198 protein-coding genes and 2 tRNA genes (2 of these 200 only partly in view) are annotated in these 230,686 nt (G+C 60.0%); 66 read left to right on the top strand and 134 right to left on the bottom strand.

The window, feature by feature from the left end:
* On the bottom strand, positions 1–2,082 hold the 5' portion of the coding sequence (locus L6963_RS01515; RefSeq protein ID WP_237206364.1) for an AAA family ATPase. 1,062 nt of this gene lie to the left of the window's left edge; only the first 2,082 of its 3,144 coding nucleotides appear in the window; its start codon is at positions 2,080–2,082; the stop codon falls past the left edge of the window.
* Entirely contained in the window at positions 2,083–3,228 is a 1,146-nt protein-coding gene (locus L6963_RS01510) for an exonuclease SbcCD subunit D (RefSeq protein ID WP_237206363.1), read from the bottom strand.
* A 48-nt stretch (positions 3,229–3,276) separates the two neighbouring features.
* On the opposite strand from L6963_RS01510, the gene L6963_RS01505 reads away from it, so the two are divergent.
* The gene (locus L6963_RS01505; RefSeq protein WP_237206362.1) at positions 3,277–4,422 is read left to right on the top strand and encodes an ADP-ribosylglycohydrolase family protein; all 1,146 of its coding nucleotides are present in this window, start codon (positions 3,277–3,279) and stop codon (positions 4,420–4,422) included.
* A gap of 130 nt (positions 4,423–4,552) precedes the next feature.
* Here the strand turns inward: L6963_RS01505 and L6963_RS01500 are convergent, their stop codons facing one another.
* The 7 genes from L6963_RS01500 to clpS all read right to left on the bottom strand — a co-directional run bounded on the left by L6963_RS01500 (position 4,553) and on the right by clpS (position 9,833).
* Positions 4,553–5,434, bottom strand: a complete 882-nt coding sequence (locus L6963_RS01500) for a phosphotransferase (RefSeq protein WP_237206361.1) — start codon at positions 5,432–5,434, stop codon at positions 4,553–4,555.
* A gap of 21 nt (positions 5,435–5,455) precedes the next feature.
* Positions 5,456–6,088 (bottom strand): RdgB/HAM1 family non-canonical purine NTP pyrophosphatase, encoded by a 633-nt coding sequence (gene rdgB / locus L6963_RS01495; protein WP_237206360.1) that lies wholly within the window; start codon positions 6,086–6,088, stop codon positions 5,456–5,458.
* Entirely contained in the window at positions 6,088–6,837 is a 750-nt protein-coding gene (gene rph, locus L6963_RS01490; protein WP_272878339.1) for a ribonuclease PH, read from the bottom strand. Before rph ends, rdgB begins: the two co-directional genes overlap by 1 nt.
* Positions 6,838–6,936: 99 nt before the next feature.
* Positions 6,937–7,803: an MBL fold metallo-hydrolase gene (locus L6963_RS01485; RefSeq protein WP_237185882.1), complete on the bottom strand. Its 867-nt coding sequence runs from the start codon at positions 7,801–7,803 to the stop codon at positions 6,937–6,939.
* A gap of 34 nt (positions 7,804–7,837) precedes the next feature.
* Positions 7,838–8,806: a glutamate racemase gene (gene murI / locus L6963_RS01480; protein ID WP_237206359.1), complete on the bottom strand. Its 969-nt coding sequence runs from the start codon at positions 8,804–8,806 to the stop codon at positions 7,838–7,840.
* 126 nt (positions 8,807–8,932) lie between these two features.
* Positions 8,933–9,514 carry a DUF2017 domain-containing protein gene (locus tag L6963_RS01475; RefSeq protein ID WP_237206358.1) on the bottom strand — a complete coding sequence of 194 codons (582 nt, stop codon included), beginning with the start codon at positions 9,512–9,514 and terminating at the stop codon, positions 8,933–8,935.
* A gap of 4 nt (positions 9,515–9,518) precedes the next feature.
* Entirely contained in the window at positions 9,519–9,833 is a 315-nt protein-coding gene (clpS, locus tag L6963_RS01470) for an ATP-dependent Clp protease adapter ClpS (RefSeq protein WP_237206357.1), read from the bottom strand.
* Positions 9,834–9,975: 142 nt separating this feature from the next.
* Here clpS and L6963_RS01465 point away from each other — a divergent pair, with 142 nt between their 5' ends.
* Both L6963_RS01465 and L6963_RS01460 read left to right on the top strand, forming a co-directional pair.
* Positions 9,976–11,280, top strand: a complete 1,305-nt coding sequence (locus tag L6963_RS01465) for a nicotinate phosphoribosyltransferase (RefSeq protein WP_272878930.1) — start codon at positions 9,976–9,978, stop codon at positions 11,278–11,280.
* A 16-nt stretch (positions 11,281–11,296) separates the two neighbouring features.
* The gene (locus L6963_RS01460) at positions 11,297–11,923 is read left to right on the top strand and encodes an isochorismatase family protein (protein ID WP_237206356.1); all 627 of its coding nucleotides are present in this window, start codon (positions 11,297–11,299) and stop codon (positions 11,921–11,923) included.
* 211 nt (positions 11,924–12,134) lie between these two features.
* Here L6963_RS01460 and L6963_RS01455 read toward each other — a convergent pair whose 3' ends face one another.
* From L6963_RS01455 to L6963_RS01430, 6 genes are all read right to left on the bottom strand, one after another.
* Positions 12,135–13,922: a DEAD/DEAH box helicase gene (locus tag L6963_RS01455; protein WP_237206355.1), complete on the bottom strand. Its 1,788-nt coding sequence runs from the start codon at positions 13,920–13,922 to the stop codon at positions 12,135–12,137.
* 114 nt (positions 13,923–14,036) lie between these two features.
* Positions 14,037–14,921 (bottom strand): hypothetical protein, encoded by an 885-nt coding sequence (locus tag L6963_RS01450; protein WP_237206354.1) that lies wholly within the window; start codon positions 14,919–14,921, stop codon positions 14,037–14,039.
* A gap of 53 nt (positions 14,922–14,974) precedes the next feature.
* Positions 14,975–15,262, bottom strand: coding sequence for a DUF3039 domain-containing protein (locus tag L6963_RS01445; RefSeq protein WP_185174469.1), 288 nt, complete (start codon positions 15,260–15,262; stop codon positions 14,975–14,977).
* 141 nt (positions 15,263–15,403) lie between these two features.
* A complete protein-coding gene (locus L6963_RS01440) occupies positions 15,404–17,023 on the bottom strand; it encodes a hypothetical protein (RefSeq protein WP_237206353.1) in 1,620 nt (539 codons plus the stop codon).
* Positions 17,005–17,895, bottom strand: coding sequence for an ABC transporter ATP-binding protein (locus tag L6963_RS01435; RefSeq protein ID WP_237206352.1), 891 nt, complete (start codon positions 17,893–17,895; stop codon positions 17,005–17,007). The genes L6963_RS01440 and L6963_RS01435 overlap by 19 nt, the downstream gene beginning before the upstream one ends.
* Before the next feature lie 54 nt (positions 17,896–17,949).
* Positions 17,950–18,867: a co-chaperone YbbN gene (locus tag L6963_RS01430; RefSeq protein WP_237206351.1), complete on the bottom strand. Its 918-nt coding sequence runs from the start codon at positions 18,865–18,867 to the stop codon at positions 17,950–17,952.
* Positions 18,868–19,015: 148 nt separating this feature from the next.
* Here L6963_RS01430 and L6963_RS01425 point away from each other — a divergent pair, with 148 nt between their 5' ends.
* Positions 19,016–20,320, top strand: coding sequence for an AI-2E family transporter (locus tag L6963_RS01425; protein ID WP_237206350.1), 1,305 nt, complete (start codon positions 19,016–19,018; stop codon positions 20,318–20,320).
* A gap of 108 nt (positions 20,321–20,428) precedes the next feature.
* On the opposite strand, the gene L6963_RS01420 is transcribed toward L6963_RS01425, so the two are convergent.
* Positions 20,429–20,770 (bottom strand): ATP/GTP-binding protein, encoded by a 342-nt coding sequence (locus L6963_RS01420; protein ID WP_237194299.1) that lies wholly within the window; start codon positions 20,768–20,770, stop codon positions 20,429–20,431.
* A 57-nt stretch (positions 20,771–20,827) separates the two neighbouring features.
* Between L6963_RS01420 and nucS the strand changes: the two genes are divergently transcribed.
* A complete protein-coding gene (gene nucS, locus L6963_RS01415; protein WP_237204520.1) occupies positions 20,828–21,544 on the top strand; it encodes an endonuclease NucS in 717 nt (238 codons plus the stop codon).
* Between the two features lie 101 nt (positions 21,545–21,645).
* Here the strand turns inward: nucS and L6963_RS01410 are convergent, their stop codons facing one another.
* The 13 genes from L6963_RS01410 to L6963_RS01350 form a co-directional block, all read right to left on the bottom strand.
* Positions 21,646–21,903 carry a F0F1 ATP synthase subunit epsilon gene (locus L6963_RS01410; RefSeq protein WP_135011542.1) on the bottom strand — a complete coding sequence of 86 codons (258 nt, stop codon included), beginning with the start codon at positions 21,901–21,903 and terminating at the stop codon, positions 21,646–21,648.
* A gap of 2 nt (positions 21,904–21,905) precedes the next feature.
* Complete coding sequence (gene atpD, locus L6963_RS01405) at positions 21,906–23,369, bottom strand: F0F1 ATP synthase subunit beta (RefSeq protein ID WP_185174462.1); 1,464 nt, start codon at positions 23,367–23,369, stop codon at positions 21,906–21,908.
* 44 nt (positions 23,370–23,413) lie between these two features.
* Complete coding sequence (locus L6963_RS01400; RefSeq protein ID WP_237185868.1) at positions 23,414–24,334, bottom strand: F0F1 ATP synthase subunit gamma; 921 nt, start codon at positions 24,332–24,334, stop codon at positions 23,414–23,416.
* A 79-nt stretch (positions 24,335–24,413) separates the two neighbouring features.
* Complete coding sequence (gene atpA / locus L6963_RS01395; protein ID WP_237185867.1) at positions 24,414–26,039, bottom strand: F0F1 ATP synthase subunit alpha; 1,626 nt, start codon at positions 26,037–26,039, stop codon at positions 24,414–24,416.
* Between the two features lie 156 nt (positions 26,040–26,195).
* Positions 26,196–27,008, bottom strand: a complete 813-nt coding sequence (locus tag L6963_RS01390) for a F0F1 ATP synthase subunit delta (RefSeq protein ID WP_237204523.1) — start codon at positions 27,006–27,008, stop codon at positions 26,196–26,198.
* The gene (locus L6963_RS01385) at positions 27,008–27,553 is read right to left on the bottom strand and encodes a F0F1 ATP synthase subunit B (RefSeq protein ID WP_135011537.1); all 546 of its coding nucleotides are present in this window, start codon (positions 27,551–27,553) and stop codon (positions 27,008–27,010) included. Before L6963_RS01385 ends, L6963_RS01390 begins: the two co-directional genes overlap by 1 nt.
* Positions 27,554–27,604: 51 nt before the next feature.
* Positions 27,605–27,814, bottom strand: coding sequence for an ATP synthase F0 subunit C (atpE, locus tag L6963_RS01380; protein WP_135011536.1), 210 nt, complete (start codon positions 27,812–27,814; stop codon positions 27,605–27,607).
* A gap of 136 nt (positions 27,815–27,950) precedes the next feature.
* On the bottom strand, positions 27,951–28,754 hold the full coding sequence (gene atpB, locus L6963_RS01375) for a F0F1 ATP synthase subunit A (RefSeq protein WP_237209107.1): 804 nt from the start codon (positions 28,752–28,754) through the stop codon (positions 27,951–27,953).
* Between the two features lie 99 nt (positions 28,755–28,853).
* Complete coding sequence (locus tag L6963_RS01370; RefSeq protein ID WP_185174458.1) at positions 28,854–29,108, bottom strand: hypothetical protein; 255 nt, start codon at positions 29,106–29,108, stop codon at positions 28,854–28,856.
* Positions 29,109–29,132: 24 nt separating this feature from the next.
* Positions 29,133–29,555, bottom strand: a complete 423-nt coding sequence (locus L6963_RS01365) for a hypothetical protein (protein WP_237185864.1) — start codon at positions 29,553–29,555, stop codon at positions 29,133–29,135.
* A complete protein-coding gene (locus L6963_RS01360) occupies positions 29,545–30,573 on the bottom strand; it encodes an MraY family glycosyltransferase (protein WP_237185863.1) in 1,029 nt (342 codons plus the stop codon). The genes L6963_RS01365 and L6963_RS01360 overlap by 11 nt, the downstream gene beginning before the upstream one ends.
* Positions 30,573–32,435 carry a nucleoside-diphosphate sugar epimerase/dehydratase gene (locus L6963_RS01355; RefSeq protein WP_237206349.1) on the bottom strand — a complete coding sequence of 621 codons (1,863 nt, stop codon included), beginning with the start codon at positions 32,433–32,435 and terminating at the stop codon, positions 30,573–30,575. Before L6963_RS01355 ends, L6963_RS01360 begins: the two co-directional genes overlap by 1 nt.
* Positions 32,428–34,278 (bottom strand): glycosyltransferase, encoded by a 1,851-nt coding sequence (locus L6963_RS01350; protein ID WP_237206348.1) that lies wholly within the window; start codon positions 34,276–34,278, stop codon positions 32,428–32,430. The genes L6963_RS01355 and L6963_RS01350 overlap by 8 nt, the downstream gene beginning before the upstream one ends.
* A gap of 252 nt (positions 34,279–34,530) precedes the next feature.
* On the opposite strand from L6963_RS01350, the gene L6963_RS01345 reads away from it, so the two are divergent.
* Entirely contained in the window at positions 34,531–35,604 is a 1,074-nt protein-coding gene (locus L6963_RS01345; RefSeq protein WP_237206347.1) for an NAD-dependent epimerase/dehydratase family protein, read from the top strand.
* Here L6963_RS01345 and L6963_RS01340 read toward each other — a convergent pair.
* The 9 genes from L6963_RS01340 to L6963_RS01300 form a co-directional block, all read right to left on the bottom strand.
* Positions 35,601–36,674, bottom strand: coding sequence for an L-threonylcarbamoyladenylate synthase (locus tag L6963_RS01340; RefSeq protein WP_237209108.1), 1,074 nt, complete (start codon positions 36,672–36,674; stop codon positions 35,601–35,603). The genes L6963_RS01345 and L6963_RS01340 overlap by 4 nt on opposite strands.
* Positions 36,675–36,689: 15 nt before the next feature.
* On the bottom strand, positions 36,690–37,613 hold the full coding sequence (prmC, locus tag L6963_RS01335; protein ID WP_237206345.1) for a peptide chain release factor N(5)-glutamine methyltransferase: 924 nt from the start codon (positions 37,611–37,613) through the stop codon (positions 36,690–36,692).
* A 2-nt stretch (positions 37,614–37,615) separates the two neighbouring features.
* On the bottom strand, positions 37,616–38,698 hold the full coding sequence (gene prfA / locus L6963_RS01330; RefSeq protein WP_135011527.1) for a peptide chain release factor 1: 1,083 nt from the start codon (positions 38,696–38,698) through the stop codon (positions 37,616–37,618).
* Positions 38,699–38,713: 15 nt separating this feature from the next.
* Complete coding sequence (gene rho, locus L6963_RS01325; RefSeq protein WP_237206344.1) at positions 38,714–40,804, bottom strand: transcription termination factor Rho; 2,091 nt, start codon at positions 40,802–40,804, stop codon at positions 38,714–38,716.
* A gap of 313 nt (positions 40,805–41,117) precedes the next feature.
* Positions 41,118–42,134: a homoserine kinase gene (gene thrB, locus L6963_RS01320; protein WP_237206343.1), complete on the bottom strand. Its 1,017-nt coding sequence runs from the start codon at positions 42,132–42,134 to the stop codon at positions 41,118–41,120.
* 12 nt (positions 42,135–42,146) lie between these two features.
* Entirely contained in the window at positions 42,147–43,433 is a 1,287-nt protein-coding gene (locus L6963_RS01315) for a homoserine dehydrogenase (protein WP_272878931.1), read from the bottom strand.
* 186 nt (positions 43,434–43,619) lie between these two features.
* Complete coding sequence (locus L6963_RS01310) at positions 43,620–45,104, bottom strand: diaminopimelate decarboxylase family protein (RefSeq protein WP_237206342.1); 1,485 nt, start codon at positions 45,102–45,104, stop codon at positions 43,620–43,622.
* A complete protein-coding gene (gene argS / locus L6963_RS01305) occupies positions 45,105–46,766 on the bottom strand; it encodes an arginine--tRNA ligase (RefSeq protein WP_237206341.1) in 1,662 nt (553 codons plus the stop codon).
* 10 nt (positions 46,767–46,776) lie between these two features.
* Positions 46,777–47,691 carry an alpha/beta hydrolase gene (locus L6963_RS01300; RefSeq protein WP_237206340.1) on the bottom strand — a complete coding sequence of 305 codons (915 nt, stop codon included), beginning with the start codon at positions 47,689–47,691 and terminating at the stop codon, positions 46,777–46,779.
* Positions 47,692–47,812: 121 nt separating this feature from the next.
* On the opposite strand from L6963_RS01300, the gene L6963_RS01295 reads away from it, so the two are divergent.
* Positions 47,813–47,885: transfer RNA gene (locus L6963_RS01295), tRNA-Arg, on the top strand.
* A 230-nt stretch (positions 47,886–48,115) separates the two neighbouring features.
* On the opposite strand, the gene L6963_RS11835 is transcribed toward L6963_RS01295, so the two are convergent.
* Complete coding sequence (locus L6963_RS11835; protein WP_336603535.1) at positions 48,116–49,105, bottom strand: GNAT family N-acetyltransferase; 990 nt, start codon at positions 49,103–49,105, stop codon at positions 48,116–48,118.
* Positions 49,106–49,109: 4 nt separating this feature from the next.
* Complete coding sequence (locus tag L6963_RS01280; RefSeq protein ID WP_237206339.1) at positions 49,110–49,505, bottom strand: hypothetical protein; 396 nt, start codon at positions 49,503–49,505, stop codon at positions 49,110–49,112.
* A gap of 119 nt (positions 49,506–49,624) precedes the next feature.
* Between L6963_RS01280 and deoD the strand changes: the two genes are divergently transcribed.
* The gene (deoD, locus tag L6963_RS01275) at positions 49,625–50,347 is read left to right on the top strand and encodes a purine-nucleoside phosphorylase (protein ID WP_237185850.1); all 723 of its coding nucleotides are present in this window, start codon (positions 49,625–49,627) and stop codon (positions 50,345–50,347) included.
* A gap of 200 nt (positions 50,348–50,547) precedes the next feature.
* Complete coding sequence (gene hrpA / locus L6963_RS01270; RefSeq protein ID WP_237206338.1) at positions 50,548–54,978, top strand: ATP-dependent RNA helicase HrpA; 4,431 nt, start codon at positions 50,548–50,550, stop codon at positions 54,976–54,978.
* A gap of 91 nt (positions 54,979–55,069) precedes the next feature.
* On the opposite strand, the gene L6963_RS01265 is transcribed toward hrpA, so the two are convergent.
* From L6963_RS01265 to L6963_RS01250, 4 genes are all read right to left on the bottom strand, one after another.
* Positions 55,070–55,276 carry a helix-turn-helix transcriptional regulator gene (locus L6963_RS01265; RefSeq protein WP_237206337.1) on the bottom strand — a complete coding sequence of 69 codons (207 nt, stop codon included), beginning with the start codon at positions 55,274–55,276 and terminating at the stop codon, positions 55,070–55,072.
* Positions 55,277–55,279: 3 nt separating this feature from the next.
* Positions 55,280–55,741 carry a hypothetical protein gene (locus L6963_RS01260; protein ID WP_237206336.1) on the bottom strand — a complete coding sequence of 154 codons (462 nt, stop codon included), beginning with the start codon at positions 55,739–55,741 and terminating at the stop codon, positions 55,280–55,282.
* A 217-nt stretch (positions 55,742–55,958) separates the two neighbouring features.
* On the bottom strand, positions 55,959–56,384 hold the full coding sequence (locus L6963_RS01255; protein ID WP_185174443.1) for an HIT family protein: 426 nt from the start codon (positions 56,382–56,384) through the stop codon (positions 55,959–55,961).
* 10 nt (positions 56,385–56,394) lie between these two features.
* Positions 56,395–57,045: an MBL fold metallo-hydrolase gene (locus tag L6963_RS01250; protein WP_237199488.1), complete on the bottom strand. Its 651-nt coding sequence runs from the start codon at positions 57,043–57,045 to the stop codon at positions 56,395–56,397.
* A gap of 185 nt (positions 57,046–57,230) precedes the next feature.
* On the opposite strand from L6963_RS01250, the gene L6963_RS01245 reads away from it, so the two are divergent.
* Entirely contained in the window at positions 57,231–57,665 is a 435-nt protein-coding gene (locus L6963_RS01245) for a Fur family transcriptional regulator (RefSeq protein WP_237206335.1), read from the top strand.
* Here the strand turns inward: L6963_RS01245 and L6963_RS01240 are convergent.
* The 5 genes from L6963_RS01240 to L6963_RS01220 all read right to left on the bottom strand — a co-directional run bounded on the left by L6963_RS01240 (position 57,637) and on the right by L6963_RS01220 (position 63,007).
* The gene (locus tag L6963_RS01240) at positions 57,637–58,551 is read right to left on the bottom strand and encodes a metal ABC transporter permease (protein WP_237206334.1); all 915 of its coding nucleotides are present in this window, start codon (positions 58,549–58,551) and stop codon (positions 57,637–57,639) included. The two genes, L6963_RS01245 and L6963_RS01240, sit on opposite strands and share 29 nt — an antisense overlap.
* Entirely contained in the window at positions 58,548–59,405 is an 858-nt protein-coding gene (locus tag L6963_RS01235) for a metal ABC transporter ATP-binding protein (protein ID WP_237206333.1), read from the bottom strand. Before L6963_RS01235 ends, L6963_RS01240 begins: the two co-directional genes overlap by 4 nt.
* Before the next feature lie 5 nt (positions 59,406–59,410).
* A complete protein-coding gene (locus tag L6963_RS01230) occupies positions 59,411–60,370 on the bottom strand; it encodes a metal ABC transporter solute-binding protein, Zn/Mn family (protein ID WP_237206332.1) in 960 nt (319 codons plus the stop codon).
* Between the two features lie 211 nt (positions 60,371–60,581).
* Positions 60,582–61,667 (bottom strand): hemolysin family protein, encoded by a 1,086-nt coding sequence (locus tag L6963_RS01225; protein ID WP_237185839.1) that lies wholly within the window; start codon positions 61,665–61,667, stop codon positions 60,582–60,584.
* Complete coding sequence (locus L6963_RS01220; protein ID WP_237204545.1) at positions 61,664–63,007, bottom strand: hemolysin family protein; 1,344 nt, start codon at positions 63,005–63,007, stop codon at positions 61,664–61,666. The genes L6963_RS01225 and L6963_RS01220 overlap by 4 nt, the downstream gene beginning before the upstream one ends.
* A 404-nt stretch (positions 63,008–63,411) precedes the next feature.
* Here L6963_RS01220 and L6963_RS01215 point away from each other — a divergent pair, with 404 nt between their 5' ends.
* From L6963_RS01215 to L6963_RS11855, 3 genes are all read left to right on the top strand, one after another.
* Complete coding sequence (locus tag L6963_RS01215) at positions 63,412–67,158, top strand: multifunctional oxoglutarate decarboxylase/oxoglutarate dehydrogenase thiamine pyrophosphate-binding subunit/dihydrolipoyllysine-residue succinyltransferase subunit (protein WP_237206331.1); 3,747 nt, start codon at positions 63,412–63,414, stop codon at positions 67,156–67,158.
* Between the two features lie 172 nt (positions 67,159–67,330).
* Positions 67,331–67,930 (top strand): GDSL-type esterase/lipase family protein, encoded by a 600-nt coding sequence (locus tag L6963_RS01210; RefSeq protein WP_135011505.1) that lies wholly within the window; start codon positions 67,331–67,333, stop codon positions 67,928–67,930.
* Between the two features lie 158 nt (positions 67,931–68,088).
* Positions 68,089–68,163 (top strand): 50S ribosomal protein bL37, encoded by a 75-nt coding sequence (locus L6963_RS11855; protein WP_371300742.1) that lies wholly within the window; start codon positions 68,089–68,091, stop codon positions 68,161–68,163.
* Positions 68,164–68,218: 55 nt separating this feature from the next.
* Here L6963_RS11855 and rsrA read toward each other — a convergent pair whose 3' ends face one another.
* Positions 68,219–68,497 (bottom strand): mycothiol system anti-sigma-R factor, encoded by a 279-nt coding sequence (gene rsrA / locus L6963_RS01205; RefSeq protein ID WP_237199789.1) that lies wholly within the window; start codon positions 68,495–68,497, stop codon positions 68,219–68,221.
* A 14-nt stretch (positions 68,498–68,511) separates the two neighbouring features.
* On the bottom strand, positions 68,512–69,210 hold the full coding sequence (locus L6963_RS01200) for a sigma-70 family RNA polymerase sigma factor (RefSeq protein ID WP_237185835.1): 699 nt from the start codon (positions 69,208–69,210) through the stop codon (positions 68,512–68,514).
* Between the two features lie 457 nt (positions 69,211–69,667).
* Between L6963_RS01200 and L6963_RS01195 the strand changes: the two genes are divergently transcribed.
* The 4 genes from L6963_RS01195 (at position 69,668) to hisN (ending at position 73,612) form a co-directional block, all read left to right on the top strand.
* Positions 69,668–70,198 carry a DoxX family membrane protein gene (locus L6963_RS01195; protein WP_237185834.1) on the top strand — a complete coding sequence of 177 codons (531 nt, stop codon included), beginning with the start codon at positions 69,668–69,670 and terminating at the stop codon, positions 70,196–70,198.
* A 145-nt stretch (positions 70,199–70,343) separates the two neighbouring features.
* Positions 70,344–71,711 (top strand): 3-phosphoshikimate 1-carboxyvinyltransferase, encoded by a 1,368-nt coding sequence (gene aroA / locus L6963_RS01190; RefSeq protein WP_423816775.1) that lies wholly within the window; start codon positions 70,344–70,346, stop codon positions 71,709–71,711.
* Positions 71,711–72,799 carry a ribosome small subunit-dependent GTPase A gene (gene rsgA / locus L6963_RS01185; RefSeq protein ID WP_237206330.1) on the top strand — a complete coding sequence of 363 codons (1,089 nt, stop codon included), beginning with the start codon at positions 71,711–71,713 and terminating at the stop codon, positions 72,797–72,799. Before aroA ends, rsgA begins: the two co-directional genes overlap by 1 nt.
* 18 nt (positions 72,800–72,817) lie before the next feature.
* Positions 72,818–73,612 (top strand): histidinol-phosphatase, encoded by a 795-nt coding sequence (gene hisN / locus L6963_RS01180; protein ID WP_423816776.1) that lies wholly within the window; start codon positions 72,818–72,820, stop codon positions 73,610–73,612.
* A gap of 109 nt (positions 73,613–73,721) precedes the next feature.
* Here hisN and secA read toward each other — a convergent pair whose 3' ends face one another.
* The 10 genes from secA to L6963_RS01130 form a co-directional block, all read right to left on the bottom strand.
* On the bottom strand, positions 73,722–76,373 hold the full coding sequence (secA, locus tag L6963_RS01175; RefSeq protein WP_237206328.1) for a preprotein translocase subunit SecA: 2,652 nt from the start codon (positions 76,371–76,373) through the stop codon (positions 73,722–73,724).
* A 230-nt stretch (positions 76,374–76,603) separates the two neighbouring features.
* A complete protein-coding gene (gene hpf, locus L6963_RS01170; protein WP_237206327.1) occupies positions 76,604–77,251 on the bottom strand; it encodes a ribosome hibernation-promoting factor, HPF/YfiA family in 648 nt (215 codons plus the stop codon).
* Positions 77,252–77,423: 172 nt separating this feature from the next.
* On the bottom strand, positions 77,424–78,230 hold the full coding sequence (locus tag L6963_RS01165) for a ComF family protein (RefSeq protein ID WP_237206326.1): 807 nt from the start codon (positions 78,228–78,230) through the stop codon (positions 77,424–77,426).
* 68 nt (positions 78,231–78,298) lie between these two features.
* A complete protein-coding gene (locus L6963_RS01160; RefSeq protein WP_237206325.1) occupies positions 78,299–79,993 on the bottom strand; it encodes a GerMN domain-containing protein in 1,695 nt (564 codons plus the stop codon).
* Positions 79,983–81,686, bottom strand: coding sequence for an MtrAB system histidine kinase MtrB (gene mtrB / locus L6963_RS01155; protein ID WP_237206324.1), 1,704 nt, complete (start codon positions 81,684–81,686; stop codon positions 79,983–79,985). The genes L6963_RS01160 and mtrB overlap by 11 nt, the downstream gene beginning before the upstream one ends.
* A 3-nt stretch (positions 81,687–81,689) precedes the next feature.
* Positions 81,690–82,373: an MtrAB system response regulator MtrA gene (gene mtrA / locus L6963_RS01150; RefSeq protein ID WP_237206323.1), complete on the bottom strand. Its 684-nt coding sequence runs from the start codon at positions 82,371–82,373 to the stop codon at positions 81,690–81,692.
* A gap of 68 nt (positions 82,374–82,441) precedes the next feature.
* On the bottom strand, positions 82,442–83,548 hold the full coding sequence (locus L6963_RS01145; protein ID WP_237206322.1) for a hypothetical protein: 1,107 nt from the start codon (positions 83,546–83,548) through the stop codon (positions 82,442–82,444).
* A gap of 58 nt (positions 83,549–83,606) precedes the next feature.
* On the bottom strand, positions 83,607–83,987 hold the full coding sequence (locus tag L6963_RS01140) for a chorismate mutase (protein ID WP_237194402.1): 381 nt from the start codon (positions 83,985–83,987) through the stop codon (positions 83,607–83,609).
* 136 nt (positions 83,988–84,123) lie between these two features.
* Positions 84,124–85,317: a tRNA 2-thiouridine(34) synthase MnmA gene (gene mnmA / locus L6963_RS01135; RefSeq protein ID WP_237206321.1), complete on the bottom strand. Its 1,194-nt coding sequence runs from the start codon at positions 85,315–85,317 to the stop codon at positions 84,124–84,126.
* 172 nt (positions 85,318–85,489) lie between these two features.
* Positions 85,490–86,722, bottom strand: coding sequence for a cysteine desulfurase family protein (locus L6963_RS01130; protein WP_237206320.1), 1,233 nt, complete (start codon positions 86,720–86,722; stop codon positions 85,490–85,492).
* 146 nt (positions 86,723–86,868) lie between these two features.
* Between L6963_RS01130 and L6963_RS01125 the strand changes: the two genes are divergently transcribed.
* Positions 86,869–87,336 (top strand): tRNA (cytidine(34)-2'-O)-methyltransferase, encoded by a 468-nt coding sequence (locus L6963_RS01125; RefSeq protein ID WP_237206319.1) that lies wholly within the window; start codon positions 86,869–86,871, stop codon positions 87,334–87,336.
* Here the strand turns inward: L6963_RS01125 and L6963_RS01120 are convergent.
* Complete coding sequence (locus L6963_RS01120) at positions 87,333–88,787, bottom strand: S1C family serine protease (RefSeq protein WP_237194410.1); 1,455 nt, start codon at positions 88,785–88,787, stop codon at positions 87,333–87,335. The genes L6963_RS01125 and L6963_RS01120 overlap by 4 nt on opposite strands.
* A gap of 256 nt (positions 88,788–89,043) precedes the next feature.
* Between L6963_RS01120 and L6963_RS01115 the strand changes: the two genes are divergently transcribed.
* Both L6963_RS01115 and L6963_RS01110 read left to right on the top strand, forming a co-directional pair.
* A complete protein-coding gene (locus tag L6963_RS01115) occupies positions 89,044–91,065 on the top strand; it encodes a TPM domain-containing protein (protein WP_237194415.1) in 2,022 nt (673 codons plus the stop codon).
* 185 nt (positions 91,066–91,250) lie between these two features.
* Complete coding sequence (locus L6963_RS01110; protein WP_237194416.1) at positions 91,251–91,967, top strand: PspA/IM30 family protein; 717 nt, start codon at positions 91,251–91,253, stop codon at positions 91,965–91,967.
* Positions 91,968–92,082: 115 nt separating this feature from the next.
* Here the strand turns inward: L6963_RS01110 and udk are convergent, their stop codons facing one another.
* Entirely contained in the window at positions 92,083–92,709 is a 627-nt protein-coding gene (gene udk, locus L6963_RS01105; protein WP_237194417.1) for a uridine kinase, read from the bottom strand.
* A 329-nt stretch (positions 92,710–93,038) separates the two neighbouring features.
* Here udk and L6963_RS01100 point away from each other — a divergent pair, with 329 nt between their 5' ends.
* Positions 93,039–93,461 (top strand): hypothetical protein, encoded by a 423-nt coding sequence (locus L6963_RS01100; RefSeq protein WP_237194418.1) that lies wholly within the window; start codon positions 93,039–93,041, stop codon positions 93,459–93,461.
* 321 nt (positions 93,462–93,782) lie between these two features.
* Entirely contained in the window at positions 93,783–94,694 is a 912-nt protein-coding gene (locus L6963_RS01095; RefSeq protein WP_237194421.1) for a hypothetical protein, read from the top strand.
* Positions 94,695–94,855: 161 nt separating this feature from the next.
* Here the strand turns inward: L6963_RS01095 and L6963_RS01090 are convergent, their stop codons facing one another.
* Positions 94,856–96,235 carry a lipase family protein gene (locus L6963_RS01090; protein WP_237206318.1) on the bottom strand — a complete coding sequence of 460 codons (1,380 nt, stop codon included), beginning with the start codon at positions 96,233–96,235 and terminating at the stop codon, positions 94,856–94,858.
* 91 nt (positions 96,236–96,326) lie between these two features.
* A complete protein-coding gene (locus L6963_RS01085) occupies positions 96,327–96,962 on the bottom strand; it encodes a hypothetical protein (RefSeq protein ID WP_237206317.1) in 636 nt (211 codons plus the stop codon).
* A 1,017-nt stretch (positions 96,963–97,979) separates the two neighbouring features.
* Between L6963_RS01085 and L6963_RS11850 the strand changes: the two genes are divergently transcribed.
* On the top strand, positions 97,980–98,333 hold the full coding sequence (locus tag L6963_RS11850) for a helix-turn-helix domain-containing protein (RefSeq protein ID WP_423816795.1): 354 nt from the start codon (positions 97,980–97,982) through the stop codon (positions 98,331–98,333).
* Here the strand turns inward: L6963_RS11850 and L6963_RS01080 are convergent.
* From L6963_RS01080 to L6963_RS01070, 3 genes are all read right to left on the bottom strand, one after another.
* Positions 98,290–98,366, bottom strand: a tRNA-Met gene (locus L6963_RS01080). The two genes, L6963_RS11850 and L6963_RS01080, sit on opposite strands and share 44 nt — an antisense overlap.
* A gap of 146 nt (positions 98,367–98,512) precedes the next feature.
* On the bottom strand, positions 98,513–101,551 hold the full coding sequence (locus tag L6963_RS01075; protein ID WP_237209137.1) for a UPF0182 family protein: 3,039 nt from the start codon (positions 101,549–101,551) through the stop codon (positions 98,513–98,515).
* A 176-nt stretch (positions 101,552–101,727) separates the two neighbouring features.
* Positions 101,728–102,813 (bottom strand): YlbL family protein, encoded by a 1,086-nt coding sequence (locus tag L6963_RS01070; RefSeq protein WP_237206315.1) that lies wholly within the window; start codon positions 102,811–102,813, stop codon positions 101,728–101,730.
* Positions 102,814–102,974: 161 nt separating this feature from the next.
* On the opposite strand from L6963_RS01070, the gene L6963_RS01065 reads away from it, so the two are divergent.
* Positions 102,975–104,363 (top strand): zinc-dependent metalloprotease, encoded by a 1,389-nt coding sequence (locus tag L6963_RS01065; RefSeq protein WP_237206314.1) that lies wholly within the window; start codon positions 102,975–102,977, stop codon positions 104,361–104,363.
* 43 nt (positions 104,364–104,406) lie between these two features.
* Here the strand turns inward: L6963_RS01065 and L6963_RS01060 are convergent, their stop codons facing one another.
* The 4 genes from L6963_RS01060 to nudC all read right to left on the bottom strand — a co-directional run bounded on the left by L6963_RS01060 (position 104,407) and on the right by nudC (position 110,246).
* A complete protein-coding gene (locus L6963_RS01060) occupies positions 104,407–104,976 on the bottom strand; it encodes a M48 family metallopeptidase (RefSeq protein ID WP_237206313.1) in 570 nt (189 codons plus the stop codon).
* Positions 104,976–106,802 carry an ATP-dependent helicase gene (locus tag L6963_RS01055; RefSeq protein ID WP_237206312.1) on the bottom strand — a complete coding sequence of 609 codons (1,827 nt, stop codon included), beginning with the start codon at positions 106,800–106,802 and terminating at the stop codon, positions 104,976–104,978. The genes L6963_RS01060 and L6963_RS01055 overlap by 1 nt, the downstream gene beginning before the upstream one ends.
* Before the next feature lie 188 nt (positions 106,803–106,990).
* A complete protein-coding gene (locus L6963_RS01050) occupies positions 106,991–108,883 on the bottom strand; it encodes a family 43 glycosylhydrolase (protein ID WP_237206311.1) in 1,893 nt (630 codons plus the stop codon).
* A gap of 127 nt (positions 108,884–109,010) precedes the next feature.
* Complete coding sequence (gene nudC, locus L6963_RS01045; protein ID WP_237209136.1) at positions 109,011–110,246, bottom strand: NAD(+) diphosphatase; 1,236 nt, start codon at positions 110,244–110,246, stop codon at positions 109,011–109,013.
* Positions 110,247–110,299: 53 nt separating this feature from the next.
* Between nudC and L6963_RS01040 the strand changes: the two genes are divergently transcribed.
* Positions 110,300–111,250, top strand: coding sequence for a phosphotransferase (locus L6963_RS01040; RefSeq protein ID WP_237206309.1), 951 nt, complete (start codon positions 110,300–110,302; stop codon positions 111,248–111,250).
* Here the strand turns inward: L6963_RS01040 and L6963_RS01035 are convergent.
* Together L6963_RS01035 and L6963_RS01030 are read right to left on the bottom strand one after the other, a co-directional pair.
* The gene (locus L6963_RS01035; RefSeq protein WP_237206308.1) at positions 111,239–114,919 is read right to left on the bottom strand and encodes an ATP-dependent DNA helicase; all 3,681 of its coding nucleotides are present in this window, start codon (positions 114,917–114,919) and stop codon (positions 111,239–111,241) included. The two genes, L6963_RS01040 and L6963_RS01035, sit on opposite strands and share 12 nt — an antisense overlap.
* A gap of 9 nt (positions 114,920–114,928) precedes the next feature.
* On the bottom strand, positions 114,929–118,387 hold the full coding sequence (locus L6963_RS01030; RefSeq protein ID WP_237209135.1) for an ATP-dependent DNA helicase: 3,459 nt from the start codon (positions 118,385–118,387) through the stop codon (positions 114,929–114,931).
* Positions 118,388–118,525: 138 nt separating this feature from the next.
* Here L6963_RS01030 and L6963_RS01025 point away from each other — a divergent pair, with 138 nt between their 5' ends.
* Both L6963_RS01025 and L6963_RS01020 read left to right on the top strand, forming a co-directional pair.
* A complete protein-coding gene (locus L6963_RS01025) occupies positions 118,526–119,212 on the top strand; it encodes a 3'-5' exonuclease (protein WP_237206306.1) in 687 nt (228 codons plus the stop codon).
* Between the two features lie 143 nt (positions 119,213–119,355).
* Positions 119,356–120,693 carry a threonine/serine ThrE exporter family protein gene (locus L6963_RS01020; RefSeq protein ID WP_237206305.1) on the top strand — a complete coding sequence of 446 codons (1,338 nt, stop codon included), beginning with the start codon at positions 119,356–119,358 and terminating at the stop codon, positions 120,691–120,693.
* A 225-nt stretch (positions 120,694–120,918) separates the two neighbouring features.
* On the opposite strand, the gene hemL is transcribed toward L6963_RS01020, so the two are convergent.
* From hemL to hemE, 8 genes are all read right to left on the bottom strand, one after another.
* Complete coding sequence (gene hemL, locus L6963_RS01015) at positions 120,919–122,244, bottom strand: glutamate-1-semialdehyde 2,1-aminomutase (protein ID WP_237206304.1); 1,326 nt, start codon at positions 122,242–122,244, stop codon at positions 120,919–120,921.
* A 5-nt stretch (positions 122,245–122,249) separates the two neighbouring features.
* Entirely contained in the window at positions 122,250–123,257 is a 1,008-nt protein-coding gene (hemB, locus tag L6963_RS01010; protein WP_237206303.1) for a porphobilinogen synthase, read from the bottom strand.
* A gap of 32 nt (positions 123,258–123,289) precedes the next feature.
* Complete coding sequence (locus tag L6963_RS01005) at positions 123,290–124,111, bottom strand: uroporphyrinogen-III synthase (RefSeq protein WP_237206302.1); 822 nt, start codon at positions 124,109–124,111, stop codon at positions 123,290–123,292.
* 4 nt (positions 124,112–124,115) lie between these two features.
* A complete protein-coding gene (gene hemC / locus L6963_RS01000) occupies positions 124,116–125,123 on the bottom strand; it encodes a hydroxymethylbilane synthase (RefSeq protein WP_237206301.1) in 1,008 nt (335 codons plus the stop codon).
* A gap of 439 nt (positions 125,124–125,562) precedes the next feature.
* Complete coding sequence (locus L6963_RS00995; protein ID WP_237206300.1) at positions 125,563–126,864, bottom strand: ferrochelatase; 1,302 nt, start codon at positions 126,862–126,864, stop codon at positions 125,563–125,565.
* Positions 126,864–127,709 (bottom strand): hydrogen peroxide-dependent heme synthase, encoded by an 846-nt coding sequence (hemQ, locus tag L6963_RS00990; protein ID WP_237206299.1) that lies wholly within the window; start codon positions 127,707–127,709, stop codon positions 126,864–126,866. Before hemQ ends, L6963_RS00995 begins: the two co-directional genes overlap by 1 nt.
* A gap of 45 nt (positions 127,710–127,754) precedes the next feature.
* Entirely contained in the window at positions 127,755–129,218 is a 1,464-nt protein-coding gene (hemG, locus tag L6963_RS00985; RefSeq protein ID WP_237206298.1) for a protoporphyrinogen oxidase, read from the bottom strand.
* Positions 129,219–129,231: 13 nt separating this feature from the next.
* Positions 129,232–130,359, bottom strand: coding sequence for a uroporphyrinogen decarboxylase (gene hemE, locus L6963_RS00980; RefSeq protein ID WP_237206297.1), 1,128 nt, complete (start codon positions 130,357–130,359; stop codon positions 129,232–129,234).
* Positions 130,360–130,447: 88 nt separating this feature from the next.
* Between hemE and L6963_RS00975 the strand changes: the two genes are divergently transcribed.
* From L6963_RS00975 to L6963_RS00960, 4 genes are all read left to right on the top strand, one after another.
* Positions 130,448–131,740, top strand: a complete 1,293-nt coding sequence (locus tag L6963_RS00975; protein WP_237194460.1) for a glutamyl-tRNA reductase — start codon at positions 130,448–130,450, stop codon at positions 131,738–131,740.
* A gap of 63 nt (positions 131,741–131,803) precedes the next feature.
* Positions 131,804–132,460 carry a TetR/AcrR family transcriptional regulator gene (locus L6963_RS00970; RefSeq protein WP_237194462.1) on the top strand — a complete coding sequence of 219 codons (657 nt, stop codon included), beginning with the start codon at positions 131,804–131,806 and terminating at the stop codon, positions 132,458–132,460.
* 138 nt (positions 132,461–132,598) lie between these two features.
* On the top strand, positions 132,599–132,826 hold the full coding sequence (locus L6963_RS00965; protein ID WP_237185793.1) for a DUF3107 domain-containing protein: 228 nt from the start codon (positions 132,599–132,601) through the stop codon (positions 132,824–132,826).
* A 271-nt stretch (positions 132,827–133,097) separates the two neighbouring features.
* On the top strand, positions 133,098–134,717 hold the full coding sequence (locus L6963_RS00960) for a DEAD/DEAH box helicase (RefSeq protein WP_237206296.1): 1,620 nt from the start codon (positions 133,098–133,100) through the stop codon (positions 134,715–134,717).
* Between the two features lie 90 nt (positions 134,718–134,807).
* Here the strand turns inward: L6963_RS00960 and L6963_RS00955 are convergent, their stop codons facing one another.
* Complete coding sequence (locus L6963_RS00955) at positions 134,808–136,241, bottom strand: GuaB1 family IMP dehydrogenase-related protein (protein WP_237206295.1); 1,434 nt, start codon at positions 136,239–136,241, stop codon at positions 134,808–134,810.
* 280 nt (positions 136,242–136,521) lie between these two features.
* Here L6963_RS00955 and L6963_RS00950 point away from each other — a divergent pair, with 280 nt between their 5' ends.
* Positions 136,522–138,207: a glycoside hydrolase family 13 protein gene (locus L6963_RS00950; RefSeq protein WP_237206294.1), complete on the top strand. Its 1,686-nt coding sequence runs from the start codon at positions 136,522–136,524 to the stop codon at positions 138,205–138,207.
* Here the strand turns inward: L6963_RS00950 and L6963_RS00945 are convergent.
* On the bottom strand, positions 138,197–139,021 hold the full coding sequence (locus tag L6963_RS00945; protein ID WP_237206293.1) for a PHP domain-containing protein: 825 nt from the start codon (positions 139,019–139,021) through the stop codon (positions 138,197–138,199). The two genes, L6963_RS00950 and L6963_RS00945, sit on opposite strands and share 11 nt — an antisense overlap.
* 120 nt (positions 139,022–139,141) lie before the next feature.
* Here L6963_RS00945 and L6963_RS00940 point away from each other — a divergent pair, with 120 nt between their 5' ends.
* A complete protein-coding gene (locus L6963_RS00940; RefSeq protein ID WP_237206292.1) occupies positions 139,142–140,692 on the top strand; it encodes an aminopeptidase P family protein in 1,551 nt (516 codons plus the stop codon).
* Positions 140,693–140,772: 80 nt separating this feature from the next.
* Here the strand turns inward: L6963_RS00940 and L6963_RS00935 are convergent, their stop codons facing one another.
* Complete coding sequence (locus L6963_RS00935; RefSeq protein ID WP_237206291.1) at positions 140,773–141,138, bottom strand: hypothetical protein; 366 nt, start codon at positions 141,136–141,138, stop codon at positions 140,773–140,775.
* A complete protein-coding gene (locus tag L6963_RS00930; RefSeq protein WP_237206290.1) occupies positions 141,135–142,220 on the bottom strand; it encodes a general stress protein in 1,086 nt (361 codons plus the stop codon). Before L6963_RS00930 ends, L6963_RS00935 begins: the two co-directional genes overlap by 4 nt.
* 138 nt (positions 142,221–142,358) lie before the next feature.
* On the opposite strand from L6963_RS00930, the gene L6963_RS00925 reads away from it, so the two are divergent.
* The 3 genes from L6963_RS00925 to L6963_RS00915 are packed head-to-tail and all read left to right on the top strand — an operon-like array spanning position 142,359 to position 145,503.
* The gene (locus L6963_RS00925; protein ID WP_237204595.1) at positions 142,359–143,666 is read left to right on the top strand and encodes a magnesium transporter MgtE N-terminal domain-containing protein; all 1,308 of its coding nucleotides are present in this window, start codon (positions 142,359–142,361) and stop codon (positions 143,664–143,666) included.
* Positions 143,659–144,357, top strand: coding sequence for a DUF1003 domain-containing protein (locus L6963_RS00920; protein WP_237204596.1), 699 nt, complete (start codon positions 143,659–143,661; stop codon positions 144,355–144,357). Before L6963_RS00925 ends, L6963_RS00920 begins: the two co-directional genes overlap by 8 nt.
* A 12-nt stretch (positions 144,358–144,369) precedes the next feature.
* Entirely contained in the window at positions 144,370–145,503 is a 1,134-nt protein-coding gene (locus L6963_RS00915; RefSeq protein WP_237206289.1) for an Mrp/NBP35 family ATP-binding protein, read from the top strand.
* A gap of 90 nt (positions 145,504–145,593) precedes the next feature.
* On the opposite strand, the gene L6963_RS00910 is transcribed toward L6963_RS00915, so the two are convergent.
* Positions 145,594–145,959 carry a Sec-independent protein translocase TatB gene (locus tag L6963_RS00910; protein WP_135013724.1) on the bottom strand — a complete coding sequence of 122 codons (366 nt, stop codon included), beginning with the start codon at positions 145,957–145,959 and terminating at the stop codon, positions 145,594–145,596.
* Between the two features lie 110 nt (positions 145,960–146,069).
* On the opposite strand from L6963_RS00910, the gene L6963_RS00905 reads away from it, so the two are divergent.
* Complete coding sequence (locus tag L6963_RS00905; RefSeq protein WP_237185782.1) at positions 146,070–146,711, top strand: O-methyltransferase; 642 nt, start codon at positions 146,070–146,072, stop codon at positions 146,709–146,711.
* A gap of 56 nt (positions 146,712–146,767) precedes the next feature.
* On the opposite strand, the gene L6963_RS00900 is transcribed toward L6963_RS00905, so the two are convergent.
* The 4 genes from L6963_RS00900 to L6963_RS11845 form a co-directional block, all read right to left on the bottom strand.
* Entirely contained in the window at positions 146,768–146,929 is a 162-nt protein-coding gene (locus tag L6963_RS00900; protein ID WP_135013726.1) for a DUF3117 domain-containing protein, read from the bottom strand.
* Positions 146,930–147,051: 122 nt separating this feature from the next.
* The gene (locus L6963_RS00895; protein ID WP_237206288.1) at positions 147,052–148,371 is read right to left on the bottom strand and encodes a hypothetical protein; all 1,320 of its coding nucleotides are present in this window, start codon (positions 148,369–148,371) and stop codon (positions 147,052–147,054) included.
* A 2-nt stretch (positions 148,372–148,373) separates the two neighbouring features.
* Entirely contained in the window at positions 148,374–148,730 is a 357-nt protein-coding gene (locus tag L6963_RS00890; protein WP_237206287.1) for a DivIVA domain-containing protein, read from the bottom strand.
* A gap of 374 nt (positions 148,731–149,104) precedes the next feature.
* Positions 149,105–149,368 (bottom strand): helix-turn-helix domain-containing protein, encoded by a 264-nt coding sequence (locus L6963_RS11845; RefSeq protein ID WP_423816794.1) that lies wholly within the window; start codon positions 149,366–149,368, stop codon positions 149,105–149,107.
* A gap of 249 nt (positions 149,369–149,617) precedes the next feature.
* On the opposite strand from L6963_RS11845, the gene L6963_RS00885 reads away from it, so the two are divergent.
* Genes L6963_RS00885 through L6963_RS00870 form a run of 4 tightly spaced genes read left to right on the top strand, consistent with a single transcriptional unit; the run spans position 149,618 to position 152,816 of the window.
* Positions 149,618–150,346, top strand: a complete 729-nt coding sequence (locus L6963_RS00885; protein WP_237206286.1) for a hypothetical protein — start codon at positions 149,618–149,620, stop codon at positions 150,344–150,346.
* Positions 150,343–150,657 carry a hypothetical protein gene (locus L6963_RS00880; RefSeq protein ID WP_237206285.1) on the top strand — a complete coding sequence of 105 codons (315 nt, stop codon included), beginning with the start codon at positions 150,343–150,345 and terminating at the stop codon, positions 150,655–150,657. The genes L6963_RS00885 and L6963_RS00880 overlap by 4 nt, the downstream gene beginning before the upstream one ends.
* 4 nt (positions 150,658–150,661) lie before the next feature.
* Positions 150,662–151,522, top strand: coding sequence for a nuclease-related domain-containing protein (locus L6963_RS00875; RefSeq protein WP_237206284.1), 861 nt, complete (start codon positions 150,662–150,664; stop codon positions 151,520–151,522).
* A 43-nt stretch (positions 151,523–151,565) separates the two neighbouring features.
* Positions 151,566–152,816 carry a hypothetical protein gene (locus L6963_RS00870; protein ID WP_237206283.1) on the top strand — a complete coding sequence of 417 codons (1,251 nt, stop codon included), beginning with the start codon at positions 151,566–151,568 and terminating at the stop codon, positions 152,814–152,816.
* A gap of 109 nt (positions 152,817–152,925) precedes the next feature.
* On the opposite strand, the gene dapE is transcribed toward L6963_RS00870, so the two are convergent.
* Complete coding sequence (gene dapE / locus L6963_RS00865; protein ID WP_237206282.1) at positions 152,926–154,074, bottom strand: succinyl-diaminopimelate desuccinylase; 1,149 nt, start codon at positions 154,072–154,074, stop codon at positions 152,926–152,928.
* Positions 154,075–154,124: 50 nt separating this feature from the next.
* On the opposite strand from dapE, the gene dapD reads away from it, so the two are divergent.
* Positions 154,125–155,090, top strand: coding sequence for a 2,3,4,5-tetrahydropyridine-2,6-dicarboxylate N-succinyltransferase (dapD, locus tag L6963_RS00860; protein ID WP_237206377.1), 966 nt, complete (start codon positions 154,125–154,127; stop codon positions 155,088–155,090).
* Positions 155,091–155,219: 129 nt separating this feature from the next.
* Entirely contained in the window at positions 155,220–156,233 is a 1,014-nt protein-coding gene (gene galE / locus L6963_RS00855; protein WP_237206281.1) for a UDP-glucose 4-epimerase GalE, read from the top strand.
* An 88-nt stretch (positions 156,234–156,321) separates the two neighbouring features.
* On the opposite strand, the gene L6963_RS00850 is transcribed toward galE, so the two are convergent.
* The 4 genes from L6963_RS00850 to L6963_RS00835 form a co-directional block, all read right to left on the bottom strand.
* Positions 156,322–157,602 carry a citrate synthase gene (locus L6963_RS00850; protein WP_237204606.1) on the bottom strand — a complete coding sequence of 427 codons (1,281 nt, stop codon included), beginning with the start codon at positions 157,600–157,602 and terminating at the stop codon, positions 156,322–156,324.
* A 226-nt stretch (positions 157,603–157,828) separates the two neighbouring features.
* Positions 157,829–158,959 (bottom strand): succinyldiaminopimelate transaminase, encoded by a 1,131-nt coding sequence (gene dapC, locus L6963_RS00845; RefSeq protein WP_237206280.1) that lies wholly within the window; start codon positions 158,957–158,959, stop codon positions 157,829–157,831.
* 110 nt (positions 158,960–159,069) lie between these two features.
* Positions 159,070–159,393, bottom strand: coding sequence for a ferredoxin (fdxA, locus tag L6963_RS00840; RefSeq protein ID WP_135013646.1), 324 nt, complete (start codon positions 159,391–159,393; stop codon positions 159,070–159,072).
* A 121-nt stretch (positions 159,394–159,514) separates the two neighbouring features.
* Positions 159,515–160,813, bottom strand: a complete 1,299-nt coding sequence (locus L6963_RS00835) for a PIG-L family deacetylase (RefSeq protein ID WP_237206279.1) — start codon at positions 160,811–160,813, stop codon at positions 159,515–159,517.
* Positions 160,814–160,981: 168 nt separating this feature from the next.
* On the opposite strand from L6963_RS00835, the gene L6963_RS00830 reads away from it, so the two are divergent.
* Positions 160,982–162,559, top strand: coding sequence for a GH25 family lysozyme (locus L6963_RS00830; protein WP_237206278.1), 1,578 nt, complete (start codon positions 160,982–160,984; stop codon positions 162,557–162,559).
* Positions 162,560–162,690: 131 nt separating this feature from the next.
* Here L6963_RS00830 and typA read toward each other — a convergent pair whose 3' ends face one another.
* Together typA and L6963_RS00820 are read right to left on the bottom strand one after the other, a co-directional pair.
* The gene (typA, locus tag L6963_RS00825) at positions 162,691–164,604 is read right to left on the bottom strand and encodes a translational GTPase TypA (protein WP_185174363.1); all 1,914 of its coding nucleotides are present in this window, start codon (positions 164,602–164,604) and stop codon (positions 162,691–162,693) included.
* A 306-nt stretch (positions 164,605–164,910) separates the two neighbouring features.
* Positions 164,911–166,857 carry a BCCT family transporter gene (locus L6963_RS00820; RefSeq protein WP_237206277.1) on the bottom strand — a complete coding sequence of 649 codons (1,947 nt, stop codon included), beginning with the start codon at positions 166,855–166,857 and terminating at the stop codon, positions 164,911–164,913.
* A gap of 300 nt (positions 166,858–167,157) precedes the next feature.
* Between L6963_RS00820 and pgi the strand changes: the two genes are divergently transcribed.
* A complete protein-coding gene (pgi, locus tag L6963_RS00815; RefSeq protein WP_237206276.1) occupies positions 167,158–168,837 on the top strand; it encodes a glucose-6-phosphate isomerase in 1,680 nt (559 codons plus the stop codon).
* Between the two features lie 191 nt (positions 168,838–169,028).
* On the opposite strand, the gene L6963_RS00810 is transcribed toward pgi, so the two are convergent.
* Together L6963_RS00810 and L6963_RS00805 are read right to left on the bottom strand one after the other, a co-directional pair.
* Positions 169,029–169,706, bottom strand: coding sequence for a pyroglutamyl-peptidase I (locus tag L6963_RS00810; protein WP_237206275.1), 678 nt, complete (start codon positions 169,704–169,706; stop codon positions 169,029–169,031).
* A 16-nt stretch (positions 169,707–169,722) separates the two neighbouring features.
* Entirely contained in the window at positions 169,723–169,935 is a 213-nt protein-coding gene (locus tag L6963_RS00805) for a hypothetical protein (protein WP_237206274.1), read from the bottom strand.
* Positions 169,936–170,454: 519 nt separating this feature from the next.
* On the opposite strand from L6963_RS00805, the gene L6963_RS00800 reads away from it, so the two are divergent.
* Complete coding sequence (locus L6963_RS00800; RefSeq protein WP_237206273.1) at positions 170,455–171,783, top strand: hypothetical protein; 1,329 nt, start codon at positions 170,455–170,457, stop codon at positions 171,781–171,783.
* A 131-nt stretch (positions 171,784–171,914) separates the two neighbouring features.
* Here L6963_RS00800 and L6963_RS00795 read toward each other — a convergent pair whose 3' ends face one another.
* Complete coding sequence (locus L6963_RS00795) at positions 171,915–173,918, bottom strand: S9 family peptidase (RefSeq protein ID WP_237206272.1); 2,004 nt, start codon at positions 173,916–173,918, stop codon at positions 171,915–171,917.
* 68 nt (positions 173,919–173,986) lie between these two features.
* The gene (locus L6963_RS00790; protein ID WP_237206271.1) at positions 173,987–174,838 is read right to left on the bottom strand and encodes an NUDIX hydrolase; all 852 of its coding nucleotides are present in this window, start codon (positions 174,836–174,838) and stop codon (positions 173,987–173,989) included.
* Between the two features lie 126 nt (positions 174,839–174,964).
* On the opposite strand from L6963_RS00790, the gene L6963_RS00785 reads away from it, so the two are divergent.
* The 3 genes from L6963_RS00785 (at position 174,965) to L6963_RS00775 (ending at position 179,622) form a co-directional block, all read left to right on the top strand.
* Positions 174,965–177,187 (top strand): NADP-dependent isocitrate dehydrogenase, encoded by a 2,223-nt coding sequence (locus L6963_RS00785; RefSeq protein WP_237206270.1) that lies wholly within the window; start codon positions 174,965–174,967, stop codon positions 177,185–177,187.
* A gap of 145 nt (positions 177,188–177,332) precedes the next feature.
* Positions 177,333–178,748: an AAA family ATPase gene (locus L6963_RS00780; protein ID WP_237206269.1), complete on the top strand. Its 1,416-nt coding sequence runs from the start codon at positions 177,333–177,335 to the stop codon at positions 178,746–178,748.
* A 40-nt stretch (positions 178,749–178,788) separates the two neighbouring features.
* Positions 178,789–179,622, top strand: coding sequence for a DUF4435 domain-containing protein (locus tag L6963_RS00775; protein WP_237206268.1), 834 nt, complete (start codon positions 178,789–178,791; stop codon positions 179,620–179,622).
* 372 nt (positions 179,623–179,994) lie between these two features.
* Here the strand turns inward: L6963_RS00775 and L6963_RS00770 are convergent, their stop codons facing one another.
* The 4 genes from L6963_RS00770 to L6963_RS00755 all read right to left on the bottom strand — a co-directional run bounded on the left by L6963_RS00770 (position 179,995) and on the right by L6963_RS00755 (position 183,806).
* Positions 179,995–180,771 carry a transposase gene (locus L6963_RS00770; RefSeq protein ID WP_237206267.1) on the bottom strand — a complete coding sequence of 259 codons (777 nt, stop codon included), beginning with the start codon at positions 180,769–180,771 and terminating at the stop codon, positions 179,995–179,997.
* 120 nt (positions 180,772–180,891) lie between these two features.
* Positions 180,892–181,512, bottom strand: coding sequence for a thymidine kinase (locus tag L6963_RS00765; RefSeq protein ID WP_237206266.1), 621 nt, complete (start codon positions 181,510–181,512; stop codon positions 180,892–180,894).
* Between the two features lie 245 nt (positions 181,513–181,757).
* A complete protein-coding gene (locus L6963_RS00760; RefSeq protein WP_237206265.1) occupies positions 181,758–183,236 on the bottom strand; it encodes an amino acid permease in 1,479 nt (492 codons plus the stop codon).
* A gap of 114 nt (positions 183,237–183,350) precedes the next feature.
* The gene (locus tag L6963_RS00755) at positions 183,351–183,806 is read right to left on the bottom strand and encodes an OsmC family protein (RefSeq protein WP_237186062.1); all 456 of its coding nucleotides are present in this window, start codon (positions 183,804–183,806) and stop codon (positions 183,351–183,353) included.
* A 135-nt stretch (positions 183,807–183,941) separates the two neighbouring features.
* Between L6963_RS00755 and L6963_RS00750 the strand changes: the two genes are divergently transcribed.
* Entirely contained in the window at positions 183,942–184,775 is an 834-nt protein-coding gene (locus L6963_RS00750; RefSeq protein WP_237225448.1) for an AzlC family ABC transporter permease, read from the top strand.
* The gene (locus L6963_RS00745) at positions 184,768–185,094 is read left to right on the top strand and encodes a branched-chain amino acid transporter permease (protein WP_237206263.1); all 327 of its coding nucleotides are present in this window, start codon (positions 184,768–184,770) and stop codon (positions 185,092–185,094) included. Before L6963_RS00750 ends, L6963_RS00745 begins: the two co-directional genes overlap by 8 nt.
* A 247-nt stretch (positions 185,095–185,341) precedes the next feature.
* Here the strand turns inward: L6963_RS00745 and tpx are convergent, their stop codons facing one another.
* Positions 185,342–185,836 carry a thiol peroxidase gene (gene tpx / locus L6963_RS00740; protein WP_237206262.1) on the bottom strand — a complete coding sequence of 165 codons (495 nt, stop codon included), beginning with the start codon at positions 185,834–185,836 and terminating at the stop codon, positions 185,342–185,344.
* 130 nt (positions 185,837–185,966) lie between these two features.
* On the opposite strand from tpx, the gene L6963_RS00735 reads away from it, so the two are divergent.
* The 3 genes from L6963_RS00735 to L6963_RS00725 all read left to right on the top strand — a co-directional run bounded on the left by L6963_RS00735 (position 185,967) and on the right by L6963_RS00725 (position 189,750).
* On the top strand, positions 185,967–188,324 hold the full coding sequence (locus tag L6963_RS00735; protein ID WP_237206261.1) for an ATP-binding cassette domain-containing protein: 2,358 nt from the start codon (positions 185,967–185,969) through the stop codon (positions 188,322–188,324).
* A 90-nt stretch (positions 188,325–188,414) separates the two neighbouring features.
* Positions 188,415–189,065 (top strand): TetR/AcrR family transcriptional regulator, encoded by a 651-nt coding sequence (locus tag L6963_RS00730; RefSeq protein WP_237206260.1) that lies wholly within the window; start codon positions 188,415–188,417, stop codon positions 189,063–189,065.
* On the top strand, positions 189,058–189,750 hold the full coding sequence (locus L6963_RS00725; RefSeq protein WP_237206259.1) for a TetR/AcrR family transcriptional regulator: 693 nt from the start codon (positions 189,058–189,060) through the stop codon (positions 189,748–189,750). Before L6963_RS00730 ends, L6963_RS00725 begins: the two co-directional genes overlap by 8 nt.
* A 101-nt stretch (positions 189,751–189,851) precedes the next feature.
* On the opposite strand, the gene L6963_RS00720 is transcribed toward L6963_RS00725, so the two are convergent.
* From L6963_RS00720 to ychF, 6 genes are all read right to left on the bottom strand, one after another.
* On the bottom strand, positions 189,852–190,529 hold the full coding sequence (locus L6963_RS00720) for a hypothetical protein (protein ID WP_237206258.1): 678 nt from the start codon (positions 190,527–190,529) through the stop codon (positions 189,852–189,854).
* 164 nt (positions 190,530–190,693) lie between these two features.
* Positions 190,694–192,070, bottom strand: coding sequence for an MFS transporter (locus tag L6963_RS00715; RefSeq protein ID WP_237206257.1), 1,377 nt, complete (start codon positions 192,068–192,070; stop codon positions 190,694–190,696).
* 23 nt (positions 192,071–192,093) lie between these two features.
* Positions 192,094–192,450: a zinc ribbon domain-containing protein YjdM gene (locus tag L6963_RS00710; RefSeq protein ID WP_237206256.1), complete on the bottom strand. Its 357-nt coding sequence runs from the start codon at positions 192,448–192,450 to the stop codon at positions 192,094–192,096.
* Positions 192,451–192,572: 122 nt separating this feature from the next.
* Positions 192,573–193,064, bottom strand: coding sequence for a hypothetical protein (locus L6963_RS00705; protein WP_237206255.1), 492 nt, complete (start codon positions 193,062–193,064; stop codon positions 192,573–192,575).
* Between the two features lie 270 nt (positions 193,065–193,334).
* Entirely contained in the window at positions 193,335–193,628 is a 294-nt protein-coding gene (locus L6963_RS00700; protein WP_237199207.1) for a nucleotidyltransferase family protein, read from the bottom strand.
* A 160-nt stretch (positions 193,629–193,788) separates the two neighbouring features.
* On the bottom strand, positions 193,789–194,874 hold the full coding sequence (gene ychF / locus L6963_RS00695; RefSeq protein ID WP_237188077.1) for a redox-regulated ATPase YchF: 1,086 nt from the start codon (positions 194,872–194,874) through the stop codon (positions 193,789–193,791).
* 141 nt (positions 194,875–195,015) lie between these two features.
* Between ychF and L6963_RS00690 the strand changes: the two genes are divergently transcribed.
* Positions 195,016–196,059 carry a GNAT family N-acetyltransferase gene (locus tag L6963_RS00690; protein WP_237225447.1) on the top strand — a complete coding sequence of 348 codons (1,044 nt, stop codon included), beginning with the start codon at positions 195,016–195,018 and terminating at the stop codon, positions 196,057–196,059.
* Here L6963_RS00690 and L6963_RS00685 read toward each other — a convergent pair.
* The gene (locus L6963_RS00685; protein ID WP_135013866.1) at positions 196,056–196,379 is read right to left on the bottom strand and encodes a DMT family transporter; all 324 of its coding nucleotides are present in this window, start codon (positions 196,377–196,379) and stop codon (positions 196,056–196,058) included. The two genes, L6963_RS00690 and L6963_RS00685, sit on opposite strands and share 4 nt — an antisense overlap.
* A gap of 85 nt (positions 196,380–196,464) precedes the next feature.
* Between L6963_RS00685 and L6963_RS00680 the strand changes: the two genes are divergently transcribed.
* Complete coding sequence (locus L6963_RS00680; protein WP_237206252.1) at positions 196,465–197,772, top strand: amino acid permease; 1,308 nt, start codon at positions 196,465–196,467, stop codon at positions 197,770–197,772.
* Between the two features lie 138 nt (positions 197,773–197,910).
* On the opposite strand, the gene L6963_RS00675 is transcribed toward L6963_RS00680, so the two are convergent.
* Together L6963_RS00675 and L6963_RS00670 are read right to left on the bottom strand one after the other, a co-directional pair.
* On the bottom strand, positions 197,911–199,002 hold the full coding sequence (locus L6963_RS00675; protein ID WP_237199202.1) for a 4-hydroxy-3-methylbut-2-enyl diphosphate reductase: 1,092 nt from the start codon (positions 199,000–199,002) through the stop codon (positions 197,911–197,913).
* A 20-nt stretch (positions 199,003–199,022) separates the two neighbouring features.
* Positions 199,023–200,222 carry a hypothetical protein gene (locus L6963_RS00670; RefSeq protein ID WP_237206251.1) on the bottom strand — a complete coding sequence of 400 codons (1,200 nt, stop codon included), beginning with the start codon at positions 200,220–200,222 and terminating at the stop codon, positions 199,023–199,025.
* A 244-nt stretch (positions 200,223–200,466) separates the two neighbouring features.
* On the opposite strand from L6963_RS00670, the gene xseA reads away from it, so the two are divergent.
* Together xseA and L6963_RS00660 are read left to right on the top strand one after the other, a co-directional pair.
* Entirely contained in the window at positions 200,467–201,789 is a 1,323-nt protein-coding gene (gene xseA, locus L6963_RS00665; protein WP_237206250.1) for an exodeoxyribonuclease VII large subunit, read from the top strand.
* Positions 201,790–201,825: 36 nt separating this feature from the next.
* Positions 201,826–202,062: an exodeoxyribonuclease VII small subunit gene (locus L6963_RS00660; RefSeq protein WP_237194609.1), complete on the top strand. Its 237-nt coding sequence runs from the start codon at positions 201,826–201,828 to the stop codon at positions 202,060–202,062.
* A 198-nt stretch (positions 202,063–202,260) separates the two neighbouring features.
* Here the strand turns inward: L6963_RS00660 and L6963_RS00655 are convergent, their stop codons facing one another.
* From L6963_RS00655 to L6963_RS00645, 3 genes are read right to left on the bottom strand one after another with little or no spacing between them, the layout of a single operon-like run.
* Positions 202,261–203,478 (bottom strand): pyridoxal phosphate-dependent aminotransferase, encoded by a 1,218-nt coding sequence (locus tag L6963_RS00655; RefSeq protein ID WP_237206249.1) that lies wholly within the window; start codon positions 203,476–203,478, stop codon positions 202,261–202,263.
* A gap of 10 nt (positions 203,479–203,488) precedes the next feature.
* Positions 203,489–204,673, bottom strand: coding sequence for a glycine betaine ABC transporter substrate-binding protein (locus L6963_RS00650; protein ID WP_237206248.1), 1,185 nt, complete (start codon positions 204,671–204,673; stop codon positions 203,489–203,491).
* Positions 204,666–205,142 (bottom strand): NUDIX domain-containing protein, encoded by a 477-nt coding sequence (locus tag L6963_RS00645; RefSeq protein WP_237206247.1) that lies wholly within the window; start codon positions 205,140–205,142, stop codon positions 204,666–204,668. The genes L6963_RS00650 and L6963_RS00645 overlap by 8 nt, the downstream gene beginning before the upstream one ends.
* A gap of 126 nt (positions 205,143–205,268) precedes the next feature.
* On the opposite strand from L6963_RS00645, the gene L6963_RS00640 reads away from it, so the two are divergent.
* Complete coding sequence (locus tag L6963_RS00640; protein WP_237206246.1) at positions 205,269–206,309, top strand: mechanosensitive ion channel family protein; 1,041 nt, start codon at positions 205,269–205,271, stop codon at positions 206,307–206,309.
* Between the two features lie 31 nt (positions 206,310–206,340).
* Here the strand turns inward: L6963_RS00640 and L6963_RS00635 are convergent, their stop codons facing one another.
* From L6963_RS00635 to galU, 5 genes are all read right to left on the bottom strand, one after another.
* The gene (locus L6963_RS00635) at positions 206,341–207,267 is read right to left on the bottom strand and encodes a LysR substrate-binding domain-containing protein (protein ID WP_237206245.1); all 927 of its coding nucleotides are present in this window, start codon (positions 207,265–207,267) and stop codon (positions 206,341–206,343) included.
* Positions 207,264–207,728: a hypothetical protein gene (locus tag L6963_RS00630; RefSeq protein WP_237194628.1), complete on the bottom strand. Its 465-nt coding sequence runs from the start codon at positions 207,726–207,728 to the stop codon at positions 207,264–207,266. The genes L6963_RS00635 and L6963_RS00630 overlap by 4 nt, the downstream gene beginning before the upstream one ends.
* A gap of 366 nt (positions 207,729–208,094) precedes the next feature.
* On the bottom strand, positions 208,095–209,732 hold the full coding sequence (locus L6963_RS00625; RefSeq protein WP_237206243.1) for a CYTH and CHAD domain-containing protein: 1,638 nt from the start codon (positions 209,730–209,732) through the stop codon (positions 208,095–208,097).
* A 130-nt stretch (positions 209,733–209,862) separates the two neighbouring features.
* Positions 209,863–210,711, bottom strand: a complete 849-nt coding sequence (locus L6963_RS00620) for a hypothetical protein (RefSeq protein WP_237206242.1) — start codon at positions 210,709–210,711, stop codon at positions 209,863–209,865.
* Between the two features lie 245 nt (positions 210,712–210,956).
* Complete coding sequence (gene galU / locus L6963_RS00615; protein WP_237194634.1) at positions 210,957–211,862, bottom strand: UTP--glucose-1-phosphate uridylyltransferase GalU; 906 nt, start codon at positions 211,860–211,862, stop codon at positions 210,957–210,959.
* A gap of 100 nt (positions 211,863–211,962) precedes the next feature.
* On the opposite strand from galU, the gene L6963_RS00610 reads away from it, so the two are divergent.
* The gene (locus L6963_RS00610; RefSeq protein WP_237206241.1) at positions 211,963–212,568 is read left to right on the top strand and encodes a 5-formyltetrahydrofolate cyclo-ligase; all 606 of its coding nucleotides are present in this window, start codon (positions 211,963–211,965) and stop codon (positions 212,566–212,568) included.
* Positions 212,569–212,632: 64 nt separating this feature from the next.
* Complete coding sequence (locus L6963_RS00605; protein ID WP_135013206.1) at positions 212,633–212,815, top strand: FmdB family zinc ribbon protein; 183 nt, start codon at positions 212,633–212,635, stop codon at positions 212,813–212,815.
* A gap of 56 nt (positions 212,816–212,871) precedes the next feature.
* Here the strand turns inward: L6963_RS00605 and L6963_RS00600 are convergent, their stop codons facing one another.
* The 5 genes from L6963_RS00600 to L6963_RS00580 form a co-directional block, all read right to left on the bottom strand.
* On the bottom strand, positions 212,872–213,114 hold the full coding sequence (locus L6963_RS00600) for a hypothetical protein (protein ID WP_237206240.1): 243 nt from the start codon (positions 213,112–213,114) through the stop codon (positions 212,872–212,874).
* Positions 213,107–217,015, bottom strand: a complete 3,909-nt coding sequence (locus tag L6963_RS00595) for a DEAD/DEAH box helicase (RefSeq protein WP_237206239.1) — start codon at positions 217,013–217,015, stop codon at positions 213,107–213,109. The genes L6963_RS00600 and L6963_RS00595 overlap by 8 nt, the downstream gene beginning before the upstream one ends.
* Positions 217,016–217,141: 126 nt before the next feature.
* Positions 217,142–217,597: a cell shape determination protein CcmA gene (locus L6963_RS00590; protein ID WP_237206238.1), complete on the bottom strand. Its 456-nt coding sequence runs from the start codon at positions 217,595–217,597 to the stop codon at positions 217,142–217,144.
* A complete protein-coding gene (locus L6963_RS00585) occupies positions 217,594–218,361 on the bottom strand; it encodes a MurR/RpiR family transcriptional regulator (protein WP_237186029.1) in 768 nt (255 codons plus the stop codon). The genes L6963_RS00590 and L6963_RS00585 overlap by 4 nt, the downstream gene beginning before the upstream one ends.
* A 97-nt stretch (positions 218,362–218,458) precedes the next feature.
* Complete coding sequence (locus L6963_RS00580; RefSeq protein WP_237206237.1) at positions 218,459–220,102, bottom strand: alpha-glucoside-specific PTS transporter subunit IIBC; 1,644 nt, start codon at positions 220,100–220,102, stop codon at positions 218,459–218,461.
* Between the two features lie 290 nt (positions 220,103–220,392).
* On the opposite strand from L6963_RS00580, the gene L6963_RS00575 reads away from it, so the two are divergent.
* From L6963_RS00575 to L6963_RS00555, 5 genes are all read left to right on the top strand, one after another.
* Complete coding sequence (locus tag L6963_RS00575; RefSeq protein WP_237206236.1) at positions 220,393–221,223, top strand: endonuclease/exonuclease/phosphatase family protein; 831 nt, start codon at positions 220,393–220,395, stop codon at positions 221,221–221,223.
* 22 nt (positions 221,224–221,245) lie between these two features.
* Positions 221,246–222,979 carry an alpha-glucosidase gene (locus L6963_RS00570; protein ID WP_237206235.1) on the top strand — a complete coding sequence of 578 codons (1,734 nt, stop codon included), beginning with the start codon at positions 221,246–221,248 and terminating at the stop codon, positions 222,977–222,979.
* Between the two features lie 3 nt (positions 222,980–222,982).
* Positions 222,983–224,722, top strand: a complete 1,740-nt coding sequence (locus tag L6963_RS00565; RefSeq protein WP_237206234.1) for a glycoside hydrolase family 13 protein — start codon at positions 222,983–222,985, stop codon at positions 224,720–224,722.
* A 39-nt stretch (positions 224,723–224,761) separates the two neighbouring features.
* Positions 224,762–225,112, top strand: a complete 351-nt coding sequence (locus tag L6963_RS00560; protein ID WP_237206233.1) for a VOC family protein — start codon at positions 224,762–224,764, stop codon at positions 225,110–225,112.
* 243 nt (positions 225,113–225,355) lie between these two features.
* Positions 225,356–225,790, top strand: a complete 435-nt coding sequence (locus L6963_RS00555; RefSeq protein WP_237206232.1) for a hypothetical protein — start codon at positions 225,356–225,358, stop codon at positions 225,788–225,790.
* Positions 225,791–225,804: 14 nt separating this feature from the next.
* Here the strand turns inward: L6963_RS00555 and L6963_RS00550 are convergent, their stop codons facing one another.
* The 5 genes from L6963_RS00550 to L6963_RS00530 all read right to left on the bottom strand — a co-directional run.
* Entirely contained in the window at positions 225,805–226,212 is a 408-nt protein-coding gene (locus L6963_RS00550) for a hypothetical protein (RefSeq protein WP_237206231.1), read from the bottom strand.
* Positions 226,213–226,637: 425 nt separating this feature from the next.
* Entirely contained in the window at positions 226,638–228,230 is a 1,593-nt protein-coding gene (gene guaA / locus L6963_RS00545; protein ID WP_237194664.1) for a glutamine-hydrolyzing GMP synthase, read from the bottom strand.
* A 72-nt stretch (positions 228,231–228,302) separates the two neighbouring features.
* A complete protein-coding gene (locus L6963_RS00540; RefSeq protein WP_237194665.1) occupies positions 228,303–228,854 on the bottom strand; it encodes a DUF3817 domain-containing protein in 552 nt (183 codons plus the stop codon).
* 72 nt (positions 228,855–228,926) lie between these two features.
* Complete coding sequence (locus L6963_RS00535; RefSeq protein ID WP_237194667.1) at positions 228,927–229,874, bottom strand: SURF1 family cytochrome oxidase biogenesis protein; 948 nt, start codon at positions 229,872–229,874, stop codon at positions 228,927–228,929.
* A gap of 90 nt (positions 229,875–229,964) precedes the next feature.
* A protein-coding gene (locus L6963_RS00530; protein WP_237206230.1) for a GuaB3 family IMP dehydrogenase-related protein crosses the window boundary here: on the bottom strand, positions 229,965–230,686 show its 3' portion. It continues 406 nt past the right edge of the window; only the last 722 of its 1,128 coding nucleotides appear in the window; its start codon lies off the right edge, out of view; the stop codon is at positions 229,965–229,967.

Here is a 230,686-nt window from a genome sequence, read left to right as displayed (position 1 = left end):
GGCCAGCTCGGCTTCAAGACTTTCTCGCTGGCCGATGAGCTGCTGCAGTTTGGCTTCTTCGCTCGTGTGCTGGCGTTCGGCTTCGGCCAGGTCTGCCCGGCTGGTCTCAAGGGTTTCTTCGGCGGTTGCGATGCGCTGAGCCAGGGCCTTGCGGTGGGCTACCTCAGCCTGGGCCTGGTTGAGGTTCTCCTGGGCAGAGGTCAGGGCTGCCCGGGCTTCTTCGGGTTCGGGGGTGCCCTGCTCTACCAACTGGTCGAGGGTGCTCTGGGCTGCGCTCAGGGCGGCGAGCGCCTGCTGGGCTTTTGCTTCTGCCGCGTCGCGCTGGTGCTTGGCGCGGGTGAGGGCTTCTTCGGTGACGGGTGGGGTGTTCTGGTCGTAGCTGGCGGGGGCGGGGTGGTCTGTGGAGCCGCAGACGCTACAGGGTTGGCCGTCGGTGAGGGCTTCGGCCAAGATTTGGGCGGCTGAGTCAAAGCGCTGGCGCTGTAGGGTTTCGGCCTGGGCGGACGCCTTTCGTCGGCTTTCTTCGGCTACTTGGGAGGCCCGCTGGGCGGCTTCTAGACTGGTGCGGGCCTGGGTCATGCGGTCGGCGGCGGTGACCCGGTCGCGGGCCTGGGCCAGCAGGGCGCGGGCGGCTTCTTCGCGGGCGGTAGCCTGCTCGGTTTTCTCGTAGTCCTGGCGCTGCTGGGTGAGGCTCTGCTGGGCTTCTGCCAGGGCCTGGGTGAGCTGGGTGCGGCGGACGATCAGACCCTGGAGGGTGCTGGTACTGGCCTGTGCCTGAGCGGCCAGGTTGGCGATGTCTTTTTCTGCCTGCTGGTAGCGGGTGAGCTGGTCAATGTGGGCGCTGGCGAGTTCGCTCAGCTGCTGACTGGCCGCGTCGGTGAGGGTGGTTTCGAGTGCGGCCTGGGCTTGCGTGAGTAGGTCGTATTCGAGGGCGGTTTCGGTGAGGTTTTCCCGGGCGGACGCCAGGAGCGTACGGGTGCTGCCCAGGTGGGTTTCTGCCCGCTCTACTGCCTGCTGATAGGCGGTTGCTGCCTGTTCAGCCGCTGTTACCCGAGGCAGAATCTCAGCAGCTACCCTGTGCTCTTCGAGGCGGGTGCGGCTGGCAGCTATCTGGCTCTCTTCATTTGCCAGGGTTTCCTGTTCCTGGGCGAGCTTGAGGAAGGTCTCCCAGTCTTTTTGCAGCTGGGCGGTTTCGGTGTGCTCGTTTGCCAGTGTTTCGAGGTCATGGGCGGTTTTATCCCGCCGCTCTTCTAGACTCTGAATGAGGTCTGCTAGCTGGCTGAGGACCTGGCGCAGGTGGTCGGGAAGGTCCACTACAGGGGCGGGCGCGGAGTCTTCAGAAGCGGAAGAGCTTTCGGTATCTTCGTTTACCTCTTGCCCCAGGGCCCGTTGTGCCTGGTCGGCCCGGGCTGCCTGCTCGGCACGTTCTGCCCGCTGCTCTAGCACCCGCAAATCCTGCTGGGCAGCCTGGGCTGCCGCGGCGGCGTCCTTAGCGTATCGGTGGAGCAGGTCCTGTACCTTCTCGAAGTCCTCGGTGCCGAAGAGTTGCTTGAGCAGCTGCTCCCGCTCCCCGGAGGTAGCAACCAGGAAACGCTGGAACTGCCCCTGGGGTAGCAGCATGACCTGGTTAAACTGTTGGGCGTTGAGGCCCAGCACAGAGAGCATGAAATCGCCGGCGTCCTTGTGGCGGGTGATGGCCGGGTCCGGTTCCCAGCTGCCGGTGGCGGTATCAAACTTCTCAATCAGGGTTTTAGCCTGCTCAGTGATTGTACCCTCACCGCGTTTCTTGGGGCGCTCATAGGCCGGGCTACGGTCGATCCGGTAGCGGTCGGTGCCGATGGTGCAGTCCAGCAGCACCCGGGGCTGCACATGGGGGTCAGCGAAACGGGATTTCAGGTCGGTGCGCCCCGATGAGGTGGAGCCGTAGAGGGCGTAGCAGATGGCATCGAGGATAGATGACTTGCCCGAGCCGGTAGGGCCGTTGAGCAGGAAGATGCCCTCTCGGTTGAGATCGTCAAAGTCGATGGTGACGGTGCCCGGGAAGGGGCCGTAGGCGGTCAGTTCTAGTCGGTGAATTCGCATTTAGTCGCTCGCTCCCCTGGTACGGGCCTGGTCTAGGACGTCGGTGAGATAGGTGGCTTCAGCCTCGTTGAGGGCACGACCGCGCACATGCTCGTAGAAGGACTCGCAGATAGCCTGAACGCTCTGACTCTCGCGGGTGCGGCGGTAGCTGTGCTCTTGGCTTCTCTCAGCGCCTTCGGGAGCGAAGAAAAGTTCCTGGACATGCTCGTAGTGGGCTTTGAGCCTATCGAGGGCAGCGGCTGGGCGCTCAGCGTCGGTCAGGGTAATACTGACAAAAGCCCGGCCGTAGGCCGCCACGGTGCTTTCGGCAAGCACCTCGTCGAGAGTGCCTTTGAGGGTTTTGAGCACAAGGTGGGTCTGCCAGGTATGTTCGTTCACCTCAATAGCGCCGTCAGGGGCTACATCGATGATCCAGGCCCCCTTACGGTGGTTTTGCTCGCTGAAAGAATAGGCCAACAGAGAGCCGGAATACCTGACGGTATCGGTGACCTTCTGCCGCCCGTGCAGATGCCCCAGGGCTGTATAGCTGGCAGCGGCAAAAGTGCTCACCGGCACCTGCTGTACCCCGCCCACCGAGATATCGCGTTCTGACTCTGAAGGCTCTGAACCCGTGGCAAAGCAGTGGGCAAGAACCACCGTGGCGGCAACCTGGCGGGTGGCGGCGTCCTCTTCCACCCTCCTCATGGCTTCAGCCAGCACGCTCGCGTGGCTGGCCTCGGTACCCCAGCGGGCAGCAATCGGGCGCGGCTCTAGGTAGGGTATGCCGTAAAAGGCCACCTCAACGCCCCCGGCAGCCAGCAGGACGGGCTGGCCCACCTGGGTTTGCGAGGTCACCAGGTGCACGCCCGCAACACTCAGCAAAGAAGAGCCAAAGCCCAGGCGAATAGCCGAGTCATGATTACCACTAGTTGCTACCACCTGCGCCCCGGCCTGCACCAGGCGGGTCAGGGTACGGTCAAAAAGCTGCACGGTCTCGGTGCGGGGCTGGGCCTGATCATAGACGTCACCGCTGATCAGCACCACGTCGATGCCCTGTTCCTGAACCAGGTTCACCAGCTCATCGAGCAGCTGCTCGGCATAGGAGTGCAGGGAGGTACCGTGAAAGGTGCGGCCCAGGTGCCAGTCAGAGGTGTGCAAGATACGCATACCACCAGTTTAGTGGTCCCGCTCTTACCCCGCTTTAGAATAGGGAGCATGACTTCTGTTTTTCCTGCCCCCGATGCCCTCTCCCCCGCCTACCGGTCGGCCTTACGCGGCTCCCTGCTGGGTACCGCCCTGGGGGATGCCCTGGGCTACCCCCTAGAGACCAGCACCGTAGAACAGATTGCTGAGCACTGGGGCGGGCGTACAGGAGCCGACCTTATCGCGGCTATCGCTCAGGAACCCCTGCTCGTTTCAGACGACACCCAGCTCACCCTGGCAACCCTCGACGGGCTCACCGAGGTGCTGGAATGGAACAACGAGGGCCAGGCAGCCGATGAGCTGGCCTGTATCTGGCTAGCCTACCTGCGCTGGTACACCGGCACCGGCCACCCGGCACCCGAGACCGCCCCCTATTCCCTTCCCCGCCCCCTCAATGCGCTTCAGGTGATGCACCAGCAGCGCGGCCCGGGCAAGGCAACCCTGGCAGCCCTTGCCACGGGGGAAATGCAGTTTATCTCTAAAAACATCAACCCGCAGGCCCTGGGCACCGGGGCGCTCATGCGCTCTGCCCCCTTCGGTTACCTGCCGGTGGCCGATGACGCTACCGTCATCAAGCTATCCGCCCACGCCGCGGCCCTCACCCACGGTCACCCCGAGGCCATCATCTCTGCGAGCGCCTACGCCCTGCTCATTCGCTATCTGCTGGGTAGCGCCAGCCAGGGCGCCGCGCAGGCTCCCCGCCCCGGTGTGCTTGAAGCATGCACCCAGCAGGTGCTGAACTGGCTAGGTACGGTGGAAAAAAGCCAGGCCCTACCCGGCGATGCCGCACTCACCCGCACGGCGCTGGGCACCGCCGTCCGCCTGGCTCAGCACGAGGCGCAGGTGGCGGACGCCCGCCCCCACTTCGGCAAACTCCTGGTAGCCCCCGATGTGCTCGGCTACGCCCTCTTCCTAGTCCTGCGGGCAGAGGCGGATGTCGCTGCGGAGAAGCTGAGCCAGCAGCAGGCAGTGAGGGAGGCCCTGGGGGCGGCAATTGCTGTCACCGGCGATTCAGATTCAATCGGGGCTCTGGTCGGCTCCCTGCTCGGGGCGCTCTGGGGCGACGATACTTTCCCGGCAGACCTCGCCCCTGCTACCGACGCCGCAGAAGCCCTGAACCTGGTTGAGGTAGCCTGGTTCAAGCAGCTTGGGGTGTAGGTAAGGGCAGGCAGGCTCGCAGCGAAACTGCTGGCTGCGGGGCTGGCGTGAATCGCTTGTGAGCGCTAGCGAACCAGCGAGAGGGTCGGCAGTGAGCGTGAGCCTGCCTGCCCTTCTTTCGCTAGGGTTCCTAAGCTGCAAGCACCTCTGTGCGGTGGTCCAGGTACCATTCGTCAGCGCGTTCCACGGCCAGGCGTTGGATAGCTCCGCCCATGCCGTTGCGCATGGTGTAGGCCAGGGACTGCAGCGGTAGCAGGCGGGCCACTATTTTGGCGCGTTCCAGCTGGGTTTCATCGAGCGCTTTAGAGAGGGAATCCCAGCCGTAGAAGTTACCCAGGGCGGCATGGTCAACGGCTGCATCCCCTACAGAGGCGTGATCCCAGTCGATAACACCGGCCAGTTTGTCGCCGTTCCAGAGAATATTGTGGCCGGCTAGATCACCGTGGATCAGCACAGGTGGGGCGGGTTCAAGTTCTAGAACCCGGTCGATAGCGGCGTGGGCTACCTTCTGGGCACCGGTCAGGAGCTGGGGCACCACCTGCTCGCGTAGGAGCACCTCCCAGTTATCGCGCCCGCCCCAGTGCTCGTGCACCATATCGAGGTAGGGCCCGTAGCCGCTGTAGTCAACAGAGTGAATGGCCCTAACCAGATTGGCCAGCTGTTTGGGCGGGGCCGCCCCCTGTAGGCGGGGTTCACCCTTGATCCAGGTTAGCCCTACAGCGGTAAAACCGTTACGGGTAATAACCCGGGTGATGGGCCGGGATACCGCAAAGGGAAGGTCCTGGGGTAGCCGCCGCAGGATCTCGGTGCGGCGGGCTACCAGGTGCCCGGTCTGCTGGGTTTTGGCGATACGCACACTCAGCTCCGCCCCCATGTTCACGATAATGTGGGCAGAGCCGGTGGTTCTAACGTCCCAGCGGTCGCGGGGAATGTTCAAACCGGCTTGCTCCATCACCGCCGTGACCACGGGAAGAGCCTTCATCTGTTCAATGAGTGTAAGGTGCGCTGCCATAGGGTACCTCGTACAGAATTGTTACTGGGCCAGGGCGGCCTGTAGGTGGGGAAGAAGCTTGGCTAGAGCCTGGCTCCGGTGGCTGATGGCATTCTTGACATCGGCGGGCACCTGGGCGCAGGAGAGGCCAGCGTATTCGCCGGTGAAACCGTCGGCTGCCAGGATCGGGTCATAGCCGAACCCGCCCTCACCGCGGGGCTCGCGCAGCAGGGTTCCGGCAAGCTCCCCCTCCTCCACAGCCTCTTTACCTTCGGGGGTAACCATCGAGGCGGCGCAGACGAAGCGGGCGCGGCGGTGTTCATCGGCGATGTCTGAAAGCTGCGCTAAGAGCAGGTTGAGGTTGGCTTCATCGTCTCCGTGCTGGCCGGCCCAGCGGGCGCTGAAAATGCCGGGGGCACCGCCCAGCACGTCGACCGACAGGCCTGAGTCGTCGGCAATAGCAATCAGGCCGGTAGCCGCAGCTACCGCGCGGGCCTTCAAGAGGGAGTTCTGGGCAAAAGTGACGCCGTCTTCAACCACGTCGGGGGCACCTGCTGCACCGGCGTCGATCACCTCGGTGTCAACGTCCAGCCCCTCGATAGCACCGCGCAGCATCTCGCGGAACTCGCGCAGTTTCCCCTGGTTGTGGGTGGCAAGAACGATTTTGGCGGGCATTAGTCCTCCAGGGCTTCGCGCTGGATCTGGGCTAGCTGCGCGGTGCCGTGCAGGGCCAAGTCGAGTAGGGAGTTCAGTTCGTCTCGGTCGAAGGGGGCGCCCTCTGCGGTTCCCTGAACCTCAACGAACTTGCCTTCGCCGGTAACGACCACGTTCATGTCGGTCTCGGCGCGCACATCTTCTTCGTAGGGCAGATCCAGCATGGGTACGCCGTCGATGATGCCCACAGAAATTGCGGCAACAGAGCCGGTGAGGGGCTTAGCCTTAGCCGGGATAATGCCCTGGGCCTGGGCCCACTTAATAGCGTCGGCCAGGGCGATGTAGGCGCCGGTGATAGCGGCGGTGCGAGTGCCGCCGTCCGCCTGGAGCACATCGCAGTCGAGCACGATGGTGTTCTCGCCCAGTTCAGCGGTGTCGATGACGGCGCGCAGGGAGCGGCCAATCAGTCGGGAAATCTCGTGGGTGCGGCCGCCAATCTTGCCCTTGACCGATTCACGGGAGTTACGGGTGTTGGTTGCACGCGGCAGCATGGCGTATTCTGCGGTGACCCAGCCGGTGCCCTGGCCCTTGAGCCAGCGGGGCACGCCCTCGGTCAGTGAGGCGGTGCAGAGCACCCGGGTGTTGCCGAATTCAATCAGGGCCGAACCTTCGGCGTTCTTTGACCAGCCGCGGGTGACGGTGATGGGGCGGAGCTGGTCGGGGGTGCGGCCATCGCCGCGCAGGGTGGGTGCTGCCATGTTTTCTGTCATGGTTTCAGCCTAGCGTCTGTTGCCCGGGGCGCACAAAAACACGGGCGCTTTTCTGCACCCGTGTTGTCTGCGTTGGCTACTTGTGGGCAGGGGCGGCAGCTAGCTCCCCTGGTGGCGGCTAATAACGTTCAGGGTGGTGGTCTGCGGGTTACTGGCGTATTCCTCGGGGCTACGGCGGGGGTTGACCCGGTAGGTTGCCGAGGCCTCAGCCACCGATATCGGCCCGTCAAAAACGCTCTTGGCTTCGGCCAGGGCAATAGCGGGGTCGTTCCAGATGGGCAGGTGGGTGAGCAGTAGATTGCGGACGCCTGCCTCGGCTGCCGCTTCACCGGCACGTTTGCCGGTCAGGTGGATGCCGCGCAGGGCGTCGTCGCGGCCCTCCTGGTAGGCCGCTTCGCAGAGGAAAAGGTCTGCCTCGCGGGCTGCTTCAATCAGGCCGATGCAGGAGTCGGTGTCGCCGGAGTAGGTGAGCACGGTCTTGCCTTCACCGGTTTCACACTCGATGCGCAGGGCGTAGGGCTCCTTGGTGGGGTGTACGACCACGTGCGGGGTCACTGTGAAGGGGCCGATTTTGACCTCGGCGTGGTTGGTCCACTCATGGAACTCAAACTCGGTGTGCATGCCCGGTTCGATGGGCAGGCCGTGGGTGTTGACCAGGTACTGGTGAATATCGCTGGGCCCGTAGAGGGGAATGGGTCCCTTAGACCAGCCGTTGGGGTTCCATTTGACCGCTACGTGCAGCCCTGAGAGGTCGATGCAGTGGTCGGGGTGCAGGTGAGAAATCAGGATGGCGTCGATATCTTCGAGGTTGATGTGGGTCTGAAGGGTGCCCAGGGCGCCATTGCCCATATCGACGATAATGCGCCAGGTCTTTCCCAGGTCATCAATAGTCGAGACCATGTAGCAGCTGGCCGCTGCATTGGGCCCAGGGAAAGAACCGGTACAGCCTATGACGGTCAATCGCATCAGTGGCCTTCCTTCTTCTGTGTGTGTCTGTGGGTTAGGGAGTGTCTGTGGTGATGGTAATGCGCGGGGTGGTAACAGTCTGGGTGATGAGTTCGGGAGGAACGACGGCTAGGGAGCCGGTGGGGAATCGTTCTGCCACCGAGTTGGTATGGCGTACCTTGGCGACCTCGGGCCCCAGGAAGCGGCGGGCTAAGTGCTCGAAGGTTTCGGTTTCGCCGGTGGCCAGGAATTCGTGGGAGGGCGGCAGGGCGGCAGGGCGCTCTAGGCCGGCTCTCAGCAGAGCCTTATAGACGTCCTTAGCCGACTCTTCCGAAGACGATACCAGGGTAACGTCATCGCCCATGATGTAGGAGATGACGCCGGTAAGCAGGGGGTAGTGGGTGCAGCCCAGCACCAGGGTATCGACACCGGCGGCCTTGAGAGGGGCCAGATATTCTTCGGCGGTCTGGAGCAGTTCGGGGCCGCTGGTAATACCCTTTTCGACGAACTCTACGAAGCGGGGGCAGGCCACGGAGTAAATTTCGAGGTCGCTCATGACCGAGAAGGTGTCCTCATAGGCGCGGGAGGTCACCGTAGCTTCAGTGGCGATGACGCCGATTTTTCGGTTGCGGGTTGCCGCCACTGCTCGGCGGGCGGCGGGCTGGATAACCTCAACCACCTGAATACCGTACTTGCGGGTGTAGCGCTCGCGGGCGTCCCTCAGCACAGCGGCCGACGCCGTGTTGCAGGCAATCACCAGGAGCTTGACCCCGGAGTCCACCAGCTCGTCCATGATGCGCAGGGCATGGGCTCGCACCTGGGCGATGGTCAGGGGGCCGTAGGGGCCGTGGGCGGTGTCGCCCACGTAAATCACCGACTCGTGCGGTAGCTGGTCCATGATGGCGCGGGCAACGGTTAGGCCACCCACTCCCGAATCGAACACGCCGATGGGGGCACTTGCAGTGGGTTCGGCAAGCACCTGACTACCCCAGGGGGTTACGAGTTTCGGGTTGGTTTCGCTCATTACACACCTGACATTAGCTAAAGGTTGAAGAAAACTGTAGGGCGCCCATCGCAGCGACCGGCTTTTGAGTGGACTATCACGCCCCGGCGCCCGCGTGGAGCGTCATAATCGGTCACGAAAGATTATTTACGGTGCGGACGGCCCCGCCCCGGGCTCGTCCAAGCCCAGCAGGAGGCTCTGCATGAGGCTTTCTTGCAGCCAGGTGACGAAGTTGTAGAGCAGGGCCATGTAGTCTTCGGTGCTCTCTACGCTGTCCCAGTCGGTGTGTTCGCCGATGCGGTCGGCGTCCTCAGCGCTGTTAATCCCTAAACGGGTGCCTAGGGTTAGGCGCACGTCGTTGAGGGCAGCAGCCCAGCTATTGGCCCGCTCGGTATCTAGCCGCACAACCCCGGCCTGCAAATCCATGGAGGCCTGGGTGAGGTGTTCTATTTTGGCCCGGCGTAGGGAAAGGTCGGTGAAGCGGCGGTATTCATCAGCGACTTCCGGATCGTCGCTGGCTACCGGCAGCATACGGGCAACAGCAGGGTCACTGGGCACACTGGCGGTCTCAGAGATCCCCACCAGGGCCGCCAGGGGGTCAGCATTGGGGTCTTCTTCCGGCTCCAGGGCCAGGGCGACGTCCTCAAACAGGCGGGTAAGCACCTGTACCTCTTCAGGGGTGAAGCGGGCGGTAATGCCACGGGAGGTTGGGGTAAAGGGTTCAGCCATAAGACTATGCACCTGCTTGCTCGATGGTTGCCCACAGTCCCCAGGTATGCAGGGCGGTGGTGTGCCGTTCGGCTTCTTCTTTGGAGCCGCTAAAGACGGTGGCCTTACCTTCGGTGTGCACCTGCATCATGAGCTGGTGGGCTTTTTCCGTGCTGTAGCCAAACTGGGTGCGCAGCACATAGGTCACGAAGCTCATCAGGTTAACCGGGTCGTCCCAGACAATCACAGCCCAGGGCAGGTTGAGCTGGGTGTTCACATCTAGGGCGAGATCAAGTTCAAGATCTGCCAGAGTGTCGGTGGCTGAGGCAGCCGAAGGCATAGGGTGTACTCCTTAGGTCATTTGTACCTTATCTATCATAGGGCTCTTCTTTCGCTGTACCCTAGCTCGTTCACTTTCGGGGCAAGCAGAACCGCGTCGGTGGGGCTGGGCTTGGGCACGGTCAAAGGATAAAGTTATACCCGTGACTCAAAAAACTTCCCTCCTCACCGATCACTATGAGCTGACCATGGTGCAGGCTGCCCTAGCCTCAGGCGCTGCCCACCGACGCACCGTCTTCGAGGTTTTCACCCGCAGGCTTTCGGGCGGACGCCGCTACGGCGTCTTGGCGGGCACCGGCAGGTTGCTTGAGGGGCTAGAGAACTTCCGCTTTGATACCGAAGAGTTGGAGTTTTTGGCCTCCCGTAAGGTGGTCAATGAGCAGACCCTGGATTACCTTGCTAACTTCCGTTTTTCCGGTTCTATCCGGGGCTATGCCGAGGGCGAGGTTTTCTTCCCTCACTCCCCCGTGCTCCAGGTCGAGGCCTCTTTTGCAGAGGCCTGCCTGCTCGAGACTTTTATCCTCTCAATCCTCAACTTTGATTCTGCTGTTGCCACGGCGGCCTCCCGCATGACGGTTGCTGCCGGCAAACGTCCTTGCCTGGAGATGGGCTCCCGCCGGGCTCATGAGCAGGCTGCTGTCTCTGCCGCCCGCGCCGCCGTCATTGCCGGCTTTACCGCCACCTCGAACCTTGAGGCAGGCCGCCGTTACGGGCTCCACACCGTCGGCACCAGCGCCCATGCCTTCACCCTGCTGCACGACTCCGAGTGCCAGGCTTTTGAAGCCCAGCTGGCTTCTCTGGGGGTGGGCACCACCCTGCTGGTCGATACCTACGATGTTGAGAAAGCTGTGAACCTTGCCGTTGAGCTGGCCGGGCAGGAGCTGGGCGCTGTGCGCCTGGATTCTGGCGACCTAGTGGCCCAGGCCCAGAAGGTGCGCGAACAGCTCGATGCGCTGGGAAACACCGGCACCAAGATTACCGTCACCAGTGACCTGGACGAGTACGCTATCGCCTCACTCGCCGCTGCCCCCGTCAACGCCTACGGGGTGGGCACCAAGCTGGTCACGGGCTCCGGGGTTCCCACCTCGTCCATGGTCTACAAGGTGGTCTTGCGCGAGAACTCGCAGGGAGTCATGGAGCCTGTAGCTAAGGCGTCTTCGGGTAAAGCCTCTGTGGGCGGCAAGAAAACCGCCGTTCGACGCCTTGATACCGCAGGTACCGCTACCGCAGAGGTGGTTGGTCTTGATATCGAGGCTCCTGCTGACTCCAATGATCGACCGCTCATGGTAGACCTGGTGGTCGATGGGCAGGTCCAGCCCGGCTTTACCGGGGCTGAGGGCGTGCGCCGAGCTGCCGAGCGTCATGCCCGCTCCCTCACGGAGCTGCCGGTAGCCGCTACCCGTCTCTCCCCCGGCGACCCGGTCATTCCCACAGAATTTGTCTCTTAAGAAGAAGGATCACACGATGTCAAAAGCACTCATTATTGTTGATGTTCAGAACGACTTTTGCGAGGGCGGCTCGCTCGCTACCGAGCGTGGCGCCGAGGTTGCTGCCCTCATTAGCGAGTTTGTAGAGAACCATCACGGGGACTACGAGGCGATTGTTGCCACCCAGGACTGGCACGTTGACCCCGGCACCCATTTCTCCGAGAACCCCGATTTCAAGGACTCTTGGCCGGTGCACTGTAAGGCGGAGAGCCGCGGGGCTGAGCTACACGAGGATTTGGATACTGACTACATCGAGGCCTACTTCCGCAAGGGCGAGTTTGAGGCTGCCTACTCGGGTTTTGAGGGCCTGCTGGCTCCCGAGGATACGGTGATGACCGGTGAGCGCGAGGCCGGTGCCCAGGCCCAGGACGACACCCCAAAGGTGTCGCTGGATGACTGGCTGGCTGAGCGCGATATTACCGATGTTGATGTGGTGGGCATTGCCACCGATTTTTGTGTGAAGGCTACTGCGCTGGATGCGGTAGATGCTGGCTATGAGACCCGGGTGCTGCTTGATTTGACGGCTCCGGTTGATGAGGACGCCCTCGATGAGGTGAGCGATGAGCTTGAGGACGCCGGGGTGACGGTCGCCGAGGTGCTGTAGCCCAGGAAATTTGATGTTCTAGTGGCTGTGCTTGTGGTCACAGCAGGCTGGCTCGGGATTGGGTCTATGGTGGCTGGTGGTTGTGGTGCCAGCAGGCTGGCTCGGGGGCTTGCCCTACGGGGCCGGTGGTTGTGGTGCCAGCAGGCTGGCTCGGGGCTGGCGTTTAAGGGTGCCTGCTGGCACCACAACCACTGGCCCCAGGCAAGAGTACCTACTTACGCCCCACGAACCAGTCCTGTAGCTTGTCCAGGCGGGCTTGGAGCTGTTCGGCTGAGGCCTGGGCAACGGCAGGCCCACCGCAGATGCGGCGCAGTTCGTTGTGGATTGAGCCGTGGGGCTTGCCGGTACGGGCAGCCCAGGCTGCTACGTTTTTAGCCAGCTTGTTCCGTAGGTCTTTGAGCTGGCGGTGGTCAACGACCTGGGGAGCGGCGGACGCCGGTCGCCGGGAGGCATGGTCCTGTTGGCGGGCGCGTAGCAGGGTGCCGACCTGGTCAGCGTCCAGTAGGCCGGGGATGCCGAGGAAGTCTTGCTCTTCATCCGAGCCAACTTCAAGGCCACCGGTTGAGAACTCTGCCCCGTCAAAGAGCACCCCGTGGAAGGATGCCTGGGAGCCGATGGCCTCGAATTTGCCGCGGGTGAGCTGGTCGCTGGCTACTTCTTCCTTGTTGGCTTCTTCAATCAGGTGGTCGTCCAAGCCCTCGTTGAGGGGGTCGACTACCTCGTCGGTAGCTCCCTTGCGGTCCAGGGCGTGATCCCGTTCAGTTTCCATCTCGTTGGCCAGCATCATGAGCTGCGGCACGGAGGGCAAGAAGACCGAAGCAGTTTCGCCGCGCTTTCGCGAGCGCACGAAGCGGCCGATAGCCTGGGCGAAGAAGAGGGGGGTGGAGGTGGAGGTGGCGTAGACGCCAACAGCTAGGCGGGGAACGTCCACGCCTTCGGATACCATACGGACGGCGACCATCCAGCGGGCCAGGCCCGCTGAGAACTCTTCAATGTTGTTGGAGGCTTCTTTGTCGTCGGAGAGAATCAGGGCGGGTTTTTCGCCGGTAATTTTTTGGAGCTGTTTGGCGTAGGCGCGGGCGTCAGCGTGGTCGGTTGCGATGACCAGGCCACCGGCGTCGGGGACGGTGCGGCGTACTTCGGTCAGGCGTTTGTCGGCAGCGGCCAGAACGGTGGGGATCCATTCGCCGTCGGGGTTGAGGGCGGTGCGCCAGGCCTGGGCGGTGACGTCCTTGGTAAATCCCTCCCCCAGGTTAGCGGCCATTTCTTCGCCGGCGGAGGTGCGCCAGCGCATCTGGCCGGAGTAGGCCATGAAGATGACGGGGCGCACGACGTGGTCTTTGAGGGCAGGGCCATAGCCGTAGGAGTAGTCGGATTTGGAGCGGCGGATGCCGTCGGCGTCCTCTTCGTACTGGACGAAGGGGATGGCTGCGGTGTCGGAGCGGAAGGGGGTACCGGTCAGGGCCAGGCGGCGGGTGGCCGGTTCGAAGGCTTCTCGCAGGCCATCGCCCCAGGAGAGGGAGTCGCCGGCGTGGTGGATTTCGTCCATGATGACCAGGGTGCGACCGTTTTCGGTACGGGCCCGGTGCAGCATGGGCTTGTTGGCGACCTGGGCGTAGGTGAGGGCGACGCCCTGGTAGCCGCGCCCCATGGTGCCGTCGGAGTTTTTGAAGTTGGGGTCGATGGAGATGCCAACCCGGGCGGCAGCATCGGCCCACTGGCGTTTGAGGTGGTCGGTGGGGGCAACCACGGTCATGCGGTTGATGGTGCCGCGGTTGAAGAGTTCCTTGGCGACGGTGAGCGCGAAGGTGGTTTTACCTGCACCGGGGGTTGCCACGGCCATGAAGTCGCGGGGGTTCTCGGTGAAATACTTGGTCATGGCCTCGGCCTGCCAGGCGCGGAGCTTAGGCGCGGTTCCCCAGGCGGCGCGGTCGGGGTAGGCCGGTGGCAGGGGCGGGTTGGAACCTTCGCCGAAGAGTGGTAGCTGGCTGTCGTTCATCTCGTATCTTCCCTTCCCTCTGTGGCTGCCCTCAAGGTTTTTGGGCACCACAAAAGTTTAGCCCCATTCGGGAGGGAATGGGGCTATGAGTCATCTCTCGATGAGTCTGGTTGACTAGGCTACCGGCAGGGCAGGCAGCAGGTTGGTCAGGGTCTGACCGGCGAGGTTGATGGTCTCAGATCGGCCGTCGGTGGCGTTGATAACGATGGCGCCCGAGACTACGGTCAGAACGACCTCGAAGTCGGCTTCGGGGTTGTCCCCGTAGTAGACCGGGGCCTGGCTGAGAAGTAGCTGGGCCAGGGTTGAGGTGCTTGAGCCGTCGGAGGTGAGGGTGATGGTCTCATTAGTGGTGTAGGTGACGCTCACGGTCTGCTGCTGGCCGTTGGTTGTCTGCGCTCCGTAGGTTGCGGTCATTTCGGCACTGTTGACGCCGGTGGCGGTTACGGCGCTGCCGCCGCTCTGCTTGACCAGGTGGCGGGTTTCGCCGTCACGCGCGCTGTCGATGGGGAAGGGGTCCCAGCCGTCGGGGAAGGTGACCACGTAGTCCAGGCGGAAGGAGGCTCCCGCGGCGAGGATGGCGGTGCCCGCTACGGGTGCTCCGGTGGTGTCTTCGGGGCTGGAGAACCAGAGGCCGGTGCCGCCGTAGGTGCCGGAGTTGAAGCCGCCCAGGCTACCGCCGGGGGTGAAGGTACCCTCACCGTTGGCAACCAGGCCGGTTGCGCCGTCCGTAATGAGGCCGGTGGAGTCGTCAAACTGCACGTCACCGCTGGTGTTGCTGGTACCGCCGAAGGTTGAGGCTACGCCGACCTTGGTGTTGTAGCCGGCGCTGGCATCCTCGATAGCGACCTGGGAGAAGAGCCCCCAGCGTACAGTCAGAGTAGGGGTAATGACGCTGGTGCTAGCGGCATAGGCAGGCACAAGGGCTGAGGACGCGACGATGGGTGCTGCCCAAAGGCCGGCTGTGGCCAGGGTACGGCGCGAGGTTTGGGGAGAGGTCATGTAGATGTGTTTCCTGAGTGGTGGTTCTGAAGAACGGGAGTAATGTTTGCTCTTTAGTTCTCGTCGTTACCGGGGGCTAGGCCCTCGTAGATTTCCTTGCATTCGGGGCAGACGGGGAACTTTTCGGGGTCGCGGCCGGGGGTCCACTTTTTGCCGCAGAGGGCGCGCACAGGCTTGCCGGTGAGGGCGGACTCCATGATTTTTTCTTTGCGCACGTAGTGGGCGAAGCGTTCGTGGTCGCCGGGTTCGACGTTCTGGACTTCTTCGCGTTCTAACAGGGCGGTGCCGCCGGAGTGGGCAGTTTCGGGGAAGGGGTCTTCGATGCCGGGAATTGATGACATGCCGGGTCTCCTTTATCTCAAAGCAGTTGGTCTTGTCTACCAGTGTAGTGCCCCCGTCAAGACGGCGTCCGGCTCCTGCTGTGGGGCAGGGGCCGGACGCCGCTGGTGGGGTTACCTGCTTCTAGCAGGTTGAGGGGCGGGCTAGCTGTAGCGGGCTACTCGTTGGTACATGTCTGCTACGTGCCGTTCGTAGTTTTTCGCTCCGGCGCGGACGCCCAGGTAGAAGGCTGCTACCCCAATCAGGGCAGTGACGACGGTACCCAGCCAGAACCAGAGCAAGCTACCGGTAATAGCCGTGGCCCCCATACCGATGAGAGACGGCAGGGAGAGAGCCATGGGGACGAAGAGCAGGAAACCTCGGGCCATGGTCTTAGCCATACCGTCTGGCTGTTCCGGGGTCTTCCAGGGGCTGGTTCCCGGTGGTACCACGGGTGCGTTGAAGACGGTGTCGAGGTAGTTGGCCATGCCGTTGGCGATAAAGTAGGTTCCCAGGGAGCTCACCAGCAAGGGCAGAGCCCAGGCAGCATGACCGGTCAGGAGGGCAAAAGCCAGGGTGCCCAGCACAATCATGGGCAGGTAGAGCATCATCATGCCGTAGGCCCGCCCCAGCCTATCGTCAATGCCGCGCAGGGGTGAGAGGGCATGCAGGGAGAAGGCCGAACCTTCAAAAGAAGCCAGGGCAGACTGGGAGTAGCCTGCCATAGCCGGTATAAAGGCAACCGCCATGACGAAGGCCATAGGGTTCGTCATCTCTTCCTCTACCCCGTTCGCTGAGACGATAAAGCTTCCCGAGATAAAAACCATCAAGATATACATGAGCGGCATCATGAGCACGTTGAGGTTGGCCCGGGAATCCCGGAGCATCATATCGAGGGTACGGGCGGCGATAGCCCCGCGCACGGTGGCCGGGAAGCGCCCGAGAAGCCCCAGGTTACCCTGGGCCAGGGTTTTGCCTTCGTCCTGCACCCCGGTGGATTCTCCCACGCTGGCCATGGTTTTAGCCGCAAAGAACTGCCAGATGAACCAGGCCAGGCCACAGTAGACCAGGGTGAGCGCGGTGAGAGCTAGAGCGATGCCGTAGCGACCGGCTCCTACCTGCGGGGCAATAGCCCAGGCTGAAGCTACAGGGGTCCACTGCAGGTAGCCGAGAACCTGCCGGAGCTGCTCGGTGTTGCTGGTAATGCCCGTGATAGTCGCCAGCATCAGGGGCCCGGCAAAAATCAGGGCCGCAAAGGCAAGAAGGGTGAGGGCGTTACTCACTGAGCGTCGCGAGCGGACGGGTATAGAGGCTACCGCAGTCAGGCGTCCGCCCAAAATGGCAAGGGCAAGGCCCAGTAAACCTGCCGGGATGAAAGCCAGGGTAGCCACTAGCGAGTAGAAGTTAGAGGTCGTCAGAGCCAGGACGGCTAGTACCGTCAGCACACCGGGCACCCCAATCAGAGCCCCCAGGGCTTGGCCGCCCATGAGCTGGCGGACGGTAATGGGGTAAGGTGCGAGGCGCTCCGGGTCAAGGGTGGGGTCGGCACCGGCTGCGACCAGGGGTATCAGCCACCAGGCCAGGGTCAGCAGACCACCTGCCACCCCCAGAATCAGTAGGGAGTCGGCAGGGTTCTGCAGGGTGAAACCTAAACCAGCCACGACCACTACGGCGCCGAGCCCGTAGAGCAGGCCAAAGACTAGGCCCACGATAGCCCAGGCATTCCCGTTACGGAAGATAGCGAGGAAGTGGTCGAGTTTAAGTTTTAGGAGGACTGCAACCATGAGATTCCCTCCGATACAACGCGTCCGCCCACCAGTTCAACAAATCGTTCTTCTAGCGATACGCCGCCGCGAACCTGTTCCACGGTGCCAGAGGCCAAAATACGGCCGGCGTTCATAATGGCAACGTGGTCGCACAGGCGCTGAACCAGGTCCATGACGTGGGATGAGATAATGACGGTTCCACCGCCTGCCACATAGGCCTTGAGAATATCCTGGATGTTCGAGGCAGAGACCGGGTCCACCGCCTCAAAGGGCTCATCGAGCACCAGCAGAGAGGGTGCGTGGATCATGGCGCAGGCCAGGGCTATTTTCTTAGTCATACCGGCTGAGTAGTCGGCGACCTTGCGGCCGGCGGCCCCGGTCAGGTCCATAGCCGTGAGCAGGTCGCGGGTTCGCTCAGCCACGGTTGCCTTATCGAGCCCGTGCAGGCGGCCGGCGTAGGTGAGGAGCTGCTCGCCGGTGAGCTTATCGAAGAGGCGGACGCCGTCAGGCAACACGCCCACCCGGCGTTTAGCATCTAGGGGGTTGGCCCAGACGTCCAGACCGCCCACCAGTACCTGCCCGGCGGTGGGCTTGAGCAGGCCCGTTGCCATGGAGAGAGTGGTGGTCTTCCCTGCGCCGTTGCGTCCTACCAGCCCGTAGAAGGAGCCTCGGGGCACGGTGAGGTTGACTCCGTCTACCGCGGCCTGCTGGCCAAAGACCTTCACCAGGTTGGTGATCTCCAGGGCTGCGCTGCCCCTGCTGGCCTCTGCCACTTCAGCTTCTACCGGCGCTGAAACCGGCTCAGTCAAGCCGCTGCTGGGTGCCTCTACAGGCCGGTTGCGGGTTTGGTCGTAAGGTTCATTCTGCGGGGGAAGGTTCTCGTGTGCCATATCTCCACTGTAGCTAGCATCACGGGCCTTTCCCTCCCCCGCTAGGGTGATTCCTTAAAAAAGAGCCATCATCAGGGCTGAGCGGGCCTTTGTGACGCGAGGGTCGGCTGAGCCTACGACCTCGAACAGTTCCAGCAGGCGTTCGCGCACCGTGGTTTTAGTCTCCGCATCCACGGCCTTGAAGAGGGCGATAAGACGGTTGAAGGCGTCTTCCACATGCCCGCCAGCTACATCTAGGTCGGCAACGTTGAGCTGGGCCTGCACGTCGGTAGCGTCGGCGGCAGCTTTTTGGCGTTCTTCCGCCAGGTTTAAAGTAGAGACGCGGTGAAGCAGGTGCACCTGGGCTAGGCCGATTTTAGCGTCCGTATCGCCCGGGTTCTCGTTGAGCGCGCGTGTATAGGCGGCTTCCGCTCCCTGGTAATCGCCCCGATCTAGAGCCTCAATAGCTTCCCTATGCAGGGGCGGTAGGGGCTTCTCGGCCTCTGACAATACCGGTTCGAACCCACCGGGTAGGCCCTGCTGAGCGGCGAGCTGCAGCACCTGGCCCAGCACCTCGGTCAGGGCCTGGGGCTCAACGGGACCGTTAAAGAGCGGGGCCGGGCGGCCAGCAAGCACAGCCACGGCCGCAGGCACACCCTGAATCTGGAAGGCCTGCCCGATCTCGGGGGTCTTGGTGATATCGACGGCGGCCAGCAGCAGGTTGCCACCGGCAGAGTTCACCAGGGCCTCGACCTGCTCCAGCATCTGGACTGACGCCGGTGAGTGGGGCGCCCACAGGGCAAAAATCACTGCACCCCGGTTGGACTCCTGCACCAGCTGCTGGAACTGGGCTACATCGGTCACGTCGAGTCGCCAGCTGGCAGCGGAGCTCTCCTCAGCAGGCTCAGCGCTGGAACCTGCCGACTCAGCAGCCCCCAGGTCCAGGGCATTTCGTACCGAAGCGGGTAGGTTCTGATCGTCAATCCCGGCCATTGGCCTTCCTTTCACAACGACAAATATCTCTACACTCTATGGTGCCAAAGCTCAGCCGGTAAGCGGGCACCCCTGCCCTAGTTCTAGCCCAGGGCAGAATCACGATAAGGTAGAACACAGTAACTACACCCCTACCCGAGTAGCCAGCATGTCCTCATCATTTTCCCCATCCCGCATCCTGCGCTCCCTCAGCTCCCGCAGGAGGCACGCGCAGACGTCCGCCCCCGTTGAGCCACGCACCAGCACAAAAGAGCAAAATAACAAGTTCGCGCTACAAGCTATCCCGGGTGCCCGCCCCCGTCACCGGCTGCAGCTACCCGACGAACCTGCCCATCTGAAAGACAATAAGGACGGCGCTCCCCCAGCTCCCCCAGAAACCCACGCGCTGGCCCCCGGCAAGGGCCGCTACATCAGCAACCCTATCTACTTCGGATTTATGCTGGCTGTAGGTGTGGGGCTTGCCTGGATGGGCATGTACTTTGTCCTCAACATTGGTGCCCTAGCAGGCTGGCTCACCGGTGCAGTCTTTATCGGCCTGGGGCTAGACCCAGCCGTGCGAAAACTAGAGAAGTGGGGCCTGCCACGCGGAGCAGGCGTCACCCTTGTTTTCCTTCTCTTCGCACTGGCAGCTACTGCCCTCATTTTTTGGATCATTCCCCTCATCGCCCGACAGGCGGTTTCCTTCATCACCGGCTTCCCCCAGCAGTTTGAGAACTTCCTCAACTCAGACTTTTTCTCGGGTCTGGACCGGCAGTATCACATCCGTTCAGCGGTAGATGCTGAGGTGGAAAAATTCTTTGCACAGCTCACCTCCGATACGTCAGTGGTCAGCGGATTTCTTAACTCCCTCATGAATGCAGGCTCCACTCTGGCAGAGGTCACCACAGGCACCATCATCGTGCTCTTCCTCTCCATCTACGTGCTCGCCTCCCTACCCACTATTAAGGCCTGGTTCATCCGCCTGGCCCCTGCCTCTAAGCGTGAACGAGTCGGCTACCTCACCGAAAAAATCACCAGCTCCGTAGGCCAGTACGTCATGGGCCAGGCTCTCGTTGCTATCTGTAACGCCACCTGCGCCGCCATCATCATGCTGATCGTGGGCGTACCCTTCGCCCAGCTGCTCATGCTCTTCGTCCTGCTCCTGGCCTTCATTCCCCTGGTCGGTGGCGTCAGCGCCGCCGTCCTGGTCTCGGTTGTCTCGCTCATCGACAGCTGGCAGACCGCCCTCTTCTTCCTTATCCCCTACCTGATTTACCTGCAAATTGAGGCCTACTTCATCTCCCCCCGCATCATGAGCAGGGCTGTGGCAGTACCCGGTGCTGTAGCCATTATCGCAGTGGTAGCCGGCGGCTCTCTTTGGGGTGTGCTCGGTGCCCTCATCGCCATTCCCGTGGCGGCGTCCCTGCTGATACTAGTCAACGAGGTACTCGTGCCCCGCCAGGACCAGCTCTAACGACCCATCCGCTTTCCTTGACCCGGTAGCGCTCTGCCTTTGAGCAGTGGCCGCTACCGGGTTTTTCTACGCTTCTAACGCCCTAGTTCTGGTGCAATCCGCCGGGTTCTACCAGAATCTACGGGTTGCCCAGCACCGCTCGTGCCAATGGCGGCGTTCCTCGATAGCCCGCTGGGCACCAAACATGTGGTCCTGCTGCCAGACCACTAGGTGCGCCACCCCGGGCTGGATAGGCCGCTTACATTCGGGGCACTTATAGGTTTTCAGTGCATTGATAGAGGGGATGTACTGCACATACCAGTCCCCGTCTTGGGCCCGCTCCACTCGCGGGGCAGGGTCAAGGATACGGGAAATATCGCGCCCAGCGGGGCGGGCTTTCTGCCACTTGCTGGGGGCGGCCCCGGAGTTAGAGTTGGGGCGGCGGGGCTTAGATGAAGAACGACGAGGCATTCCCCTATTCTTGCACGGGCCGCTGTGCCCACCCAAGCCACCTGTTAGAGTGGTACGGTGCGTTTAGTAATAGCTGATTGTTCCGTAGACTACATGGGCCGTCTCAATGCCCATCTGCCCCGCGCTACCCGCCTGCTCATGATCAAAAATGACGGCTCTGTGCTGATTCACTCCGATGGTGGCTCCTATAAGCCTCTGAACTGGATGAGCCCACCCTGCCGCCTGCATATTTCCCCTCGTGAAGAGTTCGAGGGAACATCCATAGCAGAGGAGCTTGACCCCGATGTGAGCGAGCTTTGGACGGTTCAGGCCGCCAAGACCGACGACAAGCTAGTTATTCGCGTCTTTGGCACTCACGGGGAACTGAGTCACGACCTGGGCATTGACCCGGGGCTTATTAAGGACGGAGTTGAGGCCGACCTCCAGCGTCTTTTGGCCGAGCAGATTGAACTACTGGGTGCTGGCTACCGCCTGGTGCGCCGTGAGTATCCCACAGCTATCGGTCCGGTTGATATTTTGGCCAAGGACGCCGGTGGTGTCTCTGTGGCTGTTGAGCTCAAGCGCGTAGGGGATATTGACGGCGTAGAACAGCTCACCCGTTACCTAGAGCTCCTCAACCGCGATCCCCTGCTTGCTCCGGTTCAGGGTGTCTTTGCAGCCCAGCGCATCAAGCCCCAGGCTCGCACTCTGGCAGAAGACCGCGGCATCCGCTGCGTCTCTCTCGACTACGATGCTATGCGCGGAGTGGACGACGTAGAATCCCGTCTATTCTAAACAGCTCCTTCTTTCTTGAAACAAGATATTAGTTCATAACAAGGACGCCGCCCTCCCCCAGGTCTGGGGAAGGGCGGTGTTTTGGTGTAGAGCAGCAGAGATTAGATCTGTGCGTGCTTCGCTGCGATGGTGACTCGATCGTTAGAGACAGTCAAGAAACCTTCGTGCAGGCGGGTGGTCTTCTTCTCACCGCTGGTTGCCTCGATCAGAAGCTCACCGTCTTCAGCGAGAAGGGCCATGGTGGGGATGTGACCTGGCATAATACCCAGGTCGCCATCGACGGTGCGTGCGCGCACGTACTTGGCTTCGCCAACCCACACGACTCGTTCACGGGAAACGACTTCAACTTTCAGTGCCATGATTACTTGGCTCCAGACTGTGCCTTGATTTCCTCGTAACGGCGCATGACGTCGTCCATACCACCGATGTTGTAGAAGGCCTGCTCGGGGATGTGGTCAACATCGCCGCGGCAGATCATCTGGAAGGATTCGATGGTGTCCTTGATCGGCACGGTTGAACCCTCGACACCGGTGAACTGCTTTGCAGTGTAGGTGTTCTGTGAGAGGAACTGCTCGATGCGGCGGGCACGTGAAACAACGACCTTCTGCTCTTCGGAGAGTTCGTCAACACCGAGGATGGCGATGATGTCCTGAAGTTCCTTGTTTTCCTGCAGGATAGCCTTGACCTGGATTGCGGTGTCGTAGTGCTCCTGACCGATGTACTGGGGGTCCAGGATTCGGGAGGTGGAGGACAGGGGATCAATCGCGGGGTACAGACCACGTGAAGCAATCTCACGGGAGAGCTCGGTGGTTGCATCCAGGTGGGCAAAGGTGGTTGCAGGTGCGGGGTCGGTGTAGTCGTCCGCAGGAACGTAAATCGCCTGCATGGAGGTGATGGAGTGACCACGGGTTGAGGTAATACGCTCCTGCAGCAGACCCATTTCGTCGGCCAGGTTGGGCTGGTAGCCCACAGCAGACGGCATGCGGCCGAGCAGGGTTGAAACCTCAGAACCTGCCTGGGTGAAGCGGAAGATGTTGTCGATGAAGAGCAGAACGTCCTGGTTCTGAACGTCACGGAAGTATTCCGCCATGGTCAGGCCGGTCAGCGCAACGCGCAGACGGGTTCCCGGCGGTTCGTCCATCTGGCCGAACACGAGAGCGGTATCCTTCAGAACGCCAGCTTCTTCCATTTCAACCCAGAGGTCGTTACCTTCACGGGTACGCTCGCCAACGCCGGTGAATACTGAGGTACCACCGAAGTTACGGGCAACGCGGGTAATCATTTCCTGGATCAGAACGGTCTTACCAACGCCTGCACCACCGAAGAGACCGATCTTACCGCCCTTGATGTAGGGGGTCAGAAGGTCGATGGACTTGATGCCGGTTTCCAGCATCTCGGTCGAACCTTCGAGGTCTGCGAAGCCGGGGGCTGCGCGGTGGATGGGCCAGTAGGTGTCGGCCTTGATTTCGTCGTTGGAGACGTCGAGGGCGTCACCGAGAACGTTGAAGATGTGGCCCTTGACGCCGTCGCCTACGGGGACGGAGATAGGAGCGCCGGTATCAACTACAGCCTGGCCGCGGACGAGACCGTCGGTCTGCTGTAGGGAGATTGCGCGTACCAGTGAGTCACCGAGGTGCTGGGCAGTCTCGAAGGTGATCTTACGGGTGGTGCCGTTGAGGGTCAGATCAGCGGTCAGCGCGTTGTAGATGTCAGGTACCTGGCCGGCAGGGAACTCAACGTCAACGACAGGGCCGATAACGCGAGCAATGCGACCGGTTGCGCCCTGAGCCGGCGCGGTAGCCGATTCGTTCAGAGTGGCAGTCATTGTTCTCACTTACCTATGTAGAGAGTGGAAAGTTGTCTGGTGGATTAGGAGGCGAGTGCGTCGGCGCCGCCAACAATTTCGCTGAGCTCCTGAGTAATTTCTGCCTGGCGAGCGTTGTTCATCAGGCGGGTGTACTTCTTGATGAGCTCGTCAGCGTTATCACCTGCGGACTTCATCGCGCGCTGGCGGGACGCCAGTTCGGAGGCCGCTGCTTCTAGCAGGCACGCATAGATGCGGGAGGCGATGTAGCGGGGCAGCAACTCGTCGAGAACTTCCTGGGGGCTGGGCTCGAATTCAAAGACTGAGTTCTGCTGGAACTGGTCGTCTTCGAGACGTTCGCCGGGCAGGATTTCTTCACCGAGTTCGCGTGCGTCTGCTACCTCGATGGGGAGCAGGCGCAGGACGCGGGTTTCCTGGCTGACCATGGAGACGAATTCGGTGTAGATGATATGAAGGTCATCGACTTCGCCGTTTTCGTAGGCTGCCAGGATGGCGTCGCGTGCTGCAACGGCCATCTCGATGTTGGGGTTGTCAGTGTTGCCTTCCCAAGCCTGCTCGTATTCGCGTTCGCGGAAGTCAAAGTAGGACTTTGCCTTGCGACCGATGAGATAGAGCTTGACTTCACGTCCCTCACCGCGGAGCTTCTCAATAAGACCCTCGGTTTTTTTGAGGACGGATGAGGAGTATGAACCCGCAAGGCCGCGGTCGCTGGTGAGGACGAGAACTGCAGAGCGACCGGTCTTTGCCTTTGAGCGTGCGTTAAGCAGGGGGTGCTCAATGTGGTGCTGGGTCGCGATGGCAGTGACGGCCTTGGTCAGCGCATTTGCGTAGGGGCTAGCGGCCTCTGCGCTCTTACGTGCCTTGTTAATGCGTGAGGTTGCGATCATCTCCATCGCCTTGAAGATCTTCTTCATAGACGATGTTGAAGTAATCTTTTGGCGGTAAACCCTAATCTGGGCTCCCATAGAGATTCCTTTCACTCCTAGGGTGAGGGCCCCTCCCCCAGGTTCTGTTGGAGGGGCGTCTCACCTGCTAGGAAAATCGCTAACCGATGGTTTCCTGTGATACTTCGCTGTCTGACAGGGGCTGGTGCTCTTCGTGACCGGCCTCAACGAGGTGGCTGGTGCCTTCTGAGCGGAAGCCCTGCTTGAAGTCAACGATGGCAGTCTTGAGAGCTGCTACGGTTTCGTCTTCGAGCTTGCCTGATGCTGCGATGTCCTGCAGTACTGAGGTGGAGCGGCGCAGGTGGTCGAGGAACTCTGATTCGAAACGCAGAACGTCTGAAACTTCGAGGTCATCGAGGTAGCCGTTGGTGCCTGCCCAGATTGAGACAACCTGGTCCTCAACTGCGTAGGGGGTGTACTGGGGCTGACGCAGCAGCTCGGTAAGGCGAGCACCGCGGGTCAGCTGGGCCTTTGAGGCTTCGTCCAGGTCGGAAGCGAACATTGCGAAGGCTTCCATGGCGCGGTACTGAGCAAGGTCGAGCTTGAGGGTACCGGAGACCTTCTTCATAGCCTTGGTCTGTGCTGCACCACCAACACGGGAGACGGAGATACCTACGTCGACCGCAGGGCGCTGGTTAGCGTTGAAGAGGTCTGACTGCAGGAAGATCTGGCCGTCGGTGATGGAGATGACGTTGGTGGGAATGAAGGCTGAAACGTCGTTTGCCTTGGTTTCAATGATCGGGAAGCCGGTCATTGAACCTGCACCCAGCTCGTCGGAGAGCTTTGCACAGCGCTCGAGCAGGCGGGAGTGGAGGTAGAAGACGTCACCGGGGTATGCTTCGCGGCCCGGAGGACGACGCAGCAGCAGTGATACCGCGCGGTAGGCTTCTGCCTGCTTTGAGAGGTCATCGAAGATGATGAGGACGTGCTTGCCGCCATACATCCAGTGCTGGCCGATGGCGCTACCGGTGTAGGGAGCCAGGTACTTGAAGCCTGCTGCGTCAGATGCGGGGGAAGCCACGATGGTGGTGTATTCCAGTGCGCCCTGCTGCTTGAGGGTTTCGCGTACTGCTGCGATGGTTGATGCCTTCTGACCGATAGCAACGTAGACACAGCGAACCTGCTTGTTGGGGTCACCGGTTGCCCAGTTGTCCTTCTGGTTCAGGATGGTGTCAACCGCGATAGCGGTCTTACCGGTCTGGCGGTCACCAATGATCAGCTGACGCTGGCCGCGGCCAATCGGAATCATGGCGTCGATTGCCTTGAGACCGGTCTGGAGGGGCTCGTGAACTGACTTACGCTGGGTAACGCCGGGAGCCTGAAGTTCGAGGGCGCGGCGGCCTTCGGCTTCAATGTCGCCCAGGTCGTCGATGGGGTTACCCAGGGGGTCAACTACGCGGCCCAGGTAGGCGTCGCCTACGGGTACTGAGAGAACCTCGCCGGTACGGTGAACTTCCTGGCCTTCTTCAATGCCGGTGAAGTCACCGAGGATGATGACACCGATGTCACGAGTGTCGAGGTTCTGTGCCAGGCCAAGGGTGCCGTCTTCGAAGCGAAGCAGCTCGTTAGCCATTACTGAGGGAAGGCCCTCAACGCGTGCGATGCCGTCGGATGCTGATGCAACACGACCCACCTCTACGCGCTCTGCATTGCCGGGTTCGTAAGACGCTGCGAATTCATTCAGCGCGTTACGGACATCATCGGCGTTGATGGTCAAATCGGCCATCTTATGTCCCTGCTCTCCTAATTTGTTGGTGTGCCTGCCGACTGGCGGCAGGCCCACCGAAACTTGTGTGACGTGCTCGGGCTGGGCCTTTAGGCTTGCCCGATGTCGTCTGTGTATCTTCTAAATCACCGTCGAGGTCTCGACTGTGTAAATCGCCTATGCGAAAGCGCGGCTGAGTTCTGACAGTCGGGTGGACAGCGAGCCATCGATGACTTCGTCCCCTACCTGCACGCGCAGACCGCCCAGAAGTGCGGGGTCTACGGTGATGTCGAGCTTCAGCTCCTTGCCGTAGGTCTTGTTGAGTGACCCCTGCAGCTTTGCAATCTGCTCTGCAGTCAGCGCGGTTGCTGAGGTAACTCGTGCGATCCAACGGTTTTGACGCTTGACGATGATTTCTACGAACTCGTTAGCCAGACGGGCTGCGGTGGTTCCGCGGGCCGCAGTGGCAACTCGTTCTAGCAGAAGCTTGCCTTCAGCGGTGGCTACACGGCCACCGAGGCTGACAGCCAGCTTCTTGAGTGCTTCCTTGCTTGCCCTGGTATCGGCAAGAGCAGCCTGTGCTTCTGCTGAGGCATCAACGGTGTTGATGAAGGTCAGCAGTTCGTTGACGGTCTGCTCCAGTGCATCGATACCTCCGCGCTGTTCAGCAGAAAGCGCTACTGAGGTAACAGCGGTTGTTTCGAGGGCATCAGCCAGATCGCGTTCTTCACTCCAGCGGGCTTCTGCTGCTGCAGAAACGATAGCCAGAGCGGCGTCGGAAATCTTGCCGCCCAGAACGGAGCGGGCGATGCCTGCTCGCTGCGCTGCTTCGCGGGAAGGATCGGTTAGACCTCGCCGGAACCCGCCGTTGCTGTCGATAGCGTCGACAACAGCGAAGAGCTCTTCTGCGAGGTGGGTCGGGTTATCGGTAGGCTGGGCCACCAGAACCTGTTCCACCTTGTTCAGTGATTCAGTCGATACTGCTGACATTAGCGGGCTGCACCTGCCTGCTGCTGCGCGTCAAGGTCAGCAAGAAAACGATCGACTACACGTGCGGATCGCTCATCATCGTTGAGGGATTCGCCCACAATCTTGCCAGCCAGTGAGGTTGCCAGAGCGCCAACTTCGGTACGAAGTGATGCTGCGGCAGCTGCACGTTCTGCCTCGATGGTCTTCTGGGCGTTTTCGGTGATGCGAGCGGCCTCAGCGTTTGCGCGCTCCTTAGCTTCTGCCACGATGGCGTCGCCTTCGGCGCGTGCTTCTTCGCGAATCTTCTGAGCTTCCAGACGAGCGCTTTCGAGCTGCTGGCCGTACTCTTCGCGTGCTGCCGCGGCCTCTGCCTGAGCCTTTTCAGCCTTGGCTAGACCACCCTCAATTGCTTCTTTACGGTCCTGGTAAATCTTTTCGAATGCCGGGACAACGTACTTGGTGACGATGAAGAGGAGGAGCAGGAACCCGATGGCGGTAATGGCGATTTCCCAGACATTGGGGATCAGAGGGTTCGCGCCCTCTGCTGCTGCCATTAAGTGAGACATAGGGGGTTTTCCTGTTCTATAGTTTGGTCAATCTTTCGGCGGGGCCAAAAATTACTTGATAAACGCAAGAACCAGGCCGAGAACTGCCAGTGCTTCAACCAGTGCGAAGCCCAGGAAGAGCATGGGCTGCAGGGTGCGCTGTGACTCGGGCTGACGGGCAACAGAGGTCATGTAGGCTGCGAAGATCAGACCTACGCCGATGCCACCGCCGATAGCTGACAGACCGTAACCAACTGCGGTAAGTGAACCGGTGAGTTCCATGATGTTTGTTTCCTTTCACAGTGCCCCTTGCGGTTTGTGTGTTGTGTAAGGGGCAGAGTTTTGATGTGGACACTCCCCGCTAAAGCGGGTTGCTTTTCTCGTCCGCCGGTGTGCCCGACGGAGAAAACCTATATTTTTAGTGGCCTTCTGAGACCGAGCCCTGCAGGTAGACCGCAAGGAGCAGGGTGAAGACGTAGGCCTGGATAACCTGAATCATGAGTTCCAGGAAGTAGAGGAAGAGACCCAGGGCGCCTGAACCGACCGAGGCGATAGCAGCGATGCCGCCTGCTTCAACAATCAGGTACTGGGTAAGGGATGCTGCAACCATAATCGCCAGGTGGCCACCGAACATGGTAGCGAAGAGACGCAGGGCGTGGGTTGCGGGGCGGATGAGCATGTTTGACATGAACTCAATCGGAATCAAGATGATGTAAACAGGCCAAGGAACGCCGGAGGGCATGGTCATGTCCTTGAAGAACTTCCCCAGACCCTTGCGCTTGATACCAACACCAACCCAGGTCAGGTAGGCGATACCTGCCAGGGCGTAGGCAGAACCTACGTGAGACATGGTGGGCAGCTGGACGACGGGAATTGAACCGTAGAGGTTGTTGACCAGGATGAAGAAGAAGGCGGTGAAGAGCAGGGGAACGAAAGGCTTGTAGTGGTGGGCGCCAATCAGTTCCTTGCCCAGGCTGTTACGGACCAGGCCGTACCCCATTTCGCCCACGAACTGGGTGCGTGAGGGAACCATGGCACGCTTGCGGGCAGCGAAGAGGAAGAAGCCAGCAACGATGACCACCGACAGGATGACCAGAAGCATCTGCTTGCTGAACTCAAAATCACCGATCGTGAAGATGGCAGGCAGGTGCATATCATCGATAGTGGGCGGAACGTAGCCCTGCTGCTCTCCCGCTGCGACAACTAGCCCGTTTGAAATCAAGGCAAGTCCTTTCATTGCTTCGTGTTGGCCGCTGGCTCCAGCAACCTCAGAGGTTTAAAGAATCAAAAGTATGTGTGTGCCAACCGGTTTCAGTTGGTCTTATTTACGCTGCTGCATGTGGATAAATACCAGGTAGATACCACCAAAGGCGCCAACGAATCCGCCTACCCAAGCAATCCAGGTTGTACCTAGTAAGTGGTCCAGACCATAGCCTACCAAACTCCAGATACCAATGCCTATCATGACGTACAGAAGTGTCATAAAGGCCCCGGCTGTTCCGCCACCGGCAACCAGGTCGCCAGCAGAGCGTAACTGCTTATCTTGCTTGTACCACTTATCGTCGGTGTTGCCCACGGGTGTATGCTCCTTTGCCTAGTTTCATCCTACCGAATCGAAATAGAGGATTCTCTGTTTCGAGATAATTTTCGTTTCAATGACAAGCTGGGCCACCAGTGCCAGGACGGCTCCGGTGAGAAGCCAGCCGTTACGAAAATCCTGCGGTATAGGGGCGAACACTAAGAGGCCGGTGAAAACCATAATCTTGAACGGATACATGGCCGCTAGAGCCGCTGCCGCCGCTTTCATCGACTTCTTCTCAGCCGGTATCACAACCATGATTCCGACCGCGAAACTGAGATAAACCAGGGTAAGCCCCGTAAGGAACCCACCCGCAGCCGGTTTACCTGCGATAAGTACACCAACTATCGTACCGACTAGGGCCAAGATAGCCAAAGCCAGCGAGACAGACCGGAAGATTTTTAACCAGGGCATCTCGTTGATGCCCAGCGGCTTAGGCCCCATTTTTCTGACGCACCTTCCCGAGCAAGGTCGGCAAAAAGATGTAAAGGGCCAAGATAAGCACAACTAACAGGGCAGACCAAACAGCGTTCTGGGTTTCAAAGGGCAGGGCCATCACTGTCACAGCGGTCACCACAAAAGTAGTAAGCGTCACAAGTGTCGCGCTGCCCAGGTGGCTGAAACCGACGTCCGTCAACCGCTGATAGGCGTGGGTGCGATGGGGTTTGTACCACTGTTCACCCCGCACGATTCGGCGCAGTAGCGTGGTCCCGGTATCTGCCAGGTAGACCAGCAGGGGGGCAAGAATATATTCCACGTAAACCCCCGAAAGGAAAGCCCCTACCGCCATAGAAGCGATAGCTCCCCCCAGGAAGTAGGAACCGGCGTCCCCTAGAAAAACGTTCTTACCGGTACGTACATTCCAGGGCAGGAAGGCAAGGTAGGCCGCAGCCACAGCCGCTCCCCCGGCAAGTAGCCAGGGCATTTGGTTGACCCAGCCCGCGTAGGCATAAGCCCCACCCACGGCAAAGCCGTGCAGGCCCGAGATACCGTTAATGCCGTCCATAAAGTTCACCACGTTGATGTAGGCGGCGATCGCAAAGACGCCTAGGGGAACCCAGAAGATGGAGGTCCCCAGCATCAGGGTCATTCCCAGAGTGACGATAGCGCCGATGAGCAGCTGGGCCGCAAAGCGAACCTTGATAGAGACCCCGCGGTAGTCCTCCATCCAGCCCAGGGCGCCCGATGCCACCATGCCAAAGAGCACGAAGAGGGCGATAGACCGATCGGTAAAAATCTGTCCGTCGATGAGGGCAACCAGGTAGGCCAGCACCGCTGCAAGTGCGGTTGCCAGCCCCATGCCTCGGAAGACCGGGGAGCTGTGGGAAGACCGTGCGGTGGGGATGTCGACCAGGTTCCAGCGATGCAGGAGCGGACGCACGGCGAAGGGTAAGAGCAGACCGGCGACCAGGCCGACAACGGTGGGCACCAGAAGCAGGGCCAGAAGTTCTGAGGTAGTCATTAGGCCTCCTGCCCCCGGTGCTCGGTGCGCTCGTACCCGCGGTGGCTGCGGTAGTTTTCAAGCCAGCGGGCGTAGTCAAGGTCAGCGGGATTAAGCCTGGGAGCTTGAGCCCTCATGATATTTTCGTTCTCTTCGCTGCGCTGGTGTACTTCGTCCTGGCCAAAAAGCACCTCGTCGCGCTTTTCGCCCGCACGCAGGCCAATAACCTCGATAGCCACGTCGAAGCGCTCATAGAGGCTGCGCATATGCTCCGCCACCTTGAGAATCTTGACCGGCTCGCCCATATCGAGCACCATCACCTCGCCGCTGCGTCCGATTGCCCCGGCCAGCATGACCAGCAGGCAGGCGTCCGGAATCAGCATGAAGTAGCGGGTGGCGTTCCGGTCGGTCACGGTCAGGGGGCCGCCGTCCAGGATCTGCTTGGTAAAGAGGGGCTTAATAGAACCGCGAGAGCCAAAAACATTGCCGAAGCGCACCGAGACATAGGTACGCCCGGTCTGCTCGCCGTACCAGCTCGTCAGCATTTCCGCGCTGCGCTTGGACTGCCCCAGGGCAGTAGTGGGGTCGGCAGCCTTATCGGTCGAGATATTCACAAAAACCTGAACATCAACCTGAGCTGAAGCCTTAAGTACGTTTGCGGTACCCAGAGTATTAGTTTTATAGGCTTCCTTGGGGTAAGCCTCAAGAGCAGAGACATGCTTAAGAGCGGCAGCATGAAATACAACCTCAGGCTGACGTTCAGCAAAGACCGCCTCTAATGCCTCAGCATCCCGTACATCCGCCAGAATCACGCTGGGGTCGTCCAGGCTTGATAGGCCGGTCAGAGAATACCGGGTATCCATGAGCAGGGACTCGTCGCGGTCGAGCATCATAAGCTCAGCCGGCTGGTAGGCACTAATCTGGCGGCAGAGCTCAGAACCAATCGACCCGCCAGCGCCGGTCACGAGCACGCGTCGACCCTGCACATAGCTACGGATGAGATCATGGTCAATCTTGTAGTCAATTGTGCCGCGAATCTTCTCAAGAAGCTCGCGCTCATTATTCTCTTCACTGCGTCGGCGACCGTGACCAATATCGGGAACAGCAGAGTTGATACGTATGGTCTCTACACCCAGTTCTTTCATGCTCTGGGCGATGCGGACCAAACGCCGTTCAGGGATCTCCTCACCAATAGCAATGAGCACCTTCTCAGCCTGGTGGTGTTTTACCAGGGCCGCCAAATCAGCGCTGGTTCCCTCAACCTTAACCGAATGAATACGGGCGTTACGCACCGAACGGTCATCGTCAACAATCGCGACCGGCAGGTACTTGGCCTTGGGGTCGGTCATCAGGGTTGAAATCAGGTTGCGGCCCAGAAAACCTGCACCGTAAACAATCACCCGCTGCACATCTTTACCGCTGGGGCGGTTAGTCTTTTCCTCATAGATTCGCTTGCTGTAGCGGAAGCCCATCATCAGCAAAACTGCGATGGGGAAGGCAATGAGCACCACCGAGCGGGGTACTCCAAAGGCACGGGACGATACCATCAGCAGTATCTGCATAATGATGGTATTAGCTAATATCAGGGGATAGAGCTTGCTGCCCTCTTGCAGGGTGCCGTAGCTGTGGACTCCGCGGTAGAGACCCATCATCAGGCCACCACCGATTTGCAGGGCGACCATCACCAGGGCAACCGCGGTGAGTCCGCCTGCATCAATCTGGCTAAGGTCCATGCCATAGCGCAAAACAAAGGCAGCGGGAAGGGCTATCAGCCAGGCTAGGGAGTCGAGCCCCATCTGCACGTACTTCCACCAGGTCTTCCGCTCGGTGCTCGATGTCAGAATGGGAATAGAGGTAGTCTGCGGGGACGCTTCTTTAGACATTGCTGCCCTTCTCTTTCTTTCCCTGCGGGGTTCTGCCGGTCATGGCTCTAAAGGCCCGGGTACGCAGTTCTTCTGGTGCTAGGCGGTAGACACCGCGGATGGCTAGGTTCTGGGTGAAGCGTACGGGACTCACTACTCCCCCGGTATAGAGCCTGCGTTGGACCTGGAGGTCCTTGCGCAGGGCTTCTAGCCCACCGCGTCGGGTATAAGCTGTAGCAACCCGGTAGCTTACCAGGGGCTGGCTCAGGTTGCCCAGGACGAACCCAGCTCGACTCATGCGGGCCCAGAGCCAGTAGTCTTCGGCTCCCGGAACCTCAACGTAACTGCCAACAGCCTCTACAGCGCTCTTGCGGAAGACCACGGTGGGGTGCAACATGGGATTGCGCTTCGGAAGCATCTCTCGAATAGCTCTCGCCCCGGTTACCGCTTTCCGTTCGGCCTCGGGGCGGGCGGGGTCGTCCGTAAATTCGTACATGGCGCTACCCAGCACGTCGTACTGGCCGGCGGCTAGCAGGGGAACCTGCTGGGCAAAACGGTCAGGAGCAGAAACATCGTCTGAGTCTGCTCGGGCCACAATATCGTAGTCGCAGTAGGTGAGCCCCTCGTGCAGGGCGGCAGCTAGCCCGTGGTTCTCGGCAAGGCGCACCACGGTCACCGGCAGGGAACTCTGCTCTTCAAAATCAGCGATAACCTGAGAAAGCTCAGCGCTCACGGGGCCGTCCTGCACCAGCACCAGCTGGTTGGGGCGCAGGGTTTGGCCCTCGGTATTCGAGGCTAGGGCCAGGCGCAGGTGCTCGGGCTGATCCCCGGCATAAACGCTCATCAAGACAGAGAACTTGGGGTCGCTCCCGTAGTTTGCTTTGATACGCTGGGCCAGCTGGGGGGTTTCAAGCTGGTAGACGCCGTCCAGCACCTCACTGTTGGAGCGGTAGCCGGCGGCGGCGTCCTGAAGCCCCTTGAGGAAGTAGCCGGTGTAGGTCTTCTTCTCATCGGTGCGCAGCAGGGTGCTAACCCACAGGCGGGCCGTCGAACCGCCGTAGAGCAGCTTTTCCAGCGGGGTTAGGGTGCGACGGGCACAAAAAACCCAGAGCTTATTGCGTACATCGTTGTAGAAACGGGGGCCGGGTTTGGCGTCTGTGGTGCCAAAGGTCTTGGTGTGGTGGCGGGCTACCGACCGCTCAGTAGCAATACCGTTGCTGTGGTGAATCAGGCGGGTGGTGTATTCGAAGTCATCGTTCCAGATAAAGAAGTCTGCCAGGGGCAGGTCGGTGGCCCGCATGGCGGCAGCGTCCATCAGGATTGACACAAAGGACGCCGAACGGATAGGGCGGGCACCCACAGCGGCTGCCCGCGCGGTACGGTCAGGGCCCGCGGCGAACATGGTACGCATAGTGTTCATGGGGTGGTCCTGGCCGTTGGTCCACACCACCTTAGAGGCCACGACGGCCGGTCGCTCTGCCCGCACCGGGGAATAGTCAGCCCAAGCCCGGTAGGCCTCAGACAGGGTGTTCTCGGTAGGTTCGGTGTCGTCGTCCATGACCCAGACCAGGTCTGCTGCATGGCGGTTTAGGGCCCGGTCGATGCCCACAGTGAAGCCGCCTGCGCCGCCCACGTTCTGCGGGAGGTGCACAATGTCGGTAGCCAGTGAACTCCGATAGCTGCCCAGGTACTCTTCGGTACCGTCGGTAGAAGCATTATTGACGATGATGACCGTATCGGGAGTCAGCTCCCCCGCCTCTATCCCGGCTAGGGTCTGTTCAAGCAGCTCACGGCGGTTATAGGTCACCACTACAGCAACAATGCGCTCCTGGGGGCGCACCTGGGGTGTCGGGGCAGATACCATGGGCAAACAGGTCCTTTCGTGGGGTGAGGCCACCTGTACACGTGTGTTTATGCCGGGGTCAAGGCAAAATTCACACAACTCTATCTAAGTTTAGCGAATTCACCTGTGGATTAGCCCAGCGCCAGCGACCAGCTACCCCGAAGCGCACCCCTTTACAGCCTGTCCTACGTGTATTTCTGCCTGACCTGTGTCACCCTAGGGGTAGGGTCGCAGACGACCTACCGGTAACCACTACACGGACGGAGCAAAGGCATGACTCAGGCCACATGGAAAGTAATTGGGGCAAGCGGGTTTGTGGGATCTTCGATTGTCGCCCGACTGGCTGCTGAAGGTGTTCAGGTTGATGCTGTTGAAGCTCCCCGCCTGCTGACCCGCACGGCCGAAGCTGAGCAGCTCATTCGCGAGGCCCGTCAGCTGGACGGTATCATCGACACTCTCGCCGAGTCTTTCGCAGGGTGCGAGGTTGTCATCAATGCTTCGGGCCTGGCTGCCCCTGATCAGGAAGACCTAGCTCCCCTGTTGGGCGCAAATGCCCTACTCCCTGCCGTTATCGCTATCGCAGCCCAGCGCACCGGTGTCAGCAGGGTGATTCACCTCAGCTCGGCAGCTGTGCTTGGGCCTGTTCCTACGCTCACTCCGAGCGAAGAAACACAGCCTTTCTCTGCCTACTCTTTCTCAAAGGCCCTGGGCGAAGAAGTACTTCTGGCCCTGCGGGCCTTTATCGAAGAAACAGCGGCTCAGGGGCAGGCTCCCGGCTCTGAAGCGTCAGAATTCCCGGCGGCTCCTTCTCACTCCCCCGTCGCTGTAGCCGGGGATCACGCAGTCGATATCTGCATTATCCGGGCCACGAGTGTGCAGGGCCGTGGTCGCCGCACCACCGAGGCTTTCGCAAAAATTGCTTCCTCCCCACTGGCGTCCGTCGCCGGGCGCACCCCGCGGCGTACCCCGGTCTCCTCCAACTACGCCCTGGCAGAATTCGTCTACCGGGTAGCCAGTTTCACCGGCCCTCTGCCCGCCATCGTAATGCAGCCCTGGGAAGGGGCAACCACCGAGTCCGTCCTTATTGACGCAGGACGCCGCCGCCCCCTACACCTACCGGCCCCCCTCTGCCGGGCTCTGGTAGCCACCGGCTACAGGGTCTCTGAGCTCCTGGGGGACCGTCTAACCGGGCCCGTCCGCCGGGTTGAGGTGATGTGGTTCGGCCAGGATATCGACGATTCATGGGCTCAAAAAAATGGCCTGGTACCCCAAGCACGGGTGAGCGAGGTGCTTCGCACCGCCCACAGCGCGCTAGGCACCAGGCAGGACCGCAAGTTTGAAAACTAGACGGTAGGAGTTTCGTTGCCCTCGCCATCCGCTTCGATTAGTGGCTCGGCGGGGGCTTCTTTCTGGGTGCCGAATACCAGCGAACGGGCATCAGCTACCGAGTAGGGCTTAGTATCGTCCTTCACCACGCGGGTCTCAGGCGAGTGAGCGCTTGCTGTGCGGCGTTGGTCGACTGCGGCGGTACCGCTAGCGCCGCCTACCAGACCCGCAGCGAGCGATCCGGCAGCGGGTGCAGCAGCCTGGCGCCCGGGAGTATCCTCCACCTCATCAGCAGCAGATTCGTCCATATGACGCGGTGAGAACTCGGTGTCTTCCACCGCCTCCGTTGCAGCGACTAGAGGAGCTTCTGGTGCCTCGCGGCGGGCCTTCTCCTGGGCCTCAAATTCGGCGCGAGTTAGCACACCGGGCACGACCTCGCGCAGGCGCTCTACTGAAATTGCACCCTCGCGCACCACGACCAGGCGGTCAGAGGTGCAGTCCACGATGGTGGAGGGCAGGGCATCCTTGGCTTCAAAGCCCTCAGGACGGTTCTCGGGGCGGGGTCCACCGTCAAAGATAACGGCTACGTCATCGCCCAGCTGGGCCATAGCTTCCTGGGCGGTTGTAGCTGCCGGGCGCCCGGTCTTATTGGCTGAAGAAACAGCCAGAGGGCCCAGGTTTTTCAGAAGCTCAATAGCTACAGGGTCGTTAGGCACACGCAGGGCAACGGTGCCCTGGGTCTCGCCCAGGTCCCAGTTCAGGGAGGGCTGAGAATAGAAAATCAGGGTGAGAGCACCGGGCCAGAACTCGGTAGCCAGGGCGCGGGCGTCCTCAGAAATCTCATCGGCCAAACCCGGCAGCACAGACTGGTCATAAATGAGTACCGGCGGGGGCATCTGCCGGGTACGGCCCTTAGCGGCAAGCAGGTTCCCAACGCCCGCAACGGAGAAGGCGTCGGTGGCGATACCGTACACGGTGTCGGTAGGAATCACGATGGTCTTGGCTGCGCCGATTGCTGAGTTGGCGGTCGCGATGGCGTCACCCAGGGTCTCAGGGTCGGTTGCACTAACAATGGTTGCTTTCACGCTCATTATTCTTTCACATTCTTAGGTGCCTGGTAGCGGTTTATAGCCCGAGGTGTGACGGGGTTTACCCGCGAAATCATCAATAGATTCGATACCTTCAAAGCCGACGGCGGCAAGGGCCTGCCGCATCAGTTCCCGCTGGGTTTCGGCGTGCTCCATAATCAGGTAGCCACCGGGAGCAAGAAGAGCATAGGCTCGGGCTGCGATGGCGGTAGGTAGCTCCATGCCGTCCTCTCCCCCGCCGTAAAGAGCCAGGGCCGGGTCGTGGTCGCGAACCTCTGGATCTTTAGGAATTGCCCCGGCAGGGATATAGGGCGGGTTGGAAGCCACTAGGGTCACGGTTCCCTCGTAGCCGGGTAGGGCCGTGCGGGCATCGCCCGCTACCAGTTCCACCCCGGCTGGGCCCAGGTTACGCTCGGCCCAGGCGGCAGCGTCGGTTGAGAGTTCAACGGCGAGGACGCGTGGGGTCGGCACCTGCTCATCTGCGGCTAGCTCGGTAGCAAGGGCAGCTGCAATGGCACCTGACCCGGTACACAGGTCAACCACCAGGGGCTGGGCGGGCAGGGCCTCAGCCATGCCCCGGTAGGCGGTGAGGGCGTGCTCCACCAGCAGCTCGGTCTCGGGTCGGGGCACAAAAACCCCCGGCCCTACCGACAGGGTCAGGCCCCGGAAGTGGGCCTGGCCGGTCAGGTGTTGGAGGGGCAGGCGCTCACCGCGCAGGGTCACCAGACGGGCAAAGCCCTCAGGTGCCGGATGTCCCAGCAGGGCCAGGGACTGAACACGGCCCCGCGATACCGGCTCACCGGCGTCCTTCTCCAGTAGATAAGCGGCAAGAAGCTGCGCGTCCACCGCAGCTGAGTCAATACCGGCTGCGCCAAGATAGAGCGCAGCCCGGCGAAGGGCTGAATCAAGCTCTTCGCCGGGCTCCAGGCTAAAATCAGCCACGCTTACTTGTCTTCCTGACCGAGCTTCTCAAGGCGGGCAGCCTCGTCCATCTCAATAGCGGACTGCACAACAGCCTCAAGGTCACCGTTGAGCACAGCGTCCAGGTTGTAGGCCTTGTAGCCGGTGCGGTGGTCGGCAATACGGTTTTCGGGGAAGTTGTAGGTGCGGATGCGCTCTGAACGGTCCATGGTGCGCACCTGGGAGTGGCGCTTCTCGGCGTTCTCGGCGTCAATCTGCTCCTGCTGCCAGGCAAGCAGGCGGGCACGGAGCACGCGCATAGCAGCTTCACGGTTCTGAATCTGTGACTTCTCGTTCTGCATAGCAACCACGATGCCGGTGGGCAGGTGGGTAATACGCACAGCGGAGTCGGTGGTGTTCACCGACTGCCCGCCGGGGCCTGATGAACGGTAGACGTCAATCTTCAGGTCGTTCTGATTAATCTCGATTTCCTCGGGCTCATCAACCTCGGGAAAGACCAGCACACCGGCAGCTGAGGTGTGGATACGGCCCTGGGACTCGGTCGCCGGAACACGCTGCACGCGGTGCACGCCGCCCTCGTACTTGAGGTGGGCCCAGACGCCCTCCGCGGGGTCATTCGAGGTGCCCTTGATAGCTACCTGAGCATCCTTGTAGCCGCCCACGTCGGTGGTCTGGGAGGAAATCATTTCGGTCTTCCACCCCTTAGACTCGGCGTAGCGGGTGTACATGCGTAGCAGGTCAGCAGCAAAGAGGGAGGCCTCGTCGCCACCTTCGCCACCCTTGACTTCGAGAATGACGTTGCGGCCGTCGTCCGGATCACGGGGAATCAGCAGACGGCGCAGCTTCTCTTCAGCCTCGGGCAGCTGGGCTTCAAGCTCCTTGACCTCGTCAGCAAAGTCGGGGTCTTCGGCAGCCATCTCGCGGGCAGCTTCGATGTCGTCGCGCAGGGTGTTGACGCGGTTGTAGGCTTCAACGATGCCGTTAAGCTCTGAGTAGCGGCGACCCAGCTTACGGGCCTTGCCCTGGTCAGCGTGGACGGCGGGGTCAGCCAGCTGCTTCTGGAGGTCTGCGTGCTCGTCGAGCAGACCCTGGATAGATTCAATCACGGTGATGTCCTTTCCTTATTCGCCGTGGCCCAGGCCGCTCTTAGCAACGGTGAGCAGGAATTCGACGTTGGACTGGGTCTCGCGTAGCTTGGAGAGCAGAACAGACAGGGACTGCTCCTGGTCCATGCCGGCCAGCACGCGGCGCAGGCGCCACATAATCTTGACCTCGTCGGGTGAGAGCAGGGCCTCTTCGCGACGGGTTGAGGACGCGTTGAGGTCGATGGCGGGGAAGATACGCTTGTCTGCCAGCTGGCGGGAAAGGCGCAGTTCCATGTTGCCGGTGCCCTTGAATTCTTCGAAGATGACCTCGTCCATCTTGGAGCCGGTCTCGACCAGGGCGGTCGCCAGAATGGTCAGTGAGCCGCCTTCTTCGATGTTGCGGGCAGCACCGAAGAACTTCTTGGGCGGGTAGAGGGCAGCTGCATCTACACCACCGGAGAGGATGCGGCCTGAAGCGGGCGCTGCCAGGTTGTAGGCACGGCCCAGGCGGGTCATGGAGTCCAGCAGGACGACGACGTCGCGGCCCTGCTCCACCAGACGCTTGGCACGCTCGATGGCGAGCTCGGCAACGGTGGTGTGGTCATCTGCCGGGCGGTCAAAGGTTGAGGCGATGACCTCACCGTTGACGGTGCGCTGCATATCGGTGACTTCTTCGGGGCGTTCGTCCACCAGAACCATCATGAGGTGGACCTCGGGGTTGTTGGTGGTAATCGCGTTAGCGATGGACTGTAGCATCAGGGTCTTACCGGCCTTGGGAGGCGCCACGATCAGACCACGCTGGCCCTTGCCGATGGGGGCAATCAGGTCGATAACGCGGGTACCGAGCTTCTTGGGGTCGGTCTCCAGGCGCAGGCGCTCCTTGGGGTAGAGCGGGGTGAGCTTGTTGAACTCGCGACGGCCCTTGGACTCTTCGGGAGTCAGACCGTTGATGGAGGTCAGCTGTACCAGGGCGTTGAACTTCTGGCGGTTGTTGTTATCGCCTTCGCGGGGGGCGCGGATGGTACCGACCACAGCATCGCCCTTGCGCAGGCCGTAACGCTTGACCTGGGCCAGGGAAACGTAAACGTCGTTGGTGCCGGGCAGGTAACCGGACGTGCGCACAAAAGCGTAGTTATCGAGGACGTCGAGCACACCGGCAACGGGAATCAGTACATCGTCTTCGCTGATCTCGGGCTCGTAGTCATCGCGGCGGTTATTACGGCGTTCGCGGCGCTCTGCCTGACGGTCGCGGCGGTTCTTACGGTTGTTACGGCGGTCTTCATCGGGGCCGTTGTTGTTCTGGCGGTCGTTCTTGCCGCCGCGGTCGCGGTTGTCGCGCTCCTGCTTGTCGCCGCGGTCCTGACGGTTATCGCGGTCGTTGCGGTCACGACGGTTCTTGCGCTCAAAACGCTCGTTCTTCTCGCCGTTCTCAGCGGAGGTGTCGTTCTGCTCGGCGGAATCAACGTTCTCGCCCTCGTTCTTGCGACGACGGTCGGTACGGGTGCGGGTACGGGTGCGCTTGGCACCCTCTTCGCCCTCGTTCTGCTCGTTGCGGGCAGCCTTCTGAGACTCCAGACCGTCAAGGGCAGCTTCAACCGCCTCAAGGGCAGAGGTATCGGGCTTGGTTTCCTTCTGGGCCTCAGCAGCTACGGTTGAGCTGGTGGCGCGGCGGTTACCGCGACGCTTGGTAGCGGGCTTCTCAGAAGTAGCTTCAGCAGGTGCGTCAGCGGCTTCGGCGGCGTCCGGCCCCTTGGGCTGCTCTGCTTCGGCAGCCTTTTCAGCTGCGGTCTTGCGGGTGCGCTTAGGCTTCTCTGCCTCGGGCTGAGCCTCGGCGGGAGCTTCTGCTTCGGCAGCCTTCTCGGCTGCGGTCTTGCGGGTGCGGGTGCGCTTAGGCTTCTCTGCCTGATCTGCGGTTTCAGCAGGACGGTCGGCTACAGCTGAGCCACGCTGGTGGGCTGAAATAGCCTCAACCAGGTCTGATTTACGCATGCGGCGGGCGCCGGTAATACCTAGCTGGGAAGCCAGGGACTGGAGCTGAGCGAGTTTGAGGGTGCTCAGACTGGGGGACTTCTGCTCAGCCGCTGCTGCGGCCTCCGTACCTGCGGTCAGGTCGGTGTTTTCTGCCACGAAGATTCCTTCTCTCGAAATGTCGTTGATTTCGCGGTTTGTTCTGGCACAACAGATGTGCCATGCCCAGAGCGGGCGAGTGATTGATTCAAGGAGGTCAGGCGCTAAAGCCGCTAGTGAGCGAAAATAGCAGATGACCGAATACCGGTATCCCGGTTACCAAACGGTAGGCGGTACTCCCGGTGGGGATTGCCTCGGCTACGTGAGCGGGGCGAATGTGAAAGGCTATGAGGCGCTGAGGCTTCTACAGACCTGCTTAACCGTGGGATGAGGACGGCTCAGACGTACCCAGCCACAAAGAGGCCGAATCGCCCTAGGCGGTTTCCTCATAAGTAAGCATAACACCATTGGTGTCGATATCGATATCGAGCACCCGCCAGCTCACCGCTCTATTCTCGTGCTGGTTAGGCTCGCTCTCGGTGGCGAAGGCCTCAATGGCCTCGCGCACCCGGGCGCGTTCGTCCGCCCCGTTTGCTAGGGTCATGACGGTGGGGCCGGCCCCCGAGATTACCGCAGCGAAGCCCTTGCCGCGCAGGTACTTGACCAGGGCAGCCGATGGTTTCATGGCGACGGCGCGGTAGGACTGGTGCAGCAGGTCGCTGGTAGCGGGCAGGAGATAGTCGGGGTAGGACGCCAGGGCCTGGGTGAGCAGGGCAGCTCGGCCGGAGTTGGCGGCGGCTTCCCGGTGGGGAACGGTCTCGGGAATCAGACCGCGAGCCACCTTGGTCGGCACCTCGTAGTCAGGAATTGCGATGACCGGCAGTACGTTCTCGTGAGCCGGTACGGGCAGGGAGTGCCAGCCAGAGTCGTCCCCGTAAGAAATCACAACATGGCCGTAGAGGGAGGGGGCGACGTTATCGGGGTGCCCTTCCATACCCGAACAGATTTGCAGCACGGTTTCAGCATCTAGCTGGTGCTGCTCTGGCAAGAGGCCGTTGGCTGCGGTCACGCCAGCCACGATTGCTGAAGCGGAGGAGCCCATACCGCGAGAGTGCGGAATACGGTTGTGGGCCTGAATATGCAGGGAGGGCAGTTCGAAGAGCCCCACGGCCTTCCAGGCAGCCACCATAGCCTTGACGACTAGGTGGCTGGCATCCCGAGGCACCTCATCTGCACCTTCACCGGTCAGATCAAAGGTCAACTCCCCCACCCCCGGCACACGGGTGACCGTCAGGTCATCGTAGTGGGCTAGCGCCAGCCCCAGGGAGTCATAACCGGGGCCAAGATTAGCTGATGAGGCCGGGACCTTGACGGTCACGCGCGCGCCAACGGGGATTTCATCGGGCTGGACGAAGGGCTCGTCTGAGCCGTCAATCATGGGAAGTGACATAAGAATCGGTGTTTAGCCTTCTACACGGATAACGGAGGTGATATCGCGGACGGTATCGAGGGCATCGACTACCGCCATGGTCTTTCGCAGGTTAGCGTCGGTGGCCCGGTGGGTAACGATGCGGATGGAGGCGCTGGTGCCGTCGCCGGTCCCCTTGGCCTGGCGCATGGTCTCGATGGAAACCCCGTGTTCAGCGAAGATCCGGGCAATGTTAGCCAGAACCCCCAGCTTATCCTCTACCACGATGCCCACCGAGTAGCGGGAAACCACGTCATTCATGGGGGTTGCTGCTAGCTGAGCAAAAGAGGACTCGGGAATGCCAGGACCGCCCAACACCAGACGGCGAGCCAGGGAAACGAAGTCACCTAGTACTGCGGAGGCCGTGGGGGCACCACCGGCACCGGGCCCGTAGAACATAAGTTCACCGGCATTTTCAGCCTGTACGAAGACCGCGTTGAAAGCCCCGTGGACGGAGGCCAGCGGATGGCTGCGGGGCACCAAGGTGGGGTTCACGCGGATGTTGACGCCCTCGCCGTCCTTTTCGCAAACGGCAAGGAGCTTGATGACATAGCCGTCGGCAGCGGCTGCCGCCACGTCGTCAGCGGTGATGGAGGTAATGCCCTCGCAGTGGACGTCGTCGATGGTGAAGTCAGAGTGGAAGGCCAGGGAGGCAACGATTGCGGCCTTAGAGGCGGCGTCGTGGCCCTCGATATCGGCAGTGGGGTCAGCTTCGGCGTAGCCCAGGCGCTGGGCCTCGGCCAGGGCGTCGGAGAACTGGGCACCGGTGGTGTCCATCTGGTCCAGGATGTAGTTGGTGGTGCCGTTCATGATACCCAGCACGCGGGTGATCTGGTCACCGGCCAGGGAATCGCGCAGAGGGCGCAGGATGGGGATAGCACCGGCGACGGCGGCCTCGTAGGAGAGCTGGGCCCCGCTCTTGGCGGCAGCTGCTGCCAGCTCCACCCCGTGCTTGGCCAGCAGAGCCTTGTTGCCAGAGACAACCGACTTACCGGCGTTCAGAGCGCGCAGGATGCGGGTTCGGGCAGGCTCGATACCACCGGTCAGTTCAATGACCACATCGGCAGCATCAATCAGAGCATCTGCATCGGTGGTGTAGAGCTCGGGGGCGGCCTCGTAGTGGCGCTTAGCCGAGGTATCGCGCACGGCAATACCGATGAGCTCAACCGGTGCACCAATGCGGTCTTGCAATGACTCAGCGTCTTCGGTCAGCATACGAGCTACCTGCGAGCCGACGTTACCGGCGCCCAGTAGCGCTACTTTGATGGTGGTGTTGCCCAAGAGCGTCTCCTGACGTAGATGGGAAATGTAGGTTCAGGGGGTACGCTCACCATGCTAGCGGGTAAGACAGCATAACCCAGAGTATGAACTTTATTTTCTCACGGAGTGGTTGATGGCAGGACGCCGCCCCACCGCTCCCCTGCCCGCAGGCAGGGAGGCTGGCAGGCGGCGTCCTGATGAAGAACCCTAAACTAGACCCAGGTCTCGGGCCAGCATGTCTTCTTCAGTTTCGCGGCGGATAATAGCGCGCGGTTCCTTGCCCTCCGCCGTAGCGATGACCGGCGGGCGGGTCAGGTAGTTGTAGTTCGAGGCCATAACGTGGTTGTAGGCACCGGTGGCCGGAACAGCCAGAATGTCTCCCGCTGCCAGGTCAGCCGGCAGGTAGCAGTAGCGAATCACAATATCGCCGGATTCGCAGTGCTTACCCACCACGCGGGTCAGGACCTGTTCCCCTGCCGGAGCCCGGTTAGCCAGGGTTACGGCGTAGTCGGACTCGTAGAGCACCGGGCGGGGGTTATCGCTCATGCCACCGTCGACCGAGACGTAGCGACGCACGCGGGTGTCCCCGTTCTCGTCCTCAATCGCCACATCCTTGATGGTACCGACTGTGTAAAGGGTGATACCCGAAGGGCCCGAGATGGAGCGGCCCGGCTCAAAGGAGAGGTGGGGAATGGCCATACCCACGTTGGCGCAGGTCTTAGAGACCATGTCAGCCAGCTCGGTAGCAATATCGGCTGAACCGCGCGGGGTGTCCTGCTCGGTGTAGCCGATACCGTAGCCGCCACCCAGGTCAATCTCGGGCAGCACCACGCCAAAGCGCTCGTTGAGCTGCTGCATGTAGGTCAGCACCTTCTCAGCGGCCTTACCGAAGCCCTCGGCCTCAAAAATCTGGGAGCCGATGTGGCAGTGCAAACCGCGCAGGTCAATGTGCTCACTGGCCAGGGCCAGAGCAGCAGCCACGGTAGCGTAGGCATCATCTGCGGTAATTCCCAGCTCGGTCAGCTCTTCCATCGACAGACCTGCCAGCGGCGCGGTACCGGCTGCCAGAGACTGACCGAACTTCTGATCCTCGTGGGCGGTAGCAATGAAGTCGTGGGTCGAGGCGTGGACGCCCGGGGTCACGCGGAGCATGACCGGGGCGGTGACGCCCAGCTCGGCTGCCACCTGCGCAATCAGCTGCACCTCGGGCACCGAGTCGGCCACCAGGCGTCCTACCCCGTAGCGTAGGGCACGGGCAATCTCGCCCGCCGACTTGTTGTTACCGTGCAGGGCGATTTTCGCACCGGGCACCCCGGCCCGCATGGCAATCGCCAGCTCCCCGCCGCTGGCAGTATCGAGGCACAGGCCCTCTTCCTCAGCCCACTTGGCCACGGCGGTCGCCAGGAAGGACTTACCGGCGTAGTAGACCGAGACCTCAGCCCCGTGCTTCTCAAAGGCCGTCTCGAAAGCGGAACGGAATTCAGCGGCGCGGGCGCGGAAGGTGGTCTCAGAAAAGACGTATTCGGGGGTTCCGAAGTCAGCGACCAGGCGGCTGACGGGGATGCCGTCTACCTCAAGTTCGCCGGTCTTGGAGCGGGTGAAGGAGGGCATCCAAATCACCGGGTCAAGGTCGGCCGGGGCGGACGGGTAGCTCAGCCAGTCGGGCTTGAACAGTGCGGCTTCTGCGCCCATTTACATCTTCTCCGGTGCGCTTACACCCAGCAGGCCCAGGCCGTTGGCCAATACCTGGCGGGTAGCGTTGTTCAGCAGCAGGCGGGTGCGGTGCAGGTCGGTGACCTCTTCATCGCCCTTGGGGGCAACGTGGGAGACACCGTACCAGCGGTGGTAGGCACCGGCCAGGGTTTCCAGGTAGCGGGCCACGCGGTGGGGCTCACGGAAGTCAGCGGCTTCTTTGACGGCACCGGCGAACTGGCCCAGGGCAGCCAGCAGGGCTGAATCTGCCTCTGAGTTCAGCAGGGAGGTATCGACGGAGTCAGTGGTGACGCCGGCTGCCTCAGCATTGCGGGCAATAGCGCAGGTGCGGGCGTGGGCGTACTGCACGTAGAAGACCGGGTTCTCGTTGGACTGTTTGGTCAGCAGGTCGAGGTCGATATCGATGTTGGAGTCAACCGAGTAGCGGGTCAGGGAGTAGCGGGCAGCGTCCACGCCAACAATCTCAACCAGATCTTCAAGGGTGACCACGGTACCGGCGCGCTTGGACATACGCACGGGCGTACCGTCCTTGACCAGGTTAACCATCTGGCCGATCATGACCTCAACCATGTTGGGGTCATCGCCCAGGGCAGCGGCAGCGGCCTTGAGGCGGGCTACATAGCCGTGGTGGTCAGCACCCAGCATGTAGATCGCCAGATCAGCGGGGTTCTCTTCGCGCTTGGTCTTGTCTTGGAAGTAGGCGATATCACCGGCGATGTAGGCGGCATTGCCGTCAGACTTGATAACCACGCGGTCCTTGTCGTCGCCGAAGTCGGTGGACTTGAGCCACCAGGCGCCGTCCTTAAAGTAGAGGTTCTCGGACTCCTTGAGCTTCTCAAGCAGCTCATCTACCTTGCCGTTTTCAAAGAGGGAGTTCTCGTGGAAGTAAACGTCGAAGTCAACGTGGAAGTCATGCAGGGAGGCCTTGATGTCCTCAAACATGAACTCAACACCGGTAGCGCGGAAGACTTCCTGGGGATCTTCAGCCTCAAGAGCGTCGGGGCGGACCTCTAGCACCCGGTTGGCGATATCGGTGATGTACTCACCGCCGTAGCCGTCCTCGGGGGCGGCTTCACCCTTGGCGCGGGCCAGCAGGGAGCGGGCGAAGCGGTCAATCTGGTTGCCGTGGTCGTTGAAGTAGTATTCGCGCACGACCTTGGCGCCCTGGGAGATGAAGATGCGGGCCAGGGAGTCACCGACGGCGGCCCAGCGGGTGCCACCCAGGTGGATGGGGCCGGTGGGGTTAGCTGAGACGAACTCCAGGTTGATGGTCTGGCCGGCTAGGGTCTCATTGGTGCCAAAAGCTGAGCCCTGCTCGACGATGGTCTTGGCCAGCTCACCCGCCGCGGCGGCGTCCAGGGTGATGTTGAGGAAGCCGGGGCCTGCGATATCAACGCTTGCTACACCAGCAAGTTCGGTGATGCGGGCGGCCAGGATCTGGGCTACCTCTCGGGGGTTGAGGCCAACCTTCTTGGAAATCTGCAGGGCGATGTTGGTGGCCCAGTCGCCGTGGTCGCGGTTCTTGGGGCGCTCTACGCGCACAGCGGGGGCGGTTTCGCCGTCGGTTAGGGTCAGTTCACCGGCTTCAAACGCTGCGGTCAGCGCGCCGTCAATTGCACTTGAGAGTTCTTCGGGAGTCATAGGGTCAAGTCTACAGGGTGAGCTGTAGACCTACCCAGCGAATGATATGTTCCCAGGTGCTCTCGCTGGCGTAGATTGCCGGGTCGGAGTGCTCCGCCCCGCCAATCAGGGTCAGTTCGGTGGCGATTCCGGCGGCTGAGAGGGCACGGTGGGCCTCGACGGACTGGTTGGGCGGCACGCAGGTGTCTGCGGTGCCGTGGATGTAATAGACCGGTGCGTGGGTACGTTCGCCGGTTCTCTGGGCTTCTTGGGCGTAGTCGATGGGGTGGGCTTTGGCCCAGTTAACCTCTGCTGGGCTACCTGCCGGGGCGGGGTAGGTGGAGCCAAGTAGGCGCCATTCGGCGCCGTCATCTTCGGGGTGGTCGTAGGGGAAGCCCCAGGCCACGCGGTCGTCGAAGATGGTGCGCAGGTCGCTGACCCCGTAGATTGAGACGGCACAGAGGACGGACGAATCCGACTCACCTGCGATGGTGCGGGCAGCGAGCACGCTGGCTGAGAGGCCTTCGAGGTAGGGCTCGTTCAGGTGGCCTGTGGCGGCGGCCAGTTGGACCAGGTGCCCGCCCGCTGACCCACCTGCGAGGACGATACGGTTGGGGTCGATTCCGAAGTCTTCGGCCCTGGTTTTGAAGTAACGGATGGCTGTTTTGAGGTCGTTGATTTGGGCGGGGAAGAGGGCCTCATGGCTAAGCCGGTAGTTGATAGAGGCTGTGGCGTAGCCGGCGTGGGCGAAGCGTTCGCGGATGCGGTGTAGACCGTTATCGGCTAGCAGGAAGGAGGATTTGTCGCCGAATCGCCAGGCTCCGCCGTGGACGTAGATGAGTAGGGGCACGGGGTGGTGTTCACCGGTGGGTGCGCTGGGCGGGTAGAAGTCAAAGGTCTGGGAGGGGTGGTTGGTTCCCGCGTAGTTGCCGGTGAGTGTGGTCATTGATTCAGCCCTTCGGTGCGCTGGTCTTTGTTCCTACTGTAATCGGTTTGTGTTGTGGGGCGGGGTTTCTGATAGAGTAATCAGGTCTGAGTTTCACTATCTATTGTGAAGGTTCAGTGTTGCCCTCGTAGCTCAGTGGATAGAGCACCAGTTTCCGGAGCTGGGTGTCGAAGGTTCGAATCCTTTCGAGGGCACAAATAGAAAAGACCTGCCAGAATGCGCGAAGCGCTGGCAGGTCTTTTCTATTTGTGCCCGGCGTGAAGAAAGGCCCCAGTGGGGCCTTTTAGCCGGCTAAACATAAGCAGAGCCAGAATGCGCGAAGCGCTGGCATACCTTCTCTTTTTGTGCCCGGCGTCCGCCTTCTTCCCCGCATTTGTTCTGTTTTACCCGCAACTAGTTGCGGGGTTTTCAGACTAAGTGCGGGTTAGTTTGGGGCGACGAGTTCCACTTCAAACCCCTGCTTGTTTTCGAGGTAGAGGGCGTAGTGGTCGGGGCCGCCTGCGTGCGGATATCGGTCTGCGAAGAGTTCACTCCAGCCGTGGCTGGCAACCTCGCTACGGAGCTTATCGAGCAAGGCCGCGCACGGCACTGTGAAGGCCACGTGGTTGAGCCCAGCGTGGGTACGGTTATGGGGGCCGGTGGTATCGGGGGATTCTTCGAGGACGAGGTAGGAGCCATCATGAGCCTGCCAGGAGATTCCGCCGGGCCACTCCTGGTAGGTCGTCCACCCTAGTTGCTGGGTGAGCCAGGCCCAGGATGGTAGGGCTGTTGCCAGGGATTCGGTCCAGAGTTCAACGTGGTGGAAGCCGGGGCGGGAAACTGCCTCGTGGTGGTGCTGGCTAGCCGGGGTGCGTCCGTCCTTGCGGAGCCTAGCGGCTATCACCGCGTCGTAGGTCTGCCCGGCGTAGAGGAACTTCTCCCGCTCAATCCCTTCAACCTGGAACCCGGCAGCGGCGGCAACGGCTCCGCTCGCGGGGTTGTTGGCGCGGTAGCCCAGTTCCAGACGGCGGAGGCGGGGTGAGGGTAGGGACGCCAGCAGGCCGGTATCGAGAGTAGGTAGGGTTGGTGCGGGGTTGGGATCGCCCAGGGCCCAGGCGCACACCGCCGTGAGAGCCGCTTTTGTGTAGCCCTGCCCGCGATAGGGGTCAGCTAGCCAGTAGTAGACCCAGGCCCTGTCCCAGGCTCCGGTATCGCTGCGGGCCGTAAAGTTCAGCCCGATGAGCCCTGCGGGCCGTCCCTCGTCACTGAGGCAGAAAATAGCCCGGTTTTCAGCCGGTAGGTAGCTGGTTTCGATGAGGTTCCGGGCGTCCTCTTCGCTGGCGAGGGCTGGCATCTGCCGCTCGAGGCCTGATGATGTGCGGTAAATCGAGTAAAGGTCAGGGGCGTCGGTGAGTGCCCAGTAGCGTAGCTCCATGTGCCTAGTTTAGGTCAGGAGCAGGCCGACGGAAGGCAACCCAGACTGCTGCTATCACGCCGATAACCAGGGCAAAAATGATAGAAAAGATAGCATCGAAGATAAAGTCCTGCGGGTCGATACGGGGTAGGCCTATTCCTAGCCCGAACACCGCGCCCAGCAGGAAGGCCCCGGAGGGGCGATCCGTAAACTGTCGACGGTAGATTAGGTGAAGGTCGGGACCGGGGAAGCGCAGGGCAGCTAGGCTGATGAAAGTCAGGGCAACTGCCCCAATCGTCATACCGATAAGATAGGGCGTCAGTTCTTGCTCTGGGAGCGCGAAGGCCCGCAACAGACCGATGACACCGCTAATCGAGGCACCAAAAGCTGCGACCAGGGTGAGGTAGAGTGCTTTCTTCATTGAATACTCCTTTCGGCATTCCTTCCCAGCCTACCAAATTACTAAGCAGGGTTGCTTATATGAAGCCGGGTAGACTAGGGGCGAAAACCCCACCCTTTCGCACCAGAAATGAGAGTGACATGGCAGAAGCCGTCAATACCCCGCACATTGCTCCGAACGGCGCTGAAATTGCCGAAACCATCCTGCTGCCCGGCGACCCGCTGCGCGCCAAGTTCATTGCCGATACCTACCTTGAGAACGTCGTGCAGTTCAACACCGTACGCAACATGTTCGGCTTCACCGGCGACTACAAGGGCCAGCGCATTTCGGTCATGGGCACCGGCATGGGCATCCCTTCGGCCAGCCTCTACGCCCACGAACTCATTCACACCTTTGGCGTGAAGAACCTGATCCGTATCGGCACCTGCGGTGGCATGGCTGAGGGCCTTGACCTTTTTGATCTAGTCGTGGCCTCAGCAGCTTCGACCGATTCCAACTTCATGCACCACTACAAGCTCCCCGGCACCTTTGCCCCCACCGCATCCTGGCCCCTGCTGTCGGCTGTGGCCAAGGAGGCCGAGGCCCAGGGCAAGACCCTCAACGTGGGTAACGTGCTGTCTTCTGACGTTTTCTACCGCTCTGATTTCTCTGACGCCTCTAAGTGGGCTGAGATGGGTGTGCTGGCTGTTGAGATGGAAACCGCCGGTATCTACGCTGTGGCTGCCGCCGCCGGTGTGCAGGCCCTCTCTGTTTTCACTGTCTCAGACCACCTCTTCAAGGGTGTTGAGACTACCGCCGAGCAGCGTCAGACCGCTTTCACCGACATGATGGAGCTCGTCCTGCCCGTCGCTGCCAGCCTCTAACTTTTCTGTCAGGACGCCCACGCCCCGCTCCCCTGCCCACCGGCAGGAGGGCGGGGCGCGACTGTTCCTAACCAGGGTTTATCGACTATGGTCGATAAACTTCTCCTTTTTGAAGTTTTTGTCGACTATAGTCGATAGGCTTCACGCGCCCAGTGAAACCTGCCCCGTAGCAGCTGCTCTGCCCTAAAATAGAGGGCAGTATGTCTAGTTCAGATTCTTCCCGCACCCCCGCCCCCTCGTTGTCTGCCATCGCCGCTGCCATGCACAGCGCGGGCGTCCGCGCTTCCGAGCCCGCCGAACCCCAGCCTGCCAAAAAGCGCAGCGGCAGGGGGAAGCAGGCGTCCGAATCTCGTGAGGGGAAGGACGCTCCCGCCCGCTCCCAGCGTCGCGTCCGCAGCTCAGCACCCCGGGGCAAGCAGGGCGGGAAGAAACCGAACCAGCGCCGCCCTTACACCCCGCTGATTCCCGAAAAAATCACCTACCCCGAGGCCCTGCCCGTCTCTGCCCGCAGGGACGACATCATGGCAGCTATCCGCGACAACCAGGTCACCATCGTCGCGGGTGAAACAGGCTCGGGTAAGACCACCCAGCTCCCCAAGATGCTCCTTGAACTGGGGCTGGCAGAAAAGGGCATGATTGGCCATACCCAGCCCCGCCGTCTGGCCGCCCGATCGGTGGCTGAACGCATCGCCGAAGAACTGGGGCAGACAATCGGCGAAACGGTGGGCTACCAGGTGCGCTTCACCTCAGAGGTGGGTGAAGGCTCCGCTATCAAGCTCATGACCGACGGTATTCTGCTGGCCGAAATTCAGAACGACCGGCTGCTACGCCAGTACTCGGCCATCATCATTGATGAGGCTCACGAGCGTTCCCTCAACATTGACTTCATTCTGGGCTACCTCAAGCGCATTATGCCGCAGCGCCCCGACCTGAAAATCGTCATTACCTCAGCCACCATCGACCCCGAGCGTTTCGCCCGCCATTTCTCCCCCAGCTTTGTGCCCGGTGTCGGCATCGTCGATGACAGCCTCAGTGCCGAAGAAAAAGAAATCGCCGAGGCAACCCTGCCCGACGATGCCCCGCCTATCATCGAGGTCTCCGGGCGCACCTACCCGGTTGAGATCCGCTACCGGCCCCTCAGCGAACCCCGCACCGGCGACGGCGGGGAAGACGAGGCGGACGCCGGTGACGGCCTCGAGGACGACGACCGCGACCCGATTGAGGGCGTGCTTGACGCCATCCGGGAGCTTTCTGAAGAAGCCCCCGGCGACATTCTGATTTTCTTCTCGGGCGAGCGTGAAATCCGCGACGCGGCCGACGCTATCGAGGATATGGTGCGATCCACCCGCCGCCTGGCCGACTACGAGGTGCTGCCCCTCTACGCCCGCCTGTCGATGGCTGAGCAGCACAAGGTTTTCAAACCCGGTGGCCGGCCCCGTATCGTACTGGCAACCAACGTGGCTGAAACCTCCCTGACCGTGCCCGGTATCAAGTACGTGATCGATACCGGTACCGCCCGTATCTCGCGCTACTCCGCGCGGACCAAGGTGCAGCGCCTGCCCATCGAGCGTATTTCGCAGGCCTCAGCCAATCAGCGTTCGGGCCGTTGTGGCCGTGTCTCTGACGGTATCGCCATCCGCCTCTACTCCGAAGAGGACTTCCAGGCCAGGGCCGAGTTCACCGACCCCGAGATTCTCCGCACCAACCTGGCCGCGGTCATTCTGCAGATGACCGCAATCGGCGTGGTTAAGTCCCCCGCCGATATTGAGAAGTTCCCCTTCGTTCAGCCGCCCGAAACCCGCGCTATCAACGACGGCGTTAACCTGCTGCGCGAGCTAGGAGCTCTTGCTACCCCCGGCCGTGAGGGTGCGGACGCCCTCCCCCGCGATACGCGCGGGGCACGCGGTAGAGGGGGGCGGCGTCCGTCCTCACCGCTGACTGCGGCCGGACGGGCTATGGCAGCCCTGCCGGTTGACCCCCGCCTGGCCCGCATGATCGTTGAGGGCTCTAAACGCGGGGTTGCCAAGGAAATTATGGTGTTGGCTGCTGCCCTGACCATTCAGGACCCCCGCGAACGCCCCGCCGAGCACCGGGGCGAGGCCGATTCCCTGCACGCCCGCTATAAGGATGAGAAGTCAGACTTCACCTCCTATCTGCTGCTGTGGCAGTACATCAACGAAAAGCAGGCAGAGCTGTCGTCGAGCCAGTTCCGTAAGATGTGCCACCGGGAGTATCTGAACTTCCTGCGGATTCGGGAGTGGCAGGATCTCTTTGCCCAGCTGCGGGAGATTGGCCGCTCGGCCGGTATTACGGTTGAGGGCGGGCGCGATATTGACCCGGCTGCCAGTGAGACCGAGGTGCACAAGTCACTGCTCTCAGGTCTGCTGTCACATATCGGCATGCAGGATGAGCAGAACCGCCACGAGTACCGGGGGGCGCGCGGAACCCGCTTCGCGATTTTCCCGGGCTCTGCCCTCTTTAAGAAGAATCCGGTCTGGCTGGTATCTGCTGAGCTGGTAGAGACGTCCCGCCTGTGGGCGCGCGTGAACGCGCAGATTGAGCCCGAGTGGGTGGAAGAGTTGGCTGGTCCCCTGCTCAAGCACTCTTATTCTGACCCTCACTGGTCTGCCCGCCAGGGTTCGGTGCTGGCTCATGAGAAGGTCACTCTCTTTGGGCTGCCTATCATTGCCGACCGGCGTATCCAGTACTGGCGGGTTGACCCGGTAGCTGCCCGCGAGATTTTCATTCAGTCTGCCCTGGTAGAGGGCGATTGGCAGACCCGCCACCGCTTCTTTGCCCGCAATCAGAAGGCTCTGGCTGAGGTTGAGGAGCTTGAGGCTCGTCTGCGCCGCCGCGACCTGCGGGTCGATGACGCTGTCCTCTTCGACTTCTATAACGCCCGCATACCCGAGCACGTTGTCTCTGAGCGCCACTTTGACCGCTGGTGGAAGGAAGAGCGCCGGGTCAATGAGCATCTGTTGGATTTCACCCCCGAAAACCTGATCGACGAAGAGGCCGCCGATTACGACGAGTCCCTCTTCCCCCGCACCTGGACTGCCCGCACCTCCGGCGGGGAGCTGGCCCTTGACCTGCGCTACGAGTACGCCCCCAGCGTGCAGATTGGTGGGGTGCGCTCGTCTCAGACGCAGACGGACGGCATCGCGGTGCAGGTTCCGGTGCTCTTCTTAGGGCAGCTTGAACCGGCTCCTTTTGAGTGGCTGATTCCGGGTCTGCGGGAGGAGCTGGTGACGGCCCTGATTAAGTCCCTGCCCAAGCAGATTCGCAAGAATTTTGTTCCGGCACCGGACGTTGCCCGCCAGGCCGTCGAGAAGCTCAACGCCGACTACTCCCCCGCTACCGACTCGCTCACTGAGTCCCTGGCCCTGGTGCTGCGCCGCCTGCGGGGGCACGTGGTAGACCCGGTCGAGTTTAATTGGGAGGCTGTGCCCGAGCACCTGCGCTTTACCTTCCAGGTGCGCAACCACCAGAACAAGATTCTGGGTGAGGGTAAGGACCTGGTTGAACTCCAGGGGATTCTGCACGCTGAGATTCGTTCCGCCCTGGCAGCTTCTCTGGGCGCAAGCCCCGAGACCATGGGCAAGATGGCGGCTCTTGCTGCAGGTAAGAAGGGGGGCCAGGACGCCGGTAGCAAGTCGGTGCCCCCTGCAGCTCCCAGCACCGCTGGTAGCGCCGTGCCCTGGGCCAAGGGGGCCCAGGCGTCCGCCCCGGTGGGCCCCGGCAGCAAGGCCGTGCGGGAAGTCTCGGGCCTAACCGACTGGCCGGAGCAGGATCTCCCCCGCAAGGTCGAGCGCGTCATTGCTACCCAGACGGTGGCAGGCTACCCGGCCCTGGTGGATGAGGGGGCGTCCGTTGCTGTGCGGATCTTCCCCACCGAGGCTGAAGCTACCCGAGCCCAGCGCGGGGGCGTGATTCGCCTGCTCAAACTCAATACTCCCTCGCCCGAGCGCTACGTCTCGGAGCACCTGAACAACCGCGAAAAACTGGTCTTTACGCAAAACCCCCACGGGTCAATTGAAGCCCTCATTAGTGACTGCACGGTAGCTGCTATTGACCAGCTGGTACCCGCTACCCCGCCTTTTACCAGGGCGGAGTACACTGCCCTGTTCAATAGCGTGCGGGCTGATCTCATTGACACGGTCTTCGTGATGACCAAGCTAGTTGCCGATATTCTGTCGGAAACAGCTAAGGTTCAGAAGCTCATTAAGAAGTCCACCTCGCTTGCTGTCATTCACGCCATGAGCGACATGAAGAGCCAGCTGGAGAACCTGGTCTACCCGGGGTTTGTAACCGAGACCGGTGCGGTTCAGCTACACCATCTGCCCCGCTACCTCAAGGCGATCTCCAAGCGCATTGAAAAGTTGGGGCCCAACGTCAACCGGGATAACCAGCTCATGCTGACCGTGCAGGAACTTGAGGACGCCTACGATAAGGCCGTGCAGTCCCTGCCAGGGGGCACGGTGCCGACTCCCGAGCTGGAGCAGGTGGGCTGGATGATTGAGGAACTGCGCGTCAGCTTCTTCGCCCAGGAACTCGGCACCGCCTACACGGTCAGTGAGAAGCGGGTGGCTAAGGCCCTGCGCGAAGCCATGGAGGCTATCAAGAACGCCTAGGCCCGCCCGTCCCTTGCCCTAGGTACCATCTAAATCAGAAAAACCCACCTCGTTGGTGGGTTTTTCCGATTTTCCTGGTCATTTCTCGCTTCTAGTTGTTCTCGGGTGCATCGGGAAAGAAAATATCCTCGATCCGGCACCCGAAGACTTCAGCGAGCTGGAAGGCCAGGGGCAAGGACGGGTCGAAACGTCCTTTTTCAATTGAGATGACGGTCTGGCGTGACACTCCGAGCACGTCGGCGAGCTGCTGCTGAGAGTAGCCCCGCTCAGCGCGTAGTTCTTTGAGCTGGTTCTGCACGGGCTATGCACCCTTACGCTTGTAGACCTGGTAGCTCACAAGGAAGACCAGCATGGCCAGCACGGTGACGGACGCCAGCAGAAGGGACGGCGATACCTGCCAGTCGAAGATAGCGAAAGCCCCGGCACCCAGCCCCATCACTGCAATCATGAGGTGAAAGGTAGTTTCCGCTGCCTTTCCGTACCAGTGGTTTTCGATGCTGGATTCTGGGTTGCGGGTGGTTCCTTTAACGGTGTTTCGGTCGACCAAAACTACCCAGAAGGTGGCGGCTAACACCGGAATAAAAGCTAACGAGGCAACCGGCACCCACCACCAGGTGACCTGCTCAGAACTAATGACAATAATGCCCCAGGCCAGTAGCTGGGCCAGTGCAGTTGCACCCAGAATACTGACAAGTATCAGGGTTGCTTGGCTACCACCGAAGCGAGAACGGCCCCAGGTGCTTTGGGTCTTGTCGATGCTCATGCTATCTCCTTATGTAAAGGTTACTTTACAGTTGATGTGAAATAAACTTTACATACAGGCGCGAAGCTATGTCAAACACACTTTACTTATTTTTAGGCCGTCGGCCCCTACGCCCCAGACACTCAGCCACTACACCAGAAAAGACCATCTAAATCAGAAAAACCCACCTAGTTGGTGGGTTTTTCTGATTTAGATGGTACCTACCTGGCGGAGGGGGCTAGGAAGCTACCGAGTCGCCGTAGCCCAGCTCGGTCAGGGCTGCCCGCAGCTTTTCAGCAGCCTCATCCATGGCAGCCGCATCGGGGTTACGGTTAGCCTGCTCGAAGGTGAACTCGCTCTGGTCAACAGCGGGCCACACATGAATATGGGTATGGGGCACATCAAAACCGGCAATAATCATGCCCACGCGGGTGGGGTCAAAAGCCTTCATCAGACCCTTCGATACCTTCTGAGCCACATCAAAGAGGTGGGCAGAGAGCTCCTCGGGTAGGTCAACCCAGTGGTCAATCTCAGCCTTGGGAACCACCAGAGTGTGGCCGTACTGGAAGGGCTCGATGGTCAAGAAGGCAACTGCCTGCTCGTCCTCCCAGATAAAACGGCCGGGCAGTTCTCGGTTAATAATCTTGGTAAAAACAGTGCTCATGGGCTTACTCCTAAATCTCTACAGACTGGCCGGGGGCCAGGTACTCAAAGGTGGTGCCGTACTTCTGACCAAAGTTGGTTGCATGGCCAATAATCATGTTTCGACCGTTTTCGGCAAGCAGTGAATCATGAATCTGGAAGGCCCGCGGAGCGCGCACAGCGATAATGAAGTCAATAACCTCCTGGATCTTGTTCCAGGGAGCATGAATCGGCACCAGCAGAGTGCCCACCTCAATGCCGTGGGGCACCACAAAAGAATCCCCCGGGTGGAAGAGATTATCGTCAATCAGGTAGCCCACGTTATCGATCACCGGTAGCAGGGGGTGAATGACAGCGTGGTTGCCACCGAAGGTTTTGATAGAGAAGGACGAGAGAGTCAGCTCCCCATCAGCTTCCACTGACTTTGCAAGAGCCTCGGGCAGGGCCGCAAGAACGGTATCAATGACAGCGGCGGGGGCGTGAATGGTGGCCTGCGGGTTTTCTCGCAGAAAAGCAACCACCTTGCCCTCATCGAAGTGATCGGGGTGCACGTGGGTGACCAGAATATGGTGGGCCCCGTCCAGCGCCTGCTCGACCTCGGAGAAGTTTCCGGGGTCGAGCACCAGCACGGCGCCGTCCTTTTCGAGCCTGACGCAGGAGTGGGTGTATTTCGTAAGTTTCATACCTACCACCCTAGTAGCTCCCACCACAGTCAGACTAGTTGGAGCTGACGGTTTCTTTCTGCTGAACACATACGCTGTTACCTGAAAACGTTGTTTTTCGCCCCGCGCGAGGGCCGTTTCTGCCCAGGGAAACCTGGTGTACAGTAGGCACAGAGAGAGACCGATTTTAGACGAGGGAATGACCCGTGAACACCAACTCAGCGTCGTCAGCCAGCAAGCCCACCGAAATTCGCAACACTAAACAGCGCCGGGCAGTCACCGCAACCCTCGAAACCCTCGAAGACTTTATTTCTGCTCAAGACCTGCACCAGCTCATGCTCTCGCGCGGTGATAAGGTGTCGCTGGCAACCACCTACCGTCTCTTGCAGTCCATGGTGGGCACCGGTGAGGTAGAGGCCCTCAAGACCGAGGACGGCGAAGCTATCTACCGCCGCTGCGACTCTGAGCACCACCACCATCACCTGCTCTGCCGTATCTGTGGGGCTGCCCGGGAATTTGAGATTCCCGAGCTTGAAGAGCTAGCCCTGGCGATTGCGGCAAAGAACGGCTACACCGAGGTCAAGCACGTCATTGAGATTACCGGGGTCTGCGCTAACTGCTCTGCCCATCAGCAGGGCTAGGTGCTACTGCGGCTTCAGATGAGCGGACGCGCCCCGAGGCTGAATAGCGTTGGCGGACGGCTCGCACCAGGCGGCAGACCACGAAGATGAGGAAGGACAGGGTGGTCACGTAGGGGCTGATAGGCAGGGAGCCTGCCAGGGCCAGGAGAATACCGCCCACCATGGCTGTTTCTGCAAAGAGCACTGAAAGAATCAGGGCGCGCAGGGGTGAGGCTGTGATTTGCAGGGCTGCCGCTGCCGGGGTAATCAGCAGGGCCAGAACCAGCAGGGAGCCCACCACCTGCACCGACAGAGCTGTGGCAATACCCAGCACAATCATGAAAGCAATGGAAAGAGCCTTCAGCGGCACTCCCTTGGCTGAGGCGACCACCGGGTCAAGCGAGGCGAACATGAGCGGCCGCCACATGATGGCCAGGGCCGCAATAATCACTACCCCACCGATGATCATAGAGGTCAGCTGGGCAGAGTCAACAGAAACAATCTGACCGGTCAGTAGCGAGAACTTGTTCGCTGCCCTGCCCGAGTAGAGGGAGAGGAAGAGGATTCCCAACCCCAGACCAAAGGGCATCAGGGCACCGATGATTGAATCGTTTTCGTGGGCCCGGGCGCCCATCAGGGCAATCAGCAGGGCAGAGATAATGGAGCCGACCAGGGAACCGGTGACCACGTTATAGCCCAGGAGCAGGAAGAGGGCAGCTCCGGCAAAAGACATCTCGGCGATGGCGTGCACCGCAAAAGCGTGACGGCGGAGCATCACAAAGAGCCCTACAAAGCCACCGATAACACCCAAGATAGCCCCGGCGATAATGGACTGGCTCAGCAGGGCCACCAGCTCACCGTAGCGGTCAAAGACAAAGACCTTGCCCATAAAGTCCGCAAAAGTCATCGGTTATCTACCCCTTTCACGGGTGCAAGTAGCTGGGGGTGGTCGGTTTCCAGGGCGCAGTGGTGCTCCCCGTGCTCGCCGCCCACCACCACGTAGCGGCCGTTGGTCTGTATCACCGATACCGGGGTCTGGTAGAGGTCGGTGAGCACCTCGCTCCGCATGACCTGCTCCACCGACCCCACGGTGAAGCGTCCTCCCGCGAGGTAGAGCAGGCGGTCTACATGGTCGATAATGGGGTTGATCTCGTGGGTCACGAAAACGACTGTAGCCCCGTGATCCCGGTTATAGCGGTGAATCAGGTCTGAGACGGCGTACTGGTGGTTGAGGTCCAAAGAAAGCAGGGCCTCATCTGCCAGGATAATCTTGGGGTCATTGGCAAGGGCCTGGGCGATACGCAGGCGCTGCTGCTCGCCGCCCGATAGAAGCCCCACCGGCACGTTGGCGTAGTCGCTGGCACCGACCGCATCGAGCAGGGAGTCAACCTTCTCCCGGTAGGCCCGGTTCTTCATACGGAAGCCCCAGCGGTGGCCGTCCACTCCCAGCCCCACAAAATCGCGGGCCCGCAGGGGCATCTCGGTACCAATTGCCTTCTGCTGGGGAATGTAGCCGACGCCGGGGTTCCCCAGGCGGGCAGGGGCACCCAGAACCGAAATTTTGCCGGCGCTCAGCTGGGTCAGACCCAAAATGACCTTGATAAAGGTCGATTTGCCCGAGCCGTTGGGCCCCAGGACGGCAAAATATTCGCCCTGTTCCACGGTGAGGTTGAGGTCCTGCCACAGGGTACGGTGGCCAAAGGAAAGCCCGCCCCCGGTCACCGTAAGGGCGGGGGCGAGCTGGGTAGAAGAGTGAGCCATAGGCTTTATGCTACTGCCTTTTCTAGGTTGTCGATGTTCTGGGTCATCCAGTCCACGTAGCCGGTATTCTCGGGCAGGGTCTCGGTGAAGGAGACACTGGCAACTCCGGCTTCCTGGGCGAAGGTATAGATTTCGGTGGTCTGGGCGGTCTGGGTCTGCTCGTTGAAGGCCAGCAGGTCGATACTGCCGCCGGTGAGGGCGTCTTTGGCTTCCTGCAGGGTCAGGGGGGCGATATCGCTTTCGCTATCGACCGCTGCGGTCAAATCTGCCGGGGTGGAGTCGGTGAAACCGGCGTCCTCCAGCATGTAGCCCGAGACCGGCTCGGTTGCCAGGTAGGTACGTTCTTCGGTGTCGATAGCCTTGAGACGGTCAAGTAGCTGGTCAGCGTCGGTGGAGAAGGTTGCAGCGGCGCTGGTGTAGGCGTCCGCGTTGGCGGGGTCGAGCTCAGCCAGGTCGGCTGCCACCTGATTAGCTACCTTCTTCATGGTGTCCAGGTCGTACCAGACGTGCTCGTTGTAGGAGTGCACGTGGTCAGAGTGGTCTTCACCGGTGGTGCTGTGCTCTTCTGCCATGTGGGCCAGGTCGTCGGCGCTAAAGAGGCCCGAGAGTTCTACCGCGTTCACCACAATCTGGTCGGGGTTATCGGTGCCGGCCATTTCGGTGAGGAAGGTATCGTAGCCGCCGCCGTTGACGACAACCAGGTCAGCGTCTTTCACGGTCAGGCGGTCCTGGCTGGTGGCTTCGTAGGAGTGGGGGTCCACAGCGGTTGAGGCGATGAGCGGGGTGACCTCTACTTTATCGCCGCCGACTGCCGCCACCACATCGGCATAGACGTCGGTGGTGGTGACGACCTGCAGGGTTCCGTCGTTTGAGGACGAGGACGCGCTCGTCCCGCTTGACCCGCAAGCAGAGAGGGCCAGCGCCGATATGGCAAGCAGTGAGACGGTGGGGAAAATCTTTCGCATGGCGCTGTCCTTTGGTACGCAGTAAGGGATAGGGCTTCTGCCAGCCTACTCCTTTCTGCGAACGGTTCGCAAATAAAAAGTACGTACACCGCATCACACCCGCGCCCCGCTAGGAATATAAGGACGCCCGTCCTACCTTCCCTGCCACGGGGCAGGAAAGGCGAGGCGGGCGTCCGCGCACCGGCAGAAACCGGTAGCTAGCTAGAGGAAACTAGTCGGCGCTGTGCTTTGAAGCGGCCTCCTCGCGGCGGCGTACGTGCTCCTGGGTGGTGTCCTTAATTTCACCGACCAGTTCTTCGAGGATGTCTTCCAAGAAGAGCACGCCAACACTCTGCCCTTGGGCGTCAACCACGTGGGAGAGGTGGGCCCGGTTTCGCTGCATGGTGGCAAGAGCCTCATCGATTTCGGTTTCGGGCTTGACGATCGACATCTGACGTAGCTTAGACCAGGCAATGGGCTGGTCCATGCGATCAGCCTCGTAGACCAGGGCGTCCTTGATGTGCAGGTAGCCCATGTAGGTGCCGTCTTGCTCGTCCTTCATCACGAAGCGGGAGTAGCCGGTGTGGGCAACAGCCTTTTCCAGCTCAGCGGGCGTACAGGGGAAGTTCATGGTAACCAGCTGGTCACCGGGCACCATAATCTCAGCAACGGTCTTCGAGCTGAACTCCAGGGCGCCAGACAGCACGCCGGAGCCATCGTCCACGGTTCCCTCTGCGGTTGATTGAGCCACAATGCTTTGAAGCTCATCAAGGGTGAAGGTTGAGGCCACCTCAGCCTTAGGTTCCACCTTCATCAGGCGCAGGGTATGGTCGGCAATCCAGTTGAGGAAGCCCACCAGGGGCTTGAGCACCCGCGAGACCGTGACCAGGGGCGGGGCAATCCACAGGGCAACGCCCTGGGCAGCCAGCGATACCGCCATATTCTTGGGCACCATCTCACCGAAGATAACGTGCAGGTAGGTCACCAGGATCAGCGCGAATGCAAAGCCTACAGCGCTAGCCACCTCGTAAGGGATGCCCCAGCTTTCCAGGGGTGCAGACACCAGGTGGTGCAGGGCGGGCTCTGAAACATTCAGAATCAGCAGGGAGCAGACGGTAATACCCAGCTGGCAGGTAGCCAGCATGAGCGAGACGTTCTCCAGCGCATAAAGTACGGTGACCGCGCGCTTATTACCGGTCTCAGCCAGCGGCTCAATCTGGGAGCGGCGGGTCGACATAATGGCGAACTCACCGGCCACGAAAAAGGCATTACCGGCAAGGAGCACAAAGAGCAGGGCGATAGCTACCCAGTCGTTCATCGGGCCCCCTCCTTTCGAGCGGCGAGGTCATCTGTGGTGAGGGCTTCGGGAATAAAGCGGATGCGGTCAACCCGGCGCTGTTCCATCTTTTCTACGCGCAGGCGTCCGCCCTCAACGGGCACCACGTCGCCGGTTTCGGGAACTCGGCCCAGGTGGTCCATCATGAAGCCGCCCATGGTTTCGTAGGCGGGGTCATCATCCACATCGAGGGTGCCGATGTAGTCCTTGACCTCGTCGGGGCGGAGCAGGCCCGAGAAAATGTAGTCGCCATTGCCCACGCGCAGGGGGCGTTCGTCGAAGGAGTTGGTGTCGTGTTCATCGGAGACTTCACCCACGATTTCTTCAACCAGGTCTTCAAGAGTGGTGATGCCGGCCGTGCCACCGTACTCGTCGAGCACCACGGCAAGCTGTAGGGCGCCCTCTCGCAGCTGCATGAGCAGGGAGTCCAGGTGCACGGTTTCGGGCACCTGCAGCACGTCCTCCATGAGCGTTCCGGCTTCCAGCGTGTCGCGCTTATCGAGGGGAAGGCCCACAGCTTTCTTCACGTGCACGACGCCCACGATGTTGTCTTGGTCTTCCCGGTAGAGGGGGAAGCGGGAGTGGCCGGTGGTGCGGGCCAGCTCGATGACGTCGCTGACAGGGGCTGTATCTTCGAGCATGATGACCTTACGGCGCGGGGTCATGACGTCGGCTGCGGTGAGTTCGGCGAAGGAGAGGGTCTTATCGACGAAGCGGGCGGTGTCGGAGTCCAGGGTGCCCAGGTCGGCTGAGCGGCGCACCATTGAAGAAAGCTCTTCGGGTGAACGGGCTGCCGAGAGTTCTTCCTTAGCTTCCATACCGAAGCGGTGGAGTACCCAGTTTGCTGACCCGTTCGCGGTGCGGACGATGGGGCCCATCACCTTAGTGAAGAGCAGCTGGGCCGGGGCCAGGGTTCGGGCCACGCGGTAGGGCTCGGCAATCGCCAGGTTCTTGGGCACCAGCTCGCCGATAATCATGGAGAGCAAGGTTGCAATACCCATAGAGAAAATCAGGGTGAGCGCCGAGGCCACAGAGGGGGCCAGCCCCCAGGACGCGATGGTGTCGCCGGCTAGGGCGTTGATACCGCTGTCGAGGGTGTAACCGGTAAGCAGGGTGGTGATGGTGATACCCAGCTGGCAGCTTGATAGCTGGGTTGAGAGGGACTTGAGGCAGGCAAGCACCCGTTCGCCTGCGGCGTCTCCCCTATCAATTTCTTGCTGGACCTTGGACTGATCAAGGGCTACCAGCGAAAATTCTACGGACACGAAGAAGCCGGTACCCAGAATCAGGGCAAAACCGATGAGAAGCAGGAGCCATTCCATGGTTTAGACTCTCACCGCCTGCTGGGCTAGGTGCGTCTGTTCTAGGGTACGGACGCCCGTGGTCTGGTGTAGGGGTTCTATGCGCCTAGGCGCTCGTGAGGGCTGCGAGCTTGCACAGCAACTAGAAGGGTCTTCCATAGTGGTCAATTCTAGCGAATCTCTAGCGGTTTACTCAGTGGGCCCCCTTTCACCACCTGCGAAACGTGAGCCCATTTATACCGGACAGCACGTACGTGAGATGTCATAGAAAGTAGTGCGTTGGACGAACCCCCAAAACACTTCTAAACTAGACAAAGATATGCGGTACATCACGCGCCCAACGTAGTGTGCGATGCCCGCCCACCTCGTGCCAAAAGCGGTTTTGGCACTCAGCAATCACAAGAGATGGAAGAGGCGTAAGAGAAGTGCCAAACCAGCCAGAACATACGGTTCCCGAAGAGTTCGCGGGTAACGAGTGGCTCGTCGAAGAGCTCTTTGAAAAGTACGAGCAGGACCGCAATTCAGTCGACGAGACATGGTGGCCCCTATTTGACCAGTGGGCAGGCACAACCGGGAGCGCACCTAGCACCCAGCAGGCAAAGGAGCCTGCTGCGGCGTCCGCCCCGACCAGTGAAGTCCCCTCCAAGGCGCCAGTTCCCTCTACCCCCAAGACCCCTGCTCCAGAAGCTGACCCCAAGTCCGCTCCGAAGGCAGCACCCAAGGCAAGCAACCCCTCAGCGACCAAGCCCGCTACCCCGAAGGAAGAACCCGTGAGCGACGCTCCCCAAGAAGACCAGATTGTCACCCTGCGCGGCCCCGCCAAGGCGGTTGCCACCAACATGGATGAGTCACTGAGCGTACCCACTGCAACCACCGTCCGCGCCATTCCCGCCAAGTTGCTGATCGATAACCGCACCGAGATCAACAGCTACCTGGCACGCACCCGAGGCGGCAAGGTCTCCTTCACCCATATCATCGGCTACGCCATTATCCGTGCCCTTGCTGCTTTCCCCTCCATGAACGTCAGCTACGGTGAGGACGCCAAGGGCAAGCCCGCCGCTATCCAGCACGCCCACGTCAACTTTGGCCTGGCCATTGACCTACCCCGCCCCGATGGTTCTCGCAACCTGGTTGTGCCCAACATCAAGGGCGCAGAGAAGCTTTCCTTCTCAGAGTTCTGGGAAGCCTACAACGACATCGTCAAGCGCGGACGCGAGGGCAAGCTCGGCGTTGAAGACTTCGCCGGCACCACCGTATCGCTCACCAATCCCGGCGGTATTGGCACCGTCCACTCCGTCCCCCGTCTCTCTAAGGGCCAGGCGGCCATTATCGGCGCCGGCGCCCTGGATTACCCTGCCGAGTACCGCGGCACCTCAGAAAAGGTCATCGCCCGCAACGGCGTCTCCAAGATTCTGACCCTGACCTCGACCTACGATCACCGAGTTATCCAGGGCGCAGGCTCCGGCGAGTTCCTCAAGATTGTGGAGCACTACCTGCTCGGTGGCGATGGCTTCTACGACCAGATCTTCGAAGACCTGCGCATCCCCTTTGAGCCCGTCCGTTGGGCCCGCGACAACCAGGTCAACCCCGAAGCCGAAATTTCCAAGGTTGCCCGTATCCAGCAGCTCATTCACGCCTTCCGTGTACGCGGCCACCTAGTAGCCCAGACCAACCCCATCGGCTACCAGATGCTCTCCCACCCCGATCTACGCCTGGAAAACTACGGCTTGACCCTCTGGGACCTTGACCGTTACTGGCCCACCGGCGGTTTTGGCGAAAAAGAATCCCTGCCCCTGCGCACCATTCTTGAGCTTTTGCGCGAGGCCTACACCCGCACCCTGGGTGTCGAGTACATGCACATCGAGAATCCCGAAGAGCGCCAGTGGTTCCAGGATCGTTTGGAGCACGGCTACACCAAGCCCTCCCGTGACGAGCAGTTCCGTGTGCTGGGCACCCTGAACGCCGCTGAAGCTTTCGAAACCTTCCTGCAGACCAAGTATCTGGGTCAGAAGCGCTTCTCGCTGGAGGGCGGCGAATCCCTGATTCCTCTGCTTGACTCGGTGATTTCTGAAGCAGCAGACGCTGGCCTGAATGGGGTCGGTATCGGTATGGCCCACCGCGGTCGTCTCAACGTGCTGACCAATATTGCAGGTAAGTCCTACGCCCAGATCTTCCGTGAGTTCGAGGGTCAGATGGATCCCCGCCTGACCGGTGGCTCCGGCGACGTCAAGTACCACCTGGGCACAGAGGGAGTCTTTACCTCCCACAACGGCAACCAGACCCAGGTCTACCTGGCCGCTAACCCCTCCCATCTGGAAGCCGTCAACACCGTGCTTGAGGGTATCGTCCGCGCTAAGCAGGACACCCTGGCTGAACAGGGCATCGGCAACTACCCCGTACTGCCGATCCTGGTTCACGGCGACGCAGCCTTCGCTGGCCAGGGCATCGTGCTAGAAACCCTGCAGATGTCCAAGCTTGAGGGCTACACCACCGGCGGTACCGTACACATCGTGGTCAACAACCAGGTGGGCTTCACCACCACCCCGCGCGATGGTCGCACCGCAACCTACTCCACTGACATCGCCCGCATGATTCAAGCTCCCGTGCTGCACGTGAATGCCGATGATCCCGAGGCCGTCGTCCGCGCAGGCTCCATCGCCTTCGCCTACCGCCAGGCCTTCAACAAGGACGTCGTCATTGACCTGGTCTGCTACCGCCGCCGCGGTCACAACGAAGCAGACGATCCCTCGATGACCCAGCCCAAGATGTACCAGCAGATTGAGGAACTGCCCTCAACCCGCAAGATTTACACCGAAGCCCTGGTCGGCCGCGGCGACATCTCCCAGGACGAGGCCGAGCGTGCTCTGAAGGACTACCAGTCCCGCCTGGAGCAGATTTTCACCGAGACCCACGAGGCCCAGTCGTCCTCCGCTCCCCTAGTCACCGCAGATGCTGCCGCTGTTTCTAACATCGAGCGCCCTGCTGCACAGCAGAATGAGGATTCCGTTCACGTTGCCGGCGAGACCGCTATCTCTGCTGAGACCCTGGCTCAGATTGGCCAGGCCTTCGGCAAAATTCCCGAGGGTTTCACCGTGCACAAGAAGCTCAAGAAGCTGCTTGAACAGCGCGTCAAGATGTCAACCGAGGGCAACATCAACTGGGGCTTCGGCGAGCTTGCTGCCTTCGCCTCCCTCCTGCTGGAAGGCCGCGATGTGCGCCTGACCGGTCAGGACGTCCAGCGCGGCACCTTCGTCCAGCGCCACTCCGTGCTCCACGACTCTCTGACCGACGAAGAGTGGAACCCCCTGGCTAACCTCTCAGAAACCCAGGGTAAGTACTCCATCTACAACTCCCTGCTCTCCGAGTACGGCGTCATGGGCTTCGAGTACGGCTACTCCGTAGAGCGCCCGGACTCCCTGGTGCTCTGGGAGGCCCAGTTCGGCGACTTCGCCAACGGCGCCCAGACCATCGTTGATGAGTTCATCTCGTCAGCAGAGCAGAAGTGGGCCCAGCGTTCCTCACTGGTGCTGCTGCTCCCCCACGGTTTTGAGGGTCAGGGCCCTGACCACTCATCAGCCCGTATGGAGCGTTACCTGCAGCTGTGCGCCGAGAACAACATGACCGTTGCTGTTCCCTCGACCCCGGCTAACCACTTCCACCTGCTGCGCCGCCAGGCCCACTCCCGCCCGCACAAGCCGCTGATCGTTATCACCCCCAAGCAGCTGCTGCGCCTCAAGGCTGCTGCCTCATCGGTTGAAGACTTCACCAGCGGTAGCTTCAAGCCCGTCATCGAGGACCAGGGTAACCTGAACCCCGCTGACGTGACCCGCCTGGTCTTCGTCTCGGGCCGTCTCTACTACGACCTGGAAGCAGAGCGCACCAAGCGCGGCGACAAGAGCACCGCAATTGTGCGAGTCGAGCAGCTCTACCCCCTGCCGTCCGCAGAGATCAAGGAGCAGATTGCTGCCTACCCCAATGCGGAACTGGTCTGGGCCCAGGACGAACCTGCCAACCAGGGCCAGTGGCCCTTCATGGCGGTCAACCTGCTCCCCCAGATTGACTACCGTATGAAGCTGATTTCCCGCCCGGCAGCTGCTTCCCCCGCAGCCGGTACCGGTAAACGTCACCAGCGCGAGCTCGATAACCTCATCTCCGAGGTATTCGACCGCTAGGCTAGGGCTTTGCCCAGCTCTTGTGCCCGGGTCTTGATCTTCAAGACCCGGGCACTGCCCGTTTGCGGTGCGCCCACCGTGCGCTGGCGGGCTCCAGGGTTTAGACTGGTACAGAACGAACGAGACCAACGTTGCGGGGCTACCTAGCCCTCAACCTTGTAGAAAGAAACACGTGGATCAGCGAAAAATTCGACTTGTAGCCGTTGGCGATGATCTGCTCGCAGGCGTCGGGGACCCCCGCACCCTCGGGTGGTTCGGGCGCGTCATGGCACGCACGCCCCAGACCTCTGCCTCCATCTCGGCCTATAACCTAGCAGCTCCCGGAGAAGGCAGTGAACAGCTCAACGCTCGCTGGTTTGAAGAAGCCAGCCGCCGCTTTGCCCAGGGCCACGAAAATCGCCTGGTCATTGCCCCCTCGACCTTCGACATCGACCTGGGCCTCACCAGTGCCCGCTCCCGCCTGAACCTGGCGAATATGGTTGATATGGCCTCCCAGAACAACGTGAAGGTTCTGGTTGTTGGCCCCCCGCCCACTCTCGATGCTGAGCGTAACCGCAAGATTGCCGATCTGTCGGCAGCCTACGCCGATGTGGTGACCCGCCGTAACCACGTCTACGTTGATACCTTCAACCCCCTGCTGCACCATGAGCAGTGGCGCAATGACCTGGCAGCGAATGACGGCCGCCCCGGCCAGTCTGGCTACGGCCTGATTGCCTGGCTGGTCCTGCACCGCGGCTGGTACAACTGGCTTCAGATTTCAGAGCCCGTTTAAGGAAGTCTCTGGCAGGTGCCTGCCCCTGTGACAAACCCGGGGTGTGCAAAGCTAGCCAAGGTATGCGAAAATAGTGAGAAGTGCCTATTCTAAGGTGCTATCGACCATTTGTGCTCCGTTATCCTGACGGGCACTCCACCTTGATCAAGGAGGCTCTCATGAGCAAGCGCGGTCGCAAGCGTAAGGATCGCCGTAAGGGTAGCGCTAACCACGGTAAGCGCCCCAACTCATAAGGCAATCGACAAGGGCCCCTACTCGCAGAAGCGAGCAGGGGCCCTTTGTTATTGGCTAATTAGCTGCCGGGTGCCCTCCGGTATGGATGTCGTCGATGCAGGCACGGATACGGCTTTTGAGGTCGACGGGGGCGGTTTCCTTGCAGGTGCGGCGCACTGCTTGGCGGATGATGCACTCTAGGTCGTATTCCTTGGCGCAGGTTTCACATTCGGCCAGGTGGGCTTGGAGTTCTTCGAGGTCCTGGCAGCTGAGCGGGTCGTCAATGTAGGTGTAGATTTTGGCCAGGCGCTCTTCGCAGGGGGTAGAAGGGCTCGAATTGTGTACGGCGGTCATTGGTGGCTCCTTTCTTAGGCCCTAGCGGTTTGGCGGGCGCCGGCTTTGCCGGTGGTCGTGGTTTTGATGCCGCGCTCGGCGGCGTAGTCGGTGAGTTTGTCTCTGAGCAGTTTGCGGCCGCGGTGCAGGCGGGACATGACGGTGCCGATGGGGGTGTCCATGATTTCGGAAATCTCTTTGTAGGAGAACCCTTCGACATCGGAGTAGTAGACGGCCATGCGGAAGTCTTCGGGGATGGACTGCAGGGCCTCTTTGATGTCGCTGTCGGGCAGGTGGGCAAGGGCTTCGTTTTCCGCAGAGGGTAGGCCCTTGGAGTCGTGAGCTCCAGCCTGGGCTAGCTGCCAGTCTTCGACGGTGTCGGTGTTGGCCTGGTAGGGCTCGCGTTGGCGTTTGCGGTAGACGTTGATGTAGGTGTTGGTGAGGATCCGGTAGAGCCAGGCTTTGAGGTTGGTTCCGGGCTTGTACTGGTGGAAGGCGGAGAAGGCTTTCATGTAGGCCTCTTGGACGAGGTCTTCGGCGTCCTGCGGGTTGCGGGCCATGCGCAGGGCGGCGGCGTAGAGCTGGTCTACGTATAGTAGGGCTTCTCGTTCGAAACGGGCTTTGCGCTCGGCGTCGGTTTCGCGGGAGCGCACATCGGGTTCGTTGCCTTCGGGGGCGAGGACGTCGGTGGTCGGCGCAGGTTCAGTGCTGGGGGCCGGGGGCGTGGCTGTCATTTCCCTCCAGGTGTGCTGTGGTCTTTTGTCTTACTGTACCTGCCAATGGACGCAGCTACGCGCCGAGTACAACGAAGCCTGTACTGGTTGAACAGGCTCACAGCGAAGCTGTTGGCTCGATGAAGTGAGCGGGTGCGAGCGCGCGAGCACACAAGAGCGAACGGAATCCGCCGTTAGGCGGGGCGTGAGGGTCAGGCTTGCGCCTATTGCGCCCGCAGATTTGTTTCCTCGCGCGCTCGGAATCTGCTGGGCTCCATCCAGCGTGAGCCTGCGAAACCTTGAACAAATCTCGTCATGTGTAACGACAGAGAGGCGAGTTTATTCCCCAGCACCAGAGTAATTTTGCGCTAGTGGTGCAATAAAGTGGCTGAACCCGCCGGTCTATATGTATGCTTAGTAGTGTTAGGTATCTGTGATACACCGCAAAGGGGCCTCGCACCCCGTGAAGGAGGAACTCATGTCTTTGGTTCGCCGTTTTGCTCGCCCTCTGCTGGCTTCAAGCTTTATTATCTCGGGTGTTGACCGTCTGCGTGACCCCGAATCGTCCAAGCACCTGGCTAAGGTGGTTAACCTAGCTGCTACTTCTGCCCCTCAGCTTTCTGTGCTGCGCGGCCAGGAGAAGCTGGTGGGTCAGGCTTTGGCTGGCTCTCAGGTAGCTGCCGGTGCCCTCTTTGCCCTGGGTAAGCTGCCTCGTCTTTCTGCGAGCGTCCTGCTGGCTACCGGTGCTATTAACTCTTACGTTGAGTACCGCGCTACCGAGGCTGAGACTAAGGAAGAGAAGACTGCCCGCCGCAATGCTGCTGTGCTCAATGGCTCCCTGTTGGGCGCTATTGCTATCTCAGCTGTTGATACCGACGGTAACCCCTCACTGGCCTGGCGAGCTTCCAAGCTGGGTGATCAGGTAGCTAAGAAGTCCCACCAGCTGGCATCCGATGTTCAGGACGCCGCTTCTGACGCCCAGAAAAAGGTTGAGGACCTCTTCGCCTAAGCTGGCCCCTACCGGGTGTAAGACCCCGTGAACTTTCGATAAACCCCGCGCTATTTCGGTGCGGGGTTTTCTTGTTTGCTGCCCCGCCCACCTAAAATAGGGAGGGAGTACGCCGTAATAACTGATTCCGAAGTAGGTTTTATTTGTGGTTGATGCGACCAAGCAGCCCCTAGTTGCCGTTGGAGACTGGCTAGCGCCCACCGTTACGGTGCCCGGCGGTGCCCATGCCCGGGTGGAGATTCCCGGGTCTAAGTCGCTCACCAATCGTTACCTGCTGCTGGCGGCTTTAGCCGATAGCCCCTCGGTGATTCATGCTCCCCTGCATTCGCGCGATTCGCAGCTGATGGTGGCTGCGTTGACTGCTCTGGGTGCCCGTTTTGAAGAGATTGAAACCGGTAGTGCCTTTGGCCCTGACCTGCGGGTGACTCCCCTAGATTTTTCTGCGACCGTTGCCCGTGAGGGCTCCATTGATGTGGGATTGGCGGGTACTGTGATGCGTTTTGTGCCCCCGGTAGCTGCCCTGCTGCCCGGTACTTTCCATTTCGATGGCGATGAGCATGCGCGGGTTCGCCCCATGCTGCCTGTGATTGAGGCCCTGCGGGGCCTGGGGGTTGAGGTTGAGGACGCCGGTCGTGGCTCCCTGCCCTTCACGGTCGTTTCTGCCGGTTCGGTGCAGGTGCCCGAGCTGACCATTGACGCTTCGGGTTCTTCCCAGTTTGTCTCTGCCCTACTGCTGGCTGCCTGCCGTTTTGAGCGGGGTCTGGTACTGCGGCACGAGGGTGGCCCGGTCCCTTCGATGCCCCACATTGAGATGACCGTTGAGACTATGCGTGAGCTCGGTATTAGCGTCGACTTCAACGGCACCGATACCTGGACAGTTGCCCCCGGTGGCTTCCCCGGCTTTGAAGTCACCGTTGAGCCCGACCTGTCGAATGCTGGGCCCTTCCTGGTTGCTGCGGTAGCCACCGGGGCCTCGGTAACGGTTCCGCGCTGGCCTGAGTCCACTACCCAGGGTGGGGACCACTGGCGGAAGATTCTGCCCCTCTTTGGGGCCCGGGTAGAGCTAACCGACGGGAACCTGACCGTCACCGGCCCTGCCGGCGGCGTGGCGTCCGGCCTGCCCGGTGTTCAGCTCGATTTAGCCGAGGCCGGTGAGCTAGCCCCCACCGTTGCTGCCCTCATCGCTCTCTCGCCGGCGACCAGCGTCCTTTCCGGTATCGCCCACCTGCGCGGCCATGAAACCGACCGGCTTGCCGCCCTGACCGCCGAGATTAACCGCCTGGGCGGTTCAGCCGAAGAAACTGCGGACGGTATTCGCGTCACCGCCCCCGTAGCTCACGGGGCCCTCATGCATACCTATGCCGACCACCGCATGGCAACCGCCGCTGCCGTGATGGGGCTGGTGGTACCGGGCATCGTGGTTGAGAACGTCGAGACCACCTCCAAGACCCTGCCCAACTTCACTGGGCTGTGGCAGAACATGCTGGACCAGTGGCAGGCAGGTGCCGCCTAATGCGCCGATCCTGGGATGAAAGCGATGTGCGCGTCCGCCCCAACAAGAAGGGCTCTCGCCCCCGCACCAAGGACCGCCCTGCCCACAAGGACGCCGAAATCGGCCGCATCATCACCGTAGACAGGGGCCGCTACACCGCCATCCTCGATGAGGGCAAGAGCAGCGAACGGGTTGTCACCGCCGTACGCGCCCGCGAGCTGCGCCGCTCCCCCATCGTGGTGGGCGACAAGGTTGCCCTCGTGGGTGATACCAGCGGCAAGCCCGATACTCTAGCCCGCCTCGTCCGGATTGAAGAGCGCACCAACCTGCTACGCCGCAGCGCCGACGATACTGACCCCGTCGAGCGTGTCGTCGTTGCCAACGCCGACAACCTGGTGATCGTGGTCGCCGCAGAAAACCCCGAGCCCCGCACCGGCTTTATCGACCGGTCCCTAGCAGCCGCCTTCGACGCAGGGCTCACCCCCATTCTCTGCATCACCAAGACCGACCTCAAACACCCGCAATGGTTGCTGGACTACTACCGGGACGTTGAGCTCACCATCCTGCTGTCTAAGTCCAAGGACGGCCGCGCTCCCAGCGAGGAAGGCTCCGAGGGGCTCGACACCACCCTGGTTGAGCAGCTTTCTGAGTATCTCGATGGCTCGGTCTCTGTGCTCCTGGGCCACTCCGGTGTGGGCAAATCAACCCTGGTCAACGCCCTGACCGGGGCAGAACGCGCCACGGGGCATGTGAATGCCGTGACCGGGCGCGGCCGCCACACCTCGTCCTCAGCCCTGGCCCTCCAGCCCCAGAAGTCAGCCCCCGGCACCTGGATTATCGACACCCCCGGTATCCGTTCCTTCGGTCTAGCCCACGTCGAACCCGACACCCTGGTCGCCTCCTTCACCGACCTTGCCCCGGGCTCAGCCAACTGCCCTAAGGGCTGTACCCACTCGGCGTCCGCCCCCGACTGCGGGCTGTCAGCCTACGTAGAAGCAGGCCAAGCAGGCCCGGCAGGCTCCGAACGCCTGGACTCCCTGCGCAAGCTCCTGCGCGTCGATGAAGAAACCGGCGACACCGAGAAAGAACTCGGCGTCGTAGACCTCTAAACCCCAAGGCAAATGACCATGACTAACTACACCGACGACCTGCGCCTGGCCCACATCATGGCTGATGCGGTAGACCGCCTCACCCTGGCCAAGTTCACCTCCCACGATTTCGCCGTCGACACAAAACCCGACCTCACCCCCGTCACCGACGCCGACCGCGAAGCCGAGCAGCTCATCCGTTCCCAGCTCTCCCGCGTCCGCACCCGTGACTCAGTGCTGGGTGAAGAATTCGGGGAAACCGGGTCTTTCCCCCGCCAGTGGGTCATCGACCCCATCGACGGCACCAAGAACTTCGTGCGCGGAGTGCCCGTCTGGGCTACCCTCATCGCCCTGCTCGACCACGGCAAGCCCGTCGTCGGCGTCGTCTCGGCCCCTGCCCTCCAGCGCCGCTGGTGGGCAGCCGAAGGCACCGGCGCCTACACCGGCCGCTCCCTCGCCAAGGCTACCCGCATCTCGGTCTCCTCTGTCGCCCAGCTCGAGGACGCGTCCCTCTCCTACTCCTCCCTCACCGGCTGGCGCGATTTGGGCCTGCGCGATAACTTCATCGACCTGACCGACACCGTCTGGCGCACCCGAGCCTACGGCGATTTCTGGTCCTACATGATGGTGGCAGAGGGCGTCGTCGACGCCGCTGCCGAGCCCGAACTCGGCCTTTACGATATGGCCGCCCTGGTTCCCATCGTGACCGAAGCAGGCGGACGCTTCACCTCCCTGGCTGGGGCGGACGGCCCCCACGGCAGCAACGCCCTAGCCACCAACGGCCACCTGCACGAGGCCGTCCTTTCCTACCTGGGAACCGATAAGACCCTCTAAAGCTAGAGCGCCCCAAGGCACACCGGGCAAAACCTCTAGTGACAGCAAAGGCCCCGAATCCTACATCAAGGATTCGGGGCCTTTGGTCTGAGCGATTTCTTGTGCTGAACTACTTCTTGCGCTGGTTCAGAATCGAAATCTGCTCGTTGCTGCGGTCGTTCACGGCCTCAGTATGCACCTCGGTCTTACCGGACTCAGAGGGAGCTGAGTACTGCAGGAACTTAGGCTGCGCGGGAATCTTCAGCTGAATCTTCGACTGCTGGGTACGCTGCTTCGACAGGTCCACGCTGTAGAGCATCGACACGGTCTCCTCACGAATACCGCCCATCATGCTCTGGTAGAGGGCATAACCCTCACGCTGGTATTCCACCAGGGGGTCACGCTGGGCCATAGCACGCAGGCCGATACCTTCCTTGAGGTAGTCCATCTCGTAGAGGTGCTCGGGCCAGCGCTTACCGATGACCGAGAGCACCACGCGGCGCTCAATCTCGCGCATGGCGTCCTCACCCACGGACTCTTCACGCTCGCCGTACTGCATCTCAGCGTCGGCCAGCACTTCCTTGACGATCTGGTCGCGGGTGACCTTGGTCTTGTCGCCCGCTTCTTCAGCCAGATCTTCGGGGGTAATGGTAACCGGGAAGATGGTGCGCAGGTTCTCCCAGAGCTTCTCAAAGTCCCAGTCCTCGGCGTGACCTTCGCCTACCTGGGCATCGATTGCTGAGGTAATGACCTCGGTGCGGAACTTGGCAATCTGTTCCTTGAGGTCATCGCCTGCCAGAATCTGGGCGCGGTCCTTGTACATGGCCTCGCGCTGGCGGTTGAGCACATCGTCATACTTGAGCACGTTCTTGCGCTGCTCAGCGTTGCGGGCTTCAACCTGGCCCTGGGCGTTGGCGATCACGCGGGAAACAATCTTAGCTTCCAGGGCGGTATCGTCGGGGGCACCGGCCATCAGGCGGGCAGCTGCCTGGCCGTTGAAGAGGCGCATCAGGTCGTCAGACAGTGACAGGTAGAAACGGGACTCGCCGGGGTCGCCCTGGCGGCCCGAACGTCCGCGCAGCTGGTTATCAATGCGGCGGGATTCGTGTCGCTCGGTACCCAGCACGTAGAGGCCACCCAGTTCTTTGACCTCTTCGTGCTCAGCAGCAGAGGCCTGCTCTGCCGCAGCGAGTACCTCGGGCCACTTAGCCTCGTACTCTTCGGGCTTCTCATTGGGGTCAAGACCCAGGGTCTTCATGGTCTCAACGGCCTCGAACTCGGGGTTGCCGCCGAGCATAATGTCGGTACCGCGGCCTGCCATATTGGTTGCCACGGTGACGGCACCCTTGCGGCCAGCCTGGGCCACGATGGCAGCCTCACGGGCATTGTTCTTCGCGTTGAGCACCTCGTGTCGAATACCGGCCTTAACCAGCAGCTTAGACAGGTACTCAGACTTCTCGACGCTGGTGGTACCTACCAGCACGGGCTGGCCGGTAGCGTGGCGCTCTTCGATATCTTTGACCACCGCGTTGAACTTGGCGATCTCGTTCTTGTAGACCTTATCGGGCTGGTCGATGCGCTTCTTTTCCTTGTTGGTCGGAATCGGCACGACGCCCAGCTCGTAGGTGTTCATGAACTCGGCAGCCTCGGTCTCAGCGGTACCGGTCATGCCCGAGAGCTTGTCGTACATGCGGAAGTAGTTCTGCAGGGTCACGGTCGCCATGGTCTGGTTTTCAGGCTTGACCTCGACCTCTTCCTTGGCCTCAATAGCCTGGTGGATGCCGTCATTGTAGCGGCGGCCCGCCAGAATACGGCCGGTGTGCTCATCGACAATCATGACTTCGCCGTTCATCACGACGTAGTCCTTGTTGCCCTTGAAGAGTTCCTTGGCCTTAATAGCGTTGTTGAGGAAGCCAATCAGGGGGGTGTTCTGTGACTCGTAGAGGTTATCGATACCCAGGTGGTCTTCAACCTTATCGATACCCGATTCGAGCACACCCACGGTGCGCTTCTTTTCATCGACTTCGTAGTCTTCACCGGCTACCAGGGTGCGGGCGATACGGGCGAATTCGCCGTACCAGCGGTTGGCTTCGCCCATGGCGGGGCCAGAGATAATCAGCGGGGTACGGGCTTCGTCAATCAGAATAGAGTCGACCTCATCGACGATGGCAAAGTTGTGCCCGCGCTGCACCTGTTCCTCTTTGGTCCAGGCCATGTTGTCACGCAGGTAGTCGAAGCCGAATTCGTTGTTGGTTCCGTAGGTGATGTCCGCTTGGTACTGCTTACGGCGGACGTCGGGGGTCTGGTTAGCCAAGATGACGCCAGATTCCATGCCCAGGAAACGGAAGACGCGGCCCATGAGGTTAGCCTGGTATTCAGCCAGATAGTCATTCACGGTCACCACGTGCACGCCCTTGCCTGAGAGGGCGTTGAGGTAGGCAGGGGCGGTAGCGACCAGGGTCTTACCTTCACCTGTTTTCATTTCAGCAATATTGCCCAGGTGCAGGGCAGCACCGCCCATGAGCTGCACATCGTAGTGACGCTTGCCCAGGGTACGCTTAGAGGCTTCGCGGACCACAGCAAAAGCTTCGGGGAGCAGAAGGTCCAGTGACTCGCCGTCCTCAACGCGCTTGCGGAAGGCGTCGGTCTCAGCGCGTAGCTCTGCGTCGCTCATCGCAACAAAGCTGTCTTCGAGTGAGTTCACTGCATCGGTGTAAGCACGCAGCTGCTTGAGGACTTTTTGGTCTCCGCTGCGGAGTAGCTTTTCCAAGAGAGATGCCACTGAAGTTTGCTCCTTGATTGGTTTGGTATGGGAGGTGGGCAGGGTGAGCCCACCGTGCTCACTCTATTCTAGTTTAGTCCGCAAACGGGCTGGGGCCGTTCACCTGTGGGCTTGACGGGCCTACCTTTTAGATTCACAGGGGTAGGGCCGGGCACAGGGCAGGGCCCCCTGCGTTCCCCTACCTGCGGTAGGAGTATGGCAGAGGGCCCTAGGCCGGGCTGGTATCGACCTTAGTCGGTAGTACCTTCTTCGAGGGTAATGACGCCGTAGGACCAGCCCTTGCGGCGGTAGACCGCTGCGGGGGATCCGGTTGCCTTATCGACGTAGAGGAAGAAGTCATGGCCTACAAGTTCCATGCGGTCAACTGCCTCTTCGGGGGTCAGGTAATCAGCGGGGAATGTCTTCTGACGGATTTCGATGGGTGAGTCTGCCTCTTCATGTAGGTCGTATTCTCCAGCGAAAGCCGCCTCTTCGACGGGTAGGTCTTCGGTCTGAATTTCGGTGAGGGCGACCTGGTCGCTAATAACGGGCAGTGAGCCAGTTGCTTCTGAGACCGATACGGGGTGCTTGCCCCCTGCGCGACGGGTCTTGCGGCGGTCACGGGCGCGACGGAGGCGTTCTAGGAGCTTTCCATAGGTTTCGTCGAAAACTGCGAACTTATCTTGACCGGTTGCTTCTGCTCGGAGCACAGGGCCACGGCCGATAACGGTGATTTCCACTCGGATAGCCGCGGGGCCGTTTTGGCCTTCCTTGGTGAACTTGACTTCGATGTCAGTTACGTTGTCACCTAGAGCTTCGAACTTGGTGATCTTACTTTCAACGTGTTCCTGCAGACGTTCACTTACTTTGACGTTGCGGCCGGTGATGTTGAGTTCCACAATTCCCTCCATTCTCAGGGGGTGAATACCCGACCCTGTGACTGCCGGGTATTGGGGAATCTATCTTGTGGATTCCTTAACGCAACTCTACGCCCTTTTGTGGCCTAAGTCATTTTTTTAAGGCTTTTACGGTTCTTTTCGCAGGAAGGACTCAATATTTTGGTGACCCACCTCACCCTGTGCTATATGGCTGCCGCTTGGGAACATAGGCAATCGTTGCCCCGCCCAGCACGGTGGCGCCCTGACTGGTCAGCACCCGGTAGCCTTCCCTCAGGGAGGCTCCGGTGGTGAACACATCGTCAACCAACAGACAGCGGGCCCCCTCTAGACGGTAGTAACGCCCCAGCTGGTGCAGGGCAGGCTTACCCAGGGTAAGTTTTCCCTGCATCTGCCGGTGGCGCTCTTCGAGGCCCAGTGTTTTCTGGGCTTGGGCACCTTTGGCACCGCGCATTCCCCGCTTCCAGGCAGGAACCTGGGCGAGCGCGTCCGCCACCTTGACCGGCACCGGGGAGCGCAACAGGGGCAGCACTGCACGGGCCAGGAGCGGGGCGGGGGCGTAGCCTCGCCGTCGGGCAGAAGCTCTGCTCGATGGCAGGGGAACCAGATAGATGGGTTCTGCGGGCTCCAGCTCGCCCTCGCTCAGCTCTAACAGGCAGGTTAGGGCCCGGGCCAGAGCCGAAGCGAGGTAGGGGCTCAGGTCTGTGCGGCCGGCGTCCTTGTAGGCAAGGACGCAACGCCCCAGCTCGTGCTCGTAGCGGCCAGCAGACACCACCGACAGCTGCGTGCCGGGCAGGGTAATGGTCTGTAGGTTGAGGGTGGCCAGGCGCACCAGCCGGTCGCACAGGGGGCAGAGGGCAGCGGACGCCAGCATGCTGGGCCCGTAGGTCTGGCAGCTGGCGCAGACCCTGGGGAAGAAGAGTTCTGTGGTCTGCCGCCAGCTGGTCAGCATATCGGGCAGAAGAGGGTGGGTGGACGTCATACCCCCAGCCTGGCAGGGTCAGGCGGCTACCTGCCAGGGCTGGGGATAAGTGGTCCAGACCATTTCTCTTAGCCGGCGTAGTTGATTTCGCTGAGGCTGCTTTCTATGCGGGTCCAGCTCAGGCCCGCAACGATATAGAGCCCACCGTCGCGGGTCATAGCTACTGCCTGGTCGATAACGTTACCCGTAACGATGCGGGTAATGCCCTGCAGGGAATCGTACTGGGCATTTTCACCGGTCAACGAAACCAGCTCGGTCTGGGTGGTATCGCTATTCCAGAGAAAGACCTCAACGTCGCTGACCCATTCTGCACCCCGCGGGCTCATGTCTGCCCCCAGTTGTACGGGGTCAAGGAGCTCAGTGGGGGTGCCGTCTGCCGATCGGCGGATAGCAGATACCCAGGCCCCGTAATTACTTCCGTCAACAGATGACGTCACCAACACAGCTCGGCTACCGTCACGGGCGATAGAAATACTGTGCAGGAGTTCCCCGTCCGTCCAGCTGGTGACGTCCTTAGCGCTACTATCTTCCTGGCCTGCGGCGATAACCCGCACGGAGCCGTCCTGCTCCCCCACCCACAACCAGTTCTGGTGATCAAAGCAAGGGGCCAACACGTGGGTGCCCCGATAGACCGAGCGAGCGCCGTTGGAATTAGCCAGCCACACCTCGTTCTGCCCCGTATTGGTGTAGGCGTAGTAGTTACGGGTGTAGTTCATAGCGGGCAGGGTAATGAGAGCCTGGGCAGAGGTCTCAACGATGGTCTGCTGGCTGGCTGTATCATCAAGGGCTGCCCGTGCGATGAGGCGGTTATCTTCAATACCCACGATGTTGCTGGCAACCTCAGGGTTGACTGCGGGCTCCCGGTAGTTTTCTAGGGTGGGGGCTGCCACGATCTGATCGTTGATGGTGAGCTGAACCGTGGTAACCGAGGCAAGAGTAGTGAGGGTTTGGGTGAGCTGGGTGCGCAGGCGCTCAGTTTCCAGGGCGCTAGCTGCGGTGAGGGCGGATCCCCCGGAGAGCTGGATATCAGCTACCCCGTTATCGATGGGTACGGAGTTCCGAGTCAAGCTGGTATCGGCAGGTACTGCGGTAGCAACGGCCCCGGTGAGGTAGGGGGCAGGCCCCTCAAGGAGTACCCTCACCAGGGAGGTAGCTACCGTGGTGCGTTCGGCGAACCAGCGCACATCGGGCACAGCGTAGGTGTAGGTGGGGTCGTAGAAGTAGAGGGTGAAGGGGTTGAATACGTCCGCAAACTCAGCCCTGCTGAGTACCGTTCCGTCGGGAGCGGATGAGATACGCCATTCCCCATCCACCTGCCGTAGAGCGAACTCCATCTCGGTATCAGCCACGGTAGTGTACGAGGTAGCCAGTCCCCGGTCATCGACCAGGGTGCTCGCTGGAACTATCACCCGGTAGATTGAGTCGCTGACGGATGCCGTGGTGAACGATGAATCGTACACCAGGGTGCGTCCGTCCGGCTTCCATGACTGGGCGAGGTCTTCAGTCAGGTACAGTCTGGCTACGCTGTAGTCGTCGGTTACTCCAGCTCCCGCGTGTAAGAAGCCCTCGATGATATCGGTAGGGCGGGCTCCGGGGGCGGGTCCTTCCGGTGTGCTGCCGGTGGTAGAGGTGTTCCCCGTAGCTTGTGGGTCGGCGTAGTGGTTGACTTCGCCGTCGGTGGGAATGGCGGCGCAGGCGGTGAGGGTCGCAAGAGAGCTGAGGGCGAGGCCGAGAGCTGACCGGCGGGAAAGGTTAGGGTTCAACGGTGGGCTCCGAGGGGGTTGAGGCGTCGGGGTTCACGGTCGGGGTGGCACCGGTATCCGGAGCGGACGGCGGGGGTAGGGGTTCGCCGCTCAGCAAGACCGGGGAGGGGCCCATGGGCACGTCCTGGTCGATGGGGATGGTCATGCGGAAGCTGGCTCCCTGCCCCTTGATTCCCCAGGCTTCGAGGGTGCCCTGGTGCAGGCGGACGTCCTCGGCAGCGATGGAGAGCCCCAGGCCGGTGCCGCCCAGGGTGCGTTTGCGGGAGGTGTCGGCCCGCCAGAAGCGGTTGAAGACCTGCTCGGTTTCTTCGGGGCTCAGGCCAATGCCGTGGTCGCGTACCGCCACGCCCAGGGTGGTTTCGGTAGCGTCAACGTACACGTCGATCGGTTGCCCCTCGGAGTGCTCTACGGCGTTGAACAGCAGGTTGCGCAGCACCCGCTCAATGCGGCGGTGGTCCATATCGACCATAATCTCGGTGTAGTCGGTGTGCACGGTCAAACTGGTGTTGGTGCGCATCAGGTGGGGTTCTACAGCCTTGAGCACCTCATCGAGCACAGCCATAAAATCAACCGACACCGTATCGAGGGTCTGGGAGCCGGCATCGAAGCGGGAAATTTCGAGCAGGTCAGCCAGCAGGGAGTCGAAGCGGTCCACCTGGTTATAGAGCAGCTCGGTGGAGCGTTTGTAGAGGGGCTCCATATTATCGCGGTTATCGTGCAGCATATCGGCTGCCATGCGCACCGTTGTGAGCGGGGTGCGCAGCTCGTGCGACACGTCAGAGACAAAGCGCTGCTGCATGGTTGACAGCTTCTCAAGGCGAGAAATCTGGTCTTGCAGGGAGTCAGCCATACGGTTAAAAGACATACCCAGGCGCGCCGTCTCGTTCTGGCCGCGTACCAGCACACGCTGATCCAGGTCACCGGCTGCCAGTTTCTCAGCGGTGATAGCGGTAGAACTGATCGGACGGATCACAAAACGGGCAATCATCCACACGATAGTTAGCACCACGACCAGAAGCACGCCGAAGCCCACCCAGACCACCAGGTTGATGTACTGCACGGTCGCCTGCGAGGTCGACAGGTCATAAATCAGGTAGAGGGAGTAGTCGGGGTTCTGGGGTATCGAGATACTGGTGCCGACCACCAGAACCGGGGTGCGGCGTCCGTCCGCTGAGGTAATACTCGAAGACTGCCAGTAAATCCCCGTGCCCTCACTCACGCTCTGGGCGAGCGCCTGGGGCACGTCGCTGACCGTGACCTCGCTACTCTGGGCCTGCTCCACGATAAAGCCATCGGTGGTGGCGTTCGCGTCCTTGAGAAGCACCCAGTTGCGGTTGCTATCGGCGCTACTGCTCTCGAGTACGGTCAAGAAACGCGAGACATCGCGCTGGATCTCGGTGCGGCCGGTGGCATCAGAGCCGTTGATCAGGGTCTGCACATTACTAAAACCGGCCGACGACTCTTCGAGGGCCTGCTCTAAGTTGCCCCGGAAGAGGGAGTTAGCAATCTGGTGGGAGATAAAAGAGCCCACAAAGACGAAGGCAACCAGCAGCAGGCCGGCCGCTGCCACCACAGCGCGAAACTGTAGGGACTGCTGCCAGAGCCTGCGGGCGCTGGCCAGGGGCCCGTAGGCCCGGGAGGGGCCAGCGGGAGCAGTAGTCCGAGCGGACGCGCGAGGTGAAGTACCAGCCACTGTTTAGCGCTGGCCTGCCGCGGCCTTGTAGCCCACACCGCGCACGGTCAGCACGATCTCGGGGTTCTCGGGGTCGCGCTCAATCTTGGCGCGCAGACGCTGAATATGCACGTTGACCAGGCGAGAATCGACGGTCTTTTCGTAGCCCCACACATTACCCAGCAGAGCCTCACGGGTCATGACCTGGCCGGGCTGGCGGGCCAGGTTCGCCAGAAGTTCAAATTCGAGAGGGGTGAGCTGAATCGTTTCACCCTCGCGGCTCACAGTGTGCCCTGCCAGGTCAATGGTGAGGTTACCGATACGCAGTGGTTCGTTATGGCGGTCTTCACGCGGGCGCAGACGGGCGCGGACGCGGGCCAGCAGCTCAGCGGGTTTGAAGGGCTTGGTCATGTAGTCATCGGCACCAGCCTCTAGCCCCTTGACCACGTCCTCGGTATCGCCCTTAGCGGTCAGCATGATGATGGGCACGTCCGACTCCCCGCGAATCTGGGTGCAGACCTCGATACCGTCCATACCCGGCAGCATAAAATCCAGCAGGATCAAACCGGGGTGGTGGGTAGCAAAAGCCTCAAAGGCCCGGTCACCGGCGTCGCAGAAGACCGTCTCGTAGCCCTCTTGCGCCAGCACGATACCCACCATCTCTGACAGGGCATCGTCGTCGTCAACTACAAGAATGGTTTCTTTCACGGTGGGTCTCCTGGTGAGGTTCACAATGGGCCTCCCCCTAGTGTACCGGGGTTAGGCAGTGAGCCGGTTTAGGCGTCTTGGGCGATTTCAGACAGGGCCCGGGCTGTCTCGGTCAGGTGCCCTAGCACGGTGGTAGCCCGCTGCGGGTCAGTGGCAGCCAGGCTACCGGTTTCGGTCAGTACCAGCTGGTTGAGAAGCTTCTTCCCCAGACCAAGATCCGACCAGGTGCGCCACAGCCCCCGGGCCAGGTCGCCAGCAGGCACTCGGACCAGCGGGTCAACAACCTCTAGGTAAAGCCCCCGCTCAGCTTCTAGGCGGGGGGCTAGGGCCTCCCAGGCCGAGGTAGGCTGGCCTGCCATCGACAGCAGGGGGATAGCAAGGGTCTGTCTGACCTCAGGGTGCAGCTTCACATAATCAGTCCGAGTGACGACCTGAGCACCCAAGCCCTCCAGCTCATCGTGCAAAGCCCCCAGCAGGGTCACCAGCTCATGACGCGGCACAGCCCGCAGCGTACGGTAGCCGCTAGAGGTCGGCAACTGACCTGCCGCCACCTCAACCAGCAGAGGCTCTTCTACCTGCACCAGCACCTGCGCGCCGGGCACAGCCTGCTTCAGCAGCTTCACCACACCGTGAAAACCAGCCCGCTGGGCCTCAGCAACATCGCGTCGGGCACCATGATCTGAGAGGACGCGCTCGCCACTGGTTAAGTAGGTACTGGCAGCTAGGCTCAACGGCCCCAGCAGACGCAACTTAATGGTTCCGGGGGCAGCACCGCTTTCCTTCCCCACGACGTCCGCCAGGATATTGATATCAGATTCCAGGAGCGACCTGGCAGCCTCCCCCTCAGCGGCATAGCCACCCGTGAGCCGCCAACCCGCGGCGGTGCCGTCCGCGCTCAACCCATCAAGGGCCGCAATCGACCGTGCCAGCAGGGTTGCCCGGTAGCCCCGGTCAGCCAGCTCCGGCAGGTAACTAATATGGGGCTCCCCCAGCTCACCGCGGACACGGGTCACCGCATCGAACACATCATCCCCTGCCCAGGCGCCCAGGCCGGTAGCCCGAACCGTCAGGTGCTCATCAAAGGTCAGCGGGCTCTCTAGGTCCTTACGAGCAGCCAGCATTTCGGCATCGGTCGGCAAATACAGGGCAGGGCGAGCAGGCCTCGATACAGGCATAGGGAACTCTTTCTACCACCTACCGGTGGCCGTAGGTTGCGGGCTGAAAATTGAGCGGCTAGGACTTCTGTTCGGCCTCAGCCGCAATCTTCTCGTGATGCCTTATAACCTCAGAAATAATGAAGTTCAGGAATTTCTCGGCAAACTCCGGGTCAAGGTGGGCAGCTTCAGCCAGCGAGCGCAGGCGCTTAATCTGGGCTTCTTCCCGCCCCGGGTCCCCCGCCGGCAGAGAATGCTCAGCCTTGAGGTGGCCAACGCGCTGGGTTGCGCGGAACCGCTCAGCAAGAATATGTACCAGGGCTGCGTCCATATTGTCGATGGTCTGACGCATGGTAAACAGCTCCTCCAATACTGCCGGGTCAACCCCCGTCATCGAGGTGGCGCGGGTATCAAAGTCAGCGTGGGCCTGCACATCGTGGGCCTTCGGAGTTGTGTTCATGTGTTTAGTCTAAAAACCTCAGGTGCTGTTTGCAGGGGCAAGCCCACAGATTTCACCCTGTGGACTTATCCGGGTGTAGAAGCTTCAAATGGTTCAGCAGCGAGCGCGAGCCTGCTTCACCTATTCATGGAATCTGTTACTTAGCGGTGATGTCAGCTCGGTCGAGGCTGTAGGCGCGGGCGATGGTGGACTGGCCCAGCACGCGGGTGCCCTGGTAAATCACCATGGTCTGGCCAGGAGCCACACCGCGCAGTTTCTCGTGCAGGCGCACCACGGTTTCCAGGCGCAGGGCACCGGGCTCAGCGGCTTCGTCGTCGGCTACCCATTCCAGGTGGGCGGTTGAGGGCACCGGGTCTGCGTGGGCTCGTACCTGGGCGGTGACGTCAAAGGACGCCGAGCGGGCACCTTCTACGGGCTCTTCGGATAGGAAGGCTGCAGCTTCTTCTACAGGCAGACCGGCCCAGGTTTCGCGGATACCGCGGATCTCGTCAATTTCGAGCAGGTCCTTACCGCCCACGATGACCTCGTTAGTCTTGGGGCGGATTTCTAGCACGAAGCGGGGCTTACCGTCGGGGGCAGGGTGCCCAATGGCCAGCCCCTTGCGCTGGCCCACAGTAAAGGCCTGGGAGCCGCGGTGCTTGCCGAGCACGCGTCCGTCCGTGTCCTTGATGTCGCCCTCGGTCATGTCGATGTGCTCTTCGAGCCACTCGCGGGTATCACCCTCGGGAATAAAGCAGATGTCGTAGGAGTCGGGCTTCTTAGCTACCGAGAAGCCGCGTTCGGCGGCCTCCGCGCGCACCTCGTCCTTGGAGGGGGTATCGGCCAGAGGGAACCAGGCGTGCTTGAGCTGCTCGTGGGTCAGCACACCCAGAACATAGGACTGGTCCTTGGCCCAGGTCGCTGCGCGGTGCAGCTCCCGGTTGCCGTTCTCGTCCGTAATGACCTTGGCATAGTGGCCGGTCACTACAGCGTCAAAGCCGAGGGCCACGGCCTTCTCCAGCAGGGCCGCGAACTTGATTTTCTCGTTGCAGCGCATACAGGGGTTAGGGGTGCGGCCGTGCTCGTACTCGGAGATAAAGTCATCGACCACGTCCTCCTTAAACCGCTCGGAGAAGTCCCATACATAGAAGGGAATTCCCAGCTGGTCGCAGACCCGGCGGGCGTCCATGGAGTCCTCGATGGTGCAGCAGCCGCGGGAGCCGGTGCGCAGGGTGCCGGGCATGCGGGAGAGCGCCAGGTGCACGCCAACCACCTCGTGGCCAGCTTCAACGGCGCGGGCGGCGGCAACGGCCGAGTCCACGCCACCGCTCATAGCAGCAAGAATTTTCATGGTTAAGTCCTACATTCAGTAATAGTTGAAGTTTTGGGCGGTGGGTTTGGGCGGTGGGGCGGGCAGGCAACCCTGGCCGCTGGCTCGGGGCTGGCGTGAATCGGGCGAGCGCCCCGCGCGAGTCCCGAGAGGGTCGTGGCCAGGTGCCTGCCCGGGCTACCGCCTTATCGAGCTAGTTCCAGCGGGCGGCGTCCGGGGCGTGGCCTGCCATACCTGCTTTTTTGGCTTGGGCCCAGGCGTCGGGGAGGGCGGTAAGAAGGGCGGTGACGTCGTCCTCGGTGGTGGTGTGCCCCAGGGTGAAGCGCTGGGCGCCGCGGGCCTCGTCCTCGCTCAGCCCCATAGCCAGCAGGACGTGGGAGGGGCGGGGCACCCCGGCGTTGCAGGCTGAGCCGGTGGACGACTCTACCCCTGCCATATCGAGCAGGAAGAGCAGGGAGTCGCCCTCGCAGCCGGGGAAGGTGAAGTGGGCATTGCCGGGCAGGCGGCTGAAGATGCCGGCTGCTCGGTCCTGGGCGCTTTCGGGGGCGGCCCCGCGCAGCTGGGCTTCGGGAACAGCTGCTAGGACGCCCTCAATCAGGCGGTCTCGCAATTCGGCCTGGCGGCCTGCTTCGGCGAGTAGGTTCTGCCCTGCTTCGGCAGCTGCTGCGCCAAAGCCCGCGATAGAGGCGGCGTCAATGGTTCCTGAGCGCACGGAGCGTTCCTGCCCGCCGCCGTGGAGTACGGGCATGAGCTGGGCGCTGCGGGTGGCGATGAGGGCGCCGATTCCCATGGGCCCGCCAATTTTGTGGGCTGAGATGGCCATGGTGGTGGCGCCGGATTCCTTGAAGTTCACCGGCAGGGTGCCAAAGGCCTGGACGGCATCCGTGTGAAAGGGAATGCCGAGTTCAGCAGCTACCGCGGCGATTTCTGCGACGGGCTGCACGGTGCCCACCTCGTTGTTGGCCCACATGACGGTGACCAGGGCAACCGTCTCTGGGCTCTCACCCACCGCCTGTCGAACCGCTTCGGCGCTGACTACACCGCTAGCGTCCGGAGCTACCCAGCTCACCTCTGCCCCCTCGTGGGCTTGCAGCCACTCAACGGCATCGCCCACAGCGTGGTGCTCGATGCCCGATACAACGATGCGGGTAGCAGCCGGGTTGGCTTCGCGGCGTTTCCAGTAGAGCCCCTTGATCGCCAGGTTATCTGCCTCGGTACCACCGGAGGTAAAGATAATCTCGGCGGCGTCGCAGCCGGCAACCCGCGCGATACGTTCGCGAGCGTACTCGACGGTAGCGCGAGCAGAACGGCCCGCTGAATGCAGGGACGAGGGGTTGCCGCCCACTTTCATCTGCTCCACCACGGCATCAATAGCCTGAGGGAGCATGGGGGTGGTGGCGGCGTGGTCCAGGTAGACCCGGGGCATGGGCGCTGGCCTTTCCGTGGCGATTGGTCAAAACAATTCAGCCTTCCATCATACTCCCCCGCTCTTGGGGCAGGCTATGGACTGCTTCACCCTCTCAACAGCTCCCATCGCGCTTTTATTTCGCGGCGGGCGCGTAAACTGTTGGGGTGTTCAAGATTCTTTTTTATACTCCTGAAATTCCCGGCAATACCGGTAACGCGATTCGCCTTGCAGCTATCACCGGCGCAGAGCTGCACCTGGTCAAGCCCTTAGGTTTTAACTTTGAGGACGCTAACCTGCGCCGAGCTGGCCTCGACTACCATGACCTGGCGGTCATGACCGTGCACGAGACCCTCGAGGACGCTTGGGAGGCCCTAGCCCCGGCCCGCGTCTTTGCTTTTACCACCACGGCCACCACTAACTTCGCTGATATTGACTATCAAGAGGGGGATGTGCTCATGTTTGGCCCCGAATCGGTCGGGCTGCCTGAGCACGTACAGAATGACCCGCACGTTACCCAGCGGGTCAAGATTCCGATGGTTCCGGGCCGCCGCTCCCTCAACCTGGCTAATAGTGCCTCGATTGCGGTGTTTGAGGCCTGGCGCCAGCACGGCTTTGCTGGTGGAACCCTCTAGCTGTTAGCGGCATCTCCCAGGGTCACGGTGACCTGCTGGGTTGAGCCGTTGCGCTCAACGGTGAGGGTGACGGTGTCACCTGCTGCTGCCTGGCGGACGGCGGCGGTCAGCTCGGCTGCCTCGCTGATGCTGCGCCCGTCAACGGCGGTGACAACATCGCCTGACTTCAGGCCGGCGGCTGCAGCCGCTCCTCCGCTGGTAACTTCCTGAATCAGGGCACCGTCGCCAAAGGCTTCGGATGAGTCGTTGTTGGCGGGTGAGGTAGAGACGGTAGCTCCCAGCATGCCGTGGGTGGCTGAGCCGTTATCGATGATTTCCTGGGCTACCCGCTTGGCGTAGTTGATGGGGATAGCGAAGCCAACGCCGATGTTGCCGCTGGTGGAGGTGCTGGATGAGTCGGTGGAGGCAATAGCCACGTTGATACCGATTACTTCACCGTTGGAGTTGATGAGGGCGCCGCCGGAGTTGCCGGGGTTTACCGCAGCATCGGTCTGGATGACGTTGATGGCGATAGTGGAGCTTGAGGTGGTGCTCTGACTCTGCTGGCCGGGAATCTCAAACTGGAAGGGCGAGCTGCCGAAGGGGTCGGTGGTGCTGCTGCCGGAGTCGCTAGTGGATTCATCGGCTGCCGATGAGGCTACCTCGATGGTTCGTACCAGGTTCGAGACGATACCGGTGGTCACGGTGTTAGACAGTCCCAGGGGTGCACCGATGGCTACGGTGGTATCGCCAACATTCAGGGCATCAGAGTCGCCCAGGGTAGCGGGGGTGAGGGTCAGGCCACTGGTATCGTCCAGCTTAATGACGGCCAGGTCGCTGGTGGGGTCGGTGCCAACCACGGTGGCGGAGCGGACGCTACCATCGGCAAGCTGAACTTCAATGGCGGCGTTAGCGGTGGCCCCGTCGAGGGTGACCACGTGGGTGTTGGTGAGGATGTGCCCCTCAGCATCGAGAATAACGCCGGAGCCGGAGCCGGACGCGTTCGATGAGGTGGCTGCGATGGTGACAGTGGAGGGGGTTGCCTTGGCAGCAGCAGCGGTAACAGCGTTGACGGAATCGGTGTTATTGACGATGGTGGTGCCCGAGCTGGTGGTTGTGATGCTTGAGGCTGAACCGGTGGAAGTTGCGGCTACTACCCCACCGCCGATACCGCCACCGACCAGGGCAGCGATAGCAGCTGCTGCTAGGACGGTGCGGGTTGCGTGCTTGCCCTTGTTCTGTTCGGGCTGGCCGGTAGGAGCAGCGTAGTCACCGGTGTAGGCAGCACCGGAGGTAGCGCCTGCATAGGCGTAGGCCCCGGCGGCAGGAGCCTGCTGGGCAGCAAAAGCGGTGGTGGGGTCGTCCTGGCTGGAGGCGCCCGCGGCGGAGGCCGCTACCTGCTGCTGGTTCATAGGAACGGTACGATCAGCGGACGACGAATCGGGAGTGGGTTCCCACGAGTTTTGTGACATCTCAAGCAGCTTTCTTTCGAGATCTTTTGATGTGGGCACCTGTTCAAGAGGTGCACCTGCGGTGTTTTCTTAGCTCCCACTATGCGCTATAGGTCTGTGTTAGAGATGAAGCAAAGCTGTGTGTTTGCTGTACATAGAGCTGATGAGCACATCGCCCTGAGCTGAGGGTGAACGCCGTTAGCTACCTCAAAAGGGAGTGGGGTGAGCAGGGCTACAATAGTGCTCAAGTACCGCTGACCTCTAGAAGAGAGACCCCATGTCACGCAAACCTGCCACCACTGCCCTGCTTGCCCTTGCTTTGGCGCTGGGAGTATCGCCCGCTGCCCTGGCAGCGGCTCCCTACGATTTGGACGCCGGGGTTCGGGTCAGCGACACCACCTCGGTTCTAGGGGACACCAGTTCGCTAGAGGACGCCATCAGTCAGCTTGCCAGTGACGAACAGGTCAATCTCTTTGTTGTAACTATTGATCAGTTCGAAAGCCCGAGCTCTTCTTCAGAGTGGACCAGCGACTTTGCCACCCTCAACAATATGGGCACCAACGACGTAGTACTGGTCATCGCTACCGAAGCCCGCCAGGCCTACTTTATGGCCGGCTCTACCTCGGTTCTTTCTACGAGCCAGCAGGAGAAGATTTATCAGAATTACATCTACCCTGAGCTAGCGAACTCCGACTACGAGGCCGCTGCGCTGGCTGCGGTCACCGGCATCGAGTCTGAACTCGGTTCTGGTTCAGTGGCATCAGGTGCTTCGGGAGCGCTCGTGGGTGGCGCTACCCTCCTGGGTGTAGCCGCCGTCGCTGGCGGCGGGGCCTGGGCTTTTAGCCGCTCACGGGCGTCCGCGCGTAAAAACACAGGCGGCAGCCGCAGCGGGCAGCCTAGCTCATCCCAGCCCCTGCCCTCTATCGAAGAGCTGCGTACCCGGGCAGGTGCCCAGCTGGTCGCCACCGATGACGCCATCGCCCACTCCCAGCAGGAGGTCGAGTTCGCCCGGCTACAGTACGGCGATGACGAGGTCAAACCCTTCCTGGCTGCCATCGAGGCGGCTAAGAACCACATGCAGCGTTCCTTCCAGCTGCAAAAACAGCTGGACGATGAAATCCCCGATACCGAAGCTGACCAGCGGGCCTGGCTGAACGAGATTCTTGCCCGTACCGGGGACGCCCAGAAGGCCCTCAACGAGCAGGTTGCCAACTTCACCAACCTGCGCAAGCTTGAAGAAACCGCGCCCCAGGCTCTCGCCACCCTCAACCAGGGCATAGCCTCAGCAGCATCGCTCTTTCCCGCCGCCCAGGCAGCCCTCGACCGCCTCAGCACCCTCTACTCCCCCAGCGCTTTCGGGGCGGTGGCAGATAACATCAGTGAAGCCCAGGCCCGCCTAGATTTTGCTCGGCAAGAGGCCAAGGAGGCAGAAGACTTGCTGGGCACCCAGCGAAGCCAGGCCATTCTCGCCCTGCGGGCCGGTGAAGAAGCTCTCGGCCAGGCCAAGGGGCTACTCGAGTCTATTCATCACGCTGAAACCGACCTGGGCAAGATGGCAGCCTCACTCGATAATGCCCTGATTTTGGCTGATCGCGACGTTGCCCAAGCCCAGGAACTAGCCCGCACGGGGGCAGGCAGCAGCAGCCAGCTCTCCGGTGCTGCCGCCGGGGTTCAGGCTGTGCTCGGCCAGATTCGGGCCGAACGCTCCGCCGGACTGATTGACCCCTACCTGCTCAACCAGCGGCTCCACGAAGTACGATCAGACCTAGATACTGCCCTAGATTCTGTACGACAGACCCACGAACAAGAGCGCAGCGCCCGCGAAACCCTGGGGCACACCCTGGTATCGGCCCAGGCCCAGGTGTCGTCAGCAAGCGAATATGTCTGGGCACGACGAGGCGGCGTAAAGGCCGAAGCCCGCACCCGCCTGCGCGAGGCAGAACGCCACCTCGGTGAGGCCCAGCAGCTCCAGCACAGCGACCCCATCGCTGCCCTGTCCCACGCCAATGACGCTATCCGCCTCGCCGGGGAAGCCCAGCGCATCGCCCGCTCCGACGTGGACCGCTTCAACCAGCGCAACGGCTACTCCAGCGGCGGTAACTACAACTCAGCTATGCTGGGCGGCATCCTGCTCGGCACCCTACTCGGGGGCAGCAACCACAGCTCCGGCGGCGGCTTCGGATCAGGTGGATTTGGCTCAGGTGGCTTCGGCGGCGGTATGGGCGGTGGCACCTTTGGCGGAGGCTTCGGCGGTGGAGGCAGCTGGGGCGACGGCGGAGGTGCCGGGGGCAACTTCTAGCCCACCGGCGTCCGTCCGTCTCTCACAGCTAGCTCCAGCCTGGGCCTGTGCACAGGCTTAGTTTTCGCTGACAACGTAGTAACTACAAGGTGTGGCAGAACACTATCTAGCCCACCCCTTGACAGAATAAAAGAAGGCACAGCAAGCCCGCTCATGCTTTCCTCACCCCACAGAAAGGTACTCTCATGGCTAAGCAGACCATTTTCAGCCGTATCGCCCAGCTCACCAAGGCCAACATCAACGCCCTGATTGATGCCGCAGAAGACCCCCAGAAGATGCTCGATCAGATGGTGCGTGACTACACCAACAACATTACCGAAGCAGAACAGGCTGTTGCCCAGACCATCGGTAACCTGCGCATGCTGGAAGAAGACCACGCCGAAGATCTGCGCGAGGCAAACGAATGGGGCTCCAAGGCCCTGGCAGCTTCCAATAAGGCTGACGAATTCCGCGCAGCAGGCGACACCGCCAACGCTGACAAGTTCGATAACCTGGCCAAGATCGCCCTGGGCCGCCAGATGCAGGCAGAGAACGAAGCTTCAGCGATCAAGCCTCAGATTGAGTCTCAGACCGCTGTGGTTGAACAGCTCAAGACCGGCCTGACCCAGATGAAGGAGAAGCTGAACGAAATCAAGCGTAAGCGCGATGAACTCGTTGCCCGCCAAAAGTCAGCTACTGCCCAGTCCCAGGTCAATGACGCCCTCAAGGCCTTTGATGTCATGGACCCCACCAGCGAAATCTCTCGCTTTGAAGATAAGGTCCGCCGTGAGGAAGCCCGCGTGCGCGGCCAGCAGGAACTCGCGGCGTCCTCCCTCGATGCCCAGTTCAACGATCTTGAAGAACTTGGCCGTCAGTCAGAACTCGATGCCCGCCTAGCAGCCCTCAAGGCCGGCAAGCAGTAAACAGACTCAACAAGAGTCACCCTATACAGCGGGGCCCACCTCCTTAGGAGGTGGGCCCCGCCTTTGTATCTACAGGAGCTAACAGCTCTGCATTAGTCGATACTGACCGCAGTAGCTAGGGGCGGTCTGACTGGCTGCCAATCTGGCCGGTAATCCGGTGGAACAGCATATCGAGGGCCACCACGTTGACACCTTCGGGGATAATCATGTCTACATGGCGCTTGGAGGGCTCTACATGCAGCTCATGCATGGGCTTGACGGTGGTGAGGTACTGGGCTTCAACCGATTCAATGGTGCGGCCGCGCTCAATGACATCGCGGCGCAGGCGGCGCAGGATGCGCACATCGGCATCAGTATCAACAAAGAGCTTGATATCGCACAGGTCGCGAATTTCGGGCTCAGCAAAAATTAGGATGCCCTCGAGGATGATAATGGGCTGAGGTTCAACAATGAGAGTCTCATCCGACCGGTTGTGATCCGCAAAATCGTAGACAGGGGTCTCGATGGTCTGACCCTCGATGAGAGCCTTGAGGTGGGTCACTAGAAGATCATTATCGAAGGCTTCGGGCGCATCGTAGTTCAGCAGGCAGCGCTGCTCGTAGGTGAGGTGGTCGTTGCGCTTGTAGTAGTTATCGTGATAAATCACACCCACCTGACCGTCAAACTTTTCAAGCAGGGAGTTAGTCAGGGTAGTTTTGCCTGAGCCGGTTCCACCGGCGATACCGATAATGAGGGGTTTCATGTGCGTATAGCCCTTGAGATCGAAGTAGTACTGCTATCTATTGTGGCATGCCCCCTTGGGGACAGGAGCCACAGGACCTTGTCCCCCAAAAACCTGGCACAAGCTCCCCCTCTAGCTAGCACGATATTTCACGGGTAAATTTTTATCACACGCTATCCCCCAGCATTTTCCCAGAAAAAGGCCCCACTAGCCCAAACAGGGGGTGATCTAAGGTGATTCAAGAAACGGGGGACAAATTTTTTGAGCATCACCTGCCCTTTGGGGGACAAATATGTGTATAGTTGGGTACAGTTCACAAACAACCCACCAGTTATCACAGGAAGAGCACCATGATTTTTGCAAACTGGGCCACCGACACCTACACCAGCGCCTCACTGAGCTCTGCAGTCAAGCGCCACTCTTCCCACGGTGGGCTCAAGAAGTTTCACAAGGCTCTCCACATGGCTGATTCCATGGTGCGCGGCGAGACAGTTGTCGATGTAGCGACCGGTAAGCTCGGCAGCTTTGGCGACTCCCTTCTGGTTATCACCAACGAGCGAGTTCTGATTCTCAAGAACTCCTTCCAGGCCGGAAACAGCCTTTCGCTTGACTTGCAATCACTTGAGCAGGCCAAGCTGACAAACCTTCCTTTCCTGGGTAACACCCTGACTATCGACGGCTATCGCTTCAGCCGCATCCCCGCCCAGTACACCCCCACCCTGCGAACCCTGCTCGCAGCAGATCTTGCAGGCCACTGGGCTCACGCAGCCTAAGCTCCCCTAGTCTTCACACACAATGGCTGGCCGCACCACCAGGTGCGGCCAGCCTTTTTGCTTTCCGCCCACCTCACAATGGAAACACAGGCGTCCTTTCATAGAGGCAAGCACAAAGTTAGCTAGATATCAAAAATACTTTTTTAGCCCAAAATTTCTAGACAAAAAAGGTATGACTAGGCTTTTTCTGTGTATCACCAGAAAAGCTTTTTTCAGCATTCGAACACGGACGTGTCAAATAAACGATTTGGTGATACTGTTGTTTCAACAGCTGTTACAGAATCATCCATAACCTTGCACCACCACTAGAGGAAAACTACCGTGACTACACCTCAGATCCAGCGTCGCACCCTGGCACGCGGAGCAGCCTGGGCAACCCCCGTCATTCTTGCCAGCACATCTGTACCTGCTTTTGCGGCGTCCGCCCCCGTAGTTGAAGATAACTGCACCTACGGAAAAATTGTTTCTGCCCCCTGGTCCAATGTCTGGCCTTCCCAGGGTAACTTCACCGGTTCTGTAGCTAAAGAGCTTGAGTGGGCCGTCTACCCCACCAGTAACTGCGCTACCGGGCTGCAAGCATTTACTTTCGACAATTCATTACCCAGAGCTCAGGCAGGCAACCCCCTCGCTAGCTCAAGCGCAACCGCCAACACCTGGCCTCCGACCTACCCGGCAGGCGGTAAGCCTGATGCTGACATCAACTCAGTGAACGGCATCGATGGTGTAGGCCAGGGAACCATCATTTCTGTAACTATCGAAAACGTTGCAGGTGATGTGGTCTATCGCCCCACTCCTACCGGTAGCGACCGCTTTATTTTTACAAACGGCGGTGCAAGTTATGGCTCCAACGGTACCCGCGGAGTTGGTGCAAACGTCCCCATGATTCGCCTCAACGACGACTTCAAGGGTGCAGACACCACCTATGCAAAGCTCTACAACTACCTGCGTTTTGCAGATGCTCCTATGGTCACCAAGAACACTATGCACACCTGGGGCTACGGCAACCACTACACCACAGCAGACGGCCGCGACGGCTGGAGCTGGGATATTGAGGTCATGAGCAACATTGCCAACGGTCAGGCCGGTGCCAGCGTGGTGTCTTTCATGACCCGCATGCCGGCAGCAACCTACGGCGATGCTGCCACCACCAGCGCTTCGGTCATCAAGACCCAGTACCGCGTTACCGTTACTTCCCCCTGGGGCGTGGTCAGCTACCTGTCAGCAGGTATCTAAACCTTTTCTATCTCATCAGTTAGCACAGGGTAAAGGAGTTGCCTATACCGTGAGTCAGCCTCTCCCCGTGAGAGAGGCACCCGAAAAAGACGTGCAGTAGGCCCGGGCCACCGTAAGGTGACCCGGGCCTACTGGTATAGATACACGGTCTCGGTTAAACCCTAGAACTGCCAGCAGGAGTTAATGCTGGGAAGACTCTTAAACTGGCGGTCTAGGAAGATGAGGCCGCGGGGAATACCCTCAAAGATACCCGCCACGTGGGTGACGCCGGCCAGGGTGTAGAAGGTGACGCGGGAACCCTGCTGGCAGTAGTCGGCAGCCAGCTGGCGGTTAGTCTGGTAGGGAATCACGTCATCGCCCCAGGACGAAGCAATCAGAATGGGCACCTGGGGGTTGCGGCCCTGCTGGCCCAGGTTATTCTGAGCCATGATTTGCGAGACCTGGGGGTCGGTGGTCATTTCACGGGCCAGGGTCTGGCCGCTGGCGGTCAGGGTGCGGGTGTTCTTAAAACCGAAGGTACCCACGGCGTCAAGGGTGCACTGCTCCCGCACGGTTTCAAGGGCTGCCTGACCTTCGGCTGAGAGCTTGTGGCTCAGGTCGATGCCGTAGCTATCGGCCAGGCCTACTACGCCCATCAGGGAAAAACCGGTGTAAAGACCGCCGTCGATGAAGCTGGTAACGGCCTGCAGGTTAGCCGGGACGGCGCCGGCGTAGATACCCTTGAGGTTGAGTTCGGGGGCGTAGCTAGCCTGGAGTTCACCGGCGGACGCCACCGCGCCGCCACCCTGGGAGTAGCCCCAGAGACCGATGGGTGAGGTAGCGCTACCCAGGCCGAGGTCAACGGCAGTAGCTGCGCGGGCGGCGTCCAGCACCGCATTGCCCTGGTCAACGCGGTTGAGGTAGCTGTGGGTGCCAGCGGTGCCCAGGCCGATGTAGTCGGTGATGACGACGTTGTAGCCCGCGTTCAGCAAGGAGGTAACGACCAGGCTCTCGTACTCGGTTCCCGCTGCGAACTGGTTGGAGGGGGCGCAGGAGTCCCCGATGCCCTGGGTGCCGGGGGCCATGGCGATGATAGGACGCTCGCCGGGGCCAGCCCACCGTTTGGTGGTGGTGAGTGCGGTGCCGGTGACAGCTACAGGGTTGCCCCGGTGGTCGGTGGACTTATACATAATCCGCTGGGCCTGGGCTACGGGGTGGGCGATGACGTTGTTGGCGTCGACCTTGAAGGTGAAGTTTTCCTTCTTGATGAGGGCGCCGTTAGCGGCGGGTAGCTGGGCCGGAGCGTCGTAGAAGTTTACGCTAGTGAGCGCTTCGGGGGCATCGTTGTAGATAGCTGCGGGGCTGCTACCCTCGCTGGTGAGGGCTTCTTGAATGAGCGCTTCTGCTTCTTGTACGGCCTGGCTGTTTTCTGTCAGGGGTGCGGTGTCAGTTGCGTTGGCCGGGGCCATGCTCAGGGCCAGCAGGGCGGTGAGTGAAAGAGCCGTTGCCCGACGTTTTCCAGTGTTTTTGGGCGCGGCGTGGCGTGGTGTGTATTTAGACATGAGTTCCCTAATAAACAAATGCGAGTGAGGGTGCCAAGAAGAATTCAGCACCCTCACAGTGTACAGCTAGTTAACGATAGGCAATGCCTACCTAGATACCGGAAGAACCTGTGTTCTTGGTAAAGGTCTGCTTGCCGTTGGCGTCGAAATAGGTCATGACGGTGGTCGAGCTGATGGTGACTGTTCTGGAACGATAGCAGCCATCAGTAACGTGGAAGTTCAAAAAGAAACCTGTTGCATCCCCAGAACCGACAACGGTAGTAGATACGTTCCATGTGGTTGCAGTGTAGGTAACGCGGATGGTGGAGCTATCAACCTGGGTGACGGTCCAGCCGGAGGGGATAATATTCGCACCCCACCTGGTCGAAGAGGTATCAAGCTGGATTGCGCGGTTAAAGGTATAGGTCGTCACGATAGTGACGTTATTAACGGTACCGGCGGTACCCTCGACCCAGTAACCGCTTGAGGTGTTCGGGTCTCGGTTAGCATTGGAGTTGCCGGCTTGCGAACGGTAGGGCAGGGTATCAATATAACCGTATTGGGGATTTGTACTGACGTTGCAACCTGAAGGGGTTGTCGTGGAAACCATATGGTAGTACTTGCCCGCAGTTGTCTTTGCGGTTCCCAGCTGGGAGGCAGCATAGGCAGGAATCGTAGCAGATGCCAGGAGGACGGGCGCAGCCCAGAGAGCTCCGCGAGTTAGGGTTCTTCTATTGGCAACAGTCATACTTGTTGCTCCTCTTGCAGTGATGGCCAGCCTTCACGGGGTGCGAGCCCAAAGCTGGCGCGAATGAGTGATACTAAAAAGTATCACGGTAAAGCATTTCAGGTACGACTGCACACATTAATTATTTAAATTTTTAATAAGTTTTACATCACAAAGGTTCAACTCAAGTCACGAACCTGCTCAAACAATGAAACTCAACCCTTCGTCACAATCATGCAACCTAAAAAAGGGTGGGTAAAAACAAACAGATTTTTGCTACACTAAAGCGGAAAGGTGAACGATGGTGATGAATTCCAGACATTTAATTACCCCGATAGCCACAACCCTGGTGGCAGCGAGCGCAAGCATCTCAGTACTGACAGCTACCACGGTTGCAGCAACTATCAAGGTACTCAATGAGCACGATGCTGGTGAACCTCTAAACAACTAGCCTTCCCTGATTTCATCAAGGACGTTTATTCTTGAGGCTTACGTTTTTAATAGGTGGAGTTACCGAGTTTGCACAAGGAATGAGCGAAATCCTCAATAACCAAGACCAATAAAATACGCAAGACATAGTTACAGAAAGATGGGGCAAAGAAATGAGTTTTCTTCTTGGACGTGTCATAGGCTACACGGATATCGTCAACGCTTGCAAGGATCTGAGGGTATAAATGAGCAATACAACCCGTTCGAAAGATACCCTCTGGAAACACCTTGTTCCATTGAACATTTTTGGGCTAGCACTAGGACTTTTCATCTACTTCCTACGACTCCAGTTCAACATAGACCTCTTGGTCAGAAACAGCACTGAGGACATAACCTTCTCCTGGACAGGGCTCTTGCTCTATGTAATACCCTGCGTACTAGCGCTCAATTTTTTTGGCTGGTTCGAATATCTACAGAAGAACATCGGCAGGAACAAGGATTAGAGCTCTCCGCCACTTGACAAGGAAACCATATCATTCTGCATGACATGGAATGATATGGTTTCTTTTTATTTTACTTCCTCAGTTATAAACCCCTAGTCCCCTATCAATTGGGGTCAATCAAGTTATAACTCGCAAAATCAAGCCAGCCCTAAGCCGAGAAGGTCTATCCCAGAAGGAGCTCGCTAATCGTCTTGGCATTAGCGCTGCTAATGTCTCACTCAAAATGCGCGCTGAGGTTTCGTTTACAATGAACGAACTTCTGAGCATTGGCGGGATTCTAAATCTTTCCCTTAGTGAGCTACTAGGCGACTCATTTCTAGTCTCTCGTGTACCCACTTCCGAATATATGGAAGATGAAAAGGGCAAGAAAAAAGTCGCCCCGATCGGATTCATACCGAACGGAGCGACTTATCAAATGGTTGCGGGGGCAGGATTTGAACCTGCGGCCTCCGGGTTATGAGCCCGGCGAGCTACCGAACTGCTCCACCCCGCGGCGACTCATATAACTATACGCACTTCCCGCAAGCAGTGCAAGCCAAAACTGGCATTTGTGATGCACTCTACACAAAAGGACGCCACCTGCCCGCTGAGTGCGGGAGGCGGCGTCCTTATCTACCTAAGCCTGCTACAGCCTAACTCCTAGTTGGAGGGTGAGGGGCTGGGGCTTGCCTCGGTGGTGGCAGTGCCCTCGATACCTTCAGCATCAATGGCGCGCTGCAGAGCTTCGTTCAGACGGGTCTGGGCTTCACCGTAGGCGGCCCAGTCGCCAGCCTTCATAGCGGCGTCCGCGTCCTGCATCGCCTGGCGGGCGTCCTGCAGGGCACCGGTCAGGCTAGCGCTATCGGTGTTGGTAGCGGTACCATCCGCTGCCTGGGCGGCTTCAGTTTCATCCACACCGGCGTCAGCGGCGGTTTCAGCGCCGGAGGAACCGCTAAAGAGTTCGTCCAGGGCCTCTTCCAGGGTGGGTGCAAAACCGACCTGCTCACCAAAGCCCACGAGGACGCGACGCAGAGAGGGGTAGGCGGCATCGCCGGAGGACTGCACGTAGACCGGCTGGACGTAGAGGATGCCGCCACCCACGGGCAGGGTCAGCAGGTTACCGTTGATGACGTCGGAGGCACCCTGGCGCAGCAGGTTCAGCTCGGTCGAGACAGCGGTATCGGAGTTGAAGACATTCTGGGCCTGGCCGGGGCCGGGGACCACCGAGGAGCGGGGCAGTTCAAGCAGGGTCAGTTTGCCGTAGCCTTCAGCCTTTTCGCCGTCCTTACCGGTACCGGCGTCACCGTTAGCGGAGAGGAAGCCGTACATGACGTTACGGGTGTTGCTGTCTGACTGCTGGGGGATGAAGCTGGTGGTCAGTGAGAACTGAGCTGAGTCTTCACCCGGCATCTGCAGGGACATGTAGTAAGGGGGCAGGGGGCGGCCGCTGTCGTTAGTGGGGTCGTTGGGAATCGACCAGCGATCGTCCCCGTTGTAGAGACTATTTGCATTGGTCACGTGGTAAGCATTGAGAATCTCTCGCTGCACCTTGAAAAGATCCTGCGGGTAACGCACGTGCTCAATCAGGGAAGCCGACATCTCGCTGTAGGGGCGCACAGTATCGGGGTAGACCTTCTGCCAGCTCTTCAGAACCGGGTCCTGGTCATCCCAGGCGTACAGGGTAACCGAGCCGTCGTAGGCGTTTACAGTGGCCTTGACCGAGTTACGGATGTAGTTGACCTGCTGGCTGGGCAGGGCCTGGGTTACGCCGGATGCGGTCTCTGAATCCGAGGTTGCGTTATCAAGCTGGGCTGCCTGCGAGTAGGGGTACTGATTGCTGGTGGTGTATGCGTCCACAATCCAGAGCACCTGGCCGTCGATGATAGCCGGGTAGGGGTTGCCGTCTACGGTCAGGTAGGGGGCAACCTTCTTCACGCGCTCTGAGGGGTCACGGTCGTAGAGAATCTGGGATTCGGGGCGGACGGCATCCGACAGCAGAATATCTGAGGACTGGAACTTGATAGCGTAGGCCAGACGGTTGAAGGCGTTACCGATAACGGGGCCGCCGTTGCCGCTGAAGGTGTATTTGGCGTCCGCGCCGCTTTCGTCGTCAGCCGTCTGGGGGCGGTCAAGTTCTAGCGGTTCGTCCTCGGCGGTGCCCCCCACGATGGAGTAGTCGGGTGAGCTCTGGCCGAAGTAGATGCGGGGCTCGTAGTCGCCGCTAATTGCACCGGTTGCCTGAATACCCGACTGGATGAATTTGGGCTTACCGTCAGCTTCAACCTGGTTGCCGTAGGCGGCAATAACGCCGTAGCCGTGGGTGTAGACCACGTGCTGGTTAACCCAGGATGACCCGGCATTCTGGTCGGGGTTGAGCTCGCGGGCGGCGATAACGGTGTCGGTCTCGGTTCCGTCGATGGTGTAGCGGTCAACCGAGAGGTTCTGCCCAAACTGGTAGTAGGGGCGGAACTGCTGCAGCTGGGCGAAGGCGCCGGAGACCACGTTGGGGTCGAGCAGACGGATGTTAGAGATGGTCTCACTCTCACCGCGCAGGGCACCCGCTGCGGTTGAGGTGGTGGCGTCGTAGTTCTGAACCTCGATCTGGTCCAGGCCGTAGGCGGCGCGGGTAGCGTCGATGTTGCGCTGGATATAGGGGGCTTCTGCGGCCTGTTCGTTCGGTACGACCTGGAAGCGCTGCACAACCCAGGGGTAGATGCCACCGGCGACCAGCGAAGCAATCACCAGCACGGCGGTGCCGATAATGGGCAGACGGAAGTTCCCGCGCACGGCGGCCAGGACGAAGAGGGCAGCGACCAGCAGGGAGGCGATTGCCAGAATCGCGTTCACCGGGATGATCGCATTGACGTCGCTATACATAGCACCGGCCCAGGAGCCAGACTGGTCCTGGGTTGCGTTGTAGCGGGCCAACCACAGGGTGATGCCGCGCAGCAGAATGAAGAGGGCACCGAGCACTGCGATGTGGCGGCGGAAGTGCACAGTGGTAGTGATACCGCGCTCCCCCACTACGATGCCGCCGTAGAAGTAGTGCATGACCAAAGCTGCCATCGCTGAGAAGATGATGGCGGTGCTCAGCAGGCCGGTCACCACATTGAGGAAGGGCAGGGTAAACATGAAGTAGCCCAAGTCGCGGCCGAACTCGGGGTCTGTGGTACCAAAGCTTTCGCCTTGGAAGAAGAGTAGGACGGTCTCCCACTGGGTCATCGCCCCACTGCCGACGAAGGCGCCCAGGAGAACCGGTACAGCAATCAGAAGGGCCTTGCGCATGCGCTCAATACCCTGGCGGTAGCGCTCCATGTTCTGGTTGAAGAGGTCCTGCATATCGCCGTAGGGGTCGGGCACAGGGTTGCCGTTGGCATCCACTCGGGGCCCTGTAGGACGGCGGCGAGGGCTGGGAGTCTGTAGTTGGCCGTGCCTGTAGGCGTAGTAGAGGCTGGCCCAGACGGCGATACCTACAACGATACTTGCAACCAGGAAGACGGCACCGCGGGTCAGGTTTTGAGTGATGAAAACCTTGAGGTAGCCCAGCTGGTTATACCAGAGGACGTCGGTGTACACCTGGGTTGCAAAAACAAAGGCTACGACCAGGGCGGCAATGATTGCCACGGTCACGGTCAGCGGCCGGTTTCTACGTTGAGGAGCGCGTGATGATGAACGGGGAGGGGTGCTTCCGGTACTCACGGGTATCCTTCAGTTGTGTTTCGTGTCTGCCGCAAAGATGCGGCCTGTGTGGTGGGTGACGCCGCACAGTGGGCGACGCTACATATAAGACACTATTGTGCCAAAGAAAGCTGTGAGTTTCGAGAGTAGGCTTACTGTTTCAGCTCTAGGGTGATACTCCCCTACTACTTGCTGGTTTAGGAGCAGGTGGGGAAGGTGGCAGGGTCTTCACCCTGGCCGATGCGGGTCACCGCATCTACCGCCTCATCGAGGGTAGCAACCTTAATAACGTTCAGGCGACGCGGCACATTACCGACCACCTCACCGCAGTTATCTGCCGGTGCCAAGAAAACCGTAGCACCGGCGTCCGCAGCTCCCCGCATCTTTTGTTCAATGCCGCCGATGCCGCCTACGGTGCCGTCCGCGTCGATGGTGCCGGTTCCGGCAAAGTGAATACCGCCGGTCATCTCACCTTCTGTCAGCTCATCGATAATGCCCAGGGCAAACATCATGCCGGCCGACGGGCCGCCCACTTCTTCGAGGCCGTAGTTGACGGTCATGGGGAACTCAAAAGAGCGGGCGATGTAGAGGCCCAGCACGTAGCGCTGCCCCTGCTCATTGTAGGAGGGGGTGACGGTAACGTCCTGCTCGCTGCCGTCGCGGGTCACGGTGAGGGTAACGGGCTGCCCGGCGGACGCGTTCACCCGCGCGGTCAGGTCGGTGTAGCTTGCCAGCGGCTCACCGTTGAGAGCGGTAACCACATCGCCCTCCTGGAGGATGCCCTGGCTGGGGCCACCCTCAACGGCACCTGACACCGTTAAAATCTCGGTGTAGTCGATGCCCAACTGGGTGAGGGCAGCCGCCTGAGCTACCTCCTGAGAGTTGGTCATATCGGCAGTGTTCTGCGCGGTGACCTGTTCACTGGTCACTGAAGGAGCATAGATCAAATCGCTGGGCAGTACCGCGGTAGAGTCTTCCAGCCAGGTTGCCAGCGCTCCAACCGCAAAGAGAGAAGTGTTGGGGCCGCCTGCAACCGATACCGTGGTCATATCGAGGTTGCCGCTTACCGGGTAGGTCTGGGCGCCCTCAATCTCAATGAGCGGCTTACTATCGAACTCACCGATGGTGTTGAAAGTAGGGCCGGGTGATTCGGTCACGAAATCAACCGGAATCACCAGCGAAAACATCGACAGGCCTAGGGCCCCCACCGCGCTCACCGTGCGCAAATCAGCCCGACGTTCACGGGGGCGGGCGCCTGCTTTGTCCCTCTTCGAAAAAACCATAGGACTAGCCTACTAGCAAAATCGCCCAGCCCAGCCCACTCCCCAGCAAATTCCCACTTGGCTCAGGGCTAAAAGCATCCCGGGGTACGCGACGAGGTCGGTAGGCTAGTGAGAAACAGTAGCGGCGGGCGCCGCAGCCCCCTATTGAAACGAGGCAGAACGTGACCAACAACCCCTACGACTCAGCTGGCCGTGACCCCCTTGAAGAGTTCCTCAAAAAGCTACAGGAGCAGGGGTTTGATCCGTCAGCCATGAACGGGGCCGCGGGCTTCGACGCCGATGCCCTCAAAAACATGGGTATCCCCCTCGACCCGGCCATGCTCTCGGGTATCTTCGCCCAGGTCAATTCGATGATGAGTGCCCAGTCTAGCGACGAACCCGTCAACTGGGATATGGCAAAGCAGCATGCCCGCCAGGTACTGGCCATGGGTGAAGACCCCTCGGTGACTTCATCCCAGGCAGGCGCAGTCCGTGACGCTGCTGCCCTGGCAGATCTCTGGCTGGACCCCGTGACCATCTTCGAGCGTCCTGCCTTCGGTGTTGAAGCCTGGGCCAAAGCCGAGTGGGTTGAGAACTCCTTTGCCACCTGGAAAGACATCGCCGGCCCCGTTGCCGAAGAAGTCTCATCAGCCATGACCTCCTCTATCCAGCAGCAGATGCCCGAAGAAATGGCCGGCATGCTCGGCGGCGGCAATCTCTTTGCCGGTCTTGGCGGCATGATGTTCGGTATGCAGATGGGGCAGGCTATCGGCAAACTGGCCGAAGAGGTCGTCTCGTCCACCGACATTGGTATCCCGCTGGCCCAGGGGCGCTCAGCCCTACTACCGGCCGGTGTTGCAGCCTTCGGCGAAGGCCTGGAAATCCCGGCCCAAGAGGTCATGCTCTACCTTGCCGTGCGCGAAGCTGCCCTGATTCGCCTGCACAAGACCAACCCCTGGCTGCGTGAGGACATCATTGACCTTATCAAGCGCTTCTCCCGCGGTATTCACGTTGATATTGAGCGTATGCAGGCAGCCGCTAACGACATCGACTTCGACCCCTCAAACCCCGAGGCCATGATGGACGCCTTCGCCGGCGACATGTTCAAGCCCCAGCTCACCGAAGACCAGCAGCTGACCCTTGACCGTCTCGAAACCCTGCTGGCCCTGATTGAAGGCTGGGTCAGCCTCGTCACCGAGCAGGCCACCAAAAACCTGCCCATGGCCCCGCAGCTGGCTGAGACCATGGCCCGCCGTCGCGCCACCGGCGGCCCCGCAGAGCACGCTTTCGCCCAGCTGGTTGGTCTTGAGCTGCGCCCCCGCAAGATGCGCGAGGCCCTTGCCTTCTGGCGCCACTACGAAGAAAACCACGGCTTCGAGGCCCGTGACCAGCTCTGGGAGGGCCCCGAGACTCTACCCACCGGTGAGGATCTGGATGACCCCGCAGGCTTCACCTCCCGCCGGGCCCTGCTCAACGCCAGCGAGGACGAGTTCGACGCGGCCCTTGAAAAACTTCTAGCCGGCGGTTACGACGAGCCCACTGAGGGAACCGACAGCAAGGACAAGGAATAGCCGACAGGGGTCTAGGGAAACATCTTCCCTAGACCCCCTTCTTTCAGGCACCCTCTGCTTGTTTTTTCTGCCCAAAGTTGACGCCTTCCAAGAAACCTCGAGCTTTCTCAAGGTGGGGGTAGCGGGCTTCAAGGGCTCTAAAAGCAGATGAATGATTGGGCTCTAGAAAGTGGCAGAGCTCGTGAAAAATCACTGAATCCAGGGCGTACTCCGGTGCGCCCTGAAGTGTATGCGAGATGCGGATAGTGCGCTCGGCTGCCGTGGCAGAAGCCCAGCGCTGTTTCTGGTTGGTCACCCAGCGAATCGACACCGGTTCTGGGGCTTCGGGCAGGTAAGTAGCACGCAGATAGTCTGCCCGCTCCCGCAAAAACTCATCACGGGCACCCCGCTGGGCACCGGCGTCCTTGCGGGCCCGACGGGCCTCTACCTTAGGTAGCATGCGGCGCAGGTAGTCCTCGATCTCCCCGTCGGTGGAGGTGGCGGGGACCATCAGGCGCAGGCGTCCGTCCTTATGCGGCGCTAGCTGTACCGTGCGGGTGCGGCGGGTAGAGCGCACCACCTCAATCTCGGGACGGGACGCCGTCGCGGGCAGAATCTCACGCGAGGTAGCCATTAGACCCCCTTGGGAGCGATGTCGTTGATAAAGCGGGAGCGCTTGCGCCCGGCCCGTCCGCCGGGGGTGCGCGAGCGCGACCAGCTCAAGGTCAGGTAGGAGCGGGCGCGGGTGATACCGACGTAGAAGAGACGGCGTTCTTCGTCGACCTCGTCGCTCGTTTGGGCGAATGAAATGGGCATAAGGCCCTCGTTGAGGCCGCAGAGGAAGACTGCCTCCCACTCCAGGCCCTTGGCAGCGTGCAGGGAAGCGAGGGTGACGCCGTTGAGGGAGGGGGCATCGCGGTGCTGGGAGCGCTGGATGAGCACGGCTACCAGCTCGTAGAGGGTGAACTCCGGGGGTAGGTCGGTGGCGCCGTTAGCGGACGCCCGCTCCCGCGCCTGCCTGCGCTCGTCAGCTAGGCGGTCGGCAAGGGACACCAGGGTTTCGAGGGACTCCCAGCGGGCTCGTTCTTGACCGGAACGCTGGGGGGCTTTGGCTGACCACCCCAGGTTTTTGAGGTTATCTCTCACAAGCTGGGTGACGCTGTCGGTGGGTTCAGCTCCCTTGGCTGCCCCTTGGAGCATGCTGATAGCGGCGCGAACTTCGGGCCGGTCAAAGAACTGTTCTGCGCCGCGAAGCTGGTAGTTGATTCCGGCGTCTGTGAGGGCCTGTTCCAGGGCAGCGGACTGGGAGTTCGTGCGGTAGAGAACGGCAATATCGGCAGCCGGAACGCCCTCTTTGTCGATGAGATCCTTGATGTCTTCAGCGATACCGATTGCTTCTTGCTCGTCATCGGCGTACTCAAACCACTCGGGTTTGGCCCCGGGCTCTCGCTGGGAGACCAGCTGCAGGGGCGGGGCCCAGGAGTAGCGGGTGGAGTCGGGCATCTGACGGCGGGCCGCTAACAGGCGGTTAGCCAGGTCGACCACCTGCGGGGTGGAACGGTAGTCACGCACCAGCTTAACCACGGTAGCGCCCTCGAACCGGGTGCGGAATTCGAGCAGGTGGCGGCTGGTTGCCCCGGCAAAAGAGTAGATAGTCTGGGAAGCATCGCCCACCACGCACAGGTCATCGCGGCGCCCCAACCAGGCATCCAGTAGGCGTTGCTGCAGGGGGGAGACGTCCTGGTATTCATCCACCACGAAGTGGCGGTACTGCTGGTGAATCTGGGCGGCGATATCGGGGTTTTCCTCGATGATGGCGACGGTCAGCAGCAGGATATCTTCAAAGTCGATAACGTTACGCTCGTCCTTCAGCTCCTCGTAGGTGCGCAGCAGGCGCACCATGTCGATGGGGCTGATATCTGCCGGCAGCTCCCGGTGGGCCAGGTGGGGCATGAGGGAGTCGGCCGTGAGCATGGAAACCTTGGCCCACTCGATTTCGCTGGCAAGGTCGCGCACGATGGCCCGGTCGGTAGCCAGCCCTAGGCGGCGGGCTGACTCGATGATGAACTGGGACTTGTTCTTGATAATCTCGGGTAGCGCCCCGCCGATGGCCTGGGGCCAGAAATAGCGTAGCTGGGCGAGGGCAGCTGAGTGGAAGGTACGGGCTACGACCCCAGCGGCACCCAGCTGGCGCAGGCGCACCTTCATTTCTTCGGCTGCCCGGTTGGTGAAGGTGAGAGCCAGGACGGCCCGCGGGTTGTAGCGACCGATGGCGATACCGTAGGCGATGCGGTGGGTGATGGCCCGGGTCTTGCCGGTGCCGGCACCCGCCATCACGCACATGGGCCCGGCCAATTCGGTAGCCACCCGACGCTGTTCGGGGTCAAGCCCCTCAAGGATAGTCTCGGGGTTGGGGGCAGACAGGGTAATGGGCTGGGCCCTGAGCTTATCGTGAATCATGGTGCTTCTCCCCTACCCTCGCAGTCCTTGTGGCCGGTAGCGGCCACGCCAGCTTTCTAGTCTACCGGGTGCCGCCAGACGATGATAGGGCGGCGGCACCCCGCCTCTGAGTGCTAGAGGCGGGGTGCCGGGAGATCATATCTTCGGCTCGTTGAGGAGCCTTAGGTACCTAAATGTGGCTGTGTTATTTAGGGGTAGCCAATCATGGGTCCCTTCTGGGTGAAACGGTACATGAAAGCGGCCATGGCGTCTCGGTTCACCGGATCTTGAGGACGGAAAGATCCGTCTTCCCAACCGGTTGCGATTCCCTGGGTCTTGAACCAGGAAATTTCTTTCTTAAAACCGGTCATGTGCATATCTGTGAACCCGGTAGTACCGCTGTGCGCCGGCTGACCGGATGCACGGTAAATGAAGGCTGCCATTGCCTCACGGCTGACTCTGCCCTGAGGATCAAACGTTCCATCAGGGTTTCCCCGCGTAATACCAGCCGCCTTCATCCACTCGATTTCCTTGTAGAAGGGGTGATCGCGATGAACGTCAGAGAATGAAGGAGTACTAGGAGCATTGAACTGTGGGGATCCAGCAAGACGGTACATAAAGGCTGCCATTGCTCCGCGTTCAATGGGGGTAACAGGTTTGTATGTACCATCCGACCAGCCGGTGGTGATACCGGTACGGGCCAACCAGGTAATTTCGGTAGCAAACATGTCTGTTGACTTCACATCGTTGAAGGAAAGCTGCGTGGAAGCACGCCCCAGGGTGGGGACAAACTCAGACTTGCGGCTCACTGCCATCATGCCATTAGAATCGCGTTCAACGGTGGCAACGTGGAAGAAACGCTGGTTAGACATAGAACAACGTTTGTCTGATAAAGCATACTCAAAGTAAGAGACTTTTGTGCTATTAAGGCAATGGTTATAGTCAGCTGCGCCCTGCCCGTTAACGCTCAGCCAGGCAGCATAGGCTACGCGGAGCGCTCCGTTCTTATCCACGAAGGCCGACGCACCGCCGGGGCCAAACATGTTCTGGCTTGCATCCGTTGACATAATCGGGGTGTTCTGCACACGAGTGCAGGGGCCGGTAGGACTTGAGCACTTGGCGTAGCCTGTACGGTACTTGTTCGTGGAGTATTCTGAGGCGGAGTAGAACATGTAGTAGGAACCGCCATACTTAACCATAGAGGGGTTCTCAATCAGCGGCATCTCCCAGGTCTCGAACCAGCGCCACTTGGTTGCCTCAGTAGTGGTTTTAAGGGCCTGGGTTTCAAGCCCCATCTTCTGCGCGGATGTCACCAGGCGCTTACCATCAGCGCTGACTTCCTGTACCCAGAAATTAGTACGAGTTGTGGGAGTGCCCTCGTTCTTCCAGTACATGTAGAGCTTGCCGTTGGCGTCGCGGAAGAGGTCGGGGTCAAGGGCACCCTTGGGGTCCGACCCACACTGTACGGGCTGTGATGAGGTATCGATGAAGGGGCCGGTGGGCTTATCGCTTACTGCCAGGCCGATACACTGCTGACCAATAGCGTTACCGTCGTAGCGGTTGACGGCTACATAGGCCATAACGTACTTACCGTTGGACAGTTTCTCCACCGACGGAGCCCAGATTTCGTAGCAGCCAGAGGTATTTGCGTTGCACTGATACGATGCAGGCTGGCGCTTAGCCCAGGAGCCGGGAACAGCGAGTGTATCGTTATACCAGGGGTCTCCTCCGTTCTGAATAAGTTGTGTACTACCGTTATCCATTTGGACAAAGGGATAAGGACGGTACTGCTTATTAGTCGTCCAGTTTTTCAGATCGGTAGATGTAATCAGAGGAACATTGCGCCCACCCGCTGTGGTGCCGTAGGCATAATAGGTACCGTTTTCCTGAAAGACATCGGGATCTGCAAGTTCACCGACGGTAATGGTATTACCGGGCACCCACTGGGCTGTGGTTGCATAGGGCTTATCAGGGACAAACCAGGGGCCAGTATATCCAGCTGCGTTGGCAGCTGGTGCGGCGCTCAATGCCAGCAAGCCACCGGCTAGGGTGGCTGCCGCTACCCTTTTCAGGGCATGGTAGGACGAGGCTACAGAGAACATGTGTGTTCTGCTCTTTCTGTGCGAGTGAATGATATGCACCTACACCCAGATGTGTGACTGGTAACGTGCAGGTATTTCACAGATTACCACGCAATTCGTCCCCTAAACGGCCCCCAGCACTACATTTTTATGCACTGAATGTATCTTCTAAAGATTGTCCCAGCCAGAACTCAATCAGGCGGCGGGAAATAGAGCTCGGCCCGGGCAGCTGCACAGCGCCTGACCGGTGGGCTTCAAGTAGTTCGGCTCGGCTGAACCAACGAATTTCCTCAATTTCAGCGCCGTCCGCTTCAACGTGCTGGGGATTAGAAATCTCAGCGAGAAAACCGCACATCAGTGACCTGGGGAAAGGCCAGGGCTGCGACCCTAGATACCTCAGCGAGGTGACCCGCCCACCGCACTCCTCGTAGACCTCTCGGAGCACAGCAGTTTCAAGGGCTTCCCCACCCTCAACAAAACCGGCGAAGGTAGAAAAACGTCCCTTGCCCCAGGCCCGGGCCTGGCCCAGCAGGATTTTGCTCTCCCCCTCACACTCAGCGGTAACAGCTGTAATAACGGCCGGGTCGGTGCGCGGGAACAGCTCCCGCCCTTCGTCCGTGACCCGCACCCAGCCGCCGCGGATGGCAAAGGTGGGGGCGCCCGTCCGCGCATCAAAACCAGAGGATGTATGCCAGGCGCTCAAGGACGCCGCTGCCGCCAGCACCTCGCCCCAGGCAAAGGCGGCTCCCTGGCCCTCATAGGCGAAGGCTGCATAGTCGCGGACGCTCACCCAGCTACCACCAGACCGGGCAGCTATCACCTCGGCCAGGGTCTGCTCCTGATTTTCAAATCCCTGAAGATTGAGCGGGGCATCACCCAGGCTAAGGTAGCGGTCAAAGTCGGCCAGGAGTACCAGCACAGGCTGCTCCATTTGAGGCTCTGCGGAGCCCTCCCCCACCTGCTCCGGGGCGGACGCCAGCACCCGGCTCCCAGCGAAAATCAGGGAAGGGTGCTGGTGGCGATCAAGTGAAGTGTAGCTCAGCAAGGCTTCGCTGTTCAGGTCAAAGACACCGGCCAGGTCTAGTGGCTCGGGGCCGTTACCTGTTTCTGCAACGAGCACCTTGCCCCCGTCCAGAACGATGAGGGCAGGTCGAACTTTCCATGGGTAAAGGTCGTTTGACGGGGCATCGGTCGGTAGCGGCCACTCTGTTAGAGCCCGCCCCAGGTGCCCAAAGAAACCGGAGTGTTCTCGCACCGCGCCGGTGGTCCGCACCCGGTCGGTAGTCAGAGGCAATCGCCCCAACGGCGAAAACCAGCCCTGCCCACCCGGGGTCGGAGCAGCGTCCGTCCCGTACTGCGAACCAGCTACCGACAGATTAGTCATATTTTCAGCATTCATATCGGGTTCGTTCCAACTTCTCTTGTACCCTTAAAAGTGTGACTTCAACACCGCTTCAACTTGCCGCCATCGTATCAGCTGGGGTTCCCGGGCTCTACCCCGTAGCCGCCCTGCCCTCAGCCGACGACGCCCTCGACTTCGACTCAGCCATCATCATTGACTCAGCCGACAAGCGCTGGCGCGTCCGCGCCCCCAAGCACCCCGAAGCGAGCGTGCGCCTCGAAGCGGAACACGTCATCCTCCAGTCCTTTACGCCGGGGCTCCGAGCCCGCCTGCCCTTCCTCGTACCCACCATCGTGGGTACCGTTCCCCTCGACGGGCGGCAGGCCTTCATCTACACCCACAACCCCGGCTCCCACTACGACATCGACGATTTAGCGGACCTCTCCCACCGAACCCGCGAGGGCCAGCCCAATATTGCGGACGAGATTGCCCGCCACATCGCTACCATTCACGTTTTCCCCAACACCATCGTTGAGGACGCCGACTTACCGGTCTACACCGGCCAGCAGGTCCGCGAGCGCCGCCTTGCCGAGCTTGACCTGGCTGTAGCTACCGGCAAGGTACCCTCCGGACTGCTCACCCGCTGGGAAGAGCAGCTCAACGATTCAGTAATGTGGGACTTCCGCCCCCGCGTCATTCATGGGGACCTCAACGAAGACAACCTGGTGCTTAATCAGAAGAAAATCGTTGAGATCACCGGCTGGTCAGAGGTCTGCGTCGGTGATCCCGCTGCTGACTTCGCCTGGCTGTACGCCTGCGAAGACCCCCTCTTTAGGGAGAGGGTCTTTGCGGCCTACCGTGAAGAGATGCCCCAGGAGCCCGACCGGAACCTCGAAGCTCGAGCTAACCTCTATGCGGAGTTCGGTCTGGCCCAGTGGCTGATTCGCGGGGTGGAGCTAGAAGACCGGGTCATGATTTCAGAGGCTGTTTCTATGCTCGATCACCTCGAAGCTGAGCTGCGAGCTGTTGGAGCCCTAGCCGGCTAACTGGGCGGCCCGTTCCAGGGCCTTCTCTAACTCTGCCCGGGTGGAGAAGTTGGTAACTTCAATGCTCTCTCCGGTGGAGGCATAGAAGAAGTGGGCTTCTACATTTTCTTCGGGCACCCCTTGCAAGCGAGCAAAGCCCAGGCGGTAGAGGGAGAGCTGCACTGAGCGCTCCTTGAGCTCCTTCTTGGTACGCGGGGGGCGCCCCGTCTTCCAATCCACCAGCTGCCAGATAGTTGCGCCGTCCCCGTCTACCCGAGTAAAGATAGCGTCGATACGGCCGCGTACGGTGATCCCAGCCAGAGGAGTTTCAAGGGGGTATTCCAGGGCCCAGGGCTCACGCCCTGCCCAGTCACTGGCCAGGAAGTTTTCCCGTAGGGCAGGGATATTGAGCTCTTCTTCGGTGCTGTCGTCATCGAAATCTTCGTCCATATCGAGCATGCCGCTGGTGCCAAAGTGGTCTTCAACCCAGCTGTGGAAGATGGTTCCCTGGCGGGCCGCGATACCCGGCTTTTGGGGCATGGGGCGTCGCATGTTGTCGATGACGGCCTGCGGGTCTTTGACCAGATTGACGAGCAGGGAGGCTGACAGATGGCCGGGTAGCTCGAAGGAGCTGTTTTCCGCGGGTGCGGCCAGCAGGCTCAGGAGCAGGTCGGTTTCTTCCTGCCAGTCCTCGATAGCGTCTCGTGTCTCTTGGGCCTGCTCCGGGGTGGGGTCGGGGAGGGCAGCGAGAGCTTCAGCGAGCGCATCTGCCTCAAGCCCACCGCGCAGCACGTTCTGGGCCGCACGCTCGACTACCTGGCGGGGGCTGAGCCCTGTTAGGTTGCCCTGTTTGCTCTCGTTCGGGCTGGGTGCAGGGCCTGCTGCTTCGAGTTCCTGTAGGGAGGTCCAGGTCATCTGGTGGGGCCCATCAAAGGGGTCGAAGGGCCAGAGGGCGGTAGTAATCGTGGCTGACTGGGGGTTGACGGTACCTACCTGCTCAGGGTCAAGCTCGCTCAGAATTTCAGCTAACTCAACAGGGGCATCGAGTAACTCGGCGACGAAATCAGACATGAGGCGGGGCTTAGCCGTGGTTCCCTTCCAGGCCGAGGTAGTCAGAACGAGCAGGGATCGGGCACGGGTGTACCCCACGTAGGCCAGACGGCGCTCTTCCAGGGTGCGGTGTTCTACCGCTTGCTCCGAGAGCTGGGCCATGAAATCACCGAGATCCTGCAAGTGATCGAAGTCCGACCGCCAGCCGGGTAGGTAGGCGGCGTCCCCGCGCAGGGGCCAGGGCAGGGTGTCCGACTGCTTGGTCCAGCGTTCGTCCTTAGCATCGGGGAAGTCTCCGGCAGCCATGCCCGGAATATACACTTGGTCCCACTCCAGCCCCTTTGAAGCGTGTACGGTGAGAATTTGCACCGCGTCGTGGCGGGGGGCCTCTGCTGCCATTTCGAGCCCGGCTTCCTGCTGGGCTGCCGCATCGAGCCAGGCTAAGAAGCCACTAACCCCCGATGCCGAGGCGCCGGTGGCGCTGAGGGCAAAGCGGACGCTGTCCTCCCCCTCTTCCAGGGGCTGGCCGTTGGCAGCTGCCAGGAGCAGGGCGTTCACGCGGGGGGCTGTGGACTCGTAGGTAGCGGCCACATCGTAGAAGGCGTCAAGGTGTCTGCGGGCCGATGTTGCGTGTGCCCCCGGGCGGGCAGCTAGCTCAATATCCAGTAAAAGAGTACGCTCAATTTCGCTGATGAGGGTGGTGAGGTCATCAGCGGTGAACTGGCGTAGGTAGGCGAGCTCCCCCGCAACTGCCCTCAGGCGGCCAAGCCCCTCAGCACTAATGGACCGACCGGTGCGGGCTGATTCCCACCCCTCCTGGGGTAGGTTTTCGAGCGCTTCGATGAGGGAAGCACCGTCGGTGACGTCAGGGGCTGCTGCCTGAAGTAACCGCCGGTAGTCCTGAGCGGACGCCGGGGCCTGCTCGCCGACGTCCTTAAGCTCCCGGGCGTTGGTAGCGCCACGTTCGGCAGCTTCGCTAAGAGCTTCTACTTCGTCAAGGACTTCCTGCTCAGCGCGTAGAGCAGCGGCCTGGGCAGTGATGCCGAACCTGATCTCGAGTTCGCGCTGGCGTTTGAGAGTCTCTGCCCACTCGCCAAAGGCAAGGAGGTCAGATACGCCAAGGCGCCAACGGGCCCCGGCCAGAATACGCATGAGGGCATCTGAGCGCCCCGGGTCGCTGAGCACCCGTAGGACGGCCACAAGGTCCACAATCTCAGGAGTATCGAGCAGACCGCCTAAGCCTACAACCTGATAGGGAACGCCCAGCTCATCGAATGCCTCTTGCAGGGGTTCCATCATGGCACGCTTTTTGCAGAGTACGGCCATGGTGGGCATATCGGACAGGGGACGGCCAGCGAAGGTGGAGCGTTGCTCGGCAATCATTTGGCCAAGAGCCCGGGCTTCTTGCAGATCGGTGAGGTATTCGCCCACCAGCACCCGCCCTTCGGTGGGGTTGGGGCGAGCGACCAAGGGCGGCACCTCAATGGCGTGGGTTCGCTTGACCCAGTCAGGGCTCACGCTCAGGGGTTCTGCTACCCGGTTGGCTGCTGCCAAAATTGCGGTGTCGTTTCGCCAGGCCACGGTGAGGTAGCTGGCGGTTCGGTCGTCTGCCGGGAAGTAGTCGTAGAAGCTAAAGAGCTGACCGTCTGAAGCACCGCGGAAGCCGTAGATGGACTGTTTAGGGTCACCCACCGCCATGACCGGGTGGGCAGGTGCATCAGCGGTGGCACCGAAGAGGTCTGAGAAGAGCTGCATCTGGGCGTGAGAGGTATCTTGGAACTCATCTAGCAGCACGACCCTAAAACGTTCCCGCTCCGTTTGAGCAACCTGGGGTACCGTTCTTGCGATCTGGGCAGCCTTAGCGATGAGGTCGCCGTAATCCATCACCTGCATCTGCTCTTTGATCGCTGAATAGCGTTTGACCAGCTCCGCATAGAAAATGCGCAGTTGCAGCCCCTGTACTAGGGCTCTTTGTTCGCTGGTTGCCCCTTTGACGGTGGGTTTGCCCAGGTCTTCCACCTGTTTCAGGGTCTCTGTGCACCAGTCAATGACGGCATCGGGGCTGACCAGGTGCTCAGCGCACTCAGATGAGAGTTTGATGATGGATTCCACCATGGTTGACTTGGCAACATCTTTTTCGGGGAGCTTACCTTCGTAGTGCTCAACAATTTGAGCGACCAGCTGCCAGCTTTGGGCACCGCCCAGCATTTGGGCGTCGTCCTCCACCCCAATACGAAGACCGTACTGCTGCACCAGGGTGTTTGCGTAGGAGTGGTAGGTGGAAATTGTGGGGTCGCTGGTAATCTCTTCACCGCCCTGATCCGGGTTCTCTCGCACCAGCCCCTGCCGGCGGAGCTCTTCAAGACGGGAGCGCATACGCTCGCGCAACTCACCGGCAGCCTTACGGGTGAAGGTCACACCCAGCACCTGATCAGCACGTACAAATCCGTTGGCCACCAACCATACCACCCGGTCAACCATGGTTGCGGTCTTTCCGGAGCCTGCACCAGCAACCACGAGGCGGGGCACCAGCGGGGAGCTAATAATGGCAGATTGCTCAGCCGTTGGCAGGGGGCGGCCCAGGGCTTTTGCGATAGCTTCGGGGGTCAGGAGGTTTTCTGCTGGCTTCTTTTCAGTCATGGTTCAGCCTTACTGGGCGGGGCGGACGGTGACGGCACGGCCCCGGGAACAGATGGGGCAGATATCGGGTAGGGCGCAGCCGATGCTGTAGGAGCCTGCGGCTGTGTGGCGAGCTTGCAGGTACTCCCCCGCAATGAGTTCAGCGGCCCGGTTGATAAGGTCAACTGCCCAGATGCTTTCGGCGGTGAGTGGGGCTTGCTCCTGCTCAGAGTAGCTCTTGGTGGTTCCACCGATTTGTAGGAGCATGGCGCCGCCTGAGAGCTCCTGCAGGCCGTCGAGGACGGGGATTTGTTTCTGCTGGGTGGAGATTTCTTGATGTTGGTTCTCCCGGTGCAGGGCTTCTTGCATCAGGGCCCCGGCACCGGCTTCCAGGGCAACCTGGTAGGCAGCGAGCTGGGGGTGCTGTTCCAAATCGGCCTTACTGGGCTTACTCTTGCCGGTCTTCAGGTCGATGATGATGAAGCGACCCACCTGGTCGACCTCGATGCGGTCTACTCGCCCCGAGAGCAGGGCGTCCTTGGCAGGGCCTGGAACAAGAACACTGAAAGAGCCCTCGACCCCCACCAGGGAGCGTCCTTTGCCTTTAAGTTCACGCACGTAGTCGGCAAACTTCTGAATCATGCCTTCGGCCCGCTCTACCATCTTCTGGCTCTCCCAGGTATCGGGTAGGCCCAGCTGGGGTAGGCGGCGGTGCAGTTCATCACGTAAATCGGTGCCGTTGCCCTCGGGCATATCTTCGCAGATGGCGTGGATGAGGGTGCCCAGTGAGCGGGAAGCATCGGTCGCCGCTTCGGCGCGGGAGGCTGCCACAAACCAATCCAGGGGAGAACGATGGATCTTTTCGATCTGCGACGGCGATACCGGAACTGGCCCGTCGCCCGCAAAAGTTGGTGTGTGGGAGGACAACGGAAGCAGCCCCCACCAGGAACGGGGGTGGGCACCGGGTAAGTTCATCTCTGAGGTCTGCCCCGGGTCTGCGAGGCGACTCAAGAGGCGGGCAGCTGCATCGGCTTTGACCGGGGAGAGATGCTGCGCCTCTGACCACTGGCGTAACTCTGCCACCAGCGAGCGCAGGGTCATGGGGCGGCGCACCTCGGTGAGGGGGCGCTCCCCGTTCGGGTGCGGCGCGAAGATATCGAGCAGTTCGCTGGGGGCTAGGTCGTTTGATTTAACAGCGGTGCAGACGACCCGGGAACGGGCGCGAGAGGCGGCGGTAGCAAACATGCGGAACTCATCGAAACGGTTAGCGCGCAAGCGTTCCAGCATGGAATACCCGGCCCCACCCCGACTAGCAGTTTCCTCAGAGCTGCTCCCCAGGCGTCCGGTTGCTGCGTCCACCAGGTCGAGGGTTCCGAGCAAGGAGCCGCGGACGGTGGTGTTCGGCCAGGTGCCGTCCTGTAGTCCCGCGATGTAAACGGTGTCCCACTCTCGACCGGCGGCCAGGGCCGGGGTCATGATTTCTACAGCGTCTCTGTAGCTGGTGCGTTCTGCCAGGGTATCCATGGGGAGATCCTGGGCGTCGATGTAGGTAAGGAACTGGTCGGCGGTGGCACCGGGCATCTGGTCGGTGTACCGTTCTGCGGCTTCGAAGAGACCAATCATAGCGTCGATGTCTCGTCCTGCCCGGTCGGCGCCTGCGCCGCCTGAGAGGGACTGGGCTTTCCAGAGGGGGGCGAGTTCTGAGGCCTCCCAGAGTGCCCAGAGGACGGTTTCGGCGGTAGCGCCGGGCTGGTCTAGGGCTTTATCACCTGCGGTAAGGACTCTGCCTAAGCGGCGGGCAGCTGAGCTGCTTTCACCGGTAGGGAGCAGCTGCGGGTTGAGGAGAGCTTCCACCAGTAGGGCGTCACTGTCGCGGGTTCCTCCGGCGCGTAGTTCTTCAGCCCGCAGGCGCTGGCGTAAGCGACGCACATCCATGCTTGAAGCCCCACCTAGACGGGAGGTGAGTAGGGCAACGGCAAGGTCGGCCCCTAGGCCCCAGGTTTTGCTCTGCTGGGTGGCTTCAGTTTCGGTTTCTGCGACTTGGGTGCTCTGACCTTGCTCACTAGCCCGTAGACGTCTGGTGTGCAGGATCAGCCCCAGGGCATCGAGGAAAGGTCGCACTGCCGGTTCGTCGCGCACAGGAGTAATGGAGGCTGCCGTTTGCACCGGCAGACCCAGGTTGATGAGGGCTCGTTTCAGGCGGGTTACGTCTGAGCCCTTACGCACGATAATGGCACTGCGGCTGTAGGCCCTGCCTCGGTAGAGGTGGTCTTCTAGAATCATCTGGGCCAGTAGCTGGTTTTCCTGCTGGGGGGTTTCAATCACCAGGCCTAGCACTTCTGCCCGTTCATCCACCGCTTTTTCGGGGTTGAGGAGGGCACCGTCATCTCCTACAGGTAGCAGGGCCTCGTCCCTGGCTTCCTGCGGTGCGGGGACCAGGACGCGCCGGTGGGCGGCCCGGGGCACAGCGGGTAAGCGGGAAGCCAGCTCGGCCCAGCGCTCGGCAATGGCAGGTGCCATGCGCCAACTGGTGGTGAGCTCTTCTGTAGTTAGAGCCGGAAAAATATCGGGCAGCTGGGAGGCTAGGTGGGGGCTTGCACCGCGGAAGCCCTGGACGACCGTATCGGTGCAGCAGGTCATGATGGTTGCCGGGCCTGAGGCCAGCAGACCCTCTAGATCTGAGCTTTCAGCGGCACTGTTTGAAAGGGTATTACTCGCTGTTGACCGCAGGTATTCTGCTGACTTACCTGCTAGTACAGCTAAAAGCCGGTAGATAGAGGGGGTAAGCTCTTGGACGTCATCGATGAGCACCAGGTCAAAGCGAGCGCGTTCTGCGTTCAGCAGATCCCTGTGAGCTAGCAGGGTTTTGGTGGCTTCGTGGATAAGGGCGGCGGGGTCAAAAGCGTGCGGTGCTCTCAGGGCTCGCACCTGGCGGTACTCGGTGTAGAGCTTAGCCAACGCCTGCCATTCAGGGCGGTCATAACGGGTCGCTAGGTCGCTGACAGACTGAGCGGTAAGGTCGTACTCAGCCATGCGGTCGAAGAAGTCTCGCACCTCGTGGCGGAACCCGCGGGTCTCTAGGGCTTCGCGCAGGTCATCAGGCCAGATGATGCTGGAGCCCTCGCCTTGGCGGTGGCCGTCAAGGAGCTCTTTGATGAGGACGTCCTGCTCGGGGCCTGAAAGCAGTTTGGGGGTGAAATCCAGGTGGGGTAGGTAACCCTCGATATGGGCTCGTCGCAAAAGGTCAAAGGCGTAGGCCTGCCAGGCACGCACTGGGGCAGTTGAAACCGTTGCGGTGATGCGGGCTGAGAGCGATTCTCGGAACCGGGTAGCGCTCATACGCGAAGGAGTAAGTACTAGTAGCCGGGCGGGGTCGTTACCCTGCTCGATAAAGCTGGTGGCTGTATCTAACAGGGCCCGGGTTTTACCGCTGCCGGGCGCGCCCAGGAGCAAAGTAGCACCCTGGGTTTGAAGCTGCTCGTCTGTCACCGTGTACTCCCCGTTGTGTATGGTCAAGGTTTTTGTCTGTAATCCAAGTTCATCATAGGTGGCTGACATTTTAAGAGCCTGGGCGCCACCTGCTTCAAATATTTTTGTGTGGCTGGTTCTATGGCTACTATCAAAGGTATGACTTCATGGACCGAGCTTCCCCGCGCCACCTTCGATCTTGAGACCACCGGTATCGATCCCAAGACAGCCCGCATCGTCACGGCTTCTTTGGTCTTGGTTTCTCCGGACGGTGAGGTCCTGCGCGCAGGCGAATGGCTGGCTGATCCCGGGGTTGAGATTCCTGAGCAGGCGTCCGCTATTCACGGCATCACCACCGAGTACGCCCGCGAGCACGGCAAGCCTGCCCAGCAGGTGGCCTACGAGGTTGCGATGGCGTTGGGCGGTCTCTTTGCCGACGGCGTTCCCGTCATCGCCTTTAACGCTGCCTACGATTTCTCGGTGCTGCATTTTGAGCTGGCCCGCTACGGCTTCCCGCCCCTGAATTGCTACCCGGTGCTTGACCCCCTGGTCATCAATAAGCATGTGCACAAGTTTAAGAAGGGCAAGCGCACCCTGGAAGTGCTGGCCAGCGAGTACAGCGTCGAGCTAGAAAACGCCCACACCTCCAAGGACGATGCCCTGGCAGCTGAGCGCCTACTGACAGCTATGAGCTTTGAGTACGACGAGATAGAACAGCCCGCCACTGCCCTACACGAGCAACAGATTACCTGGGCGGCTGAACAAGCTGCTGAGCTGCAGGACTACTTCAACCGCATTGGCAAGCAGGCGGACGTCAGCGGTGCCTGGCCGGTGCGCACCGACTAAGGTTCAGGTAGCGTGAACGTTTAGGCAGGACGCCGGTGGGCAGGTAGGTGCCTTGAGCACCATCACTTGCCCACCGGCGTCCTTTTCTGCATTGTCTCTACTAGATTTAAAGAAGCAGATACACCTCAATCGCAAGGACGACCGTGAACGAGCCCGCGCCCACCAACAGCATCTACCTCGGCTCCACCCGCAACCAGCACCAAGAGCTGGTAGCCCAATCAGCGGTCGTCCTCAAACTGGGTCTGCTTCTCATGAAATCCGGGGCGAGCGCCTACCGCGTCAAAGCCTCTATGTCCCGCCTGGCCAAAGCCGTAGGGCTGGAGGAACACCACGCCCAGGTGCACTTCACGGAAATTTCCACCACCGCCTACTCCGGCGGCAACTTCCGCACCGAAATTGCCGAAACCCGAATCAAGGGAATCTCCGCCTACAAGATTGACCTGCTCAGCGACTTTGTCTCGTCGCTGCCCGAGCGCATCGAATCGGCCGTCGCTGATGCCACGCTCACCCGTATCGAGAAGGAAAAGCCCCTCTACGCCCCCTGGCTCCTAGCTCTCGCTGCCGCCCTAGCCTGTGCAGCCTTCGCCTTCCTCAATCGTGGCGGGGTCATTGAATGCTCAGTCGTTCTCATCGCGGCCTTCGCCGGCCAGCTCCTACGCTCCACCCTCGCCCACCGGGGTCTCAACCATATGGCGGTCTGGATGCTCTGTGGCCTGCTCTCAGCCGGTATCTATGTGGGAGTCATGTCGGCGCTCATCGCCCCCGGTCTCATCGCAGATAACCACCTGGTGGGCTTTATATCCTCGATTCTCTACCTGGTACCGGGCTTCCCCCTGGTCACCGGCATGCTAGAAATAGCCCGCATGGACTTTTCCTCCGGTATCTCCCGCCTCACCTATGTTGCCCTGCTCCTGGGTAGTGCGTCCTTCTCGGTCTGGCTCATCTCCCTGGTCTTTAGCCTGCCCCTAGAGCAGGCCCCAGCCCCGCACCTGGGCTTCTGGCTGCTCCTGATCCTTCAGATGCTGGCCTCCTTCACCGCAGCCTTCGGCTTCGCCATGCTTTTCTCAGCCACTCCCCTCTCCTGCACCTGGGCAGGGGCAATCGCCGCAATCGTAAACCCGGGTCGTATCTGGCTGGTAGAGGCCGGGTGGGCGCCCCACCTCGCCATCGCTCTGGCCGTATTTACCGCCGGGGTACTCTCAGAAATCATTGCTCCCTTCCATGCCCGCAGGGTTTCCCGCATCTCCCTGGCGGTGCCGGCTACCGTCACTATGGTTCCCGGTGTCATGTTTTACATGTCCATGGCCCACTTCTCTAACGGCGATGTCAATGAGGCCCTAGCCAGCTTCGTGCAGGTCCTGCTCATCTTCGCTGCTCTAGGAATGGGTCTGGCCCTGTCCCGCCTGCTCATGGACAAGAACTGGCTCTACGACCGCGACACCCAGAACCTGGCCACCCTGCCGCAGGGGCACATGAGATAGCCGTAAATGCTCCCAAATACCAGTATGAACACAAGCGCGGTGCACTGGCCGGTAGCCAACTGGCTGGGGCTGGCATGAATCGCTAGTGATGAGCACCGAGATTCCGAGCGCGCGAGGAAAATAAATCTCGGTGCGAATCTGGCGAGCTTGGGAGCCAGTTAGCGAGCCAGCGAGAAGGTTAGTTGGCGAAGGTCAGTGCACCGCGCTTGTGCATAGGGTTTTACTCTAGGCTGTCGCCTCTGCCGCTGCTCGGGCGGCGTCAGGCAGGGCCGCGATGATGCGGTCCATGGCGGCGTCATCGTGCGCTGCTGAAAGGAACCAAGCTTCGAAGGCGCTGGGGGGCAGGTAGATGCCGGAGTTCAGCATGGAGTGGAAGAAGGCATTGTAGCGGTAGGTTTCTGATGCCTTGATGTCTTCGTAGTTGTGCACGCCCGTATCAGCAGTGCCAAAGGCAACGGAGAAGAGGTTGCCTGCGGTCTGGATGGAGTGGTTGACCCCGGCGGTGTTGAAGGCTTCAACCAGGGCGGCCTGCAGCTGGGCTGAGCGGGCGTCAATGGTTTCGTAGACGGTAGCGTCAGCGGCCTTGAGGGTGGCCAGGCCTGCGGCCATGGCGATGGGGTTACCGGAGAGGGTACCTGCCTGGTAGACGGGGCCCAGCGGGGCCAGGTATTCCATGATTTCGCGCTTACCACCCAGGGCTGCCATGGGCATGCCACCGCCGATGACCTTGCCGAAGGTGAAGATATCGGGGGCCCAGTTACCTTCTGCGGGGGCGGAGTAGCCCCAGTAGCCTGCGGACGAGACGCGGAAGCCGGTCAGCACCTCGTCGAAAATCATGAGGGCACCCTGTTCACGGGTAATCTCGCGCAGGAAGGCGTTGAAGCCCTCAGCAGGGGTCACAACGCCCATGTTACAGGGGGCTGCTTCGGTAATGATGGCACCAATTTCGTCGGGGTTAGCGGCAAAAGCTGCGCGGACGGCGTCCTCGTCGTTGTAGGGAAGGACGATAGTTTCGGCGGCGGTAGCGGCGGTGACGCCTGCCGAGCCGGGCAGGGCCAGGGTGGCGACGCCGGAGCCGGCTTCTGAGAGCAGGGCGTCGACGTGGCCGTGGTAGCAACCGGCGAACTTAATAATCTTGTCGCGGCCGGTGTAGCCGCGGGCCAGGCGGATGGCGGTCATGGTTGCTTCGGTGCCGGTGGAGACCATGCGGATCTGGTCGATGGTTCCGGGGGCTACGGCGTTGATGCGGTCAACCACGAGTTCAGCCAGCTCGGTTTCAGCGGCGGTTGAGGCGCCGAAGGAGAGGCCGTGTTCAACCGCTGCGTGCACGGCTTCGATGACGCCGGTGTGCTTGTGGCCGAGCAGGGCCGGGCCCCATGAGCAGACCAGGTCGACGTAGTTGTGGCCGTCCGCGTCGGTCAGGTAGGGGCCGGAGGCTTCCACCATGAAGGCTGGGGTGCCGCCAACGGAGTTGAAGGCGCGCACGGGGGAATTAACGCCGCCGGGAATGACGCGGGTGGAGCGGGCAAAGAGGTCTTCTGAGACGGTCAAGGGGTTTACCTTTCGTTGAGCCAGGTGGCGGCTTCGGTGGCGTAGTAGGTCAGGATGATGGAGGCGCCTGCTCGGCGGATGCCCATGAGGGCTTCGAGGGCTACGGCCTTGCGGTCGATCCAGCCGGCGGCGGCAGCAGCTTCAATCATGGCGTATTCGCCGGAGACATGGTAGGCAGCAACGGGGACGGGCGAGAAGTCGGCGACCTCGCGCACGATGTCCAGGTAGGCGGTAGCGGGCTTGACCATGACCATATCGGCGCCCTGCTCGATATCGAGCTGGACTTCGTAAAGGGATTCCCGGCGGTTAGCGGGGTCCTGCTGGTAGGTTTTGCGGTCGCCGGTGAAGGTGGAGCCCACCGCATCGCGGAAGGGGCCGAAGAAGGCCGAGGCGTATTTGGCGGAGTAGGCCAAGATAGAAACGTCGGTGAAGCCGGCTTCGTCGAGGGCGGTGCGCATGGCGGCGATTTGGCCGTCCATCATGCCGGAGGGGCTGACGGTGTGGGCACCGGCGCGCGCCTGGGAAACCGCCATCTTGCAGTAGGACTCCACGGCGGCGTCATTATCAACGACGGTGTTACCGAAGGCGTCTTCGACCAGGGGGCCGCAGTGGCCGTGGTCGGTGAATTCGTCGAGGCAGGTATCTGCCATGACGACCACCGAGTCGCCGAAGTGCTGGCGCACAGCGCGGATAGCCCGGTTGAGAATGCCGTCTTCGGCCCAGGCTGCTGAACCGGCTGCGTCCTTATCTTCATCGCGGGGCACGCCGAAGAGGTCAATGCAGCGCACGCCGGCATCTACTGCTTTCTGGACTTCCCCGATGACGGTTTCCAGGGTGTGCTGATACTGGCCGGGCATGGACTCGATGGGCACGGGGGCGTCAATGCCGTCGCGCACAAAAAGCACCTGCACCAGGTTAGCCGGGGTTAGGGCGGTTTCGGCGGTCAGGGCCCGCATGGGGCCGGTGGTGCGCAGGCGGCGGGGACGCACCGGGAGGGCTGAGGGTTCAAACATGGTCTTCCTTGACAGGTAGGTGTCTTTTTAGCTTAGAGGGCGAGGGCGGCTGCTGCCAGGTCTGCGGCGGCGGGGCTTGCCGCCACGGTGATGGTGGCAGGACGCTGCTGCTCGGGTAGGTTGCGGGCTGCGGCTTCGGTGCTGGCCCCGATGGCAACGGTGGGGGGCAGGGTGCTGCCGGCGGCGTCCGCTAGGGTCTGCAACAGCAGGGGCGAGGTTGCAATCAGGACGTCGGTGGTAGCGAGCGCGGTGACAGCCTCGCCCAGGGTGAGCGCGGAACCTGACGGAGCGTCAAGGTCAGCGGGGTTCTGCTCGGTCAGGGGGTTCTCTGCTGGGTAGGGCAGCATATCGTAGACCGGTAGGGTGGCTACGGTGTAGCCGTAGTCGGTGAGCCCTTCTTCAAGGGTCGGGGAAGCTGTGGTTCCCTGGACGGCCAAGATGGTTTCGTCCATGGGGTTGTCCCATTCTTCGTCGATGAGCCATTCGTCGACCATTCCGGCTGCTGACTGGGTTTCGGGCACGAAGTCGACCAGCAGGCCCCGGTCGGTCAGGGCCGCTTCGGTGGCCTGGCCGACAGCAGCAATCTGGGCTGCCCCCAGGAGCTCAACCAGGCTCTGGCCCAGCCCCTTAGCTAGGGCGTCGAGGCCCAGCACCCCGTTGACCGAGGTGAAGGTGACCCAGGAGAATTCCCCGCGGATCAGGGCGAAGGCGACTTCTTCCCAGTCTTCTGGTTCGGTGCCTACGGGGTCAAGAATGGGGGCGTAGAGTAGCTGCGCTTCGGCGTCCTGTTCCAGAAGAACGCTGGTCAGCGCGGCGGCCTTAGCCGGGGTGCGGGTAATGAGATAGGTAGTCATAGCTCTAGGCACCGCCTTCAAGACCGGCGAGAGCGGCAGCGCCCATACCCAGCAGGTCATCGGCAGCCTGGGTGCCGAGGAAGGCGGCGGCTTCTACCGACAGGGTCTCTGTCTGCACGGTGTGCCGCAGCAGCTCGGTGCCGTCGGTATTAGCCACAGCGATGTTAAGGACGAGCTGGCCAGCGTCCACCAGGGCGTAAGCCCCAATGGGGGCGGCACAGCCCGCTTCAAGACGGCGGAGCAGAGCGCGCTCAGCGGTCACAGCCAGCTGGGTCTCGGTGTGGTTGACAGCAGCTACAGCCTGCCCCAGCTCTGTTTGCTCGCCGGCATCGTCGGTACGAATTTCGATAGCGAGAGCCCCCTGGCCGGGAGCGGGCACAACCCTGTCTGCCCCCAGGTACTCGGTGATGGTCTCAGCAAGTCCCAGACGGTGCAGACCGGCAGCAGCCAGCACAACCGCATCGCAGTCACCGGTGATAGCGCCAAGCTTCTTCTCACCGTGCAGGCCGTGGGCACCCACCCCGTAGTGCTCATTGCCAGCCACACGGGCCAGGCGGGTACCCACATTACCGCGGATATCAACAATGGTGAGGTCAGGACGGATAGCCAACAGCTGGGCGGCCCGACGCGGCGACCCCGTGCCCACACGGGCACCAGCAGGCAGGGTATCGAGGGTCAGACCGTCCCGGGCGCACAGGGCATCGCGGGGGTCCTCCCGCTCCGGGGTAGCAGCGACGGTCAGCCCCGGGCAGGGCGCACTGGGCAGGTCTTTCAGGGAATGGACGGCCACATCCACTCCCCCATCAAGCAGGCGGGCGCGCAGAGTCGCAGCAAAAACACCGGTACCACCCAGCTGAGACAGGGGGCCGGTGAGCACATCTCCCTCAGTTTTGACGGTGACGGTCTCTAGCTCAATGCCGGTCGCCTCCCGCATACGCTGAACAGCCCAGCCAGTCTGAGTGGTCGCAAGAGCCGACCCGCGCGTACCTACGGTAAATGTTCGAGCTGCCAATGAGCGTCCTTTCGTGCAATCTTTGTCAGAGTTTAAGTCCCGAGGTTAGGAGCTTGGGTTCAGGGGCTTCGGGACGCGCTTTTGCCGACTAACCTTCTTGAGCTCGCGCTGGAGCGCTCGCTCAATTCATGCCAGCCTCGCAGGCTCGGCTGATTCGCGAAGATTTCTTTTTCGCTTCGCGGAAATCCTCGCTCATCCCAGCCAGTCGGCGTCAAGCGCGTCCCCTCGCCCCTAGGGCAAGTTCAGGAAAATATATTCCTGTGCCCCTGTGCCCAGCTAGACGTGCCGAAGGTGCGATAGCGTGCGCCGAAAGCCGACGTGGATCGGGGCTGGCGGTGAATCGCGACGAGCCCCCGGGCGAGGAGCGAGAGCGGCTGTCGGCGCGGCGCACGCTTACGCACCGCACCAACTTGCCCCTGCAGCCTACCCGTCCAGCAAATTACCCCTTGTAATCAGCAATCACCGGCTTGTCGGAGCCGGGGCGCAGGGACTTGCAGCAGTCGGGGTTGCAGGCGTCGAACCAGCCCTTGCCGCCGCAAACGGACTGGCGAGCAGCTTCTACCCCGTCGGCGTCCTGGGCTGGGGCGGTAGAGGCGACTCGTTCGGCGATCAGCTGGCGCAGGCCCTCAACGTAGGCGGGGTGGGTACCGGGGGTGGGGGTGCGGGTTGCTGCGAAGCCGAGGCGCTTGCAGGTGTCGAGGGCTTCGGTGTCGAGGTCCCATTTGACTTCCATGTGGTCTGAGACGAAGCCGAGGGGCACGAGCACGATGCCGTCGACCTTACCGTCGAGGGCTTCGAGGGCGTCGTTGACGTCGGGTTCGAGCCAGGGCATGGAGGGCGGGCCGGAGCGGGACTGGTAGACCAGTTCCCAGTCGACCTCATCGAGGAGGGCGGGGTCAACGGCCTGTACTCCGGCGAGGACGGCGCGGGCGGCTTCCAGGTGCTTTTCGACGTAGGCGGATCCACCTTCGTAGTCGACGCCGCGGGGGCCTGCCTCGTTGGCGGCGCTGGTGGGTACGGAGTGGGTGCAGAACATGATGCGGATTTTTCCGTTACCCGCGGCAGCCTGCTGGGCGGCAGCGAGCTGGGCGCGGACGTCCGCGAGCCCCTCGACCAGGCCATCGATAAAGGGCTGGATGAAGCCGGGGGTGTCCCAGAACTGGCGGACCTTATCGATCTGCAGTTTGCCGTCTAGGCCCAGCTTTTCGAGGGCGATTCCGTAGTCTTCGCGGTATTGGCGGCAGGATGAGTAGCCGGGGTAGGCGCTGGTGGCCAGCACAAGAATCTTGCGTTTGCCCTCGTCGTAGGCCTTCTGAACCACGTCGTTGACGTAGGGCTCCCAGTTGCGGTTAGCCCAGGTGATCTCGATGTCCGGGCCCTTTTCGGCCATAGCCTCGCGTAGGGCGGCCAGCAGAGCGCGGTTCTGCTCGTTGATGGGTGAGACGCCGCCGTTGGCCCGGTAGTGGGTGGCGACTTCTTCGAGGCGTTCGTCGGGGATGCCGCGGCCGGCGGTGACGTTGCGCAGGAAGGGGATGACGTCGTCCTGCCCCTCGGGGCCGCCGAAGGAGGACAGAATCACCAGGTCGTAGTCCTGCGGGGCGGACGCGCGGGGGCGGGTGAGAGTACGCTCGCTGGTGTAGGTGCCGATGGTGCTCTCATCGAGCACGGCCGGGCCGTTGGAGGCGGTGTTGGCCGGGTCGGTCTGGTTGGGGATGATGTCGTTAGGGGGCTGGGTAGTCATTATGCGATCACCTGGGCAACCTCGGCGGCCTCGATGCGGCGGCCGGTGTAGAAGGGAACTTCTTCGCGCACGAAGTGGCGGGCTTCGGTGTTGCGGAAGGAGCGCATGAGGTCAACGAGGAGTACCAGTTCGGGGGCTTCGAGGGCGATGAGCCATTCGTAGTCGTTCAGGCCAAAGGTGGCGATAGTGTTGGGCAGCACCTCGGGGAAGTCAATGCCCTTCATGCCGTGGTTTTTCATGACCTCGCGGCGCTTTTCGGGGTTGATGGTGTACCAGTCGTAGGAGCGCACGAAGGGGTAGACGCAGACCCAGCGTTCGGGGGCGATGCCCTTGGCGAAGGTGGGGGTGTGACCGGCTGAGAATTCGGCGTCGCGGTGTACGCCCATGGTTGACCAGACAATCTTGGTGCCCGAGAAGGCCTTGGTGCGGCGGAAGCTGCGGATTGCTGCCTGTAGGTCTTCGGGCACAGCGCCGTGAACCCAGACCATCACGTCAGCGTCGTTGCGCATGGCTGAGACGTCGTAGAAGCCGCGGGTAATCACGCCCTTGGCTTCGAGCTCAGCAACCAGGGCTTCGAGTTCGGCGGTTGCCTCAGCGCCGGTAGCGGCGGGGTCGGCTGCACCTTCGCGGGCAAAAACGGTGTAGAGGGCGTAGTGGAACTGGCTGTCGCCTTCGGCTACTTCGCCGGGGCGCTGGCCCTGAATTTTGCCGGCCGCGTCCTTGGCGGTGGGCATGGGCGGACGGCCGCCGTGGCCGCTACCGCCGTGGCTGTAGGCACCGTGGCCTGCGCTGCCGTATGAGCTGGCGCTGTGGGGGTGTTCTGCAGGGTTACCGTGGTGTGACATGGGGTTACCTTTCGATGTGGGACGTTGAAGGCGAGTAGCCGCTACTTAGTCAGTAGCTGATGAGTCGGTGTTTTTCTGGATGAAGCGCCCCAGGTGCTCCTGGGTGTCTGCGGTGACGGCTGCCAGGCCGGTTCCGGCAATCCAGGCGCCGACGGCGGTGGCACCTGGCAGGTCGGCGAGGGCCGAGCGGAAGGCGGTGACACGGTCCCTGTGCCCCGGCGTGGTGGAGGGCAGGGCGCTGCGCCAGCGCACGACGTCCGCTGCGACCAGGTGGCTCTTGGTGATGGGCACGCCCAGCAAGTGGTCGGCATCGTGCAGGCCCAGGGTGACCAGTTGGTCATCGTGCAGGGCTAACTCTGAGAGAGGCGAGGTGTCGTGCTCCTTGCCGCGCCCGTAGGACAGGCGTACCACATGCCGCCCCTGCCCTGCCCGCTCTGCTACCCAGGCCCACTTGGCGGTGGCGTGGGTGAGAGCTTTAGCGCGGACGCCGGTGGCGGCCTCGCTGACCAGTAGCCCGGTGCCACGCGGGGCGGTATCTAGGTCGGGCTGGTCAAGAACCAGGGAGACCAGGGCTACTTCGGGGCCGGGGGCAACGGCGGGCAGGGCGGATGCCGGTAGGTGGGGCCCGAGCAGGCGGATGGAGGTCTGGGCGTCGGTGGCTACCACCAGCAGTTCGCCGCGGATAATGGCTGATTTTTCGCCGTATTCGGGCTGACGCTGGATGGCCGTCCACCCGCCGGTGACGGGGTCGCGGTCCACGGCGATGGTGTCGAAGCCGCTGACAATGCGCACGCGCTGACGGAGCAGGTCATCCACCAGGGCTTCGGAGAGCTGGTTCATGCCGCCTTCGATACCAGCGACCTGGGAGCCTGCCGGTGATGCGGCCCGCAGGCGGGCGCTGGCTGCGGTAAGGGAGCCCAGCTCGCGGAGGCCGGTCAGCAGACCGGGGGCGATGGTGGCAATTTCTAGCTGGTCGGGGTGTACCGAGTGCACACCGGATACCACCGGGGCTACCAGCTGGTCGAGTACCTGCTGGCCCAGACGTACCCGCACCAACTCCCCCAGGGTTTTGGCGTTAGACCCGGCTGAGCGCGGCAGCACGGCATCGAGCTTGGCGCGGCGGTAGCCTGCCCGGCCCAGAATTTTTTTGAGGGCCGGGTCATCGAGGCTACCGGGAATGCCCAGAACACCGGTGGACGGCGAGGGGTAGGGCCCGGTGGGCAGGTAGAGCCAGGAGCCAAGAGGCTCGGGCATCACGATGCGGTCAGCCAGCCCCAGGTCGGTCAGCAGGTTGCGGACGGCGTCGGTACGGGTTGCAAAGGACTCAGCACCGGAATCCAGCACCAGGCCAGCTAGCTGGTGGGCGCCTACAGCACCTCCCAGGTGGCTTTCCCGTTCAACCAGGGTGACTTTCTTACCGGCGTGGGCTAGTTCGCGGGCTGCGAGCAGGCCCGAGATGCCGCCGCCAATCACCAGGGCGGTGTTGTGCAGGTGCTGGTGCTGTGCCATGGGGTTCTTTTTCCTAGCCTTTGCGGGTTGAGGTGTGGATGTAGTCGACCAGGCGGGTCAAGACGGTGGGGTCGGTGGTCGGGGGCACCCCGTGCCCCAGGTTGACCACGTGGGCCGGGGCGCAGCGTCCTTCTTCAAGAACCGCATCGGTGTGGGCGGCGAGGGCTTCCCAGCCCGAGGCGAGCAGAGCCGGGTCGATATTGCCCTGTAGCACGATGCCGCCGCCCAAACGGCGCTGGGCTTCGGAGAGGGGCAGGCGGTAGTCAACACCGATGACGTCGGCGCCGGCTTCAAGCATGGCGGGCAGCAGCTCGGCGGTACCGGTACCAAAGTGGATGCGGGGCACCCCGTAGTGTTCAACGGCTGCGAGGGTCGCTGCGGAGTGGGGCATAACGAAGCGACGGTAGTCGGCCTCGCCCAGGGAGCCTGCCCAGGAGTCGAAGAGCTGCACGGCTGAGGCACCCGCCTCAATCTGGGCAGCCAGGAACTGGGCTGAGGTGCGGGCGGCCCAGGCACCCAGGGCTTCCCAAGCTGCGGGGTCGGCGTGCATCATGGTGCGCGGACGCAGATGGTCACGGGAGGGCCCGCCCTCTACCATGTAGGCGGCCACGGTGAAGGGGGCACCGGCAAAGCCGATGAGCGGGGTGGAGCCCAGCTTTTCAACGGTCAGGGCAACAGCCTCTCGAATGGGGTCGAGGGCTGAGTCTTCGAGTTCGGGTAGGTTCTTAATATCGTCGAGGGTGCGGACGGGGGCATCGAGCACGGGGCCGCGCCCGGGAACGATATCGACACCCACACCGGCTAGCTTCATGGGGATGACGATATCAGAGAAGAAGATACCGGCATCGACCTTGTGGCGGCGCACCGGCTGAACCGTAATTTCTGCGGCCAGCTCAGGGTTAAGGCAGGAATCCAGCATGGGAATTCCCTCGCGGACTTCGCGGTACTCGGGCAGGGAGCGTCCTGCCTGGCGCATAAACCAGACCGGGGCGTGCTCGGCTTCGCGCCCGGTCAGGGTGCGAATCATGGCGGACTCGCCAGTACCGGCGGTCTTCAAGGGGTGGGTAGCGGGCAGGTGGGCAAGCTGCTCGTCGGTGAGCAGGGGGCGCTGACGCAGCGCTGATGACACGGTCTGACTCATATACACCATTCTGCCAAGTTTAAAGCACAACTTTAGAGACAACCTGTCACCAGACCCCTGACAGGGAGCTGTCTATAATAGAGTCGTCGTGACTATTTTCAGCCTTGTAGCATCGCATCGCTCCGTCGACCTCACCACCGTGGCTTACCTCAGCGAAGGCGTTGAGAAAATCCACCGGGACCTTGAACGCACCGGCATTCGTGGTGAGGTGATTTTGTCTACCTGCAACCGCTTAGAGCTCTACGCAGAGATTCCCAGCAAGCCGGGGGCCACCGACCAGAACATCGCCAACGATGTTGCTACCGCCTCAGAGCACATTTTTGACCTGATCTCCCAGCGGTCTGGGCTTTCCTACGACCTGGTAGAAAACAGCTTTGATGTGCTGGTGAATACCGATGCGGCCCACCACCTCTTCACTGTGGCATCAGGCCTAGAGTCGGCTGTTGTGGGTGAACGCGAAATCACCGGCCAGGTGCGCCGCGCCCTGTCTCTCTCCCAGGAGCAAGGACGGGCCACCGGCAACCTGGTGCGCCTCTTTGAACACGGTGCCCAAACCGCCCGCCGGGTCGGTCAGCAAACCATGCTGGGCTCCCGGGGCCGCTCCATCGTGTCGGTTGCCCTGGATATGGCCGATGACATCGCCGACAAAACCTGGGAGAACCGCCGGGTTCTGGTCTTTGGTACCGGCGCCTACGCCGGGGCTACCGTAGCTGCCCTACACTCTCGGGGGACGACCGATATCTGGATATACTCCCGCTCAGATCGTGCAGCCACTTTTGCCGACAAACGCGGGGTGCAGGCAGTGCCCCACGGGGAACTGCACGAGCAGATGGCAGCGGCCGATATCATCATCGGCTGCTCGGGTGGTGCCTCCCCCATGCTCCCCATCGAAATCCCCGCCGGCAAGCGCGTCATCCTTGATTTAGCGCTCTCCCGTGACTTCGCCCCCGAGGTAGCAGACCTACCCGAGGTAGAACTCATCACCCTCGAATCTGTGCGTCTGGCCGCCCCCGAAGAGACCGTAGAGTCCGTGCACACTGCCCGCACAATTGTGGACGAAGCCGCCGCAGAATTCTCCATCAAAGAGAAAGCCCGCAGCGTCGACGCTGCTATTGTTGCTCTCAGACAACACACCATGAGTGTGCTCGACGCCGAGCTCGCTAAGGTGCACAACCAATACGGGTGCACCGCAGCAACTGAACAGCTTGAACTCGCAATGCGCCGCATGGTCAAGTCCCTCCTGCACACCCCGACCGTCCGCGCCCGCGACATGGCACGCGAAGGCCGGGTAGACGACTATGTAGCGGCCCTCGAAGTCCTCTACGGAATCGAAGTGCAAGAAACCCCCGAAGAGGCCGAGCCCCAAACCGACGCCTCCTAGCAGGCAGGCACCCCACCAGCCGCGACCCCGTCCGCCCACCATCCCAAAGGTTCGGCCGCAACGATGTCCACCTCCATATTTTCAGCTGACTCCGACCCCGGCGACCCCATCGACCCGTCCGGGGCCTCCCGCCTCCCTAAAGACCTACGCCGCCAGCAGCTTATCGGCAACGCCGTGCGAGTTTTTGCCTCCCAGGGCTACCACACCACCACCATGGATCACATCGCTGCTGCCTCAAACGTGACCAAACCCGTGCTCTACCAGCACTTCACCGGCAAACGCGACCTCTACCTGGCCGTGCTCGATGAGCAAATCAACAACCTCATGACCCAGCTGGTGCAGCCCCTCCACGCCACCAAAGTCAACCGTGAACGAGTGCAGGGCGTCATCGGTGCTTTCTTCAATTTTGCCCGCAACAATGTGGCAGGCTACCGCGTCATTTTCGAATCCGACATTCAGAACGACTACGCGGTGCAAGAACGCACCGAAACCATGCACATCACCATCGCCAAGCAAATCGCAGAGGTGCTAGCGCCCAACGCCGGCATGCCCTTTGAAGAGGCGCTGATGACAGCCCGCATGCTCACCGGCATGGTGCAGTCAGCGGCCCACATGGTCATCGGCACCGACGCCTCACCCCAGCAGCTTGCAATGGCTGAGCGTGCGGTCTTCCGGCTGGCCTGGGGCGGTATCTCAATCATCGATGAAGATTGGGAGTAACCCTCTCCCCCGCCGTTGCAGCCTTTTTCTCCCCTGTCAGCTCAGACCGAAACCCCGCACCTTTCCTGCCCCTACTCACGTAGACTGGTGGGCAGAGACCCCCTGCAGTCAGGTAGGGAACCATCGAAAGGAAACCTCATGGAAATCAAGATTGGCGTTATCAACGTGCCCAGCCAGGTCGTCATCGACACCGACGAAACCGCCTCAGACGTCCGCGCCAAGGTCGCTGCGGCTCTTGAACAGGGTGGCATCCTGGAACTGACCGATTCTAAGGGCTCCACCACCCTGGTTCCGGCCGCTAACATCGGCTATGTCGAGCTGGGCGCTGAAACCAAGCACCGCATCGGCTTCGGTATCGGCCAGTAACACCGGGCTTACTCAGCCAGAGGGGCCCCGGGAGTTTGACGCAAAACTCCCGGGGCCCCTCTTACATTTACGGCACTTGGCGGTAGAATAAAGAAGTTATTTGGTTGCCCGGTCGTACCATCCGTATAGACTCACCTGCCTTTAGCTCTCCCGCCCAACGCTCTGCAAGCGTCCGCCCGGCGGTTGATAGAGCTTCTTTGTTGCATGAAAACCCACGATCGGCTTCCTCGTTTGCCCCGGGCCGGGGCCTCACTTATAAGGAACACGATTCGTGACTAACCCTGATACCACTAAAACTTTCGCCGACTACGGCGTGCGCCAAGACATTGCCGACGCCCTCGCCGAGAAAGGCATCGTCTCCCCCTTCCCCATTCAGGCCCTGACCCTGCCGGTGGCCCTGTCTGGCCAGGACATCATCGGTCAGGCTAAGACCGGTACCGGTAAAACCCTGGGCTTTGGTCTGCCCGCCTTGCAGAGCGTTGCTGTCCCGGGTTCGGACGCTTTCAACCAGCTTCCCGCCCCCGGTGCGCCCCAGGCTCTCATTATCGTTCCTACCCGTGAACTTGCTATCCAGGTGGGCGATGACCTATCGGTTGCAGCCTCAAAAACCGGTGTACGCGTGGCTACCCTCTACGGCGGCCGCCCCTACGACACCCAGGTCAAAGAACTGGAAAAGGGCGTTGAGCTAATCGTGGGCACCCCGGGCCGCCTGATTGACCTGCACCGCCAGAAGTACCTCAACCTCACCCAGATTAAGATTGTGGTGCTCGATGAGGCAGACGAGATGCTTGACCTGGGCTTCCTGCCCGATGTGGAGCGTATTCTCTCAGCCGTGCCCGAGGTGCGCCAGACCATGCTCTTCTCGGCAACCATGCCCGGGCCGGTCCTGACCATGGCCCGCCGCTACATGAGCCGCCCCATGCACATCCGCGCCGAATCCGGTGAAGAAGAGACCATGACCAAGGCCTCGATTCGCCAGGTTATTTACCGGGCCCACCCCCTCGATAAGGACGAGCTGGTCGGCCGTATTTTGCGTGCCGAGGGCCGGGGCCGCACCGTCATTTTCACCAAGACCAAGCGCTCCGCTGCCAAGCTCTCTGATGAGCTGACCGCCCGAGGTTTTGCGGCCGGCGCTATTCACGGCGACCTCAACCAGGGTGCCCGCGAGCAGGCCCTGCGGGCCTTCCGCAACGGCAAGATTGACATTCTGGTTGCAACCGATGTGGCAGCCCGCGGTATTGACGTTGAGGACGTCACCCACGTCATCAACTACCAGTGCCCCGAGGACGAGAAGACCTACCTGCACCGTGTGGGCCGCACTGGCCGCGCGGAGAAGGAAGGCACCGCCGTCACCCTGGTGGACTGGGAGGACGTACCCCGCTGGAAGCTGATCAACAAGGCCCTGGAGCTGGGCGTAGATGAGCCGGTTGAAACCTACTCTTCTTCCCCCCACCTCTTCACTGACCTGGGTATTGCCAAGGGAACTAAGGGCCGTCTGCCTAAGGAGGAGCGCACCGCAGCGGGTCTGCAGGCTGAAGAGGCTGAGGACTTTGGTGGCGCACCTGCTCGTGAGAAGCGCCAGGGGCGCGGTGGCCGCGGGGATCGTCGCGGACGGTCGGGCTCCCGCTCTCCGCGCCGCGAGGGCTCACGCTCTGGCGGTGAGGGCCGGGGGCAGAAGCGCGATGATCAGCGTGGCGGTCAGGGCGGGGAGGCTGAGTCCAAGCCGCGCCGCCGTCGTACCCGCCGGGTTGAGGGTGAAGCCGGGCAGGAGCGTCCGGCCCGCCGTCAGCGCCAGCAGAAGCCTGCTGAAGCGGCTGAAGGTAGCCAGCAGGGTGAAGGCCAGCGCCGCCGTCGCCGCCGCACCCGCCGGGTAGAGGGCAGCGACAGCTAACCCCTAGGTACCATTTAAATCAGAAATGACCAGCAACTAGCTGGTCATTTCTGATTTATATGGTCCTTTTGGATTTAGATGGTATCTACCTTAGCGGGTGGCGCGGGCCTGGCCCTCTGCGTAGCCAGCGGCTGACTGAATACCCACCACAGCTCGCTTGGCGAACTCCTCGATGGAGGCAGCACCGGCGTAAGTGAAGGATGAGCGGACGCCCGAGATAATCGAGTCGATCTGATCTTCTACGCCGCCGCGCCCCTCGGGCAGGTAGATTCGGGCTGATGAGATGCCCTCTTCGAACATTTCACGGCGGGCCTTTTCAAAGGCTTCGGTCTTGGAGTTGCGGTTGATGACCGCGCGGCGGGAGGCCATGCCGAAGGATTCCTTGTAGAGGCGACCGTCGGCGTCCTGCAGTACGTCGCCGGGTGACTCGTAGGTGCCCGCGAACCAGGAACCGACCATGACGTTGGAGGCACCGGCGGCCAGGGCCAGGGCGACGTCGCGGGGGTCCTTGATACCGCCGTCCGCCCAGACGTGTACGCCCAGCTTCTTGGCTTCAGCCGCGCATTCCAGCACGGCGGAGAACTGAGGTCGGCCCACGCCGGTCTGCATGCGGGTGGTGCACATGGCGCCGGGGCCAACGCCGACCTTGATGATGTCGGCTCCTGCTTCTGCCAGGTCGCGGACGCCCGCGGCAGTGACCACGTTGCCGGCGGCTACGGGGATGGAGGGGTTGAGGGCCTTGACCTTCTTGAGGGCTTCGATCATGGTTTCCTGGTGGCCGTGGGCGGTGTCGACCACGAGCACATCGGCACCAGCCTCGATCAGGGCGGCGGCGCGACCTGCTACATCGCCGTTGATGCCAATCGCAACGCCGATGCGGAGCTTGCCATTGGCGTCGGTGGCAGGTTCGTAGAGGCTGGCGCGCAGGGCGGCCGAGCGAGTCAGCACGCCGACCAGCTTGCCGTCAGCATCCACAACGGGGGCAACCTTGCGGGACTTCTCGTGCAGAATATCGAAGGCTTCACGCGGGGTGACGGTGTCGGGCAGGGTGAGCAGTTCGGTACTCATCAGGTCTTGTACCTGGTCAAAGTTGTCTGCCCCGCGCAGATCCTTGGGGGTAATGACGCCGATGGGGGTTTCGCCGTCCACGACGATAGCGGCCCCGTGGGCACGCTTGGGCAGTAGATGGCGCACGTAACCTGCGGTGTGGTGGGGCTTGACGGTGATGGGGGTGTCGAAAATCAGGTGGGAGTTTTTGACCCGTTTGATGGTTTCGGCAACGATGTCGGTGGGAACGTCCTGGGGAATGATGGCGATGCCGCCGCGGCGGGCAACGGTTTCAGCCATGCGACGGCCGGAAACGGCGGTCATATTAGCGATAACCAGGGGGATGGTGGTGCCGGTCCCGTCGGCGGTGGAGAGGTCTACGCCCATGCGGGAGCCTACCGCGGAGCGGGAGGGAACCATGAACACATCGTTGTAGGTCAGGTCGGTGGTGGGAGTCATATCGTTAAGAAAGCGCATGGTTCCCACTCTAGAAGATATGACCTTTGTGGGCACGGCTTTTCGCCAAGAGCTGATTTTTGCACAGTCTTAGCCCATTCTAAAAGGTTATTAGGTCTACCCTACCCCGATTTTTTATTCAGCGCAACCCTCTACACCTGTTTTCTTAGTCTTGTCGCGCCAGCTTTGGGCAATTTTTCCGTCTAGCTTCTTCTCATCCCTGTGCGCGGACGCCGGGGCGTAGGCTGGTAGGCAGGGGCAGGTGCCCCGCCCTACAGTTTCTTCCGTGAAAGGTTCAACGATGAGCGATTCAAACCTCTTGGTCCCGGCAGCAGACGACCCCACCTGGTGGCGTCAGGCCGTGGTCTACCAGATTTACCCCCGGTCCTTTGCGGACGCCGACGGCAACGGGATTGGCGACCTCAAGGGCATCACGGCTAAGGTTCCCTACCTCAAGCAGCTGGGGGTCGATGCCGTCTGGCTCTCCCCCTTCTACCCCTCAGCCCTGGCCGACGGCGGCTACGATGTCGATGACTTCCGCGATGTCGACCCAAAAATTGGAACCCTGGCTGACTTCGATGAGATGGCAAGCGCCCTGCACGCAGCGGGCCTGAAGCTCATTGTTGATGTGGTGCCCAACCATACCTCCAACCTGCATGTCTGGTTCCAGGAGGCCCTGACGTCCGCACCGGGGTCGGCAGCCCGTGACCGCTATATCTTCCGTGACGGTCTGGGTGAGAAGGGCGAGCTACCCCCGGCTGACTGGACCTCTATCTTCGGCGGCCCTGCCTGGGAGCCGGTGGGCGACGGCCAGTGGTACCTGCACAACTTCGCTGTAGAGCAGCCCGACCTCAACTGGGATAATCCCGAGGTCCACGAAGACTTCAAAGAAACTTTCCGATTCTGGGCAGATCGCGGTGTCGATGGCTTCCGCATTGACGTGGCCCACGGTATCGCCAAGGACCTGCCAGAGGTTCTACCCAGCCAGGCAGAGCTCGACGCTCTGCCCAAGGACGGCACCCACCCCATGTGGGACCGCGACGATGTGCACGAGATTTATAAGGAATGGCGGGCCGTTTTCAACGAATACACCCCGCCCCGCACCGCCGTGGCAGAGGCCTGGGTGGAGCGCGACCGCCGTCCCGCCTACGCGTCCGCCCAGGGCCTGGGCCAGGCCTTTAACTTTGACCTGCTCACCGCCCGCTTCGAGGCGGGCGAGTTCCGCAAGATTGTGGCTGAGAACCTGGAACTCTCAGCCGAGTCTGGTTCGTCGAGCACCTGGGTGCTGTCGAACCACGATGTGGTGCGCCACCCCACCCGCTACGGCCTGCCCTTTGTGGAGGGTAAGACCAACGAGAAGGTAGGCCACGAGTGGCTGCTTGCTGGCGGCCCGGCCGAGGAACTGGACCGTGAGCTCGGCTCAGCCCGTGCCCGCGCCGCTACCCTCTTCGAGCTGGCTCTGCCCGGTTCGGCCTACCTCTACCAGGGTGAGGAGCTGGGTCTGCACGAGGTCGCCGAGATTCCCGATGCAGACCGTCAGGACCCCACTTTCTTCAATTCCCCCGGTGTCAACGTCGGGCGCGACGGCTGCCGTGTGCCCCTGCCCTGGGAGGCGGACGGCCCCTCCTTCGGCTTTGGACCGGCGGCACCCCACCTGCCCCAGCCAGCCTGGTTCGCAGGCTACGCGGTATCGGCTCAGGAGCAGCAGGAAGATTCGACTCTGAATCTCTACCGGGCAGCTCTGGCCGCCCGCCGCCAGCTCCAGGGCGCAGAAGAGCTGACCTGGCTTGAGACGGGGGACGAGGCCGTCCTGGCCTTTGAGCGCCCCGGCGGCTGGGTCAATCTGACCAACTTCAGCACCAAGCCCGCTCCCCTGCCTGCGGCCCTGGCTGAGGCCGAGTTTGTGCTGGGTTCTGCCCCCGGTGCCGCGGACGCCTTCGCCGCAGGTTCCGTACCCGGATCAGCTACGGTCTGGCTCAAGAAGTAGCAAGTTCCCGAATCCGCTCAACCGTCTCCCGGGGCGTGGTGTTTTCGCCCAGGCGGTTGGGCTTGCCTGCGCCGTGGTAGTCGGATGATCCGGTGACAAGAAGGTCGTGTTTGGCTGCTGTTTCCAGTAGCCAGGTGCGGCCTTCTTCTGGGTTGTCGCGGTGGTAGACCTCAAAGCCGGCTAAGCCCGCATCAATCATGGCGTAGATAGTATCGTTGCTGGCGAGTTTTCCGCGGGCGGACGCCTTGGGGTGGGCCATGACCGGCACACCCCCTGCGGCGCGCACCAGTTCAACAGCCTTCACCGGGTCCACGGCGTAGTGGGGTACGTAGTATTTTGAGCGGGTGGTCAAGATAGTTTCGAAGGCTTCTGACCGGTTGGCTACCGTGCCGAGGGCTACCAGGGCATCTGCGATGTGGGGGCGGCCTACGGTCGCCCCCTCGTGTACCTGTTCTTGAACGGTCTCCCAGGTAATCGGGTAGTCTTCGGCGAGTCTTTCGACCATACGCTGGGCGCGGCCTACACGGGAGTCTCGGGCTCTGCTGATTTCGGCCAGAAGGGCCTGGTCGGTGGGGTCGTGCAGGTAGGAGAGCAGGTGGATGCTCACGCCCTGGGCCGAACAGGAAATTTCCATGCCGGGCAGGAAGTCTAGCCCCAGGCGTCCGGCTGTCTCTTGGGCCTCGGCCCAGCCGGCGGTGGTGTCGTGGTCGGTCAGGGCGAAGCCGGTAAGCCCGGCGGCGGCTACGTCGGCGACCAGCTCGGCTACCGGCTGGGTGCCATCAGAAATACGGGAGTGGGTGTGCAGGTCGTACATAGCACCAGACTACCCGCGTCAGCTCGCCTGTAACAGGCAGCAACCGTTAGCCTCCCTTAAGTATCAAGGGCACTATCTTCAGCTAGACGCGCCGTTACCCGGCTCACTAGACTGGTAGGCATGACTACTAGCGAAAATACCTCAACTCCCGGTGACGATCAGCCCATCGAAGAGCGCGTCACCAACCGCTCTGCAGCCCCCAAATCCACCGCTTTTACCGACTTTATGGCAGCTAACTGGGCGCCGGCGTCCGACCAGCTCCCTGCCCGTGCCCGCGTAGCCGACTTCGCCGCTGAGCGCCGCGCCAAGATTTCAGCCCTCTTCCCCGGCGAACGTCTGGTGCTCCCCGCTGGCCCCCTCAAGGTACGCTCTAACGACACCGACTATCGCTTCCGCCCCCATTCAGCCTTTGCCCACCAGACCGGCCTGGGTCTAGATCATGAGCCCGATGCTGTGCTGGTCTTTGAGCCCGTTGAAGAGGGGCAGGGAGATAACGGCTCCAACCACGAGGTCACCCTCTACTTCCGTCCTCTGGCAGGGCGCGATACCGAGATGTTCTACCGCGACCCCCGCTACGGTGAGTTCTGGATTGGCCCCCGCCCCACCCTCGAATCCCTGGGTGCCGAGTACGGTCTGTGCACCAAGGACCTGGGTGAGCTTGAGGTAGCTATCACCAAGAATGCTGGCCCCGAGGCCCTGGGCGGCGTGCGCATCCGTCTGGTACGCAACGTTGACCTGAATGTCGATGCCCTGGTCGATACCTCCCGCTACAACACCTCTGTTGATCTAGAAGAGTCAGATAAGCTCGACGCTGCCCTGACCGAGGCTCTGTCTGAGGCCCGTTTGGTCAAGGACGCCATCGAGGTGGAGAACCTGCGCCGCTCGGTTGACCTGACCATCGACGGTTTTGCTGAGGTCGTCAAGGCTCTGCCCGCAGCTGTTGCCCACCGCCGCGGCGAGCGCGTGGTCGAGACCGCCTTCTTCGCTAAGGCCCGTGTTGAGGGTAACGACCTGGGCTACGACACCATCGCTGCCTGCGGTAACAACGCCACTATCCTGCACTGGATCCGCAATAACGGCACCGTCGATGAGGGTAAGCTGCTGCTGCTCGATGCCGGCGTTGAGGACGACACCCTCTACACCGCGGACGTCACCCGCACCTTCCCGGTCAACGGCAAGTTCTCCGAGGTTCAGGCCAAGGCCTACAACATTGTGCTCGAAGCTGCCGACGCTGCTTTTAAGGTTGCGGTGCCGGGTAAGAAGTTCCACGAGGTTCACGACGCTGCCATGCAGGTTCTGGCTACCCGCCTGCACGAGTGGGGCCTGCTGCCCGTCTCTGCTGAGGTTTCCCTGTCGGCTGAGGGCGGCCAGCACCGCCGCTGGATGCCCCACGGCACCAGCCACCACCTGGGCCTCGATGTGCACGACTGCGCCCAGGCCAAGAACGAGCTCTACATGGAGGGCATCATCGAACCCGGCATGGTCTTTACCATTGAGCCCGGTCTCTACTTCAAGGAAGAAGACCTCGCTATCCCCGAGGAGCTGCGCGGCATCGGTATCCGTATCGAGGACGACGTACTGGTCACCGAGGACGGCAACGAAAACCTTTCTGCCGCCCTGCCCCGCACCGTTGAGGGTATCGAAGCCTGGATGGCGGAGAACTCCCGCTAAGTAAGGGCTTCATTTCCTGCATAACGAAACCCCGCCTGCTCTCTTCCAGAGCGGGCGGGGTTTTCGTTAGGTTTTGCCGTTTAGACCCGGGTGATTTTTAGGGACTTGATGAACCAGTCTGAGAAGGTCCAGATGAAGGTAGCCTCGAAACAGTGGGGGCCGGTGACGTCCTGCTCGTAGGCGGTTCCTACCAGCTGTACCTGAGCGGTAGCCAATCCGGTTTCTTCCCCGGCGGTGGTGGCGATATCTTCAATGGTTGCCTCGTCGAGGTCGAAGAGGTCTTCGTCGAGATCGTCGATCCACTCCTGGGCGGTTTTTACCGTGCCGTTGGGTAGGGTGAGCTGAAAGTCGCCGGTGAGGAATTCGATAATGAGGTGCTGGTTGTTCTCGCCGATGTAGCCGATGAGTTCTTCAAAGCGGGTGGCGAGTTTCTGGTCGGGTGTCATTGGCCGTCCTTCTGCGGTGTCTGCTCGGCTTCTGCTGTTTCGGGGGCCTTGCGGATGGTTGCCTCAAATTCTTCGGGGGACTCCACGCGCAGGCCGTAGCGCTGCTCGCCCTTTTCTGCGCGGATCGCTTCGATACGCTCGTTGGTGGCGGGGGGCTCGGGGGCCTTACGGATCATCTGCTCGAATTCTTCGGGGGACTCCACGCGCAGACCGAACTTACCGGCGGCCTTCGAGCCGTCGCGGTTGGTTTCAGCGGGAGGGGTGAAGACGGGGGCGGACGGACGCTGCTCGGCTGCCGGTGCCTGGTCCTGCTTCTGGTCGGCCGGGTTAAATCCAGGCAGGAAGGGTTCGGGAGCCTGCTCTTGCTTGGGAGAGGGGGCTGAGGGGTCAAACCATTGGGGGGCCTGCTGGTTACTCTGCGCCTGCTGACCGTTCTGTACCTGCTGGCCGCTCGGGGCGCCCTGGGGCTGCTGGGCCGAGTAGCCCTGGGGGTTGGCCTGGCTCATGCCGGGGTGTACGTAGGGGCTTGAGGTCTGCCCGTTCTGGGCAAAGGGGTGGGTGCCGGGGCCGTGCACGCCGCTGTGGGTGCCACCAGGCTGGACGGTCACGCGCAGCAGATGGCGGGCTGCCTGGGCGGTGGCAGGAATAGCCATCAGGTCAAAGCGCTGGGGCAGCATCTGGGTGCGGGTACGGATTCCGCGGCCCTTGGTGCGGGAGGCAACGATAATTGCGTAAATCATGCAGAAGGCAATAGCCAGGGGCACAATGCTCAGGAAGTTGGCCAGAATCGAGGTCTGGGTGATCACGGCGTTGAAGAGGGCGACCAGGGCACCGAGGCTCAGGCCCTGGAAGACGCCGCTGAGGGCCGCCCGCGGGTAGGTGGCCTGACCGGTAATGTAATCAACCTGCTGCACGTCCCGGCCCACCACGTAGAGGGAGTGCACGGGGAACTTCTGGCTGGCAAGAAATTCGATAGCCTTGTTGACCTCTTTACGGTCGGTAAAGGTAGCTACCAGCTCGCCGGGAGGTAGGTGGGTGCCGTCTGCCATGGCCAGTGCGGGAGGTGCTTTGAGTTGATCCATGCCCCTATTTTTTCGCAAAGTGCAGGGAGTTTGCTGGGAGCACGCCGGTGTATCGCCACAGGTGAACTAAGCAGGGTGATTCTCATTGTGCTGGCAACCGGTGGCAGCTCTGGGCTGGGGCGAGTACCCTTGATAACTGTGAGTAGCGTACCGAACAAGATTTTTATCGCCCGCCTTCTGGGTCTTGATGTTTTTGACCCCCACGGCGACCGCCTGGGCCGTCTGCGCGATGTGGTGGTGCTGAAAAGCGGTTTCACCCAGTTCAACGCGGTGGGGTCTTTGGCCAAACTCAAGGAGCCCGTTGTGGTGGGTATCGTCATCGAGATTCTGGGGAAGAAGCGTATCTTCGTGCCCATGACTCGTGTGACCAGTATCGACTCCACCCAGGTGATTCTGACCGGTCTGGTGAACCTGCGTCGCTTTGAGCAGCGCGGTTCTGAGGCTCTGGTGGTCGGTGAGCTCTTTGACCGCAAGGTACAGCTACGTGACGGGTCGGGTAGGGCTCAGATTGAGGACGTTGCGATGGAGCAGCGCCGCAACGGCGACTGGTTTATCTCTGAGCTCTTTATTTCGCGCGGCCACACCAGCCTGATGCGCCGCCGCAAGGAAACCCTGATTGTCGACTGGGACGAGGTCATTCTCTCCACAGATTTTGAGCCGCAGGCTGCAACCGCGTTTGTGGCAAGCCACGAAGACTCCAACCCCGCTGACCTGGCAGACGCTATTCACGAGATGCCCGATAAGCGCATGGTTGAGGTGGCCCAGGAGCTCCAGGACGAACGCCTAGCGGACGTGCTGCAGGAGCTCCCCGAAGAAGACCAGGTGCAGATTCTGTCCCACCTTGAGGTGGAGCGAGCGGTCAACGTTCTGGAAGAGATGGAGCCGGACGATGCCGCCGACCTTCTGGGTGAGCTCTCAGACACCCAGCGTGAAGAGCTGCTGACACTGATGGACCCCGAAGATTCGGACGACGTGCGCCGCCTGCTCGAATACGAGGAGGGTACCGCCGGTTCGCTCATGAACCCGGTGCCGATCATTCTTTCGCCCGAAGCGACCGTAGCTGAGGCGCTGGCCCATATCCGCCAGGAAGAAATCTCCCCTGCCATGGCAGCGGCGGTTGTGGTCACGCGTCCGCCCCTTGAAACCCCTACCGGCAAGTACCTGGGCATTGTGCACATGCAGCGGCTGCTGCGCCACTCCCCCAGCGAACAGGTGGGCAACATTATCGACACCTCCATTGAGCCGGTTACCGACGCAGCCAGCATCGAAGAAGTAACCCGCGTGCTGGCGACCTATGACCTGACCATCATCCCGGTGGTCAACGACTACGACCGCCTGGTTGGGGCGGTCACCGTGGATGACGTGCTCGATGAGATGCTGCCCGACGACTGGCGCACCTATGACGATGGAACCCCAATTCGAAAGGTAGGCCGCCGCTTTGAGTGATGCACGCGAGCGCAACGATTCAGCGCAGACTCTCGGGACCCCGCAGCAGAAGAAGCGGCGGCCGCTCTTTCAGCTGAGCCCCAACCCCGATGCTTTCGGTCAAATGACCGAAAAAATTGCGCGTTTTATGGGTACTCCGCAGTTTTTGCTGTGGATGACGATTTTCTGTGCCCTCTGGTTGGGTTGGAATACTCTGGCACCTGAGGAGCTTCAGTTTGACCCCCGCGCGCTGAACTTTACCCTGCTCACGCTGATGCTCTCTTTGCAGGCTTCGTATGCGGCTCCCCTGCTGCTACTGGCGCAGAATCGGCAGGACGACCGCGACCGCGTGGTTGCCCGCCAGGACAGGCAGCGCGACCAGCGTAACCTCGAGGAGACCGAGTATCTGACCCGTGAGATTGCGTCCTTGCGTATTACCCTGCGTGAGGTTGCCACCCGTGACTTTGTGCGCGGCGAGATGCGCGACATTATGGAAGAGCTCGCTGAGGTGCAGCGTCGCCAGGAGGAGCTCTTCGCCCGCGCTGAGGCCCTGGCGGCTAAGGCGAATGAGCTTGAGGCACCCGAAGAAACTAAGCCCTTCGACCCCAATGCCGCCCAGCCTGTGACCAGCGCCTTTGATGTGCTGAGCGATGACCACCCGAAAATGCGTAAGAAGAAGAAGGTAAAGGACATCGACCGCTCGTTTGAGTAGGCGATTTACCCCATGCAGACATCACACCTGAATGAAGAGCTCTTAGCGGCTCTTGCGACCGTTATTGACCCTGAACTCCGCCAGCCCATCACCGAGCTGGGCATGGTAGACCGGGCGGAATTGACCGGCTCAGTTGCCAGCATCAGGGTGCTGCTCACCATCGAAGGTTGCCCCCTACGCTCGACGATTGAGGCGGACGTCCGCGCTGCGGTCTCTGCCCTGGAGCAGGTGAGCGAGGTTGAGCTCGAGGTCAGCTATATGAGCCCGGATCAGCGCGCTGCCCTACGTCAGAAGTTGGGGCACACCAAGCAGAACCCTTTTACTGCCCCCGGCTCGCTGACCCGTATCTTTGCGGTAGCTTCGGGTAAGGGCGGGGTCGGCAAGTCCTCTGCGACCGCTAACCTGGCAACGGCCTGTGCCTCCATGGGTTTGAGCGTTGGCATTATTGACGCCGATGTGCACGGGTTCTCGATTCCCGGACTGCTGGGCATTACCGCTGGCCCTACCCGCATGGACGACATGATTATTCCGCCTGTGGTTGAGGCCCCTTCAGGTGGCGGTGTCATCAAGGTAATTTCTATCGGTATGTTCGTGAAGCCCGACCAGCCGGTCGCCTGGCGCGGCCCTATGCTGCACCGGGCTCTAGAGCAGTTCCTCACCGACGTGCACTTCGGTCACCTGGATGTGCTCTTCCTCGATCTGCCCCCGGGCACCGGCGATATCGCGATTTCAATGGCCCAGCTGCTGCCCCACGCCGAGATTCTTCTGGTCTCAACCCCGCAGCTGGCTGCTGTGGACGTGGCCCAGCGGGCCGGTACCCTCAGCCTACAGACCGAGCAGAAGGTGATTGGGGTGCTAGAAAATATGGCCGCCATGCAGCTGCCGGACGGCACCACCCTACCCCTGTTCGGAGAAGGGGGCGGGGCCGTCCTCACCGAGTCCCTGGGCAGGGCCCTGGGCTACGAGGTGCCCCTGCTGGGGTCGGTACCGCTCGAGGTTGCCCTGCGCGAGGGCGGGGACGCCGGCACCCCGGTGGTCTGGGGTGCGCCCGAGACCGCTGCGGCGCAGGAACTGGTCAAAACCGCCCGGGCCCTGACCCACCGTCCGCGCGGGCTAGCGGGAGCCCCCCTGCCCTTCACCGTCTAGCCCGGCCCAAGGGGACCGCAAAACTTCAAAAGGACCGCATAATATGCGGTCCTTTTTTGAAAATCAGGTCCCCTTGGCGGGAGAAAGAGTTTAGGTGGCCTCAGTATCGAAGGGGGCCCAGGCGCCGCGGGGCAGGCGCACACTCACAGAGGGAGCCGGTGCAGCTGCCGCCTTTTCTTCAAGTTCCTTGCGGCGCTCTTCGTCGTCCTCGGCAAAAGCCTCGCGCACAATGACGCGGGGATCGTACTGGCGGGGGTCGTACTGGCGCCAGTTAATATCGCCCAAGTCGGGGCCGAGAGTTTCTTTGAGGTCGTCCTTAGCGTCAAAGGCCATACGGCGAACCCACTTGATAAAGTCTTTGAGCTGCTGGGCATATTCGGGCATGCGTTCTGGCCCGATGACAACAAACACCAGGATCGCTAGAACGATAAATTCGAGGCCGCTAATTCCAAACACACAAAGAGATTACCAGCTCAGCCCGAGTGTTCGCCCATAAAACGAGCGGGGTTGATTAAGATGTTTCCAGAATCATTCCCGCGCGCACTCATGTGAAGGTGAAGTACTAGGTGAATACTCAGGAACAGGCTCGAAGCTGGGTTTATGCTGAAGAGTTCCCGTTGGAGGCTCCGGCGGTGGCTTCTGCCCGGGCTGGGGCCGAGCGGTTGGACGCCGCCCCCGTCGCCCCGTCGGTAGCTTCCCTGCTTACGGTGCTCGCGGCAGCTACCAAAGCCCAACACGCTGTAGAAATCGGTTGCGGGGCCGGCGTTGCTACGGCTGCCCTGCTCACGGGCCTGGCCCCCGGTGCGGCGCTCACCGCCATCGATATCGATGCCACCCGCTGCCAGGCAACTCGCACGCTGCTGGCAGCTGCCGGTCTTGATAAGAGCCACCGGGTGCGCGTCATCACCGGCGATGCTGCCGAGGTACTCCCCCGCCTCTCAGCGGCCTCCTACGATCTGGCCTTTATAGACGCCGGTAGCCAGCTAGCTGAACAGCTGGTCTACGATACGCTGGCCCTCCTAGAACCTGGCGGGCTCCTGATTCTGCACGACCCGCTGGTGGGCGGGGCTGTTGCTAATCCCACGGCCCGTGATGCCGTAACCGTTTCGGTACGCTCTGTCTTACACGAGGTAGCGGCCTGTACCGCCGATGTTTTTGTCTCCCTTGTACACGCGGGCGAGGGTCTCTACCTGGTCTACAAACGCTAAAGCCCCCGCCCCAAACCGGTGGGGTTCGGAGCAGGGGCCGGGCTTAGAGCCGAAGCCTAGACGTTTTCAACGCACTTGCGGATCGCTTCAACTTCTTCTTCGGTGATATCAAGAACCAGGCGGCCGCCACCTTCAACGGGAATGCGCATGACGATGCTGCGCCCTTCGCGCACGATTTCGAGGGGGCCGTCGCCGGTGCGTGGTTTCTGAGCTGCCATCTTGGTTCTCCTTCAACGAGGGTTGGTCTGCGGCTTCTCGGCTTCTGTTGCCGGTCTCACCTTCTTTTAATCATAGTGCTTAGTGGCTCACTTCTGGCGTTTTTGGGTGGAAACTTACAAGTTTAGGGCGGGTAGTCCCCGCCGCCGGGTAGCTGCTTCCAGTGCCAGAGCCAGCCGACCCAGCCAAACTGCAGGGTTGCTCCGCTAAGAATCAGCAGCCAGCGGTAGGCCCGCGAAGCAGATAGGGCCACGAGGGGCAGAAGGAGCGGGAAGAGGGGCAGCAGTAGGCGGAAGGTGGAGGACTGCGGGTTGAAGAAGGCCAGCATATACACCGCGTAGGCAGCACACCAGGTGATGAGCGCCGGGTGGAGTACCCGCCGGGTCACGGGAGCCAGCAGGGCCAGCAAGTAGGCGCCCAGTAGCAGGATAAGGACGAGGGGGCCCAGCATCTGCCCCAGGTAGAGCTGGCTCTGGGTGTACCAGGGCATAAAGGGCAGCACGTGCTCCCCGCCAGCTCTCCACGCGGCCTCGGTCGCGGTGTAGGCGTCGATACGCCCGGTGGACGCCCAGGCGATGGCCGGGTGGATAAAGGCGAAAGCACACACAGCCAGGGCAGAGGCCAGCTGCGGGGCGGTCGCTTTCAAGGCGCTCAGCAGGTTCTCAGCGCGAGCCTGCTGAACCCAGCACACGAACCACCAAATTCCAACCACGGCTCCCAGGGGCACGCCCACAGGGCGGGACAGGGCCGCCCCAAGGGCCGGAAGAAGCAGAAGCACATAGCGTTGCTGTACCAGCCAGTAGAGGGCCCAGGCCAGGAAGAAGAGGCCGGTTGCCTCGGCATAGCCGGTTTGCAGAATCGGTGCAACGGCGCAGAAGCTGACGGCAGCGGTTGCCCACAGGGCGGTTGTCTCTAGCTCAGTGTCCCGGTGGGCAGTAGCGCCCCCGGTAGCTGCCCCGCGCACCTGTAGGCTGGTTTCAAAGAGCCGGTAGATAAACCAGGCTGCCCCAAAGCCAAACAGCAGGGAGACAGTAGGGGCAACCGTCTGATAGCTCAGCCCGGTCATACTCGCCACGGCACCGCTGATTAGGGGGTAGAGGGGGTAAAAAGCCCACTCGTTTTGGGCAACGTGACCGCTGGCGTCCACGGGGAGAACCGTAGGGTAGCCGCCAGCGGCTATCTTGGCGTACCAGTCGGCGTCCCAAATAGTGACAAACTCCAGGTAACCCATTGAGGTATTTTTCCAGGGGCTAAAGGTCTGGTGCAGACCCACGGTTGAGAAAATAAACCAGCCCCAGAGCCGGCTTGCGGCATAGACCAGGGCTACCCGCAGGCCGATGGGCAGACCGGCGAAGAAGAACACCCCCCGGCTAGCGGTTACGCTCAGAGTAGCGGCAGCACGGTCCAGTAGCCCACCAGGCGGTGGTGCGGACGGACGCCCCACCCCTAGCCTTCCCCACACAGGTCGGGGGTGGCGTCCTGACTCTGCCCACCGCGCAGGACTTCAAGCTCCTGACGCAGGCGACTGTTCTCAGCAACTACCTTAGCCAGCACACCGTCCACTTCATCGCGGTTATAGCCCAAAGCCGAGGTTGCAAAACGGACCCGACCCAGCTCATCCGCGTCGGGACGATCCGAAAGAATGAGCGGCGGCTCAGCGGCAGGAACGAGAGCTACTCCGTCCTTACTCACCGTATCAATGACCTTACGGGCCGGAATCAGCCGGTCGGTTCCCAGAACCGCACACCCCGCCATCACCGCCGCTAGCACCACAAAAGTCACACCAACCAGTAGGTAATTCATCCTGTCCTCCCGCCCGGGCCGACTACCGGCCCCCGACCTCGCTCACAAAACCCAAAATATTTGACTGCAAAAACACAACATCCCTCGTAACAAGTTGTTTACCTGCAAGGGAGTAAGGTGAAGCACATACACCATTGGGCGTCTGCCTCAGCACCTCCATGCTACCGGCGCCTGCACCGATCCACCACAAGAGAGGAACCCCAGTGACTACTGACGCACTTCGTGATAATCCTCGCCGACATTCAAGGCCCCCAAGCACACGTGCCCGCACCTGCCCCCCAGCCCAAGGGGACCTGAAAACTTCAAAGGGACCGCGAATTCCGCGGTCCCTTTGAAATTTTGTGGTCCCTTTGTGGGTTTAGGACGCCGTCAGCCTACTTTGTGGAGCTTGGCGGCTGAGGGCTGTGGTAACGATATCCTTCAAATAACTCCGAAATAGAAGATAGACCGTACCCCTCGACCAATTGAGGAAGTTTGTTGATAGCTAGAGAGTAGGCCCCTCTTTCAAGGCGGCTAATTGTTGATGTATCAAGACCCGACCGGTAGGCTAACTGCTCTTGAGTCAGTTTAAGCTGTTTGCGCTTGTCCCTAAGGAATTTTCCTATCGAGACACTCACTGCCTTCTGGTCATATTTCATTTTTCTAGCGTGTCGCAACTATGCACACATGCCCAGGGCACATGTGCCTAGTATGATTTTCACAGCAGGAAAATAGGGCATATATGCCATATTTTCAGATTGTTTTTTAAAAAACCTCTGCATACCCAAGACATTCACGCTTCGTGGGCATGCCCTACAGAAAGCAAGCTCCGAACTCATGACAGAGCCCCGCTCTAAGCTAGAGGGCACTTCTCACACAAAGCAGCCAAGGGAAATAGGGACTTAGATATGGCAGACCAGTTCACTCGCCGCTACAGGCGCCGAAGCACCTCAATGCGAACCGGCAAAACCTATGAATACAACATAGAGATTACAGACTTAGACGCCAAAGAATCTGCTGAAAACATTGCGTTAGCAGCAGCCGTCGTGGGCGGTGCCGCAATCACAGCCGTAGCAACAGTAAGCGCAACCGTCATAACCATAATATGCTTGTTGGGAATGATTCCCATAGCCCTCTCATCTTGGCCGCTTTTTCCCCTCTTGATTTCAACTGGTGCGTTAGCTTGCATCCTATCCACCACCATTAGAGCCATTTCAGGCACGATTTACCCCATTGCAATTGCGGTAATTGGAATTTTCGTTTCCATCCCTATCTCTTTTATTGGCATGTATGCTCACGGCAATCTAGCAGAGCCTCTACTCCAAGAACAGCCCGGATGGGAAGACCGCTACGCCTCATTTATCCACCTACCCTGGATAGCGGTGGTATGCATCATTGCCTCATTACTGATAGTCATTCGCAAATACGACAAGAAACTCATCATCCCATGTGCCATCTTCACAGCGATGAGCATCATCTTTACCGCATCTAACGCCCATCTAGATCAGATAACAGCAGCCCTCAATCTGGCCCTATCTGCCCCCATCGTTGCCTGGTTTATCATCAGTGATATTCAGCGAAAAAACAATAGGAAAAACCAATCAGAGCAGTGGCAGTGGGGGAACATTTCTCCATGAAATACCATTCATTTGATAAAAAAATCATCAATATCATAATTTTTACCGTAAGCATATCAGCTTTCATTCCACTCATTGGAATATTTACAGGCCTCTCAGCAGCCTCAATTTCCACTATTGCTTTACTAAAGATCCCTCATAAATTAAGAGAATTACTAGAAGTTAAGCATCATTTTGAAACATTCTATATTCAGGCAGAAATTAAACAGCTGCAAAAACAAAAAATTTTCCACTTACTCATGATTATAATTTCACTGCTTGGCATCCTTGGCCAAATTGGAATAATAGCAATTATCAACAATTCAGGTTAACACCATGAACCAACCTCATTTTATACCACCACTTAACCAGGACAAACCCGAGTATCCGGTATGGACGAAGTACCTTATAATAGGTGTAGCTTTTTTCTTTGGGCTCGGAATGCTCTCAAGTTCGTTCCGACTTTTAAAAAATCTCCTTTTCAGCGGTTTTCAACCCATGAATTTCGTGATTTTCGCTTCGGACGCTTTTACCTCAATCTTTCTTTTTTCCCTATTGTCACTTCCTGCACTAATAGTCCGCCACAGGATTAAAAGCAAACATGAACTTAATGCCGCTCTCCTTAAGCTATCATCCGAGCAGCTCAGGCAACAGGAGTTTGGCGATCCCGGCGCAAACCTCAGTATTGCTCGTTTCGGCGAGAGGGCTATCGCAGGGCGAGAGGGTGAACAAAGAACGGCTGAAATCATCCGAGAAAATATTCTTAAGATGTACCCTGCTGCCCGCCTAATTAACGGCATTTCATGGCCAGGAACAGAATCAGCAGATATAGACCATGCACTACTCATAGGCGAATCCATCATATTACTTGACTCTAAGCTATATCAGCCGGGTCAATATTACTGGGACGGGAAACAGCTATTTCGAAATGGCACACAGCTTGAGCCCTTTAAAATTGCAGCCGCGCTACAAGCTGTGAAAACGATTTTTCCCAAAAATCATATATCTGCCGCAGTAGTTTTACACTCTACAACTGGCACAGATTTATCGATAGAACTTGGCAAGAATTCTTTTCCTTTTCCCCCTGCTCTAACAGCCAACCAGCTAACAGATTTTTTAAGGAATCAAGCATCTAGCACAAACTCAGGTTCTATCTACTGGCAAACCTTACAGCAGCTTCTGGATCTCAAGAAGTAAATATTCTTACTTCTCCTCATAAACTCACATTAAAGGAAACTTCATGAAAAAATCGTTGTTTGTCTCTACTTGTGTTCTTACCACATTATTCTTCACCTCATGTGGGTCAGGTACGGTATCCGAACCTCAAAATCCAACTAGTGCGTCAACAGTATCTTCCCCCACTCAAGTAGCCGAAAGCTCATCGCTTGCAACACAGCCTGAGGCTTCTAGCTCAAGCTTCCCTAGTGACGGTCTTCTTACAGTTTCTGCTTCGGATTCTCAAGAAAGCGTCCGGCTTAAGTTTGCTGTGGCACGTTTTCATCACGAAATCCTTGGCTATTCAGATACACATGTAGCAGGGCTAGTATCCGCTGATAAGACTGTAAGGGTCGCTGATCTTTCTTCAGGTCAGGATGTTTTATCAGTCCAGGCGGAAGACCTTAAACTACCCGACTCGGTAAAGTTTGATAGCTTTCAGAGAGCTACTTTGCTCAACGGAAGCATCATCATCGAAAGCTTAGTGCATCAAGGTGAAGATGCTTACAACGAGGGTGAAGAAAAAACTGCTTACAGCATCTTTGATATCAAGCAACAGAAATTGTTAGGCGAAGTAATTTTGGGTCCGAGTACAAACGTTTACTCAACCGACCAGTCACTTCTCAACCGCAAACCTGCGTTCTCTGTCAATTGGGAAGCTGGCGTACCTGGTGAAAACCTCGCTTTAGTTTCAGATCGTCAGGATGATTTTTCATATGGTTCAACTACAGGAAATGTCATCGTGTTTCAAGATGGGCAGGCTCCTAACATCTCAACCCACGATTCTGAGCAGCTGAAAAATGCTTACTTTGTGCATAACGGGGAACTCGTTCAAATAGAGAATTCACGCGTTATGAACGCGTACTTCCAAATCTCAGAAGACGAGGTAATTCGAGAATCCTCAAGCTCTTTCGACCCCCATCAACTTTTGAAACTTGATGGCACCGGAGCAATTGTTTCGACACGCGATTTGCCCTATGGGCAAATAACACGTGCTGAGGCATGGGCTTCATCGTCTTTCTGTACAGGTGAAGGCAACCAGAATCTAGTTTTAGATATTGCTACGCTCGAAACACGTGACCTGGGTGATGTATCATGCGAATCTGTTTCGTCAGACGGAACGGTACTCGGTAAGAAGGGCGACAAGCGAGTCCCTGTCCTTCTATCCTCCGAAGGTAGCTTGCTTGACATTCCGTCTAATTTGAATTCAGTGCAGCTGGTCAACGACTCGCTGCTCTTTGATGGCTCGGGCTTTTATGAGTACAGCTTCAAATAAAAACTGAAAACCAATCAGGTTATACAGTGTGTACCAGCACCTAGCGTAGTACCTTGAAGGGACCGCAGATTCCGCGGTCCCTTTGAAGTTTTCAGGTCCCTTTGTGGGGTTAGGACGCCGTCAGCCAGCTTTCCAGCGCCGTATAGCAGGCACGCACCTCGGAGGCTTTCACGTGCTCGTTATCGGTGTGAGCCAGCAGGGCGTCGCCGGGGCCGAAGTTCACGGCGGGGATGCCAATCTCGCTGAAGCGGGCGACGTCCGTCCACCCGTACTTGGGCTTGGGGGCTTGGCCCACCGACTCAATCAGCGAGCGCGACATGGGCGCGTCCAGGCCCGGGCGGGCAGCTGATGAGAGGTCAACGAAGTCTAGCTCGTAGCCCTCAAAAACCTCATGCAGGTGCGCGACGGCTTCGTCCAGGGTCTTGTTGGGAGCAAAGCGGTAGTTGATGTGCACGCCGGATTCATCGGGAATCACGTTCCCGGCCACCCCGCCTGAAATTTGCACGGCGTTGAGCCCCTCGCGGTAAGCTAGGCCCTCAACCTCATAGGTGGCAGGCTGGTAGGCGGCAAGACGCCCCAGCACGTCCGCCATCTTGTGGATAGCGTTCTCGCCCTTCCAGGCCCGGCCCGAGTGGGCTGCGATACCGGCAGTGCGGATCCAGAAACGGATGGTGCCGTTACAGCCACCTTCGATAGTGCCGTCGGTGGGTTCTAGCAGGACGGCGAAGGCCGCATCGGTCAGCTTCTGCCGGTGGTTGCGCATCAGGCGGGCAAGCCCTGAGAGCTCTGAGGCAACCTCTTCGTTGTCGTAGAAGACGTAGGTGATATCGTAGCGGGGTTCTTTCAGACGTGCAGCTAGGGCTAGCTGCACGGCAACCCCGCCCTTCATGTCCACGGCGCCGCGGCCGTAAAGAACCCGCTCCCCCGCTCCCTCAGACCAAGAGGCGGGGACAGTGCCGCGTGAGCCCTCGGTACGGGGCAGGGGCACCGTATCTAGGTGACCTGCCAGCACAATGCGGGTATCCCGGCCCAGGTTAGTGCGGGCGATGATGGCATCGCCGTCGCGGGTTATCTCTAAGCCGCCGATCCCCTCAAGGGCCGCCTGCACGGCGTCCGCCAGGCGCACCTCGGCGCCAGAAACAGAATAAATATTGAGCAGATCAGCAGTGAGATCTTCAACGGGCTGGGTTAGGTTCAGGACGCCGGGGCCCACCTGAGCGAACTCAGCGGCCTGGGCGAGGGCAGGGTTCTTGGTCATAGTTCCACCATACAAGCAGATAGCGCCCCGCACCCGCCTGATTCCGTAGACTGGTAGGCATGACTGAAAACAACACCCGTGTAGCATCCGGCCTGGGCCTGGCCACCGTCGTCGCCTCCGGCGAGAACGAAGGCACCGTACTCGATGTCTGGTACCCCGCCCCCGCCCTCACCGAAACCCCCGACGACTCCGTAGCAGCCGACCTCGAAGCCCTGGTCGAAGCCGACGAAGACCGCAACGTCGTGCGTGAGCTGGTCAACGTCACCATCAACCTCGACGAGGCCCCCGCCAACGCAGCGGACGCCTACCTGCGCCTGCACCTGCTCTCCCACACCCTGGTTGCCCCCAACACCATCAACCTCGACGGTCTCTTTGGTGCTCTCGCCAACGTCGCCTGGACCAACTTCGGCCCCGTCCTGGCTAGCGAATTCAACACCGTCTCGCTGAAGCTGCGTCGCCGCGGCGCCCTGGTCGTCACCCACGTCGACAAGTTCCCCCGCATGATTGACTACGTCGTGCCCGCCGGTGTTCGTATCGGTGATGCCGACCGCGTCCGCCTGGGTGCCCACCTGGCCGCAGGCACCACCGTCATGCACGAAGGCTTCGTCAATTTCAACGCCGGTACCCTCGGTGAATCCATGGTCGAGGGCCGAATCTCCCAGGGCGTTGTCATTGGCAACGGCACCGACATCGGCGGTGGCGCCTCCACCATGGGCACCTTGTCTGGTGGCGGCACCCAGCGTGTCTCCATCGGCGAGCGCTCCCTGCTCGGCGCTGAAGCCGGTATCGGCATTGCCCTGGGCGATGATTGCGTGGTTGAAGCTGGCCTCTACGTCACCGCTGGCTCCCGCGTGACCGTCCTCAACCCCGGCGCTGAGCCCAAGGTTGTCAAGGCCCTGGAACTCTCCGGCGCCAACAACCTGCTCTTCCGCCGCAACTCCGTCACCGGCGCTATCGAGGTGCTGCCCCGCGCCAACAACACCGTGGAACTGAACTCAGAGCTGCACGCTAACTAAAGCGGACGACCAATACATTCGGCAAATACACCCATCTATTTTGTGCCCAGCCCGCCACCGCTTCTACCGGCTGGCAGGGCTGGGTGCAGGTAAGCTAGAAAGAACACCAATCGTCTACTAGGGGAAAACGTGAAGATTCTCGTTACCGGCGGAGCTGGCTACATCGGCTCCCACACCGTACTCGAACTGCTCCAGGCAGGCCACGAGGTAACCGTTATGGACAACCTCTCGAACTCCTCCATGGAGTCCCTGGCCCGCGTTGAAGAACTCACCGGCAAGACCGTGGAGTTCCGCAAGGTTGACCTGCTAGATCTGCCCGAGATGAAGCAGCTCTTCAACCTGGTTAAGCCTGACGCTGTGATTCATTTTGCCGGTCTTAAGGCCGTGGGCGAATCCGCTGAGAAGCCCCTGTGGTACTACCAGACCAACGTGGCTGGTACCCTCAACCTGCTCTATGCCATGGAAGAGGCAGGCTGCCACTCCATCGTCTTCTCATCGTCTGCAACCGTCTACGGCGAGCCCGAGTCGATGCCCCTGACCGAGAAGATCAATATGGATGCCCAGTCCTGCTACGGCCGCACCAAGGAACATATTGAGGATATGCTGGTGGACCTGGCCGCCTCAGATTCCAAGTGGAACATCGCCCTGCTGCGCTATTTCAACCCGGTAGGGGCTCACGAGTCCGGCCGTATCGGTGAGGACCCGGCAGGTATCCCCAACAACCTGGTTCCCTTCATCGCCCAGGTCGCTGTTGGCCGCCGTGAATACCTCAATGTCTTCGGCAACGACTACCCCACCGTCGATGGCACCGGGGTACGCGACTACATCCACGTCGTTGACCTGGCGGACGGCCACCTCAAGGCCCTGGACTACATCACCACCCACGGTGGCCTGCACACCTGGAACCTGGGTACCGGCAACGGCTACTCAGTACTTGAGGTACTGCACGCTTTTGAGAAGGCTGCTGGTAAGGAGCTGCCCTACAAGATTGTTGACCGTCGCCCCGGTGACGTAGCCGTCTCCTATGCTGACCCGGCTGCCGCCCTGGCCGATTTGGGCTGGTCTGCTACCCGCGATATCGACACTATGGTGCGTGACCACTGGAACTGGCAGAAGAATAACCCCCAGGGCTACGAAGCGTAGCAAATAGCCCCTAAAGCCGAGCCCCGGCGTCCTCACCTCTTCTAGAGGTAAAGGACGCCGGGGCTTAGTTGTTGGCAATGTGGCTGGTTTAGCGCTCGGGGTAGTGGCGCTCGTTCTCACCGATGTAGACCTGGCGGGGGCGACCGATCTTGCGGTCGGGGTCCTGGATGCCTTCGGTCCACTGGGCGATCCAGCCGGGGAGGCGGCCCAGGGCGAAGAGGACGGTGAACATGTGCTCGGGGAAGCCCATGGCCTTGTAGATGAGGCCTGTGTAGAAGTCTACGTTGGGGTAGAGCTTACGTTCGATGAAGTAGTCGTCGTTGAGGGCCTTCTCTTCGAGACGCTTGGCAATATCGAGCAGTTCGTTGTTGCCACCGATGGATTCGAGGATTTCGTCTGCGGTCTTCTTGACGATACGAGCGCGGGGGTCGTAGTTCTTGTAGACGCGGTGGCCGAAGCCCATGAGGCGGACGCCGTCTTCCTTGTTCTTGACCTTCTCCATGAAGTCTTCGGGGCTGATGCCGTCCTTCTGAATCTGGTTGAGCATCTTGAGCACTGCCTCGTTAGCGCCGCCGTGCAGGGGGCCGTAGAGGGCGTTGATGCCGGCTGAGACGGAGGCGAACATGTTGGCGTTTGAGGAGCCGACCAGTCGCACGGTGGAGGTGGAGCAGTTCTGCTCGTGGTCTGCGTGCAGGAGCAGCAGCAGATCGAGAGCCTTGGCGTGCAGGGGGTTGACCTCGTATTCCTCGGTGGGGAAGCCGAAGCACATGCGCAGGAAGTTCTCGGTGTAGTTGAGCTCGTTCTTGGGGTAGATGGAGGGCTCGCCCTTGGACTTCTTGTAGGCGTAGGCTGCCAGGGTAGGCACCTTAGACAGCAGACGGTATGTTGAGATTTCTACCTGGCGGGGGTCGAAGGGGTCCAGGGAGTCTGAGTAGAAGGTCGACATGGCTGAGACGCTGGAGGCGAGGACGGCCATGGGGTGGGCGTCGCGGGGGAAGCCGCGGAAGAAGAATTTGAAGTCTTCGTGCACCATGGTGTGGCGGCGAATCATCTGGTCGAAGTCTTCGAGCTGGGCGGGGGTGGGCAGTTCCCCGTAGATGAGCAGGTAGGCGGTTTCGATGAAGCTGGATTTTTCTGCCAGTTCTTCGATGGGGTAGCCACGGTAACGCAGGATGCCGGCATCACCGTCAATGTAGGTGATAGCTGACTTTGCGTTTGCGGTGTTCATGAAGCCCGGGTCGTAGGCTACCTTGCCGGTTTCTTTGAGCATGCCTGCAACTTCGAAGGCACCGTTACCTTCGGTTGCTTCTACTGCGGGCAGGGGCAGTTCTTTGCCGTCATAGCTCAGCAGCGCTTTGTTCTCAGTCATTGTGTTCCTCCTGTCATACGAGGCAACGTACGTGCTGTGTGATGAAGTGGGATTCTAAAAAAGGACAGTGCGGCTTTCGCGGGGTGGTGGAAGGCCGCACCGTGCACGTACGCACGTCATCTATGGTCTACATTACAGCAGAATGATGCGCAGGGTCACATTGATGTGAGTTCAGAAGCTACATTACGTTCTTTAGCTGAGCTTATTTGACATTAACAGTTTTGCTTTACTCTGACAGTCGGGCAGCGGCACGGGAAATGTCGTCGTCCGAACCGGTCAGGGCAATGCGCACATAGCCCTCACCTGCGGTTCCGTAGAAAACGCCGGGGCCAATCACGATACCCTTGTCTGCAAAGCGCTGGACGGTAGCCCAGGTATCTTCGCCTGCTGTAGCCCACAGGTAGAGCCCTGCCTCGGAGTGCTCGACGGTCAGGCCAAAGCGTTCCAGCGCGGGCAGTAGGGTCTCACGGCGGGCCCGGTAAAGGTCTTTCTGGGCCTCAACGTGCGCGTCATCTGAGAGCGCTGCGGTCATGGCAACCTGCACGGGAGCGGGCACAATCATGCCCGCGTGCTTACGGGAGTTAACCAGGTTGGCCATAATCGCAGCGTCTCCCGCGATAAAAGCGCCGCGGTAGCCAGCAAAGTTGGACTGCTTAGAAAGAGAGTAGGCTGCCAGCACCAGGTCCTGGTTCTCGCCGCAGACGCGGGGGTCCAGGACGGAGGGCACCGGCTTCCCGCCGCGGGTAGCGTCCCATTCTCCCCAACCCAGTTCTGCGTAGCACTCGTCGGAGGCAACCACGGCACCCAGGGCGCGGGCGTCCTCCACTATCTTTTTCAGCTCATCCACATCGCGCACGATGCCGGTGGGGTTGGCCGGCGAGTTGATCCATACCAGGCGGACGCGGGCACGGGTCGCCTCATCGAGCTCGTCCAGGGAGTCAGCGGCCACGGGGGTTGCACCGGCGAGCTGGGCACCGATGTCATAAGTAGGGTAGGCAACGGTGGGGCGGACGACCACATCCCCCTCCCCCAGGCCCAGCAGGAAGGGCAGCCAGGCAACAAGCTCCTTTGAGCCGATGGTGGGCATGACTTGGTCGGTGGTTAGGCCGGGCACGCCGCGGCGGCGGTCGAACCAGTCAACGATAGCCTGACGCAGGGTGAGGGTACCGTGGGTCGTGGGGTAGCCGTGGGCGTCGGTGGCACCGGCCAGGGCATCACGGATAACTGAGGGGGTAGGGTCAACCGGGGTTCCAATAGAAAGGTTAATGAGCCCCTCGGGGTGGGCTTCAGCGGTAGCCCGGTAGGGGGCCATGGTGTCCCAGGGGTAGTCGGGCAGGTCGAGGCCAAATTCGCGCATGGTCTGCTTTCTCTTGTGAATATGTTTGTTTTCTAGTGTAAGCCTTCGCATAAAACTAAAGGAGCGAGTATCTCACAAGATACTCGCTCCTTGAACCGTGTCTAGGTGTCTTAGTCCTGGTTCTGCGGGGGCAGGGCCGCAATCATGGGGGCGTCCTTGGCGATGACGCCCAGGCGGGCTGCGCCACCGGGTGAGCCGAGGTCGTCGAAGAAGTCGGCGTTAGCGGCGGTGTAGTCTTCCCATTCTTCGGGTACGTCGTCTTCGTAGTAGATAGCTTCTACGGGGCAGACGGGCTCGCAGGCACCGCAGTCGACGCATTCGTCGGGGTGGATGTAGAGGGAGCGTTCGCCTTCGTAGATGCAGTCGACGGGGCATTCTTCGACGCAGGCGCGGTCTTTTACGTCGACGCAGGGCTGGGCGATGATGTAGGTCATGGGTGCCTTTCTGGTGGTGACGCACCGGTGCGTGGTGTGTTGGTTAACTGTGCTCTAGTGTATCTGGTCACCGGTGTGGGGGCAGATTTTTGTGATGGATGAGATAGCTTGTTGAGCCGGGTTAAGTTTTGTTGCGGCGGTACCTGGTAGCGCTTATCATGCCGAAGGTTGCGGCGGCCAGGGAGCCTAGTGCCCAGATGGTTCCGGCGGTTCCCACGGGGTTGATGGGGTTGATGTAGACCAGCATTGAGGTGCCTTTGGCGAAGGCGAAGATACCAATGAGTATAAAGGCGGTGGCTCCGACGACGGCCGCGGCCCAGTTCTTTTCGGTGTGGATTGCTGCCCAGGTCGCCGCGAAGTAGACCGTGAGCAGGCCGAGGGCAGCACCCCAGGGTACCCAGAGGGTGCTGGTGGGGTACCAGATATGGGCGTGGTACATGGTTCCGGCAAAACCCGCGATTAGGCCGAGGGCGACGGCGGTAATGGCCGAGTTGATAGGGCCGGGAGCTTCGACGCTCTCTTCGGGGGCAGCGTCCGCTGGGGTTCCTGCTTGGGCAGTACCCCAGAGTAGGCGGTAGGTTTCGGTGGGGTTGATGGGCTGGGAGACCCCGTTTGAGTATTCGAAGGTGGTATCGCTGGTGATGACGATTTGGGTGGCGTGGGCCCGCATGGCCTCACGCTTGTGGTCGATGCTGCCCATGATGACGGCTTGCTGGCGGGTATCGTGCGGGTTGGGGTCGCCCTCGATGCCCCAGAGGGCGGTGGGGGCTGAGGGGGTTCCCTCCAGGGATCGGACGGCCGCTAGAGTAGCTTCGTAGGTGCGTTTGTGGTCGGGGTGCCCGTAGCCGCCGTCCGCGTCGTAGGTGACGACGACGTCCGGCCGGATCTCGCGGATAGCACTGGCGATAGCGTCTGCCTGGGGCTTGAGGGGCAGGCGGGTGAGGCAATCGTCGGCTGCTGCGGGGTTGGCGATAGCACGTCCGTCCGACCCCCAGGTCATGCCGGAGTCACGGTAGCTGGTGCGCTCGCCGGGCAGGTAGCTGGCCCCTTCGCCCAGGTAGAGGTGGTGGCGGATACCGAGGGCTTTGAGGGAGGCCTTGAGTTCCCCGGTGCGGTACTCGCCCAGGGCATGGCCCCGGTCGGTGTTCGCGGGGTGGGTTGCTTCGAGGTGGCGCAGGGCGGGGTCAATCACTTCGCCCATTTCGCCGCGGGTCATAGTGAGCAGGTGGACGGTGACGCCGGCGGCGGTGAGGGCACCAATGGTGGCGCCGGTGGATGAGGCTTCGTCGTCGGGGTGGGCATGGACGAAGAGGACGGTGGCGTCTTTGGGTTTGAGGCCGTCGGGTATCAGGCTGAAGGTGGCGCTGTCGGTGATGACTTCACCGGCGACCGGGTAGTGGGGCTGGGCGTCGAGTTCCATGGTGGCGGTTTTCTGCTGGGTGCTGTTTGGTTCCTAGCAATTTTAGCTTTAGTTACTGGGCTCTAGCTGGGTTTGGTCTTCTGTTTTATGATGGTGAGCGTTGGCTCACATTTATGGGGACAAGTACGGCAAAACTATGCCAGTGAGATGAGAGGCGAGGAGGCCTTTATGAGGACAAAGCGATGGTTGCGGACGGGCGTGCTGGCGTCCGCTCTGGCTCTGGGGCTGACGGGGGCGGTGGCGTCCGCCCAGGAAGTCACCCCAGCTGCCACAGCAGGCAGTCAGGTAGGCCAGGTGGAGCCCGGCCAGGCCCGTATGGGGGCTGGGTTTGTCTCAGATGAGGCAGGTGCCTCCTTCCAGCAGGGCGCAGCTCTAGCTGCCGAGCAACCAGTCCCGGCCCTGGCGTCCTTATCCGGGGTGCCGGGCATGGACGTTTCCAGCTGGCAGCCGTCTGTCGATTGGGCCCGCAACTATCAGCTGGGGGCGCGTTTTGCTTTTGTGAAGGCAACCGAGAGTAACTGGTATGTTTCACCCCGCTACCAGGAGCAGTATGCCGGTGCCCGCGCGGCGGGCATGCTGCGGGGGTCGTACCATTTTGCGATTCCCTCCGACAGTTCAGGGGCCGAGCAGGCCCGCTATTTCGTGGCCAATAGCCAGCCCTGGGTTCAGGACGGCGGCACCCTGCCTGGCATTCTTGACCTTGAGTTCAACCCCTACCCGCAATTTGGCAACACCTGCTACGACATGACCCCGGCCCAGCTGCGAGCCTGGGCCCACGATTTTGCGACCACCTACCGGCAGCTGACCGGGCGTTACCCGATCTTGTACACGGCGACCTCCTGGGTCAACCAGTGCCTGGGCAATATTTCTGAACTCTCCTACATGCCCCTGCACCTCGCCCGCTATACCGCCACGGTCGGCCCCATGCCTACCGGCTATAGCGGCTATGACATCTGGCAGTACAGCGATAAGGGCCCCTTTGACGGGGATTCCAACCTCTTTAACGGTACGGAAAGCCAGCTCAGCTTCCTAGCCCTCAACCCCCGCTACCTACCCCAGGGCACTTCACGCCCGGCAGGTCTCTACCAGCTCTACGGGGCAATTGGCGGCTACTACCAGAGCAACTACCGCAGCCTGTGGGCTCCTCGTACCAATGAATACCCGGTCCAGCTAGGCGGGGTAGCCCAGGGATTTGAGAACCACCGGCACGTCTACTGGCACCCCAGCACCGGGGCGCACGGTATTTTCTGGGCCGGGGCTATCGGTTCCCGGTTTGCGGCTACCGGTTTTGAACGAGGCTGGGGCTTCCCCATCAGTGAGGACGCCAGCTTCAGCTACGGTGCCCAGCAGTGGTTCCGCACTCCCAACGGCTACACCACGGCGGTATATTGGTCACCCAGCACCGGCACCTATGCTCTCAACGGACGCGGGGCCATTCACTGGCGCTGGGGCCAGAATACCCAGGTTTATGGCTTCCCCGTCTCCGATGAAACAGGTCTGGGCCGGGGAGCTGTAGTCCATTTCGAAAAGAATATGAGCCTCTACTGGACCCCTGAATTTGGCACCCAGCAGGTGGTTCGGTACGGCGCCCTGCACGATGCCTGGAAGGCAGCCGGTTACTATCAGGCACTAGGGTTTCCCACCCACGACGAACGGCGGGAGGCCGATGGGCGCATGCACCTGCGGCTGAGCTCCGGCGCTCACTTCACCTGGAGCGAGCGCGAAGGCACCCGCCGCCTCCGCTAACCGCCCCATGCACCCAGACGGGCTCCCGCGTCCGCGCGCTGTCTGGTAGCACCTATGCTAAAGGGCCGTGGCCCGCTCCCCTGTTCAGGAGAACGGGCCACGGCCCTGAGAGCGTCTATGCCTTTGTAACCTTAGGCGCGGGCGCGACGGCGTGCTTCGCGCACACGCTCATTGGAGTCAAGGATAACCTTGCGAATACGAATAGCTTCGGGGGTGACTTCCACGCACTCGTCCTCGCGGGCCCATTCCAGGGACTCTTCGAGAGTGAGCTTCTTGGGAGGAGTCATGTTTTCGAAGTTATCTGCTGAAGCTGAGCGCATGTTGGTCAGCTTCTTTTCGCGGGTGATGTTAACTTCCATGTCGTCGGCGCGTGAGTTCTCGCCGATGATCATGCCCTCATAGACCTCTGAGGTGGGTTCGACGAAGATGGTGCCACGTTCCTGCAGACCGATGATGGCGTAGGGGGTGACGACGCCGGCGCGGTCAGAAATCATGGAGCCGTTGGAGCGGTAGTCGATGTCGCCTGCCCAGGGCTCGTAGCCGGTGGAGTAGGACGATGAGATACCGGCACCGCGGGTCTCTGTGAGGAACTTGGTGCGGAAGCCAATCAGGCCGCGGGCGGGCACGGCGAATTCCATGCGGACCCAGCCAGTGCCGTTGTTGGCCATGTTTTCCATGCGGCCCTTACGAGCTGCCATGAGCTGGGTGACGGCACCCAGGAATTCTTCGGGCACGTCGATAATCATGTGCTCCATGGGCTCGTGAACCTTGCCGTCGATGGTCTTGGTAACAACCTGGGGCTTGCCCACGGTCAGCTCAAAGCCTTCGCGGCGCATCTGCTCAACGAGAATTGCCAGAGCGAGTTCGCCACGGCCCTGAACTTCCCAGGCGTCCGGACGCTCGGTGGGCAGAACCTTGAGGGAGACGTTACCGATAAGTTCCTTATCGAGGCGGTCCTTCACCTGGCGGGCGGTAACCTTAGCGCCCTTGACCTTACCGGCCAGCGGTGAGGTGTTGATACCGATGGTAACGGAGATTGCGGGGTCATCGACCTTAATGAGGGGCAGGGGCTTGGGGTTCTCAGGGTCGGTGAGGGTTTCACCGATGGTGATGTCTTCGATACCGGCAACAGCGACAATTTCACCGGGGCCAGCGGACTCAGCAGGAACGCGCTCCAGGGCCTTGGTGGCCAGCAGCTCAGAGATACGGACGTTCTTGGTTTCGCCGTCCTGACGTACCCAGGCAACGGTCTGGCCCTTCTTCAGGGTGCCGTTGAAGATACGCAGCAGGGCCAGACGGCCCAGGAAGGGCGAGGAGTCAAGGTTGGTCACGTGAGCCTGCAGCACCTCGTTGGGGTCATAGGTGGGGGCAGGAACATGTTCCAGGATGGTCTCGAAGAGGGGCTCCAGGTCATCGTTATCGGGCAGGGCGCCATCGGCAGGCTGGTTCAGTGAAGCAGCGCCAGCCTTACCGGAAGCATAGACGACAGGGACGTTCAGCAGAGCATCGATATCGAGATCGGGAACCTCATCAGCCAGGTCGCTCGCCAGACCCAGAAGCAGGTCCATAGACTCGCCAACAACTTCGTCAATACGGGCGTCGGGGCGGTCAACCTTATTAACAACCAGAATAACGGGCAGCTTAGCAGCTAGGGCCTTACGCAGCACAAAACGGGTCTGGGGCAGGGGGCCCTCTGAAGCGTCAACCAGCAACACAACACCATCAACCATAGACAGGCCGCGCTCAACCTCACCACCGAAGTCAGCGTGACCGGGGGTATCAATAACGTTGATGGTAATTTCTTCGCCCTTGGCTGCGGGGCCGGAGTAGAACACGGTGGTGTTCTTAGCCAAAATGGTGATGCCCTTTTCCTTTTCAAGGTCACCGGAGTCCATGACGCGGTCTTCCACGTCAGCGTGGGCGGAGAAGGCGTTGGTCTGCTTGAGCATCGCATCAACGATGGTGGTCTTGCCGTGGTCAACGTGAGCCACGATTGCCACGTTGCGAAGGTCGCTCCGTGAAGCGGTGTTCTGAGTTTCAGACATGCGGAAAGTATCTCGCTTACATGTTGGGGATAAGGACGCCGGTGCGCGGCTTACCTGCCGAATTTTCGGCACCAGCGCAGAGGGCTTTCGGTTTGATTATACCGGCGGCACCTAAACTAGCCGCTATCTTCTGGAACACATTAGAAAATAAGAGGCTTATTCAAAAGGGCGGTGTAGCAGGCTCGCAGCGAAGCTGCTGGCTCGGCGGCTGGCGTGAATCGCATTGTGAGCGAAGCGAACCATGCGAGAGGGTCGGCAGCGAGCGCGAGCCTGCGAAACCGTTCTGAATAAGCCCCTATCTATTTCCTATTTATTCCAAGGTGTCTGCTTTACATCCTGGGGTTTGACTACCGGAATAGATCCGGTCACCGCACGAATCTGTTCGATTGCGGCGGTATTTGCGTCGACCTGGAGAGCTACCTCGTCAACAGCCTTTTCTACAGCCTCTTCGACCTTGGCCTCAACCGCCTTGTCCACGGCTTCTTCCAGGGCTGCCTCTAGCTGACCGTCCAGGTGTTCGTCGAGGTGCTCCCCCACTGCTGCGGTGACGCGGTCTTCAACGCCTTCGGCAACCAGCTCGTTGACGCGGTCGTCAATCTGCTCGGCCAGGGAGGCCTCGATCTCACGGCGGGCGTTACGACGCTGGGCACGAACGAAGAGACGGTGCTCAACGCTCAGGGCCTTGTAAAGAGAGATGCACATCAGCACAATCACTACCGAGAAAGGCAGGGCCGTCAGAATTGCGACGGTTTGAATCGCTGACAGCGATTCGCTACCACCGATGACAACCAGGGAGATCGCGGTTGCACCTGCAACCAGTACCCAGAAAACGCGGATCCAGGTTTTGGGTTCAGGTGACCCGTTAGTGGAGAGCATACCGAGCACCAGGGCGCCGGAGTCTGCCGAGGTCACGAAGAAGACGGTAATCAGCAGTACCGCACCGGCAGTCAGAATGACGCCACCGGGCAGGTTATGGAACATCTGGAAGAGAGCATTTTCTGCTGAGACGCTACCGTCTTCGCCCACCAAGCTAGTGCCGGTGCCAAAGAGTTCCTGGTGCAGGGCGGTGCCACCGAGTACGGAGAACCAGAAGAAGGAGGTCAGAGCGGGTACCAGCAGCACACCGATCACGAATTCGCGCACGGAACGGCCCTTGGAAACGCGGGCGATGAACATGCCAACAAAGGGCGACCAGGAAATCCACCAGCCCCAGTAGAAGGTAGTCCAGGCAGCCTGGAACTGTTCACCGTCAACACCGTAGAGGGCCAGGGTCTCGAAGGTCATGGCAACGACGTTTTGCAGGTAGTTACCGATGGACCCGATGAAGTTACGGAAGAGGAAGAGGGTGGGGCCAACCACCAGCACGAAGAGGCAGACGATAGCAGCCAGCATGAGGTTGCCGTTCGAGAGCCACTTCATACCCTTTTCCAGGCCGGTGACCACGGAGAAGAGGGTGATACCCATGAGCACCACGATGATGCCCACCAGCCAGCCGTTACCCTGGGCGGGGATATTCATGTAGCCCAGGCCCGCAGCAATCTGCATAACACCGAGACCAAGAGAGGTCGCCACACCGAAGAGGGTGCCAACCAGTGCGACAACGTCGATGACGTCACCTGCGCCACCTTTTACGCGATCGCCCAGCAGGGGCTTGAGGGAGTAGCGGATAGAGAGAGGCAGCTTAAGACGATGGGTTGCATAGGCAATGGCAAGGCCCACGATGACGTAGATAGCCCAGGGGTGCAGACCCCAGTGTAGGAAGGACTGGCTCATCGCAGCCTGAGCAATTTCTTCCTTGGTGCCGTCACCCACGCCGGGGCGGGGGTCAACGTAGTGCATGAGGGGTTCGGTTGCCCCGTAGAAGACCAGGCCGATGCCCATACCGGCAGCAAAGAGGAAGGCGAACCAGGTAGTGAAAGGGTAGGCGGGTTCGTCGTCGTCATCGCCTAGCTTAACGTCGCCCATGCGGGAGAAGCCCAGGTAGAGGGCGAAGATGACGAAGAAAGCAACGATAGCGACGTAGTACCAACCGAAGTAGTTAATAACGTCTGCCTGCAGGGCATCGAAGATTTCTTTGGTGCGGTGGGGGAAAGCTAGGGTGGTGCCGATAAAGGCAGCCATGATGACGGCTGCGGGGATAAAGACCTTGGGTGCTAGGGAACCTTCACGCATGTTTTCCTTAGCGGCCGCGTCGATATCCCCCTTCCGCAGGTCGGGGCCCGAGCTGGGCGGAGTTTGCTGGGTGGTAGCCATGTGAGTGTCCTTTATATCTTCTTACGTTTCGACCTAGTTGACATGCAAAAGCACCCCGTATGCCGCGTCCGCACCCACACCTAAAAGAGCCAGGAGCTCGTACAGCGTGGTTCAGGAAGGGGCCAGAGATGCCTGTTCCACTTCAATAATAACACCACTGATAATAAGTAGGCATCCTCTTGGTCTGCTTAATTGCCTATAAAACCACAAAAAACCACACCCACCACCGGGGTCAAAAACTACCAAACCAACATAAAATAGAGGTAAGAACACCCAAATCGACAGGAAGGCAGAGCACACATGTCTCTCCCCGCCATCACCGATCCCGTCCAGACCAAAGCCTGGGCAGCCCTGACCGAGCACCAGCAGAAGACTACCGCTGATTTACGCGCCTGGTTCGAAGCCGACCCCACCCGCGCAGAAAAGCTAAGCTTCACCGCCGCCGACCTCTACGTTGATCTCTCCAAGAACCTCATCACCGAAGAGACCCTGGCTCTGCTGACCCAGCTGGCCGAAGAGGTGAACCTCGAAGAGCGTCGCGACGCCATGTTCGCCGGTGAGCGCATCAACGTCACCGAAGACCGCGCCGTCCTGCACACCGCCCTGCGCCGCCCCAAGGGCGCCACCCCCGCTCTCGTCGTTGATGGTCAGGACGTCGACGCCGACGTCCACGAGGTCCTCGCCAAGGTTTACGACTTTGCCGACCGCGTCCGCTCCGGCGAGTGGGTAGGCATTACTGGCAAGCGCATCGAAACCGTTGTCAACATCGGCATCGGCGGCTCAGACCTGGGCCCCGTCATGGTCTATGAGGCACTGAAGCCCTACGCCCAGCCCGGCCTAACCGCCCGCTTCATCTCCAACATCGACCCCACCGACGCCGCCGAGACCGTCAAGGACCTAGATCCCGAGACCACCCTTTTCATCGTCGCCTCCAAGACCTTCGGCACCCTCGAAACCCTCACCAACGCCCGCGTCTGCCGCGAGTGGCTGCTCACCTCCCTGCGCGAGGCCGGCGCCCTGGACGGCAAGGACGAAAAGGACGCCGTCGCCGCCCACTTCGTCGCTGTCTCCACCGCTCTGGATAAGGTCGAGGCATTCGGCATCGACCCCGAGAACGCTTTTGGCTTCTGGAACTGGGTAGGCGGACGCTACTCCGTCGACTCCGCCATCGGCACCCCCCTGGCTATTGTGCTCGGCCCCGAGGTCTTCGAGCAGTTCCTGGCCGGCTTCCACGCCATGGACGAGCACTTCCGCACCGCGCCCCTGGCCGAAAATGTCCCCGCCCTGATGGGTCTGCTGAACATCTGGAACGTCAACTTCCTTGGCGCCGAAACCCACGCCGTCCTCCCCTACGACCAGTACCTGCACCGCTTCCCCGCCTACCTGCAGCAGCTGACCATGGAATCCAACGGCAAGTCCGTACGCGCGGACGGCAAGCCCGTCACCACCGCCACCGGTGAAGTCTTCTGGGGTGAGCCCGGCACCAACGGCCAGCACGCCTTCTACCAGCTCATCCACCAGGGCACCCGCCTAATTCCCGCCGACTTCATCGCCTTCGCCAACCCGGTTCACGCAACCCGCGACGGCGAGCAGGACGTCCACGAGCTCTTCCTAGCCAACTTCTTCGCCCAAACCAAGGCCCTGGCCTTCGGCAAGACCGCCGACGAGGTCCGCGCCGAAGGTACCGCCGAAGAAATCGTTCCGGCCCGCGTATTCTCAGGCAACCGCCCCACCACCTCCATCATGGCCTCCCAGCTGACCCCCGCCGTCCTGGGCCAGCTCATTGCCCTCTACGAACACATCACCTTCGTTCAGGGCATTGTCTGGGGCATTGACTCCTTCGACCAGTGGGGCGTTGAGCTCGGCAAGCAGCTGGCCCTGCAGCTGGCCCCCGCCGTGGGCGGCGATCGCGAGGTTCTGGCTCAGCAGGATTCCTCAACCCAGGGCCTGATTGGTTTCTACCTGGACAAGCGCAAGTAAGCCTGAGCTGAGGTGGAGGGCTCCGTGGGCATATCACCTGCCCGCGACCCTCTCACATCTCGCCCCAGGGGGCTCGCTGTGATTCACGCCAGCCGCCGAGCCAGCGGGCAGATGATATGCCCACCTTCGCCCCCTGCGCAAAGCCTGCTACGCATAACCCCGGTAACCTCGTAAGTTACCGGGGTCTTGCGTTAAAGCTGGGCAAGCGTGGTAAGTACGGCCTGCTCTATGATTCCGATGACCTGAGACTCAGGCAGGGTAGGCAGGCTTCTTCCTTCCACTCCCCCGGCATCTGCACTTGCCGTGACAGGCGGACGCTCGGGCGCGGCGTCCGCTCCTCCACCAGCTTCTACATGTGTGAGGGGAATGTGAATGAAGCCCGCCGGTATTGCCCCTTTGGTTGCATGCATGAGCTCGTAAAAAACGTGGTTGCACACAAAGGTTCCGGCGGTGTACGACAGTTCCACGGGCAGCTGCTGAGAGCTAAGCTCTTCAAAAATTGCTCGGGTAGGCAGGGTAGAGAAGTAGGCATCGGGGCCGTCACCGCGGATGGGTTGGTCGATAAGCTGAGCACCTGCATTATCTGGAATACGAGCAGAGTCGAGGTTGATGGCAACTCGTTCCAGGCTGACCTTATCGCGGCCAGCCGCAACACCAAGACTTATAGCTAGCTCAGGCTTGATGCGTTCTAAGAGCTCACCCAGCGCCCGGCTTGATTCGGCGAACTCCACCGGCAGTTCGTGAACCTCAACAGTGAGATGCGGAGCCGAAATCGCCAGGGCTTCCTGTGCCCCAAATGCTACCGCCTGGCTAGGGTTGAGGGGTACCCCTTCGAAGGGGCCGAAATAGGTCAGCAGATGGGTAGTCATCGTCGACTCCTGCGGTTTAGGTATTCTTGAGGGTATGTCTGAGCACAAGCCTACCCGCTATACCCACAGCGAAGAATCCCTGGAAGATACCCCCGAAGCCCTCCACCTCGATGGGTTCGACGATGAGGAGCACCCGGACGAGCTTCGCGCCCCAGCCGTGGCCCAGCAGGTAGGCTTCGCGGGGGCTGTACGCCTCTTTTACCGGCACTACTGGAATAGTAAAGGCCATGCATCAGCCAGCGAATTCTGGTGGGCAATAGTTTATTTAGCAGTGGGCACCGTTTTATATTTTGGAGCCACCATTTGGCTTAACTACCTCACACTCGCCGAAAATGCCTCATCACTTTTGCGCACCGTATTTATGTTGCTCGTCATAACAAACCCCCTATGGGTTGTTGTTAATATCGGCCCCACAGTATCGCTCGTTAAACGCAGGCTAAACTCTCGACGCTCAGCAGAATATAAGGGGTAGACAAGTACAGGTTTATTTCAAATTTTGTTTACATCAGGACCATTGCAGCGTCAAACAACTTTCGAATTTGTCATAAATCCTAGTCATAGCTTCACGCCGCTAAACATATAAGATTTTTTCGAACATCTTGGTAGATTTAATAGTGAATTACAAATACTCACAGAGAGTTAGCCATACGATTCCTGGGAGCAAAGCTCACAGTTGAGGTTTTTGTAATTGCTCAAGCCCTCACTATCGCACACAGGGCACCGTTATCTACGAACAGAGAGGTTCGATATGTCCGCTTTCCACAAGCCTTCCAAGAAGACCCTGGGCGCTACCGCCGCACTGTCTCTGGGCATGGTAGCCCTGATGGGCTCTCCTGCATTTGCAGCCGACTCTTCTGAATGGGTAGACCTTCCCACCGTCATTGATGAAGGCTCTGCCTGGGTCTCTCCCGTTACCGGCGATGTGGACGGTTCCACTTGGGTCGACGAGAACCTCAATCCCCTGGTAACCGATAAGGGTGAAGGCGTAACCCACGAACTGCCCGAAGGTCACATTGGCATTAACGGCCCCGGCACCACCCTTGATCTCCCCGAGGGTCACATCGGCATCAACGGCCCTGGCACCACCCACGAACTGCCTGAACTCATCATCACCGATAAGGGTGAAGGTGTAACCCATGAGCTACCCGAAGGTCACATCGGTATCAATGGCCCCGGTGTCACCCACGAGCTGCCCTTCCTCCCCGTTGACGGCTCCACCTGGGTAGATGAAAACCTCAACCCCCTCATCGTCGATAAGGGCGAGGGCGTCACCCACGAACTGCCCGAAGGCCACATCGGTATCAACGGCCCCGGCACCACCCTTGATCTCCCCGAGGGTCACATCGGCATCAATGGCCCCGGCACTACCCACGAACTGCCTGAGCTTATCATCACTGCTAAGGGCCCCGGCACCACCCATGAACTGCCTGAACTCATCATCACCGCTAAGGGTGAGGGCGTAACCCATGCGCTGCCCGAGCTGCTCATCACTGCCAAGGGCGAAGGCGTAACCCATGAGGTTCCCGAGGGCCACATCGGCATTAACGGCCCCGGTGTAACCCACGAGCTACCTGAACTCATCATCACCGCTAAGGGCCCCGGCACCACCCACGAACTGCCTGAACTCATCATCACCGCTAAGGGCGAGGGCGTGACCCATGAGCTGCCCGAGCTGCTCATCACTGCCAAGGGTGAAGGCGTAACCCATGAGGTTCCCGAGCTGCTCATCACTGCCAAGGGCGAAGGCGTAACCCATGAGGTTCCCGAGCTGCTCATCACCGCTAAGGGTGAAGGCGTAACCCATGAGGTTCCCGAGGGCGTACTGACCGCTAAGGGTGAGAGCGTCAAGGCTGAAGAGAAGCCGACTGTTGACCCCGCAACCGTAGTCACCACCTCTACCGAGACCAAGACTGAAGCAGCCAAGGCAGAAACTAAGGCTGAGACCGCAAAGACCGAGGCAGCCAAGAAGCCTGAGCTGGCTAAGACCGGTGCATCCGATGCAGCTCTGCTGGCTCTGGGTGGCCTGAGCGTCCTGGGCCTGGGCGCCGGTGCTGTTCGTGCAGCCCGCCGCGCCTAAGCTAGACCAGGTTCAGTTCTAGCTCAGAGACTGCCATTAGGTAAGAGCTAAAACGCCTAGCAAAAGGGCACCTACCCCGTTACGGGGTAGGTGCCCTTCGCTATGCAAGCGGCCCAGGTCAGGCAGAGAGCCTAGCCCAGAATTTCAGGAGCCTTGAACTCTTGACCCAGGAGGTGCTGATCTAACCAGGCTGTGAAGACCTGGTACCAGAGGCGGGAGTTGCCGGGTTTCAGGATCCAGTGCCCTTCATCGGGGAAGTAGAGGTACTTGTGGCCTAGCTCCGGGGAGTGGCGCTGTAGGTCAGCCCAGAGGTGGTGGGCCTGGCCGATGGGCACGCGGTAGTCCTTATCGCCGTGAATCACCAGCATAGGAGCCGCGATATCGGCGGCATGATGACGCGGCGAGATGCTGTCGCCCTCTCCCCCGAACTCGACCTTCCATTCGTGCCAGGCACCGTTATCTGAGAGGTAGTACATGGTGTTGTAGTCCCAAATTGAGGCGTGGGTGACGTAGCACTTAAAGCGGGTGCCCGCGCGTCCTGCCACCCAGTTGGTCATAAACCCGCCGTAGGAGCCGCCCGAGAAGGCCACGTTATCGCCCTGGATATCGTCGCGGGCGGCAGTCTCTTCGACCACCTGCATGATGTCGGTGTAGGGGGTGCCGCCCAGATCGTCGCCGCCGCGGTCGAGCATGTGCTGGCCGTAACCGGTGGAAATCGCGGGGTCGGGCATGAGCACGGCGTAGCCGGCTTCGGTGAAGGCCCAGGGGTTCCAGCGGTAGGTCCAGGAGTTCCAGGACCCCCAGGGGCCACCGTGTGCAAAGACGAGCAGGGGCAGGGGGCCGTCCGCGTCCTTTTCGGGCAGGGCGAGGAAGGAGGTGAACTCGGTGCCGTCGGCTGCGGTGGAGCTCAGGCGCTCGAAGCGGCCCGGGGCGCGCAGCTCTTCGACCGGCGAAGCCAGGCGGGTGACGTCGCCGGATTCGGTATCGATACGGACGGGGTAGGCCGAGTGCTGGTGGGCATCGCGCAGGGCAATGAGAGCCCCTTCGTTGTAGGCCAGGGCTGAGAAGTGGCTGGCGCCGTCCTCAACCAGTACGCGGGTAGCACCATCGATACTGCCGGTGAAGATGGCAGTGGCTCCCAGGTGGTCGGTGACGAAGGCGTAGCGGGTGTTATCAATCCATACGATATCGCCAGCCCAGCGGTCGACGTCGCGGGAGAGCTCGGTCAGCTGGCCGGTCTCGAAGCTGTAGTGGCTGGCGTTGACCTTGATGGACTGGCCGGGCAGCCAACGGCGTACCTCAGTGATAGCTAGACCGCTGCCGTCCGGAGTGAAGGGGCCTGCCGAGTAGTCGTGGGTTTCCGTCGCCTCAACCAACAGCTGGGGTTCTTTCTCGCCGTTGAGGTCGAGCAGCCAGGTGCTGTAGCGCTGGTGGATGCCGCGGGTCTTGGTGTGCAGAGTGACGGCTGCACGGTCGCCGGTGGGGCAGACCTCAAAACCGGCTAGTTCTGAGCGGTCGCCCGGCAGGGTGATGCGGCGGGGTTCGCCGTCCCCGTCCTTGACGTAGAGGGCGCGGACGCCGGTGCCCAGGTCGTGGTCCCAGAAGCGGGTGGGAAATTCGGTGTAGAGCACACCGGAGGTGGCGGTTTTCTCGCGTTCGTCGAGGGTCTTGGCTTGCTCTTCGAGGCTGCCCCGGTGGGCTTTGGCGCTGTAGATGTAGCGGGTGGTTTCACCGCGCTGGCGTACTGCGAGGGTATCTACGCCGCCGGGGTGGGTGAAGATGAGTTCGGGTTCGCCGTGCTCGGGTAGGCGGTAGACGCCTTTGAGGCTCTTGGAGTCGGCTTCGTCCACGTCCTTGCCCAGGGTCAGGTAGATGTGCCCCTCGTCGGTGATGGTCAGGACGGAGGCGCCCGACTCGGGTGCCGTCAGCGGGTAGGGCTTGTCCTCCTGCCCGGTGGGAAGGGCCCAGAGGCGGGGGCGCCACTTTGCGCCGTCCTTGTTGAGGGTGTTGACGGTGAGCACGGGCGCGCCGGTGCGCCCTGACGCGAGCCCGACCATGCGGGGGTGTTCGATGAGCTGCTTGAGGTAGGCAGCGTTTTTCTGCTGATCTTTTTCTTGAGGTGTGGTGTCAGTCATAGGTTCTACGGTATCACCAGCACCTGTTGAGGTGATAGCGTATTACCCTCCCCTTCTTAACATTGCTCCTAGCTGACAGGCAAACGAGCAAAAGTTCCGTCGTCCATACCTGCACCAAGGTAGGCATCTAGAACCTGCTCTGCGTGGTGCGGGGCAAGAACCCGAATAATGGCCAGAAGGTCTTCCCTTGTGTTCAGAGGTTGCTCTACTGCCGCCGTTAAAATAGGGGCTTCTTCCGCGGCTGCCGCCCCAAAGATGATGTGCGGTGCACCGTGGATACGGTCACGGCAAATACCCAAAGCGGTGTTAAGTGCAAAGAGGTTGCGGCCTTTGATCGCGGCACGAGCGCAGACCGCCTGATAGCTAAAGCGGCTCTGAAATTCCACCTGCATGTACAGGGTATCTACCAGGTTTTGAAGTTCAGCGACTTTTGCCTCTAGGTCTCGATACTGGGCCACGCTAACCGGGGCGTCCGCGTCCTCAAAATCATCGCCGGTGAGCAGCGGGAAAATATGCTGAGTATTCAGCGGAGCCTGGTTGCTATGGTCATCACGCGCAGGGTCGGGGTGAACCCACCGGATTTCCTCAATTTCAGCGCTGGGCGCGGCCTGCTCCAGATCAGCAACACCCCCGGCAGTTACCAAGAGGTAAACATGGGCGCGGACGGTTCGCCCCGCTTCGTTGAGGGCCGCCGCCTGGTAGGTACCCACATTCATCAAGGAATAGCTGTCGAGAACAAGGCCCAGTTCCTCGGCAGCTTCGCGGCGAGCGGTTTCTTCGGCGGTTTCACCCGGCTCAGGTTTACCGCCGGGAAGCATGAACCCTGTGGTGCTGCGTTTGCGAACGGTAAGCACCTCGCCCAAGGAATTACGAATGACAAGTGCAGAAACAACAATCGGGGCTGAAGTATCGGTACTCATATCAGTAACCCTATCTCAGTAGCCGATTTATCTTGTCACACAGGCACTTCTTATTTAGTGAGCGCTGGCACATCGTTGTATTCTTGGAAATGAAACTGCCCACAAGCGACAAGGGAGACGCCCTTCATGGCAAAGATTATCTACACCCACACCGATGAGGCTCCGCTGCTGGCGACCTACTCCTTCCTGCCCATTCTTGAGGCCTATGCTTCAACCGCCGGTGTTGAGGTAGAAACCCGCGACATTTCACTTTCGGGTCGTATTCTGGCCCAGTTCAGCGACATTCTCCCTGCAGAGCAGCGGGTAGCGGACGCCCTGACCGAGCTGGGCGAGCTGGCTAAGACCCCCGAAGCTAACATCATCAAGCTACCTAACATTTCGGCGTCCGTGCCCCAGCTCAAGGCCGCTATCGCTGAGCTGCAGGCTAAGGGTTTCGCTATCCCCGACTACCCCGATGAGGTTGTGACCGAGCAGGATAAGGACGTCCGCGCCCGCTACGACCGCGTCAAGGGCTCAGCCGTGAACCCGGTTCTGCGCGAGGGCAACTCGGACCGCCGCGCTCCCCTGTCTGTTAAGAACTACGCCCGCAAGAACCCCCACTCCATGGGCGTCTGGTCAGCGGACTCCAAGACCAATGTTGCGACCATGGGTCACGATGACTTCTTCTCTAACGAGAAGTCCGTGATTATTGAGGCTGACGATACTCTGAAGATCCAGCACGTCGGTACCGATGGCACGGTGACCGTCCTGAAGGAATCTGTGCCTGTGCTTGCTGGCGAAATCGTCGACGGCACCTACATGAACGTGGCTGAACTCGATAAGTTCCTGGCTGAGCAGGTTGCCCGCGCCAAGGCTGAGGGTGTGCTCTTCTCCGTGCATCTGAAGGCCACCATGATGAAGGTTTCTGATCCCATCCTCTTCGGCCGCGTCGTGCGCGCCTACTTCTCCGAACTCTTTGAGACCTACGGTGAGCAGCTGGATGCTGCCGGTCTGAACGGTAATAACGGCCTGGCCGCTATCATCTCCGGCATTGACACCCTGCCCGAGGATATCCGTGAGGACGTCCGCGAGCTCATCCACAAGGGTCTGCAGGAAGGCCCCGAGCTGGCCTACGTCAACTCTGACAAGGGCATCACCAACCTGCACGTTCCTTCGGACGTCATTGTGGACGCTTCCATGCCTGCGATGATTCGCACCTCCGGTCAGATGTGGGGCGAGTCAGGCCAGCAGGCTGACACCCTGGCCGTCCTCCCCGATTCCTCCTACGCTGGCGTCTACCAGACCGTCATCGAGGACTGCCGCGCCAACGGCGCCTACGACCCCACCACCATGGGTACCGTGCCCAACGTGGGTCTAATGGCGCAGAAGGCTGAGGAGTACGGTTCACACGACAAGACCTTCCAGCTTGAAGCGGACGGTAAGGTTCAGGTGGTGAACTCATCAGGGGATGTGCTCATTGAACACGAAGTTTCTGCCGGTGATATCTGGCGCGCCTGCCAGACCAAGGACATCCCCGTTCAGGACTGGATCAAGCTGGCCGTCACCCGCGCCCGCGACTCCAAGACCCCCGCTGTCTTCTGGCTCGATAAGAACCGTGCCCACGACGCTAACCTGATTGCCAAGGTCGAAAAGTACCTACCCGAGTACGACACCGAGGGCCTTGATATTCGCATTCTGGCTCCTGCCGAAGCAACCCAGTTCTCGATTGACCGCATCCGCAAGGGTGAGGACACCATTTCGGTGACCGGCAACGTGCTGCGTGACTACCTGACCGACCTCTTCCCCATCCTGGAACTGGGCACCTCAGCCAAGATGCTGTCGATTGTTCCGCTGATTAACGGTGGTGGTCTATTTGAGACCGGTGCCGGCGGTTCTGCCCCCAAGCACGTTCAGCAGGTTCTGGAAGAGAATCACCTGCGCTGGGATTCCCTGGGTGAGTTCCTGGCCCTGGCTGCTTCCTTTGAGCACCTGGCAAAGACCACGGGCAATGCTTCTGCCCAGGTTCTGGCTGACACCCTGGATAAGGCGACCGGTACTTTCTTGAACGAGAACAAGTCACCTTCCCGCCGTGTGGGCGAGATTGATAACCGCGGTTCGCACTTCTACCTGGCTAAGTTCTGGGCTGAGGAGCTGGCTGCTCAGAGTGAGGACGCCGATTTGGCGGCTAAGTTCGCCCCGGTGGCTGAGGCTCTAGCTGCGAACGAGGAGAAGATTGTGGCTGAGCTGCTGGACGCCCAGGGCTCCCCCGCCGACCTCGGCGGCTACTACAAGCCCGAGGACGCCAAGGCATCAGCGGTGATGCGCCCGAGCGCCACGCTGAATGACGTGGTAGATGGATTTAAAAATTAATATCACCCCTGTGGGGGGGCTGAGGTCTATGAATAACCTCAGCCCCCCACAAGTTTTCTATACTCAAGGATAAAATTATTCCAAAATACATGAATAAAAAATATTAAAAAATATTTAATATACCACCTACTAATTCAGAGGAAAAATGAAACAGATAACAAAAATAACGATCAGTGAGCTATATGGTGAATATACACACTCCATTAATTTAAACCAAAAACTCACAATTATCTACGGACCAAACGGCGTCGGTAAAACCACATTACTAGAGATTTCAAAACTTATAGTATCTGGAAATTTTTCAAAGCTATCAACAATTGCTTTCAAAGACGCTCTGATTCAGTATTCTGATGGATCAGAAATAATATTTTCAAAATTCGAAAAAGGATTTGATTCCGATAAACTCGAAATCACCTCATCTGAATCTTTAATCAAAGCGCCACGATCAAAAGATTTTAATCACTTCGAATCAAGCAATGCGATTATCGTATATGATTCGAGTCTAAATGAAATATATAAATGGGAAGAAGCAGATCAGAAACCGCTCATTGACTGGATTGAAGATAACACATCCTGGAATAGGATTAATGACTCTGCTTGGAGGGATAATTTTGATGGAGAGGTTCGTTCAACAAGTGAGATTTTAGAAATGTACGAACACAAAAGACCATCTATAGAAAATAGTTCCGAGAATCGATTTACAGAATCAAAAATTAAATTTAACCCTGACGCTATCCACCTAATTGAGACGCAGCGATTAAAAATATATGACGGAAAATTTAATACGTTTTCTGGAAAAAGAGGAATTCATGGACTTAGGCCATATGGTCATAACGAAACGAAGATAGAACAGATATCTTTTACAATAGTTGAAAAGATTAGAGAAGCTCAAAGAGAAAATTCTCTAATTTCACAAAAATTGGAAAGAACATTTCCTTCGCGTGTATTGTCAGGTGGAACGATGAGGAATCTTCCGAGTGAATCAGATGTTCGTAAAAGATATGATTCTCAAATGAGCCTCAGGGACCGACTTGAAAAAATTATTCCCAACAAAGACAGGCTTACCAGCATTAGTCTTCCAGAACGTGAATTAAATCCCTCTGATATTACTCTTCTACAAATATATCTTGATGATAACGAACAAAAGTTAGCCCCATTCAGTAACCTTGTAGATAAAATCGAGCTTTTTACTCGAATTATCAACGAGCGTCTTAGCAATAAAAAAATATCTATTGATCCCAAAAAAGGAATACTACTAACAAAATCCAACGATACCAACATACCCTTACAGTCTCTCTCTTCAGGAGAGCAACACGAAATAATTTTGATGGCGGAACTTATTTTTAATGTCCAGCCAGGAACACTTGTACTTATCGATGAACCTGAGATTTCTCTACACGTCTCATGGCAGTATAAATTTATTCCCGACGTATTGGATATTTCAGAAGTTTCAAAATTTAAGTTTTTAGTAGCGACTCACTCTCCTCAAATTATTGACAATCATATGTACTTAGCACAGCGTTTAGGCGAAAGCAATCTCCGATGGGATGAAAAAAATTAAAATGAAAAGTACATTAGATTCAATAATAAATTCGGCTATTATGAACTACGAAGCCACTGGTCAAATACCTATTTTTACTGAGGGGGAATTTGAGTTTGATGCAATCTTCGACCATGCATCTCCTAAAATAAAATTGATTTCTGTAGGCGGTAAAAATGAAGTTTTTAAAGCCAGAGAAATAATAATTAACAACCGCCCTAATATTAAGTTTTCAGGATTTGTAGATCGCGATTTCGATGGGATATTTTCATCTCAAGTATTCCCCGAAATAAAGCTTACTAGCTTTCATGACTTTTTTTCTGAAATTTTACTCCGTAATAAAGAGCTCATCAGAAAGTCCATCGTCTCGAACTCACGGAAATACCATAAAAACAGCAAGGAAAAAGAGTCAATTTTACCTCCAACCATAGATATCGATTCAGTTATCAACACTGCCATGTTGATTGCATCCACGGCAACACTTTTCGAAATATATATTCGTATTATAAAAATGAATATCAAGCTCGGTGAAAAGATGATTCAAAAAGTGGACTCACCGCTTTCCGTATTCGAAACTTTTAAGTCATATGTTATATCTGGATGCGGAGACAGCGACCATAATCTAGAAGAATTTCATGATATTTCAGATTTTATAGAATATATCGAAAACAATATTTCAAGCTTTAATTTTTCAGATATCGAAAAATATATTGGTGATCATACATTACTGTCCTGTTTATCCAAATCACTTCAAATGCATGGTATTGCAAATCCCACAACAACTCCACAGTCAATAGTTTCATTAGTTGATTGCCCACATTTATTAAATCTAAGTGTAATTCAAGAGATGGAGAGTTTTATTGGTGTACATTTGCTTAGGTGTGAGCGAAAATAGCGAGTAAAAGTTTTTCAAAACAAAATATTTTAATTCTCTATTAATTTAATTCAGAATCATAGAAATCGCCATTATGCAAATAACTAACTTATTGTAGGATACCTGTTGCTATTGAGGAGGATGGAAATTTACTGCTATAAGTTCCATTCTCCTCATATATTTTGTGCTAATATGCAGAAGCGTCAACCCACTACTTTGGTAATCACTCAGTGAAGAGCGAGTTATAGTGAATCGTTGCTGATGCGGTATTAGTAAGAGAAACGTATATTGTGAGGGTATAGAATTTTCAACATGTGGTATGGGTGCGGACTTTTCAGCTATTATTTCCAATATCTATGGTAATAGCGGCACAACCTATACAGACTATGAGGCTTATTCAAAAGTCCCACCCGCAGCCAAAAACACCAACCCCCGCACCACCGCAAACACCCGCCCATACAACCCCAACGGCCGCCTAAACCCCGTATGAAGAATCCGCCAAGTCTTGATGTGAGCGATAACCCGCTCCACCACCGACCGCAGCCGATTCAGCACCCGATTATTCCGCCTCTGCTCCCGACTCAGCCGTTGACCCGGCTTGCGCCTGGCCGGGGTAGCCAACCCCAACCCGATATAGCCCTTATCAGCCACAGTGCTCTCATCAAGATATCTTTCCAAGCCATGATGTTTGAAGGCGTAAGCATCATGCCTGGCCCCGGGCACCGGGTCTGTGATAGCCAGCAACTTTCCATCCAAGGTGCAAATGACTTGGTGGTTGAATCCGGCTCGTTTGTGCTTTCCAGAGAAATTTGTTTTACCAAGTGAACGCCAATTCCACGTGGGTATCAGAGTCCCGTCAACTACTAAGGACCCGGGTGCTTTGAGGCTTTCTTTCAAAGGCTGAGTCAGCGGAGTGAGAATCTTCTCCAGGGCCTTTTCGATGGTGTTGATAGCTCGTGAGACTGTCGATTGAGAGACAGTAAAAAGTTCTGCGAGGAGTTCTTCGGTGAGGTTGTGGCGGTGGTAGAGCAGGGTGATTTTGAGGGCTTGGGTGAGGGTTAGCGCTGGTGGTCTTCCGCCTGGTTTTGACCAGGTGAGGTGATGGGTGAGGGCTGTGTGTAGTGTGGCGAATTGCGTGGCTGTGAGGCCGGTTGTACGCTGGTGTAGCAACGGTCTTGTCCGGTATGGCTTGAGGTTATTTGTAGAGATTTAACGCTCATATTTTTGCCGCGGGTGGGGCCGTTGTCTAGTTGGTGGGTGTGGGGTGCGTGTCTACTTTTGAATAAGCCTCTATTGGTAGAGTTTGCCGTCCGATTCCTCCAGGTAGCAGGTGGGGCAGAGCGACTCATAGCCCACATGCACGCCGTCAATAGCCACCTGGTCACCGGCAAAAACAAACTTTCCATCAACGGTACGGCCGTTAAAGAGCGCCTTCCGTCCGCACCGGCAAATAGTCTTGAGCTCTTCAAGCGTATGGGCGATCTCCAGTAGGCGGGCAGAGCCGGGGAAAGCCCGCGTCCTAAAGTCCGTACGAATGCCGTAACACATCACCGGCACGTTCTCTACCACCGCAATCCGCATCAGGTCATCCACCTGCTCAGCAGTCAAAAACTGGGCCTCATCCACCAGCAGACAAGAGACCGGCAGATGCCAGTGCATACGGTTATCATCGGCATTAGGCTCAGCAGCAGAATGGAAGAGCTCGCGCACAGAGTCGTCCGCCCCCACCAAAAAATCAGCCTGGCGAGTCACGCCCAGGCGGGACACAATCTCAGTATCGCCCTTAGTATCAACCTGCGGCTTAGCCAGCAGCACGCGCTGGCCCCGCTCCTCATAGTTATGGGCAGCCTGCAACAGCGCAGTCGACTTACCCGAATTCATGGCACCAAAACGGAAATAGAGCTTAGCCACGCGGCCACACCTTTCAACCCAGAACACGTACAAGAGAACAAAACCAAACCACACCATTCTAGCCCGGCGCACTCCCCCTCTCACAGGCGTCCGCGTCCTGACCAGACGACTTTGTACCACGCAGTGTTCAGAATTCGGTCTCTAAGTGGGCAGGGGCTGGTACAAACCGGAGTCAATGCACCTGGGTATACAAAAAGGGAGGGCCCCGGAAAACCCCGGTGCCCTCCCTGTTCCTCACAAGTAACTTACTTGCCTGAAACCTCGATACCTGAGACGTCGACGTCCTTGAGCGGGATAGTCTTTGAACCGGTCACCAGCTTGTGCACCAGCCACACGCCAATAATGATGGGCAGGCCAATGTAGGCCGAGACAACCTCGAACCAGTGGCCAGCGAAGATAGCGTTGTAGTTCTGGCCAGCAATCACCATCAGACACATCAGCAGCGCAACGATAGGGCCAATGGGGAAGAGCGGAGCCTTGTAGGGCAGGTCGTTCACATCGTTACCCTGGGCCACGTAGGCGCGGCGGAAGCGGTAGTGACAGATAGCCACGCCCACCCAGGTGATAAAGCCCGACAGACCGGAGATATTGATCAGCCAGGTGTAGGCCGAGCCCTCACCCACGATAGCTGAGACGAAACCGAAGAGGCCGATAGCGGCAGTCATGAGTAGGGCGGGCATGGGGATACCGCGGGAGTTCACGCGGGCAAAAATCTTAGGAGCACGCCCCTCCAGCGCCAGGGCGTAGAGCATACGGGATGAAACGTAGAGGCCCGAGTTACCGGCCGAGAGAATCGCGGTCAGAATGACGGCGTTCATCACCGAAGCGGCAAAAGCAACGCCCAGGTTCTCAAAGACCATGGTGAAAGGTGAGTAGGCGATATCGGTGGCGTCGGCCCGCAGCAGGTTGGGGCTGGTGTAGGGAATCAGGGTACCGATAATAGCGATAGCACCGATGTAGAAGAGCATAATGCGCCAGAAAACGCTCTTAAGGGCGCGGGGAACGTCGCGACGGGGGTTCTCAGATTCACCCGCGGCAACACCGATCATCTCGGTGCCCTGGAAGGAGAAACCAGCGACCATGAAGATAGCCAGGACAGAGAGGAAGCCGCCCTTGAAGGGTGCTTCGCCGTCGGTCCAGTTAGCGAAACCGTTGTCGTGGTTGCCCAGGATGCCGAAAATCATGGCGACGCCAGCGATCAGGAAGACGATAACGGTGACCACCTTGATGGTAGCCAGCCAGAACTCTGATTCGCCGTAGGAGCGGGCCGAGAGCACGTTGATACCCAGAATGATGGCCAGGAAGACCCCTGCCCAGACCCAGCCGGGGACGCCGGGGAGCCAGTAGGACATAATGACGCCAGCAGCCACCAGTTCAGCAGCCACGGTAATGGCCCAGTTGAACCAGTAGTTCCAGCCCATGGCGAAGCCGAAGGAGTCTGAGACGTAGCGGGAGGCGAAGGTCTGGAAGGAGCCTGCAACGGGCAGGTTTGCTGCCATTTCGCCCAGGGACTGCATGAGGAGCAGCACCATGATGCCGATCAGGGCGTAGGCCAGCAGGGCGCCGCCGGGGCCGGCTTCTGCGATGGTGGAGCCGGAGGCAACAAAGAGGCCGGTGCCGATGGCGCCGCCGATGGCGATCATGGAGAGGTGGCGGCTGGCGAGGCCGCGCTTAAGCTCTTCTTTGGTCTGCCCGGTGGGTGCAGACTGCGCTTCAGTAGACATAGTGTGCTGCTACTTTCGGTGGTAATGAGCCCCCAACAGTTTTGCTTAGGGGGCATAAGACAAACTTTAGATTACCACCGCGAGCGCCCTGCACCCCCGGGTGGGTAGCGTGATTTAGCTCTGCTTATCTTCGTTGATGAAGGTGACGGATGCGCCGTGTTCGACGGTGCGGGAGACGGTGCAGTCTTTTTCGGCGGAGAGTTTGATTAGGCGGTCGACCATGGAGCGGGCTTTTTCGCCCTCGTCGGTGGCGGGGAAGCGCACGTTGAAGCTGACTTCGATGTCGTCGAGGCTAACGGCCTTGTTCTCGTCGACCTTGCGTAGACCTGAGGAGTGCACGGTGAAGGTTTCGGGTTCTGATTTGCGGCCGGTGACCACATCGACGTCGATGGCGGAGCATCCAGCGATAGCGGCTAGGAGCAGTTCGACGGGGGTGAGCAGGCCTTCGCCCTGGCCAAAGTCGAGGGTGTCGCCCTTGGCGTTGGTGGCGCGGTAGTGGCGGGAGGCGACCCGCTCGACGGTGACGGCGCGGTAGTTGGGGTCTTCGGTGCGGGTGGTCTTGTCGGTCATGGTTCTTCCTTACTGTGGGGTGAGGGGCGGACGCCGGTACCCGGGTAACGGCGCCAGCACGGGTTTTATTTCTGAGGAGGCAAGCAGTTACATGCTGATCAGAAAATTGGAGTTCCTCTAGTTTTATCTAAACTTATGGCTATGCACCACACCAGCCCAGATACAGGTCAGCTCTCAGCGCCTTCTACCCCTGCCAACCTGCCGGCCCCCGCTAGCGGGGCGATGGCGTCCGCCCCCATTACGGGGGAACACATCAGCCAGCTTCCCGGCGAAAGCGGCTTCAAAGAAGGCCTGCGCGTCGCCGGTGTTCTCTGCATCGGCTTTGTGGTTATGGGCATGGGCCTGGGCGTGCTGGTCGCTTCGGTGGGCCTGCCCTGGTGGGTTGCCCCGGCTCTCTCAGCTATTGTCTTTGCCGGGTCGGTGGAGTTCCTGCTGGTGGGCATGATTGCCGCCGCTGCGCCACTGAGCCTGATTGCTTCCACGACCCTGCTGATGAACGCCCGGCATCTGGTTTACGGCATCTCCTATCCCCTGCAGAACGTCAAGGGGAATCTAGCTAAGGCTCTAGCTGTGTATATGCTCTGCGACGAGGCCTACGCCCTGAATACCGCGACGGGGTCGCAGAATTTTCGTAGCTCCCGCATCATGACGGTTTCTGTGGTGCTCTGGCTCTCCTGGTGGGGCGGCTCCACACTGGGCGTGATTCTAGGAGCCACTTTTCTCTCCCATTTAGAGGGCGTTGACTTCGTGATGACCGGTATGTTCCTGGTGCTCTCTATCGACGCCTACCGTGCGGTCAAGGACCGGATCACAGCGTCCCTTGCGGTAGCTGCCTCGCTGACGGCCATCGTCCTCGCCCCGCATTCTATGCTGCTGGTGTCCCTGCTGACCCTGGTGGTCCTGCTCATGATCCGTCACCTTGCCACCCAGCGTGCCACCACCCCTGCGAAGGAGGCTCCCCGTGCCTAGCACCGGTTACATTCTTTCCGCTATTTTCCTGGCTGCCGGCATCACCTTCGCCCTGCGCCTGATTCCCTTCGGTGTGAAGTCCTTGCTCAAAGATTCAGCGCTAGTCGCTAACCTGGCCGCCTGGCTGCCCATGGGCGCCATCATCTGCCTGGGCTTCTACGTGATGGCAGAAATCGACTACTCTTCCCGCGAGGCAGCCCTGCCCTACCTCGCCGGAGCGGTGGTAACTGTTGCTACCCACCTGTGGCGGAAGAACCTGGCACTCTCCCTCATCGTAGGTACAGCAACCTGCGTGGTGCTTGCTAACTGGGTCTTCTAAGGACATACCGCCAAGAGGTACCTACCAAAAAGCGCAGCAAACATACTCGGAGCCGACTGGCTGGGTCTGGCGTGAATCGTGACGAGCCTCTAGGCGAGGAGCGAGAGGGTCAGTCGGCGAGAGTATGTTTGCTGCGCTAATTTATTGCGCGGTGTCTCTGTTTTAGAGTGCTGCGAGCGCCCCAGCGCGAGCTAGGAGAGGGTCAGCAAGCGGAAGGGATATACCCACCGCGTAAGTGATGTTGGTTTTAGAGTGCTGCGAGCGCTGCCTCGTAATCAGGTTCGGTGGTGATTTCGTCGACCAGCTGGGTGTAGATGACCTCACCGGCGGCGTTGATGACCACAACGGAGCGAGCCAGCAGGCCGGCCAGGGGGCCGTCGGTCATGGTGACGCCGTAGTCTTCGCCGAAGGAGTCGCGGAAGGCTGAGGCTGAGACAACGTTCTCAATGCCTTCGGCACCGCAGAAGCGGCTCAGGGCGAAGGGCAGGTCCTTGGAGACGCACACGACGGTGGTGTTCTCTAGCTTGGATGCTTCTTCGTTAAATTTACGGACGGACGCGGCGCAGACGCCGGTGTCGATGGAGGGGAAGATGTTGAGGACCAGGTTCTTGCCCTCGAATGAGTCTGAGGTGACTGCGTCAAGGTCGGTGCCCACCAGGGTGAATGCGGGTGCTGTGGAACCTACGGCGGGCAGGTCGCCTACGGTCTGTACGTCATTGCCTTCAAGATGTGTAGTAGCCATAGTTGTATTGTGGCGCAGGCAACCGGGGTGGTGCAAGGTGTTGCGCTGTGCGGGGAACCGCCGGTCTAGTCAGGTGTGCGCGGTTCGCTAGACTGATATGCAGCTAACTTTCGCACTTTAGGGAGATTTCGTGTCTACTGCTCACGCCGCTGATTCCCATCAGACTATTCGTATTACGGGTGCCCGCAATAATAATCTCAAGAATGTTTCGGTTGAGATTCCTAAGCGCCGTCTGACGGTCTTTACCGGTGTGTCGGGGTCGGGTAAGTCGTCCTTGGCTTTTGGTGTGGTGGCCGCTGAGTCCCAGCGTCTTATTAACGAAACCTATTCGGCTTTTGTGCAGGGTTTTATGCCGCATCAGGATCGGCCCGATGTCGATGCGATTGAGGGGCTGACCAGCGCGATTATCGTCGATCAGGAGCGCCTGGGGGCTAACCCTCGCTCAACGGTGGGCACTGCAACCGATGCCCTTCCCATGCTCCGTATGCTCTTTGCCCGCGTGGGCACCCCCAACCTGGGCTCCCCCACCGCTTTTTCTTTCAACCAGGCGACCGTGCAGGGCACTGGGGCTCGTAAGGTGGGCGACGGCAAGGCCGAACACGTTACTTTCTCCCGCACCGGCGGTATGTGCAACCGCTGTGAGGGGCTGGGCCGCACCAGCCAGATCGACCTGACTGAGCTCTTTGATGAGAACCTGACTATGGAGGACGAGGGCTTCTTCAAGGTTCCCGGTTTCTCTACCAGTGGCTGGTCCGCCCGTCTCTACAAGGAGTCGGGCCTTACCGATATTCCGGTCAAGGACTTCACCGAAGAGCAGCGTGCCGATTTTCTCTATAAAGAGCCCACCAAGATGAAAATCGCGGGTATCAACATGACCTATGAGGGTCTGGTTCCCCGCATCGAGAAGTCTATGCTGTCTAAGGACAAGGAGGGCATGCAGCCCCATATCCGTGCCTTTGTTGACCGAGCGGTCACTTTTGTGCCCTGCCCCGACTGCGGTGGCACCCGGCTTTCTCAAGCTGCTCTGGCGTCCAAGGTCAACGGGGTGAATATTGCGCAGCTCTGCGATATGCAGGTCACCGATCTGCTCGCCTGGGTTCGGGAGCAGGATATCCCCGAGGTCGCTCCCCTACTCGGGGCTCTTGAACATCTACTTGACTCTATGGTCACAATCGGGCTGGGGTACATTGCTCTGTCCCGGTCAGCTTCTTCGCTCTCTGGCGGTGAGGCCCAGCGCGCCAAGATGGTGCGCCACCTAGGGTCCCCGCTCACCGACGTCACCTATGTCTTTGACGAGCCCACCGCGGGCCTTCACCCCCACGACGTCACCAAGATGAACGAGCTTCTGTTGCGCCTGCGCGACCGCGGCAACACCGTGTTGGTGGTTGAGCATAAGCCCGAGACCATCGCCATTGCCGACCATATTATCGACATGGGCCCGGCCGCCGGCTCCGCCGGTGGCACCGTGGTCTACGCCGGTGCCTTCGAGGGGCTCAAGCAGGCAGACACCGTCACCTCCCGCCACTTCTACGACCGGCAGGGGCTTAAGGACGCCGTCCGCCCGGCTATCGGGGCCCTGCAGGTTGCTCACGCAACCCGCAACAACCTCAAAAATGTCTCGGTGGCCGTGCCTACCGGCGTCCTGACCACCTTCACCGGCGTTGCCGGGTCCGGTAAGTCCTCCCTGATTACCGAGCTCCTGGAACAGCAGGCAGATAGCGAAGAGCGCATCATCTACATCGACCAGGCCCCTATCAAGGGCTCGCGCCGTTCCAACCCGGCTACTTATACAGGCTTACTCGAACCTATCCGCAAGGCCTTCGCCAAGGCTAACGGGGTCAAGCCCGCCCTCTTCTCAGCCAACTCTGAGGGCGCCTGCCCCGAATGTAAGGGCACCGGCGTGCTGGAAACCCAGCTGGGCTTCATGGAAAAATCCACCGCCGTCTGCGAGGCCTGCGAGGGAAAACGCTTCTCCCCCGGCGTACTCGAATACCGCCTGGGCGACAAGAACATCAGCGACGTTCTGGCCCTCTCTGCTGCCGATGCCCTCACCTTCTTCAGCGCCAAAGACACCAAGCTGGCCGCCGCCACCAAAATCCTGCAGCGCCTGGTTGATGTGGGCCTGGGCTACATCACCCTCGGTCAGCCCCTCTCCACCCTCTCCGGCGGCGAGCGTCAGCGCATCAAACTCGCCACCCACATGGCAGAACCCGGCGGAATCTACATCTTCGACGAACCCACCACCGGCCTACACCTGGCCGATATTCAGCAGTTCCTCACCCTGCTCGACCAGCTGGTCGATGCCGGAACCACCGTGCTCTGCATCGAACACCACCAGGCAGTCATCGCCCATTCTGACCATATTATTGACGTTGGCCCAGAGGCCGGCCACGGTGGCGGTACAATCGTGTTTGAGGGCACCCCCACTGCCCTCGCCGCCGCCGGTACCCTCACCGGCGAGCACCTGGCGTCCTACCTAGCGTCATAAAACCCCGCCGCACCACGTCATAAAGGCGTTCTCCCACGAAAAAAGACAGGGGGCGACGCCTGTAACCACACCATCATCTAAAGTAAAACTGTGCCAAAACTCATCAACCACGAAGAACGCAAACAAGAAATCGCCCAAGCTGTCTGGGCGGTGCTAGCCCGTGAAGGCGTCCGTGGCGTATCTGTGCGAACCGTAGCCGCCGAAGCTGGCATCTCTACAGGCTCTCTGCGCCACGTCTTCCCCTCCCACGAAGAGATGATGCAGTTCTCTCTCGACTATGTAGGCAAGCGCTTCATTAGGTCCCTCACCAGCCACACCTTCAACTACGAGCTGATTTACAGCCTCGAAGAAATATTCACCGAGCTCTCCCCCGTCTCTGAAGACGGCAAGCTCTTTATCACCGTGGTTGCGGGCATGCTGGCCGATGCCTCAACGATTCCCGGTACCGCCAAGATTCTGCAGTCCCACGAAAAGGACTTCCTCTACGCCTACGGCTTCCTGCTCAGCCAGCTACGGGCCCAGGGCTTTGTGCGCGACGATATCGATATCGACCTAGAGGTAGAAAAGCTTGTAGCTCTGCTGTGGGGAATTAATTGTCTCTACCTGCTCACCGATGGCGAGGCAAGCGACGAAGAGCTCATGGCCCCCATGCTCACCCACTTCGAGACCCTGCTGGAAATCTTCACCTACCCCGAAGAGCAGGACCTCGACTACTTCAGTCAGGAGTTCTTCAGTGCCTAAGCTCATTGACCACGACGAACGCAAGAAAGTCATTTCCCAGGCAGTCTGGAAACTCCTCAACGAGCGCGGCGTCAGCGCTATCACCATTCGCAACGTGGCAGCCGAAGCCGGTATTTCCACCGGTTCCCTGCGCCACTCCTTCGACAGCCGCGTCGAACTTGTCACTTATGCCCTGGAACTTATCGGTGTAGAGACCGAGGCCAGTATGCGGGAGGTATCGGTACAGGGGCAGGACGTGCTCAACACCATCAAGATTCTTGAGCACTTCATCCCACTCACCCCGCGCTCCCGCGCGGTTTCCCGCATCACCCTGGGCATGGTGGCCGAGCTGCGTTCTACCCCCGAAATTAAAGATATTTCGACTGCCAGCCTGGAGCGCATCCGCACCCTCTTCTACGACATGCTGGTGCAGCTCGATCAAGCGGGGCAGATTAAGACTGGCACCGATCTCAAGGTGCAGGCTAATCAGCTAACCATGCTCAGCTATGGCCTAACGACCAAGGCCATCATCGGCGGCAAGGGGTCAGACCCGGTCAACCTCAGCTACATCTTCCGCTCCAGTATCAACGAGCTGCTTGTACACCCCGTACCCTATGCAACCCAGGAAGACATCGACGAATTCATTGCCCTGTCTGAGGGCGTGGGCGAGCTGCACACCCCCGAAGAGACCGCAGAAGAAAACTAAAAGCGGGGCAAACCTATAGCGAAACTCTTTAAACGCCACAGCGGGCGGAACCGGTACCGGTTCCGCCCGCTGTGCGTATAGGCTTCTGGCTAAGGTACCTGCTACCAGGCGAAGCCGATAGAATCCTCAATCTTCTTCACAAAGTCGGGGTTGGCCTCGTCCACCAAGATAGCGGCGTGCATCAGCTCGTGCCCGTTATCCAGGGTGAAGATGTAGCCGGGGGCGTTACTCGAAGCAAAACGTACCTCGGAGCGAATCACACGCACGCCGTCTTCGCGGGTGTAGTTAATGGTCTCAACGGTCTCGTTGATAGACCAGGCCGGGGTAAGGCGGGCGACGGTTTCTTTCTCCATCTCTTCAGCGCTGCGCCCCTGCTCATCGTTATAGGGGGTGCCCACCATAAAGCGGCCCGCGGCGTCCTCTGCGCTACGGTAGTGGGTGAACTGGTAGGTGAAGATTTCTGCCTGGGAGGGAGCGGCGTCCTGCACGTAGTCCTGGGGGACGAAGAAGGTCACGCCGTTCTCGGCAAAGACGGTGCCCGGGAAGGGGTCCTCGGGAGTGGGCTCAGGGGTCGGCTCTGCGGTGGTGGGTTCGGGAGTCGGCTCCGGAGTGGGCGTTGCGGTGGTCGCCTCAACGGTGGGGGTAGGGCTGGGCGATGCTGAACTTGCGCTTGCTGAAGCGGTCTGCGGGTCAACGCGGGTGATGGCTTCTTCCTGCTGGCAGGCGGTGAGGGCCAGCAGGGCAAGGCTAGTGAACAGGACGACTGATTTTCTGGTCATGGTTCCTTCACAGGGTAAGGCATGGTGTGCGGCTTTTAATTCTAAAGACCGCACTAGCACCTGCCCAGTGAAAACCGGAAAATGTGGGCAAGATACCGCAGCCCTCCCCGTGTGTTTGCTGCCTGCCTGCTGGGGAGGGGCGGCGGGCGTCCGCCCCTGAGAAACTAGGACGCCTGTGCCCGGCCTGCCAGCGCCCACTTAGCCTTGGGGTAGAGCAGGGCAATCATGAGAATACCTAGCAGAATCACCGGGATGTGGCTGGCCATGGCCCAGCGGAAGGCCTCAAGGGTGTAGGTTTCGGGGGTGCCGGCGCCGAGGCTGTCAAGAATCAGGCCGATCAGGAACACGATGGTGAGGGCCCCTACGAAGCCACCCATATTGGCGATGCCTGTGGCTAGGCCGCGCTGGTGCTGGGGCACGTGCGAACGCACCACCTCAAAAGCTGCCATGGACACCGGGCCGTTGATGCCCAGGGTGATAGCTGCGGCGTATACCAGGGCGGTGGGGGCAATTCCGGGCCAGAAGAAAATCAGGGACCACAGGCTGAGGTTGAGCAGGCTGCTGCCCACCGCAATGTGCACCCGGTAGGGAGAAAAGCGGGAGAGAATCGAGCCAGTGAAGAATCCGGCGATGACGATGGAGGCTACCACTGTGCTGACGATGCCCGAAGCCAGGGCCCGGCTATAGCCCAGGCCCCCGGTTAAAAAGGGCATGCCCCACAGCAACATGATGGAGAAAATCATAGAGGCGGTGACGTAGTGCACCCAGAAGGCCAGGCGCACTCCCGGGTAGGCCAGTACCTGCCTGATAGAGGCCGCAAAGCCTGGACCCGAGGCCGGGGGAAGCATGGGCAAAGAGTCTGTGACGGGATAGGGGTGGTCGGTGCGGGCCCGGTTGGCTTCTTCCTGGTCAGGGAGCGGACGCCGGGCGGACTCGCTCCCCCGTCCGCGCCGGGCTCGGCGGCCTAGCCCCTGGGCAACGGTAGCCTTACCGGGAGCCGGCCTGAGCGTAAATAGGGCCAGGATCAGAAGGCAGGAACCGATAACGGCGAGAACGGTAAAGCCGCCCTGCCAGCCCAGGGCGCCCACCAGGGTGACCAGGGGTGTGACGGCAACCAGCTGACCCATCTGGCCCATATTGGCGCTAATTTGGTTGACCACCGGAATCTGTTTAGGGGTAAACCAGTCTGAAATCAGACGAATTAGGCTGACGAATATACAGGCGTCCCCACTGCCCACCAGCACACGCGCCAGCAGGGCCAGGGGCACAGTCTCACTCTGGGCCAGGAGAAACTGGCCAGCCGTCATGAGGGTCAGGCCACCGGCAATCAGCACCGGCGCCCCCTTACGGTCAAGCAGGGCACCCACCGGTACCTGCCAGCTGGCGTAGACCACCAGCTGCAGCATGATGAAAAGGGAAATAGCTGTAGCCTCTACCCCAAAGTGGGTTTGGGCAGTGGCCCCCAGCGCCGAGAAGGAGCTGCGGTTGATGATTGAGAACACGTAGGCGGCTATAGCCACCGCCCACACTAGCCATTTCATCGGTAAGCCACTGCTTTCAGTGGTTAGTTGCTCTTCTTGACCACAGAGGACTTCAGGTACATCTGGCCTGCACCGGGAACCTTAGCTTCAATGTCGTGGCCGTTGACGGGGCTTTCGAGCAGGCGGATACCGCGTACCTTGGTGCCAGCCTTGATGTCAGCGCCGCCCTTGACCTTGAGGCCCTTGGTGATGGTGACAGAATCGCCGTCGACCAGCTCGTTGCCGACAGCATCGAGCACCTTGGAGCCGGCCTCTTCTTCCTCAGCGGTATCAGCTTCGACCCATTCGTGACCGCACATGGGGCAGACCCAGAGGTCCCCCTGCTGGTAGGAGTACTCTTCAGCGCAGGCGGGGCAGGCGGGTGCGGGGGCATCAGACATGGGGGTCTCCAAAAGTTAGGTGGTGTCTAGGTCGCTCCCCATTATCCCAGATAGAAGCACAAAACCTCCCGCTATCCGGTTATCCGAGGGCGGGAGGTTCTGCGCTTGAATACGAGCAGGCTTTACTTGGTAGTTGCCGGGCCTTCGTCGTTCATGTCGGTAGCAGGGTCTGAGACAACATCGGCGGGAGCCTCGTCGACTAGCTTCTGGGCCTTCTTGTCAGCCTTATCGGCTTCCTTTTCAGCTTTCTTAACAGCCTTCTCGGTTTCCTTTTCGGCCTTAGCTTCTGCCTTTTCTACCTGCTTCTCGGCCTTAGCCTCGGCGCGGGCGTCCTTGACCTCTTCAGCCTTTTCCTTGGCTTTCTCGGTGCCTGCGGCGGCAGCTTCTTTAGCCTTTTCGGCACCTGCCGCAGCTGCTTCCTTGGCCTTTTCGGCGACGACGGGTGCCTGTTCCTTGATGGTTTCTTCGGCGGTCTTGATGCCGTTCTGCACCTTGGGGTCGTTCCAGACGTTGGCAGCCTGGGTCTTGATCTTTTCGTACTGGCCGCGGCCTGCGCGAGCACCCAGCACGTAACCGATACCTACACCGGCGATGAACGCTAGACGTGCTTTCATGATAAACCTTCTTTCATCAGTGAACTTGTTATCACCTATTGTGCCAAAGCATGCTTACGAGAGGTGAACGACACACCGCACACTCATCTAAGATGCCATCGAAAAAGTGCAAGTGCCCCGCACTTAACGCGGGGCACTTGCACTTTTCCGAGGGAAGATCCGGTTTGGAGGCTAGACGTTGAAGCGGAACTCCACCACGTCCCCGTCCTGCTCAAGAACATCCAGGCTTTCTAGGCAGTGTTTTATTGATATCATCGATGCGCTGGCTCACTAGTCTTGCCATAGGGGAACTGCCTCGGCCAGGGCCTGCTGGGATACTTGATTTTTAAGGAGCTGAAGAGGAAAAATATCGACCCGCTGAGTGCCCAAAAGGTTACGGGTTTCCTCCATAAGACCAGCTGCCCGCATCAAGACGTTACCATCAGCTGGATCCATTTCTACCAGAATATCTAAGTCGCTCTCCGGGCCAGCAGTGCCCCGGGCGACCGACCCGAAAAGCTGCGGGTTATAGGCACCGTATCGTTCCAGCAGCTCCACGAATGACTGCCAGTGGGTTTGAAGCAAAGACCTGTGCTCTAGGCTTTCTCTGCTTAGACTTCTAGTGCTCATACCCACAGTTTACCTATCTGCTTCTGAGAAAAGATAGGGCTTTTCTTTTCTATAAAAAGTGGCCGGTAGCTCCCTCCATGGAGCTACCGACCACTCAATCATTAAAGGCTACATGCTAGACGTTAAATCTAAACTCCACCACGTCGCCGTCCTGCATGATGTAGTCCTTGCCTTCCATGCGGACCTTGCCGCGGGCCTTGGCCTCAGCCATAGAACCGGCGTCGTCCAGGTCGGAGAAGGAAACAACCTCGGCCTTGATGAAACCGCGCTCGAAGTCGGTGTGGATGACGCCAGCAGCCTGGGGGGCGGTGTCGCCCTTGGTGATGGTCCAGGCGCGGGTTTCCTTGGGGCCTGCGGTCAGGTAGGTCTGCAGGCCCAGGGTGGAGAAGCCGACGCGGGCCAGCTTGTCGAGGCCGGACTCGTCCTGGCCACTCATCTCTAGCATTTCGCGGGCTTCTTCTTCAGAGAGCTCAACCATGTCGGCCTCAAGCTTGGCATCCAGGAAGACGGCCTCAGCGGGGGCTACCATGGCGCGCAGTTCAGCCTGCTTTTCCTCAGAGGCGAGGACGCCCTCGTCCGAGTTAAAGACGTAGATGAAGGGCTTAGAGGTGAGCAGGTTCAGCTCCTTGAGCAGGGCCATGTCGATCTTTGCTTCTTCGTACTTGGAAATCAGGGTATCGCCCTGTTCCAGCACGGCCTGGGCCTTCTTGTATTCCTCAAGCTGGGCAGGGTCGCCCTTCTTGATTTTGACGGCCTTTTCCAGGCGGGGAATAGCGTTTTCCAGGGTCTGCAGGTCAGCCAGCACCAGTTCGGTGTTGATGGTTTCCATATCGCTGGCGGGGTCTACCTTGCCGTCGACGTGGATGACGTCGGGGTCGTCGAAGGCGCGGACGACCTGGGCGATGGCGTGTGCCTCGCGGATGTTCGCGAGGAACTGGTTACCCAGGCCTTCACCTTCGGAGGCGCCGCGAACGATACCGGCGATATCAACGAAGGAGACGGTCGCGGGCAGAATGCGCTCGGAACCGTAGATTTCGGCCAGGCGAGCCAGGCGCTCATCGGGCAGGTTGACGACGCCCACGTTGGGTTCGATGGTCGCGAAGGGGTAGTTCGCTGCCAGGATGTTGTTTTTGGTCAGTGCGTTAAAAAGGGTCGACTTGCCGACGTTGGGCAGACCCACAATTCCAATAGTTAAAGCCACGGTTTCTAGTTTACAGGGATGAGTCAAGCGAGCGCGGGAGCGTCAGTGAAGCCCTGCAAGCGGTGCGGACGCCCGCCACCGGCGGGTAGGTCAGGCCTGCTTCCCCTCACCCACCTCTTGTTATCTGGGGGACAGTATTTTATGCTGGTCAGCATGACAGTAGCGCAGTTTTCACCTCGGGACATCATCATTCGCTCTATCAACCTTGACTCCGATGCCGATATGGAGCAGCTCAATGCCCTAGAATCTGCCTGCGATGAAAAGCTCTACGGCTTCCCCTACACCACAACCATTGAAGAGCGGCGAGCTATTCTTGCCCCCTCCAGTTACTATGAAAACCACCGTTGGGTGGCAGAGGTTCAGGGGCAGATTCTCGGTATTGCGCTCGCTTCTTTCCCCCTCGAAGAGAACCCCGACGGCCTCACTTTTGCCCTCGCCGTCCACCCCGAAGCTGAGGGGCGGGGCCTGGAAGAGGCCCTCACCCACCATGCCCTGGCCGAGGCTATCGAGCCCAGCGGACGCACCCACATCACCTACGACGGCTACCTCATGCAGGATGACGACAAGGACGACCCCGCCCTGCCCATCAACAGGGTTGCGGCTCTTCTGGGCTTGGAACCTAAGAATTCTGCTATCACGAGAATCGCTCCCCTACCGCTTCCCGCAGACCTTGTGCAGGCAGCTGAGGGCAAGACAATAGCCGACCCCGCCTACACCTTTGAGGTCTGGGAAAACCACATTCCCGACCAGTATTTAGAATCAGCAGCAGCTGCTTACCACCAGCTGGAGGTAGATGAGCCCATAGGAGAAGCCCACCGGGAAGCTTCAGACTTCACCCCTGAGCGTCTGCGCGAGATGGAGCAGAAAACCCATGCAACAGGAGAAGAACTGATGTATGCGGTTGCCTTACACCAAGGAAAGATTGCAGCGATAACAGCCCTGACCTATCCCACCGATACACGCAATGTATCAGCCTGGCAGGAATCTACAGTTGTCATGCCAGAGCACCGCGGCCTTGGCCTCTCCCGCACCCTTAAGGTGCTCAGCCATACCCGCCTACCGGCGTCCGCGCCCCACATCCGGCAAATTATTACCATGAACTCGGCCGTCAACCCGGCCATGATCAAGGTTAATGAGGAGCTGGGCTACCGGCCCGTCTGGGAAGAAATCTGCTACCAGAACTAGTGGCTAGCCCCGCCCAGGTTGAGCACCAGCACACCGGCCACAATCAGGGAAATACCCACTACCTTCACTAGGGTGATGGGCTCCCCCAGGAAGACCGCCCCGATGGCGACAATGGCAGCAGTACCCAGCCCCGACCAGAGGGCATAGGCGACTCCGACCGGGATATCCCGTACCGCCAGCGACAGCATAAAGAAAGCGAAACCGTAGCCCACCAGGCACCCCAGGGTAAACCACAGTTTGGTGAACCCCTCAGTGTATTTCAGCAGGGTGGTGGCAATGAGCTCCGAACCAATAGCAAGCGCGAGGAAAAGGTAGGGCATAGGCTCATTCTGCATGGCTCGTACAAAAAAGGCTAGAATAATAAGTACACGTATCTCACAACGATGTGAATCTAGGAGTTTTTGTATGTCTCACAAGGGCAGCCACGAATACACCGATGTCTCCACCGCAGCCATCGAAATGGGCGACGCCGCAACCCGGGCGCCGGGGTGGAACCGCACAGACACAGCCTGGACCGTCAGCCTCTTCGGCACCGCCGTCGGCGCGGGCATCCTCTTTCTCCCCATTAACGCGGGCGCCGGTGGTGTCTGGCCCCTGCTGGCCGCAACCGTCCTGATTTGGCCCATGACCTTCCTCGCCCACCGAGGGCTCTCCCGCATGGTCTCCGCCAGCTCCAAACAAACAGCAGATATCACAGAGGTAGCCGAAGAATTCTTCGGCCGAGGCTTCGGCAAGATCTTTACCCTGCTCTACTTCCTCTCCATCTACCCCATCCTGCTCATTTACGGCGTCAGTATCACCAACACCGTTGACTCCTTCCTGACCAACCAGTTCGGGCTAGAACCCCTGCCCCGCTGGCTTCTTGCCGCCCTGCTTGTTGGCGCCATGAGCGCCGTCATGATTATCGGCCAAAAATTCATGCTCATGGTGACCCAGTTCCTGGTCTACCCCCTTATTCTGGTACTCGCCGCGCTCACCCTCTACCTCATCCCCCACTGGTCACTCGACGGTTTTAGCCAGGTGCCGGCCCCCGGCAACTTTTCTATGACCCTCTGGCTCATGCTGCCGGTGCTCGTCTTCTCCTTCTACCACGCAGCGGCTATCTCCCAGTTCTCAGTGGCTATGCGCAAGCAGTACCACGGCTTCGCTTCGGTCAAGGCCTCCCGTGTACTGCGCGTTACCTCAATCATTCTGACCGTCTTCACCATGGGCTTTGTCTGGTCCTGCGTACTAGCTATCGGTCCGGACGGCCTCGCTGAAGCCCGCGCCTCCAACCTCCCCATCCTCTCCTACCTGGCCAACGAATTCGACGCCTCCTTCATCAACTGGCTCGGCCCCATCGTAGCCATCGCTGCCATCGTCTCCTCCTACTTCGGCCACTGGCTCGGCGGGCACGAAGGAGCAGCGGGTATCGTCCGTAAAAACTTCGACCCCGAGAAAAAACGCATCAGCGACAAGGCCCTCAACGCGGCAATCAACGTCTTCATCGTTGTCACCGTCTGGGTCGCAGCCGTGCTGAACCCCAGCGTCCTCTCCCTCATCGAATCACTGGTAGGCCCCGTCATGGCACTGGTACTCTTCATCGTGCCCATGTGGGCCATCCACAAGGTACCGGCACTGGCACCCTACCGCGGCAAACTCTCCAACATCTTCGTGGTGATCTCAGGCATCGCAGCCTTCTCCGCCGTCGTCTACGGCCTGATCCCCAGCTAACCAGCCCCACAAGAAAAGGCCCCCGTGCGGGGGCCTTTTCTTATAGGGAAACTCTTCGCGCAAGGTAAATGGCGTTCGCTTCGCTCACAGCTTCCCATTCGCTCGCTCTTACTTCACCGCACGCGGTGAACCGCTCGCTCATCGTGTCGGCTTCGCTCCTCGTCCTCCCAGTCGCATCGCGGGCTCACCCGAATCATTCTTCAGGGCCGCGCGGAGCTCCTTGGGCAGCGAGAAGAGAATATCTTCCTTAGCGGTCTCAAACTTCTCAACGTCAACGTAACCGTAGTCTGCCAGCAGACGCAGCACATCCTGCACCAGTACCTCGGGCACAGAAGCGCCAGAAGTCAGACCCACGGTGGTCACACCCTCGAACCAGGCCTCATCAACCTCATTGGCGTAGTCCACCAGGTAGGCCTGCTTAGCGCCGTATTCCAGGGCGACTTCCTTCAGGCGCACAGAGTTCGACGAGTTGGTCGAACCCACCACAATCACCAGATCAGCCTGCGGAGCGATCTCCTTGATAGCGCCCTGACGGTTAGAGGTTGCGTAGCAGATATCGTCGGAGGGCGGGTCCTGCAGGGTGGGGAAGCGCTCACGCAGACGGGCAACGGTTTCCAGGGTTTCGTCCACCGACAGGGTGGTCTGAGAAATCCACACCACCTTTTCGGGGTCGCGAACGGTCACCTGGTCGACCTCATCGGGTGAGTTCACAATCTGAATATGGTCAGGGGCTTCGCCGGCGGTACCCTCTACCTCTTCGTGGCCGGTGTGGCCGATCAGCAGAATGTCGTAGTCCTGCTTGGCAAAGCGCACAGCCTCGCGGTGCACCTTGGAAACCAACGGGCAGGTAGCGTCGATGGTATTGAGCTGACGCTCTTCCGCTGAGGCCACAACAGCCGGTGACACGCCGTGGGCGGAGAAGACGGTGACGGCCCCCTCGGGGACTTCCTCCACCTCGTCCACAAAAATTGCACCCTGAGCTTCGAGAGTTTCAACCACATGGCGGTTGTGAACAATCTGCTTGCGCACGTAAACGGGAGCCCCGTAGTGGTCTAGGGCCTTTTCAACGGCAATGACGGCGCGGTCAACGCCGGCACAGTAGCCGCGGGGTGCTGCTAGGAGCACCTTCTTGTCGCCGGTGGGGGCGGCTGCCTCAACTTCTTCGCGGGTCCTGCGCACGCGGGGTACGGTGGGCAGACCCAGTTCAATGGTCTTCTCTTGGGTAGACATAGTCTCTATCCTACGTGGTTCTAGCGGGTGCGTGCAGTGGCTTCTCTCGCAGTCAACCCCATGATCGCTGAGAGAAGAGCAAGAAGTGTCAGTACCGCCCCCGCAATGAGCAGGTTGAGGGCCAGGCCGTTGTGGTAGCTGGCGAAAGATGCGGTGATGGTTTCAGACAGTTTTTGCAGGAAAAGGACGGCCGCGTTGCTAGCCGGTAGCTGTATCCCGGCGGTGAGCGAGGCACCGCCACCCAGGAGGCCAGCGATCCAGAGTAGGGCTGCTGCGCTGAAGGCGATGAAAGCTAGGTAAGCAAAGCGGTTGCGGGGCCAGAGCAGGAACCCGAGCAGGGCGGATATGCCGCTAACCACCAGCAGGGGCTGCCAGAAGGAGGCCAGCCATATCAGGGTATTGACAGTGGAATTGATAGGCCAGATGTTCTGCCCCGTATCCAGGGTGATGGTACGGCCGGGCAGGCTTGAGGTATCAACACCAAAGCCGGTCGCCGACTGCACAGACGCCCCGGCCTGGTCGTAGAGGGCAGAAAGGTCAAGCACCGCCGGGCGGCTTTCACCCGAGAAGTTATAGGCGTGGGTATCTGAAATCACCTGGGCCCACAGCTGGGGGTAGGCATCGGAGGTCACCAGCGAGTTGGTAGCCCCGTCGACCAGGGTGTAGGTCTGGTCATAGAGCCAGTTCTGCACTCCCCCGTACCAGGCGGTGGAGTTCCCGTCGCCCAGGTAGGTTTCAATAGCGGGTGAGGCCATGATGTCGTCGGTAACGGCGCTTGCCAGACTGGTTTGGAAGTCCTGGTCGTAGGCGATGGACTCGGTCATCGCCGCAAAGTTTTCGGTATCTACCAGGGTAGTTTGCGCCCAGTAGGCTGTAGCTGCGGTCAGCCCGGTAGCTAGCGTAAAAAGGGCTAGCAGGACGCAGAGAAAACGCCTGGCCAGGCTAAAGGCCGGACGGCGGTGCTGGCGTCGAGGCACCCGTGGGGGCGTGTAGGACGCCACCGGGGCGGACGCTACCCCCTGCGCCTGCGCTTCAGGCGGGTAGGACCCCTGGGTATAGTGAGCCGAGGCCGGCTCTGCATAGGGGTGGGTGTAGCCCTGGGGCTGCTGGGCATAGGCTGCCTGGGCTGCTTCTTGGGCGCGCTGATTTTCGGCCTGAACGTAAGGGTTCGTCCAGTTGCCGTCGCCGTAGTCTTCTGTGCTCTTGCGGGTACCCGTCATGCTTGCATAGTAGCCGGTCTTACTGAGTATTTGCTTGAGCAGTTCTTATAGGGGGAGCAGGCTCACAGCGAAGCTGCTGGCTCGGGGCTGGCGTGAATCACCTTGTGAGCGCTAGCGAACCGGGTGAGAGGGTCGGCAGCGAGCGTGAGCCTGCGTAACCTTTCAAAAACCCCACAGCAGAAAGAAGACAGTTTTTCTTGGCTCAATGCTTAAAGTGTCAGCCAGCGGTGGTAGAAGTAGGTGTATGAACAGTTTTGGTGATTCTGCACCCGGTCATCTGACGCTGGCACAGCTACAGGCCCAGCAAGAACAGCAGGCCCAGCGCGCACCCCGGCAACTAGCGGAACGCGCTGGCCAGACCAGCGTCGATAACCCCTGGCCCCTACATGTGCTGTCGAATAAGATGCACGAGTATATTGCCCGTTGCGTACCGACCTGGGTAGAGGGGCAGATTATTGAGCTCAACCACCGCGGCAGGGTTTCCTATGTGACGCTGCGCGATATTGAGCAGGAGGTCTCGGTATCGGTTACGGTCTGGGGCTCAGAGATGGCTAAGGTGCAGGGCCAGTTGGAGCGGGGCTCTCGGGTGGTTTTGCAGCTCAAGCCTGATTTCTGGGTGAAGACCGGCCGCCTATCGATGCAGGGCTCTAACATCAAGCCGGTGGGTGTGGGTTCTATGCTGGAGCTCATTGAGCAGTTGCGTGCCAGGCTGCAGGCTGAGGGTCTTTTTAGTCCCGAGCGTAAGAAGCCCCTGCCCTTGCTCCCCCGCCGGGTGGGTTTGATTACCGGCCGTGATTCGGACGCCATGAAGGACGTCATCCGTAATGCCTCCCTACGCTGGCCTGCCGTTGATTTTGAGGTACGGGAGGTTGCGGTGCAGGGCGTGAACGCGGTTGCCCAGGTGACGTCTGCGCTGGCTGAGCTTGATAGCCGGGATGACATCGACGTGATTGTGATTGCCCGCGGTGGCGGCTCCTTTGAAGACCTGCTGCCTTTCTCTGAGGAGGCAATGGTTCGGGCCGTTGCGGCGGCACATACCCCGGTCGTATCGGCTATTGGCCACGAGGCTGACTCCCCGCTGATGGATTACGCCGCAGACCTGCGAGCCTCAACCCCCACCGATGCCGGCAAGCGTATTGTTCCGGACGTCCGTGAGGAGCGAGAACTCTTTGCATCGGCTCGCTACCAGTTGCAGCGAGCAGTAGAACAGCTGATTGCAGCCGAGCGACACGGGCTAGCCCAGGTGCGATCCCGTCCGGTTCTTGCTAACCCGGGCTCTGCCCTGCTGGCTCGGGCAGAAGATCTTGAGCGACTGCGGGCAAGGGCTTCGAGTGCGGCTCTGCACCGTCTGGCTCGGGACCGTGACCTCATTGGTCAGCTGCGAGCGCGTGTTACTGCCCTTTCCCCTCAGCAGACCCTGGAGCGCGGCTACGCGGTGATGCAGGACGCCTCCGGCCAGCTGGTACGCGATGCCCGCACCCTGCACGAGGGGCAAAACATTAGTGTGCGCGCGGCAGCCGGCGCTGTGGACGCAACCGTTACCGCCGTACACGAGAAAAACCACTAGAACCTGGTCAGATGCCAGGTCGAGGAAAGGAAACCTATGAGCAACACCATCGAATTTAAGACCGATCTGAATGCCACTCCGGTTGAGCAGCTGACCTACGAGCAGGCCCGCGAAGAGCTTTTGCAGGTTGTAGCCCGCATGGAGTCCGGTGCGAGCACGCTTGAAGAGTCTATTGCCCTGTGGGAGCGGGGCGAGGCCCTTGCCCAGCGCTGCGAAGCCTGGCTCGACGGCGCCCAGGCTACCCTGGACGCCGCCCGCCAGAACCAGAGCTGAAGTGCAGAGCAGACTCATAGCAAAGCTGCTGGCTCGGCGGCTGGCGTGAATCGCTGGTGATGAGCACCGAGATTCCGAGCGCGCGAGGAAAACAAATCTCGGTGCGAATCTGGCGAGCTTGCGAGCCAGCTAGCGAACCAGCGAGAGGGTCGGCAGCTTGGCTGTGAGTCTGCTCTAATCTGCGCGCTGGAAAGCTTTCTAGTTCTGCTTGTAGTCAGCCAGGAAGTTGCCCAGGCGCTCCAGGGCATCGGCCAGGGTACGGGTATCGGGCAGGAAGACCAGGCGGAAGTGGTCAGGTTCTGACCAGTTGAAGGCAGTACCGTGGCTGAGCAGAATCTTCTGCTCCCGCAGCAGATCAAGCATGAACTGCTCGTCACTGGTGATATTGAACTTATCGATATCGAGCTTGGGGAAGAGATAGAGGGCACCCTCAGCCTGCTGTACGGTCACGCCGTCCATTTCGCTGAGCATCTTGTAGGACAGGTCGCGCTGCTCTTTCAGGCGTCCGCCGGGCAGAATCAGGTCGTTGATGGACTGGTAGCCGCCCAAGGCGGTCTGCACAGCGTGCTGGGCGGGGACGTTGGCGCACAGGCGCATGTTAGCCAGCAGGTTAATACCTTCAATGAAGGGGGCAGCAGCGAGCTTGGGCCCGGAGATAGCCACCCAGCCTGCGCGATAACCGCAAACCCGGTAAGCCTTGGACAGGCCTGAGAAGGTCAGGGTCAGCACATCGTCACCGGCAAGGGAGGCGACATGGGTCATCTGAGCGCCGTCGTAGAGAATCTTCTCGTAGATCTCATCGGCAAAAATCACCAGTTCGTGTTCCCGGGCCAGATCGACAATCTGCTGGAGCACCTGCGGAGTGTAGACAGCACCGGTGGGGTTATTGGGATTAATCACCACAATGCCGCGGGTATTGGGGGTAATTTTTGCCTTGATATCTTCAATATCGGGTAGCCAGCCGTCCTCTTCATTGCAGAGGTAATGTACGGGCTTGCCGCCTGCAAGCTGGGTGGCAGCCGTCCACAGGGGGTAGTCGGGACTGGGTACTAGAATTTCGTCCCCGTTATCGAGCAGGGCTTGCAGGGTCATGGGGATTAACTCTGAAACACCATTACCCAGGTAAACGTCGTCGGTGGTGATGTTCATGATGCCCTCGTTCTGGTAGTACTGCACAATGGCGGTACGGGCAGAGTAAAGGCCGCGGGAATCAGAGTAGCCCTGGGTGTAGGGCAGATGCTCGATGATATCCATCATGATGGTTTCAGGCGCTTCAAAACCAAAGGGGGCGGGGTTACCGATATTGAGCTTGAGGATACGGTGACCGCGGGCCTCCATCCGCTGGGCTTCTTCCAAAATGGGCCCGCGGATATCGTAGAGAACGTTTTGAAGTTTTTTTGATTGCTTGAATGCCATGAGATTTAGATTACCCCTTCATGTTAGCCAACCAGAAATGGGCGGCATCGGTTTCTGAGACGGGATTATCACCGCTGGTAAGTGTGTTGAGGCGAACCAAAGAATCGGTATCGAGGCTGGCAGAGACCTCATTAATAATGTCTTTGACGTTTTGAGGTAGCTCCCCCGCTCGGGTAATGGGCACGATATTCTGGGCCAGCTGGGTACGTTCAGGGTCGTCCAGCAGCTTGAGGTTGTTGGCCGGAATCTCTGCACTGGCCGAATACATGTAGCTCATGCTGGTGGCACCGGTAATCAGTTCCTGGGCCTGTTCAGACCGGCTATCTGCGGTCTTGCTGGCCCCCGGAACACAAGCGTAGTAGGCGCTCAGGGAGCTAGCGCCGCTGGGGTTGGTCGTGTAGCTTTCAGGGGCCACCAAGCTCAGTTCTGAGCAGATTTCCCCCAGGTCGCTCATGGTCTCTAGCCCGTAGCGCTGGGAGGTAGCCCGCGTCACCACGTAGCCGTACCTGTTCGTTGCGTTTGAGGGTGATAGCAGCTCGGCAGTATCTGGTAGGGCACGGTCCACATAGCTGACAATGTCGTTGCTGCTGAGCCCGCGCACGTTCAGCGAGGTAGCGCTGGGGCTGGGCGTAGCAGTAAGACTTGGTGTAGCGGTAGGGCTGGAATCAGCGGACGCGCCCGCACTAGCTTCTGCGCTCGCAGTCGAGTCTGGCGCGGGGCTGGTTTCTGCCGCGGCGCTAGCCCGCTCCTCTTCGATAATGGTGGGGCTAACCGCTCCGTTATCGGTGAGGTAGAGCAGCAGGTCACCAGATAAATCAGGGGTGATATGCACAAGCCCCTCTACCGGCTCGGTCGCAGTAGGGCTGGCTGTAGCGGTGGCGGCGGTGTCTATCCCCATACTGGCAAAGTAGGCGGGTCGGCTACCGTCGGTCTCAACCACTTCAACGGTGTAGCCCGCTTCTTGCAGGGCAGCCTGGTAGATATAGGCTGCGTGGCGGGTCTCAGCCGTCAGCCCGGTACCGATACGCAGGGTAGCGGTCGTGGCGGGGCTGGTCGAAGTAGTCGCACCGCTGCCGGTCGTTGAGCTGCCGCAACCGCTCAGCAGAAGGCCGGTGGCCGCAGCGAGAGCAACCAGCTGGGCGCGGTAGCCCCGTGTGCGCGAGCGTCCTTGTTCCTTAGTCGCTTCCCTAGTCATGCGAACCCTCCCGGTAGCTGGCTGCCAACTCACTGGCGTCCACATACCCTAAGAGGCGTGCGGCCTCGTCTACCAGGGAGTAGTAGAAATGCTGGTCGAGCTCAGCCAGCGGAACCCACTCTGCCAGGTCGGTCGATCCGCCAATCTCGGCAGTAAGTTCTCCGCCGGTGATATGGGCAGTGTAGATGGTACGCAGGGCGCAGAAAGGACGGGTTGCCCCGGCTTCGGGCTCAAAGTAGGCCGCGTGCACCCCCAGCAGGCGGTCAAGTTCCACCCGGTAACCGGTTTCTTCAAAGACTTCGCGCACGGCAGTCTCATGGGGTTGTTCGCCGGGGTCCATGCCGCCACCGGGTAGGGTCCAGCCGGGGCGGTAACCGGGAATATGCGGTACCCAGCGGGAGAGCAGAATCTTGCCGTCCTCAATCACCACGGCGTAAGCGGCCGGGCGGGTATCCATCACCAGGGGCATCTCTTCTTCCTTTGTTCGTCTCTGAAAAACCAGTCTATTGCACCCTTGGCTCAGGTGCGCCGCCCTAGCGTTCGCGGGCAGCTGGCATTCCGGTTTTCTTCAGCCAAAGACGATAGGCTCGTAGGTATGACAGCGACCGGGATTTTAGCAGCAGAAACAACACCCCTTGAAGAAAGCGCCGAGGCCGCCGGAACCGTAATGGCCAGGCTGGCCAGCCTAGATTTTTGGCTGGGAGCGCCTCTGCGCATACTCATTATTATCATCCTCGGGTTCGTCTTGCACGGCCTGGTGCGTGTGATCATTCGCCAGGTCACCGACTCTATCGCCCGCGGCACCCGCAACCGGGTGGTTGCAGCAGAAGAGAAAAAGGGTGGCAAAACTAGCCGGTGGAAGGCCGATACATCTCTGGCGAGCACCCGCCAGTCCCAGCGGGCACAGACCGTTGGCTCGGTGCTCCGGTCGGTCTCGTCGATTGTGATTTGGACGGTCATGATCGTCATGATTATCGCCGAGCTGGGCTTCAATATTGCCCCCGTCATTGCCTCAGCCGGTGTAGTGGGTGTGGCGCTTTCGTTCGGTGCCCAGTCTCTCGTTAAAGACTTCCTCTCGGGTATCTTCATCGTGGCCGAAGACCAGCTGGGCATCGGTGACTGGGTCAACTTAGGTGAGGCCGAGGGCGAGGTGGAGGCAGTGGGTCTGCGCACCACCCAGGTGCGGGATACGGCAGGAACCCTCTGGCACGTGCGCAACGGCGAGATTCTGCGCGTGGGCAACTCTTCCCAGGGCTGGGCCCGCACCATCATCGACCTGCCCATTCCCTACGATGCCGATATCGACGAGATGGCGAGCTTCCTCATGACCTCAATTCAAAAAGCCATCAAGCTACCCGGTATCAAAGAGAACATCTCGGGTAAGCCCCAGTACCTGGGTGTGCAGTCTGTAACCGGCGAGTCGGTGGTACTGCGCCTGACAGTCAAGACCGCTCCCTCCGAGCAGTTCGCGGTGGGGCGTAAGCTCCGGGAAGAGCTCAAGAAGGCTATGGATCAGCGGGGCATTCGTATTCCGCTGGCTAACCAGTCGGTGATTCACAGTGAGACGTACGAGGAGCGCTCCGTGGTTTCCTCTTCTGCCCAGAAAGCAGAAGAAAAGACCGACCAGAAAGGCTAGCTGTCGGTAGAGCCTCAGCGCAACTTGTTATTTAGCGCTTTTTGCCCCGGGAGCCTCGGCCCGAGCCCTTGGCGCTCCCCTTGCCACCCTTCTGGGCCTGGTACTGACGCAGGTTACCGTTCTTCTGGGCGTTCCGCTTCTTACGGTCTTCCGCCTCCCGGCGCTTATTAGCAGCCGCCCGCTTCCGCTTAGCCTCTTCCTTCTCGCGCCGCTGCTTCTCAAGGGCTACCTCGCGGCTATCACTACCGCGATGAGAGGCAGCGGTGCGGCCGCGGGTAATACCCACAAAGTCCTGGATTACCTGCTCGCGGGCGTCCTCACGCACCTCCCGCTTCCACACCAGCAGAACCGGGTACTCGCCCAGTCCCTCAACCGGGCGGTAGGTCAGGTCTTTGCGGTGGTAAAAACGGGCTACAGACATAGGTACGACCAACAGGCCCAGCCCGGCAGCCACCAGCTCAATCGCGTCGGCCCGGTGCCTCATTTGAGGTAGCGGACGCGGGTTCTCAGCTCGGTAGTCGGCGGAAAGGTCGCGCCACTCGGGTACCTCATCGGGGCTCTGGAGCAAAAATTCTTCGGCCAGCTCGGCAACCGGAACGGTCTCGAGCACCGTCAGCAGGTGATCCTTAGGGAGTACCACCACCGGGGTTTCCCGGTAGAGTTCAATCGCATGGTAGCGCTTCTTATCGCGGGCTTCGGGCTCGTCCTCAGCGCGCACCAGCGCCATATCCGCAAAAGCATCGAGCGAAGCAAGGCCCTGCCCCTCAGCTAGGGCTACGTCGGTTAGAGGAGCCAGCGCCGAATAGCGCTCCCGCCACCGGGTAAACCACTTACCGGGCATAACCCCGGGAACAAACCCCACGCAGAGACCGGGCACCTGCCCCACCTGCTCATAGCGGGCGGTCTGGTCGTCAACCAGCAGGTCGGGGTGGGCAAGAATCAGCTCGCTCAGGGTCATAGCTTGGTGTCTTTCGGTAGTCGCGGCATGGAACGTTTCCTGTCCCGGATTTTTACGGTGATAATGACGGCCGCCAGCAGGGCCAGCACCAGGGCGGCTACCTGCGGGTTCTCAAGCCAAAGCCAGACAACCGACATACCAACCGTTGCGTAGATGGTACCCCACATAAAAGTGCCCACCAGCATAGCTGGAATCCAGCGGGACAGGGGCATACGGGTAAAGCCGGTAGTCAAAATAACCGCAGTTTGAAAGCCCACCGTCAAGAAACAGGCGGGAACAGCCAGCACACCCCAGCGATTCACAAAATACTGAGCCCGGCGGTAGAGGGGATGGTCCATCAGGTGCTGTATCTTCTCAAAGCGAGAGCCCCCAGCCTGGGCTAACCAGCCCAGAGAAAAGACGAGGGAGGTACGCACAATACCCACCACCCACATAAAGCCGATGGCGGCAACCCAGTGCAAACTTTCGAGCCATTCCCTCACCCCACCAGTCTAGCCTGTTCTCAGAGTCTGGCGCGGCGACACCCGCCTCTCTTCCCTCTGGAAAGCGCCCCTTCCTTCCGGTGGCAAGGCACAACAAGACCTTTTTAGGGTTACCTATCTCAAAAAATAGGTTGACCAAAAAATTTTCACCAAAGACTAGCCAGAGGGGGCATAATTAGGTTATATTTTTATTACCAAATAGCCGCAAGGCCCTGTGGGAGGGCTGGCTAGGCGGTACAAAGAAGACTTTTCTTCCTGTGTGTGATGCAGCTGGAGGCACCCTAACGGGTGCCTCCAGCTTTTTAAAGAGGGTCAGCTACGAAGCCGCAGGGCTCACGAGCAGACTTAGGTAAGCTTGATACCTTTTACTTTCTTGAGAACCCGGGGCAGGGCGTCAAAGGCAGTCATGCGAAGCCCCATAGCCAGTAGCTCCGAGCGACCCAGCAGGTAGCCGACCGCGAAGGGATCAAGCCCCAGCTCATTAGCCTGAGCACGCAGGCCCAGAAGCCAGTCCCCCATCGTCAACTCGTCAGTCAGCTCACCCAGCTCTGCCTGAACAGCCTTAGCCCGCGCCACCAGCTCAGCCTGGGGCTCGGTCAGGGGAAGCCCAGCATCGGCAGCAACAAAGAGACAGTAGCGCACCGCCTTAGCTGCCTTACGCACATCGTGTAGGCCCTCATCAAAGGCAGCGCTCGCCGAGAAATCAGCCGCCTGCTCTGGCCAGGTAGCCATGGCCCGTTCCCCCTGCTTGACCAGGTTCTTACGCAAACGCTTAGCTACCTTATTCACGTAGTTCTCGCTATTGAGCGGCAACTCAACAACCAGGGTCACATCGGCCAGTAAAGATTCGAGAGCCAGCTGAAGTTCCAGCCTCCCGGCAGAGGCCAGGTAGCGGCGGGCCTGGGCGGCAGCGTCCGCCTGCTGGTGTTCCATGACCGCACCGAAGGCAGCACCTGCGCTCTCCCCCAGAACCGGGTGAGCCTGCAAAACCTGACGAGCCATAGGGTGGATGAGCTCGCCGTTACGGTGAGCTTCTAGCTGACGGGCGTAGGCCTTGAGCCCCTGCATCATATCTTCAAGGGCCGGGGCGAACCCGCTTCGTACATAGGGCAGGGCCATGTACTTAAGGACGCTTCGCAGCTGGCGTACAACGATGCGCCCCTGGTGAGTCGCATCGGGTACCCCTGCTGCCACCAGTAGATCAGCCTGAGCTAACCGCAGGGCGTGGGAAGCCAGCACACCGGTCAGAAGCTCTGCTGAGCTGGGCACCGGTGCACCTTCTGCTCCCGGAGTCTTCTTTTTCTTTTTCCCAGCCTTTTTCCCGCTGCCCTTGGTCTTGCCCGCAATACGGGCCTCGAACTCGGCGTCTTGCCCCAGGGCCCGGGCAATCTTAGCCGGTGACTGAGAGGGTATGGCTCCAACAGCCTGAAGCTGACGGGCTACCGCTTCAAAGAGGGACCTCCCCAGCTTAGGCTCAGCGGCACCAGCCTCGAGAAGCTCCACCTCCCACTCCTGCCAGGTTCGTTCCTGACCGGTAGCGTAGTCCAGAGCCTGAACCCGGTCATCACAAATCTCAGCCAGGGGCTTCCCCTTACCATCGACTATCACGGTTCGAGTCCGCTGGGTCTTCAGGGATACCCTGGGAGCCAGGCTCTCCCCTAGCGCTGGCACCTGCACAAATTTCTTGACTGCTGCCGGCATAGCAGAAGGCTTCGACAGCAGGTCAAAAGTTACCTCATGACGCTGGCCGGCAGCATCAAACTTGATGTGCCACCCCTGGTCATAACCTCCTATGCGGCGACGCAGGGCAACCTTATGCCGCCCCAAGTTACCAGAGGGAGTGTCGTAGTAGGTGGCATCAAGCTCTTCAAAGACTGGCTCCTTAACTTTCCACCCTTTGAAGCGCCACTCCACCGAAGGAACTTCACTGTTCACATCGGCAAGCTCAAATTTCTGCTCAATTTCTAGGTGGTGTGTAGCCATGCAGGTAGCCTTCCTCGGAATGTCATGGGGCGGCCTGATTTATGCCCCTGCAACAGAATACCCAGCTTCGCAGCCCCTGGGGGTGAGGCTACGGCTGGGTATCTATTCTTTGAAAAAACTTCATCTTCGCTTAGGCGCGGCGGCGCTTGAGCACATCATCGAGATTGAGTGTTGCCGCTTGGGCCAGGGTCTGGCTTTGGCTATGCGGAGCAGTCTCGGTCTCTACCGGTGCCGGAGCTGCCCGGCGGACGGTCTCTGCCTCAAGGTAGGTGGGCAGAGGAACTTCGGTTACCTGCCAGCTGGTATCGGGTAGGGCCTCATCCATACGTAGCCGGGTGGGAGCCTGCTGAGCGGTTGACTCACTATCAGAAACAGGAGCAGAAGTTGCTATCACCGGGTGGTGCTGAGTTTTTGCTTTCCTGAGGGCCTTGGCAGCGTGGCTTACGGGCATCTGCTGACGGGCACGGGCAGGACGCTCGGGGGCAGGCTTCAGCTCGACAGTAGAGACGGTAGCTGCTGGGCGACCCTGCTGGCGGCTGGGTGCGCGAGAGGTGCCTGAGGGGGCAGAAGGACGCCGCTGGGCCTGACGCTGTTCAACCGTCAAGACGGTGCGGGCCCGCTGGCGGTTGCGGTCGCGCAGAGCCAGCAGTCGCAAGGAGGCCAGGCAGGTTAGGGCTGCTAGGAGGAAAAGAAGAGGTAGAAGAGCAGCTACTTTCCCCAGCAAAGCCAGCACTCCCGCAATAAGGCTGGCAGCTACAAAAGTCAGTGCCAGCCCAAAGAGAATCAAACGACCGGGCTTCAAACGAAAGGCAGGATTATTATGGGCAGCAGTCTCAGTCGAGGGCGCGGATGGTAGATGATGAGACTCAGCTTCAGCCAAGTGGCTTTCGACGATATCGGCTACAAACTTCTCAGCACCGATATTCGTAACGGTGCCAGCCGTACGGCGGCGGGCAACAAACCATAGACCAGCAAGCACGCATACCAGCAAAATTAAGCCCGTGCCACTCAAAAAGCTCACCGCTGCCTCCGTCCTCTCATGTCTGTGACAAAAATATCTAGTTCATTCTACCCCAGCAGCACCTTACTTAGGAGGGGAATGAGACAAGAACTGGGTGCCTTCGTCTCAGAAAGCACCCAGTTCTTGTCTCATCACTAGTGCCAGCTGGCAGCGTTATAGAGCTTCCCTCAGCTCAGCCATCCGCCCGCCATTAGTATTAGGGCTTACAGCTCGGCTGCGAATTCCTTGATCCAGGTACGCAGTTCAGGGCCCAGGTCATCGCGCTCAGCAGCGAGAATGACGTTGGCCTTGAGGTAGGAGAGCTTGTCGCCGGTGTCGAAACGGCGGCCCTTAAAGACCACGCCGTAGACACCTTCGCCCTCGCCGGTGCCCTGAGCCAGAGTCTGCAGGGCGTCGGTCAGCTGGATTTCATCGCCGCGGCCCGGTGCGGTATTTTCGAGCACCTCAAAGACCTTGGGAGAAAGAACGTAGCGGCCAATGACAGCAAGGTTTGAAGGGGCATCCTCAACAGCGGGCTTTTCGACCAGGCCGGTGACCTTCACGAAGCCGTCCTCACCTTCAACGGCCTGTACCGCTGCACAGCCGTAAGCAGAAATCTGCTCTTCGGGGACCTCCATTAGAGCCACGACAGAGCCGCCGGTCTTCTGCTGAACAGCAACCATGGCAGAAAGCAGGTCTTCTTTTTCATCGATGAGGTCATCGCCCAGTAGCACAGCAAAGGGCTCATTGCCAACGTGCACCTTGCCGCGCAGTACGGCGTGGCCCAGACCCTTGGGATCGCCCTGGCGCACGTAGTGGATTTCGCCCAGGTCGTTGGAGTCTTCAACGCTCTTGAGCAGGGCGTCCTTACCCTGATCAGCGAGCTGCTGCTCCAGACCGGGGACACGGTCAAAGTGATCCTCTAGGGCACGCTTGTTGCGGCCGGTAATCATCAGAACGTCGTTCAGGCCAGCGCGAATGGCTTCTTCGACAACGTACTGAATCGCGGGGCGGTCCACTACCGGCAGCATCTCCTTAGGAGTTGCCTTGGTAGCGGGAAGGAAGCGAGTGCCGAGACCAGCGGCAGGGATCACTGCTTTGGTCACGGAGAGTGATTTATTTTCAGTCATGCCTTTCAGAATACCCAAATTCTAGATTTTGTCTGCATTCTGCGCCATGAGAAGCGGTAAATTGTGACTAGATTCAGCTAATACAGGAGGAATACGCCCATTGGTCCCACAAGATTCGAGCTTAGCTCCCTCGGCCAAAGCCTCTGCCCGCAGCTACCTGCGCAGACGCCGAACCCACAACCCACCGCATCAAGAAACGGCTCAGGGCTTTGAACGCACCCTAGCTCCCCTCTGGCAAGGCCTCCCTGCAGGCAGCACCCTTGCCGCCTTTCTGCCCCTTCCCACTGAACCTCCCCTGCTACCGGCCCTAACCCGGGCCGTAGCTGAGGGATACCGGGTGCTGGTGCCGGTCGTCCGCCCCCGGCGTCAGCTGGCCTGGGTAGAGTGGCAGCCTCAGGTAGAACACACTATCAATGCGCTGGGTATCGTGGAGCCGGTAGGTGAGCGCCACGGGGCTGAAGCCTTTATCCAGGCAGACCTGCGCCTGGTACCTGCCCTTGCCTACGATCTGGCAGGGCGGCGGCTGGGGCAGGGCGGCGGCTACTATGACCGGCTTTTTGAGCAGCTCGGCCCTCTGGCACAAGAGCCCTCTACCGTGGGGGTTGTGTTTGAGCGGGAAATTCTCGATGGCCTGCCGGCAGATAGCTGGGACGCCCGGCTTCGGTTTGTAGCGACAGAGAAGACCCTGCACCGCCTGGGTGATTGAGGACGAGCCGCCAGAACAGAGTAGAATAACCCCCAGATTTATCGCCTATTTGATGGAGTTATCCGTGCCTGTTTACGTTTACCAGTGCAAGAACTGCGGCCACGTGTTTGAGCAGCACCAGTCGTTCTCGGACGACGCGCTCAAGACCTGCCCCGAGTGCGGCCAAGACACCCTGCGCAAGAAGTTCGGCCAGGTCGGTGTGGTTTTCAAGGGCTCTGGTTTCTACGCCAACGATAAGGGCAAATAAGCCTAGAGACGTTCAAGGGGCTGCCTGCCACGGTATGTGGCAGGCAGCCCCTTCTTTTATTGCCCGTAGTGGGGTGGGCGTTGTTCTTTGAGCCAGGTTGCCCGGGCATCCTCCCCCTCGGTAGCCGGGGCGGACGCACTTGGTTCGGTGAGGCCTGCCAGTTTGGGTTCGGTGCCGGTGAAGGCTGAGCCGCCGGTGGCCCGGCGGTGGCCGCGCCGTTTTTTGGGTACGGGACTGTAGCCGGGGCCAGGGATTTTAGCCCCTGCACCTGCTGGATCAGCGCCTGATGGCTTACTCATTGCGCCCCAGCCCCAGGTAGCTTCCAATCCGGCCGACCAGGGTTTCGGGGTCTGAGAAGACCTCGATAGTCCAGCAGGTCATGTGGTTCCAGCCGGTACGGGCCAGAAGCTCCGGGATCAGGCGGGAGCGTTCGCGCACGCTCATGGCGGCATAGGCGTCTGATCCGTCGGATACGACGGCCAGGGGTACCCTCACCGGGGTGGTACGGTCCACGTCCTGCACCATGGTGCGGGCCCGGGGGCTAGCTACTGCTCCGGCCAGTAGGGATTCTTCCTCGCTCGTCACAATCAACGAAATCAGAGGAACAGCTGATTCATGCAGGGTGACCCTGTGCTGGCCCAGGCGGCGCACCAGGTCGTTGAGCAGCCAGTCGCCCATGTCGATGGCTTCTAGGTGGTCGTTGGTGAGGAACTCGTTGACCGGTAGCTTGTCGGTGATGGGCTTGGTCAGTTCCTGAGCGGCGCGGGCTTCTTGCTCACGGCGGTAGGCCAGCAGCAGGCGGTAGATATCGAAGGCCCCGTATTCTAGGCGCTGGGGGTCTAGGTCTTCGGGGGTTACGCAGGTGACCAGGCGGGTGAGGTGGCGGGCGCGGGTGGTTGCAAGCACGAAGCTTTCGCGGCCGCTGCGCTCGGAAAGGTGCCCGAAGTGGTGGGCTGCGCCCTGGGCTGTTTTGCCGGCGCCAAGGGCGAAGATGATGACGTCTCGTTCCATATCGACGGCGCGGGAGACATCAACGACGCGGAAGGACTCGTCCCCCGCTGCGAAGTAGGGGGCGAATTGGGGGTAGCGCGCCAGTAGCTGGCGGACGGCCTCGGCGATACGCTGGGCGTGACGGGCTGTGGTAGTAACTACTGCTAGGGTCTGCTGGGGGCTGCGGTAGGCGTGCTCGATGACCATTTCGGCTACCCGCTGTACCTCAAGGCTGGGTGAATCAAGGGCGGCGTTGTCGGAGACCCGCCCGGTGACGTCCACATATTCCACGGTGAGAGCCGGGGTGCCGTCGGTAATTTCTTCCCCCCAGGGGTAGCTGGTGAGAGCCCCGCCGTAGAAGTGTTCATTGAGGTAGCCAAAGAGGGCGGGGTCTACGGCTCGATTGACGGTAGCTAGGGAACGTGCGGGCAGGACCTTGGCTAGGGCTTCGAAGGTGCTGACCAGTTTTTGGTTCTTGATGACCGGCGCGTTCTGGGCTACCGCAGAGACCATGAAGGGTGAGGGGAAGCCGCTGTGGGGGTCACCCAGGGCAATGACCTGCTCTGCCCGGATGAGGGCAGGTAGGTTAGCTGCCAGCGGGGTGGACTCGGCATCGAGCAGGATCGCTGCGTCAAAGCGCATACCGGTGGGCACCTTGCCTGAGAGGGCGAAGGGGCTGGTAATCCACAGGGGTAGTAGGGTGGTGGCCATGGTGGGGGCATGGGTCAGCACCTGCTGGAGGTTGAACTCGTGGCTCTTGAGCTGGCTGCGCAGGAAGGCCGCTTCGTGGTCGTACTCGTGGATGCGGGCGCGCCAGGTATCGGCTACGCGGGCATGCAGGCGGGCAGGGGCGGACGCCAGGTGCGAGTAGTCTGCCCGGCGGAAGCGGGTTTCGAGGTCGCGCAGGGTGTCTGCACTCAGAATCTCAAGTTCTTGAGAGGCCAGCATCATTTCAAGGGCGGTCTGCCACCAGGCAAGTTCAAGTTCGGCAGCTACAGCGTCGCTTTCGAGCTGGCGTTCGTAGAAGTCGTCGAGGAGTTCGCCCAAGCCCTGGTCGCTCAGTTCCCGGGTGAGGCGGACGCGCTCGGGCAGGGTGCGCAGTAGCCATTCGTCGTCGATGAGGGCGGCGAGCCTCTCTTCGAGCTGGTTGAGGGGTGTGGATGAGAAGCGGGTGCCGGCCGGGGAATCTTCCAGCACGATAGCTAGCCCCGTGAATTCTTCGAGCAGGGCGGTATAGCGGGCCCGCAGGTCGGCGAGGTTCTCGGGGATAGTGGGGACGCGTTCGTCCTTAGCCAGGCCAATCCATTCTTCGCGCTGACCCTGAACGATGAAGAGGTTCTCGTGCAGGTCTGAGATGTTAACGCCGGGCACGATGTATTCTTTGGCGGCCCGGCGCAGGCGGGAGCGCTGGATGCTCGACATGTCGATGCCGTGCTCTCGTCGCCAGGTTCCACTCGCGGTGGCGGCAATCAGGTCGGTGACAGGTCGGTCGAAGATATCGGGGCTGAAGCGGGTGAGGGTATCAGCGATACGTTCGAGCAGGTCAAGCTGGGTTCCCCAGTCGTCCATGGTAGTGGCGGGCTTCAGGCCGGTTTCGTCGGCCATGAGGGTCATGCCCGCTGACACCTCGTTCAGGGAAGTACGCAGGCTCTTGACCAGGGCGTGGGCGGCTTCGGTATCTTCTGGGCTGGTGAGCTTAGCCCGGTGCCAGGCTGAGGCCCGGGTGGAGGGACGGAAGCCCCCGAGGTCTGCTAGGCGCTGGAGCTTGTGGACGGTCTCTGTGCGGCGGGTCAGCTCGTCCATGGTGGTGCGGGCTAGACGTACCTGGGTAGAGGGCGCCGGGTCCTGGGCGGTAAGCGCTGCCAGGGTTTGCAGGGCATCGTAGACAGAGCAGCCCCAGCGGGATTCGGTGAACCGCAGCGATTCGGTGTGGCCGCGCAGCTTGGCACGGGTTTCTACCAGTTCCCGGTGGATATCGGTGACGTTGGGGGCGGGAGCCTTCTCATCGCGCACAATCGCTGAGATGAACTCCTGCCGGTAGTCCTCGGAGTCGCGTTCGGTCAGCAGATCGAAGGTGAGGTCGGTGAGGTGGGTGCGCTCCAAGAGGCTGGTGAAGTCAGTAAGAGTTGAGCGTTTTTCTCCCACCACAAGTACAGACTTACCCTGGTGAATCAGGGCAGCAGCGATGTTGGCTGCGGTACCGAGCTGGTCGGTACCGGGAGCGGTGGTCACGGCTAGGGAGTGCCCCAGGTGGGCCAGGTCGACGATATCCTGCCCGCTGGCGTCCGCGTCCACCACCAGCATGTCGGTATCAGGGTCGCGGCTATCAAGGGGTTCGCGGGTGTTGTGGATGGGGGCAACGAAGGGCTGCTCCAGCGGGTTGAGCTTGAGCTGGGCAATATCGCGGACGAGCGGGGTGTGGGCGGTTGCCGGTAGCTCCCCGGTGCTTTCCTTGAGATCTGCGAAGGTCGAGATGAAATAGGTAGAGCGAATGGTCATGCCGGGGACGGCACCGGTCGTAGCCCGCATGCGCTCAATGACCGGCTCGGGATCTAGCTTGCGCATGGAGTTAGCCAGCTGGGCAACGTCCATAGTGCCCAGGTCGATGCCGTACTCTTTCTTGATCTGCCGCACCATGGCGGGGTTCAGCTGGGCAGGGCCGGTCAGCTGAATCTCGAAGTCATCGCTGGTGGGGTGGGGGGTGATAGCAAGAGGAGCCATCAGGATAGGGGCGATAAAGCGCTTCTCCCCCACCATTCCGTCCTCGCGCACATCGCGTGAAAGCCAGGAAGCTGTACCCGCTACGAAGTAGCCCGCATCCAGGCCGTGCCCGGTCGCCAGCTCAAAGATTTTGGTGCGCAGGGCACGGGCAGCCACCATACCGGCTTCAAGTTTGGACTTGTCGCGCAAGATTGTAGAGAGGCGGGTCTTTCTGCCCATAAACATCTGGGCAACACCCGAAGAGTTGGCATCGGTGAGGTCAATGTGCACGTAGTCGACCTGGTTGAAGTCCAACATGGCATCGGGGCCGGTATAGGTTTCCATCTGCTCGGCCCAGGCTTCAAGACCTGCCTGTACCTGGGCTGTTACCTGTTCATCAGCGGTAGAGTCCGGGGTTTCCAGCGGGGTTTGTGCATGGCCCTGGGACCAGGGTGCTGCGGCACCGGTAGGACGCTCGTTAGCGGTTTCAGGGTTTACCTGCTCGTTCACTGAATCTACTCTAGCTTTCTGCACGTGTTAACTTCCCTACCATCATAGAGCTTTCGGGCCCGCAGCACAGATTCTCAGGCGCTACAAGAAGGCCCTGTTCCCAGGGAACAGGGCCGGGGTTGGTTTTTAGCCGGTGGCCAGGTTGAAGTAGGCCAGCAGGGTAAGCAGGGATAGGAGACCAAGCAGGGCCATGCCCGCAAGGATAACCCAGCGGAGGCGGGGGGCGAAGGGCTCACGCGGGGCGTCCCAGAGGGAACGGGTATAGAAGTAGCTCAGCAGGAAGCCAGGAACGTTGCCGGTGAGTAGCTGCTGGGCTACAGCAAACATACCGAAGCTGCGCTCGGTATTTTCATTTTCGGTTTCTGCTGCCCGCAGCAGGCCCACCATAATCAGTGACATGCAGCTGACGATAAAGGCAAGGGCGATAGCGGGTTCGTTCAACATTTCACGGAAGTCCACATTCTCTCCTCGCGATACCGCAAACTGGTAGAAGAAGAAAACCATGGGGCTGATAAGCCAGTACCAGAAGAGGAAGGTGCGGAGGCGCTGGGTATCGCGCAGGGCATAGAGCAGGGCGTTCATGAATTCTTTTCTTGGGTATCGATGTACTGGATGTATTGGCGAACGGTGTAGTCCAGCAGCACGCTCAGAGCCACAAAAGAGTGGTAGGGCTCTTTGGCTGTTCCAGTGACGGTGGGTGTGGACTCGTAGTGGAGGGAAAAATCTGCGGCGGCAGAAATCGTGTTGACGCCAAGTGCGGTGATGGCAATCATCGGGATTTTGCGGGCGGCCAGGGCCCGTACCGTCGGTAGAGCGCTTTCGGTCTCGCCCGAGAGGGAGGCTATGATGACCAGGTCATCGGGCTTCATGACGCCGATGCTCCCCCTAAACTCGCTGGAGGCCGGAATGACGTGGGTGAATTTTCCGCAAGCCAGCATGGACTTTGAAAATTCTTGAATAGCGGTGCGCTGGGCAAAACCGGTTCCGTAGCAGTAGATGGTACGGGCCGATTCAATTTTCTTGAGGATGGGCTCGAAGTTGACGTTGGTGAGACCCTCGTAGGTTTTGAGGATGTCGGTGCGGCCGCTCTCTAGAAAATCTGTGTTAGGCGATGCTGCATCTAGAAGTGAATTTTTCACGAAAAACTTCAGTTCGGCGAAGCCGGAGAACCCTAGCTTCTTTGTCAGGCGGATAATGCTGGACGTCGAGGTGAAGGTCTTGTGGGCCAGGGCGCTGATGGTTGAGTCGGCAACAAACTGCTCGTTGTTGAGCATGAAGGCGAGGATTTCGCGTTCGGTGTCGCTGAGGCGGTTCTGATGCGCGTTGACAAGTTCCTGTAAGTCCACCAAGGGCTCCTGAGTATTTCACGGTCACTGCAGTTCTATACAGTATAGGTGGTTTTACTCAGGAGCCCTTGGGGTATCAGCGGGTACTAGCTAGCGATTACTTGCCAGCGTTGACCATTTCTTCGAACTTGTCGCGGACCTGGGGTACGTCCATACCGACGATGACCTGCAAGGCCTTGCCCTTGTTGACCAGGCCCAGTGCGCCTGAAGACTTGAAGTCAGCTTCGGTAGCGACCAGTGAGGGGTCATCTACTGAGACGCGCAGGCGGGTGGCGCAGTTGTTCACATCGGTGATGTTGGCGGGGCCGCCGAGCAGAGCCAGGAAGTCGGTTGCGCGCTGGGTGTAGGGGTCTGATGCTACTGCGGTTGCAGTACCAGCAGCTGCACCTGCGGCAGCGGCACCTTCAGCACCGAGGGTGCCGTTCTTCTTGGCTTCCTTGTAGTCAGCCTTGGTGTAGAGCTTGGTTTCGTCACCGTCTACTTCGCGACCGGGGGTATTGAAGTCGAACTTGAGGATCAGGAAGCGGAAGACGACGAAGTAGATCAGGGTGAAGCACAGACCGATACCGATCTGGGTGAGAACCATACCTGAGTGGTTGGGCCACATGGGGATCCAGTTCTGGAAGAGGAAGTCAATCAGACCGCCGCCCATGTTACCGACAACGCCGAAGGCGTACATGGTAGCTGACATGGTTGCGGCCAGGACTGCGTGTACTGCGAACAGCGGGGGTGCCAGGAAGAGGAAAGTGAATTCGAGGGGCTCGGTGATACCGATCAGGATTGCGCTGAGGCAGACGGGGATCAGCAGAGCCAGGGTTTCCTTGCGCTTTTCGGGGCGAGCAGTGGTGTAGAAGGCTGCTGCGATACCGAGGGGGCCGAAGACCTTGGAGTTACCGTGCAGGGCGAAGCCGCCACCGGGGAAGAGTTCCTTGACGGGGGTGGTTGATGCTGCGAAGGTTTCGAGGTTAGCAACCCAGTACTTGGTGATGCCGTCCGGAACAACGGCGGGGCCGAAGACGAAGGGGGTGTAGATGAAGTGGTGTAGGCCGGTGGGGATCAGGATGCGCTCAAGGAAGGTGTAGAGCCATACGCCGAAGACGCCGGATGAGATGAAGAAGCCCTGCAGGGAGCCAATGCCGGTCTGGATGGTGGGCCAGATAGCGACGAAGGCGAGCGCGATAGGCATCATCAGGAAGAAGCCCAGGCCGTAGACGAACTGGGTGCCCTGGAAGATACCGAGGAAGTCGGGCAGCTTGGTGTTGAAGTAGCGGTTGTGCAGCCATACAACGATAGCGGAGATGATGATGGCACCGAAGATGCCGGTGTCGAGGGTCTTGATACCCGCGATCAGCTTCAGACCGGTACCTGCTGCACCTTCAGAAAGATCAACGCTGTAGTCTACACCGAACTTGTCGCCCCAGATGCTGAGGATAGAAGCAACGAAGTAGTTGAAGGTCAGGTAAATCATGCCGGCTTCGAGTACGGCGCGGGCCTGGGCGGTCTTAGCCAGAGCGATGGGAAGACCCAGAACAAAGAGGAGTTCCATCTGGTTGAAGACGGTCCATGCGCCTGATTCCCAAACGGACCAGAAGTTGTACCAGCCGGTACCTTCTGCGGCGATGCTGCCCAGAAGCTGCTCGTTCTTGCAGATAATGGCGATACCCACTGCAAGACCGGCGAATGCAAAGATGAGGACGGGGGCCAGCATGGCCGAGCCGAACCTCTGAATCTTCTCCATCATCGGATAAGAACCTTTCGTGTATAGGTGGGGCTCGCCGTCTGCTTGCTGCGTTGGTGTGTGCGGAGCGCCACCCGTGTGATTACTAGGCCTATCTAACCATTCTTTGGGGGCCCGCGAGAGTGATTTGGGGTACTTTGGCATTAATGCCGTGAACCGGCACGTTTTTCGGGAGCGGGTAAAAGTGCCGGGGCTCGGGAGCCGGGTTTGTTGGGGGCAGACAGGCTCGGCGCACCTAGGATGGGTAGCCGTAGGTTTCCCTTCTTCACCCGCGAAAGTGACGCTTGTCCTCGATGAAACTATTAACTCTGAACACCCATAGCTGGCTTGAGGTGCACCAGATTCCCAAAATTTTTGAGTTGGCTCAGTTTATTGTGCGGGAGCAGGTTGATGTGGTTGCTCTACAGGAGGTCAACCAGTTTGTGAAGTCCCCCGCGGTAGATGCCCCGCTGGGCTTTGCCGGGGGTGCTGACCGCCCCGTCCGCCAGGATAACTATGCTCTGTTGCTGAACCAGTTTTTGGAGCAGCTGGGTTCCCCCTACCACTGGGCCTGGTCGGTGTCTCATCTGGGATTTGACCGCTATGACGAGGGTGTCGCTCTTTTGACCCGGCAGCCCTTTGAGCGCTGTGAGCTAGTTGATCTTTCGCCGGCGTATACGGATCAGGACGTCGCCCGGCGGGTTGCTGTGGCGGTTCAGCTGGGTGAGGAGTTCGGTGGCGCCTGGGTTGCGAGCGCCCATATGAGTTGGTGGAAACTCGGTGAGGTAGCCCTCTTTGCTGATGAGTTCACCCAGCTAGAGGGGCAGATGAAGCAGCTAGCTAACGGTGCTCCCGTGATTCTTGCCGGCGATTTTAATAATGCGGCTCAGGTGCAGGGTGAAGGTTATGATCTGATGCAGGAGCGGGGCTGGATTGATACCTACACGGTAGCTGAGCAGGTGACCGGCGAGTTTACCGTTCACAAGGCCATCCATGGCTGGGATAATCTCACCCAAGCCCTGCGTATCGACCTTGTGCTGACCGACCGGCCCACGCGCGTCCGCACCCACGAGGTCGTCTTCCCCGACACCGACGAAACCGCAATTTCAGACCATTCCGGTCTGCTACTGACCCTCGATATCTAGCCAAACCGCAAAGGAGCACATCATGACAGTCGAAACCCAGTGGTGGCAAGAACCCGTTGTCTACCAGATTTACCCGCGGTCCTTCAACGATTCCAACGGCGACGGCATCGGCGACCTTCCCGGTATCACCGAGAAAATCCCCTACCTGGCCAAGCTCGGGGTGGACGTCATCTGGCTCTCCCCCATCTACAAGTCCCCCAACGACGACAACGGCTACGACATCAGCGACTACCGGGACATCATGGACGAGTTCGGCACCATGGCAGACTTTGATGAGCTCCTTGAGACCGCTCACGCAGCCGGCATCAAGATCATGATGGACCTGGTCGTCAACCACACCTCCGACGAACACGACTGGTTCGTGCAGGCCAAGAGCAGCAGGGAGAACCCCTACCGCAACTATTACATCTGGAAGGACCCGGCAGGCTTTACCGAGGACGGCACCCCGATTCCGCCCAATAACTGGGTCGCGGCTTTCTCCCCCTCCGTCTGGGAATGGGAGCCTACCACCGAGCAGTTCTACCTGCACCTCTTTTCGACCAAGCAGCCCGACCTCAACTGGGAAAACCCTGTCGTGCGCAACGAGGTCTACGACCTCATGCGCTTCTGGCTCGATAAGGGCGTCGATGGCTTCCGCATGGACGTCATCAACCTGATCTCTAAAGACCCGGCCTACCCCGATGACCCCCAGGTTGCAGCCGGGGGCGGCACAGACTCCATCACCATGGCAGCTAACGGCCCCCGCGTACACGAGTACCTGGCAGAGATGAACCGTGAGGTGCTCTCCCACTACCCCGTCATTACCGTGGGTGAGGCCCCTGGCGTCACCACCGCCGACGGCCTGCTCTACACCGGCTTTGACCGCGGCGAACTGCAAACCCTCTTCCAGTTCGAGCACATGGGCGTGGACGCCAACCCCAACCCCGCCCTGGGCAAGTGGAACGATGAACGCTTTGACCTGCGCGACCTCAAGCGGATCCTCACCAAGTGGCAGGTGGACCTAGCCGGTAAGGGGTGGAACGCCAACTACTGGAACAACCACGACCAGCCCCGCGCTGTCTCCCGCTTCGGCAACGATTCGCCCGAGTACCGGGTTCTCTCCGCCAAGATGCTGGGCACCGTGCTGCACGGCATGGCAGGTACCCCCTACATCTACCAGGGCGAAGAGCTGGGTATGACCAATGTCTTCTTCACCGACCTGGCCGACTACAACGACCTGGAAATCCACGACCACTACGCCAAGCTGGTTGGCTCCGGTGTGGTCGATCACGACACCATGCTGCGCTATATCTCAGCCTCCGGCCGCGATAATGCCCGCACCCCCATGCAGTGGACGGCCGGTGAGCAGGCTGGCTTCACCAGCGGCACCCCCTGGCTGAAGCTCAACCCCCGCTACACTGAAATCAACGCCGAGGCAGCCCTTGCCGATGAAAACTCGGTCTTCTACCACTACCGCGACCTCATCAGCCTGCGCCATGCCCACCCCATCATGGTCAACGGTGTCTACGAGCTAATTGATTCAGCAGAAGTACCCGCCACCGAAGACGGCCAGGTCTACGCCTACCTGCGCCAGGGCACCGGCCCCACCAACGGCCAAACCCTGCTGGTCATCGCCAACTTTACTCAGGACGTCCTGACCCGCACCTTCACCGAACCGGCTGGCGAGCGCACTCTGATCAGCAGCAACTACACCGACGACCAGGGCGCAACCCTGCGCCCCTACGAAGCAAAGATTTACCTCTACGAAAGGGACTAAACCATGGCAGATAATTCAGGAAAGACCTGGTGGAAGGAAGCGGTCGTCTACCAGATTTGGCCGCGCAGCTTCAACGACTCCAACGGCGACGGTATCGGCGATATCCCCGGCATCACCGCCCGCCTGCCCTACCTGGCAGACCTGGGAATTAACGTCATCTGGCTTTCCCCCGTCTTCGCCTCCCCCAACGACGACATGGGCTACGACATCTCCGACTACCGGGCTATTATGCCCGAGTTCGGCACCATGGACGACTTCGATACCATGCTCGAAACCGCCCACTCCCTCGGTATCAAGATCCTGATGGACCTGGTGGTCAACCACTCCTCCGACGAGCACGAGTGGTTCGAAAAGTCCCGTGCCTCCCGCGATAACGACTACCGCGACTACTACATCTGGCGGGATTCTTCGGGCGTCGATGAGGACGGCAAGCCCCTACCCCCCAACAACTGGGGCAGCGAATTCGGCGGCCCGGCCTGGGAATACGATGAAACCACCGACCAGTGGTACCTACACATGTTCTCCCGCAAGCAGCCCGACCTCAACTGGGAAAACCCCAAGGTCCGCCAGGAAATCTTTGACCTGGTCACCTTCTGGCTCGATAAGGGCGTCGACGGCTTCCGCCTGGACGCTATCAACATCATCTCCAAGCCCGAGGGCCTGCCCGATGACCCCAGCGTCGACCCCGAAAAGCACTCCTCGTCTATTCCGTTCGTGATTGAAAACGGCACCAAGGTGCACGAGTGGATGCACGAGCTCAACATGGAAACCTTCGACAAGTACGACTGCATGACCGTGGGCGAGATGAGCGCCACCGGCCCCGATGAAGCCGTCCAGTTCTCCGGTTTCACCACCGACGAGCTGCACATGATCTTCCACTTTGAGCACATGGGCCTGGACTCTGACCCCGAGACCGGCATGGGCAAGTGGTCCCGCAAGCCGGTTGAGCTGACCGAGATGAAGCAGATTCTCAACACCTGGCAGACCGAGCTGGACGGCAAGGCATGGGGTTCGCTCTACTGGAACAACCACGATCAGCCCCGCGTCATCTCCCGCTTTGGTAACGATTCACCCGAGTACCGGGAGCTCTCCGGCAAGATGCTGGCCACCGTGCTGCACGGTATGCAGGGCACCCCCTACATCTATCAGGGTGAAGAGTTCGGCATGACCAACGTGCAGTTCGACTCGATCGAGGACTATAAGGACCTCGACTCCATCAACTTCTACACCGACATGGTCACCGAGCACGACCGCATGAGCGCAGACGAGGCCATGGCCCTGATTTACGCCAAGGGCCGTGACAACGCCCGCACCCCCGTGCAGTGGAGCGCGGACGCCGGCGCCGGCTTTACGAGCGGCACCCCCTGGATTGGGCTGAATGAGAACTACGCCGAGATCAACGCGGCTGAGGCTGTGAACCGTGAGGATTCCCTGTGGCGCTACTACCAGCAGCTGGTAGCCCTGCGCCGGGGCGAGCTCAAAGATCTGCTGGTCTACGCCTCCTTTGTACCCTTGGACCCCGAAGATTCTGAGGTCTACGCTTATGAGCGCCACGGGGAGGGCGAGAAGCTGCTGGTCGTCGCTAACTTTACCGACGGCGTCCTGACCCGCTCCTACCAGGTGCTGGAGGGTGCGGACGCCCAGGTGGTGCTGGCTAACTACGCGGACGCCGCCGAGCAGGCTGCTGGGGCTGAGCTGACCCTGCGCCCCTACGAGGCCCGAATCTACCGTATCGCCGCCTAACACTAGGTACCATCTAAATCGGAAAAACCCACGAACCAGGTGGGTTTTTCTGATTTAGATGGTCTTTTCTGTTTCAAGGACTTCCAGGCCCCCGTTGCCCCCGAGCACGAAAACCTGGTCATGCACGCCGAACTCATTACCGAACACGGCTTCAACCTGCGCGTATCAGATGGCGCTGCCCTCTCAGAAGCCCCGGCGCAGGCCACCACCAACATGGAAGCTTCCCTCATCGGCCCCACCGAGGACGTCGAAACCGCCCGCCCCTGGTTCGACAAGCTCTCCGACGGCGCCACCAACGTCCAGCCCCTCACAGCCGCCCCCTGGGGCGCCACCTTTGGTTCCCTCACCGACAAATACGGCATCGCCTGGATGTTCAACTTCGGCGGCTAAACACAACCGCACGAGCAGAACAGCCCCCCCCCCGCTCACTTCCCTACTAGGGGAAGGGACGGGGGCTAATTTATTATTTCAATAATCAACTCTACTTTTCCCCTTAGCAAGCATTCCACTATGCTAAATTATCAAGGTACGGTCTGACCAGGAGACACCTAACATCAGGCTACATAATCCAGGCATAGCACCGATACGGTCATTTAATTTCCACACAACCCCAGCTTCCAACAAATTAAAATTTTGGATTCCACAATGAATGCCGAGAATAGTAAAATCAACAAAAAAATTCAGAAAAAATTTACACCAAATGACATTTTTGATTTCATTTTGTTTTTTCTACTTATCGCCCCTATCATTTACGGGATCCTATTCATCACTCTCTCAAGTCCAATAAATAAACACTGGAACACGACCATGGAATGCACAATCAAAGATTCTGGAATCCTCAAGTCTGGTTCAAAGTCTTACAGCAGTAGCGAAGATGTTATTTTCTTCACAGAGGAATGTGGAGATCAGCCTTTCGAATATGCAGGTACTCAAAAGATGAGCAATGAAGATTTTGCTGCCAAGGTAAATGAACTGGTAGGGCAGAAAGTAAAAATCAAGGTTGGCAACTGGCAACTTTTCATGAGCCTCCAAAGAGTTTACTATATCGAAGGAGCAACTCCTGAGTAATACAGAATTCCAACTCACTTACCCAAGAATTTCTGCACTTTCGGAAAAATGCTTATCAGAACACCTCTAACAAGGGCACCAAACAGTGCACCGGTAGCTACAATATTCACTAAGTTCATTTGCGCGACGCCAAAATTTCTTTCCGTATTGGTTCCGAGGATAAACATAGAGTACTCTGCCAGTACTGCCAATAACAAAAATGCTGTCATCTTACGGAAAATTTGAAGAATTACAGCAACAAGAAAAGCAACGCCTAAATAAATCATCAACGCATTAAATTGATTAGTTGAATTTAAAATACCAAAAATTCCAAATGGCTGAAACGGGATCGACACCAGAAAAGTAAAAATTAAACCATCTGAAACTTTTAATGTAGGTTCACTCTTTTTGTCCATTTCATCTGAATTTGAATATTTAGTCAACAATTTTCCCCTATTCTAGCCTAGCAAACTGATAACTTACCTATATATCTGCTGTTGCTACTCGTACCCTAACCCACCTAAATATCATTAATAAAAAGTTTACAGCTATACAAAGCTACACCCATTCCATGCAGAGGGAACCCTAGACTACATAATACTTTATATCTGATGCCTTACAGTATTTTTTGAAAATTTTAAGTCTCCAGAGCAAATCAATACGGCATCGCCCTGATGTTCGACTTCGATAGCTAAAGCACAGCCGCACCCACACAGCAGCCCCCGCCCACTCCCTCATAAGGAGGAAAGGACGGGGGCTGTTCAGGTATACGAGGCCCGTAAGCGGCAGCCACGCTAAGTCGGTCATACCGCTCGCAGGCTCGCGGAATAACAAAAATTTTATTTTCCCCTGTTGGGGAAAATTTTTGTTATTCCCACTCAATCGTTCCCGGAGGCTTTGACGTCACGTCCAGAACCACTCGGTTCACCTCAGCAACCTCATTCGTAATCCGGTTAGAAATCTTCGCCAACAGGTCATAAGGCAGGCGTGACCAGTCAGCAGTCATCGCGTCCTCAGATGAGACCGGGCGCAGCACAATCGGGTGACCGTAAGTACGACCATCACCCTGCACACCAACGGAGCGGACGTCCGCCAGCAGCACCACGGGGCACTGCCAGATTTCCTCGTCCATGCCCGCGGCAGTCAGTTCCTCGCGCACAATCAGGTCAGCAGCACGCAGGATATCCAGGTTATGCTTTGTGACCTCACCAATCACGCGAATACCCAGGCCGGGGCCGGGGAAAGGCTGACGGGCAACAATCTTCTCGGGAACACCCAGCTCACGGCCAATGGCGCGAACCTCGTCCTTGAAGAGGGTACGTAGGGGCTCAACCAGCTCAAACTGCAGGTCGTCGGGCAGGCCACCCACATTGTGGTGGGACTTGATGTTCGCAGCGCCCTCGCCACCGCCAGATTCAACAACATCGGGGTAGAGGGTGCCCTGCACCAGGAACTTGATGTCAGTGCCTTCAGCACCGGCCTCTTCAATCAGCTTGCGCTGGGCAGCTTCGAAGGAGCGGATGAACTCGCGGCCAATCGCCTTACGCTTAGCTTCGGGCTCGGTGATACCGGCCAGGGCGCCCAAGAAGCGCTCTGACTCGTCGATGGTCACAACCTTGATACCCATGGTTGAAGCGTAATCCTGCTCAACCTGTTCACGTTCGCCCTCGCGCAGCAGACCGTGGTCGATGAAGAAGCAGGTGAGCTGATCACCCACAGCCTTGTGGACCAGGGCTGCGGCAACAGATGAGTCAACGCCGCCGGACAGGGCGCAGATGACCTGGTCATCGCCAACCTGCTCGCGAATCTTAGCGACCTGCTCTTCGATAATGTTGCCGGTTGACCAGGTCTTCTTCAGACCCGCTACGTTGAAGAGGAAGTTCTCCAGGGCAACCTGGCCGTAGTCGGAGTGCTTAACCTCGGGGTGCCACTGCACGCCACCGAACTTGCGCTTCTCATCGACGAAGGCTGCAACGGCTGCGCCGGGGGTCTGGGCCAGCACCTCGAAACCTGCGGGGGCTTCAGAGACAGAATCGCCGTGGCTCATCCAGACGTTCTGGGTCTTGGGGGTACCGGTCAGGAAGGAAGAGTTCTCTGCACAGACCACGGCGTCGGTTGCGCCGTATTCGCGCAGGCCGGTCTTAGCGACGGTACCGCCGAGGGTCTGGGCCATGACCTGGAAGCCGTAGCAGATACCGAAAACGGGTACGCCCGCTTCAAACATGGCGATGTCGCCCTTGGGGGCGCCGTCCTCGTATACGGATGAGGGGCCACCAGACAGAATAATTGCAGCCGGGTTCTTGGCGAGCATCTTCTCGGTGGGCATGGTGTGAGGAACCAGCTCCGAGTAGACACCGGCCTCACGCACGCGGCGCGCGATGAGCTGCGCGTACTGGGCGCCGTAGTCAACGACCAGTACGGGGCGCTCTTCGAGCTCCTCGATGGGGTTGTGGGTAGTCACAGGTATATACCTTTTCGGTTGGGGTTGAAGGGTAATCCTTGGGTTCTATTCTAGTGCAGGGAAGCGCTAGACCTAGTAACGTTTGGTGGCCTGCGGGTTGGCTGCCAGTAGGGCCAGGGTTTCTGCGTAGATGCGGCGTTCCACGATGAAGGAGAGGAAGGGAACCACACCGCCCAGGGCCATGACAATCATCTGGGGCAGAGCCCAGCGCATAAGCAGCCAGAGGCGGAAGCAGGAGAGGAGGTAGACGACATAGAACCAGCCGTGAATAATCAGGATCCATGTGGAGATGTTCAGGCCCCCGTGCAGGTTGCCGGTCTCGAGGTTGAGCCAGCCCAGGGCCACGGTTTCACCGGTTTGGGCATCTACGCCACCGGCCACCAGGTCGTAGCCGAAGATGTAACGGCTGATCATTTCGGCAACCAATAGCAGCAAGAAGGTGCCTGAAATCCAGGCGCACCACTTGTAGAAGGTCAGGGCCCCGCGAATCTGTGACTCGGTTCCGCCGAATTTCTTGCGAACGGTAAAACCGCCTGCGGCATTGGTTTCGGTGGCTCCCTCAGCGAGGGTTACTTTCTTGCCATCGGTACGGTGGACGGGGCGCGGAGTGGGGTTCTCGCTCACAGCTGGTTTCTCCCTTAGCTGGTATGGGTGGTCTGTTCGGTGGTGGGCGGACGCCGGTGGGCCAGCTAGCCCCTACCGGGCAGGTGGGGCGGGGGCGTCCTGAATATCATCAAAGTAGTAGTAAGCCTGATCTGCCGGGTCCCAGTAGTAGGGGCGGCCGGTTTCTTCATCGACCCAGTACTGCCCCTCGTATTCGAAGTAGAGGGTGGGGTCTGTGGTCTTTTCGACCGAGTCTTTGAGCAGGCGGTACCAGAGGTAGAGGGCGAAGCCCGCAAAGACCAGCCATTCAAGGGCGTAGAAGATGTTGAGCCAGTCAACGGTTTCGTCGGTGACCTGCTCAGCGCGGATAGGCTGGAGGACGCCGCTGCTATCGAGCAGGGTTGCGGTAGCAGCGATGGTGCCCTGGTCGGTGAGCGGAGTGGCCCCGCTGCTTTCAGAGTCAAGGGTCAAGATGCCGTTGAAGAGGGCAGCGTTCCAGACGTTGGTCAGGTAAGAGGAGTTGGCGGAGGCAAGCACTCGGCCTTTCCCTCGGTTCTCTTCGCTGACGTCCTTGCTGGTGAGCGGAGCGTCGTTACCCACAACCCGCCCGGCGATGGTCACGGTGCCGGTGGGCTCAGCGGGAATCTCCGCGCTGGGGGTCCAGGCGCGGGCCACGACGATACCGCGGGGCCCCTCCCCCAGGCTGGTGCTTACCTGCTGACTATCGTCAGGAACGAAGAGGCTGACCAGCCAGTAGCCCTCGGCACCGTCCTTCAGCTTGTTTTCCACCAGGTAGGTGGATCCCGGCACATAGCTGCCGGTTGCCTCAACCACGGTGTCGACTTCAGACATGTTCAGTGCGTCATGGGCCTGGAGTACCCGACTATAGGGGCGCACCTGGTCCTTAGCCGGGTCTGCGGTGACCTGCCCCAGGGTAGAGGCGTTAATCTGCCACTTGCTGAGCATGACGAAACCACTAGCCAGCGCTAGCACCAGGAGCAGTCCGAGGAGCCAGCGGGGGGTCAAAGCGGTTTTTAGCACGTTTGCTCTTTTCGGCTTGAGACGGGAGGACGAAAGCAGGTCAGCCCCGTGCGCCTAGAAAAGCTAGGGGCACGGGGCTGGGGCCATCATCTACTTGACGTAGGGGGTGACGTTGACGTCGATACGCTGGAAGGACTTGAGGTCGGTGTAGCCGCAGGTCGCCAGAGCACGCTTGAGAGCGCCAACCAGGTTGGCGCTGCCGTCGGTGTAGGCAGATGGGCCGTACAGTACCTCTTCGAGCGAGCCAACAGTGCCCTGGTAGGTGCGGATACCGCGGGGGAAATCGGCCGAGTGGGCCTCGTTGCCCCAGTACCAGCCAGCACCGGGAGCTTCGGCAGCTCGGGCCAGGGGGGCACCAATCATGACGGCGTCCGCGCCCATAGCCAGAGCCTTGACCATATCGCCGGAGCGGCCCAGGGAGCCGTCCGCAATCACGTGCACGTAGCGGCCGCCTGATTCATCCAGGTAGTCAGAACGAGCAGCAGCGACATCGGAAATTGCGGTGGCCATGGCAGCCTGAATGCCCAAGCCGCGGCGGGTGGTCAGGGCAGCCCCGCCACCAAAACCGACCAGCACACCGGCAGCGCCTGTGCGCATCAGGTGCATCGCCGGGGTATAGCCGGTGACGCCACCGACCATCACAGGCACGTCCAGCTCGTAGATGAACTTCTTGAGGTCCAGGGGTTCATGGCGGGAGGAGACGTGCTGGGCAGATACTGCTGCACCGCGAATAACAAAGAGGTCAACGCCAGCCTTGACCACGGTCTGGTAGAACTCCTGGGTGTTCTGGGGGGTCAGTGAGCCTGCGACAA

It is taken from the genome of Rothia nasimurium (genome assembly GCF_928392795.1).
In the GTDB taxonomy this organism is placed as follows: Bacteria; Actinomycetota; Actinomycetes; order Actinomycetales; family Micrococcaceae; genus Rothia; species Rothia nasimurium_F.
The sequence above is the reverse complement of the archived record's forward strand: the minus strand, read 5'-3'. Positions and strand labels throughout refer to the sequence as shown.

Bases quoted from the DNA above. Each gene is read 5' to 3' on its own strand.
- atpA (WP_237185867.1), bottom strand. From the start codon at position 26,039: ATGGCCGATTTGACCATCAACGCCGATGATGTCCGTAACGCGCTGAAT.
- atpE (WP_135011536.1), bottom strand. From the start codon at position 27,814: ATGGAACTCACCGGTTCACTTACCGCAGTTGGTTACGGTCTGTCAGCT.
- L6963_RS00600 (WP_237206240.1), bottom strand. From the start codon at position 213,114: ATGAGTAAGCCATCAGGCGCTGATCCAGCAGGTGCAGGGGCTAAAATC.
- L6963_RS00750 (WP_237225448.1), top strand. From the start codon at position 183,942: ATGGCTATGCACCACACCAGCCCAGATACAGGTCAGCTCTCAGCGCCT.
- L6963_RS00810 (WP_237206275.1), bottom strand. From the start codon at position 169,706: ATGACTACCCATCTGCTGACCTATTTCGGCCCCTTCGAAGGGGTACCC.
- L6963_RS01310 (WP_237206342.1), bottom strand. From the start codon at position 45,104: ATGGGCGCAGAAGCCGCACTGTTCAAGCCCGACTGGCTGAGCTACCCG.
- L6963_RS00850 (WP_237204606.1), bottom strand. From the start codon at position 157,602: ATGACTGAGAACAAAGCGCTGCTGAGCTATGACGGCAAAGAACTGCCC.
- rph (WP_272878339.1), bottom strand. From the start codon at position 6,837: ATGACAGAAAACATGGCAGCACCCACCCTGCGCGGCGATGGCCGCACC.
- L6963_RS01355 (WP_237206349.1), bottom strand. From the start codon at position 32,435: ATGTCTAAAGAAGCGTCCCCGCAGACTACCTCTATTCCCATTCTGACA.
- L6963_RS01455 (WP_237206355.1), bottom strand. From the start codon at position 13,922: ATGAACGACAGCCAGCTACCACTCTTCGGCGAAGGTTCCAACCCGCCC.
- hisN (WP_423816776.1), top strand. From the start codon at position 72,818: ATGACTAACTACACCGACGACCTGCGCCTGGCCCACATCATGGCTGAT.
- L6963_RS00650 (WP_237206248.1), bottom strand. From the start codon at position 204,673: ATGACTAGGGAAGCGACTAAGGAACAAGGACGCTCGCGCACACGGGGC.
- L6963_RS00755 (WP_237186062.1), bottom strand. From the start codon at position 183,806: ATGACCGACAAGACCACCCGCACCGAAGACCCCAACTACCGCGCCGTC.
- typA (WP_185174363.1), bottom strand. From the start codon at position 164,604: ATGTCTGAAACTCAGAACACCGCTTCACGGAGCGACCTTCGCAACGTG.
- L6963_RS00625 (WP_237206243.1), bottom strand. From the start codon at position 209,732: ATGGCTACACACCACCTAGAAATTGAGCAGAAATTTGAGCTTGCCGAT.
- L6963_RS01475 (WP_237206358.1), bottom strand. From the start codon at position 9,514: ATGGCTGAACCCTTTACCCCAACCTCCCGTGGCATTACCGCCCGCTTC.
- L6963_RS01025 (WP_237206306.1), top strand. From the start codon at position 118,526: ATGACTTCATGGACCGAGCTTCCCCGCGCCACCTTCGATCTTGAGACC.
- L6963_RS01300 (WP_237206340.1), bottom strand. From the start codon at position 47,691: ATGACCACACTCACCGGCAACTACGCGGGAACCAACCACCCCTCCCAG.
- L6963_RS01110 (WP_237194416.1), top strand. From the start codon at position 91,251: ATGGCTAAGCAGACCATTTTCAGCCGTATCGCCCAGCTCACCAAGGCC.
- L6963_RS01425 (WP_237206350.1), top strand. From the start codon at position 19,016: ATGTCCTCATCATTTTCCCCATCCCGCATCCTGCGCTCCCTCAGCTCC.
- L6963_RS00875 (WP_237206284.1), top strand. From the start codon at position 150,662: ATGAACCAACCTCATTTTATACCACCACTTAACCAGGACAAACCCGAG.
- L6963_RS01505 (WP_237206362.1), top strand. From the start codon at position 3,277: ATGACTTCTGTTTTTCCTGCCCCCGATGCCCTCTCCCCCGCCTACCGG.
- L6963_RS01450 (WP_237206354.1), bottom strand. From the start codon at position 14,921: ATGACCTCTCCCCAAACCTCGCGCCGTACCCTGGCCACAGCCGGCCTT.
- L6963_RS00580 (WP_237206237.1), bottom strand. From the start codon at position 220,102: ATGATGGAGAAGATTCAGAGGTTCGGCTCGGCCATGCTGGCCCCCGTC.
- L6963_RS01145 (WP_237206322.1), bottom strand. From the start codon at position 83,548: ATGCCTGTATCGAGGCCTGCTCGCCCTGCCCTGTATTTGCCGACCGAT.
- L6963_RS00945 (WP_237206293.1), bottom strand. From the start codon at position 139,021: ATGTACGACCTGCACACCCACTCCCGTATTTCTGATGGCACCCAGCCG.
- L6963_RS01445 (WP_185174469.1), bottom strand. From the start codon at position 15,262: ATGTCATCAATTCCCGGCATCGAAGACCCCTTCCCCGAAACTGCCCAC.
- L6963_RS01120 (WP_237194410.1), bottom strand. From the start codon at position 88,787: ATGTCACAAAACTCGTGGGAACCCACTCCCGATTCGTCGTCCGCTGAT.
- L6963_RS00760 (WP_237206265.1), bottom strand. From the start codon at position 183,236: ATGTCTACTGAAGCGCAGTCTGCACCCACCGGGCAGACCAAAGAAGAG.
- L6963_RS00690 (WP_237225447.1), top strand. From the start codon at position 195,016: ATGCTGGTCAGCATGACAGTAGCGCAGTTTTCACCTCGGGACATCATC.
- L6963_RS00715 (WP_237206257.1), bottom strand. From the start codon at position 192,070: ATGAAATGGCTAGTGTGGGCGGTGGCTATAGCCGCCTACGTGTTCTCA.
- L6963_RS00565 (WP_237206234.1), top strand. From the start codon at position 222,983: ATGGCAGATAATTCAGGAAAGACCTGGTGGAAGGAAGCGGTCGTCTAC.
- L6963_RS00830 (WP_237206278.1), top strand. From the start codon at position 160,982: ATGAGGACAAAGCGATGGTTGCGGACGGGCGTGCTGGCGTCCGCTCTG.
- L6963_RS01250 (WP_237199488.1), bottom strand. From the start codon at position 57,045: ATGAAACTTACGAAATACACCCACTCCTGCGTCAGGCTCGAAAAGGAC.
- L6963_RS00900 (WP_135013726.1), bottom strand. From the start codon at position 146,929: ATGGCAGCTCAGAAACCACGCACCGGCGACGGCCCCCTCGAAATCGTG.
- L6963_RS00930 (WP_237206290.1), bottom strand. From the start codon at position 142,220: ATGGATCAACTCAAAGCACCTCCCGCACTGGCCATGGCAGACGGCACC.
- L6963_RS01085 (WP_237206317.1), bottom strand. From the start codon at position 96,962: ATGACTGTTGCCAATAGAAGAACCCTAACTCGCGGAGCTCTCTGGGCT.
- tpx (WP_237206262.1), bottom strand. From the start codon at position 185,836: ATGGCTACTACACATCTTGAAGGCAATGACGTACAGACCGTAGGCGAC.
- L6963_RS01385 (WP_135011537.1), bottom strand. From the start codon at position 27,553: ATGTCTCACTTAATGGCAGCAGCAGAGGGCGCGAACCCTCTGATCCCC.
- L6963_RS01280 (WP_237206339.1), bottom strand. From the start codon at position 49,505: ATGAAGAAAGCACTCTACCTCACCCTGGTCGCAGCTTTTGGTGCCTCG.
- L6963_RS00785 (WP_237206270.1), top strand. From the start codon at position 174,965: ATGGCAAAGATTATCTACACCCACACCGATGAGGCTCCGCTGCTGGCG.
- xseA (WP_237206250.1), top strand. From the start codon at position 200,467: ATGAACAGTTTTGGTGATTCTGCACCCGGTCATCTGACGCTGGCACAG.
- L6963_RS00790 (WP_237206271.1), bottom strand. From the start codon at position 174,838: ATGAGTACCGATACTTCAGCCCCGATTGTTGTTTCTGCACTTGTCATT.
- rsrA (WP_237199789.1), bottom strand. From the start codon at position 68,497: ATGACCGCCGTACACAATTCGAGCCCTTCTACCCCCTGCGAAGAGCGC.
- L6963_RS01115 (WP_237194415.1), top strand. From the start codon at position 89,044: ATGTCACGCAAACCTGCCACCACTGCCCTGCTTGCCCTTGCTTTGGCG.
- L6963_RS00795 (WP_237206272.1), bottom strand. From the start codon at position 173,918: ATGACTGACACCACACCTCAAGAAAAAGATCAGCAGAAAAACGCTGCC.
- atpD (WP_185174462.1), bottom strand. From the start codon at position 23,369: ATGACTGCCACTCTGAACGAATCGGCTACCGCGCCGGCTCAGGGCGCA.
- L6963_RS01050 (WP_237206311.1), bottom strand. From the start codon at position 108,883: ATGTTCTCTGTAGCCTCGTCCTACCATGCCCTGAAAAGGGTAGCGGCA.
- fdxA (WP_135013646.1), bottom strand. From the start codon at position 159,393: ATGACCTACATCATCGCCCAGCCCTGCGTCGACGTAAAAGACCGCGCC.
- L6963_RS00775 (WP_237206268.1), top strand. From the start codon at position 178,789: ATGAACTACGAAGCCACTGGTCAAATACCTATTTTTACTGAGGGGGAA.
- L6963_RS01350 (WP_237206348.1), bottom strand. From the start codon at position 34,278: ATGGTATCTGCCCCGACACCCCAGGTGCGCCCCCAGGAGCGCATTGTT.
- L6963_RS00805 (WP_237206274.1), bottom strand. From the start codon at position 169,935: ATGGCCTTTACTATTCCAGTAGTGCCGGTAAAAGAGGCGTACAGCCCC.
- L6963_RS01510 (WP_237206363.1), bottom strand. From the start codon at position 3,228: ATGCGTATCTTGCACACCTCTGACTGGCACCTGGGCCGCACCTTTCAC.
- rdgB (WP_237206360.1), bottom strand. From the start codon at position 6,088: ATGCCCGCCAAAATCGTTCTTGCCACCCACAACCAGGGGAAACTGCGC.
- L6963_RS01390 (WP_237204523.1), bottom strand. From the start codon at position 27,008: ATGTCAGCAGTATCGACTGAATCACTGAACAAGGTGGAACAGGTTCTG.
- mnmA (WP_237206321.1), bottom strand. From the start codon at position 85,317: ATGAAAATTCTTGCTGCTATGAGCGGTGGCGTGGACTCGGCCGTTGCC.
- deoD (WP_237185850.1), top strand. From the start codon at position 49,625: ATGGCAGAAGCCGTCAATACCCCGCACATTGCTCCGAACGGCGCTGAA.
- L6963_RS01220 (WP_237204545.1), bottom strand. From the start codon at position 63,007: ATGGAATGGCTCCTGCTTCTCATCGGTTTTGCCCTGATTCTGGGTACC.
- L6963_RS00680 (WP_237206252.1), top strand. From the start codon at position 196,465: ATGTCTCACAAGGGCAGCCACGAATACACCGATGTCTCCACCGCAGCC.
- hemB (WP_237206303.1), bottom strand. From the start codon at position 123,257: ATGTTTGAACCCTCAGCCCTCCCGGTGCGTCCCCGCCGCCTGCGCACC.
- L6963_RS01435 (WP_237206352.1), bottom strand. From the start codon at position 17,895: ATGGCACACGAGAACCTTCCCCCGCAGAATGAACCTTACGACCAAACC.
- L6963_RS01005 (WP_237206302.1), bottom strand. From the start codon at position 124,111: ATGACTACCTATCTCATTACCCGCACCCCGGCTAAGGCCGCCGCGCTG.
- L6963_RS01070 (WP_237206315.1), bottom strand. From the start codon at position 102,813: ATGGTTTTTTCGAAGAGGGACAAAGCAGGCGCCCGCCCCCGTGAACGT.
- L6963_RS00890 (WP_237206287.1), bottom strand. From the start codon at position 148,730: ATGAATTACCTACTGGTTGGTGTGACTTTTGTGGTGCTAGCGGCGGTG.
- L6963_RS00710 (WP_237206256.1), bottom strand. From the start codon at position 192,450: ATGTCTGATGCCCCCGCACCCGCCTGCCCCGCCTGCGCTGAAGAGTAC.
- L6963_RS01420 (WP_237194299.1), bottom strand. From the start codon at position 20,770: ATGCCTCGTCGTTCTTCATCTAAGCCCCGCCGCCCCAACTCTAACTCC.
- L6963_RS01140 (WP_237194402.1), bottom strand. From the start codon at position 83,987: ATGAACACAACTCCGAAGGCCCACGATGTGCAGGCCCACGCTGACTTT.
- L6963_RS00965 (WP_237185793.1), top strand. From the start codon at position 132,599: ATGGAAATCAAGATTGGCGTTATCAACGTGCCCAGCCAGGTCGTCATC.
- L6963_RS01035 (WP_237206308.1), bottom strand. From the start codon at position 114,919: ATGACTGAAAAGAAGCCAGCAGAAAACCTCCTGACCCCCGAAGCTATC.
- L6963_RS00800 (WP_237206273.1), top strand. From the start codon at position 170,455: ATGTCCGCTTTCCACAAGCCTTCCAAGAAGACCCTGGGCGCTACCGCC.
- L6963_RS01430 (WP_237206351.1), bottom strand. From the start codon at position 18,867: ATGGCCGGGATTGACGATCAGAACCTACCCGCTTCGGTACGAAATGCC.
- L6963_RS00590 (WP_237206238.1), bottom strand. From the start codon at position 217,597: ATGAACGCCCTGCTCTATGCCCTGCGCGATACCCAGCGCCTCCGCACC.
- galU (WP_237194634.1), bottom strand. From the start codon at position 211,862: ATGACTGAAAATAAATCACTCTCCGTGACCAAAGCAGTGATCCCTGCC.
- L6963_RS01365 (WP_237185864.1), bottom strand. From the start codon at position 29,555: ATGGGGCCTAAGCCGCTGGGCATCAACGAGATGCCCTGGTTAAAAATC.
- hemQ (WP_237206299.1), bottom strand. From the start codon at position 127,709: ATGTCACACCACGGTAACCCTGCAGAACACCCCCACAGCGCCAGCTCA.
- L6963_RS00660 (WP_237194609.1), top strand. From the start codon at position 201,826: ATGAGCAACACCATCGAATTTAAGACCGATCTGAATGCCACTCCGGTT.
- L6963_RS00950 (WP_237206294.1), top strand. From the start codon at position 136,522: ATGAGCGATTCAAACCTCTTGGTCCCGGCAGCAGACGACCCCACCTGG.
- L6963_RS01360 (WP_237185863.1), bottom strand. From the start codon at position 30,573: ATGACTACCTCAGAACTTCTGGCCCTGCTTCTGGTGCCCACCGTTGTC.
- nudC (WP_237209136.1), bottom strand. From the start codon at position 110,246: ATGACTAATCTGTCGGTAGCTGGTTCGCAGTACGGGACGGACGCTGCT.
- L6963_RS01485 (WP_237185882.1), bottom strand. From the start codon at position 7,803: ATGCGATTGACCGTCATAGGCTGTACCGGTTCTTTCCCTGGGCCCAAT.
- L6963_RS01230 (WP_237206332.1), bottom strand. From the start codon at position 60,370: ATGCGAAAGATTTTCCCCACCGTCTCACTGCTTGCCATATCGGCGCTG.
- L6963_RS00720 (WP_237206258.1), bottom strand. From the start codon at position 190,529: ATGACCAGAAAATCAGTCGTCCTGTTCACTAGCCTTGCCCTGCTGGCC.
- L6963_RS00915 (WP_237206289.1), top strand. From the start codon at position 144,370: ATGCAGACATCACACCTGAATGAAGAGCTCTTAGCGGCTCTTGCGACC.
- L6963_RS01340 (WP_237209108.1), bottom strand. From the start codon at position 36,674: ATGAGCGTGAAAGCAACCATTGTTAGTGCAACCGACCCTGAGACCCTG.
- L6963_RS01130 (WP_237206320.1), bottom strand. From the start codon at position 86,722: ATGCCCCGGGTCTACCTGGACCACGCCGCCACCACCCCCATGCTCCCT.
- clpS (WP_237206357.1), bottom strand. From the start codon at position 9,833: ATGCCTTCGGCTGCCTCAGCCACCGACACTCTGGCAGATCTTGAACTT.
- L6963_RS00820 (WP_237206277.1), bottom strand. From the start codon at position 166,857: ATGGCTACCACCCAGCAAACTCCGCCCAGCTCGGGCCCCGACCTGCGG.
- dapE (WP_237206282.1), bottom strand. From the start codon at position 154,074: ATGACCAAGAACCCTGCCCTCGCCCAGGCCGCTGAGTTCGCTCAGGTG.
- L6963_RS01165 (WP_237206326.1), bottom strand. From the start codon at position 78,230: ATGACGTCCACCCACCCTCTTCTGCCCGATATGCTGACCAGCTGGCGG.
- L6963_RS01240 (WP_237206334.1), bottom strand. From the start codon at position 58,551: ATGACTTTTGCGGACTTTATGGGCAAGGTCTTTGTCTTTGACCGCTAC.
- murI (WP_237206359.1), bottom strand. From the start codon at position 8,806: ATGAGCGAAACCAACCCGAAACTCGTAACCCCCTGGGGTAGTCAGGTG.
- L6963_RS11835 (WP_336603535.1), bottom strand. From the start codon at position 49,105: ATGGAGCTACGCTACTGGGCACTCACCGACGCCCCTGACCTTTACTCG.
- argS (WP_237206341.1), bottom strand. From the start codon at position 46,766: ATGACTCCCGAAGAACTCTCAAGTGCAATTGACGGCGCGCTGACCGCA.
- hemG (WP_237206298.1), bottom strand. From the start codon at position 129,218: ATGGCACAGCACCAGCACCTGCACAACACCGCCCTGGTGATTGGCGGC.
- dapC (WP_237206280.1), bottom strand. From the start codon at position 158,959: ATGCGCGAATTTGGCCTCGACCTGCCCGACTACCCCTGGGACACCATG.
- L6963_RS00995 (WP_237206300.1), bottom strand. From the start codon at position 126,864: ATGACTACCCAGCCCCCTAACGACATCATCCCCAACCAGACCGACCCG.
- L6963_RS01195 (WP_237185834.1), top strand. From the start codon at position 69,668: ATGTCTTTGGTTCGCCGTTTTGCTCGCCCTCTGCTGGCTTCAAGCTTT.
- L6963_RS00640 (WP_237206246.1), top strand. From the start codon at position 205,269: ATGACAGCGACCGGGATTTTAGCAGCAGAAACAACACCCCTTGAAGAA.
- L6963_RS00935 (WP_237206291.1), bottom strand. From the start codon at position 141,138: ATGACACCCGACCAGAAACTCGCCACCCGCTTTGAAGAACTCATCGGC.
- L6963_RS01225 (WP_237185839.1), bottom strand. From the start codon at position 61,667: ATGAACGACTGGGTAGCTATCGCCCTGCTCTTTGTGCTCCTTGCCGGT.
- L6963_RS01410 (WP_135011542.1), bottom strand. From the start codon at position 21,903: ATGGCACTGAAAGTTGAAGTCGTTTCCCGTGAACGAGTCGTGTGGGTT.
- L6963_RS01055 (WP_237206312.1), bottom strand. From the start codon at position 106,802: ATGATTCACGATAAGCTCAGGGCCCAGCCCATTACCCTGTCTGCCCCC.
- L6963_RS01255 (WP_185174443.1), bottom strand. From the start codon at position 56,384: ATGAGCACTGTTTTTACCAAGATTATTAACCGAGAACTGCCCGGCCGT.
- L6963_RS01200 (WP_237185835.1), bottom strand. From the start codon at position 69,210: ATGACAGCCACGCCCCCGGCCCCCAGCACTGAACCTGCGCCGACCACC.
- L6963_RS01060 (WP_237206313.1), bottom strand. From the start codon at position 104,976: ATGGCTACCTCGCGTGAGATTCTGCCCGCGACGGCGTCCCGTCCCGAG.
- L6963_RS01100 (WP_237194418.1), top strand. From the start codon at position 93,039: ATGATTTTTGCAAACTGGGCCACCGACACCTACACCAGCGCCTCACTG.
- L6963_RS01500 (WP_237206361.1), bottom strand. From the start codon at position 5,434: ATGGCAGCGCACCTTACACTCATTGAACAGATGAAGGCTCTTCCCGTG.
- L6963_RS01345 (WP_237206347.1), top strand. From the start codon at position 34,531: ATGACTCAGGCCACATGGAAAGTAATTGGGGCAAGCGGGTTTGTGGGA.
- pgi (WP_237206276.1), top strand. From the start codon at position 167,158: ATGTCTCTCCCCGCCATCACCGATCCCGTCCAGACCAAAGCCTGGGCA.
- L6963_RS00675 (WP_237199202.1), bottom strand. From the start codon at position 199,002: ATGTCTACCCAAGAGAAGACCATTGAACTGGGTCTGCCCACCGTACCC.
- L6963_RS00880 (WP_237206285.1), top strand. From the start codon at position 150,343: ATGAAATACCATTCATTTGATAAAAAAATCATCAATATCATAATTTTT.
- L6963_RS00780 (WP_237206269.1), top strand. From the start codon at position 177,333: ATGAAACAGATAACAAAAATAACGATCAGTGAGCTATATGGTGAATAT.
- L6963_RS00655 (WP_237206249.1), bottom strand. From the start codon at position 203,478: ATGGCATTCAAGCAATCAAAAAAACTTCAAAACGTTCTCTACGATATC.
- L6963_RS00970 (WP_237194462.1), top strand. From the start codon at position 131,804: ATGTCCACCTCCATATTTTCAGCTGACTCCGACCCCGGCGACCCCATC.
- rsgA (WP_237206330.1), top strand. From the start codon at position 71,711: ATGCGCCGATCCTGGGATGAAAGCGATGTGCGCGTCCGCCCCAACAAG.
- L6963_RS01260 (WP_237206336.1), bottom strand. From the start codon at position 55,741: ATGAGCATCGACAAGACCCAAAGCACCTGGGGCCGTTCTCGCTTCGGT.
- L6963_RS01400 (WP_237185868.1), bottom strand. From the start codon at position 24,334: ATGGGAGCCCAGATTAGGGTTTACCGCCAAAAGATTACTTCAACATCG.
- thrB (WP_237206343.1), bottom strand. From the start codon at position 42,134: ATGTCACTTCCCATGATTGACGGCTCAGACGAGCCCTTCGTCCAGCCC.
- hemE (WP_237206297.1), bottom strand. From the start codon at position 130,359: ATGAGTCAGACCGTGTCATCAGCGCTGCGTCAGCGCCCCCTGCTCACC.
- L6963_RS00870 (WP_237206283.1), top strand. From the start codon at position 151,566: ATGAAAAAATCGTTGTTTGTCTCTACTTGTGTTCTTACCACATTATTC.
- L6963_RS00705 (WP_237206255.1), bottom strand. From the start codon at position 193,064: ATGAAAGCACGTCTAGCGTTCATCGCCGGTGTAGGTATCGGTTACGTG.
- L6963_RS00940 (WP_237206292.1), top strand. From the start codon at position 139,142: ATGACTACTAGCGAAAATACCTCAACTCCCGGTGACGATCAGCCCATC.
- L6963_RS00645 (WP_237206247.1), bottom strand. From the start codon at position 205,142: ATGCCCCTGGTGATGGATACCCGCCCGGCCGCTTACGCCGTGGTGATT.
- hrpA (WP_237206338.1), top strand. From the start codon at position 50,548: ATGTCTAGTTCAGATTCTTCCCGCACCCCCGCCCCCTCGTTGTCTGCC.
- L6963_RS00685 (WP_135013866.1), bottom strand. From the start codon at position 196,379: ATGCCCTACCTTTTCCTCGCGCTTGCTATTGGTTCGGAGCTCATTGCC.
- L6963_RS01460 (WP_237206356.1), top strand. From the start codon at position 11,297: ATGTCAAAAGCACTCATTATTGTTGATGTTCAGAACGACTTTTGCGAG.
- L6963_RS00885 (WP_237206286.1), top strand. From the start codon at position 149,618: ATGGCAGACCAGTTCACTCGCCGCTACAGGCGCCGAAGCACCTCAATG.
- L6963_RS01440 (WP_237206353.1), bottom strand. From the start codon at position 17,023: ATGGTTGCAGTCCTCCTAAAACTTAAACTCGACCACTTCCTCGCTATC.
- udk (WP_237194417.1), bottom strand. From the start codon at position 92,709: ATGAAACCCCTCATTATCGGTATCGCCGGTGGAACCGGCTCAGGCAAA.
- L6963_RS00570 (WP_237206235.1), top strand. From the start codon at position 221,246: ATGACAGTCGAAACCCAGTGGTGGCAAGAACCCGTTGTCTACCAGATT.
- L6963_RS11845 (WP_423816794.1), bottom strand. From the start codon at position 149,368: ATGAAATATGACCAGAAGGCAGTGAGTGTCTCGATAGGAAAATTCCTT.
- L6963_RS00575 (WP_237206236.1), top strand. From the start codon at position 220,393: ATGAAACTATTAACTCTGAACACCCATAGCTGGCTTGAGGTGCACCAG.
- L6963_RS01090 (WP_237206318.1), bottom strand. From the start codon at position 96,235: ATGTCTAAATACACACCACGCCACGCCGCGCCCAAAAACACTGGAAAA.
- L6963_RS01235 (WP_237206333.1), bottom strand. From the start codon at position 59,405: ATGGCTCACTCTTCTACCCAGCTCGCCCCCGCCCTTACGGTGACCGGG.
- L6963_RS00955 (WP_237206295.1), bottom strand. From the start codon at position 136,241: ATGCGCTTTCTTAACGATATGACTCCCACCACCGACCTGACCTACAAC.
- L6963_RS00670 (WP_237206251.1), bottom strand. From the start codon at position 200,222: ATGACGGGTACCCGCAAGAGCACAGAAGACTACGGCGACGGCAACTGG.
- L6963_RS00635 (WP_237206245.1), bottom strand. From the start codon at position 207,267: ATGACCCTGAGCGAGCTGATTCTTGCCCACCCCGACCTGCTGGTTGAC.
- L6963_RS00835 (WP_237206279.1), bottom strand. From the start codon at position 160,813: ATGGAACTCGACGCCCAGCCCCACTACCCGGTCGCCGGTGAAGTCATC.